186 protein-coding genes, 5 tRNA genes and 2 pseudogenes (2 of these 193 running past the window's edge) are annotated in these 230,686 nt (G+C 71.5%); 89 read left to right on the top strand and 104 right to left on the bottom strand.

Annotated features, from left to right (window positions below; translation table 11 throughout):
- Positions 1-1,268, top strand: a pseudogene (locus ACFYWX_RS09420) (DUF418 domain-containing protein) (it extends 27 nt beyond the left edge of the window).
- A 595-nt stretch (positions 1,269-1,863) separates the two neighbouring features.
- On the opposite strand, the gene ACFYWX_RS09415 reads toward ACFYWX_RS09420, so the two are convergent.
- The 3 genes from ACFYWX_RS09415 to ACFYWX_RS09405 all read right to left on the bottom strand — a co-directional run bounded on the left by ACFYWX_RS09415 (position 1,864) and on the right by ACFYWX_RS09405 (position 2,277).
- Positions 1,864-1,937: transfer RNA gene (locus ACFYWX_RS09415), tRNA-Ile, on the bottom strand.
- A gap of 189 nt (positions 1,938-2,126) precedes the next feature.
- A tRNA-Asn gene (locus ACFYWX_RS09410) sits at positions 2,127-2,199 on the bottom strand.
- A gap of 5 nt (positions 2,200-2,204) precedes the next feature.
- Positions 2,205-2,277: transfer RNA gene (locus tag ACFYWX_RS09405), tRNA-Asn, on the bottom strand.
- 158 nt (positions 2,278-2,435) lie between these two features.
- Here ACFYWX_RS09405 and ACFYWX_RS09400 point away from each other — a divergent pair.
- Both ACFYWX_RS09400 and ACFYWX_RS09395 read left to right on the top strand, forming a co-directional pair.
- Positions 2,436-2,741 carry a YtxH domain-containing protein gene (locus ACFYWX_RS09400; RefSeq protein WP_389423372.1) on the top strand — a complete coding sequence of 102 codons (306 nt, stop codon included), beginning with the start codon at positions 2,436-2,438 and terminating at the stop codon, positions 2,739-2,741.
- A 66-nt stretch (positions 2,742-2,807) separates the two neighbouring features.
- Positions 2,808-4,262: an FGGY family carbohydrate kinase gene (locus tag ACFYWX_RS09395; RefSeq protein WP_389423371.1), complete on the top strand. Its 1,455-nt coding sequence runs from the start codon at positions 2,808-2,810 to the stop codon at positions 4,260-4,262.
- 114 nt (positions 4,263-4,376) lie between these two features.
- Here the strand turns inward: ACFYWX_RS09395 and ACFYWX_RS09390 are convergent, their stop codons facing one another.
- Complete coding sequence (locus ACFYWX_RS09390; RefSeq protein WP_389423370.1) at positions 4,377-5,291, bottom strand: SDR family NAD(P)-dependent oxidoreductase; 915 nt, start codon at positions 5,289-5,291, stop codon at positions 4,377-4,379.
- A 148-nt stretch (positions 5,292-5,439) separates the two neighbouring features.
- On the opposite strand from ACFYWX_RS09390, the gene ACFYWX_RS09385 reads away from it, so the two are divergent.
- From ACFYWX_RS09385 to ACFYWX_RS09370, 4 genes are all read left to right on the top strand, one after another.
- Complete coding sequence (locus ACFYWX_RS09385; protein ID WP_389423369.1) at positions 5,440-6,297, top strand: helix-turn-helix transcriptional regulator; 858 nt, start codon at positions 5,440-5,442, stop codon at positions 6,295-6,297.
- Between the two features lie 280 nt (positions 6,298-6,577).
- Positions 6,578-7,204, top strand: coding sequence for a sugar O-acetyltransferase (locus ACFYWX_RS09380; RefSeq protein ID WP_389423368.1), 627 nt, complete (start codon positions 6,578-6,580; stop codon positions 7,202-7,204).
- 145 nt (positions 7,205-7,349) lie between these two features.
- Complete coding sequence (locus ACFYWX_RS09375) at positions 7,350-9,083, top strand: ABC transporter ATP-binding protein (protein WP_389423367.1); 1,734 nt, start codon at positions 7,350-7,352, stop codon at positions 9,081-9,083.
- Complete coding sequence (locus ACFYWX_RS09370) at positions 9,083-11,011, top strand: ABC transporter ATP-binding protein (RefSeq protein WP_389423366.1); 1,929 nt, start codon at positions 9,083-9,085, stop codon at positions 11,009-11,011. The genes ACFYWX_RS09375 and ACFYWX_RS09370 overlap by 1 nt, the downstream gene beginning before the upstream one ends.
- A gap of 114 nt (positions 11,012-11,125) precedes the next feature.
- Here the strand turns inward: ACFYWX_RS09370 and ACFYWX_RS09365 are convergent.
- Positions 11,126-12,473: pseudogene (locus ACFYWX_RS09365) on the bottom strand (RNA polymerase sigma factor).
- A 111-nt stretch (positions 12,474-12,584) separates the two neighbouring features.
- Between ACFYWX_RS09365 and ACFYWX_RS09360 the strand changes: the two are divergent.
- Together ACFYWX_RS09360 and ACFYWX_RS09355 are read left to right on the top strand one after the other, a co-directional pair.
- Positions 12,585-13,208 (top strand): hypothetical protein, encoded by a 624-nt coding sequence (locus ACFYWX_RS09360; protein WP_389423365.1) that lies wholly within the window; start codon positions 12,585-12,587, stop codon positions 13,206-13,208.
- Positions 13,205-14,221, top strand: a complete 1,017-nt coding sequence (locus ACFYWX_RS09355) for a nucleotidyl transferase AbiEii/AbiGii toxin family protein (protein WP_389423364.1) — start codon at positions 13,205-13,207, stop codon at positions 14,219-14,221. The genes ACFYWX_RS09360 and ACFYWX_RS09355 overlap by 4 nt, the downstream gene beginning before the upstream one ends.
- On the opposite strand, the gene dnaG is transcribed toward ACFYWX_RS09355, so the two are convergent.
- From dnaG to ACFYWX_RS09335, 4 genes are all read right to left on the bottom strand, one after another.
- Positions 14,192-16,093, bottom strand: a complete 1,902-nt coding sequence (gene dnaG / locus ACFYWX_RS09350; RefSeq protein ID WP_389423363.1) for a DNA primase — start codon at positions 16,091-16,093, stop codon at positions 14,192-14,194. The genes ACFYWX_RS09355 and dnaG overlap by 30 nt on opposite strands.
- A gap of 125 nt (positions 16,094-16,218) precedes the next feature.
- Positions 16,219-17,484, bottom strand: coding sequence for an NAD(P)/FAD-dependent oxidoreductase (locus ACFYWX_RS09345; protein WP_389423362.1), 1,266 nt, complete (start codon positions 17,482-17,484; stop codon positions 16,219-16,221).
- A gap of 135 nt (positions 17,485-17,619) precedes the next feature.
- Entirely contained in the window at positions 17,620-18,894 is a 1,275-nt protein-coding gene (locus ACFYWX_RS09340) for a deoxyguanosinetriphosphate triphosphohydrolase (protein ID WP_389423361.1), read from the bottom strand.
- Between the two features lie 155 nt (positions 18,895-19,049).
- Positions 19,050-19,889, bottom strand: a complete 840-nt coding sequence (locus tag ACFYWX_RS09335; protein WP_389423360.1) for a sirohydrochlorin chelatase — start codon at positions 19,887-19,889, stop codon at positions 19,050-19,052.
- Positions 19,890-20,100: 211 nt separating this feature from the next.
- Between ACFYWX_RS09335 and ACFYWX_RS09330 the strand changes: the two genes are divergently transcribed.
- Positions 20,101-20,787 carry a vancomycin high temperature exclusion protein gene (locus ACFYWX_RS09330; protein ID WP_389423359.1) on the top strand — a complete coding sequence of 229 codons (687 nt, stop codon included), beginning with the start codon at positions 20,101-20,103 and terminating at the stop codon, positions 20,785-20,787.
- 111 nt (positions 20,788-20,898) lie between these two features.
- Positions 20,899-23,043 (top strand): molybdopterin oxidoreductase family protein, encoded by a 2,145-nt coding sequence (locus ACFYWX_RS09325; protein WP_389423358.1) that lies wholly within the window; start codon positions 20,899-20,901, stop codon positions 23,041-23,043.
- A gap of 21 nt (positions 23,044-23,064) precedes the next feature.
- Here the strand turns inward: ACFYWX_RS09325 and ACFYWX_RS09320 are convergent, their stop codons facing one another.
- A complete protein-coding gene (locus ACFYWX_RS09320; protein WP_389423420.1) occupies positions 23,065-23,475 on the bottom strand; it encodes a gamma-glutamylcyclotransferase family protein in 411 nt (136 codons plus the stop codon).
- A 150-nt stretch (positions 23,476-23,625) separates the two neighbouring features.
- On the opposite strand from ACFYWX_RS09320, the gene ACFYWX_RS09315 reads away from it, so the two are divergent.
- The gene (locus ACFYWX_RS09315; protein ID WP_389423357.1) at positions 23,626-25,278 is read left to right on the top strand and encodes a M4 family metallopeptidase; all 1,653 of its coding nucleotides are present in this window, start codon (positions 23,626-23,628) and stop codon (positions 25,276-25,278) included.
- A gap of 145 nt (positions 25,279-25,423) precedes the next feature.
- Positions 25,424-26,158, top strand: a complete 735-nt coding sequence (locus ACFYWX_RS09310) for a TetR/AcrR family transcriptional regulator C-terminal domain-containing protein (RefSeq protein WP_389423356.1) — start codon at positions 25,424-25,426, stop codon at positions 26,156-26,158.
- 83 nt (positions 26,159-26,241) lie between these two features.
- Here ACFYWX_RS09310 and ACFYWX_RS09305 read toward each other — a convergent pair whose 3' ends face one another.
- Positions 26,242-26,496, bottom strand: coding sequence for a hypothetical protein (locus ACFYWX_RS09305; RefSeq protein ID WP_389423355.1), 255 nt, complete (start codon positions 26,494-26,496; stop codon positions 26,242-26,244).
- A 204-nt stretch (positions 26,497-26,700) separates the two neighbouring features.
- Positions 26,701-27,291 (bottom strand): NADPH-dependent FMN reductase, encoded by a 591-nt coding sequence (locus ACFYWX_RS09300; RefSeq protein WP_389423354.1) that lies wholly within the window; start codon positions 27,289-27,291, stop codon positions 26,701-26,703.
- A gap of 254 nt (positions 27,292-27,545) precedes the next feature.
- On the opposite strand from ACFYWX_RS09300, the gene ACFYWX_RS09295 reads away from it, so the two are divergent.
- Positions 27,546-28,070, top strand: coding sequence for a hypothetical protein (locus ACFYWX_RS09295; RefSeq protein WP_389423353.1), 525 nt, complete (start codon positions 27,546-27,548; stop codon positions 28,068-28,070).
- Between the two features lie 115 nt (positions 28,071-28,185).
- Positions 28,186-28,803: a class F sortase gene (locus ACFYWX_RS09290; protein ID WP_389423352.1), complete on the top strand. Its 618-nt coding sequence runs from the start codon at positions 28,186-28,188 to the stop codon at positions 28,801-28,803.
- Here the strand turns inward: ACFYWX_RS09290 and ACFYWX_RS09285 are convergent.
- Positions 28,741-29,130: a winged helix-turn-helix transcriptional regulator gene (locus ACFYWX_RS09285; RefSeq protein ID WP_389423351.1), complete on the bottom strand. Its 390-nt coding sequence runs from the start codon at positions 29,128-29,130 to the stop codon at positions 28,741-28,743. The two genes, ACFYWX_RS09290 and ACFYWX_RS09285, sit on opposite strands and share 63 nt — an antisense overlap.
- 99 nt (positions 29,131-29,229) lie before the next feature.
- Here ACFYWX_RS09285 and ACFYWX_RS09280 point away from each other — a divergent pair, with 99 nt between their 5' ends.
- The 4 genes from ACFYWX_RS09280 (at position 29,230) to nirD (ending at position 34,513) form a co-directional block, all read left to right on the top strand.
- Positions 29,230-30,123, top strand: a complete 894-nt coding sequence (locus tag ACFYWX_RS09280) for an NAD(P)-dependent oxidoreductase (protein WP_389423350.1) — start codon at positions 29,230-29,232, stop codon at positions 30,121-30,123.
- A gap of 234 nt (positions 30,124-30,357) precedes the next feature.
- Positions 30,358-31,572, top strand: a complete 1,215-nt coding sequence (locus tag ACFYWX_RS09275; RefSeq protein ID WP_389423349.1) for an NAD(P)/FAD-dependent oxidoreductase — start codon at positions 30,358-30,360, stop codon at positions 31,570-31,572.
- A complete protein-coding gene (gene nirB / locus ACFYWX_RS09270) occupies positions 31,572-34,166 on the top strand; it encodes a nitrite reductase large subunit NirB (RefSeq protein WP_389423348.1) in 2,595 nt (864 codons plus the stop codon). The genes ACFYWX_RS09275 and nirB overlap by 1 nt, the downstream gene beginning before the upstream one ends.
- On the top strand, positions 34,163-34,513 hold the full coding sequence (gene nirD / locus ACFYWX_RS09265; protein ID WP_389423347.1) for a nitrite reductase small subunit NirD: 351 nt from the start codon (positions 34,163-34,165) through the stop codon (positions 34,511-34,513). The genes nirB and nirD overlap by 4 nt, the downstream gene beginning before the upstream one ends.
- Before the next feature lie 121 nt (positions 34,514-34,634).
- Here the strand turns inward: nirD and ACFYWX_RS09260 are convergent, their stop codons facing one another.
- Positions 34,635-36,134: an ATP-binding protein gene (locus ACFYWX_RS09260; RefSeq protein ID WP_389423346.1), complete on the bottom strand. Its 1,500-nt coding sequence runs from the start codon at positions 36,132-36,134 to the stop codon at positions 34,635-34,637.
- The gene (locus ACFYWX_RS09255) at positions 36,131-37,129 is read right to left on the bottom strand and encodes a winged helix-turn-helix domain-containing protein (RefSeq protein ID WP_389423345.1); all 999 of its coding nucleotides are present in this window, start codon (positions 37,127-37,129) and stop codon (positions 36,131-36,133) included. The genes ACFYWX_RS09260 and ACFYWX_RS09255 overlap by 4 nt, the downstream gene beginning before the upstream one ends.
- A 246-nt stretch (positions 37,130-37,375) precedes the next feature.
- On the opposite strand from ACFYWX_RS09255, the gene ACFYWX_RS09250 reads away from it, so the two are divergent.
- Both ACFYWX_RS09250 and ACFYWX_RS09245 read left to right on the top strand, forming a co-directional pair.
- Positions 37,376-37,981, top strand: coding sequence for a carbonic anhydrase (locus ACFYWX_RS09250; protein ID WP_389423344.1), 606 nt, complete (start codon positions 37,376-37,378; stop codon positions 37,979-37,981).
- A gap of 461 nt (positions 37,982-38,442) precedes the next feature.
- On the top strand, positions 38,443-40,107 hold the full coding sequence (locus ACFYWX_RS09245; protein ID WP_389423419.1) for a SulP family inorganic anion transporter: 1,665 nt from the start codon (positions 38,443-38,445) through the stop codon (positions 40,105-40,107).
- A gap of 103 nt (positions 40,108-40,210) precedes the next feature.
- Here the strand turns inward: ACFYWX_RS09245 and ACFYWX_RS09240 are convergent, their stop codons facing one another.
- Complete coding sequence (locus ACFYWX_RS09240; RefSeq protein ID WP_389423343.1) at positions 40,211-41,137, bottom strand: oxidoreductase; 927 nt, start codon at positions 41,135-41,137, stop codon at positions 40,211-40,213.
- A 164-nt stretch (positions 41,138-41,301) separates the two neighbouring features.
- Between ACFYWX_RS09240 and ACFYWX_RS09235 the strand changes: the two genes are divergently transcribed.
- The 3 genes from ACFYWX_RS09235 (at position 41,302) to ACFYWX_RS09225 (ending at position 44,155) form a co-directional block, all read left to right on the top strand.
- Positions 41,302-42,459, top strand: a complete 1,158-nt coding sequence (locus ACFYWX_RS09235) for an alkaline phosphatase PhoX (RefSeq protein WP_389423342.1) — start codon at positions 41,302-41,304, stop codon at positions 42,457-42,459.
- Positions 42,460-42,633: 174 nt separating this feature from the next.
- The gene (locus ACFYWX_RS09230; protein WP_389423341.1) at positions 42,634-43,566 is read left to right on the top strand and encodes an SMP-30/gluconolactonase/LRE family protein; all 933 of its coding nucleotides are present in this window, start codon (positions 42,634-42,636) and stop codon (positions 43,564-43,566) included.
- Between the two features lie 100 nt (positions 43,567-43,666).
- Entirely contained in the window at positions 43,667-44,155 is a 489-nt protein-coding gene (locus ACFYWX_RS09225; protein ID WP_389423340.1) for an excalibur calcium-binding domain-containing protein, read from the top strand.
- Between the two features lie 41 nt (positions 44,156-44,196).
- On the opposite strand, the gene ACFYWX_RS09220 is transcribed toward ACFYWX_RS09225, so the two are convergent.
- Positions 44,197-45,609, bottom strand: coding sequence for a hypothetical protein (locus ACFYWX_RS09220; protein WP_389423339.1), 1,413 nt, complete (start codon positions 45,607-45,609; stop codon positions 44,197-44,199).
- A 10-nt stretch (positions 45,610-45,619) separates the two neighbouring features.
- Positions 45,620-46,093 carry a GtrA family protein gene (locus ACFYWX_RS09215; protein ID WP_389423338.1) on the bottom strand — a complete coding sequence of 158 codons (474 nt, stop codon included), beginning with the start codon at positions 46,091-46,093 and terminating at the stop codon, positions 45,620-45,622.
- A 92-nt stretch (positions 46,094-46,185) separates the two neighbouring features.
- Between ACFYWX_RS09215 and ACFYWX_RS09210 the strand changes: the two genes are divergently transcribed.
- From ACFYWX_RS09210 to ACFYWX_RS09200, 3 genes are all read left to right on the top strand, one after another.
- Complete coding sequence (locus ACFYWX_RS09210) at positions 46,186-47,193, top strand: glycosyltransferase family 2 protein (RefSeq protein WP_389423337.1); 1,008 nt, start codon at positions 46,186-46,188, stop codon at positions 47,191-47,193.
- Positions 47,194-47,273: 80 nt separating this feature from the next.
- Positions 47,274-47,846, top strand: a complete 573-nt coding sequence (locus tag ACFYWX_RS09205) for a hypothetical protein (RefSeq protein ID WP_389423336.1) — start codon at positions 47,274-47,276, stop codon at positions 47,844-47,846.
- Positions 47,847-47,977: 131 nt separating this feature from the next.
- Positions 47,978-48,238, top strand: coding sequence for a hypothetical protein (locus ACFYWX_RS09200; protein ID WP_389423335.1), 261 nt, complete (start codon positions 47,978-47,980; stop codon positions 48,236-48,238).
- An 18-nt stretch (positions 48,239-48,256) separates the two neighbouring features.
- Here the strand turns inward: ACFYWX_RS09200 and ACFYWX_RS09195 are convergent, their stop codons facing one another.
- From ACFYWX_RS09195 to ACFYWX_RS09185, 3 genes are all read right to left on the bottom strand, one after another.
- Positions 48,257-48,382 (bottom strand): hypothetical protein, encoded by a 126-nt coding sequence (locus ACFYWX_RS09195; protein ID WP_389423334.1) that lies wholly within the window; start codon positions 48,380-48,382, stop codon positions 48,257-48,259.
- Between the two features lie 213 nt (positions 48,383-48,595).
- A complete protein-coding gene (gene ppdK, locus ACFYWX_RS09190) occupies positions 48,596-51,343 on the bottom strand; it encodes a pyruvate, phosphate dikinase (RefSeq protein ID WP_389423333.1) in 2,748 nt (915 codons plus the stop codon).
- A gap of 416 nt (positions 51,344-51,759) precedes the next feature.
- The gene (locus ACFYWX_RS09185) at positions 51,760-52,989 is read right to left on the bottom strand and encodes an ROK family protein (protein WP_389423332.1); all 1,230 of its coding nucleotides are present in this window, start codon (positions 52,987-52,989) and stop codon (positions 51,760-51,762) included.
- 132 nt (positions 52,990-53,121) lie between these two features.
- Here ACFYWX_RS09185 and ACFYWX_RS09180 point away from each other — a divergent pair, with 132 nt between their 5' ends.
- The 3 genes from ACFYWX_RS09180 to ACFYWX_RS09170 all read left to right on the top strand — a co-directional run bounded on the left by ACFYWX_RS09180 (position 53,122) and on the right by ACFYWX_RS09170 (position 58,889).
- A complete protein-coding gene (locus tag ACFYWX_RS09180; protein WP_389423331.1) occupies positions 53,122-54,699 on the top strand; it encodes a hypothetical protein in 1,578 nt (525 codons plus the stop codon).
- On the top strand, positions 54,696-56,633 hold the full coding sequence (locus ACFYWX_RS09175) for a glycogen debranching N-terminal domain-containing protein (protein ID WP_389423330.1): 1,938 nt from the start codon (positions 54,696-54,698) through the stop codon (positions 56,631-56,633). The genes ACFYWX_RS09180 and ACFYWX_RS09175 overlap by 4 nt, the downstream gene beginning before the upstream one ends.
- 693 nt (positions 56,634-57,326) lie before the next feature.
- Positions 57,327-58,889, top strand: coding sequence for a CDP-alcohol phosphatidyltransferase (locus tag ACFYWX_RS09170; protein WP_389423418.1), 1,563 nt, complete (start codon positions 57,327-57,329; stop codon positions 58,887-58,889).
- A gap of 20 nt (positions 58,890-58,909) precedes the next feature.
- Here the strand turns inward: ACFYWX_RS09170 and dusB are convergent, their stop codons facing one another.
- Positions 58,910-60,052, bottom strand: a complete 1,143-nt coding sequence (gene dusB / locus ACFYWX_RS09165) for a tRNA dihydrouridine synthase DusB (protein ID WP_389423329.1) — start codon at positions 60,050-60,052, stop codon at positions 58,910-58,912.
- Between the two features lie 107 nt (positions 60,053-60,159).
- Between dusB and ACFYWX_RS09160 the strand changes: the two genes are divergently transcribed.
- The 3 genes from ACFYWX_RS09160 (at position 60,160) to ACFYWX_RS09150 (ending at position 65,861) form a co-directional block, all read left to right on the top strand.
- Positions 60,160-61,605, top strand: a complete 1,446-nt coding sequence (locus tag ACFYWX_RS09160; RefSeq protein ID WP_389423328.1) for an MFS transporter — start codon at positions 60,160-60,162, stop codon at positions 61,603-61,605.
- Positions 61,606-62,455: 850 nt separating this feature from the next.
- The gene (locus ACFYWX_RS09155; protein WP_389423327.1) at positions 62,456-63,007 is read left to right on the top strand and encodes an EF-Tu/IF-2/RF-3 family GTPase; all 552 of its coding nucleotides are present in this window, start codon (positions 62,456-62,458) and stop codon (positions 63,005-63,007) included.
- Between the two features lie 334 nt (positions 63,008-63,341).
- Positions 63,342-65,861: a hypothetical protein gene (locus tag ACFYWX_RS09150; RefSeq protein ID WP_389423326.1), complete on the top strand. Its 2,520-nt coding sequence runs from the start codon at positions 63,342-63,344 to the stop codon at positions 65,859-65,861.
- 8 nt (positions 65,862-65,869) lie between these two features.
- Here ACFYWX_RS09150 and ACFYWX_RS09145 read toward each other — a convergent pair whose 3' ends face one another.
- Positions 65,870-66,751 carry a helix-turn-helix transcriptional regulator gene (locus ACFYWX_RS09145; RefSeq protein WP_389423325.1) on the bottom strand — a complete coding sequence of 294 codons (882 nt, stop codon included), beginning with the start codon at positions 66,749-66,751 and terminating at the stop codon, positions 65,870-65,872.
- A gap of 132 nt (positions 66,752-66,883) precedes the next feature.
- Here ACFYWX_RS09145 and ACFYWX_RS09140 point away from each other — a divergent pair, with 132 nt between their 5' ends.
- The 3 genes from ACFYWX_RS09140 to ACFYWX_RS09130 all read left to right on the top strand — a co-directional run bounded on the left by ACFYWX_RS09140 (position 66,884) and on the right by ACFYWX_RS09130 (position 69,832).
- Entirely contained in the window at positions 66,884-68,323 is a 1,440-nt protein-coding gene (locus tag ACFYWX_RS09140; RefSeq protein ID WP_389423417.1) for an MFS transporter, read from the top strand.
- An 83-nt stretch (positions 68,324-68,406) separates the two neighbouring features.
- Positions 68,407-68,625 (top strand): hypothetical protein, encoded by a 219-nt coding sequence (locus tag ACFYWX_RS09135; protein WP_389423324.1) that lies wholly within the window; start codon positions 68,407-68,409, stop codon positions 68,623-68,625.
- Between the two features lie 67 nt (positions 68,626-68,692).
- On the top strand, positions 68,693-69,832 hold the full coding sequence (locus tag ACFYWX_RS09130; protein ID WP_389423323.1) for a serine hydrolase domain-containing protein: 1,140 nt from the start codon (positions 68,693-68,695) through the stop codon (positions 69,830-69,832).
- A gap of 8 nt (positions 69,833-69,840) precedes the next feature.
- On the opposite strand, the gene ACFYWX_RS09125 is transcribed toward ACFYWX_RS09130, so the two are convergent.
- Both ACFYWX_RS09125 and ACFYWX_RS09120 read right to left on the bottom strand, forming a co-directional pair.
- Positions 69,841-70,446, bottom strand: coding sequence for a TetR/AcrR family transcriptional regulator (locus tag ACFYWX_RS09125; RefSeq protein ID WP_389423322.1), 606 nt, complete (start codon positions 70,444-70,446; stop codon positions 69,841-69,843).
- Positions 70,447-70,472: 26 nt separating this feature from the next.
- Positions 70,473-71,477 (bottom strand): aldo/keto reductase, encoded by a 1,005-nt coding sequence (locus ACFYWX_RS09120; RefSeq protein ID WP_389423321.1) that lies wholly within the window; start codon positions 71,475-71,477, stop codon positions 70,473-70,475.
- Between the two features lie 139 nt (positions 71,478-71,616).
- On the opposite strand from ACFYWX_RS09120, the gene ACFYWX_RS09115 reads away from it, so the two are divergent.
- On the top strand, positions 71,617-72,723 hold the full coding sequence (locus tag ACFYWX_RS09115) for an endonuclease/exonuclease/phosphatase family protein (RefSeq protein WP_389423320.1): 1,107 nt from the start codon (positions 71,617-71,619) through the stop codon (positions 72,721-72,723).
- A gap of 115 nt (positions 72,724-72,838) precedes the next feature.
- Here the strand turns inward: ACFYWX_RS09115 and ACFYWX_RS09110 are convergent, their stop codons facing one another.
- A complete protein-coding gene (locus ACFYWX_RS09110; RefSeq protein WP_389423319.1) occupies positions 72,839-74,221 on the bottom strand; it encodes a glycine--tRNA ligase in 1,383 nt (460 codons plus the stop codon).
- Positions 74,222-74,381: 160 nt separating this feature from the next.
- Here ACFYWX_RS09110 and ACFYWX_RS09105 point away from each other — a divergent pair, with 160 nt between their 5' ends.
- From ACFYWX_RS09105 to ACFYWX_RS09090, 4 genes are all read left to right on the top strand, one after another.
- Positions 74,382-75,338 carry a metal ABC transporter substrate-binding protein gene (locus ACFYWX_RS09105; protein WP_389423318.1) on the top strand — a complete coding sequence of 319 codons (957 nt, stop codon included), beginning with the start codon at positions 74,382-74,384 and terminating at the stop codon, positions 75,336-75,338.
- 17 nt (positions 75,339-75,355) lie between these two features.
- Positions 75,356-76,132: a metal ABC transporter ATP-binding protein gene (locus tag ACFYWX_RS09100; RefSeq protein ID WP_389423317.1), complete on the top strand. Its 777-nt coding sequence runs from the start codon at positions 75,356-75,358 to the stop codon at positions 76,130-76,132.
- Positions 76,132-77,034: a metal ABC transporter permease gene (locus ACFYWX_RS09095; protein WP_389423316.1), complete on the top strand. Its 903-nt coding sequence runs from the start codon at positions 76,132-76,134 to the stop codon at positions 77,032-77,034. The genes ACFYWX_RS09100 and ACFYWX_RS09095 overlap by 1 nt, the downstream gene beginning before the upstream one ends.
- Before the next feature lie 61 nt (positions 77,035-77,095).
- On the top strand, positions 77,096-77,509 hold the full coding sequence (locus ACFYWX_RS09090) for a Fur family transcriptional regulator (protein ID WP_389423315.1): 414 nt from the start codon (positions 77,096-77,098) through the stop codon (positions 77,507-77,509).
- On the opposite strand, the gene ACFYWX_RS09085 is transcribed toward ACFYWX_RS09090, so the two are convergent.
- The 4 genes from ACFYWX_RS09085 to ACFYWX_RS09070 form a co-directional block, all read right to left on the bottom strand.
- On the bottom strand, positions 77,506-78,345 hold the full coding sequence (locus ACFYWX_RS09085; protein ID WP_389423314.1) for an isoprenyl transferase: 840 nt from the start codon (positions 78,343-78,345) through the stop codon (positions 77,506-77,508). The two genes, ACFYWX_RS09090 and ACFYWX_RS09085, sit on opposite strands and share 4 nt — an antisense overlap.
- Before the next feature lie 46 nt (positions 78,346-78,391).
- A complete protein-coding gene (gene recO, locus ACFYWX_RS09080) occupies positions 78,392-79,141 on the bottom strand; it encodes a DNA repair protein RecO (RefSeq protein ID WP_389423313.1) in 750 nt (249 codons plus the stop codon).
- 26 nt (positions 79,142-79,167) lie between these two features.
- Positions 79,168-79,794: a DUF1266 domain-containing protein gene (locus tag ACFYWX_RS09075; RefSeq protein WP_389423312.1), complete on the bottom strand. Its 627-nt coding sequence runs from the start codon at positions 79,792-79,794 to the stop codon at positions 79,168-79,170.
- Positions 79,795-79,859: 65 nt separating this feature from the next.
- Complete coding sequence (locus ACFYWX_RS09070) at positions 79,860-82,466, bottom strand: DUF6185 family protein (RefSeq protein WP_389423311.1); 2,607 nt, start codon at positions 82,464-82,466, stop codon at positions 79,860-79,862.
- A gap of 299 nt (positions 82,467-82,765) precedes the next feature.
- Between ACFYWX_RS09070 and ACFYWX_RS09065 the strand changes: the two genes are divergently transcribed.
- Positions 82,766-84,226 carry an alpha/beta hydrolase gene (locus ACFYWX_RS09065; protein WP_389423416.1) on the top strand — a complete coding sequence of 487 codons (1,461 nt, stop codon included), beginning with the start codon at positions 82,766-82,768 and terminating at the stop codon, positions 84,224-84,226.
- On the opposite strand, the gene ACFYWX_RS09060 is transcribed toward ACFYWX_RS09065, so the two are convergent.
- Both ACFYWX_RS09060 and ACFYWX_RS09055 read right to left on the bottom strand, forming a co-directional pair.
- Positions 84,214-85,422 (bottom strand): abortive phage infection protein, encoded by a 1,209-nt coding sequence (locus ACFYWX_RS09060; protein WP_389423310.1) that lies wholly within the window; start codon positions 85,420-85,422, stop codon positions 84,214-84,216. The genes ACFYWX_RS09065 and ACFYWX_RS09060 overlap by 13 nt on opposite strands.
- 80 nt (positions 85,423-85,502) lie before the next feature.
- Positions 85,503-85,979 (bottom strand): protein-tyrosine phosphatase family protein, encoded by a 477-nt coding sequence (locus ACFYWX_RS09055; protein WP_389423309.1) that lies wholly within the window; start codon positions 85,977-85,979, stop codon positions 85,503-85,505.
- A gap of 81 nt (positions 85,980-86,060) precedes the next feature.
- On the opposite strand from ACFYWX_RS09055, the gene ACFYWX_RS09050 reads away from it, so the two are divergent.
- The 7 genes from ACFYWX_RS09050 (at position 86,061) to ACFYWX_RS09020 (ending at position 94,478) form a co-directional block, all read left to right on the top strand.
- Positions 86,061-86,609 carry a SigE family RNA polymerase sigma factor gene (locus ACFYWX_RS09050; RefSeq protein ID WP_389423308.1) on the top strand — a complete coding sequence of 183 codons (549 nt, stop codon included), beginning with the start codon at positions 86,061-86,063 and terminating at the stop codon, positions 86,607-86,609.
- Positions 86,606-87,592, top strand: coding sequence for a hypothetical protein (locus ACFYWX_RS09045; protein WP_389423307.1), 987 nt, complete (start codon positions 86,606-86,608; stop codon positions 87,590-87,592). Before ACFYWX_RS09050 ends, ACFYWX_RS09045 begins: the two co-directional genes overlap by 4 nt.
- Before the next feature lie 239 nt (positions 87,593-87,831).
- Positions 87,832-89,463 carry an ABC transporter substrate-binding protein gene (locus tag ACFYWX_RS09040; RefSeq protein ID WP_389423306.1) on the top strand — a complete coding sequence of 544 codons (1,632 nt, stop codon included), beginning with the start codon at positions 87,832-87,834 and terminating at the stop codon, positions 89,461-89,463.
- A 10-nt stretch (positions 89,464-89,473) separates the two neighbouring features.
- Entirely contained in the window at positions 89,474-90,436 is a 963-nt protein-coding gene (locus ACFYWX_RS09035) for an ABC transporter permease (protein ID WP_389423305.1), read from the top strand.
- A complete protein-coding gene (locus tag ACFYWX_RS09030; RefSeq protein ID WP_389423304.1) occupies positions 90,433-92,421 on the top strand; it encodes a dipeptide/oligopeptide/nickel ABC transporter permease/ATP-binding protein in 1,989 nt (662 codons plus the stop codon). The genes ACFYWX_RS09035 and ACFYWX_RS09030 overlap by 4 nt, the downstream gene beginning before the upstream one ends.
- Positions 92,418-93,425, top strand: a complete 1,008-nt coding sequence (locus tag ACFYWX_RS09025; RefSeq protein WP_389423303.1) for an oligopeptide/dipeptide ABC transporter ATP-binding protein — start codon at positions 92,418-92,420, stop codon at positions 93,423-93,425. Before ACFYWX_RS09030 ends, ACFYWX_RS09025 begins: the two co-directional genes overlap by 4 nt.
- A 117-nt stretch (positions 93,426-93,542) precedes the next feature.
- Positions 93,543-94,478, top strand: coding sequence for a dihydrodipicolinate synthase family protein (locus ACFYWX_RS09020; protein WP_389423302.1), 936 nt, complete (start codon positions 93,543-93,545; stop codon positions 94,476-94,478).
- A gap of 130 nt (positions 94,479-94,608) precedes the next feature.
- On the opposite strand, the gene ACFYWX_RS09015 is transcribed toward ACFYWX_RS09020, so the two are convergent.
- The 5 genes from ACFYWX_RS09015 to leuA form a co-directional block, all read right to left on the bottom strand.
- Positions 94,609-95,271, bottom strand: a complete 663-nt coding sequence (locus ACFYWX_RS09015; RefSeq protein WP_389423301.1) for a response regulator — start codon at positions 95,269-95,271, stop codon at positions 94,609-94,611.
- Complete coding sequence (locus tag ACFYWX_RS09010) at positions 95,268-96,518, bottom strand: sensor histidine kinase (protein WP_389423300.1); 1,251 nt, start codon at positions 96,516-96,518, stop codon at positions 95,268-95,270. The genes ACFYWX_RS09015 and ACFYWX_RS09010 overlap by 4 nt, the downstream gene beginning before the upstream one ends.
- 72 nt (positions 96,519-96,590) lie before the next feature.
- Positions 96,591-98,672, bottom strand: a complete 2,082-nt coding sequence (locus ACFYWX_RS09005) for an MMPL family transporter (protein WP_389423299.1) — start codon at positions 98,670-98,672, stop codon at positions 96,591-96,593.
- Between the two features lie 153 nt (positions 98,673-98,825).
- The gene (locus ACFYWX_RS09000) at positions 98,826-99,521 is read right to left on the bottom strand and encodes a TerB family tellurite resistance protein (RefSeq protein WP_389423298.1); all 696 of its coding nucleotides are present in this window, start codon (positions 99,519-99,521) and stop codon (positions 98,826-98,828) included.
- A gap of 199 nt (positions 99,522-99,720) precedes the next feature.
- Entirely contained in the window at positions 99,721-101,442 is a 1,722-nt protein-coding gene (gene leuA / locus ACFYWX_RS08995; protein WP_389423297.1) for a 2-isopropylmalate synthase, read from the bottom strand.
- Between the two features lie 319 nt (positions 101,443-101,761).
- Between leuA and ACFYWX_RS08990 the strand changes: the two genes are divergently transcribed.
- The 3 genes from ACFYWX_RS08990 to ACFYWX_RS08980 are packed head-to-tail and all read left to right on the top strand — an operon-like array spanning position 101,762 to position 104,483.
- Positions 101,762-102,832 carry a M4 family metallopeptidase gene (locus ACFYWX_RS08990; protein WP_389423296.1) on the top strand — a complete coding sequence of 357 codons (1,071 nt, stop codon included), beginning with the start codon at positions 101,762-101,764 and terminating at the stop codon, positions 102,830-102,832.
- A 21-nt stretch (positions 102,833-102,853) separates the two neighbouring features.
- Positions 102,854-103,120 (top strand): protealysin inhibitor emfourin, encoded by a 267-nt coding sequence (locus ACFYWX_RS08985; protein WP_389423295.1) that lies wholly within the window; start codon positions 102,854-102,856, stop codon positions 103,118-103,120.
- A 46-nt stretch (positions 103,121-103,166) separates the two neighbouring features.
- Positions 103,167-104,483, top strand: coding sequence for a GH1 family beta-glucosidase (locus tag ACFYWX_RS08980; RefSeq protein WP_389423294.1), 1,317 nt, complete (start codon positions 103,167-103,169; stop codon positions 104,481-104,483).
- A gap of 16 nt (positions 104,484-104,499) precedes the next feature.
- Here the strand turns inward: ACFYWX_RS08980 and ACFYWX_RS08975 are convergent, their stop codons facing one another.
- Complete coding sequence (locus ACFYWX_RS08975; RefSeq protein WP_389423415.1) at positions 104,500-105,354, bottom strand: NAD-dependent epimerase/dehydratase family protein; 855 nt, start codon at positions 105,352-105,354, stop codon at positions 104,500-104,502.
- Between the two features lie 146 nt (positions 105,355-105,500).
- Here ACFYWX_RS08975 and ACFYWX_RS08970 point away from each other — a divergent pair, with 146 nt between their 5' ends.
- Positions 105,501-106,358, top strand: a complete 858-nt coding sequence (locus tag ACFYWX_RS08970) for a helix-turn-helix transcriptional regulator (protein WP_389423293.1) — start codon at positions 105,501-105,503, stop codon at positions 106,356-106,358.
- 25 nt (positions 106,359-106,383) lie between these two features.
- Here ACFYWX_RS08970 and era read toward each other — a convergent pair whose 3' ends face one another.
- Complete coding sequence (era, locus tag ACFYWX_RS08965; RefSeq protein ID WP_389423292.1) at positions 106,384-107,343, bottom strand: GTPase Era; 960 nt, start codon at positions 107,341-107,343, stop codon at positions 106,384-106,386.
- 165 nt (positions 107,344-107,508) lie between these two features.
- Here era and ACFYWX_RS08960 point away from each other — a divergent pair, with 165 nt between their 5' ends.
- Together ACFYWX_RS08960 and ACFYWX_RS08955 are read left to right on the top strand one after the other, a co-directional pair.
- Complete coding sequence (locus tag ACFYWX_RS08960; protein ID WP_389423291.1) at positions 107,509-108,843, top strand: ammonium transporter; 1,335 nt, start codon at positions 107,509-107,511, stop codon at positions 108,841-108,843.
- Positions 108,840-109,178 carry a P-II family nitrogen regulator gene (locus ACFYWX_RS08955; RefSeq protein WP_389423290.1) on the top strand — a complete coding sequence of 113 codons (339 nt, stop codon included), beginning with the start codon at positions 108,840-108,842 and terminating at the stop codon, positions 109,176-109,178. The genes ACFYWX_RS08960 and ACFYWX_RS08955 overlap by 4 nt, the downstream gene beginning before the upstream one ends.
- On the opposite strand, the gene ACFYWX_RS08950 is transcribed toward ACFYWX_RS08955, so the two are convergent.
- The 12 genes from ACFYWX_RS08950 to ACFYWX_RS08895 all read right to left on the bottom strand — a co-directional run bounded on the left by ACFYWX_RS08950 (position 109,072) and on the right by ACFYWX_RS08895 (position 121,051).
- Positions 109,072-110,088 (bottom strand): WxL protein peptidoglycan domain-containing protein, encoded by a 1,017-nt coding sequence (locus ACFYWX_RS08950; RefSeq protein ID WP_389423289.1) that lies wholly within the window; start codon positions 110,086-110,088, stop codon positions 109,072-109,074. The genes ACFYWX_RS08955 and ACFYWX_RS08950 overlap by 107 nt on opposite strands.
- Positions 110,089-110,174: 86 nt before the next feature.
- Positions 110,175-111,503, bottom strand: a complete 1,329-nt coding sequence (locus ACFYWX_RS08945; RefSeq protein ID WP_389423288.1) for a beta-xylosidase — start codon at positions 111,501-111,503, stop codon at positions 110,175-110,177.
- 161 nt (positions 111,504-111,664) lie between these two features.
- Positions 111,665-112,141, bottom strand: a complete 477-nt coding sequence (locus ACFYWX_RS08940) for a hypothetical protein (RefSeq protein WP_389423287.1) — start codon at positions 112,139-112,141, stop codon at positions 111,665-111,667.
- A gap of 207 nt (positions 112,142-112,348) precedes the next feature.
- Complete coding sequence (locus tag ACFYWX_RS08935; RefSeq protein ID WP_389423286.1) at positions 112,349-112,702, bottom strand: cytidine deaminase; 354 nt, start codon at positions 112,700-112,702, stop codon at positions 112,349-112,351.
- Positions 112,703-112,748: 46 nt separating this feature from the next.
- A complete protein-coding gene (locus tag ACFYWX_RS08930) occupies positions 112,749-113,108 on the bottom strand; it encodes an MmcQ/YjbR family DNA-binding protein (RefSeq protein WP_389423285.1) in 360 nt (119 codons plus the stop codon).
- On the bottom strand, positions 113,105-114,415 hold the full coding sequence (locus ACFYWX_RS08925) for a hemolysin family protein (protein WP_389423284.1): 1,311 nt from the start codon (positions 114,413-114,415) through the stop codon (positions 113,105-113,107). The genes ACFYWX_RS08930 and ACFYWX_RS08925 overlap by 4 nt, the downstream gene beginning before the upstream one ends.
- Entirely contained in the window at positions 114,412-114,909 is a 498-nt protein-coding gene (gene ybeY / locus ACFYWX_RS08920) for an rRNA maturation RNase YbeY (protein ID WP_389423283.1), read from the bottom strand. Before ybeY ends, ACFYWX_RS08925 begins: the two co-directional genes overlap by 4 nt.
- Positions 114,910-114,937: 28 nt before the next feature.
- The gene (locus ACFYWX_RS08915; RefSeq protein ID WP_389423282.1) at positions 114,938-116,011 is read right to left on the bottom strand and encodes a PhoH family protein; all 1,074 of its coding nucleotides are present in this window, start codon (positions 116,009-116,011) and stop codon (positions 114,938-114,940) included.
- Between the two features lie 150 nt (positions 116,012-116,161).
- Positions 116,162-117,277 carry a carbohydrate kinase family protein gene (locus ACFYWX_RS08910; protein WP_389423281.1) on the bottom strand — a complete coding sequence of 372 codons (1,116 nt, stop codon included), beginning with the start codon at positions 117,275-117,277 and terminating at the stop codon, positions 116,162-116,164.
- 101 nt (positions 117,278-117,378) lie between these two features.
- Positions 117,379-118,713 carry an MFS transporter gene (locus ACFYWX_RS08905; protein WP_389423414.1) on the bottom strand — a complete coding sequence of 445 codons (1,335 nt, stop codon included), beginning with the start codon at positions 118,711-118,713 and terminating at the stop codon, positions 117,379-117,381.
- A 107-nt stretch (positions 118,714-118,820) separates the two neighbouring features.
- Entirely contained in the window at positions 118,821-120,116 is a 1,296-nt protein-coding gene (locus ACFYWX_RS08900; protein WP_389423280.1) for a glucarate dehydratase family protein, read from the bottom strand.
- Positions 120,113-121,051 (bottom strand): 5-dehydro-4-deoxyglucarate dehydratase, encoded by a 939-nt coding sequence (locus ACFYWX_RS08895; RefSeq protein ID WP_389423279.1) that lies wholly within the window; start codon positions 121,049-121,051, stop codon positions 120,113-120,115. Before ACFYWX_RS08895 ends, ACFYWX_RS08900 begins: the two co-directional genes overlap by 4 nt.
- A 452-nt stretch (positions 121,052-121,503) precedes the next feature.
- Between ACFYWX_RS08895 and ACFYWX_RS08890 the strand changes: the two genes are divergently transcribed.
- From ACFYWX_RS08890 to ACFYWX_RS08880, 3 genes are all read left to right on the top strand, one after another.
- Positions 121,504-122,817: an RNA-guided endonuclease InsQ/TnpB family protein gene (locus ACFYWX_RS08890; protein ID WP_389423278.1), complete on the top strand. Its 1,314-nt coding sequence runs from the start codon at positions 121,504-121,506 to the stop codon at positions 122,815-122,817.
- The gene (locus ACFYWX_RS08885; RefSeq protein ID WP_389423277.1) at positions 122,778-123,569 is read left to right on the top strand and encodes an IclR family transcriptional regulator; all 792 of its coding nucleotides are present in this window, start codon (positions 122,778-122,780) and stop codon (positions 123,567-123,569) included. Before ACFYWX_RS08890 ends, ACFYWX_RS08885 begins: the two co-directional genes overlap by 40 nt.
- A 201-nt stretch (positions 123,570-123,770) precedes the next feature.
- Positions 123,771-125,111 (top strand): MFS transporter, encoded by a 1,341-nt coding sequence (locus ACFYWX_RS08880; protein WP_389423276.1) that lies wholly within the window; start codon positions 123,771-123,773, stop codon positions 125,109-125,111.
- A 41-nt stretch (positions 125,112-125,152) separates the two neighbouring features.
- Here ACFYWX_RS08880 and ACFYWX_RS08875 read toward each other — a convergent pair whose 3' ends face one another.
- From ACFYWX_RS08875 to hrcA, 10 genes are all read right to left on the bottom strand, one after another.
- Positions 125,153-126,142: an adenosine deaminase gene (locus tag ACFYWX_RS08875; RefSeq protein WP_389423275.1), complete on the bottom strand. Its 990-nt coding sequence runs from the start codon at positions 126,140-126,142 to the stop codon at positions 125,153-125,155.
- A 20-nt stretch (positions 126,143-126,162) separates the two neighbouring features.
- On the bottom strand, positions 126,163-127,095 hold the full coding sequence (locus ACFYWX_RS08870; RefSeq protein WP_389423274.1) for a ribonuclease Z: 933 nt from the start codon (positions 127,093-127,095) through the stop codon (positions 126,163-126,165).
- Between the two features lie 6 nt (positions 127,096-127,101).
- On the bottom strand, positions 127,102-127,455 hold the full coding sequence (locus ACFYWX_RS08865) for a histidine triad nucleotide-binding protein (protein ID WP_389423273.1): 354 nt from the start codon (positions 127,453-127,455) through the stop codon (positions 127,102-127,104).
- A gap of 66 nt (positions 127,456-127,521) precedes the next feature.
- Positions 127,522-130,737, bottom strand: coding sequence for a S41 family peptidase (locus ACFYWX_RS08860; RefSeq protein WP_389423272.1), 3,216 nt, complete (start codon positions 130,735-130,737; stop codon positions 127,522-127,524).
- A gap of 70 nt (positions 130,738-130,807) precedes the next feature.
- The gene (locus tag ACFYWX_RS08855) at positions 130,808-131,359 is read right to left on the bottom strand and encodes a hypothetical protein (protein ID WP_389423271.1); all 552 of its coding nucleotides are present in this window, start codon (positions 131,357-131,359) and stop codon (positions 130,808-130,810) included.
- 74 nt (positions 131,360-131,433) lie between these two features.
- Positions 131,434-131,826: a VOC family protein gene (locus tag ACFYWX_RS08850; RefSeq protein WP_389423270.1), complete on the bottom strand. Its 393-nt coding sequence runs from the start codon at positions 131,824-131,826 to the stop codon at positions 131,434-131,436.
- Between the two features lie 17 nt (positions 131,827-131,843).
- The gene (locus tag ACFYWX_RS08845; RefSeq protein ID WP_389423269.1) at positions 131,844-132,584 is read right to left on the bottom strand and encodes a 16S rRNA (uracil(1498)-N(3))-methyltransferase; all 741 of its coding nucleotides are present in this window, start codon (positions 132,582-132,584) and stop codon (positions 131,844-131,846) included.
- Positions 132,581-133,666 (bottom strand): nitronate monooxygenase, encoded by a 1,086-nt coding sequence (locus ACFYWX_RS08840; protein ID WP_389423268.1) that lies wholly within the window; start codon positions 133,664-133,666, stop codon positions 132,581-132,583. The genes ACFYWX_RS08845 and ACFYWX_RS08840 overlap by 4 nt, the downstream gene beginning before the upstream one ends.
- A gap of 159 nt (positions 133,667-133,825) precedes the next feature.
- Positions 133,826-134,962, bottom strand: coding sequence for a molecular chaperone DnaJ (gene dnaJ, locus ACFYWX_RS08835; protein WP_389423267.1), 1,137 nt, complete (start codon positions 134,960-134,962; stop codon positions 133,826-133,828).
- Complete coding sequence (hrcA, locus tag ACFYWX_RS08830) at positions 134,963-135,979, bottom strand: heat-inducible transcriptional repressor HrcA (RefSeq protein WP_389423266.1); 1,017 nt, start codon at positions 135,977-135,979, stop codon at positions 134,963-134,965. It lies immediately after the preceding gene.
- Positions 135,980-136,139: 160 nt separating this feature from the next.
- Between hrcA and ACFYWX_RS08825 the strand changes: the two genes are divergently transcribed.
- Together ACFYWX_RS08825 and ACFYWX_RS08820 are read left to right on the top strand one after the other, a co-directional pair.
- The gene (locus ACFYWX_RS08825; RefSeq protein WP_389423265.1) at positions 136,140-136,865 is read left to right on the top strand and encodes an MBL fold metallo-hydrolase; all 726 of its coding nucleotides are present in this window, start codon (positions 136,140-136,142) and stop codon (positions 136,863-136,865) included.
- Positions 136,866-136,896: 31 nt separating this feature from the next.
- The gene (locus ACFYWX_RS08820) at positions 136,897-137,709 is read left to right on the top strand and encodes a DUF3097 domain-containing protein (RefSeq protein WP_389423264.1); all 813 of its coding nucleotides are present in this window, start codon (positions 136,897-136,899) and stop codon (positions 137,707-137,709) included.
- Here the strand turns inward: ACFYWX_RS08820 and ACFYWX_RS08815 are convergent.
- The 5 genes from ACFYWX_RS08815 to lepA all read right to left on the bottom strand — a co-directional run bounded on the left by ACFYWX_RS08815 (position 137,687) and on the right by lepA (position 146,082).
- Entirely contained in the window at positions 137,687-138,277 is a 591-nt protein-coding gene (locus ACFYWX_RS08815; protein WP_389423263.1) for a Uma2 family endonuclease, read from the bottom strand. The genes ACFYWX_RS08820 and ACFYWX_RS08815 overlap by 23 nt on opposite strands.
- A gap of 104 nt (positions 138,278-138,381) precedes the next feature.
- Positions 138,382-139,614, bottom strand: coding sequence for a radical SAM family heme chaperone HemW (gene hemW / locus ACFYWX_RS08810; RefSeq protein ID WP_389423262.1), 1,233 nt, complete (start codon positions 139,612-139,614; stop codon positions 138,382-138,384).
- 36 nt (positions 139,615-139,650) lie between these two features.
- The gene (locus ACFYWX_RS08805) at positions 139,651-141,723 is read right to left on the bottom strand and encodes a SpoIIE family protein phosphatase (protein ID WP_389423261.1); all 2,073 of its coding nucleotides are present in this window, start codon (positions 141,721-141,723) and stop codon (positions 139,651-139,653) included.
- A gap of 349 nt (positions 141,724-142,072) precedes the next feature.
- Positions 142,073-143,947 carry an AMP-dependent synthetase/ligase gene (locus tag ACFYWX_RS08800; RefSeq protein ID WP_389423260.1) on the bottom strand — a complete coding sequence of 625 codons (1,875 nt, stop codon included), beginning with the start codon at positions 143,945-143,947 and terminating at the stop codon, positions 142,073-142,075.
- A gap of 266 nt (positions 143,948-144,213) precedes the next feature.
- Positions 144,214-146,082: a translation elongation factor 4 gene (lepA, locus tag ACFYWX_RS08795; RefSeq protein ID WP_389423259.1), complete on the bottom strand. Its 1,869-nt coding sequence runs from the start codon at positions 146,080-146,082 to the stop codon at positions 144,214-144,216.
- 229 nt (positions 146,083-146,311) lie between these two features.
- Between lepA and rpsT the strand changes: the two genes are divergently transcribed.
- Positions 146,312-146,578 (top strand): 30S ribosomal protein S20, encoded by a 267-nt coding sequence (gene rpsT / locus ACFYWX_RS08790; RefSeq protein ID WP_030051093.1) that lies wholly within the window; start codon positions 146,312-146,314, stop codon positions 146,576-146,578.
- 235 nt (positions 146,579-146,813) lie between these two features.
- Here the strand turns inward: rpsT and ACFYWX_RS08785 are convergent, their stop codons facing one another.
- The 9 genes from ACFYWX_RS08785 to leuS all read right to left on the bottom strand — a co-directional run bounded on the left by ACFYWX_RS08785 (position 146,814) and on the right by leuS (position 158,269).
- Positions 146,814-147,212, bottom strand: coding sequence for a nuclear transport factor 2 family protein (locus tag ACFYWX_RS08785; protein ID WP_389423258.1), 399 nt, complete (start codon positions 147,210-147,212; stop codon positions 146,814-146,816).
- Positions 147,213-147,279: 67 nt separating this feature from the next.
- On the bottom strand, positions 147,280-148,269 hold the full coding sequence (gene holA, locus ACFYWX_RS08780) for a DNA polymerase III subunit delta (RefSeq protein ID WP_389423257.1): 990 nt from the start codon (positions 148,267-148,269) through the stop codon (positions 147,280-147,282).
- Between the two features lie 103 nt (positions 148,270-148,372).
- Positions 148,373-148,618 (bottom strand): hypothetical protein, encoded by a 246-nt coding sequence (locus ACFYWX_RS08775; protein ID WP_389423256.1) that lies wholly within the window; start codon positions 148,616-148,618, stop codon positions 148,373-148,375.
- Between the two features lie 34 nt (positions 148,619-148,652).
- On the bottom strand, positions 148,653-149,483 hold the full coding sequence (locus ACFYWX_RS08770) for an arylamine N-acetyltransferase (RefSeq protein ID WP_389423255.1): 831 nt from the start codon (positions 149,481-149,483) through the stop codon (positions 148,653-148,655).
- A 4-nt stretch (positions 149,484-149,487) separates the two neighbouring features.
- Complete coding sequence (locus ACFYWX_RS08765) at positions 149,488-152,391, bottom strand: ComEC/Rec2 family competence protein (RefSeq protein WP_389423254.1); 2,904 nt, start codon at positions 152,389-152,391, stop codon at positions 149,488-149,490.
- The gene (locus ACFYWX_RS08760; protein WP_389423253.1) at positions 152,388-153,491 is read right to left on the bottom strand and encodes a helix-hairpin-helix domain-containing protein; all 1,104 of its coding nucleotides are present in this window, start codon (positions 153,489-153,491) and stop codon (positions 152,388-152,390) included. The genes ACFYWX_RS08765 and ACFYWX_RS08760 overlap by 4 nt, the downstream gene beginning before the upstream one ends.
- Before the next feature lie 113 nt (positions 153,492-153,604).
- Positions 153,605-154,450 (bottom strand): DegV family protein, encoded by an 846-nt coding sequence (locus ACFYWX_RS08755; RefSeq protein ID WP_389423252.1) that lies wholly within the window; start codon positions 154,448-154,450, stop codon positions 153,605-153,607.
- Between the two features lie 72 nt (positions 154,451-154,522).
- Positions 154,523-155,257 (bottom strand): hypothetical protein, encoded by a 735-nt coding sequence (locus ACFYWX_RS08750; RefSeq protein ID WP_389423251.1) that lies wholly within the window; start codon positions 155,255-155,257, stop codon positions 154,523-154,525.
- A 141-nt stretch (positions 155,258-155,398) separates the two neighbouring features.
- Positions 155,399-158,269, bottom strand: coding sequence for a leucine--tRNA ligase (gene leuS, locus ACFYWX_RS08745; RefSeq protein ID WP_389423250.1), 2,871 nt, complete (start codon positions 158,267-158,269; stop codon positions 155,399-155,401).
- 411 nt (positions 158,270-158,680) lie between these two features.
- Here leuS and ACFYWX_RS08740 point away from each other — a divergent pair, with 411 nt between their 5' ends.
- Together ACFYWX_RS08740 and ACFYWX_RS08735 are read left to right on the top strand one after the other, a co-directional pair.
- Entirely contained in the window at positions 158,681-159,988 is a 1,308-nt protein-coding gene (locus ACFYWX_RS08740; RefSeq protein ID WP_389423249.1) for a cytochrome b/b6 domain-containing protein, read from the top strand.
- Positions 159,985-161,595 carry an NADH-ubiquinone oxidoreductase-F iron-sulfur binding region domain-containing protein gene (locus ACFYWX_RS08735; protein ID WP_389423248.1) on the top strand — a complete coding sequence of 537 codons (1,611 nt, stop codon included), beginning with the start codon at positions 159,985-159,987 and terminating at the stop codon, positions 161,593-161,595. Before ACFYWX_RS08740 ends, ACFYWX_RS08735 begins: the two co-directional genes overlap by 4 nt.
- A 138-nt stretch (positions 161,596-161,733) precedes the next feature.
- On the opposite strand, the gene ACFYWX_RS08730 is transcribed toward ACFYWX_RS08735, so the two are convergent.
- The 3 genes from ACFYWX_RS08730 to ACFYWX_RS08720 form a co-directional block, all read right to left on the bottom strand.
- Positions 161,734-161,806, bottom strand: a tRNA-Ala gene (locus ACFYWX_RS08730).
- Between the two features lie 105 nt (positions 161,807-161,911).
- Complete coding sequence (locus tag ACFYWX_RS08725) at positions 161,912-162,145, bottom strand: hypothetical protein (protein WP_003976229.1); 234 nt, start codon at positions 162,143-162,145, stop codon at positions 161,912-161,914.
- Between the two features lie 3 nt (positions 162,146-162,148).
- Positions 162,149-162,322 carry a hypothetical protein gene (locus ACFYWX_RS08720; RefSeq protein WP_389423247.1) on the bottom strand — a complete coding sequence of 58 codons (174 nt, stop codon included), beginning with the start codon at positions 162,320-162,322 and terminating at the stop codon, positions 162,149-162,151.
- A 299-nt stretch (positions 162,323-162,621) separates the two neighbouring features.
- On the opposite strand from ACFYWX_RS08720, the gene ACFYWX_RS08715 reads away from it, so the two are divergent.
- The 3 genes from ACFYWX_RS08715 to ACFYWX_RS08705 are packed head-to-tail and all read left to right on the top strand — an operon-like array spanning position 162,622 to position 165,458.
- The gene (locus ACFYWX_RS08715; RefSeq protein ID WP_389423246.1) at positions 162,622-163,707 is read left to right on the top strand and encodes an acyltransferase domain-containing protein; all 1,086 of its coding nucleotides are present in this window, start codon (positions 162,622-162,624) and stop codon (positions 163,705-163,707) included.
- Entirely contained in the window at positions 163,677-164,468 is a 792-nt protein-coding gene (locus tag ACFYWX_RS08710) for an SDR family NAD(P)-dependent oxidoreductase (protein ID WP_389423245.1), read from the top strand. The genes ACFYWX_RS08715 and ACFYWX_RS08710 overlap by 31 nt, the downstream gene beginning before the upstream one ends.
- A 42-nt stretch (positions 164,469-164,510) precedes the next feature.
- Positions 164,511-165,458: an aromatase/cyclase gene (locus ACFYWX_RS08705; RefSeq protein WP_389423244.1), complete on the top strand. Its 948-nt coding sequence runs from the start codon at positions 164,511-164,513 to the stop codon at positions 165,456-165,458.
- Positions 165,459-165,485: 27 nt separating this feature from the next.
- On the opposite strand, the gene ACFYWX_RS08700 is transcribed toward ACFYWX_RS08705, so the two are convergent.
- The 7 genes from ACFYWX_RS08700 to ACFYWX_RS08670 all read right to left on the bottom strand — a co-directional run bounded on the left by ACFYWX_RS08700 (position 165,486) and on the right by ACFYWX_RS08670 (position 172,832).
- A complete protein-coding gene (locus tag ACFYWX_RS08700) occupies positions 165,486-165,767 on the bottom strand; it encodes a hypothetical protein (RefSeq protein WP_389423243.1) in 282 nt (93 codons plus the stop codon).
- Positions 165,764-167,371: an acyl-CoA carboxylase subunit beta gene (locus ACFYWX_RS08695; protein ID WP_389423242.1), complete on the bottom strand. Its 1,608-nt coding sequence runs from the start codon at positions 167,369-167,371 to the stop codon at positions 165,764-165,766. The genes ACFYWX_RS08700 and ACFYWX_RS08695 overlap by 4 nt, the downstream gene beginning before the upstream one ends.
- On the bottom strand, positions 167,368-168,360 hold the full coding sequence (locus ACFYWX_RS08690; protein ID WP_389423241.1) for a nucleotide disphospho-sugar-binding domain-containing protein: 993 nt from the start codon (positions 168,358-168,360) through the stop codon (positions 167,368-167,370). The genes ACFYWX_RS08695 and ACFYWX_RS08690 overlap by 4 nt, the downstream gene beginning before the upstream one ends.
- A gap of 190 nt (positions 168,361-168,550) precedes the next feature.
- Complete coding sequence (locus ACFYWX_RS08685) at positions 168,551-169,324, bottom strand: BTAD domain-containing putative transcriptional regulator (protein ID WP_389423240.1); 774 nt, start codon at positions 169,322-169,324, stop codon at positions 168,551-168,553.
- Between the two features lie 172 nt (positions 169,325-169,496).
- Positions 169,497-170,102 carry a DNA-binding response regulator gene (locus ACFYWX_RS08680; protein WP_389423239.1) on the bottom strand — a complete coding sequence of 202 codons (606 nt, stop codon included), beginning with the start codon at positions 170,100-170,102 and terminating at the stop codon, positions 169,497-169,499.
- Between the two features lie 142 nt (positions 170,103-170,244).
- The gene (locus ACFYWX_RS08675; protein ID WP_389423238.1) at positions 170,245-172,470 is read right to left on the bottom strand and encodes a TOMM precursor leader peptide-binding protein; all 2,226 of its coding nucleotides are present in this window, start codon (positions 172,468-172,470) and stop codon (positions 170,245-170,247) included.
- Positions 172,471-172,505: 35 nt separating this feature from the next.
- The gene (locus ACFYWX_RS08670; protein WP_389423237.1) at positions 172,506-172,832 is read right to left on the bottom strand and encodes a hypothetical protein; all 327 of its coding nucleotides are present in this window, start codon (positions 172,830-172,832) and stop codon (positions 172,506-172,508) included.
- A 475-nt stretch (positions 172,833-173,307) separates the two neighbouring features.
- Between ACFYWX_RS08670 and ACFYWX_RS08665 the strand changes: the two genes are divergently transcribed.
- Positions 173,308-174,570: a sensor histidine kinase gene (locus ACFYWX_RS08665; protein WP_389423236.1), complete on the top strand. Its 1,263-nt coding sequence runs from the start codon at positions 173,308-173,310 to the stop codon at positions 174,568-174,570.
- Positions 174,571-174,615: 45 nt separating this feature from the next.
- Here the strand turns inward: ACFYWX_RS08665 and ACFYWX_RS08660 are convergent, their stop codons facing one another.
- Positions 174,616-174,885: a DUF6059 family protein gene (locus ACFYWX_RS08660; RefSeq protein WP_389423235.1), complete on the bottom strand. Its 270-nt coding sequence runs from the start codon at positions 174,883-174,885 to the stop codon at positions 174,616-174,618.
- A gap of 474 nt (positions 174,886-175,359) precedes the next feature.
- On the opposite strand from ACFYWX_RS08660, the gene ACFYWX_RS08655 reads away from it, so the two are divergent.
- The 14 genes from ACFYWX_RS08655 (at position 175,360) to ACFYWX_RS08590 (ending at position 204,289) form a co-directional block, all read left to right on the top strand.
- Positions 175,360-176,073, top strand: coding sequence for an alpha/beta fold hydrolase (locus ACFYWX_RS08655; RefSeq protein WP_389423234.1), 714 nt, complete (start codon positions 175,360-175,362; stop codon positions 176,071-176,073).
- A 112-nt stretch (positions 176,074-176,185) separates the two neighbouring features.
- Positions 176,186-177,955, top strand: coding sequence for an acyl-CoA dehydrogenase (locus tag ACFYWX_RS08650; RefSeq protein ID WP_389423233.1), 1,770 nt, complete (start codon positions 176,186-176,188; stop codon positions 177,953-177,955).
- Complete coding sequence (locus ACFYWX_RS08645) at positions 177,952-178,815, top strand: 4'-phosphopantetheinyl transferase family protein (protein WP_389423232.1); 864 nt, start codon at positions 177,952-177,954, stop codon at positions 178,813-178,815. Before ACFYWX_RS08650 ends, ACFYWX_RS08645 begins: the two co-directional genes overlap by 4 nt.
- 388 nt (positions 178,816-179,203) lie before the next feature.
- On the top strand, positions 179,204-179,464 hold the full coding sequence (locus tag ACFYWX_RS08640; RefSeq protein ID WP_389423231.1) for an acyl carrier protein: 261 nt from the start codon (positions 179,204-179,206) through the stop codon (positions 179,462-179,464).
- On the top strand, positions 179,461-180,516 hold the full coding sequence (locus ACFYWX_RS08635; protein ID WP_389423230.1) for a 3-oxoacyl-ACP synthase III family protein: 1,056 nt from the start codon (positions 179,461-179,463) through the stop codon (positions 180,514-180,516). The genes ACFYWX_RS08640 and ACFYWX_RS08635 overlap by 4 nt, the downstream gene beginning before the upstream one ends.
- A complete protein-coding gene (locus ACFYWX_RS08630) occupies positions 180,513-182,408 on the top strand; it encodes an HAD-IIIC family phosphatase (protein ID WP_389423229.1) in 1,896 nt (631 codons plus the stop codon). Before ACFYWX_RS08635 ends, ACFYWX_RS08630 begins: the two co-directional genes overlap by 4 nt.
- Positions 182,398-182,673 carry an acyl carrier protein gene (locus ACFYWX_RS08625; RefSeq protein ID WP_389423228.1) on the top strand — a complete coding sequence of 92 codons (276 nt, stop codon included), beginning with the start codon at positions 182,398-182,400 and terminating at the stop codon, positions 182,671-182,673. The genes ACFYWX_RS08630 and ACFYWX_RS08625 overlap by 11 nt, the downstream gene beginning before the upstream one ends.
- Positions 182,670-183,431 (top strand): 2-oxo acid dehydrogenase subunit E2, encoded by a 762-nt coding sequence (locus ACFYWX_RS08620; protein WP_389423227.1) that lies wholly within the window; start codon positions 182,670-182,672, stop codon positions 183,429-183,431. Before ACFYWX_RS08625 ends, ACFYWX_RS08620 begins: the two co-directional genes overlap by 4 nt.
- Positions 183,428-184,753 carry an FAD-dependent monooxygenase gene (locus ACFYWX_RS08615; protein WP_389423226.1) on the top strand — a complete coding sequence of 442 codons (1,326 nt, stop codon included), beginning with the start codon at positions 183,428-183,430 and terminating at the stop codon, positions 184,751-184,753. Before ACFYWX_RS08620 ends, ACFYWX_RS08615 begins: the two co-directional genes overlap by 4 nt.
- Positions 184,746-190,961 (top strand): SDR family NAD(P)-dependent oxidoreductase, encoded by a 6,216-nt coding sequence (locus ACFYWX_RS08610; RefSeq protein WP_389423225.1) that lies wholly within the window; start codon positions 184,746-184,748, stop codon positions 190,959-190,961. Before ACFYWX_RS08615 ends, ACFYWX_RS08610 begins: the two co-directional genes overlap by 8 nt.
- Positions 190,962-191,060: 99 nt before the next feature.
- Entirely contained in the window at positions 191,061-200,021 is an 8,961-nt protein-coding gene (locus ACFYWX_RS08605) for an SDR family NAD(P)-dependent oxidoreductase (RefSeq protein WP_389423224.1), read from the top strand.
- 34 nt (positions 200,022-200,055) lie between these two features.
- A complete protein-coding gene (locus ACFYWX_RS08600; protein ID WP_389423223.1) occupies positions 200,056-202,458 on the top strand; it encodes a beta-ketoacyl synthase N-terminal-like domain-containing protein in 2,403 nt (800 codons plus the stop codon).
- Positions 202,455-203,237 carry a thioesterase II family protein gene (locus ACFYWX_RS08595; protein WP_389423222.1) on the top strand — a complete coding sequence of 261 codons (783 nt, stop codon included), beginning with the start codon at positions 202,455-202,457 and terminating at the stop codon, positions 203,235-203,237. Before ACFYWX_RS08600 ends, ACFYWX_RS08595 begins: the two co-directional genes overlap by 4 nt.
- A 14-nt stretch (positions 203,238-203,251) precedes the next feature.
- Complete coding sequence (locus ACFYWX_RS08590) at positions 203,252-204,289, top strand: ketoacyl-ACP synthase III family protein (RefSeq protein ID WP_389423221.1); 1,038 nt, start codon at positions 203,252-203,254, stop codon at positions 204,287-204,289.
- A 15-nt stretch (positions 204,290-204,304) separates the two neighbouring features.
- Here the strand turns inward: ACFYWX_RS08590 and ACFYWX_RS08585 are convergent, their stop codons facing one another.
- Both ACFYWX_RS08585 and ACFYWX_RS08580 read right to left on the bottom strand, forming a co-directional pair.
- Positions 204,305-204,646, bottom strand: coding sequence for a YrdB family protein (locus ACFYWX_RS08585; RefSeq protein WP_389423220.1), 342 nt, complete (start codon positions 204,644-204,646; stop codon positions 204,305-204,307).
- Positions 204,647-204,716: 70 nt separating this feature from the next.
- Positions 204,717-205,520, bottom strand: a complete 804-nt coding sequence (locus tag ACFYWX_RS08580) for a BTAD domain-containing putative transcriptional regulator (protein ID WP_389423219.1) — start codon at positions 205,518-205,520, stop codon at positions 204,717-204,719.
- Positions 205,521-205,787: 267 nt separating this feature from the next.
- On the opposite strand from ACFYWX_RS08580, the gene ACFYWX_RS08575 reads away from it, so the two are divergent.
- From ACFYWX_RS08575 to ACFYWX_RS08545, 7 genes are all read left to right on the top strand, one after another.
- Positions 205,788-207,719 (top strand): HAD-IIIC family phosphatase, encoded by a 1,932-nt coding sequence (locus ACFYWX_RS08575; RefSeq protein ID WP_389423218.1) that lies wholly within the window; start codon positions 205,788-205,790, stop codon positions 207,717-207,719.
- Positions 207,716-207,943 carry a phosphopantetheine-binding protein gene (locus tag ACFYWX_RS08570; protein ID WP_389423217.1) on the top strand — a complete coding sequence of 76 codons (228 nt, stop codon included), beginning with the start codon at positions 207,716-207,718 and terminating at the stop codon, positions 207,941-207,943. The genes ACFYWX_RS08575 and ACFYWX_RS08570 overlap by 4 nt, the downstream gene beginning before the upstream one ends.
- 21 nt (positions 207,944-207,964) lie before the next feature.
- Positions 207,965-209,443, top strand: a complete 1,479-nt coding sequence (locus ACFYWX_RS08565) for an MFS transporter (protein ID WP_389423216.1) — start codon at positions 207,965-207,967, stop codon at positions 209,441-209,443.
- A gap of 167 nt (positions 209,444-209,610) precedes the next feature.
- A complete protein-coding gene (locus ACFYWX_RS08560) occupies positions 209,611-210,429 on the top strand; it encodes a hypothetical protein (RefSeq protein WP_389423215.1) in 819 nt (272 codons plus the stop codon).
- Positions 210,348-211,511 (top strand): pyruvate dehydrogenase (acetyl-transferring) E1 component subunit alpha, encoded by a 1,164-nt coding sequence (gene pdhA / locus ACFYWX_RS08555; RefSeq protein WP_389423413.1) that lies wholly within the window; start codon positions 210,348-210,350, stop codon positions 211,509-211,511. The genes ACFYWX_RS08560 and pdhA overlap by 82 nt, the downstream gene beginning before the upstream one ends.
- A gap of 1 nt (position 211,512) precedes the next feature.
- Positions 211,513-212,502 (top strand): alpha-ketoacid dehydrogenase subunit beta, encoded by a 990-nt coding sequence (locus tag ACFYWX_RS08550; RefSeq protein WP_389423214.1) that lies wholly within the window; start codon positions 211,513-211,515, stop codon positions 212,500-212,502.
- Positions 212,503-212,533: 31 nt separating this feature from the next.
- The gene (locus ACFYWX_RS08545) at positions 212,534-213,802 is read left to right on the top strand and encodes a dihydrolipoamide acetyltransferase family protein (RefSeq protein ID WP_389423412.1); all 1,269 of its coding nucleotides are present in this window, start codon (positions 212,534-212,536) and stop codon (positions 213,800-213,802) included.
- Positions 213,803-213,876: 74 nt separating this feature from the next.
- Here the strand turns inward: ACFYWX_RS08545 and ACFYWX_RS08540 are convergent.
- The 7 genes from ACFYWX_RS08540 to ACFYWX_RS08510 all read right to left on the bottom strand — a co-directional run bounded on the left by ACFYWX_RS08540 (position 213,877) and on the right by ACFYWX_RS08510 (position 218,140).
- Positions 213,877-213,949 (bottom strand) — tRNA-Ala (locus tag ACFYWX_RS08540).
- Between the two features lie 116 nt (positions 213,950-214,065).
- Complete coding sequence (locus ACFYWX_RS08535) at positions 214,066-214,728, bottom strand: histidine phosphatase family protein (protein ID WP_389423213.1); 663 nt, start codon at positions 214,726-214,728, stop codon at positions 214,066-214,068.
- On the bottom strand, positions 214,725-215,168 hold the full coding sequence (gene rsfS, locus ACFYWX_RS08530) for a ribosome silencing factor (protein WP_389423212.1): 444 nt from the start codon (positions 215,166-215,168) through the stop codon (positions 214,725-214,727). The genes ACFYWX_RS08535 and rsfS overlap by 4 nt, the downstream gene beginning before the upstream one ends.
- 69 nt (positions 215,169-215,237) lie before the next feature.
- Positions 215,238-216,914 (bottom strand): LCP family protein, encoded by a 1,677-nt coding sequence (locus ACFYWX_RS08525; RefSeq protein ID WP_389423211.1) that lies wholly within the window; start codon positions 216,912-216,914, stop codon positions 215,238-215,240.
- A 16-nt stretch (positions 216,915-216,930) separates the two neighbouring features.
- Positions 216,931-217,605 carry a nicotinate-nucleotide adenylyltransferase gene (nadD, locus tag ACFYWX_RS08520; protein WP_389423210.1) on the bottom strand — a complete coding sequence of 225 codons (675 nt, stop codon included), beginning with the start codon at positions 217,603-217,605 and terminating at the stop codon, positions 216,931-216,933.
- 79 nt (positions 217,606-217,684) lie between these two features.
- Positions 217,685-217,849 (bottom strand): hypothetical protein, encoded by a 165-nt coding sequence (locus tag ACFYWX_RS08515; protein ID WP_389423209.1) that lies wholly within the window; start codon positions 217,847-217,849, stop codon positions 217,685-217,687.
- Between the two features lie 129 nt (positions 217,850-217,978).
- Positions 217,979-218,140: a hypothetical protein gene (locus ACFYWX_RS08510; RefSeq protein ID WP_389423208.1), complete on the bottom strand. Its 162-nt coding sequence runs from the start codon at positions 218,138-218,140 to the stop codon at positions 217,979-217,981.
- Between the two features lie 129 nt (positions 218,141-218,269).
- Between ACFYWX_RS08510 and ACFYWX_RS08505 the strand changes: the two genes are divergently transcribed.
- Complete coding sequence (locus tag ACFYWX_RS08505) at positions 218,270-219,361, top strand: M48 family metallopeptidase (RefSeq protein WP_389423207.1); 1,092 nt, start codon at positions 218,270-218,272, stop codon at positions 219,359-219,361.
- A gap of 6 nt (positions 219,362-219,367) precedes the next feature.
- Here ACFYWX_RS08505 and ACFYWX_RS08500 read toward each other — a convergent pair whose 3' ends face one another.
- The 9 genes from ACFYWX_RS08500 to ACFYWX_RS08460 form a co-directional block, all read right to left on the bottom strand.
- Entirely contained in the window at positions 219,368-220,438 is a 1,071-nt protein-coding gene (locus ACFYWX_RS08500) for a hypothetical protein (RefSeq protein WP_389423206.1), read from the bottom strand.
- 89 nt (positions 220,439-220,527) lie between these two features.
- Entirely contained in the window at positions 220,528-221,094 is a 567-nt protein-coding gene (locus tag ACFYWX_RS08495; RefSeq protein WP_389423205.1) for a hypothetical protein, read from the bottom strand.
- A 77-nt stretch (positions 221,095-221,171) separates the two neighbouring features.
- A complete protein-coding gene (locus ACFYWX_RS08490; protein WP_389423204.1) occupies positions 221,172-222,458 on the bottom strand; it encodes a glutamate-5-semialdehyde dehydrogenase in 1,287 nt (428 codons plus the stop codon).
- A 61-nt stretch (positions 222,459-222,519) separates the two neighbouring features.
- Entirely contained in the window at positions 222,520-222,996 is a 477-nt protein-coding gene (locus ACFYWX_RS08485) for a hypothetical protein (protein ID WP_389423203.1), read from the bottom strand.
- Positions 222,997-223,130: 134 nt separating this feature from the next.
- Complete coding sequence (proB, locus tag ACFYWX_RS08480; RefSeq protein ID WP_389423411.1) at positions 223,131-224,237, bottom strand: glutamate 5-kinase; 1,107 nt, start codon at positions 224,235-224,237, stop codon at positions 223,131-223,133.
- Between the two features lie 155 nt (positions 224,238-224,392).
- Positions 224,393-225,625 carry a glycosyltransferase family 2 protein gene (locus tag ACFYWX_RS08475; RefSeq protein ID WP_389423202.1) on the bottom strand — a complete coding sequence of 411 codons (1,233 nt, stop codon included), beginning with the start codon at positions 225,623-225,625 and terminating at the stop codon, positions 224,393-224,395.
- Positions 225,626-225,803: 178 nt separating this feature from the next.
- Positions 225,804-227,876, bottom strand: a complete 2,073-nt coding sequence (locus tag ACFYWX_RS08470; protein WP_389423410.1) for a hypothetical protein — start codon at positions 227,874-227,876, stop codon at positions 225,804-225,806.
- Positions 227,877-228,064: 188 nt separating this feature from the next.
- On the bottom strand, positions 228,065-229,564 hold the full coding sequence (locus ACFYWX_RS08465) for a D-ribitol-5-phosphate cytidylyltransferase (protein ID WP_389423201.1): 1,500 nt from the start codon (positions 229,562-229,564) through the stop codon (positions 228,065-228,067).
- 312 nt (positions 229,565-229,876) lie between these two features.
- Positions 229,877-230,686, bottom strand: the 3' portion of a protein-coding gene (locus ACFYWX_RS08460; RefSeq protein WP_389423200.1) for an alkaline phosphatase D family protein. Its footprint extends 750 nt past the window's final position; the window shows 810 of its 1,560 coding nt (coding positions 751-1,560); the start codon falls outside the window, past its right edge; its stop codon occupies positions 229,877-229,879.

Here is a 230,686-nt window from a genome sequence, read left to right as displayed (position 1 = left end):
GCGCCTACCCAGCCCTTACCCGCACCCGAGTCCGCCACAGCGACGAAACGCCCTTCGTCGACCGCACGGTTGGCCGGAGTGGACCTCGCCCGTGCCGTGGCCGTGTTCGGAATGTTCGCCGTGCACGTCGGCCCCTTCAATCCCTTCCCCACCTCCGGCGACGGCGCGGGCACCTGGTTCGTCTGGCTGGCGAGCGGCCGGGCCTCGGCGCTGTTCGCCACCCTCGCCGGATTCTCGCTGGTGCTGATCGCCGGCCGCCTGGAGCCGAAGACCGGACTGGCCGGCCGGCAGGCGAAGGCCAGGATCGTGATCCGGGCCGTGATCCTGCTCGTGGTGGGCACCGCGCTGGCGATGACCAACTTCGGCGGCGGCGTCGTCATCAACTTCTACGCGGTGTACTTCCTGCTGGCCCTGCCCCTGCTGCGGCTGCGGGCCAGGACCCTCGCGACCATCGCGGTCGCGCTCGCGCTCATCGCGCCGCAGGTGGCGTACTGCCTGCGGGCGCTGCTCAGCGAATCGATCGTGAACACCATCGACTCCTACGACCCGATCGCGCGCCTCTCCGGCGTGGGCGTGCTCGACTTCCTGCTCACCGGCTTCTACCCGGCGATCACCTGGATGACGTTCGTGGTCACCGGCATGGCGCTGGGCCGGCTTGATCTGTCCTCGGGCGCCGTGCGGCGGCGGCTGGCCGTGGTCGGGCCCGCGCTGATCGCGTTCGGATACGGCGTCTCGTGGTTGGCGCTCCGGCTGACCGGCGGCGCCAAGGAGATGGCGGCCGGGATGCCCGGCATGAAGGAGTTCGACGTCCTCAAGGACCGCGGTGCCATGCAGGATCCCGGCATGGCAGAGGGATCCTTCGACCTGCCGGTCGGCAGTGGGCTGTGGGGCCCCGACGGCTGGGGGCTGCTGGCGGCCGAGCCGCACAGCGGTTCCACGTTCGAGTCGTCGGCTGCCTGGGTGTCGCGATCACCGTGATCCTGTGCCTGACGGTGGCCGTGGACCGGCTGCCGGTGCTGCGCCGGCTGGCAGCGCCAGTCATCGCCGTCGGAACCATGTCCCTGACCCTCTACGTGAGCCACATCCTGGTGATCCTCGCCCTGCCCGGCGAAGCGGTGACCCCACCGCAGTCCGCCTCCTTCGAGCTGCTGCTCTGCTTCGTCGTCGGAGCCACCCTGTTCGCGGCGACCTGGTCCCGCTTCTTCCACCGCGGACCGCTGGAGTACCTCCTCAACACCACCACCAAACTGGCGAACCGCGTCCGCTGAGCCTCGGGCGGGCATACCTCTGTTGAGGGGTGTGCGGCCGCCGCCGAGCCCTGCCGGTTCTGGTGCCAGGTCCCGTCGGTAAAACCAAGCCCACCCGCGCCTGCACACCGGATCACGTCACGCCTGAGCAGTGGCCATCGATGCCTCTCGATGGACAGGATGAGCAGGAGCACCGGTGCGGCAGTGGGGCGCGACCCGCCCAGTCCGGCCCGTCCCGCCATGTCTGCCGGTCCTTTCCGGGCCGTTTCCGGTACGGGCCGTTTTCGCGTCCCAGCTCGGACCGCACCCCGTTCGGGCGGCCTCCGTACCCAGCCGCCGGCCCGGCAGACCCGCCTACTCGAAGGCCCCCGGGCAGCACTTCTCAAATCCTCGTGTCCAGCCAGCGTCCAGAATCCGGCGCCCAGGCCTCGTACACGCCACCCGCGGAGACCTGCCTCATCACCGGAACACGACATCTACGCAGGTGAGAGCGATGCGGACTAACACCGACCGCAACGGAGCCGAACTCGCGAGCAGCGGATTCAGTCCGTTCAGGCAAAGTTGACGATCCGACAGGACAAAATGAACGTTTCCGCAGGTCAGAAGCCTGCGCAAGTGGGGCGGGTGGGACTCGAACCCACGGCCGACGGATTATGAGTCCGCTGCTCTAACCGGCTGAGCTACCGCCCCATAGCGGCGTGTCGCGTACATGTGTGCGCGCCGTCTGCCGCAGCATAGCCGCTCATACGATCTCCTGCTTCGGATGGTCGGCTTCGTGCGGCCTTCATGACCTTGAGGACTGCGTCGCACGTCATCGCGGTTCCCAGGACTTGAAGTCGGACATGAAAAAGGACCCCGGTGGGGTCCTCGTTCAGCATGCTCCCCCGACTGGACTCGAACCAGTAACCTGCCGGTTAACAGCCGGCTGCTCTGCCAATTGAGCTACGGAGGACCGAGCTCCCCCGACTGGACTCGAACCAGTAACCTGCCGGTTAACAGCCGGCTGCTCTGCCAATTGAGCTACGGAGGAATGCCTCGTTTGCATCGAACGTACCTCCCTGGGTATCTGCCAGGGGGCGGGCGCTCGCTGCGACACATACATTAGCGCAAGCAGGGGGGTGCTTCGCCAATCGGTTCCCCCGTGCCGATGCCGCACCAGATACCTACGCAAGGGAGAGGGTGGCCGTCATGCGCTACCGGCTCACGTTCGTCGCCGGAATCGTCCTGGGTTATGTGCTGGGCACACGGGCCGGTCGCGAGCGCTACGAACAGCTGAAGAAGTCGGCGCGTCGCGTCGCTGAGAACCCCGCGGTCCGCAACACCGCCGAGTCGGCGGCGCAGCAGGGCCGCGAGTTCGCGGGCAAGGCGTACCACGCGGTGAGTGACAAGGTCGGTGACAAAGTGCCCGAGTCGGTGGCGGGCCGGGTGCGGTCGCTGCGGGAACGCAGCGCGCACGACGGCGGTGCCGACGACTGGGGTACGAGCAACACGTAGCCCCGTGACACGCAACGGGCGACGAGCCGACACGTTCACCCTCTGCGGTGCGGCAGAATTTTCGCCATGGGGATAGTCGCCGGGTTGGACAGTTCGCCCGATTTCACTCGTATCGTCGTCTGCGACGCGGACACGGGGGCCGTGCTCAGGCAGGGCTATGCGCCACATCCGGTGGAGGGCGCCGAGGGTGGCGGCCGTCCCTCCGATGTCGATCCGCAGGCCTGGCTGCTCTCCCTCGGGGAGGCGGCCGGCGGCGGGCTGCTCGAGGGCGTGCAGGCCATCGGCGTGTCCGCGCAGCAGAACGCGGTCGTGCCGCTGGACTCGCAGGGCAACACCGTGCGGCCCGCGCTGGTCGGCGGTGACCGGCGGGCGCAGGTCGCGGCGGCGGACCTGGTCGACGCGCTCGGCGGGCGCGAGGCCTGGGCGCAGGCCGTGGGGTGCGTGCCGCAGGCCGCGCAGCCGGTGACGAAGCTGCGGTGGCTGGCGAAGAACGAGCCGGACGCCGCCGTGCGCTCGGCGATCCTCATGCAGGCCCACGACTGGCTGGTGTGGCAGCTGCTCGGGCGGCCGGTGCGCAGGACCACCGACCGGGGTGGCGCCTCCGGGACCGGGTACTGGTCGGCGGCCACCGGCGGCTACCGGCCCGATCTGGTCGAGCTGGCCCTCGGTCACCAGGCCATGCTGCCCGAGGTGATCGGGCCGTCCGACGCGGCCGGTACGACGCCGGAGGGGCTGCTGATCTCCGCCGGGACCGGCGAGACCCAGGCCGCCGCGTTCGGGCTCGGCATCGGGCTGGGCGACGCGGTGGTGTCGCTGGGTGCTTCCGGGTCGGTGATGGCCGTCCACCCGGAGGCCCTCGTCGACAACACCGGCATGATCACCGCCCTGGCCGACGCCACCGGCATGCACCTGCCGGTCGTCACCACCCTGAACGCCGTACGGACCCTGCGCGGCGCCGCCGAACTGCTCGGCGCGTCCGATCTGGAGGGCCTGTCCGACCTGGCGATGAAGTCGACGCCGGGGTCGCACGGGCTGGTGCTGCTGCCCTATCTGGAGGGTGAGCGGACGCCCAACCTGCCGCACACCGCCGGGACCCTGGCGGGCCTCAGGCGCGAGTCGATGCGGCCCGAGCACCTGGCGAGAGCCGCGTTCGAGGGCATGCTGTGCGGGCTCGCGGACGCGCTCGACGTGCTGCGCGGCCGGGGCGTGGAGGTGCGGCGGATCTTCCTGCTCGGGGCGGCCGCCGAGCTGCCCGCGGTGCAGGCCGCGGCGCCCATGCTGTTCGGCGCGCAGGTCGTGGTGCCGCAGCCCGCGGACTACGCGGCGATCGGCGCCGCCCGGCAGGCCGCCTGGGCGCTCGGTGTCTCCCAGGGCACCCTCGACCCGCGCAACCCGCCGGCCTGGCAGGGCGCGGCAGCGCAGGTCCTGGAACCCGGCGAGGAACTGGCGGTGGGGCAGGCCGTGCGCCAGCAGTTCGTGTCGGTGCGGGAGCAGACGCACCCGGGGGCGTTCCGGCCGTAGGAAGTGGCCGCAGATGGTCCTAGGTGCCCCCAGGTGTACTCGGCAACCTTGATCGTCAGGAGTCACGTTCACTGCTGCCGGTCGGGCCGTTCGGTCACTGCTCGATCCAGCTGCTCACGCTGCGGTGAACCGTTCGGCGGCCTTCCAGAGTTCGCCTTCGCGCCGTGGGTCGTAGGACTCCTCCGACGAGCGGTCCGCACGGCCGCGGTCGACGTAGGAGCCGGTCGGTGCCCGGGTCGTGCCGAGGACGACGTCAGCGAGGTAGCAGCCCGCGGCGTTGCGGCTGGTGGCGAACGGCGTGAGGGTCATCATCGGCAGGATGCGCCGCATCGCGAATCGGGAGACGGGGCCGGCGTTGCGGGCGAGACCGGTGCCGGGGACGAATCCCGGGTTGTAGGCGACGGCGTCGATCCCGGGTGGCAGCCGGCGCGCGTACTCGTGAACCAGGTAGATCGCGGCCAGCTTGCTCGTCGAGTACGCGGTACGCCCGCCGGCCGCGGTGTCCGGCTTGGCGAAGGCGCCCGTGCGGGCGAGGACATCCGGGGACTTCCAGGCCGGGCCCGGCACCATGCCCATGTTGTGCTTGAAGTCGCCGAAGTGGGTGTCGCTGGCGGTGATCACGATCCGGGCGGGTGCGGCGAAGCGGTCCTGGAGCAGGCGCACGAACAGGTGGTTGGCGAGCACGTTGACCGTGAAGGTGGACTCGAACCCCTCGGGTCCCTCGGTGAGCGCGTTCGTGTACTGGATGCCCGCGTTGCCCACGAAGCGGCGCAGCGGTGGCAGGTCACCGCGGTCGAGCCGGTCGCGGATCCCGATGGCGGCCGAGCGGACGCTCTCCAGCGAGCCGAGGTCCGCCGAGACGTGCGAGACGGCGTGCCCGCCCGTAGCGAGTTCCGCAGTGAGCTGTGCGCCGGAGGATCCGCGGGTGACGACGAGAAGGTGCACGTCCGGCGACCGGCGCAGGATCTGCTCCGCGGCGACGCGGCCGATCCCGCGGCTCGCGCCCGTCATCACGAGGGTGTGCTTCATGGGAGGCTCCTTCACTGGTCCGCCGATGGCGCCCGGCTTGTGCGCAACCCCACGTTCGCCGCTTGCGCCACCGCCAACCAGTGCCGTCCCCGTCACTAGGACCGGCAGTACCCAGGCTCATCTCTCGCCGCGCGGCGAGAATGCACCCATGGCTTCCTCCCGCTCCCCTTTCGCCGCGCTCCTGCGCGCCTGGCGCGACCGCCTCTCCCCGACCGACGCCGGCTTCACCGTGACGGACGGCCGTCGTGCCCCGGGACTGCGCCGCGAGGAGCTGGCTCAACTGGCCGGGCTGTCCGTCGACTACGTCCTGCGCCTGGAACAGTCACGCGCGAAGAACCCCTCCGCCCAGGTCGTCGGCGCCCTCGCCAGGGCCCTTCAGCTCTCCCGCGCCGAGCGCGACCAGTTGTACCGAAGCGCCGGGCTCCTGCCGCCACAGGACGGGACGGTCGGCACCCATGTGCCGCCGGGCATCCAACGGCTCGCCGCGCGCCTCGGCGACGTTCCGATCGGCGTGTTCGCGGCCGACTGGACCCTGGTGTGGTGGAACACCATGTGGAGCGCCCTGCACGGCGACCCCGCCGTCGTCCCGGCCGCCGAACGGAACCTCGCCCGTGCGCTCTTCGGCAACGGTGCCGCACACGCCTCGATGCTCCCCGTCCAATCCGAGCGTGGACCGGACGCCCTCGTGGCGTCGATCGTCGCCGATCTCAAGGACGCCGTGTCCCGCTATCCAGAGGACGCCCAGCTCGATCGTCTCGTGCAGGAACTGCGAGAGGTCTCCGACGCCTTCGCTCATCTCTGGGCCACGCGGACGGCCGCCGCCCAGCACACGACGGACGGCAAGACGATCCGGCATCCGGAGATCGGCGACATCCTGCTCGACTGCGACGTCCTCATCGTCCCCGGCGCCGACCTGCGCATGGTCACGTACACGGCAGCGGCCGGAAGCAGCGAAGCGGGGAAACTCGACCTTCTTCGCGTCACAGGTGGCCACACCGCCACATAGCTCCCCTGACCGGGCGCTGCTGGCTCGGTTTCGCCAAGCCGATAGCCCTGGGCGTCTGGGCGTCTGGGCGTCTGGGCGTCTGGGCGTCTGGGCGTCTGGGCATCTGGGCATCTGGGCATCTGGGCATCTGGGCATCTGGGCATTTGGGCGTCTGGGGACCACCATCTTCGGTCCGAAAATACTCATGGTGTCTGCACGGTGCACATAGGCTCAGGGAGCGCGGTCGACCGGGGGCGCGTGGGGCCTGTGCCCGAGGAGTTCGACGGAGGGAGCATCCCGCGTGACGGATACTCACGAGGAAGAAGTGCTGGCCCGGATCGCCAAGGGGCTCGTCTACACCGAGTCGGAAGCGGCCTTTCAGGCCCCTCGGCGCCGCACAGAGCAGATCTTCGAGTACAACCACACACCACCGGGCGAAACCGAGAAGCGTCGATCGCTGCTTGTCGCGATCTTCGGCTCGGTCGGTGCACGCACGGTGCTGCTGCCGCCGTTCCACGCCGGGTTCGGCAGCAACGTCCACATCGGCGACGACTTCTTCGGGAACGTGAACCTGACGTTCGTCGACGACGTGGACATCCGCATAGGCAACGATGTCATGATCGCTCCCAGCGTGACACTGACCACAACGGGGCACCCGGTGCATCCCTCCCGGCGCGCCGACTTCGGGCGGTTCTCCGAACCGATCGTGATCGAGGACAAGGTGTGGATCGGCAGCAACGTGGTGGTCCTGCCCGGCGTCCGTATCGGATACGGGTCGGTCATCGGCGCCGGCAGCGTCGTCAGCCGCAGCATTCCCCCGATGACCGTCGCGCTCGGAACACCTTGCCGGGTGGTCCGCTCCATCACGGACGAGGACCTCACCACGCGTGATGCCGGACATCAGGGGCGGCTCGATCCCACGGCGTAGGACGTGGGCCCTACGCCCGACGGCTGAAGCGTGCCCTTCCTTGGACCGCTGTTGGCTTAATCAGTTGAGGTAACGCGGGTGGAGTGTCCGACGATAGGGGCCAGGGGCAACCAACCGCCCCACCGTCGACTCCGAGAGACGCAGCGTGCTGATACGACTTCTGAGGACCTACCTCAGGCCCTACCGAAAACCCATCGCCCTGCTGGTGCTGCTGCAGTTCCTGCAGACCTGCGCCACGCTCTACCTGCCCACGCTGAACGCGGACATCATCGACAGCGGCGTCGTCAACGGTGACACCGGCTACATCCTCGGCTACGGGGCCCTGATGATCGGCATCTCGCTGGTACAGGTGGTGTGCAACATCGGCGCCGTGTACTACGGCGCGCGGACCGCGTCGGCGCTGGGCCGGGACATGCGGGCGGCCGTCTTCGACCGGGTGCAGTCGTTCTCCGCGCGCGAAGTCGGCCAGTTCGGCGCGCCCTCGCTGATCACCCGGACGACGAACGACGTCCAGCAGGTGCAGACGCTGGCGCTGATGACGTTCACCCTGATGGTGTCGGCGCCGATCATGTGTGTGGGCGGGATCGTGCTGGCGCTCGGCCTGGACGTGCCGCTTTCCGCCATCCTGGTCGCGGTCGTACCGGTGCTCGGCATCAGCGTGACGCTGATCATCCGGCGGCTGCGTCCGCTGTTCCGGTCCATGCAGGTGCGGCTGGACACGGTGAACCGGGTGCTGCGCGAGCAGATCACCGGCAACCGCGTCATCCGCGCCTTCGTCCGCGACGAGTACGAGGAGCAGCGCTTCCGCAAGGCCAACGCGGACCTGACCGACGTGGCCATGGGCAGCGGCAAACTGCTCGCGCTGATGTTCCCGATCGTCATGACCGTGGTGAACCTGTCGTCCATCGCGGTGGTCTGGTTCGGCGCGCACCGCATCGACAACGGCGGGATGCAGATCGGTGACCTGACGGCGTTCCTCGCCTACCTCATGCAGATCGTCATGTCCGTGATGATGGCCACCTTCATGTTCATGATGGTGCCGCGCGCGGAGGTGTGCGCCGAGCGCATCCACGAGGTCCTCGACACCTCCTCCAGCGTGGTGCCGCCGACCAGTCCCGTGACGGAGCTGCGCCGCCACGGTCACCTGGAGATCCAGGGCGCGGGCTTCCGCTACCCGGGCGCCGAGGAGCCGGTGCTGAAGGCCATCGAGCTGGTGGCGCGGCCCGGCGAGACGACCGCCGTGATCGGCTCCACCGGCAGCGGCAAGTCCACCCTGCTGGGGCTGGTCCCGCGGCTGTTCGACGCGACCGACGGCGAGGTGCTCGTCGACGGCGTGAACGTCTCCGAGGTCGACCCGAAGCTGCTGGCCAGGACGGTCGGACTGGTGCCGCAGCGGCCGTACCTGTTCGCGGGCACCGTGGCGACCAACCTGCGCTACGGCAATCCGGACGCGACGGACGAGGAACTGTGGCACGCGCTGGAGGTGGCGCAGGGCAGGGACTTCGTCGAGCGGCTGGAAGGCGGGCTGAACGCGCCGATCGCCCAGGGCGGGACCAACGTCTCCGGCGGTCAGCGCCAGCGCCTCGCCATCGCCCGCACCCTCGTACAGCGCCCGGAGATCTACCTCTTCGACGACTCCTTCTCCGCGCTCGACTACGCCACCGACGCGGCCCTCAGGGCGGCGCTGGGCCGGGAGACCGCCGAGGCCACCGTCGTGATCGTCGCCCAGCGCGTGGCGACCATCCGGGACGCCGACCGGATCGTCGTCCTCGACGAGGGCCGGGTCGTCGGCACGGGCACGCACCGGGAGCTGATGGCCGACAACGAGACCTACCGGGAGATCGTGCTCTCCCAGCTGACGGAAGCGGAGGCTGCCTGATGGCCGGGCCGATGGGGCGGATGATGGCCGGGGGCGGCCCGGACACCCGCTCGCTGGACTTCAAGGTGTCGGGCAGGCGGCTCGTCGCCCAGTTCAAGCCAGAACGGCTCACCATCTACGCGCTGCTGCTGTGCGTGGTGGTCAGCGTGGGCCTGAGCGTCATAGGACCGAAGATCCTCGGCAACGCCACCGACCTCGTCTTCTCCGGCATCATCGGGCGGGAGATGCCGGCCGGGGCGACCAAGGAGCAGGTCCTCGACTCCATGCGGGAGCGCGGAGACGGCGGTGTCGCCGACATGCTCCAGAGCACGGACTTCACCCCGGGCAAGGGCATCGACTTCAGTGCCGTCGGCAACGTCCTGCTGTTCGCGCTCGGCGTGTTCGCGGTGGCCGGACTGCTGATGGCGGTGGCGACCCGGCTGGTGAACCGGGCCGTCAACCGCACGATGTACCGGATGCGCGAGGACGTGCAGACGAAGATGTCGCGGCTTCCGCTGTCGTACTTCGACAAGCGGCAGCGCGGCGAGGTGCTCTCCCGCGCGACCAACGACATCGACAACATCGGGCAGACCCTCCAGCAGTCGATGGGCCAGCTCATCAACTCGCTGCTCACCATCATCGGTGTGCTGGCGATGATGTTCTGGGTGTCATGGATCCTCGCCCTGGTCGCGCTCGTCACCGTGCCGCTGTCGGCGGTCGTCGCCACGCGCGTGGGCAAGCGGTCGCAGCCGCACTTCGTGCAGCAGTGGCGCTCCACGGGCAAGCTCAACGCCCACATCGAGGAGATGTACAGCGGGCACACGCTGGTGAAGGTGTTCGGGCGCCAGGACGAGTCGGCGAAGCAGTTCGCCGAGCAGAACGACGCGCTGTACGAGGCCGGGTTCAAGGCGCAGTTCAACAGCGGGGTCATGCAGCCGCTGATGATGTTCGTGTCGAACCTCAACTACGTGCTGGTGGCGGTCGTCGGCGGTCTGCGGGTGGCGTCCGGTTCGCTGTCGATCGGTGACGTACAGGCGTTCATCCAGTACTCGCGGCAGTTCTCGATGCCGCTGACGCAGGTCGCGTCGATGGCGAACCTCGTGCAGTCGGGCGTGGCGTCGGCCGAGCGGATCTTCGAACTCCTGGACGCGGAGGAGCAGAAGGCGGACCCGGTGCCGGGTACCCGTCCGGAGGAGCTGCACGGGCGGGTCGCACTGGAGCACGTGTCGTTCCGCTACGACCCCGAGAAGCCGCTCATCGAGGATCTCTCGCTGACGGTGGAGCCCGGGCACACGGTGGCCATCGTGGGACCGACCGGTGCCGGCAAGACGACCCTCGTGAACCTGCTCATGCGGTTCTACGACGTCACCGGCGGGCGCATCACCCTCGACGGCGTCGACATCGCGCGGATGTCCCGGGACGAACTGCGCGCCGGGATCGGCATGGTGCTCCAGGACACCTGGCTGTTCGGCGGCACGATCGCCGAGAACATCGCGTACGGGGCGTCGCGGGACGTCACCCGGGGCGAGATCGAGGAGGCCGCGCGGGCGGCCCACGCCGACCGGTTCGTGCGTACGCTGCCCGACGGGTACGACACCGTGATCGACGACGAGGGCACCGGGGTCAGCGCGGGTGAGAAGCAGCTGATCACCATCGCGCGGGCGTTCCTGTCGGATCCGGTGATCCTGGTGCTGGACGAGGCGACCAGTTCCGTGGACACACGGACGGAGGTGCTGATTCAGAAGGCGATGGCGAAGTTGGCGCACGGGCGGACGTCGTTCGTCATCGCGCACCGGCTGTCGACGATCCGGGATGCGGACACGATTCTCGTGATGGAGAACGGGGCGATCGTGGAGCAGGGCACGCATACGGAGCTGTTGGCGGCGGACGGGGCGTACGCGCGGCTGTACAAGGCGCAGTTCGCGCAGGCCGTGGCTGAGGTCGACTGAGTCGGTTGCCCGAGGTTGGGGCTGGGGGCGGGTGGGTGTGCTTGCCCGCGCCGGCGGGGTGCCGCCTGCGCCCACCCGTGCCGCCCCCAGCGGCACGACTGCCCGCAGGCTGGGTCAGTCGAGGTAGCCCCTCAGCTGGTCTGCGAAGGCGTGGTCCCTGAGTTTGTTCAGGGTCTTGGACTCGATCTGCCTGATGCGTTCGCGCGTGACGCCGAAGATGCGGCCGATCTCCTCCAGGGTGCGGGGGCGGCCGTCGGCGAGGCCGTAGCGGAGTTGGACGACCTTGCGCTCGCGCTCGCCCAGGGTGGAGAGGACCGCCTCCAAGTGCTCTCGGAGCAGCAGGAACGCGGCCGACTCCACCGGGCTCGCCGCGTCGCCGTCCTCGATGAGGTCGCCGAGGGCGACGTCGTCCTCCTCGCCCACCGGGGCGTGCAGGGAGACCGGTTCCTGGGCGAGGCGCAGGACCTCGCTGACGCGCTCGGGCGGGAGGTCGAGGTGGGCGGCGACCTCTTCCGGCGTGGGTTCGTAGCCGCGTTCCTGCAGCATGCGGCGCTGGACGCGGATGACGCGGTTGATCAGCTCGACGACGTGGACCGGGACGCGGATGGTGCGGGCCTGGTCGGCCAGGGCACGGGACATGGCCTGGCGGATCCACCAGGTGGCGTACGTGGAGAACTTGTAGCCGCGGGCGTAGTCGAACTTCTCGACGGCCCGGATGAGGCCGAGGTTGCCCTCCTGGACGAGGTCGAGCATGGTCAGGCCACGGCCGACGTACCGCTTGGCCACCGACACGACGAGGCGCAGGTTCGCCTCGATCAGGCGGCGCTTGGCGACGCGACCCATGACGACCAGCCGGTCGAGGTCCAGGGCGAGGCGGGTGTCCAGGTCGGGCGTGCGCAGCAGCTTCTCCTCGGCGAACAGGCCGGCCTCGACACGGCGGGAGAGTTCGACCTCCTCGGCCGCGGTGAGCAGCGGGATGCGGCCGATCTCCCGCAGGTACTGGCGGAACAGGTCGGAGGACGGACCGCCGGTCTCGGGACGGGCGGGCCGCGCCTCCACGGGCTCGGGGGCCTCCAGCGCCTCGACGGACACCTCCACGGGCTCCAGCGCCTCGACGGGCGGTTCGGCGGGCTCGGCCGGGACCTGCGCCTCCGGGACGGCCTCCGCGGCCGTCTCCGGGCCGGGCTCCGGCTCGGCTTCCGTCTTCGTCTCCGTTTCCGTTTCCGTTTCCGTTTCCGGGTGGTGCACGAGACGGCTCTGCGGGGGCACCGCGAGGAGGACGTCGGTCTCGGCGTCCGGATCCGTGCCGTCCGTACTGATGTCGGTCTGTGTGAGGGTCTGGGTCTGCACGGGGGCGACCTCCAGGATGATCGCTGCGAGGGGGTAGCGGCAGCGGCACTTCGGGGGCGGAGTCGGCGGGCGGGGACTCAGGCACCGGAACCCAGTGTGGAGTACGACACATCGCCGCCACGAGGGGCGTGCGGTGACTTTTTGCGTCCGCACCGTGACCACATGGTGATTCGAGCGGGAAACCCAGGTGCCCGTCCTGCCCCTGATCTGGCACGATCCCCCGGTGTCCGGATCCTTGTACGAAACCCACGTGACCGTCCGCTGCGCCGGCCCCGACGCGTCGGAGCGGCTGGGCCGTTGGGCGGACGGGGCCGGTCTCAAGCTGACGCACATCGTGCTGGCCCGGGGCCGGATGCGGGAACAGCCGATGCTCACGCTGCCCGGTTCGCCGTCCTACGCCGAGGAGTTCGCGCAGGCCACAGCGGTGGCGGCGCGGCTGCGGGCGGACGGCTTCGAGCCGGTGCGGGTGAAGATCGAGTCGGCGCCGTGGGCTCCGGAGGTCCCGCGCCGGCCGTGCGCGGACGAACGGTACTTCGAACACCACGTGAAGCTGCTGCTCGCCACCGGCACGGATCTGGCCACCCTGGCGGCGCGGGTCGTACCGCACGGCGCCCATCTGTCGTGGAACGCGCGGCGGGTACGCGAAGGCGGACGGCACGAGCGGTTCGTCACGCAGCGCTGCCGCGGGGTGGACGCCGAGGGCGCGATACAGGCTCTGGAGCGGTTGCTGGCGGAGCTGGACGGGTTCGACGTGGTGGGCGTGGAGCGGGAGTTCGTGCTCTACGACAGCGACGTGTCGGTGGACGACGGATGGCTCGACGAGGAGACGGTGGGGGTAGGCGAATGAGCGGCCCGTGGGAGAAATTCAGCTGGGGGAACAGGCAGATTCCCCGGCAGCCGTTGGACGACGAGACGCGCAGAGCGGAGGACCTGCCGAAGACGCTGCAGTGGGTGCCGGGGAACGACCTGGTGCAGCGCCCCGTCTTCGACCCCGCCCTGAAGCACCATCGGAACGCCTACCGGGCGACCGACCCCGCCTTCGCCGACCCGACCCGCGGTGACGCCTGGCGGGCGGCCCGGCGCCGGGCCCTGGACCTGGTGCTGGCCGCGATCGCGGAGTCGGAGTGGGTGGAGTCGCTGGTGCTGCGGGGCAGTGTGCTGATGTCGGCGTGGTTCGGTGAGGCCGCCCGCGAGCCCGGTGACCTGGACTTCGTCGTCGTACCGCGTGCCTGGAACATCGACGACGCGCGGACGGGTCGCATGCTGGCGGGGATCGCCGCGGCGGCGCAGGCGCTGGGCGACACGCGCGGGGAGGGGATCCGGATCTCGGCGGAGGGCGCGGTGGTCGAGGACATCTGGACCTACGACCGGGTGCCGGGGCGGCGCATGGTCCTGCCGTGGGACGCGCCGGGGCTGCCCGGCGGCCATGTCCAGCTCGACTTCGTCTTCAACGAGCCGCTTCCGGCGGAGCCGGAGCCGGTGGAGGTGGCGGGCGGCGCGATACTGCGGGGGGCGACGCCCGAGCTGTCCCTGGTGTGGAAGCTGATGTGGCTCCTCACCGACGTGCACGGGCAGGGCAAGGACCTGTACGACGCCGTGCTCCTGGCTGAGCGGCACCCGCTCCCCTACGAACTTCTGCACGAGGTGTTCCGGATCTCCGGCGAGTGGCCGTACCCGTACCGCCAGGAGGTCCTTCTGGAGGACGTGGTGGAGGCGGTCCGTGAGGTCGAGTGGGACCACTTCGTCACCGAGTACCCGCAGTTCGCGGACGACGAGCGGGAGTTCGCGCAGCGGCTGGTGCGGGCGGTGACGCCGACGTTCGAGGGGACCTCAGAGGGCGGCGGCGCCGTGCTCCCGTAGAGCCTGGTCGTACTGCTGCAACACCCACAGCTCGTTCTGTACGGCGGCCAGCTGGGCGGGGTCGCCGCCGGCGCCGAGGCGGGTCAGCTGGGACTGGACGTCACGGATGCGCCGCTCGACGGCGCGGCGGCGGACGGTGACCAGTTGGGCACCGGCGTACACCTCGTCCACCGTCTTGCGCATGATCGCCTCGACCGCCAGCTCCGTCACCATCGCGCGGACGGCGTCGTCGGGGGCTGCCTCACGGACGCGGACGAGGTAGTCCTGCGGGTCCTGTGTGCCGTACTCCGCGCCGCCCGCGTCCAGGATCGCCTGGCGTACGGCGGCGTAGGGGGCCGCGGTGAACTCGTCGACGCCGTACGCGTCGACGGCCGGGGAGACCAGCTCGGGGCGCTGGAGGGCGAGTTTGAGAAGCTCGCGCTCCGTGGCGTAGACGGGGTTGCGGAGGGTGAGGGCGGGGCCGGACGTGGCGGGGCGGGGGGCGGCGTCGTACTGCTGGGGGCCCGTGCGGGTCGGCGCCGGGCCCTTGCCGCCCCGATCCCGTGCCCAACGGGCCAGCTGCGACACCCGCTTGACGACGAACTGGGTGTCGAGGATGCCGAGCATGCCCGCGAGCTGCACGGCGACCTCGTGCTGGGCGCCGCTGTTCTTGATGCGGGCGACGATCGGGGCGGCCTCGTCGAGGGCGGCGGCCCGGCCGGCCGGGGTGTCGAGGTCGTAGCGGACGACCATCTGGCGCAGCGCGAACTCGAAGAGGGGCGTGCGCGGTTCGACGAGGTCCGCCACCGCCTCGTCGCCCTTCACCAGGCGCAGGTCGCAGGGGTCCATGCCGTCGGGGGCGATGGCGATGTAGGTCTCGGCGGCGAACTTCTGGTCGTCCTCGAAGGCGCGCAGGGCCGCCTTCTGGCCGGCCGCGTCGCCGTCGAAGGTGAAGATGACGCGGGCCGAGCCGTTGTCCATGAGGAGACGGCGGAGGATCTTGATGTGTTCGCTGCCGAAGGCGGTGCCGCAGGTCGCGATCGCCGTGGTCACACCGGCGAGATGGCAGGCCATGACGTCCGTGTAGCCCTCGACGACGACCGCGCGGCTGGACTTGGCGATCTCCTTCTTCGCGAGGTCGATGCCGTACAACACCTGCGACTTCTTGTAGATCGCCGTGTCGGGGGTGTTGAGGTACTTGGGCCCGTTGTCCGCCTCGTACAGCTTCCGTGCGCCAAAGCCGACGACATCGCCGGCGATGTCGCGGATGGGCCACATCAGGCGGCCCCGGAACCGGTCGATGGGCCCCCGGCGCCCCTCCTGCGAGAGGCCGGACAGCAACAGCTCCTTGTCGGAGAAGCCCTTGCCGCGCAGGTAGCGGGTGAGGTGGTCCCAGCCCTGGGGGCTGTAGCCGACGCCGAAGTGGACGGCGGCCGCCTGGTCGAAGCCGCGCTCGGCGAGGAAGACCCGGCCCGTGTCGGCCTCGGGGCTGCCCGCGAGCTGTTCCGCGTACCAGTCCGCGGCGATCTTGTGGGCCTCGACCAGGCGGATGCGTTCGCCGCGCTGGTGGGAGGGGTTGTAGCCGCCCTCCTCGTACCGCAGGGTGATGCCGGCCTGGGCGGCGAGGCGCTCGACGACCTCCGAGAAGGAGAGGTGGTCGACCTTCATCACGAACGTGATGGTGTCGCCGCCCTCCTGGCAGCCGAAGCAGTGGAAGAGCCCCTTGCTCGGGCTGACCTGGAACGACGGCGACTTCTCGTCGTGGAACGGGCACAGCCCCTTGAGGTTGCCGCCGCCCGCGTTGCGTAGCTGGAGGTACTCGGACACGACGGCGTCGATCGGAACCGCGTCCCGAACCGCCTTCACATCCTCATCATTGATCCGTCCAGCCACGCGTGAATTCTACGGGGGCGCACCGACATCTCCGGCGAGCTGCAGCGCCCGTTCAGGGGCGCGGGGAACCGCGCGACGAGCCACACACCACCCGCACCCGCGAGACGGCAGAACCCGGCAGACGCCTAGGCGACCAAGCTCTCCAGCCGCACATGAGGATCCGCCAACGCCTCCGTGTCCACCGCCACCCCCGCCCGGATCAACCCCTGAATCGACTCTGTGACGTCCCACACGTTGACGTTCATCCCGGCCAGCACCCGCCCCTCACTCACCCAGAACGCGATGAACTCCCGCTTCCCCGCGTCCCCCCGAATCACCACCTGGTCGTACGTCCCCGGCGGCGCCCACCCGCTGTACTCCATCCCCAGGTCGTACTGGTCGGAGAAGAAGTAGGGCACCCGGTCGTACGTCACGTCCTTGCCCAGCATCGCCCGGGCCGCCGCCGGTCCGCCGTTCAGCGCGTTGGCCCAGTGCTCGACGCGAAGGCGCGTGTCGAACAGCCCGTGCGGGAAGGAGGCGACGTCCCCGGCCGCGAAGATGTCGGGGTCGGACGTGCGCAACCGCGTGTCCACCGCGACACCGCCGCCGTCCGTCCGGTCGGCGATCTCCAGCCCCGCCGCCTCGGCCAGACCGACACGGGGGGCCGCTCCGATCGCCGCGAGGACGTCGTGCGCCGGGTGTTCCTCCCCGTCGTCCGTGCGGGCCGCGAGGACCATGCCGTCCTGGCCGACGATCTCCGTGAGCCGGGCGCCGAAGTGGAAGCGGACGCCGTGCTCGCGGTGCAGCTCGGCGAAGAGGTTGCCGAGTTCCGGGCCGAGGACCTTGTACAGCGGGGTCGGGTTGTGCTCGACGACGGTCACCTCCGCGCCGTACTCGCGGGCGGCCGCCGCGACCTCCAGGCCGATCCAGCCGCCACCCGCGATCACGAGGTGGCCGTTGTCACGGCCGAGGGAGGTCAGGACGCCCTTGAGTCGCTCGGCGTGCGCGAGGCGGCGCAGGTGGTGGACGCCCGCGAGGTCCGTGCCCGGGACGTCCAGGCGGCGCGGCTCGGCGCCGGTGGCGAGGAGCAGCTTGTCGTAGTGGACGAGGGTGCCGTCGTCGCCGAAGCGGACCGTCTTGGCGCCGCGGTCGATGGCGTCGACGGTCTGGCCGAGGTGCAGTTCGATGTCGTTGCGCGCGTACCAGGCGGGCTCGTGCACGAAGACGCTGTCGCGGGCCTCCTTGCCGAGCAGATATCCCTTGGACAGGGGCGGTCGCTCGTAGGGGTGGTCCCGTTCGTCGCAGATCAGTATCACGCGGCCGGTGAAGCCCTCCGTCCGGAGCGTTTCGGCCGCCTTGGCTCCGGCCAGGCCTCCTCCGACGATGACGAATGTCTGATCCGCGTCGACCACTTGATGCCTCCTCGTAAGCGTGCCGCCACATGCGAGCGTCCCGCACGCAGCGTGATGGGGGAAGAGGGAGTGGCCCGATCAGGCCACGGAGGGTCACCTTCGCACCCGTTTCTTGTCACATGCGCCCCATGAGACTCATGCATTCCCCGTCAGGCGGGCGTGAAGCGAGCGGGCGGAGGTGTCGGTGAGCGAGGCGATCTGGTCGACGATCACGCGCTTGCGTGCGCGGTCGTCGGGCGCCGCCTCGAACAGGGCACGGAACTGGGGGTCCAGACCGTCGGGGGCGCGGGCGGTGAGTACCTCGGCGAGTTCGGTGACGACGATCCGCTGGTCGGCGCGGAGCCGGGTCTGTTCGGCGCGCTGCATGACGTACCGGTCGGCGACCGCCTTGAGGACCGCGCACTCCAGACGGGTCTCGTGGGGGACGACGAGCTCGGCGCCGTACCGGGTGAGGCGGCCGCCGCCGTACGCCGCTCGGGTGGCGGCCTCGGCGGCGAGGCAGAAGCGGCCGATGAGCTGGCTGGTGGCGTCCTTGAGGCGGGCCTGGGCGACGGCGGAGCCGTCGTAGCCGTGCGGCCACCACTCCTCATCCTGGAGGCGGTCGAGGGCGGCGGCGAGTTCGGCGGGGTCCGTGTCGGCCGGGACATAGCGGCCGACGGCGACCGCGAAGACCTCCTGGCGTTCCGGCCCGGCGTGCAGGCAGTCGGGGTCGATGTGGCCGGCGTGCAGGCCGTCCTCCACGTCGTGCACCGAGTAGGCCACGTCGTCGGACCAGTCCATGACCTGGGCCTCGAAGCAGGTGCGGGTGCCTGGGGCATCCTTGCGGACCCAGTCGAAGACGGGTCTGTCGTCCTCGTAGACGCCGAATTTCGGTGAGGCCGGATCGGTGGGGTGGGCGCCTCGGGGCCAGGGGTACTTGGTGGCGGCGTCCAGGGCGGCCCGGGTGAGGTTGAGGCCCACGGAGCCCTCGTCGGTGAAGCGTTTGGGCTCGATGCGGGTCAGGAGTCTCAGGGACTGGGCGTTGCCCTCGAAGCCGCCGCAGTCGGCCGCGAACTCGTTCAGCGCCTGTTCGCCGTTGTGGCCGAAGGGTGGGTGGCCCAGGTCGTGGGAGAGGCAGGCGGCTTCCACGAGGTCGGGGTCGCAGCCCAGGGCCGCACCCAGCTCTCGGCCCACCTGGGCGCATTCGAGGGAGTGGGTGAGGCGGGTGCGGGGAGTGGCGTCCCAGGCCTGGCTCCGCTCCCCCGGCGTGACGACCTGGGTCTTTCCCGCGAGTCTTCTCAGCGCCGAGGAGTGCAGGATGCGGGCGCGGTCTCGTTGGAAGGCGGTGCGGCCGGGGCGCTTGTCGGGTTCGGGGGCCCAACGGTCGACTGACGTCGGGTCGTAGACGGGGTTGAGCTCGGTGCCTTCCATGTCTAGACAGTACGGGCGGGCAGTGACAATTGGGTGCCTACGCGTCTGCCGGGGCAGTCATTTCGGGCGGGTGCGGGTGCGTCGTGGCTTGTCGCGCCCGCGCGGCGGAGCCGCATATCGACACAGCCCCGCGCCCCTGAAAATTCCCTCCGCTTTCAGGCTGACGCCAGTTCCGGAGTCGTGCGGGCCGGCGTTGCCAGTGCCTGGTCGTAGCGGTGCAGGAGCAGGTGGGCCATCGCCGGGTGCGTGCCCAGGGGGGCCGAGGCGATCCAGGGAGCCTGCTCTGCGCACTCCGTCGCGAAGCGGCCCGGGGCCGTGAAGTACGAAGCGATCGCCACCCGGTCCCGGCCCCTCGCCGCCAGGGCGCGGATCGCTGTTGGGACCGTGGGCGTGGCTGTCGAGGCATACGCGGGAACCACCGGCACCCCCAGCCGTTCGGCCAGGAGGTGGGCCGTACGGGCGGTGTCCACCGACGAGTCCGGGTCGCGGGAGCCCGCTGCCGCGAGGACGACCGCGCTCGAGCGGCGTTCGGCGGCGGTCATGTGGGGGTGCCAGCCGGCCTCGACGAGGCGGGCGTGCAGGGTGTCCACGAGGAGGGGGTGCGGGCCCAGGGGGGACGCCAGGCGGGTGCGGACGCGGGCCGCCGCCGCCATCTCGGGGATGTCGCGCTTCACGTGGTAGCCGCGGCTCAGCAACAAGGGGACGAGGACGGCGTCCGGCGTGCCGTGGGCGTCGAGCTCGGCGAGGGTGTCCGTCAGCAAGGGCGCGTTGAGCTCGATGTGGCCGAGGTGCACGGACAGGCCGGGGCGCAGCTCGCGGACCCGGGCGAGGAGCGTGCGGACGGTGCTCAGGGCGCGCGGGTCGCGGCTGCCGTGCGCCACCACGACGAGGGCGGGCGGGGCGGGTCGGCGCCTGCCGTCGAGGGAGACGAGGTGGGGCCGGCCGGCGAGCCGCCTGCTGATCCGGTTCATGAGGTGCGCCGTACTGTCCGTCATGCACCGATGGTGGGGGCAGGACGTTGCCTTCCCGTTGCATGAGGATGACGGGTGTTTTCCGGGGGTTCACCGCGGCGTGGTGGGGGTGTGTGAGCTCCCGTGACCTGCGTATTCACCCGCTTGAGTGAAGCTGGTCACACGGAGTGCGGCGAACCGGAGGGCCCCGCGGCACGTCCCTGAGGGCGTGAGCAGACCGGGGAGGGGCAGTCCGATGGGTCACCTGAGACTGGGCAGACCGCGCCTGCCGCGCACCCGTGCCGGGCAGCGGAGGCTGGTGCAGGCCGTGATGGCGGTGTGCGTGCTCGCGCTGCTGCCGGCGACGTGGATGTACGTCGTGACGGGCGACCGGCTGCGCACCACGGCCGACGTGCCGCACACCGAGGTCGCCGTCGTCTTCGGTGCGGGTCTGTGGGACGGCGAGCCGTCGCCGTACCTCGCGCACCGGCTGGACGCGGCGGCCACGCTGTACCGGGAGGGCCGGATCGAGGTCGTCCTCGTCACCGGCGACAACAGCCGCGAGGACTATGACGAGCCCGACGCGATGCGTGCCTATCTGACGCGGCACGGCGTCCCCGACGCGCGGATCGTCAGCGACTACGCCGGGTTCGACACCTGGGACTCGTGCGTGCGGGCGAGGAAGATATTCGGCGTGGACAGGGCGGTGCTGATCAGCCAGGGCTTCCACATCCGGCGGGCGGTGGCGCTGTGCCGGGCGGCGGGCGTCGAGTCGTACGGCGTCGGTGTCGACGCCAAGCACGACGTGACCTGGTACTACGGGGGCACCCGGGAGATCTTCGCGGCCGGCAAGGCGGCGCTGGATGCGGTGTTCGAGCCCGACCCCCACTTCCTCGGCCCGAAGGAGCCGGGGGTGACGCGGGCCCTCGCGGCCGGCCGGTGACGCGGGACCCGGGCGCCTCACGTCGGCCGGGGCGCGGTGGGGAGGTCGCTGTGCCGCCCGTGTAACGGGCCACGTCGCGGCGCGTAACACGGGCGAAGCACGCTGGGCGGTATGAAGACCGCCTCGACGCCCACCCACTGCCCGTACTGCGCCCTGCAGTGCGGGATGAACCTGTCGTCCTCGCCACAGGGGGGCGTCGAGGTGCAGGAGCGCGCGGACTTCCCGGTGAACCGGGGCGCGCTGTGCGGCAAGGGGCGTACGGCGCCGGCGGTGCTCTCGTCGAGCGTCCGCCTGACCTCCCCGTTGGTGCGCTCCGCCGGCACGCTCGTGCCCGCCACCTGGGACGAGGCACTCGACCGGATCGTCGAGGGTTTGGGCGCGGCGCGGGACGCGCACGGGCCCGACGCGTGCGGGGTGTTCGGCGGGGGCGGGCTGACGAACGAGAAGGCGTACACGCTCGGGAAGTTCGCCCGGATCGTGCTCGGCACCTCGCAGATCGACTACAACGGCCGCTTCTGCATGTCGTCGGCGGCGGCCGCCGGGACGAAGGCGTTCGGCCTGGACCGGGGGCTGCCCTTCCCGCTGGAGGACATCCCGAGGACGGGGTGCGTGATCCTCGTCGGGTCGAACCTGGCGGAGACCATGCCGCCCTCTCTCAGGTTCTTCAACGAACTGCGGGAGAACGGCGGCACGCTGATCGTCATCGATCCGCGCCGCACGAAGACCGCCGAGCAGGCCGACCTGCACCTGGCGCCCCGGCCCGGCACCGACCTGGCGCTGGCGCTCGGGCTGCTGCACCTCGTCGTCGCCGAGGGGCGGGTCGACGAGGAGTACGTCCAGGAGCGCACGGTCGGCTGGGAGGACGCCCGGGCGGCGGCGATGGCGCACTGGCCGGAGTACGTGGAGCGGATCACGGGGGTGTCCGTTCCTCAACTCCGGGAGACCGTACGGCTGTTCTGCGAGCCGGAGGCGGCCATGGTGCTGACCGCGCGCGGCCCCGAGCAGCAGTCCAAGGGCACCGACACGGTGAGCGCGTGGATCAACCTGTGCCTGGCGACCGGACGGGTGGGCCGCCCGCTGTCCGGGTACGGCTGCCTCACCGGGCAGGGCAACGGGCAGGGCGGGCGCGAACACGGCCAGAAGGCCGACCAGTTGCCCGGCTACCGCAAGCTGACGGACCCGGCGGCGCGGGCGCACGTGGCCGAGGTGTGGGGCGTGGACCCCGACTGCCTGCCGGGACCGGGACGCAGCGCGTACGAGCTGCTCGACGCGCTGGGTACGGACATCCGGGCGCTGCTGCTGATGGGGTCCAACCCGGTGGTGTCGGCGCCGCGCGCCGCCCATGTCGAGGAGCGGATCAAGTCGCTGGACTTCCTCGCGGTGTGCGATGTCGTGCTGTCGGAGACGGCGGCCCTCGCGGACGTCGTCCTGCCCGTCACCCAGTGGGCGGAGGAGAGCGGCACGACGACCAACCTGGAGGGCCGGGTGCTGCTGCGGCGCCGGGCGATCAGCCCGCCGGAGGGGGTCCGCAGCGACCTGGAGGTCATGCACGAGCTGGCCGCCCGCCTCGGCGTGGAGAAGGGCTTCCCGACCGACCCCGAGGAGGTCTTCGAGGAGCTGCGCCGGGCCAGCGCGGGCGGGCTCGCGGACTACTCCGGGATCACCTACCGCAGGCTGGCGGAGGAGAACGGGGTGTTCTGGCCGTGCCCGGCGACCTCGGGAGACCCGCAGGACGCGGCGCCCGCCGTACTCCCCGACGCCCCGGCACCCGACGACGACACCCCGGGCGTCCACCCCGGGACGCCCCGCCTCTTCCACGACCGGTTCGCCACGGAGGACGGCCGGGCCCGGTTCGTCCCCGTCACCCACCGTGCCGCCGCCGAGGAACCGGACGACGAGTACCCGGTGCTGCTGACCACGGGACGCGTCGTCGCCCAGTACCAGTCCGGTGCCCAGACCCGTCGCGTCGACGAGCTGAACGCCGCCGCGCCCGGCCCGTTCGTGGAGCTGCACCCACGGCTGGCGGCGCGGCTCGGAGCGGCCGAGGGCGACCCGGTGGCCGTGGTCTCCCGGCGTGGCCGCGCGGTGGCACCGGCCAGGATCACCACGGGCATCCGCCCGGACACCGTCTTCATGCCCTTCCACTGGGCGGGCGAGGGCCGCGCCAACACGCTGACCAACCCGGCCCTGGACCCGACCTCGCGGATGCCGGAGTTCAAGGTGTGCGCGGTGCGGGTGGAGGCCGTGAAGTCGTAGCCGTTCAGGGGCGGTTGCGGCTCACCTGAGCAGCCAGTCCCCGCCCTCGATCGGTTTCCCCCGCCCCCGCAGCCACCCGGCGACCGCGGGGGCGGCGACATAGACCCAGGCGCGGGCGGCGGTGCCGTCGGCGACGCGTACGACCTCCCGCTCGACGCGCTCGTACAGGTTGCGCGGTGAGCCGGGCACGTACTCCTCCAGCCGGTCGAGCTCGGCGAGCAGTTCCCCGTACGACTCCGGCAGCGCCGTGACGAGATCGCCGCTCACCACTCCCCCGGGCTCCTCCACGGCGTAGGGGTAGCCGGGGCCGTCGTACAGCACCGCGTCCTTCAGGCGTGCCGGTTCCTCGCGTCGGGTGCGGCCGTGCAGGAAGAGGTCGTGGTTGGCCTCGCCGGGGCGGAGGGTGCCGTAGACGAAGAACGGGAGCGTCACAGAAACGATTCTCACCCCACACACACCTCCTCGAACGCGCTATGGACATGACACGTCCGGGGCGCCTTAGATCTTGGTCAAGATCAGCGCCACGCGCAGCCCCCACGCGCCGCCCCCCACGCGCCCCTTGGCGCCTTCTCGAGGAGACCGATGAGCCGAATACGGCCGCACGTCCGAGGGTCCCGTCGTCTCGCCACCGCCGGTGTGGCCGCCACCACCGCCACCCTACTGACCGCCGCGCTCTCCCCCACAGCCGACGCCGCCGACCGGCCGACCCGGGCCGGCGCGATCGAGAACGCCGCCTCCGTCCTGGTGAACTACGCGACGAGCCTGGGTCTGACCTCCGCCCAGGGGACGTCCGTCCGCGACGTCGTCGTGGACGCAAACGGCACCCAGCATGTGCGTTACGACCGCACCTACCGCCAACTGCCGGTCCTGGGCGGCGACTTCATGGTCCACCTGGCCAAGGACGGCACGTACCGCAGTACGAACCGGGCCACCCGCGCCGACATCTCCCTCGCGAGCATCGTCCCCGCGCTCTCCGCCCCGAAGGCCGCCGACATCGCGTCGAACGCACTGCGGGCCGCGAACCTCGGCGAGACCCTGAAAAAGCTGACCGCCAAGCCGGAGCTGGTCGTCGACGCCCTGCACGGCTCGCCGCGGCTCGCCTGGCGCACCAATGTCGCCGCCCAGGACTCGCTCGGCAACCCGGTCGGGCGGACGGTGCTGACGGACGCCCGCACCGGCACGCAGATCGACGCCTGGGACAACATCGAGACCGCGTCCGGCGACGGGAAGTCGCTGTACGGCGGCACGGTGCCGCTGGAGACGGCGCTGTCGGGATCGACGTACCAGCTCAAGGACCCGACGCGCGGCGGCACGTACACCGGGGACGCGCAGAACAAGACGGACCTGTGCTTCCTGGGGAACGTCTGCGTCAGCCGGGCGCCCTCGACGGTGTTCCCGGACACGGACAACCACTGGGGCACGGGCGCGGCCTCCGACCGCTCGACCGTGGCCGTGGACGCGCAGTACGGCACCGACACGACGTGGGACTACTACAAGAAGGTCCACGGACGGAACGGCATCGCCGGTGACGGCAAGGGCTCGTTCAACCGGGTGCACTACGGCAACAAGTACAACAACGCCTTCTGGGACGACACCTGCTTCTGCATGACGTACGGCGACGGTGACGGCACGCAGCTCGGGCCGCTGGTGTCACTGGACGTGGCGGGCCACGAGATGTCGCACGGCGTCACCTCGAAGACCGCGGCGCTGGCGTACTCGGGCGAGTCGGGCGGCCTGAACGAGGCGACGTCCGACATCTTCGGCACGCTCGTCGAGTTCTACGCGAACAACGCGTCGGACAAGGGCGACTACCTGATCGGCGAGAAGATCGTCCGCTCCGGCTTCGGCCGGGACGCCCTGCGCTTCATGGACAAGCCCTCCAAGGACGGCAAGTCGGCGGATTCCTGGAGCAGTTCGGTCAAGGACCTCGACGTCCACTACTCCTCCGGCGTCGCCAACCACTTCGCGTACCTCCTCGCGGAGGGCAGCGGCACGAAGACCATCAACGGCGTGACCTACAACTCGCCGACCTCCAACGGCTCCACGGTCACGGGGATCGGCCGGGACAAGCTCGGCAAGATCTGGTACCGGGCGCTGACGGTCTACATGACGTCCTCGACGAACTACGCGGGCGCCCGTACGGCGACCCTCAACGCGGCGAAGGACCTGTACGGCAGCGGCAGCACCGAGTACAAGGCGGTCGCGGCGGCCTGGAGCGCGGTGAACGTGGGCTGAGCCCACACGGCGACACACCGAGGGCCGGTGCCCCCTCCCGGGGCACCGGCCCTCTCGACGTTCGCGCGGAGGAGCGATGTACGCGCCCTGAGAACAGTGTACGCTGAGTGCGAACGGTGTACGCGACCAGAGAGGGGCGAACGTCATGGCCGCCGCGAAGACGAAACAGAACCCCATCCCGTCCGTGTGGGCCCGCAGCCGGCGCGAGGCCGACCAGCCCGCCCTCAGCCGCGACGCGATCGTCCGGGAGGCGGTCGCGATGCTGGACGCCGAGGGCATCGAGGCGCTGAGCATGCGCAAGCTGGGTGCCCGTCTGAACGCGGGTGCGACCTCGCTCTACCGGCACGTGGCGACCAAGGACGAGCTGATGGAGCTCGCCGTGGACGAGGTCGCCGCCGAGATCCACGTACCGCCCGCCGACAGCCCCGACTGGCGCGCCGCCGTCGCCGAGGCCGCGCACTCCTTCCGCGCGACGGCGCTGCGGCACCCGTGGCTGTCCTCGGTGCTCGGACAGGCGGGCCTGGCCTATCTCGGCCCCAACCTGATGTCGTTCTCCGAGCGGCTGGCCGCCCTGTTCACGGCGGCGGGCTTCCCGGAGCCGAGCCGGGCGATCGACGCCATGCTGTCGTACGTCATCGGCATGAGCACCACGGAGGCCGCCTGGCTCACCACGGTCGCCCGGTCCGGCGAGAGCGAGGCGGACTTCATCGCGCGGCTGCTGCCCGCCGCCCAGGAGGCGGCCGCCGCCCACGACCACCTCGCCGGCACCTACGCCGAGGCCGGCGCCGCGGCCACCGACCCGGTCGCCCTGCGTGACGAGAAGTTCGCGGGCGCCCTGGACATCGTCCTGGACGGGCTGGCCACGCGGCTGCCGCACTGAGGCGGGGGCTGGAGGAACCAACGGCCGAGGGCCGAGGGTCACCGCACGGGTGACCCTCGGCCCTCAGCCGTTCGGTACCGGCGTCAGCTGTCGTAGTACAGGTCGTAGTCCCAACCGGAGAACTGGCAGACGTAGATCGTCCAGCGGCCGTTCGCCTTCCCCCACTCGCCGACCTGCCGGCACTCCGCCTCCGTCCAGTAGTCGTCGTAGAACTTCATCTCGGCGGGCCGGACCGGCGCGGCCGAGGCCGGCGGGGCGGCGGCACCGAGGAGTCCCGCGGCGGCGGCCAGGGCGGCGACGGCACCGGCGGACTTCACGACGAGCGCGCGTACGGACATCTGGATGTCTCCTCTGTTCGACTCTGCACCGACTCGCAGCGCGACCAACTGACTGCGCTGCGTAGTCATTTGAGCACACGGAGTGTCCGTCGAGTCAGGTGGCGCGGAGGGGAGCGAGAGGCCCGGCGGGGGTCGGCGGAGGCGCGGGGCGCACGGTGCGGCCGTGCTCACCACGGCGATTTCCGGACGCGTACGGCGACGGTCTCAGGACGCGTACGGCCGCTTGTCCTTCGCCTCCCGCAAGGCCGATCCCCACCAGACGAGTTGGTCCAGCATCGTCTTCGCGGCCGCGTCCGGGCCCGAGGGGTCCCGCAGGCGGCCCTCGTCGTCGAAGGACGCGCCCGCGTTGTGGAAGGAGACGGTGTCGCGGACCGTGACGGCGTGCAGTTCGGCGAAGACCTGCCGGAGGTGTTCGACCGCGCGCAGACCGCCCGCGAGGCCGCCGTAGGAGACGAGGGCGACGGGCTTGGCCTGCCACTCGGTGAAGTGCCAGTCGATGAGGTTCTTCAGGCCGGCCGGGTAGGAGTGGTTGTACTCGGGGGTCAGCACGACGAACGCGTCGGCCTCCGCGAGCTTCGGGGCGACCGACGCCCGGGCGGCGGCCGCCTCGGGGGACGGGGCGAAGGTGGTGGGCAGGTCGATCTCGGCGACATCCACGACCTGGACGGCGATGTCGCCCCGGTCTCGGACGCGGCCGAGGAGCCAGTCGGCGACCACGGGGCCGAAGCGGCCGTGGCGATTGCTGCCGACGACGACGGTGACGTTCAGGGGCGCGGGAGTGATCTCTGTGTTCATGCGGCACAGCCTGGTACCTCAACCTTGATTGAGGTCAAGCCGTGACCTGCGCAACCCCGGTCACCCATTCACACCCCCGCCGGACCCCGTTCCACCGCACGCCCGACGCACGGCGATGACCTGCTGAAACGGAGGAACGGGCAGTCGCCCTGACACCCGTTCACCACATTTCTGCCGCCCCCTCAGGAAGCGGGTGCGCCCCGGTGCCCCTTACCTCGGAAGGACAGGGCAACCGAGAGCTCGAGGGAGCACCCATGCGACGTACCGTCCGGCTGCTGACCGGTACCGCGCTCGCCGTCGCCACGGCCGGCGCGGTCGCCGCGCCCGCGTACGGCGGTGACACCGGCGGCCGCCTGGAGGTGTTCCCCTCCACGGTCGTGCCGGGCAGCGACGTCACGGTGGACACCACCGCCTGCGGCGACGGCGGTACGGCGACCGGCGACGCCAGCGCGGTGGGCGCGGGACACTTCACGCTCGCGCCGACCACCCACGAGGACGAGGCGATCGGGCGGTTCCGGGTGCCGCCGAGCGCGCAGCAGGGGACGTACGAGATCGACGTGACCTGTACCGAGGGCGGGCGGTGGGTCACCGGCGACCTGGTGGTGACGCTGTCCTCCGAGCGCGCCCAGGTGTATCCGCGAGGAAGTGTGAAGACGGGGGTCGGCGGCGCCCTGGGCCACGACCCCGGACAGACCGCGGCCGGTGTGGCGGCTCTCGCCGTCGCCGCCGCGGGCGGTACCTGGCTCCTGCATCGCCGGGCGAGAGGCGACGGGATCTGACGGACACCCTCCGCTGTCCGTCCGCCGGTACCGCAAGTCCCCTCCCCCTCCGGGTCCGACGCCCCTCGCGGCCCGGAGGGGCACGGGGTTCCGCCACGCAGGAGGGTGCTTCCAGATGCGCAGGGTCGGCAACACCGCGATAGCGGCCGTCACCGCGGTCGCCCTCTGCTCGGGTGCCTGGCTGCTGAGCAACGGCTCCGAGACGCACGCCCCGCCGCAGCCCACGGCGGCCGAGGCCCGCTCCGGGCACCTCGACCCGCGTTCCGCCCCGGCGCTGGCGCCCTCTCCTCCCGACCGCATCCGCATCCGCTCGATCCGCGTGGACGCTCCCCTCATGGGCCTGCGCCTGACCCGGACCGGCAGCCTGGACGTCCCGCCGGCGGAGAAGAAGAACCTGGCCGGCTGGTACGAGGCCGGCACCACCCCCGGTGAGAGCGGCACGGCGATCGTCGCCGGACACGTCGACAACGCCGAGGGGCCCGCCGTCTTCTACGGCCTCGGTGCCCTGAAGAAGGGTGCCGTCATCGAGGTGGACCGGCGCGACGGCGGGGTCGCGGTGTTCGCCGTGGACGCGGTCGAGGTGTACGACGCGCGGGACTTCCCCGACGAGAAGGTGTACGGGGCGGCGCGGCGGCCGGAGCTGCGGGTGATCACGTGCGGTGGGGGTTACTCACGGAGTACCGGTTATCAGGGGAACGTGGTCGTCTTCGCGCACCTCACCGGGAGTCGGTGAGTCGTTCAGTATGTTCTCCTTGCCCCACGCGCCGAGCGGCGCCAGCGCCTCGTTGAGGGCGGCGCCCCGGGGCGTCAGCGAGTACTCCACACGCGGCGGCACCTCGTCGTACGCCTCGCGGTGGACGATGCCGTCCGCCTCCAGCTCCCGCAACTGCGCCGCGAGCACCTTCTCCGTGACTCCCGGCAGGCCCCGGCGCAGCTCGCCGAAGCGGCACGGGCGCTCGTGCAGCGCCCAGAGGACGAGCACCTTCCACTTGCCGCCGATCACGTCCATCGCCGCGTCGATCCCGCAGACGTACGCCCCCGGCCGCCGTCCGACCGCCATGCCCGCCCCTCCTCCTGCCTGGACCCTTTCCCGGCGGTAACCACCCACTCCCAAGTACGTACTTGAGCGGGCCGCTCCCCTGCGACGAGCCTAGTCGCCATGACCGACAACGCACCCGTCCAGCCCACTCCCCTCACCCTCCTCGGCACCGGCGCCATGGGCACCGCCCTGGGCCGCGCCTGGCTCGCCGCCGGCCATCCGCTCACCGTCTGGAACCGCACCCCCGCCCGCACCGGCGCGCTGGCCGCCGAGGGCGCCACGGTCGCCGCGACCGCCGCCGACGCGGTGGCCGCGAACCGGCTGGTCGTCGCCTGTCTGCTCGACGACGCCTCGGTCGGCGAGGCCCTGGAGGACGCCGGCCTGACCGGCCGGGACCTGGTGAACCTCACCACCGGGACACCGGCCGAGGGCCGCTCCCGTGCCGCGTGGGCCAAGGCGCGCGGCGCGCGTTTCCTGGACGGCGGGATCATGGCCGTACCGCCGATGATCGGGGCGCCTCAGAGCGGGGCGTACGTCCTCTACAGCGGCTCGGCCGCGCTCTTCGAGGAGCACCGGGAGACTCTCACCGTCCCGGCCGGGACCACGTATGTCGGTGCGGACCCGGGGTTCGCCGCGCTGCACGACGTGGCGCTGCTGAGCGGGATGTACGGCATGTTCGCGGGCGTCACACACGCCTTCGCGCTGATCCGCCGGGAGGACATCCCGCCGAAGGACTTCGCGCCGCTGCTCGTGTCGTGGCTGCACGCCATGGCCCCCATGGCGCACACCGCCGCCGAACAGTTGGAGAGCGGCGACTTCACCAGGAACGTCACCTCCAACCTGGCCATGCAGGTCGCGGGCAGCACGACCCTGCTCCGCACGGCCGAGGAACAGGGCATCAGCCCGGAGCTCCTGACCCCGTTCCTGGCCCTGATGCGGCGCCGCCTGTCCGAGGGCCACGGCGACGAGGACACGGCGGGGCTGGTCGACCTGCTCGCGCCCGGGGAGAACTGAGGGACCGAGCGAGCGGCTCCCACGCTCCCCACTGCGTGATCGCGACCCTGGGGACGGGATACATGGTTAGTCCATCGACCTGAGCGTCTTCTGAGGTTCCCGGGATCTCACAGCCCGCCCCCACCGTGCCCCGGGAACCCTCACACTCCCGCCACGGCCCCGCTGAGGGCAGCGTTCCTCGCGGGAAACAACCGTGATGCCACCGGGTAACGTCGGCACCGCACGCTCAAGGACATGACCTCGAATACGCGTGTGGTGGTGATCGGCGCCGGCCTCGCGGGCGTACGTCTCGCCCGGCGGCTCGGTGAGCTCGGCACGCCCGCGCTGCTCGTCGGCGAGGAGGAGCACCGCCCGTACAACCGGGTCCTGCTCGCCGAGGTGCTGGCCGGACGCTACAGCCCGGACGTGATCGCCCTCCCGGCGCCCGCCGGACTGACCCGCGCCCGGGTCGCCGGCATCGACCGCGAGGCACGCACCGTGGCCTGCGCCGACGGCTCGGTGATCGCATACGACACGCTGGTCCTGGCCACCGGGTCCAACCCCGTGCTGCCGCCGCTGCGCGGCCTGTTCACACCCGACCACCTCCTGCCCGAGGGCGTCCACGCGTTCCGCACGATGGACGACTGCCTGGGCCTGTCGAAGGCGGTGCGTCCGGGAGTGCGGGCGGTCGTCATCGGCGGCGGACTGCTCGGCGTCTCCGCCGCCCGCGCGCTGGCCAAGCGCGGCGCGCAGGTCGTCCTCGCCCAGCAGGCCGAGCGGCTGATGGAGCGCCAGCTCGACCCGACGGCCTCCAAGCTCGTCCGGCGGCACCTCAAGGACCTGGGCGTCGAGGTGCACACCGAGTGCCGCGTGCGGGACGTGCGCTGCGTCGGCGGCGCGGTCCGCTCGGTGGAGATGGCCGACGGGTACGCGCTCGACGCCGACCTCGTCGTCCTGGCCTGCGGGGTCCACCCGCGCGTCGGTATCGCGAAGGACGCGGGGCTCGCCATCCACAAGGGCGTCCTCGTCGACGACGAACTGCGCACCTCCGACCCGCACATCCGGGCCATCGGCGACTGCGCCCAGCACGAGGGCACCCTCTACGGACTTGCCGCGCCCGCGCTCGAACAGGCCGACGTCCTGGCCGAGCTGCTGGCCGGCGACACCACCGCCCGTTACACCGGCACCCGTTCCCTGACCCGGCTCACCCTCGCCGGTCAGGACTTCCTCGACCTTGCCGCGTTCGGCGAGACCGAGCCCCGCCCCGGCGACGACGTCGTGCAGCTCGCCGACGCCACCCGGGGCACCTACCGCAAGGTCGTCGTCCGCGACGACCGCCTGGTCGGCGGGGTCCTCGTCGGCGAACTCGGCACCGTCGGCGCGCTCGCCCGCGCCTGGGAGGGAGCAGAGCCGCTCCCGTCCGACGGCGGCCCCCTGCTCCACCTGCTCACCAACGACGGAGGCTCCTGATGTCCACGACCCCCACGATCGTGCTCGTCGGCCATGGCATGGTCGGCCAGCGCTTCCTCGAAGCGCTCGCCGAGCGCGGCCTGACCGCCACGCACCGCGTGGTCGTGCTGTGCGAGGAGCCGCGTCCGGCCTACGACCGCGTCCAGCTCACCTCGTACTTCTCGGGCACCACGCCCGAGGAGCTGTCCATGACGGACATGGCGTTCATCGCGGAGCACGGCATCGAGCTGTACGTCGGTGACCCGGCGGAGACGGTCGACCGTGAGGCGCGCAGGGTCACCGCCCGCTCCGGTCTCGTCGTCGACTACGACGTGCTGGTCCTGGCCACCGGCTCCTACCCGTTCGTCCCGCCGGTCCCGAACAAGGACGCCGAGGGCTGCTTCGTCTACCGCACGATCGAGGACCTGCTCGCGATCGAGGAGTACGCCAGGACCCGCACGACCGGTGCGGTGGTCGGCGGCGGTCTGCTCGGCCTGGAGGCCGCGGGCGCGCTGAAGGGCCTCGGACTCACCAGCCACATCGTGGAGTTCGCGCCGCGCCTGATGCCGGTGCAGGTCGACGAGGGCGGCGGCGCCGCGCTCCTGCGCACGATCGAGGACATGGGCCTGAGCGTGCACACCGGTGTGGGCACGCAGGAGATCGTCGTCGGCGAGGACGGCGCGGTCACCGGCATGAAGCTGTCCGACGGCTCCGAACTCGCCACCGACCTGGTGGTGTTCTCCGCCGGTGTCCGCCCCCGCGACCAGCTGGCCCGCGACTGCGGTCTGACGGTCGGCGAGCGTGGCGGCATCACGGTCGACGAGCAGTGCCGCACGGTCACCGACCCGCACGTCTTCGCGATCGGCGAGTGCGCGCTGGCCTCCGACGGCCGCGTGTACGGCCTGGTGGCGCCGGGTTACGAGCAGGCCGAGACGGTCGCGGCGACCATCGCCAAGGATGAGGCCGCGTTCACCGGCGCCGACCTGTCCACCAAGCTGAAGCTGCTCGGCGTGGACGTGGCGTCCTTCGGCGACGCGCACGGCACCGCCGAGGACTGCCTCGACGTCGTCTACTCCGACTCGCGCTCGGGCCTGTACAAGAAGCTGGTCATCGGCCGCGACGGCACGCTGCTCGGCGGCATCCTGGTCGGCGACGCGGAGGCGTACGGCACGCTGAAGGCCTTCACCGGCTCGGTCCCGCCGGTCTCGCCCGAGTCGCTGGTCCTGCCCGCCGGAGCGGGTGAGGGTGTCCAGCTGGGCCCGTCCGCGCTGCCGGACGAGGCGGTCATCTGCTCCTGCCACAACGTCACCAAGGGCGCGATCCGCGGCGCGGTCACCGACCACCAGTGCACCACCGTCCCCGAGGTCAAGAAGTGCACCAAGGCCGGCACGGGCTGCGGCTCCTGCGTCAAGGTGCTCGGCCAGCTGGTCACCGCCGAGCTGGAGGCCAGCGGCGTCGAGGTCGACAAGGGCCTGTGCGGCTGCTTCTCGCAGACCCGCGAGGAGCTGTACGAGATCGTCCTCGCCCTGCGCATCAACACCTACCAGGACCTGCTGGACCGCTACGGCCGCGACGACGCCCGGGGCGGCGACGGCTGCGACATCTGCAAGCCGGCGGTCGGCTCGATCATCGCCTCCCTCGCCCCGACCATCGGCGCGAGCGGCTACGTCCTCGACGGCGAGCAGGCGGCGCTGCAGGAGACCAACGACCACTTCCTCGCCAACCTCCAGAAGAACGGCTCGTACTCGGTCGTCCCCCGTATCGCCGGCGGTGAGATCACCCCCGAGGGTCTGATCGTCATCGGCGAGATCGCCCGCGACTTCGGCCTCTACACGAAGATCACCGGCGGCCAGCGGATCGACATGTTCGGCGCGAGGGTGGAGCAACTCCCCCTCATCTGGACCCGGCTGGTGGACGCCGGCTTCGAGTCCGGCCACGCCTACGGCAAGTCGCTGCGCACGGTGAAGTCCTGCGTGGGCCAGACCTGGTGCCGCTACGGCGTCCAGGACTCCGTCCGCATGGCGATCGACCTGGAGCTGCGCTACCGGGGCCTGAGGTCCCCGCACAAGCTCAAGTCCGCCGTCTCCGGCTGCGCCCGCGAGTGCGCCGAGGCCCAGTCGAAGGACTTCGGCGTGATCGCCACCTCCAACGGCTGGAACCTGTACGTCGGCGGCAACGGCGGCGCCACCCCGCGCCACGCGGACCTCCTCGCGCAGGACCTGTCCGACGCCGAGCTGATCCGCCTGATCGACCGGTTCCTGATGTTCTACATCCGCACCGCCGACCGCCTGGAGCGGACGTCCACCTGGCTGGAGCGGATCCCCGGCGGCCTGGACCACGTACGGGACGTGGTCGTGGAGGACTCGCTGGGCATCTGCGAGGAGCTGGAGTCTCTGATGACGGCCCACGTGGCGCACTACCGCGACGAGTGGGCCGAAACCATCAACGACCCGGAGAAGCTCGCCCGGTTCGTCTCCTTCGTCAACGCGCCCGACACGCCCGACCCGGTCGTCGGATTCGTCCCCGAGCGCGACCAGATCAAGCCCGACCTGCCGCTGCTCAGCATCGGCATGCGACCCACCGAAGACGTCCTGGAAGGGAGCGCCCAGCGATGACCCTGGCACCCGAGACCACCGACCTCAAGATCCAACTGCGCCTCGACGACGACTGGTTCACGGTCTGCGAGCTCAGCCAGCTGATCCCCGGCCGGGGTGTGGCCGCGCTGCTGCCCGACGGCCGCCAGGTCGCCCTGTTCCGCGACCGGGCCGGCGAGCTGTACGGCATCGACAACCGCGACCCGTTCATCGGCGCGGCCGTCCTCTCCCGCGGCCTCACCGGCACCCACGAGGGCCGCCCCTTCGTCGCCTCGCCCCTGCTCAAGCAGCGCTTCGACCTGCAGAGCGGGCAGTGCCTGGACGACGAGACGGTCACGGTGACCGCGTACGAGGTGCGCGCCCACTGAGGCGTCCGCAGAAGTTCCACAGCAGAAGTTCCACAGCCGGAGACCGGCGCCCGAAGCTCCTGAGCCGCGGAGCTTCGGGCGCCGGTCTCCGGCTTCCTGCTGGCTGCTGCGCTTCGTGCCCTCAGCGGAGGGTGACCTCCAGCGGTCTCGGGGGCCGGTAGGACGGTGGTGAGGGGGCGCCGTCCCCCCGGTCCGGGGCGGGGGACAGGAGGATCACCGCGTCGAGGCCGCCGCGCGGCGCCCGTCGCAGGACCGCCTCGCCGCCGCCGGCGTGCGCGAGCCGCTGCACCAGCGCGAGGCCCAGGCCCGTACCGCCCTTGGGGGCGTCGGGGGCCCGCCAGAAGCGGTCGAAGGCGCGGCGGCGCTGTTCCTCGGTCATGCCGGGGCCCTCGTCCATGACGTGCAGCTCGACCCGGGCGGGGCCCGCCGGGCGGTGAGGGTGGAAGTGGTGCGGGAAGCGGCGTTCGTGCGGAGCGGGGCGGCGCAGGTCGATGGAGACGGTGGAGCCGAGGGGTGCCACGCGCAGGGCGTTGGAGAGCAGGTTGTCCAGGATCTGCTCCACCGCTCCGGGCACCGCCAGCACCTCCCCCGCGTAGTCGCCCACCAGCACGAGCCGTACGCCGTGCTGCTCGTACAGCGGGTCCCACGCCCGGTACCGCTCCCCGCACACGCCGTCCAGGTCCACCGGCTCCCGCACGGCGGCGCTCTCGTCGAGCCGGGCCATCGCCAGCAGCCCCTCGACCATCCGGGCCAGCCGGTCGGTCTCGGTCATCGCCGCGGTGAGACTGCCCCGGGCGTGCAGGGCGATGTCGGACTCCAGGTTCTCCAGGCGCAGCCGCAACGCCGCGAGCGGGGTCTTGAGCTGGTGCGAGGCCTCACCGGCGAAGGCCCGCTGGGAGGCGAGGAGGTGTTGCAGGCGGGCCGCGGTGTGGTTGAAGGCGGCCGCGAGAGAGCGGACCTCGGGCGGGCCCTTGGTGATGCCCACCGGGGTCGCCGTGCCGCCGTCGGCCAACTCGCGGGTGGCGAGCTCCAGTTCGCGGATGGGACGGCCGGTCCAGCGGGCGATCGCGAAGCCCACGACGGCGACGGCGGCGAGGACCGCGAGTCCGCCGAGGATCAGCAGCAGCCAGACGTGCTGGACGCGTTCGACCACCATGTGGGTCGGCACGGTGATCCGGACGGCGCCCTGCTTCAGGGCTCCGTGCTTCACCGGGGACGCCACCGCGATGTACTCGACACCGCCGATCGTCGAGGTGCGCACGTCGACCGAGGAGGTGCCCCGCAGCGCGGCCGCGATGCCGGGCCGGGAGGCCAGGCCGTTCGACTCGGCGGCGTCCAGCCGGTGCGAGGTGGCCAGCAGCTTGCCGGAGCGGTCCACGATCAGCACCTTGCCGCCGATGCGCTCGGCACAGTGGACCGCCCGGTCGGGCAGGTCCTGCGCCTCGCTGCCGGCGGAGATGGACAGCGAGGCGTACGCCGACACCGACTCCGCCTCGTCCTTCGCCGCGTTGACCACCCGCTCCAGCTCGCCCCGCGAGTAGACGAAGCCCAGCGGGATCTCCAGGCAGAGCAGGACCAGGGCGGTGAGGGCGAGGTAGCTGAGCAGCAGCCGACGGGTCATCGATAGGCCGCCGGTCGACCGGACGCGGGCCGCGCCGCCGGCGGCCCCGTCTGCACCGCCAGCCGGAACCCGACCCCGCGCAGCGTCTGGATCCACGCCGAGTTGCCCAACTTCCGCCGCAGCGTCGCCACATGGACGTCCAGCGTCTTGGTCGGGCCCTCGTAGTGCGGATCCCACACCCGGTCGAGGATCTGCTGCCGCGAGTAGACCGCCCCGGGGTCCTCGGTGAGCAGCGCGAGCAGCTCGAACTCCTTGGGCGTCAACGCGACGGGCGACTCCCCGACCCACACCTGACGGGTACGGCGGTCGACCACCAGGGGACCGGGGGCGTTGCCGGCACCGGGGAACGGGGTCGGGTTCGGGGCCGGGGTCGGTCCGGGGGTGCGGACGGGCTCGGAGAAGCGGCCGGTGTCGAAGGGGCCGGTCTCGAAGCCCCGCGGGGGCGTGAAGTGCCGGTTCGCGTCGACGGGTTCGTACGCGGGACCACCGGACGGCTCGCCGGCCGCCGCCCCGCCGAACCGCTCACCGCTCGAACTCCGCGCGCCCGGCACCTCGTTCCACGTCCCGTGCGTCTCACTCCCGCCCGCACCCGCCCCGTGGCCCTCCGTCCCCCCGAACTCGCCCCCGCTTCCCGGCGCTCGTTGCGTCCGGCGGGTCACCGCCCGTACCCGAGCGACCAGTTCACGCATGCTGAATGGTTTCGCCAGATAGTCGTCGGCACCGAGCTCGAGGCCCAGGACGCGGTCCGCCTCCTCGCCGCGCGCGCTGAGGATGATGATGGGGACGTCGGAGGTCTGCCGGATGCCGCGGCAGACGTCGATGCCGTCCACGTCCGGCAACCCGAGGTCGAGCAGGACGACATCGCCGTACGGCCCCCTCAACCCCTCCGTGCCGGTGCGGACGTGGTCCACCGCCAGTCCGAAGTGCCCGAGGCCTTCGATGAGGGGTTCCGCGATCGTCTCGTCGTCCTCGATGAGCAGCACTCGTACGCCCATGCGTTCCCGTCTCTCCGTGACCAATTCCGCCGTGGAGTTGACACGCTACAAGAGCCGTCAATGGCACGTCGCCTGGATCCGGTCGACTGTGAGCAGCCGCTCAAAACCCTTCCGGACAAAGTTTGTTGCATTCCTGTCCGCGTTTTAGTGTTCCCCTAACCTTCGCCTTGATCACGCTCCTCTACGGTGAGGACAACCTGGTCGCTCCCCCACTGTGACCAGGTCAAACACCTGCCGGGAGGAACCGTGAAGGCATTGCTGGACCGCGCCCGCTCTTTCAAGCGACGGGTCGACTTCGAAAGCGGCGAATACCGGAAACTGGCCGAGGGACAATACCCCGAGGCATTGTTCATTACCTGCTCGGACTCACGGGTCATACCCGCCCTGATCACGGGCGCGCGGCCCGGAGAGATATTCGAGCTGCGGAACGCGGGCAATATCGTTCCGCCGCATGGCCGGCCGGGCGCCTCCGGCGAGGCGGCCACCATCGAGTACGCACTGGAGGTGCTCGGCGTTCAGGACATCGTGGTGTGTGGTCATTCCCACTGCGGTGCGATGGGCGCCCTCAAGTCCGGCGACGACCTCTCGGCCCTGCCCGGCGTCGACGCCTGGCTGGAGCTGGCCCGCCCGCGGCTGACGCCGGTCCTGGACGGAGACGTGCGGGACCCGTCGCTGCCGGACGTGGCCCAGCTGAACGTCATCAATCAGCTGGCCGTGCTGCGGAGTTACCCGGCGGCCCGGCAGCGCATCGAGGAGGACCGGCTGCGGCTGCACGGCTGGTACTACGAGGTGGACACCGGTCAGGTCCACGAGCTCGACGCGGACGGCCGCTTCCGGGTGCACGCGGCATGAGCGGCTCGCACCGGAGGCATGCGCGCGGCCGCTCGGGTCCCGGCGAGGCGGGCGGCGGGGGGTGGGTGAACGACACCGGCTCCCAGCGGGCTGTGCCGTCGCATCCTCCGGACGACTGGGCGACACCGGGGTACCCCGACGCGTGGAACACACCTCCGGGTGAGGACGCGTGGGCGACGTCGCCGGGCGGGGACACACGAACATCCGCGTTCCAGGATGCCTGGTCGACGTCCCAGGGCCAGTCGGGCAGGGACGCGTGGTCGACACCTCAGGGACCGTCGGGCCAGGACCCGCGGTCCACCCCCGCTGACCAGAACCCGTGGGAGGGAACCGCGTTCCAGGACGACTGGGCGGCACCCCCTGCCCACGAGGCGCGCCGGTCCCGTACGGACGCCGTACGGCCCGGCGCGCCCGCCGCCGAGAAGCCGTCACGGATGCCCAAGCTCCCGAGGGCACCCAAGATGCCCGGTGCGTCCAAGACCCCCGGCGCGCCCAAGGGCGATCTGGCCACCGAGATCACCGCGTCCCTCGTCGTCTTCCTCGTCGCCCTCCCCCTGTGCATCGGCGTGGCCGTCGCCTCCGGCGTCCCGCCGGAGCTCGGCATCATCTCCGGTGTGATCGGCGGCCTGGTGGTCGGCGCGGCCAGGGGCAGCACCCTCCAGGTCAGCGGCCCGGCCGCCGGCCTCGCGGCGCTCGTCTCGGAGACCGTGCTGGAGCACGGGGTGGCGATGCTCGGCGTGATCGTCCTGTTCTCCGGCATCCTGCAGATCGTCCTCGGCCTGGTCCGCTTCGGCCGGTTCTTCCAGGCGATCTCGCTGGCCGTCGTCCAGGGCATGCTCGCGGGCATCGGACTGCCGCTGATGTTCAGTCAGGCGTACCCGGTGGCCGACGCCAAGGCCCCCGGTACCCCGATCGAGAACATGCTGGGCATCCCCGGCCTGCTCGCCGACACTTTCTCGAACCCGCAGACGGTGATCGCGGCCGGCCTCGGCATCGTCACGGTCGTGCTCAGCTTCCTGTGGAAGAAGGTGCCGGGCCCGATCAAGAAGATGCCCGCGGCCCTGGTCGCCGTGGGCATCGGCATCGCGGTCGCCGCGCTGCCCGGCGTCGACGTGAAGACCCTTCAGGTGGGCAACCTGCTGGCCTCCGTCGACGTACCCGGCGCGGAGCAGTTCGCCGGTCTCGCCGACGCCGGCATCATCACCGCGATCCTCACCTTCACGGTGATCGCCTCGGCGGAGTCCCTGTTCACCGCGGCCGCGGTGGACCGTATGCACGACGGCCCGCGCACCCGCTACAACCCCGAACTCATCGCCCAGGGCGCCGGCAACACGATCGCGGGCCTCCTCGGCGCGCTGCCCATCACGGCGGTGGTGGCCCGCAGCTCGGCGAACGTCCAGGCGGGCGCCAAGACCCGGATGTCCCGCACCCTGCACGGCCTGTGGCTGCTGGCCTTCGCGCTGCTGCTGCCGCAGGTCCTGGCCCTGATCCCGATCTCGGTCCTCGCGGGCGTCCTCGTGCACAGCGGCTGGAAGCTCTTCGCGCCCGAGCAGTTCCCGAAGATGTGGCGCCAGGACCGGGGCGAGTTCGCGGTCATGACGATCACCACGCTGGTCATCGTGGCGACGGCCCTGCTGGAGGGCGTCCTCGTCGGCCTCGCCGCGGGCATCGTCCTCGCCGCCGTGCGCATGTCGCAGACGGTCATCAGGCAGCACGTCGAGGAGGACACGGCGAAGGTGGTGATGGCGGGCAACGCGACGTTCCTGCGTCTCCCGCAGGTCATCGAGGCCCTGGAGGCCGCCGCCGAGTCCGCCAGGCCGCGCATCCGTCTCGACCTCACGGGTGTCACCCACCTGGACCACGCCTGCCGCAGCCAGGTCGAGGAGTTCGTGACCCAGCAGCGCGGCAAGGGCCTGCGCGTGGAACTCCTGATGCCGGGCCCGGCGAAGGCGGCATCCTCCGACGGACCGGAGCAGGAGACCGCACCCCGTACCGTGCCCCGGCCCCAGCGCCCGGCCACCGCATCGACGGACACCGGCCCGCTGCCCGGCCCCACCGCCGAGTGGTTCTACCTGGACACCCGCCCGATGCCGGACGAGTACGCGGACCAGTACGTGTCACGCTGACGGAGCCCGCGTGCGTAACCTGCGGTTCTCCCGCAGGTCACGCACGCGGGGACCTCTGTACCACCCTCGTGCCGGATGATTCGACCGGTCCGAACGAGCGGACTCACGCCTTGAGGGCGTCGTAGGACACCCCGGTCAGCCTCTCGGAGGCGCCCCAGAGCCCGCGTGCCGCCCTGTCGTCGCGCGTCCAGCGCGCCCGCGGGGACGGTGCGGGTGCCCCGCGCCACATGGCGATGGACGGGCCGGTGAACGAGTCGGGGCGCACGCCGGGCGCGGTCGCCGCGTACAGGATGGGCAGTGCGCCCGCCTCCGCCGGCTGGGCGATGACCCGGTTGCCGAGCTCCACCAACCGCTCGGCGGCCCGGCGCCCTTCGGCGCGCACCCCGGCGGTCTGCAGGTTGGTGGCGGCGTACCCGGGGTGGGCGGCGGCCGCGACCAGGTCGGCGCCGGCCGCGTCCAGCCTGTGCGCCAGCTCGCGCGTGAAGAGCAGGTTGGCGGTCTTGGACCGGCCATAGGCGATCCAACGCCGGTAGCGGAGCTCGCTGTTGAGGTCGCGCGGGTCGAGGTTGCCGAGCAGGTGCATCATGCTGGAGACGGTCACGACCCGGGCACCGGGCGCGGCGAGCAGCGTCGGCAGCAGCAGCCCCGTCAGGGCGAAGTGGCCCAGGTGGTTGACTCCGAACTGCGTCTCGAAGCCGTCCGCGGTCGTCCCGTACGGCAGCGCCATCACCCCGGCGTTGTTGACGAGGAGGTCGATCCGCTCGTACGGCAGCGAGGCCGCGAACTCCCGTACGGAGGCGAGGTCGCCGAGGTCCAGTCGCCCCAACTCCACCTCGGCGCCGGGCACTTCCCCGGCCAACTGCTCGACCGCCGCCTTGCCCCGCGCCTCGCTGCGGCAGCCGAGCACCACCCGGGCCCCCTTGCGGGCCAACTCCCGTGCGGTGACGTAGCCGAGGCCGCTGTTGGCTCCGGTGACGACGGCGGTACGCCCGCTCTGGTCGGGGATGTCGTGCGCGTTCCAGCCGGCCATGGCTGTGCTCCCTCCAGTTCGTGATCCTCAACCCTAGGGTGCCTTGCCACCTGCCCGTCACGGCGTGGCCACGGAGCGTCCATCCCGCGCCCCTAGCGTCCCTCAGCGCGCGACCCCGTCGCCGACCGGTGGCGGGGCGATCACGACACCCCCTTGGAGTGAGCGTGGAACGTCGTACCCTCCTGCGTGCGGCCGTCCTCGGCGGCTCGTCCGCCGTGCTCGGCGGAACCCTGTGGCGCGGCGCCGCGTACGCCGCCCCCGCCCAGCCGGGCCCCGGCCCGTACGGGGCGCTCGGCGCGGCGGACGCGAACGGCATCAGGCTGCCCGCCGGGTTCACCAGCCGGGTGATCGCCCGCTCCGGGCAGGCGGTGCCCGGCACGTCGTACACCTGGCACAACGCTCCCGACGGCGGCGCCTGTTACGCCGACGGCACGGGCTGGATCTACGTGTCGAACTCGGAGATCAACCCGTCGGGCGGCGCGAGCGCGGTGCGGTTCTCGTCGGCCGGGGCGGTCACGGGGGCGTACCGCGTGCTGTCCGGGACGCGGCAGAACTGCGCGGGCGGGAAGACGCCGTGGAACACCTGGCTGTCCTGCGAGGAGGTCGACCGCGGGTACGTCTACGAGACCGACCCGTGGGGAGTGAAGGCGGCGGTGCGCCGGGACGCCATGGGCCGCTTCAAGCACGAGGCCGCGGCGGCCGACCCCGTCCGCAAGGTGGTCTATCTGACGGAGGACGTGACGGACGGCTGCTTCTACCGCTTCAAGCCCACCACCTGGGGCGACCTGTCGGCCGGCACGCTGGAGGTCATGGTGGCCGGCACCGGCACCAGCGGCCCGGTCAGCTGGGCGCGGGTCCCCGACCCGAGCGGCGCGACCGCCACCCGTAGCCAGGTCTCCGGCGCGAAGCACTTCAACGGCGGCGAGGGCTGCCACTACGCGAACGACACCTGCTGGTTCACCACGAAGGGCGACAACAGGGTCTGGCAGTACGACGCGGTCGCCCAGACCATCGAACTCGCCTACGACGACTCCCTGGTGACCGGCGGCACGGCCCCGCTCACCGGCGTCGACAACGTCACGGGCTCGGCCTCCGGCGACCTGTTCGTGGCGGAGGACGGCGGCAACCTGGAGATCTGCCTGATCACCCCGGACGACGTGGTCGCGCCCTTCCTGCGCGTCGGCGGCCAGTCGTCCTCGGAGATCACCGGGCCCGCCTTCTCCCCGGACGGCACGCGGCTGTACTTCTCCAGTCAGCGGGGCACCAGCGGGAGCTCGTCCGGCGGGATCACGTACGAGGTGACGGGGCCGTTCCGCTCGTAGGCAGGCGCCTGCGATATTGAAAGGAACCTGACAGGTCGGGATCGGAACAGGGGTGGACCGCGGCTCGTTACGACCGAACGAACTGCAAACTGGAAGTAAAGCCATGCGTCCGGTGTGGCCGCAGTTCACGGAGTTGTCGAGTCCGCCGTCCACCCCCACCCGGAGGCCCGAACAATGACGCAGACCCCTTCCCGTCGCACGTTCCTCGGCGGCGCCGCCCTCGCCGCGCTCGCGGCGGCGACCGCGACCGCCCCCGCGACCGCGGTTTCCGCCCCCTCCTGGCCGACGGAGTTCCCCCTCCCCGACGGCTGGCTCCCCGAGGGCATCGCCATCGGCAGCAAGCCGTACGCCTACCTGGGCTCCCGCGCCACCGGCGCCGTCTACCGCACCGACCTGCGCACCGGCGAGGGCAAGGTGCTCTACCCGGGCGGCACCGGCCAGGTCTCCGTCGGCCTGAAACTCGACCACGACGGCCTGCTGTACATCGCGGGCAACACCGGCGTGGCGAGGATCGTCGACTCCCGCACGGGTGAGGCGGTGAAGACGTACCGGCTCACCGACCCCACCGGCCACTTCATCAACGACGTCACCCTGCTCGGCGATCGCGCCTGGTTCACCGACTCACGCGACGCGACACTCCACGGCGTGCCACGCGGCCGTGACGGCGAGGTCCGCGCCCTGCCGCTCACCGGAGACTGGACGCAGACACCCGACGTCAACAACGCCAACGGCATCGTCGGCACACCGGACGGCCGCGGCCTCATCGTCGTCAAGAGCTCCCCCGGCGAGCTCTACAACGTGAACCCCAGGACCGGCCACGCCACGAAGATCACCCTGGTCGGCGCGGCCGACGTGGTGAACGGCGACGGCCTGTACCGCATCGGCCACACGCTGTACGTCGTCCAGAACCGCCTGAACCTCGTCAGCGTCTGGTCCCTCGACCACCCCGCCACCACCGCCACCCTCACCCGCACCATCACCGACCCCCGCTTCGACGTCCCCACCACCGCCGCCCGCTTCGGCAACCGTCTCTACCTGGTCAACGCCCGCTTCACGAGCCCCCAGACCCCGGAGACGACGTTCAACGCGGTGGCGGTCCCCCTCTAGCCCTCCGTACACAACAGTCACGGAACGATCACTTCATCTTCACAGTCGCGAGCACGGCATTTACGGTCATCCCCTCACGCACCAGCCCTGGGGGGACGACATGACCAACCCGTACACCGCACCGCCCATGCCGCAGCCCTCTTCCGGGCCCGCTCCCAAGTGGGCCCGGAAGCGCTACGTCCTGCCCGCGCTCGCCCTCGCCCTCTTCGTCGGCGCCGGCATAGGCAGCGGCGACGACGGCACCACGACGCAGGCCAAGCCCCTGGCCGCCAAGCCCCAGCCGACGGTGACGGTCACGACCACCGCCACCGCGACGGAAACAGCCACCCCCGAACCGGCCACCACGGTGACCGCCACGGAAACCATCAAGGTCAAGGTCACGAAGACCGTCACCGCCGAGCCGGCCACAGACACGGACTCGGACTCGGCCTTCGACACGAGCTCCGGATCCGGTGGCAGTGACTCCGCCAGCGTCTACTACCGCAACTGCAGCGCGGCCCGCGCCGCCGGCGACACCCCCCTGTACACCGGCGACCCGGGCTACGACCGCCACCTCGACCGCGACGGAGACGGCGTGGCCTGCGAGTGAGCCCCGGGCAGGCGAGGCGCGGCGCACCGGCACGGTCCGCCTCAGCCGCCGAGCCCCGCTCCCGCGGGAGCACCGGATCCGGCCGAGCCGGCTTCCTCGGCGTCGGCGTCTGTCGGCGCCGAGGCGGCCGTGCCCCGGTTCAGCCAGACCAGGAGGATTCCGAGAGTGCAGGCGATCGCCGGCCAGTAGACGTAGCGGTAGTTCGTCGCCGGCATGATCGGCAAATAGCCGAGAATGTAGGCCGCCGAGCTGATGCCCAGCGCCCGGATCGGCATCGAGAAGGCCCCCCTGCCCGGGCGGACGGACAGCACGAGCGCGAGGGCGAGCCAGAACCACCCCCGGAAGAGCGGCCGTAGATCCGAGACCGCGCCGTTGACGTACGTGTCGAGCAGGTCCTCCAGCCGGATGTGGGACACCGTCAGGCCGAGGTCGTTGCTGCTGACCCCAGGGTGGTACGGATAGCCGGTCGCGAAGAGAAGCTTGGTGAAGAGCAGCGCCCGGTACTGGAGATAGCCGGGCACGTGACCGCTCATCTCGCGCATCCACAAGGACGTGAGCCGGCCCGAGTCCCCGATCAGCCCGTTCGCCGGACGGTCGTAGCAGGTCCAGTAGGCGTCCGAGAGTGAACCGATGCGGTCGCATTTCTGCGCCGCGGCCACGAGGCGGTCCCGGAGATCCGGTGACACGTCCGCCGCCCGCAGTTCCTTCACGGTCAGGACGTGCACCAGGTCGTCGATCATGATCTGCGCGACTTGCTTCGTCCGTACGGGTCGCTCGATCCAGGAGATGGCGGCGGTGGGGACGGCGAGTCCGACCACGAGTGCCACTGTGGCGATGACCCACGTCCGGAGCCCGGGCCGGGGCCACCAGGCACGAACGAGCATGACGAAAACCGGAATCGCGGCGAAGAACGCGTTCTTGCGCACCAACATCGCATAGGCGAGGAAGAGCACGCCCAGCCCGAAGAGGCCCCACCGCAGCGCGGGCCGGGCGCGACCGCCTCTCGGACTCAGCCCGACGAACGCGACCGCGGTGGCGGCGAGCAGCGCGACCGCCATGTGGACGTCCTTCCACACCACCCCGACGAACGTGAGCACCTGGGGAGTCAGCCCGAGACCGAGGACGGCGAGCGAACCGAAACGGCTCCCGGTCGACTCCCAGACGCACCAGGCCGTCACCCAGAGCGCCGCCCAGAAGATGACGGACTGAAGGACCGCCATGGACGCGGGCGAGCCGGTCACCGCGATGAGCGCGCGCCACACCAGGCTCAGGACGGGTGGATGCCAGTCGGTCAGCGGCTTCTTCCCCGTCGCCTGCCGGAGTTGGTCGAAGCTGTCGGGACTCATGTACCCGGGGGCGAAGACGACGGTCGTGGCCAGGCAGCACGCTGCGGCGATGACGGCCGACCCCCAGACCCAGCGCCATTGACCCCAGATCCGTCGCATATGTCCCATATGCCGGATGCTAACAGTGTGTGACGAAGACGTAGCGCCGGTAGGCGAAGAAGCGGAACAGCGTGGCCAGGACCCAGCCGGAGATGCGCGCGACATTGTCACCGAGGGCGGATTCGAGCCCGATCAAATGCCGTGACAGAAAGACCGTGCCGGCCGTGATGGCGACGCCGACGATGTTCACGGAGAGGAACAGGGCCAGCTCCTGGGTCACGTTCCCGCACCACCGGTGACGGTAGGTCCAGTAACGATTCCCGACCCAGCTCAAAACCGTCGCGACGCCGGTCGCCATCACGGACGCCAGGACGGGCGCCATCCGCATCGGCCCGCCCACCTCACCCCCGGGGAGACCGAAGACGAGCAGGTTGTAGCCGCCGTTGTCCACGACGAAGGCCAGCGCCCCGACGACCCCGAACTTGGCGGCCTCGCGCCAGACGGCCCCGATGGCGTCACGCATACGCAGCGTCAGAAGCGCGAGGACCGACACAAAGCGAGCGTAACGACGCGGCGCGCCCTCACGGGGTCAGACTCGCCAATACCGCATAATTTCCTCTCATATGACATCAAATTGATCGAGGAGTGCTCGTGAGACCGACGATCGCGTGTGTCGTGCCGTGTCACAACGAGGAGGCGGCCGTCGGCAAGGTGGTCTGCGATCTGAGGGCGGCGCTACCCGAGGCCGGCATCTACGTGTACGACAACGCCTCGACCGACCGCACGGTGGAGGTCGCCCGCGAGGCGGGCGCGATCGTTCGACAGGAGCCCCGCAAGGGAAAGGGCAACGTCATCCGGCGCGCCTTCGCCGATATCGACGCCGACGCGCTGCTTCTTATCGACGGTGACGACACGTACGACGCGTCACGCGCGCGCGAGATGGTGGACCTGCTCTTCGAGGGGCCCTACGACCAGGTCGTCGGCGCGCGCCGCGAGACGGTCAGCGGTGCCTACCGGGCGGGGCACGCCGTCGGCAACAAGCTGCTCACCGGGGCGGTGCGGTCCCTGTTCGGCAACGACGTGACGGACATGCTGAGCGGCTACCGGGTCCTCTCCCGACGCTTCGTCAAATCCTTCCCGGCGCTCTCTCGCGAGTTCGAGACCGAGACCGAGATGACCGTCCACGCACTCCACCTCCGACTCCCCATGGCGGAGGTGGTGGTGCACTACCGGGTCCGACCTGCCGGAAGCAAGAGCAAACTGCGCACCTACAGAGACGGCCGGCGCATCCTCTGGGTCATCTTCAACCTGGCCCGCCGCGAGCGGCCCTCGCTCGTCCACACCGTGACTGCGGGTCTGCTCGCCCTCGTCTCGCTCGTCCTCGGCATCCCCGTCATCACCGACTTCATCCGGACGGGCACCGTCCCGCGCTTCCCCACGGCTGTCCTCGCCGCCGCGATCATGACCATCGCGGCGCTCGTCCTGCTCGTGGGCTACATCCTCGAGTCGATCACGCACATGCGCCAGGAACAGTCCCGCCTCGTCCACCTCGCCTACCCGGCACCGCTCCGCTCCCCGCACCACACCGGCCAGAGGACCGGCGTCGGCCCGGTCCCGATCCGGAAAGCCTCCAGCAACTCACGACCCCACTGAGGTCGGGCGTGCCGCAACTCACGTACAAGGCCACGAACTGGGCCTTGGGCGGAGGTGCCCGCGGGTGGATGATGCGAGCCGTGCATGAACTTGGCGCGGTCGGCCCGTACGAGCGGCGTTATCGTCCCACGACGGCCACGGCGAAGGCCCTGGCGGTCCTGGGGCTCGCCATCGCATCCACGTTGGTGTTGCCGTTCTTTCCCTGGCTGGTCAAGGCGCTGCTCGTGGGGTATTTCGCGGCGGTCATCCTGAAGATCCTTTACAGTGTCGCCAACGGCGGAGTGGCCTTCCGCGCGGACAGTGCGGGCGTCACGCTCGGCGTGATTCTGACGCGCTTCCGCAGGACGACGGTGTTCATCCCGTGGACGGACATCGACGAGATCAGACTGTGGGAGCTCCCCCTCGACCGCCGACGGCTTCCGTATCTCACGGTGGTACGGCGTCCGGGTGCGCCCGACCTGCCTGCCGGGCCGTTGTTCGACCGGCTCAGGACGCCATCGGGCATGGACCCGCGCACGAACAGGGTGATGACGACGTGGACGCTCGACGTCGGCCGCCTCCGCACGGTGATGGCCCAACTGGCGCCGGACGTACGGCTGGTGGAAGGACGTACGCCCCGCCGACAGCGTCCATCCCCTCGACGGCGGCGATGACTACCTCTCGAAAACGGTGGCCGTCGGGGTGCTGCCGACGCTGCTCGGACTCTGGGCGTGGACGTATCCGGCGCGACGGCGTGAACCGAGGCGCGCGGCCTTCCTCACCGTCCGTATGCAACTGTTCGACCATGACCAGCGACTACGACCGCATCCGCACCGGTATCGAGTTCATGACCGCCTACGTGTCCGGAGACGACCTGCTGTCAGCGTACGTGGCGGAGCGGCGACGCGAGGATCCCATGGCGACCGAGGCCCTGATGGATGGCACGGCGGCCCTGTGCGCCCAACTACTGCGGGCGACGTCCCGGATGACGGGAAAGACCGAGCACGAGATTCTGCAGGAGTTGGCCCGGGGCACCCACCGACATGAGCAGCAGTCCGGCGACTGACCGTGTCACGTGGGGGTGTCAGCCGGCCTTGGAGAGCAGGTGCGGTGCACAGGTCGCGCTCGCTTCCATCCGCTGCTTCTTCGACAGGTTGACCATCGCCCTGCCGCCCACGGTCTTCCGCGCGGTGGAGTCGCTGTGCGGCAAGTACAGCCAGTACGAGGACTTCCCTCCCGAGGGTCCTGTCGTCGCCGTCCGGGTGGAGCGGTGGAGCGGCTGGGCCTTCACTCAGCAGCGCCGGACACGGGGAAGGGGCGGCACCCCCGCACAGGGTGCCGCCCCTCCTCTTGCGTGCCGGAGCCGCGGCGTATCGGTGAGGGTCGGTCGGGGACACGACCGCGGCTCCGGGGAACGGGGAGGTCAGCGGTGGTCGCTGCCCTCCGACTGGGTGGCCGCGCGGCCCGCTTCGAGGCGGGCGACCGGAATCCGGAACGGGGAGCAGGAGACGTAGTCGAGGCCGACCTCGTGGAAGAAGTGGACCGACTCCGGGTCGCCGCCGTGCTCGCCGCAGACGCCGAGCTTCAGGTCGGGGCGGGTCGCGCGGCCGGCCTCGGCCGCCAGCTTGACCAGCGAGCCGACGCCGTCCCTGTCGATCGTCTCGAACGGGGAGACGCCGAAGATGCCCTTCTCCAGGTACGCCGTGAAGAAGGAAGCCTCCACGTCGTCGCGGGAGAAGCCCCACACCGTCTGCGTCAGGTCGTTCGTGCCGAAGCTGAAGAACTCCGCCGCCTCCGCGATCTGACCCGCCGTCAGCGCGGCGCGCGGGAGTTCGATCATCGTGCCGATCGCCAGCTTCAGCTGCGTACCCGTCGCCGCCTCGACCTCCGCGACGACCTGGTCCGCCTCCTCGCGGACGATCTCCAGCTCCTGGACCGTGCCGACGAGCGGGATCATGATCTCGGCGCGCGGGTCGCCCTTGGCGTTCTTGCGCTCGGCCGCGGCCTCCGCGATGGCGCGGACCTGCATCGTGAACAGACCCGGGATGACCAGGCCGAGGCGCACGCCCCGCAGGCCCAGCATCGGGTTCTGCTCGTGCAGGCGGTGCACCGCCTGGAGGAGGCGGAGTTCGTTCTCGTGGGGTTCCTGTCGGGACTCCGCGAGGGCGACGCGTACCGACAGCTCCGTGATGTCGGGCAGGAACTCGTGCAGCGGCGGGTCCAGGAGACGGACCGTCACCGGCAGGCCGTCCATCGCGGAGAACAGTTCCACGAAGTCCTGCTTCTGCAGCGGGAGCAGCTCCTTCAGGGACTCCTCGCGCTCGGCCTCCGTGTCGGCCAGGATGAGGCGCTCGACCAGCTCACGGCGGTCGCCGAGGAACATGTGCTCCGTACGGCACAGACCGATGCCCTGGGCGCCGAAGCGACGGGCGCGCAGTGCGTCCTCGGCGTTGTCCGCGTTGGCGCGCACCCACAGCCGGCGCTTGCGGTCGGCGAACGCCATGATCCGGTGCACGGCCTCGACCAGTTCGTCGGCGTCGTGGGCGCCCGCGTGCATCCGGCCCTCGAAGTACTCCACGACGGGGGACGGGACCACCGGCACCTCACCGAGGTACACCTTGCCGCTGGAGCCGTCGATGGAGATGAGGTCGCCCTCCTCCACCACATGCCCGCCCGGCACCGTCATCCGACGCCGCTTGGTGTCGACCTCGAGCTCCTCCGCGCCGCAGACACAGGTCTTGCCCATGCCGCGCGCGACCACCGCCGCGTGGGACGTCTTGCCGCCGCGCGAGGTGAGGATGCCCTCCGCGGCGATCATGCCGTCGAGGTCGTCGGGGTTGGTCTCCCGGCGGACCAGGATGACCTTCTCTCCGGAACGCGACCACTTCACGGCCGTGTACGAGTCGAAGACCGCCTTGCCGACCGCCGCGCCCGGCGAGGCCGCGATGCCCCGGCCGACCTTCTCGACCTTCGCGTCCTCGTCGAAGCGGGGGAACATCAGCTGGGCGAGCTGGGCGCCGTTGACGCGCTGGAGCGCCTCCGCCTCGTCGATCAGGCCCTGGTCCACCAGCTGCGTGGCGATACGGAAGGCCGCGCCCGCCGTGCGCTTGCCGACGCGGGTCTGGAGCATCCACAGCTGACCGCGCTCGATGGTGAACTCGATGTCGCAGAGATCCTTGTAGTGGTTCTCCAGGGTCTCCATGATCTGCATCAGCTGGTCGTACGACTTCTTGTCGATCCGCTCCAGCTCGGCGAGCGGGACCGTGTTGCGGATGCCCGCGACCACGTCCTCGCCCTGCGCGTTCTGGAGGTAGTCGCCGTAGACGCCCTGGTGGCCGCTGGCCGGGTCGCGGGTGAACGCCACGCCCGTGCCCGAGTCGGGGCCCAGGTTGCCGAAGACCATCGAGCAGATGTTGACGGCCGTGCCCAGGTCCCCGGGGATCCGCTCCTGGCGGCGGTACAGCTTCGCGCGGTCGCCGTTCCAGGAGTCGAAGACCGCCTTGATGGCGAGGTCCATCTGCTCGCGCGGGTCCTGCGGGAAGTCCCGGCCCGCCTCGGTCTTGACGATCTTCTTGAACTTGGTGACCAGCTTCTTGAGGTCGGCCGCCTCCAGCTCGGTGTCGACCGTGACCTTCTTGGCCTCCTTGGCCTTCTCCAGCGCGTCCTCGAAGAGCTCGCCGTCGACGCCGAGGACGGTCTTGCCGAACATCTGGATGAGGCGGCGGTAGGAGTCCCAGGCGAACCGCTCGTCGCCGGCCTGGTCGGCCAGGCCCTTCACCGACTTGTCGGAGAGGCCGATGTTCAGGACGGTGTCCATCATGCCGGGCATGGAGAACTTCGCGCCGGACCGGACGGAGACGAGGAGCGGGTTGTCGGCCTGGCCGAGCTTCTTGCCCATCTTCGCCTCGAGGGCCACGAGGTGTGCACTCACCTCGTCACGCAGTGCCGCCGGCTCCTCGCCGCTGTCGAGGTAGACCTTGCACGCCTCGGTGGTGATCGTGAACCCCGGCGGGACGGGAAGACCCAGATTGGTCATTTCCGCGAGGTTTGCACCCTTACCGCCGAGGAGGTCCTTGAGGCTCTTGTTGCCTTCGGTGAAGTTGTAAACGAACTTCACGCCCTCAACGCTCTCTCCGCGCTCAGCTACCTGGGGATCTTTGTTTTCCGACACGGGTCTCGACTCCTCGAGGACGCGGTGGCTGCCCTGACGGCCAGGAACATACCCAGATCGAAGGCTCCTGGGTACGTCCACTTGTGCGTCATGTGCCTGTAACCAGTTGCCCGCCACCGGATCGAAAGTCAAAGCTTGGCAAGCAGTGACCGGCGTTTGTTTTCACTTCTTGAACACAGCAACTCTCACGAACCGCCTGCATTGCTCATATGAGCGACTTCCGGCACGTCTGAGTTCGATCGATGAACGATCAAGGGGTGGCACTGAGTGCCACCCCTTGGAGAAGTGCAGCCGACCAAGATCCGCTCATCTGAGCGCAACCCTTATCAGGGGTGGTGAGAATCACGCTGCCACAGGCGCCGGGATTTCACCATGCGGACGTGCCTCGGACACGCCCCAGGACCGCAACACGCCGGTCACACACCCATCGCCAGCAGCCGTTCCTCCACCCGCTCGGGCGCGTACAGGTGCTCCACGACCAGCGCCCCGGCGCCCACCAGCCCGGCCCGTTCCCCCAGCCGCGAGGTCACGACCTCCAGATGCGCCGTGGACCGTGGCAGCGCCCGCTGGTACAGCAGCTCCCGCACACCCGTGAGGAAGGCCGTCCCCGCCAGGTCCCCCGCGATCATCAGCACCCCGGGGTTGAGCAGCGTCACGACCGTCGCCAGTACGTCCCCGACGCTGCGCCCCGCCTCACGGGCCAGCGCGGCCGCCTCCGGATGCCCGGCCGCGAGCAGGTCCCGCACATCCGAGCCCGACGCCGCCCGCACCCCGCCCTCCGCCAGCCGCCGCGCCACGGCGCCTCCGCTGGCCACGGCGGCCAGACAGCCGTAGGAGCCGCACCGGCACAGCGCCTCCGCGCCCACCCGGATGTGCCCGATGTCCCCGGCTCCCCCGTCGACGCCCCGGAAGATCGAGCCGTCGACGACGACGCCCGCGCCGATGCCGGTGGAGACCTTGACCAGGACGAACGCCGAGCAGTCCGGGTGTCCGGTGCGCTGTTCGCCGTACGCCATGAGGTTCGCGTCGTTGTCGACCAGGACCGGTACCGCGCCGGCACCCGTCCCCTCGGTGAAGGCCCTGGCCAGGCGGCCTCGTATGTCGTAGCCGTCCCAGCCGGGCATGATCGGCGGCTGGACGACCCGCCCGGTCTCGCTGTCGACCGGGCCCGGCACCGCGAGCCCTATGCCGCACACCTCCTCCGCACGGTGCCCGGCCTTCTCCAGCAGCTCGGCGAACCAGCCGCCCAGCTCGCCCAGCACCACGTCCGGGCCGTCCTCGACGGCCAGGATGCCGCTGTGCTCGGCGAGGATCTCGCCGGTCAGGGACAGCACCGCCGCGCGCGCGTGCCGGGTGTCGAGGTCGGCGGCGAGGACGACCGCGTGGGCGTCGTCGAACTCCAGGGTGATCGACGGACGGCCGCCCAGCGGCGAGTCGACGGGGCCGCCCGCGCCCTCGCGCAGCCAGCCCGCGCGGAAGAGGCGGTCCAGGCGCTGACCGACCGTCGCGCGGGAAAGTCCGGTCACCTGTTGGAGTGCGCCGCGTGTGGTGGCCCGGCCGCTGCGGACGAGTTCGAGCAGGTCGCCGGCGCTCGCCTGGCTCCCGCCCTTGGCGGCCCTTCCGGTCCTGCCCGGCCGTCCGGTCATGCGCACCCCCTTGTGTTCCTCAAGCTTGCATTACATATTGAGTTTTGCGTGTTAAATAGACGTAACCCAACGGTAGCCACTACCGAACCCACGACCGAACCCGTCGGCCGAACGTCTTTCGGGGAGCCCCGAGTGGATCGCACCGCCCAACTCACCGTCCGCCCCACGGAGCGCGCTGTCGCATACGATCCGGTGTCGCCGTCGGGTTCGCTGCACCTCGGCGCCGCGCGCGTGCTGGAGGGCAACTGGACGGGAACCTCGACGGTGCCCTCCCGGAACCTGTATCCGCACCAGTGGTCCTGGGACTCGGCGTTCATCGCGATCGGCCTCAGGCACGTCTCGCCGTTACGGGCCCAGACGGAACTGGAGACGCTGCTCGACGCCCAGTGGGGTGACGGACGCGTCCCGCACATCGTCTTCAACCCCTCCGTACCGCTGGACGCGTACTTCCCGAGCCCCGACTTCTGGCGCTCCTCGACCGCGGGGCGCGCTGCGGGCGCCCCGCGCACCGTACAGACCTCGGGCATCGTGCAGCCACCGGTGCACGCGCTCGCGGCCTGGCAGGTGCACCGCGCCGATCCGGGGCTGTCGCGGGCGCGCGGCTTCCTCGCCCGGGTGTACCCCCGGCTGGCCGCCTGGCACCGGTACCTGCTGCACCGGCGGGACCTGGGCGGGGGCGGCCTCGCGTCCGTCGTGCACCCCTGGGAGCAGGGCATGGACAACAGCCCCTGCTGGGACGCCCCGCTGTCCCGCGTCACGCCGGCTCCGGCCCGCTCCTTCCGCCGCGCCGACCTCGATCACGGAGCGGCGGAGGACCGGCCGACGGATCTGGACTACGGGCGGTACGTGCGGCTGGCGACGGAGTACCGGGACGGGGGTTACGCCGACGGGGCGGCCCGCAGGGCCTCGGTTGAGGGCGGTGGTGGGAGACGGGCGGGCGAGTTCGCCGTCGAGGACCCTGCCTTCAACGCCCTGCTCATCGCCTCCGAGCACGCGCTGGCCCGCATCGCGCACGAGCTGGGGGCGACGGGCACGGCCCGCCACGCCCGCGCCGAGCGGCTGACGGCGGCGCTGGTCGAGCGGCTGTGGGATCCGGCGGAGGGGATGTTCTTCTGCCGGGACGTGCGGGGCGGGGAGCTGATCCCCGAGAGGGGAGTCTCCGGGCTGGTCCCCCTGCTGCTGCCGGGGCTGCCCCGCGAGGTCGTCGCCGGCCTCGTACGCACGCTGTCCGGTCCGCACTTCGGGCTGGGCACCACCACGCGCCTCGTCCCGTCCTACGACCTCCTCGGCGAGGCCTTCGACCCGCACCGGTACTGGCGCGGGCCGGCCTGGTTCAACACCAGCTGGCTGCTGGAGCGGGGCCTGCGCCTGCACGGCGAGCTCACCCGCGCCGACGCGCTCCGCGAGGCCGTCCTGGACATCGCGGGCACGTCCGGGTTCGCGGAGTACGTCGACCCGTACACCGGAGAGACCTGCGGGGCGACGGACTTCAGCTGGACGGCCGCGCTCACGCTCGATCTGCTGCACAGCAAGGATCTGCTGCATGGCGACGATCCGCTGCACAGCGAGGACCTGCTCCACGGCGACGATCCGCTGCACAGCGAGGACCTGCTCCACGGCGACGATCCGCTGCACAGCGAAACACCAGTCACCGAAAGCTCAGTCACATCAAGCTCAGTCACGGGAAGCCAGGGAGGGGACCGGGGATGACGGAGCGGCATCATCTGCTCGTGTACGGCGGTACGTTCGCCGCCGTGGGCGACCGCGGGGACATCAGCGGCGTACGGGGCGGCACCTCCCCGGACGGGTTATTCGTACGGGACGCCCGCCACCTCAGCCGCTGGCAGCTGACGGTCGACGGCGCGGTGCCCGAGGCACTCACACCGGTCGCGGACGGGGACAGCGCGCGCTGCGTCCTCGTCCCGCGCGGCGGCCGCGACGAACCGCCGGCCTACACCCTCTTCCGTGAACAGGCCGTCGGCGACAGCTCGTTCGTCGAGTCCCTGCGCGTGGCCAGCAACCGTCCGGTGCCGACGACGGTCCGCCTCGCGGTCACCGCCGACGCCGACTTCACCGACCAGTTCGAACTCCGCTCCGACCACCGCACCTACGCCAAGACCGGCGCCGTCCGCCGCCGCCAGATCCTCGACCACGGCGTGGAGTTCACCTACCGGCGAGGTGAGTGGCGATCTTGTACGACGGTGACGGCCGAGCCCTCACCGGACACCGTCGAAGAGACCGGCACCGGCGCCCGGCGCATGGTGTGGACCCTGGAGCTGGAACCGCACGGCACGGCGGAGCTGACGCTACGGGTCATCGCCCGCCCGCACGGCGAGAAGCGGGCCCTGCGCGTCCCCCGCTCCCCGGCCGCGCTGAACGACCAGCTCATCGCAGCCGAGGGCGCGTTCGTGGAGGGCGTCCCCTTCCCGACGGGCTGGCCCGAACTGGCCGCCGCCTGCGCGCGGGGCCTCGCCGACCTCGCCTCCCTCCAGGTGTCGGCCACCGGCCCGGACGGCGAGGAGCTGCGCGTCCCGGCCGCCGGCGCCCCCTGGTTCCTCACCCTCCTGGGCCGCGACGCCCTCCTCACCTCCCTCTTCGCACTCCCCTACCGCCCGCGACTGGCCGCCGCCACGCTCCCCGCCCTCGCCGCGACCCAGGCGACCGCGGCCGACGTGGAGCCGGTCTCCCAGCCCGGCAAGATCGTGCACGAGGTGCGCCACGGCGAGCTCGCGCACTTCGGCCAGGTCCCGTTCCGGCGCTACTACGGCTCGGTGGACGCCACCCCGCTCTTCCTCGTCCTGCTCGGCGCGTACGTCGAACAGACCGGCGACACGGAGCCGGCCCGCCGCCTCGAGTCCCAAGCCCGCGCCGCGATCGCCTGGATGCTCGACCACGGCGGCCTCACCTCCCGCGGCTACCTCGTCTACCGCGCCGACCAGGGCGGCCTCGCCAACCAGAACTGGAAGGACTCCCCCGGCGCCATCTGCTCCGCCGACGGCACGCGGACGAGCGGCCCGGTGATGGCCGCGGGCGCCCAGGGCTACGCGTACGACGCCCTGCGCCGCACGGCGTGGCTCGCGCGCACGGTCTGGCAGGACGAGACCTACGGGGCGCTCCTGGAGCAGGCGGCCGGTGACCTGCGCGACCGTTTCCAGCGGGACTTCTGGATGCCGGAGCACAACTTCCCCGCGCTCGCGCTGGACGGCGAGGGCCACCGGGTCGACGCGCTGGCCTCCGACGCGGGACACCTGCTGTGGTCCGGGCTGCTGGACAAGGAGTACGGCGAGCTGGTCGGCCGGCGCCTCCTGGAGCCGGACTTCTTCTCCGGCTGGGGCGTGCGCACGCTGGCCGCGGGCCAACCGGCGTACCACCCGCTCTCGTACCACCGCGGCTCGGTCTGGCCCCACGACAACGCGCTGATCGCCCTCGGCCTCGCCCGCTACGGCCTCCACGACGAGGCCCGTACGGTCGCCCACGCCCTGGTCGACGCGGCGAACGCGACCGGCCACCGCCTCCCCGAGGTCCTCGCGGGCTACGGCCGCGACACCCACTCGGAGCCGGTGCCCTACCCGCACGCGTGCGTACGGGAGTCGAGGTCGGCGGCGGCGCCACTGGCGTTGCTGACGGCGGTGGGCGGGGTGTAGGCGGCGCGCCTTGCTCACCGCGGTGGGCGGGGTGCGGCTGGCGCGCCTTTTGGTTCGTTGACGAGGCGTTTGCCGGGTGTTTGCCGTGACCTGTGAACGGGCGTGGGAGGCGGACCGTAGGGGATGATGGCGGGCCCAGTTCCCCTATGGGGCCCGCCGTACCATCACGGGTCTCGCACGGAAGGACCTCCGTTGCCTCAGCACACGAGCACGCGCCAGTCACCGGGCTCGGCCGGGACGGCCGAGCCCGAGGCCACGCCACCGGAAGCGTCCGGCTCCGCGGAGGAAGCCGAAGAGAACGTGGGCGAGGGAGCCGAGGCCCGGGAGCACGGGGTTGAGGAGAGCACGTCCCGGGAGGAGACGGGGGCCGCCGAGGAGACGGGTTCCGCCGAGGAGGCAGGGTCCGCCGAGGAGGCAGGGTCCGCCGAGGAGGCGGAGGGAGACGACGCGGCCCCTACAGTCGCTGACGCCCCCGCTTCCACCGACGACGCGGCCCCCGCAGCCGACGGGTCCCCGACCCCCACCACCGCCGACGACACACCCCCCACGCCCACCACCGCCCACCGCACTCGCCGCATCCCCACCCCCCGCCGCATCTGGCGCAGTTGGCGCACCCGGCACCCCCAAGCCGCACGCATCCTCACCCACGCGATCACCGCCGTCGCCGTCCTCCTCGTCCTCGCCGCCCTGGTGATGCCGAACCGCGCGGAGAACTTCCGGCTCGCGGAGTTCACCCGGCTCCCGGTGGAGGGGCTGCTGGGCGCCGCCGTGCTGGTGGCGCTGCCGCGGCGGGCGCGGGTGGTCACGGCGGTGCTCGGCGGGATCGTGCTGGGTGCGCTGACCGTGCTGAACCTGGCGGACGTCGGCTTCAACGAGTACCTGGGCCGCGGCTTCAACGTGATCCTCGACTGGCAGTTGCTGGACGACGCCCAGTCGTACCTCGCGGACACGATGGGCGGCACGGTCGCCCTGCTGGCCGCCGTCGGCGTCGTGGCGCTGGTCCTCGTACTGCTCGCCCTGATGGCGCTGGCCGTCGTCCGGATCAGCACCGTCCTTGGCCGTAACACCGCCCGTTCCACCCGCGGTCTGCTCGTCCTCAGCGCGGCCTGGATGACGTGCGCGAGCCTCGGCATCCAGGTCTCCGGCGTGCCGCTGGCCTCCGAGCACACCGTCACGACCGCCAAGGACCGCGTGGACCGGGTGCGCGAGACCATCCGTGACGAGCGGGCGTTCGCGAAGGAGGCCAGGGCGGACGCGTTCGGCGGCACCCCGGCCGACCAGCTCGTGCCGGACCTGCGCGGCAAGGACATCATCTTCACGTTCATCGAGAGCTACGGCCGCAGCGCCATCGAGGACCCGATCATGGCGCCCGGCGTCGACAGCACCCTCGCCTCCAGCACCGAGGCCCTCGCCAAGGCCGGCTTCCACGCCAAGAGCGGCTGGCTGACGTCGGCGACGTACGGCGGCAGCAGCTGGCTGGGCCACTCCACCACCCTGTCGGGCCTGTGGATCGACAACCAGAACCGCTACCGCACGGTCACCGCGGGCGACCACCTCACCCTCACCAAGGCGTTCCAGAAGACCGGCGCCTGGGACACCGTCGGCGTCATGCCCGGTGTGCAGAAGGGCTGGCCGGAGTCGAAGTGGTACGGCCTCGACAAGGTCTACAACGCCTTCCAGATGGGCTACAAGGGCCCGAAGTTCAGCTGGTCGACCATGCCGGACCAGTACGCGCTGGAGGCGTTCCAGCGTCTGGAACACGGCAAGAAGCGCGACAAGCCGCTGATGTCGGAGATCATCCTGACCTCCAGCCACCAGCCGTGGGGGCCGATCCCGAAGATGGTCGGATGGGACGAGCTCGGCAACGGCTCGGTCTTCGAGGGCATCGAGAAGGCGGGCAACAAGGCGGCGGACGTCATCGCCGACAGCGAGAAGTCGAAGGAGGAGTACGGCAAGTCCATCCAGTACTCGGTGACCAGCCTCACCCAGTTCATGGAGCGCTACGGCACCGACGACACCGTCCTCGTCTTCCTCGGCGACCACCAGCCGATCGCCCGGGTCAGCGGCGACCACGCCAGCCGTGACGTGCCCATCTCGATCGTCGCCAAGGACCCGAAGGTCCTCGACAAGATCGCCGACTGGAACTGGACGGACGGCCTGCGCCCCGCGACGGACGCGCCGGTGTGGAAGATGAACCTCTTCCGCGACCGCTTCCTGACGGCGTACGGATCGACCCCGCACCCCACGAAGGACTGAGCGCCCTCGCCGGGGGCGGTTCAGCCCCCGGAGGTGTCCAGCTCAGCGTCCTCGCCGATGCCCGCGCAGTCGTACGGGTCCTTCAGCCAGCCGTCCGGCAGCACCACCCGGTTGTTGCCGGACGTACGGCCCCGGGGCCCGTCCGCGCCGACGGGCCAGGCCTGGTCGAGGTCCAGCTCGTCGAGTCCGGCCCGGAGTTCCTCCAGCGAGGACGTGATGGCGAGCCGCTTGCGCATCTCGGAGCCGACGGCGAAGCCCTTGAGGTACCAGGCCACGTGCTTGCGGAAGTCGATGACCCCGCGAGACTCGTCCCCGATCCACTCCCCGAGCAGCGTGGCGTGCCGGACCATGACGTCGGCGACCTCGCGGAGCGTGGGCCGAGCGATGTCACCGTCACGTCCCTCGAAGGCAGCCACCAGGTCGGAGAACAACCACGGCCGCCCCAGGCACCCGCGCCCCACGACCACTCCGTCGCACCCGGTCTCCCGCACCATCCGCAGCGCGTCCTGGGCCGACCAGATGTCGCCGTTGCCGAGCACGGGGATCTCCGGCACGTGCTCCTTCAGGCGGGCGATGGCGTCCCAGTCGGCGGTGCCGCCGTAGTGCTGGGCGGCGGTGCGGCCGTGCAGCGCGATGGAGGTGACGCCCTCCTCGACGGCGATACGGCCGGCGTCGAGGTAGGTGATGTGGTCGTCGTCGATGCCCTTGCGCATCTTCATCGTGACGGGCAGGTCCCCGGCGCCGCTCACGGCCTCGCGCAGGATGGCCCGCAGCAGGTTCCGCTTGTACGGGAGCGCCGACCCGCCGCCCTTCCGGGTCACCTTGGGCACCGGGCAGCCGAAGTTCAGGTCGATGTGGTCGGCGAGGTCCTCCTCCGCGATCATGCGGACGGCCTTGCCGACGGTGGCCGGGTCGACGCCGTACAGCTGGATCGACCGCGGCCGTTCCGTCTCGTCGAAGTGAATGAGCTGCATGGTCTTCTCGTTGCGCTCCACCAGCGCCCGGGTGGTGATCATCTCGCTCACGAACAGCCCCTTGCCGCCGCTGAACTCCCTGCACAGGGTGCGGAAGGGCGCGTTGGTGATCCCGGCCATGGGGGCCAGGACGACGGGCGGCCGAACGGTGTGCGGACCGATCTGCAGGGGCGTGGTGGGCGTGGGCATTCCCCCATTGTGGCGCACGCGGGGGTGGACCCGGTCCGGTGATCGGCAATGATCATGTAGCGGTCATTAGTTAACCGCACTATCGATATGGGCGTACGATGGAACGCATGCCCGAGCTCAGCCCTCGCCGACGCCTGCTCGTCCTCCTCATCTGCTGCATGAGCCTGCTGATCGTGAGCCTGGACAACACGGTCCTGAACGTCGCCCTGCCGTCCATGCAGCGCGACCTGGGCGCGTCCACGTCGGGCCTGCAGTGGACGATCGACGCCTACACCCTCGTCCTGGCGTCCCTGCTGATGCTCGCCGGCTCCACGGCCGACCGCATCGGACGCAAGCGGGTCTTCATGGCGGGGTTGGTCGTGTTCTCGGTGGGCTCCCTGTTGTGCTCCCTGGCACCGAACCTGGACCTGCTGATCGCGGCCCGGATGGTGCAGGCGGTCGGCGGCTCGATGCTGAACCCGGTCGCCATGTCGATCATCACCAACACCTTCACGGACCCGCGCGAGCGTGCGAGGGCGATCGGTGTGTGGGGCGCGGTCGTCGGCATCTCGATGGCGGCGGGCCCGCTGGTGGGCGGTCTCCTGGTGGAGTCGGTCGGCTGGCGCTCGATCTTCTGGATCAACCTGCCGGTGGGCCTGGCCGCACTGGTCCTGACTCTTCGCTACGTACCGGAGTCCCGAGCCCCGAAGGCCCGCCGCCCGGACCCGCTGGGCCAGCTCCTGGTGATCGCCCTCTTCGGCTCGCTGACGTACGCGATCATCGAGGCGCCGAACGCGGGGGTCGCGTCGATCACCCCGTATGCGGCGATCGCGCTGGCGGCTTTGGTGGCTCTCCTGGTGTACGAACCCCGCCGCGCGGAACCCCTCATCGACCTGCGCTTCTTCCGTTCGGCGCCGTTCAGCGGGGCGACGGTGATAGCGATCAGCGCGTTCGCGGCGCTGGGCGGCTTCCTGTTCCTCTCCACCCTCTACCTCCAGAACGTCCGCGGCCTGGACGCCCTGCACGCCGGCCTGTGGATGCTCCCGATGGCGGCCCCGACCTTCCTGTGCGCACCCCTCTCCGGCCGCCTGGTCGGCACCAGGGGCCCGCGCTTGCCGCTGCTGATCGCGGGCGCCGCGATGACGACGAGCGGCATCCTCTTCGCCGCCTTCGACGCCGAGACCTCCAACACCACCCTCTTCCTCGGCTACGTCCTCTTCGGCATCGGCTTCGGCTTCGTCAACGCCCCCATCACCAACACCGCCGTCTCCGGCATGCCCCGCGCCCAGGCAGGCGTGGCGGCGGCCGTGGCCTCCACCAGCCGCCAACTCGGCCAGACGCTGGGTGTGGCGGTGGTCGGCGCGGTGCTGGTGGCGGGCGTGGGCTCGTCGTCGTACCGCGACACGTTCGTCTCGGCGGCGACGCCGGGTTGGTGGATCCTCACCGGTTGCGGAGTCGCGGTGCTGGCGCTGGGCGCGGTGACGACGGGCCCGTGGGCCAGGCGGACGGCCGAGCGGACAGCGGACCGGCTGGAGTCGGCGGAGGTGCGGGAGGCGGCGGGGGTCAGCGCGTAGGCAGCCACTCCAGCCTGATGGGCTGGGCTCCTTGGCTGGGCTCCTTGGCTGGGCTCCTTCGCCCTGGTGACCCACACGTCACCGTCTCTCCGGTCACCTGGTCCGCCTTCGCCCACGGCGTCGCCAAGTGACCGTTGGGGCCGCCCGCTTCCTTGCCAGTGTCGTGCTTCCACGCCCCGAGTAAAGGGCGCTTCGCGTCGGCTGCGCCGATCGGCCTTCGGCCGCCCCTTGACTCGGCTCGCTCCAGCACGGGTGAGAAGCGAGCGGGCGGCCCGGAAAGGTGGGTGGCCGAGGTGTGCTTGCGGGTGGGGGTGGGTTGCGTTGCGGGCCGGGGGTGGCGGGCGCGCCCGCGCCTCGCCAGCACGCCGGGTGGGCGTAGCGGCGATCGGCCGGTGGGGGTGGGGGTGGGGGCGTCGCATCGGGCGGGTGGGGGCACACCGGCTTGGCCTGGCGGCCGGCGGTGGCGGTCGGCGGGGAGCTTGCGCGGGCAGGCGGGGGGGCATCCGGGACCGAAGGCGGGCGGGGGGCCGTCCATTAGCTGCGGGCGCTCCGGTAAGCGGCGTGGGAGGGGTAATTGGCGGATCTGTGCCACCTCGGGAGCAGGAAGCCCAGATGGGGCCGATCGGAGACTGGCACACATCGACCAATCACCCCTCCCCCGCCCCCCTTTGGCCTGCAGGGACACGGCTGCCTGCACCTGCTTACGAAGACCGTGACCCGACTCCTGCACATGTGACGACCCTCAACCACTGACCTCATCCTCAACCTCGTTGATAGCCTCAGACGCTTTTCCATATCTGGTCCGTGGGTTGTGGGGGGATTGGTGCATGCCTTGAAGGAGCCGTTCCTCATGCCTGTCGAGGATGTCTTCCGTCTGAACCAGGGCAGGATCGTCATGGCGGCAGGCCAAATCGAGCGCGGACGGGTTCGCAGGGGCGATGAAGTGGAGTTCGTCGGTTTTGGCGCCCACGCAATCGCTTGTGTGGCCGGCATCGACGCAAGCAGGCAGCGTCTCGACGAGGCGAGTGCGGGCATGAACGTGGGACTGCTGGTGTCGGGTGCGGCGGCGGGAACAGTGGAGCGGGGGCAGGTGCTAGCGGCACCGGGTTCGATCAGCGCGTACGTCGCCTTCGCTGCAGAAATCGCCCTGCTGTCGGAGGAACAGGGCGGTGCGGACGTGCACACCGGTGCGGTCCTTGACTTCTACATCCGCAGCGGCGGAGTGAGGGGCGTCGTAACGCTGCTGTCCCATGGAGTGGACACGCTTCAGCCGCTGCACATGGCCGCGGTGAGCGTGATGCTCGAACGGCCCGTCGCTCTCGAGATTGGCCAGTCCTTTCCTTTCCGTCACCTCGGCCGCGCCGCCGGCTCAGGAACCGTGACCCGACTCCTGCACACGTGACGGCCCTGGCGCCGTTCTGCTCTGGTCCGGGTTTCGTTGCCCGTTCAAGTGCGGGCCGTCGCGATCGAGTTGCATGCTCGACGGTACGTGGAAGACTGGGTGTCAGAGCTGGGAGGCTGATATGAGCTCCCGTCGCGGGCGGCCTTCAAGAGCCGAACCATCACTGTTGCCCATGCGTCGACCCGGGCCCTGGTATGCAGGGACCGCGTGTCTCACGTTCGCACTGGCCGCGTACCTCTGGTCCCTCGGACGCTCTGTCACGGATCACAACCACCAGGACTGGCCGAAATGGGCACAGGCGGTCTGGGATACCGCGGCAGGGATCCTCGCCGGGGTGGAACAGGCAGTGACGGTCAAGGATTCCGGGGCTTCGACGGGTAGTCGGCTGCTGTGCCTGGTGTTGTTGCTCGGCTGCTTCTGGGCACTGCGGCGCGCACTGTTGGCCCGCCTCGCCTACGCCCCCGGCCCGGTCGATGTGGAACGCCTCAATGATGCAACCCCGGCAGGAACGTCCAAGCCCCCGGTCGACGACCTGACCGCTCGCCTGCGTAAGCATCTGTCCGAAACGGACCTGTACCCACCTGCCACTCTCCCTGCCGAACCACCCGCTGAAAACTTCATCGATCTGCTCGGGGACGTGAACCTGGAGTCCGGAAAATTCGGAACCAGCCTGCTGCACATGTTCAGCCGACTGCGCCCCAAGGTCGCGTACCAGGTCACCGGTGTACTGCAACGTGCCGCAGGGGGACAGAAGGCCTGCTGTGGTGTGACGGTGACAGTCACCGCTTACACGACCCGCGGCAGCTGCGCTCATACGGTGTGGGAAACGACGTGGGACAAGGCTGTCCACGAGACGGGAAACTGGGTGATGGCCGCGATCCTTCCCGTCACGCGCGCCGCGAAGAGCCCTCCGTGGCAGGCATGGCGCAAGCGGACGCTGCCGCCCGAACTCTTCGCTGCCTACCAGCGGGGCAGGGATTTGAGCCGTCAGCGGAAGTTCGACGAGGCACTTTGTCAGTTCTACAAGGCGGTGTTCTGGGACCCGACGAACCTGTACCTGCGGACCCAGATCGCCGGCGTACAGGAGAAGATGGGACTGCATCTGGACGCTCTGGAGACCTATCACGGCGCTCTCACCATGGGCACGCTGACCGCGAAGGAAGACTTCAGAACGCTGTGGGCTGCGCCGTGGGCTCTGCGCCGGTTCACCTACGTGTGGCACTGGCGTCATCGCCCCGGAATACTGCTGGCGCGTTACCGGTACGCCGTGGTCCTGGGCACTGCGGAGAGGCTGGCCCACCAGTGGTGTCACGCCTTTGATGCCGACATCCGCCCGAGCCGGGCAAGCGCCCGTGAGGAAATCCGGGAGGCGCTCACCCCTGCCCTGGCGGAGCGGTACTGGCCTGCTGTGGCCGATTTCCTTCCACAGAGTCGGGCAGGAAATCCCAGGCAATGGATCGAGGAAACACTCAGCCCCAAGATAGACAATGAACGACTCAGGGATAAAGAGCGCGAGGAGAATTATCCTTGGGTGCGCTTGATATTTCAGCTGGCCTCGCTCCAGGAATTTGGGCGCCTGACTCAGGACCGCACCGCTGCCATCTTCTGCCCAAAAATGCGGGCGGACAGAATATTCACCGCGGCCGCCCTGCGGATCACTCGTGATGTCTGGGCCCCTTTGAGGTTGGCCTGGGCAGCGGCTCACCCTGTCGTCTCAAGCTCCCGCCGGACCTCGATTCCGGCGCCTGCCGGCGGAGCTGTGCTGATCATGCCGAAATTCGAGAGGGCTCGCGATGGGTTCAGGCCGTACCTCGCTCGCGTGATTCGGCCGGTGAACACCATGGGATGGGCGCCGTCGGACCTGCAGAGACATGTCAGGCGGGCCCGCACACCGCTTTTCCGTGAGCGCCGCCGCGACTGGATGGCGCACTACAACGCAGCATGCGTGTATGCCATCGCATTGAATGTGCTCATTGCATCGACCGACGAACGTGACCAACTGGCCCGTCTGGCATACAGGGAACTGAGAGACGCCGTGACCAACGCCGAAAGCGGGTTCGTCACACTGACGCGTTCCTGGGTAGTTGCCGAAGACGCCGACCTTGCGCCACTCCGCAAGGACGACCAGCACGACCGCCTGGCTCGGTTCGAACGTGAGGCGTACCCGCACGACAACCCCGACCGCCACCGGTTCGACGACCCACCACCGATCCACATCGAGATGGCGTTCGGAAACATGCAACTGTTGAGCGAAATCGCTGGCGCGATGGAGCAGACATGGCATCGACGCAATTCCCTCACCTTTGCCGATGTCCACGATGCGATCAGATGGTTCGAGAGCGAATTGTCAATTTGGTGCGACTTCCTCTCTGTAAGTAAAAGCCAAGCCCGAAACTGGCCCGATCGTGAAAAGCTGTTCCGGGATATCCAACAGAACGTTGATCCGGAGCTCCTCATGGAGCTTCCGTGCCGGGTGCCCGAGATCAACCACATTCTCGAAGAGCACGATGGCTGGCGCGACTCGCAGGGAGCCAAGGATAACCTCGAAAAACTGGACAAGGAGCTCACTGCTCTGAGCGAACTGGTGAAGTCGAAGCCCACCGCGGATCCGCCGTCGCCCATCGATCGGAGTGCCAACTGGCTCACTGACGCAAAACTGGCGGATTCAGCTGGCCACATGCTGATGCACGGCGCCGCCCTCCGTCAGGTGTGCGAGGGTTACGCAGCGGTCTGGCAGACCCTCCGCGACGCGCTTCCCCTCAGCGACGTGGGGTCGGACCACAGCGACGCCAAGTTCAGGGGAGCCCTGCGAAGGCTGCCCGAACCGACTTCTGACACGTGGACCGCGGCGTGACGTTCGCTCTACACCACCTCCCGCTCCACCGCCAGCGCGTGCAGCCTCTCCAACCTCTCCCGCGACTCCCCGTCCACCGGCACATACGTCACCACCCGTGCCCCGAAGTCCGGGTTGAGCCAGAGGTCGGTGTGGTCGAGGGTGAGGAGGCCGACGTAGGGGTTCAGGAACTGTTTCGTCTTGCCGCGGGGGGCTACGACCTCGTAGCGGTCCCAGTTTTCGCGGAACTCCGGGGATTCTGTGGTGAGGCGGTTGATCAGCATTTTCCAGGCGGGCTCGCCCAGGTGGCCGCCCATGGAGGCGCGGAGTTTGGCGGCCATGAGGCGCCGGGACTCGTCGAGGTGGACGATCGCCGTGCGCCAGTCGGGGTTGGTGTGGATGAGGACGAGGCAGTTGCGGTCCTCGGGGGGTACGGCGTCGAGGTCGCCCAACAGGCGGGCGTAGGTGCGGTTGTAGGCGAGGATGTCGTAGCGGCTGTTCTGGATGCAGGCCGGGATGGGCTCCAGTTGGCGCAGCATCTCGCGGAGGGCCGGGGTGACGCTGGGGCACTCGGCGGCGGGCGTGGGGTCGGTGGAGGCGGCGAGTTGGAAGAGGTGGGCGCGTTCGCCGGCGTCGAGGCGGAGGGTGCGGGCGAGGGCGTCCAGGACCTGGACCGAGACCTGGATGTCCCGGGACTGTTCGAGCCACGTGTACCAGGTGACGCCGACCGCGGAGAGCTGCGCGACTTCCTCGCGGCGCAGACCGGGAGTACGCCTGCGGCGGCCGCGCGGCAGGCCCACCTGCTCGGGGGTGATGCGCTCGCGGCGGCTGCGCAGGAAGGTGGCCAGCTCGTGCCGCCGTATGGCCGTTTCCGAGCGGCGTGGGATCGTCTCCTCGGCCATCTTCGTCATGTCCTCCAGACTGCCGCCGGCCGGACCCTGTTGCCAGGTACTCCTTCTACCAGGATAAGGAGACTCTGGTACCAGGCTTCGAGTGGGCGGAGGGTCGTCCTCGTGACCGACATCCAGACCGACTCCCCTGTCATGTCATCGACCTCGACTCCGACTTCACCCTCGGCCCCGGCGGGCTCCGCGGCCGCCTCTCCCGCCCTCAGCGGCCTCGGCCTGTTCACCGTACTGCTCGCCGCCGCCCTCCCCCTCATCGACTTCTTCATCGTCAACGTCGCCCTGCCCACGATCGGCGCGGACCTCGCCGCGAGCGAGGCGGTTCTCGAACTCGTCGTCGCCGGGTACGGCCTCGCGTACGCCGTGCTGCTCGTCCTCGGCGGTCGGCTCGGTGACCTGTTCGGTCGGCGCCGGTTGTTCCTGGGCGGTATGGCGGCCTTCGGTCTGACCTCGCTGGCGTGCGGGCTCGCGCCGGACGCGTGGACGCTGGTGGCGGCGCGGGTCGCGCAGGGCGCGTCGGCCGCGGCGATGCTGCCGCAGGTGCTGGCCACCATCCAGGCGACCACGTCGGGGGCGCGCCGCGCCAAGGCGATGGGGCTGTACGGCGCGACGGCCGGGTTGGCCATGGTGGCGGGCCAGATCCTGGGTGGCGTGCTGGTCGCCGCCGATGTCGCCGGTACAGGCTGGCGTTCGGTGTTCCTCGTCAACGTGCCTGTCGTCGTGGTCGGGCTGGTGCTCGCCGCCCGGTTCGTGCCGGAGACCCGGTCGTCGCATCCGGAGCCGGTGGACGGACCCGGCACGGTCCTGCTCGCGGTGTCGCTGCTGACGCTGCTCGCCCCGCTCACCGAGGGCCGGGCGGCGGGCTGGCCGCTGTGGACGTGGCTGTCGCTGGCGGCGTTCCCGTTCGCGGCGGCGGGCTTCTACGCGGTGGAGCGCAGGGCGGACCGGCGGGGCCGTACGCCCCTGGTGCCGCCGAGCCTCTTCGCGCTGATGTCGCTGCGGCGCGGTCTGGTGCTGCTCGTGCCGTTCGGGATCGGGTTCAGCGGGTTCATGTTCGTGATCGCGGTGGCGTTGCAGCGGGGCGCCGGGCTCGGTCCGGTCGCGGCGGGGCTGGCGCTCGCGCCGATGGCCGTGTCGTTCTTCTTCGTCTCGCTCGCCGGGCCGCGGCTGGTCGCCCGGTACGGCACACGGGTCGTGCCCGTGGGCGCCGTGCTCCAGGGTGTGGGTGTGGGGCTGATGGCGTGGGCCGCCTGGCGTTCCTGGCCTGACCTGGGCCTGGTCGAACTGCTTCCCGGGGCAGCGGTCGCCGGGGCGGGGCAGGCGCTCCAGCTGCCTGTCATTCTGCGAATCGTCCTGTCCGAGGTGCCGGCCGCCCGTGCCGGGGTCGGCGGCGGCGTGATGATCACCACGCAGCAGTCGGCGCTGGCGCTGGGCGTGGCCACCCTGGGCACCCTCTTCCTCTCCCTGATCCCCGGCCTGGGCATGCGCGACGCCCTGGTCACCACGCTCCTGGTGCAGTTGGCGGGGGTGGCCCTGACCGGGCTGCTGAGCCTGCGGCTGCCCCGTACGACGAGCTGAGCGAACTCCGGGGACGGCTACAGCTTGGCCAACTAATCAGGCGGAAACTCCCGTTGATGTTGGTCCTGCCCCACACTGCTCGCATGGCACAGATGACCACGAGCAAAGTGCGCCGCTGGGACCAGCACGGCCGCGAGCACGTCGTCCGGGTGCAGCGCACGGGCGTGCAGCGCACGATCAGATGCGACACGTGCGGCTGGCGCAAGGCGGCGCAGTTCCTGCCCTGGCTGAAGGCCGAGGAACACCTGGCGGAGGCCCACCAGGCGACGGTGGATCCCTCGGAGGGGTCGCAACAGCGATGAGTTCCGGGTGCGGGCGGAGTCGGATCCGGGGAGAGTGACGACTCGTACGCACCCGGAAGGCCGGCCCATGAACGCTCTGCACAAGACCCTGCGACGGTACGTCGACGACGGCACGGTGCCGGGAGCGGTGGGCCTGGTGGCCCGTGGCGACGAGGTGGAGGTGGTGGCCGTCGGCTCGGTCGACGCCGACGGCTCCGCCCCGATGGCCCGCGAGTCCCTCTTCCGGATCGCCTCGATCACGAAGCCGCTCACGGCGGCGGCGCTGCTGACGCTCGTGGACGACGGACGGCCGGCGCTGGACTCCCCGGTGGCCGAGTGGCTGCCGGAGCTCGCCGATCCGGTCGTGGTCCGTACGCCGTCCGGTCCTGTCGACGACGTGGTCCCCGCGGCCCGTCCGATCACGGTCGAGGACCTGCTGAGCTCCCGCCCGGGGTGGGGCTTCCCCTCGGACTTCGCCCTCCCGGCGGTCCAGGCCCTGTTCGGGGTGCAGAAGGACGGACGGGCCCCGCAGGCGTATCCCGACCCGGACACCTGGCTCGCGGACCTCGCCCGGGTGCCGCTGTTGCACCAGCCCGGCGAGGCGTGGCTGTACGGCACGGCGTCCGACCTGCAGGGCATCCTGATCGCACGGGCGTCGGGGCGTACGCTGCCGGACTTCATGGCGGAGCGGTTGTTCGAACCGCTGGGCATGAGGGACACCGCGTTCGAGGTGCCCGCGGAGAAGCGGGAGCGGTTCACCACCGCGTACCGTCCCGACGGGGCGGGCGCTCTGGAGGTGGCGGACACGCCGGACGGGCAGTGGAGCAGCGTTCCGGCGTTTCCGTCGGGGGGTGGGGGGCTGGTGTCGACGGTCGACGACTGGTTGGCGTTCGGGCGGATGCTGCTGAACGGGGGTGAGGCGCGGGGCCGTCGGCTTCTCTCTCCCACCTCCGTGAGCCGTATGACGAGCAATCACCTGTCCGCCCGCCAGAGGGAGTTGGGCGAACTCTTCCTGGAGGGGCAGGGCTGGGGATACGGCGGCCAGGTCGACGTCTCCCCCCTCGACCCGTGGAACGTCCCGGGCCGCTACGGGTGGGTCGGCGGCACCGGCACCACCGCCCACGTCATCCCGGCCACGGGCACGGTCACGGTCCTGCTGACCCAGGTGGCCATGGAGAATCCGACTCCGACTCCGTTGATGCGGGAGTTCTGGCGGTGCACCGCGTAGGCGTGACTTCAGGGCCTGCCCTGGGCTGCCCGCAAACCCCGCAGCACCAGGTCCACGACCGCCTCGAACTCCCCCTCGATGCCTGGCTGTTCCCACTCGCGGGCGTGGCACGGGTCGTGGAAGCGGTCGGTGGCGTGGAAGACGGCGCGGGCGGTGGCCGCGGGGGCGGGGGCGGTGAACACACCTGACTCGGCGCCCGCGCGGACGATCCGTTCCAGCTGTCCGGTGAGGTCCGCGATGTGTTCGGCGACGGCCCCGCCGTTCTCGTCGGTCAGCACCGTGTATGTGGCGAACAGTTCGGGGTCGAGGCCCGCCTTGCGGCGCTTGGCGGCGAAGAGGGCGGCGAGCCAGTCGCGCAGGCGGGCCTCTGGGGCACGGTTCTCGTCGGCGGCGATCCCGGCCAGCGTCTCGGACGTACGGTCCAGCCAGCGTTTCGTCACCGCTTCCCGCAGCGCGGCCTTCGTGCGGAAGTGCCGGTAGACGCTGCCGTGGCTGACGCCGAGCGCCCGGGCCACATCCACCACGGTGGCCTTGGCGGGGCCGTGGCGGCGCAGCACTTCCTCGGTCGCTTCGAGGATGCGCTCGGCGGTCAGGGTCTCGCTGGTCGGTGCCATGGGAGAGACCGTACCCGGCGGCGGGATCAGCGCTCGACGTGCGCCATCTGGGCGGCCGGGTAGCGGTCGCCCGCGGCGGCCCCGGTGGGCACGGCCTCCTCGATGGCGGCGAGGTCGGACGGCTCCAGCGTCACCTCCAGCGCGCCGAGCGACTCCGACAGCCGCTCCCGGGTGCGGGCACCGATGAGCGGCACGATGTCCTCGCCGCGGGAGAGCACCCAGGCGATCGCGATCTGCGCGACCGAGACCCCCTTCTGCTCAGCGATCTTCCGCAGCGCCTCGACCAGGTTCAGGTTGTGCTGGAGGTTGTCGCCCTGGAAGCGCGGGGAGAAGGCGCGGAAGTCGTTGGTGGCGAGCTGCCGGTCGGCGGTGAAGTGGCCGGAGATCAGGCCGCGGGAGAGGACGCCGTACGCCGTGATGGCGATGCCGAGTTCGCGGGTGGTCGGCAGGATCGACTCCTCGATGCCGCGCGAGATGAGGGAGTACTCGATCTGGAGGTCGGCGATCGGCGCGGTGGCGGCGGCCCGGCGGATCGTGTCGGCGCCGACCTCGCTGAGACCGACATGGCGGACGTACCCCTTCTCGATCAGTTCCGCGATCGCGCCGACGGTCTCCTCGATGGGGACGTCGGGGTCGAGGCGGGCGATGCGGTACACGTCGATGTGGTCCACGCCGAGGCGCTGGAGCGAGTACGCGGCGAAGTTCTTCACGGCGGCCGGGCGGCCGTCGTAGCCGGACCATTCGCCGTCCGGGCCGCGCAGCGCGCCGAACTTCACGCTGACCAGGGCCTGTTCGCGGCGGGCCGTGGGCGTGGTGCGCAGGGCTTCGCCGATCAGCAGTTCGTTGTGGCCCATGCCGTAGAAGTCGCCGGTGTCGAGCAGGGTCACGCCTGCCTCCAGGGCGGCGTGGACGGTGGCGATGGACTCGGCCCGGTCCGCGTCGCCGTACAGCGCGGACATGCCCATGCAGCCGAGGCCGAGGGCGGAGACCTGGGGGCCGGTGGTTCCGAGAGGACGGGTTCGCAGTGTCATGACCTCACCCTCACACAACGGCTGACAGATTTCAATATCTGTCAGCTGTCATTTGTCCGGTCGACTGAGCGCACACCCTGAGGACAATGGGAGATGTCGGCGTGCAGTCAACGCATGCAGTCAACAGAGGAGGCGAGGGATGGCCATTCGTATCGGCACCTTCAACGCGGAGAACCTCTTCAACCGCCCCAAGGTCTTCGCGCTCCAGGACGACACCGAGCGCGACAAGATCCTTGACGACTTCAACGAACTGGTCGCCCTCCTCGAGAAGGACACCTACCAGCCGGCGGACAAGGAGCGGATCGCCGAGCTGATCGAGGAGCACCAGGCCCACAACGGCGAGAAGGACAGCCCCCGGCCGTTCTTCATCAACGAGCTCAAGGGATCGGGCGCCAAGCTGTTCACGGTGACCGGGCCCGTGGACAACCCCACCATCAAGATCGTGGCCAAGGGGCGCGGAGACTGGCCGGGCTGGGCCGAGCTGGTGCGCGGCGATCTCAGCTGGCAGGCCGTGCAGAACACCGCGCGCGTGGTCGCCGAGGTGAACGCCGACATCCTGCTCACGGTGGAGGTCGAGGACCGCCTCACCCTGGAGCGCTTCAACGAGCACGTCCTCGGCGAGACCCTGGGGCACCAGCCGTACCCCTTCAACCTGCTGATCGACGGCAACGACCCCCGCGGCATCGACGTCGGGATCCTCAGCCGCCACCCCATCACGTCCGTGCGCTCACACCTCTTCGACCCCGGGCAGGGCGGGCGACGCCTCTTCAGCCGGGACTGCCCCGAGTTCGAGATCGCCGTCAACGGAACGCCCCTGTGGATCCTCGGCAACCACTTCAAGAGCAAGCGGGGCGGCGGCGAAAGCCTGCGCGCGGCCCAGGCCAAGCGCGTCCGCCGGCTCTACGAGGACGCCCTCCAGCGCTCCGACCACGTCATCGTCGCCGGCGACCTCAACGACTTCATGGACAGCCCCCCGGTCAAGACCCTCCTGGACGCGGGCCTCAAGGACGCGATGACCCACCGCACCTACACGGGAACCCCCGGCACCCACGGCCCGGGCACGGGCGACGACGACAAGCTCGACTACCTCATGTTCTCGCCGCCCCTCTGGGACCTGGTCGAGCACGTGGAGGTGGAGCGACGGGGCGTCTGGGCCCCGAGAACCTTCAAGCCCTTCCCGACGGTGACGTCAAAGGCAACCCAGGCCTCGGACCACGCGGCGCTCTACGCAGACGTGGACATATGAACGCCGAGTTCCCCGCGCCCCCTGAGGGGCGCGGGGAACTGCGCGACAAGCCACGAAGAACCCGCAGCCGGCGAGAAGACCCGAGCCAGGCAACCGCCGACCCGGCACAACTCACCTAGCAGCCGATGAGCCGCCCAGCAAGGTACCCCTCGATCTGGTCCAGCGACACGCGCTCCTGCTTCATCGAGTCACGCTCACGCACCGTCACCGCGTTGTCCTCGAGCGTGTCGAAGTCCACCGTCACGCAGTACGGCGTACCGATCTCGTCCTGGCGCCGGTAACGGCGACCGATCGCGCCCGCGTCGTCGAACTCGATGTTCCAGTTCTGACGCAGCGCCTGCGCGAGCCCCTTCGCCTTCGGCGACAGCTCGGGGTTCCTGGAAAGCGGCAGCACCGCGACCTTCACCGGCGCCAGGCGGTGGTCGAGGCGCAGCACCGTGCGCTTCTCCAGCTTGCCCTTGGCGTTCGGCGCCTCGTCCTCGACGTACGCGTCCAGCAGGAACGCCAGCATCGCGCGGCCGACACCGGCCGCCGGCTCGATGACGTACGGCGTCCAGCGCTCGCCGGCCTCCTGGTCGAAGTAGGAGAGGTCCTGGCCGGAGGCCTTGGCGTGGGCGCCGAGGTCGTAGTCGGTGCGGTTGGCGACACCCTCCAGCTCGCCCCACTCGTTGCCGCCGAACTGGAAGCGGTACTCGATGTCGGCGGTGCGCTTGGAGTAGTGGGAGAGCTTCTCCTTCGGGTGGTCGTACCACCGCATGTTCTCTTCACGCAGGCCGAGACCGGTGTACCAGTTCCAGCGCTGCTCCATCCAGTACTCCTGCCACTTCTCGTCCTCGCCCGGCTTGACGAAGAACTCCATCTCCATCTGCTCGAACTCGCGGGTGCGGAAGATGAAGTTGCCGGGCGTGATCTCGTTGCGGAAGGACTTGCCCATCTGGGCGATGCCGAACGGCGGCTTGCGGCGCGAAGTGGTCTGCACCTGGGCGAAGTTGGTGAAGATGCCCTGGGCGGTCTCGGGGCGCAGGTAGGCGACCGAGCCGGAGTCCTGGGTCGGGCCGAGGTGCGTCGACAGCAGGCCCGAGAACTGCTTGGGCTCGGTGAACTGGCCCTTGTTGCCGCAGTTGGGGCAGTTGACGTCCGCGAGGCCGTTCTCCGGCAGGCGCTTGTGCTTGGCCTCGTAGGCCTCCTCCAGGTGGTCCGCGCGGAACCGCTTGTGGCAGGAGGTGCACTCGGTCAGCGGGTCGGTGAAGGTGGCGACGTGGCCGGAGGCGACCCAGACCTCGGAGGCCAGGATCACGGACGAGTCGATACCGACCACGTCCTCGCGCGACGTCACCATGTAGCGCCACCACTGGCGCTTCAGGTTCTCCTTGAGCTCGACACCCAGCGGTCCGTAGTCCCAGGCGGCACGCTGGCCGCCGTAGATCTCACTACAAGGGAAAACGAAGCCACGGCGCTTGCTCAGGCTGACGATGGTGTCGATCTTGTCGGCGGCCACGGTGCTCTCTTCATTACGACGACGGGCGACGAAGCGAGATGCTTCCAGCGAATGCTTCAGCGTACCGGCGGGGACTGGCCCTCATCCAAATCGGTTGGCCCTACAGACCTCTCAGAAGCGTTGTTGACAACGGTTTCCATATTTGTTGAAAATGAGTGTCATGAACGTACGACGACTCATACCGGTGACCTCCGTCGCGGCAGCCACCGTGCTCGGCCTCGCCACCCTCTCGGCCTGCTCCGGCGAGAGCGCAGCCGCAGGCAACACGGACAAGTTCGACGTCGTCGCGTCGTTCTACCCGATGGCCTTCCTCGCCGAGCAGATCGGCGGTGACCACGTCCACGTCACCAGTCTCACCGAACCCGGCCAGGAACCGCACGACCTGGAGATCAGCGTCAGGCAGACCGCGGCCCTGGACGAGTCCGACGCGGTGCTGTACCTCAAGAACCTCCAGCCCGCGGTCGACGACGCCGTCACCCAGTCCCAGGTCAAGACGAAGATCGACGCGGCCTCCCTCACCTCGCTGGAGAAGCACGGCAACGAGGTCGGCGGTCACGCGGCCGAGCACGACGACCACAAGAACGACGAGCTGGCCGGCCTCGACCCGCACATCTGGCTCGACCCGGTGCGCTACTCCCAGGTCGCCGAGGGCGTCGGCAAGGCCTTCGAGAAGGCCGACCCCGACCACGCGGCCGACTACAGGAAGAACACCGCGACCCTGGTGAAGAAGCTCGGCGACCTGAACACCGAGTTCAAGGACGGACTGGCCGACACCAGGACCAAGGTCTTCATCACCACCCACGCCGCCTTCGGCTACCTCGCCGAGCGCTACGGCCTGACCGAGGAGGCCATCAACGGCCTCGACCCCGAGTCGGAGCCGAGTGCCGCGCGCGTGAAGGACCTTGAGAAGATGGCCGCGGCCGACGGCGTCACGACCGTGTTCTACGAGACGCTCGTCAGCGACAAGACCGCGAAGACCGTCGCCAAGGACGCCGACCTGAAGACCGACGTCCTCGACCCGATCGAGGGCATCACGAAGAAGTCCCGGGGCGAGGACTACTTCTCGGTCATGAAGTCCAACCTCAAGGCACTGCAGACGGCCCTGGGAACCAAGTGATCGTTACGGAGGGCGTCATGGACGCGAAGGCCGAGCCCGTCATTTCGCTGCGCGGTGTCCGCGCCGAGCTGGGCTCGCGCCCCGTCCTGCGCGGCATCGACCTCACCGTGCACCGCGGTGAGGTCGTCGCGCTGCTCGGCGCGAACGGATCCGGCAAGTCGACGGCCGTGCGCACCGTCATCGGCCAGGTGCCGATCGGCGCCGGCGAGATCGAGCTGTTCGGCACCCCGCACCGGCGCTTCCGCGACTGGGCGCGCGTGGGCTACGTACCGCAGCGCACCACGGCCGCGGGCGGCGTACCGGCGACGGTGACGGAGATCGTCGCCTCGGGGCGCCTGTCCCGGACCCGCTTCGGCCTGCTCCGCAAGGCCGACCACGCGGCCGTACGGCACGCCCTGGAGCTGGTCGGCATGGCGGACCGGGCCAAGGACTCGGTGAACGCCCTGTCCGGCGGCCAGCACCAGCGTGTACTGATCGCCCGCGCGCTCGCCGCCGAACCCGAGCTGCTGATCATGGACGAGCCGATGGCGGGCGTGGACCTGGCGAGCCAGGAGGTGCTCGCGCAGACCCTCGGGGAGCAGGTGACCTCCGGTAGGACGGTCCTGCTCGTCCTCCACGAGCTGGGCCCCCTGGAGCCTCTGATCGACCGGGCCGTCGTCCTGCGCGACGGCTGCGTGACGCACGACGGACCGCCCCCGCGCGCCGTCGGCCAGCACGCCCTGCCCGGCCACGACCACGTACACCCGCACGCACCGGCGGGCGCCGAACCGATCCGCACGGGACTGCTGAGCTGATGGACTTCCTCGACTACGCCTTCATGCAGCGGGCACTGCTCGCCGCCGTCCTCGTCGGCATCACCGCACCGGCCGTCGGCATCTACCTCGTCCAGCGCCGCCAGGCCCTCATGGGCGACGGCATCGGCCACGTCGCCATGACGGGCGTCGGCCTCGGCTTCCTGCTGTCCGCCTCCCCGGTGTGGATGGCCACGGCCGTCTCCGTCCTCGGCGCGGTCCTCATGGAGCTGATCCGCTGGTACGGCCACACCCGCGGCGACATCGCCCTCGCGATGCTCTTCTACGGCGGCATGGCCGGCGGCGTGATGTTCATCAACCTCGCGCCCACCGGCTCCAACGCCAACCTCACCTCGTACCTCTTCGGCTCCCTGTCGACGGTCTCCGAGGAGGACGTGACCGCCATCTGCCTGCTCGCGGCCTTCGTGGTCCTCGTCACCCTCGGCCTGCGCCGCCAGCTGTTCGCGGTCAGCCAGGACGAGGAGTTCGCGCGGGTGACCGGGCTGCCGGTGCGCGCCCTGAACCTGCTCACCGCGGTCACCGCGGCGGTGACGGTGACGGTCGCGATGCGCGTGGTCGGACTGCTGTTGGTTTCGGCCCTGATGGTGGTGCCGGTCGCGGCGGCGCAGCAGCTCACCCGCAGCTTCGCGGCGACCTTCGCGGTCGCCGTGGCCATCGGCGTGACCGTGACGATCGGCGGCACCGTCACGTCGTACTACCAGGACGTGCCGCCCGGCGCGACGATCGTGCTGCTGACCATCGCCGCGTTCATCGTCATGACGGCCCTCGCCGCGCCCCTGGCCAGGCGCAGGGCACGCGCACTGGCCGCCGCGCACCCCGACGGGGACCCCGCGGAGTGCACGATTCCGGCCACCCGGGAGGCCACCGACGGGGTCGGCGTCTGACCGCGCACAGTCCGGGCTGGCACAATGGCCCGGCAGGTGCAGACGTGTGAGGAGGCAACCGGTGACGACCGCAGGACCGCCCGTGAAGGGCCGCGCCACCCGGCAGCGGGCCGCCGTGGCGGCGGCCCTCGACGAGGTCGACGAGTTCCGCAGCGCGCAAGATCTGCACGACATGCTCAAGCACAAGGGCGATTCCGTCGGCCTGACCACGGTCTACCGCACGCTCCAGTCCCTCGCCGACGCCGGCGAGGTCGACGTCCTGCGCACCTCCGACGGCGAGTCCGTCTACCGCCGCTGCTCCACCGGCGAACACCACCACCACCTCGTCTGCCGCACTTGCGGCAAGGCGGTCGAGGTCGAAGGGCCGGCCGTCGAGAAGTGGGCCGAGGCGATCGCGGCGGAGCACGGCTACGTCAACGTGGCGCACACGGTGGAGATCTTCGGCACGTGCGCGGAGTGCGCGGCGGCCCCTTAGAGGTCCTCCGTCCGGCCCTCCATCGCCAGCAGTTCCTCGTTCGGGATCGCGCCGCCGTAGCGCCGGTCGCGGGAGGCGAACTCGATGCAGGCGCGCCACAGGTCGCGGCGGTCGAAGTCCGGCCACAGGACGTCCTGGAAGACCATCTCGGCGTAGGCGCTCTGCCAGAGGAGGTAGTTGGAGGTGCGCTGCTCGCCGCTGGGACGCAGGAAGAGGTCCACGTCCGGCATGTCGGGGTAGTAGAGGTACTTCGCGAAGGTCTTCTCGTTCACCTTCGACGGGTCGAGCCGGCCGGCCCGGATGTCCTCCGCCAGGGCCTGCGCGGCATCGGCGATCTCCGCGCGGCCGCCGTAGTTCATGCAGAAGTACAGCGTGAGCCGGTCGTTGTCCTTGGTCTGCTCCTGGGCGATCTGGAGCTCCTTGGCGACCGACTTCCACAGCTTGGGCATACGGCCCACCCAGCGCACCCGGATGCCGAGCGCGTCGAGCTGGTCGCGGGTCTTGCGGATGAAGTCGCGGTTGAAGTTCATCAGGAAGCGCACCTCGTCGGGCGAGCGCTTCCAGTTCTCGGTGGAGAAGGCGTACAGGGAGATGGCTCCGACGCCGATCTCGACCGCGCCCTGCAGCACGTCCAGCACGCGCTCGGCGCCGACCTTGTGGCCCTCGGTGCGGGGCAGCCCGCGCTCCTTGGCCCAGCGCCCGTTCCCGTCCATGACGATCGCCACATGGTTGGGGACCAGCTCACCGGGGAGCTTCGGCGCGCGGGCGCCGGACGGGTGCGGCTCCGGCGTCCTGTACTCGCGGCGCTGGCGCCCCAGAAACCCGCGTACGACCATGGTGCTTCTCGTCTCCTCGTGCTTGCTTGCCAGGACTCTTGGAACTCTAGGACTTTTCCACGTACCGAAGGGAGCGCAGTCCGCGCTCCAGATGCCAGTGCAGGTAGGCGGACACCAGCCCGCTGCCCTCCCGGACGTGCCGCGGCTCGCACGCGTCCGCGGTCTCCCAGTCTCCCGTAAGCAGCGCGCCGAGGAGTTCCAGGGTCTGCGGCGACGGTACGACACTGCCGGCCACCCGGCAGTCGACGCAGACGGAGCCGCCGGACGCCACGGAGAAGAACCGGTTGGGCCCGGGCATCCCGCACTTCGCGCAGTCGCTGAAACTGGGCGCGTACCCGTTGACGGCGAGGGAGCGCAGCAGGAAGGCGTCGAGGACGAGATGCGGCGCGTGCTCACCGCGGGCGAGGGTGCGCAGGGCGCCGACGAGCAGCAGATACTGCTGCACGGCAGGCTCGCCCTCGTGGTCGGTGAACCGCTCGGCGGTCTCCAGCATGGCCGTGCCGGCGGTGTAGCGCGCGTAGTCGGCGACGATCCCGCCCCCGTACGGCGCGATGGTCTCGCTCTGCGTGCACAGCGGCAGGCCACGCCCGATCAGCTCGCTCCCCCGGGCGAAGAACTGCACGTCGACGTGGGAGAAGGGTTCCAGCCGGGCCCCGAACTTCGACTTGGTCCGCCGCACCCCTCGGGCCACGGCCCGCACCCGCCCGTGACCACGGGTGAGCAGCGTGATGATCCGGTCCGCCTCACCCAGCTTCTGGGTGCGCAGCACGATGCCGTCGTCGCGGAACAGACTCATGGCCCCATTCTCCCGTACGCCCGGAGTCAGCGTGCCCGGTCGGGGTGACCGATGGTGTCCCAGGGGGCCAGATTCCAGGGGCTGGTCCGGTTCGCGGGATCGAGCAGGGCCCGCAGGTGGGTGTCGGCGGCGGACTGGGGGGCCGGGAGGCTGCTGTCGGAGGTGCCTCGCAGCCCGTCCCGCCACACCTGTCGTCCGAGCAGGTAGTGATCGGCGTACTCCCGCCAGGAGGCGTACGTCCCCACCACCGCCGGCACGATGTTCTTCAGCGCGGTCCAGGCCTCGGCCTCGGTGAGCATGCCGCAGCCGAAGCCGCGCCGGGAGATGTCGACGTACAGCGCGGCGTCCCAGGCGAGCGGCGCGACACCGAGCTGCCGCTGCGCCCGTGCCCGGTATCCGCTGCGCGCCAGCCCGTCGAGCCGACGCGCCAGATCGTCCCGTGAGGTGATCTCCCACTGCTCCGCCAGCCAGCGCCGCGCACTGTCGTCATCGATCCGCGTGAACGGGTACAGCGTCGTCCGCGAGGCGTTCCGGTCCCGGCTCACCGGCGCGCTCAGCGACACCATCCACAGCTGGTGCGTGGTGAGGGGGACGGGGTATCGGCGTTCGGTCCTCGGCCGCCTTCTCCAATTCCACATGCTCGACAAGCGCATGGGGCCGCACCTTACGTCACCCCACGCGGAGGGCCTTGCGAGGGCTCAGAGTGGTCTCCCGGGTCTCAGGGGGAGCCGCCCGTTCCCGGCCCGCCCTGCGTCCCGGTCGGGTCCTGCCGCTGGATGAGGACCATCGGATCGTTTCCCTTCAGCTGCTGCCAGACGCCGACCAACGCCACCACCTGGGCCACGAAGAACGCCAGCTGCACCGACGCCGTCCGCAATTGGTACACGGACAGGAGGAGGCCTGCCTTCGTGGGCCAGTAGTGGGCTTCCCGGCGGAAGGTGTCGATGTCCATGGCCACGCCGGTCGAGGTGAGGACGAGAACCGTCAACGCGACATGGAGACCCCACGTGCCGATGGACTGTCCGACGGCACGGCTGATGAGCCAGTGGGCGGCGACCGGAGTGGCGTACACGAGGGAGAGGCCGAGTCCCTTCGCCGGGCCGCGGCGGCCGGGCAGGACGCGCCACAGTGCGCCCAGGAGGAAGCCGGCGACCGCCCAGGAGATCTCCGACGTGATGATGTAGTCCACGAGATCGGGCACTCCGAACCGGTCCCTGGCCACGTTGCCCCACAGGGGTCCGCGGACCCGGTCCGCCCAGAACTTGATGCCCGTGGCGGGCAGTCCGAGCAGCGCCGCGAAACATGCGGCACGGCAGGCGTTGCGCCACCAGGTGTCACGCGGCCCCCAGGCCAGGGCAAGTTCCACGGCGTCCACCGAGTCCGGCAGAGGCTCGTCCCGGTGAGGAGAGGTGGTGTCGCCAGGGTTCCAGCGGTGCAACTCGTCGAGTTTCTCCTCCAGTTCGTCTCGTTCACTGTCCTGGTCGCCCTGCTCCACTCTGCGCAGTTGTGCGTGCAGGTCGCGGTGCTTGCGCGCCGACTCGATCAGCCACTGCCGGTCGGACTCACGGATGGCCGCGCGCAGACGCGTTCCCGACTCCAGTTTCCTCGACAGCACCGAACGGCGGTTTCCGAGGTCGAGGAGGAAGAACCCCGTGACCAGGATGAGCGGCACGCTCAGCAGCGGCATCCACAGGCCTACATACCAGCCGGGCGTGAGTGCGGACGCTTCCAGGAAGAACACCGTGATGATCAGGATCTCCGGGACGCGCGGAGCGAAGGCAGAGGCGCCGGGAGCGGCTGTCCGGGCGGCCAGCACGGCGAGGAGCGCGCCGAGAAGGGGGTACCAGCTGGAGATCGCGGGATCGAACCAGTCGGGCCACTCGGAGGGGAACCAGGCCAGTTTGTTGTAGAGGTAGGTGAGGTGCCACCGGCCGTAGTGGTCGTCATGGGCGCTCAGCCAGCTTTCCTGCTTCCAGGAGTTCTGCGCGGCCCAAACGCCGACGGCGACGGTGGCCACCGCCAGGACGGCGCACAGGACGAGCGCCCACCAGGGAAAGCGGTACCGTCCGGGCGTTCCGGAACTCTGGACGTGGACCGCCCAGCGCAGCCGCGACAGCGCTGACACAGTGCCCACCAGCCAGACGAAGGCCACGCAGGCGCAGGCGAGCGCCAGCCACAGGAACCCGCCCGTCTGCCGGAGGCGTTCGACGTCCTCGACGTCGTACTCGTTGAGCCAGAAGCCGGCGGGCAGCCCGAACAGCTGGGGCGCGCACGCCACGACGACGGGATACGCGGCGGCGACGAGAGCGGCCACCACCGCGTGGACCTGGGGTCTGCCGAAGAGGCACAGGGCAGCGCCGACGCACACGGCGAGCACGAAGTGGATGGCGACACGGTACGTCGGCCACCACGTGAGCACCCCGTAGTCGCCGGCGAGGTCGGGCATGCGGTCGTCCAGTTCGAAGGCCAGCGCGGCGGCGAACGTCAGCCAGGCCCACAGGAACAGGTTGCGGCGGGTGGCCTCCTCGGCCGGGGTCTCGGGCGACCCCACCGGCGAACGGAGCAGCATCCGGGCGAGGAGCAGGAGGGCCGGAAAGAGCGTGAGGTCCCAGGTCAGCCATGCCAGGGATTCGACGACGTACCGGGGTTTCTCCCGCCACTGCGTGACCAGCGCCTTGGCCGCCGGAGGCTGGAGCCGGACCTGCACCTCGGGGGGCTTGCCGCCCACCTTGGCCCGGTTCCAGGTCAGGTGGGTGGCCGAGCCCTCGGTCGGGGTCGGGAACACGGTCCGGGCCGCCCGTCCGCCCAGATCCACCGTGATCTCCTGCCACCATGCCTTGTCCAGGGCGGGCGGACGCATGAGGTTCAAGGTCCAGAACCGCTTGCCCACGGTGATGCGCCAGGCCCCGAAGTCCCGGTCACGTACGTCGTCCACGTACGTGACGGCTCGCTGTTCCAGCGTGATCCATTTCTCCTTGACCGTCACCTTGGGCGGCCATGGCCGGGCTTCCGTGTCCCGGAAGGGATAGGGGTCGTCCGGATAGCGCAACACGCACCGCATGGCCGTCCGGTATCGCTCGGTGTCCCCGTTCAGCAGCAGATCCGGCGCCGGCTTCCAGGACTTCGGAACCCGGACGACCATACGGGACTCGGCCTTCGTGTAGTCCTCGCCGTTGTGCTTGAGCCGCACCGAGACGGAGACTTGCGCGGCCTTCAACTGCCCAGCCAGGCAAGCATCGTCCGCGGCCACCGCTGGAGGACCGGAACCGATCAGCGCCCCGACGAACAGCCCCACGAACCCGAACAGCGACAGAACTCGCCGCATCCCCCGCATCCCCCGCATCCCCACCTCCCTGCTGGCGTATACCCAAATCAAGGGAAGGCGGATCAAGGATGTTGGTCCACAGGATGTTTCGAGGTGGCCGTTGGGGCCGCCCGCTTCTTCAGCTTGCCGGGGGTTCGCCCCCGAGGGAGGAGTGGGGGTGACCCCCAGTAAAAACAGGGTTGTTGCCTGGATGTGGTGGGGCCGGGTGATCCGCGAGGCTCGTGTGCATGAAGCAGACCGAGAAGCAGCTTGTCCGTGAGAAGCGCACGCAGAAGGGGCGGGGCGGCCGGAAGGGTGCCATGGTCGCCGCGTCCGCCGTTCTGCTCGGGCTTGTCGTGCCGGTGTCGGCCTCCGCCTCCGCCGTGGGTTCCGGCGCCCCCGGCCCCGATTGGGGCGCCTGTCCTGGCGGTTCCGTCGACCCCCGTCAGCAGTGCGCCACTCTCAAGGTGCCGATGGACTACGCCCAACCACGGGGACGGACGATCGACCTCGTGATCTCCCGTATCCCCAGTGAGAAGCCTTCCGCGCGCCGGGGTGCGCTGATGCTGATTCCCGGTGGGCCCGGTGGCTCCAGTCTCAACGACCCCTCGGGCAAGGGCCAGAAGCTGCCGCAGGACGTGCGGGATGCCTATGACCTGATCGGGTTCGCACCTCGCGGGCTCGCGCCCTCCACCTCCGTCAGCTGCGGCCTCGACCACGCCGACCTCGCCGTGTCCAAGCTGCGCCCCTGGCCCGCGCCCGACGGGTCCGTCACCGACAACCTGGTCACCGCCCGGCGGACGGCGGACGCCTGCGCACACAACGGAGGGGAGCTGATGCGGCACATCAGTACCGCCGACAATGCGCGGGACCTCGACCGGATCCGTGCCGCGCTCGGCGAGCGGCGGATCTCGGCGTGGGGTGTGTCGTACGGGACGTACGTCGGCGCGGTCTACGGCGAGTTGTTCCCGCACCGCACCGATCGCTTCGTACTGGACAGCAACGACGACCCCGACCCCACCCGGGTCGCCCGTGGCTGGCTCGCCGCGCACGAGCGGGGCGTGGAGGACACGTTCCCCCACTTCGCCGCGTGGGCGTCGGCGCCCGGCAACCCGGACCGGGTGGCCGAGACGGCGGCGGAGGTGCGGCCGCTGTTCCTGCGTCTGGCCGCGCGCCTCGACCGCGCCCCGATCCCCTGGCCCGGCGCCAACCCCGAGGAGCTGAACGGCAGCGTGCTGCGTCAGACCATGCTGGACAGCCTCTACAGCCCGACCCGCTACCCCACGCTGGCCAAGCTGATGGTGGCCGCCGAGCAGGGCACGGTGCCCCCCGCGCCCGCCGGCCCGCCCGAGCCGGTGCTGCAGAACGTCACCGCGGTCGGCGCCGCGACCCTCTGCAACGACGTGGCGTGGCCCAGGTCGGCCGCCGCGTACCAGAAGGACGTGGACGCCAGCCGGAAGGCGTACCCGCTGACGGCGGGCATGCCGAGAAACGCGATGGTCTGCGCCGCCTGGCCGTATCCGCCCCGCCAGGCACCGGTGCGGATCACCGGCCGGGGGCCGTCCAACGTGCTGCTCGTGCAGAACGAGCGGGACGTGGCCACGCCCCTGAGCGGTGCTCTGAGGCTGCGCGCGGCCCTCGGTGACCGTGCCGTCATGGTGACCGTGAACTCCACCGGCCACGACGCCTATCTCGCCCACGGCAACGCGTGCGGCGACGGCACGGTCTCCCGCTTCCTGGCGACGGGGGAGCGTCCCGAGGAGGACGTCTACTGCCCGTGAGCGCGGCAGCGGCTGCCGTACTGGTGGGCCAGCGCGTGGAAGGCCTCCTTCGGCTCCCAGTGCCAGCCGGAGTCCGGGTCGTCGGGGCGGTCCTTGATGGTCTTGGTGACGGCGTAGCTCGCCAGGTCGAGGTCATGGCGCGGGCTGTCGGGGCGGTGCGGGGCGTCCGGGGTGACGAACTCGAACGCCATCGCCGCGTACAGGCCCATCGACTCGCAGGCCTCCAGTACGTCGACCATGTACGCGGCCTGGGTGCGCTCGCTGCGGACCAGGCCGCCCCTGATCTCCGGCGGGTCCTTGGCGTAGTCGACGACCGCCCAGCCCATGCCGTCCGTCTCGGGGGCGCCGCGGTAGGCGCAGGTGCCGAACTCGGTGAGGGCCAGGGGCTTGCCCCAGCGGAGGTACCGGCTCAGGTCCCGTACGTAGTCCGTCTGTCGGCGGTGGTGTCCGTAGTAGTCGATGCCCACCACGTCGAAGAGGTTCCAGTCGACCTCGTCGTCGGCCGCGGCCGCGTAGCTCAGCCGGCCCCGGAAGACGGAGCGGCCGGCCTTCGCCGCGCGTGCGGTGAAGCGGGCCAGGCGGCGTTGCATCGTCACGGGGTCGTAGGTGCCGTCGAGGAGGTGCTGGATGCGGTCGAGGACCGTGTCGCCGGGCAGGATTCCCGGGACGAACAGCCAGAACTCGCAGCCGACGCTGAGGTCGACGCTCGCGCCCTGCCGCCGCAGCCGCTCCGCGAACCGGCCGGTCTCCGCGAGGTGTTCGAGGATGTCCCCCTCCGGGACGTCCCCGAGGGTCGGCTGGAGCCAGACGTGCAGCCCGCGTTCGGCGGCCTCGGCGGCTGTGGCGGTGAGGCGTTCGACGCCGTCGCCGGTGACGTCGAGGGTGTCGGCGTGCAGCCGGTCGCGGATCACCCGGACGTCCTCGCGCATCCGGGCGGCGCTGAACGCGGTACCCGGGGTCTCGCCCGCGCCGAGCGTGTAGACGACACCCCGGTGGGCGAGCCCCCGCCCACCGCCCCCGAGCCGGGCACCAGCCGCCTCCCGCCGAGCCGCCCTCCGTCCGCTCGCCACCGCCGGACCGCCCGGCAGCACCGCCCCCGCGACCCCGACGGCCGCGGCCCCCGCCAGAAACCGCGCCCTGCCGATTCCCGTGCCGGTCCCCGTCGTCTTCGTACCGTTCCCCGTCGTCTTCTCCATGCCCCCACTCTGCCGACGCCCACCCCACCCCGCTGTCGCCCGATGGTCTACGGCATCCCGACCAAGGGATGAGTTCGAAGTCAGGCGAACCGTCGTACGTACCGCCGCTGCCACGGGGTCTCCACCGCGTGCCGGTGGTAGTGGCGCCGTACGAAGGCGACCGCGTCCTCGGCGGGTACGCCGTCCAGCACGGCGAGGCAGGCCATCGCCGTGCCCGTACGTCCCCGGCCGCCGCCGCAACCGATCTCCACGCGTTCGGTGGCGGCCCGCTCCCAGGCCTCGGCGAGGACCGTACGGGTGGCCTCTCGGTCCGTGGGGAGGCGGAAGTCGGGCCAGTGGAGCCAGTGGTGTGGCCAGGGCACGTCGACGGGAGGGCGGCCCAGGAGGTAGACGCCGTACGACGGGACGGTCGCCGTCGGGTCCAGGGGGCGGTGCAGAGCGCGGCCACGGATCAGGCGCCCGGACGGCAGCCGGAGGAGACCCGCCTCCTCGGGGCTCCACTGTCCGGTGTGCCGCTCTTCGGTGTGGCTCTCTCCGGTGTTGCGCTCTCGCTCCATGGCCCCATTCCAAACCCCTGCCGGAACCCGGGCAACCGAATCCGCGCAACCGGTGGTCTGAAGGGCGAGGGAGGGTGCTTGATGCAGGCCGAACTAGAGGCCCAGTTCCAGGAATTCGTCAGGGCTCGGTGGTCCCGTCTGGTACGGACCGCGTACCTGCTCACGGGCGACGCGCACCATGCCGAGGATCTGACGCAGACGGCGTTGGCGAAGGCGTACCGGTCGTGGCGGCGGGTCGCGCGCAGCGACAGTCCGGAGGCGTACGTGCGCCGGATGCTGGTCACTTGCAACAGCGACCGGTTCCGCAAGCGGCGGGTCAAGGAGGCGCTGACCGCTGCGCCGCCGGAGACGGTGGGGCGCGAGGAGGACGTGCTGCGGGTCGACGAGCGCGGTGCGCTGCTCGCCGCACTGGCCCAACTGCCGCCCAGGCAGCGGGCGGTGGTGGTCATGCGTTACTGGGAGGACCTGTCCGAGGCGGAGGTCGCCGGTGTGCTCGGCTGCTCTCCCGGCACGGTCAAGAGCCAGGCGTCCAAGGGGCTGGCGAAGTTGCGTACGTATCCGGGTCTGGGCTGGGCGGTGGACGGCCCCGCGCACAGCCGCACCCCGTCGGAACAGGGAGGCAGCAGGTGAACGAGGAGCGGCACGGGGGCTTCGGCGAGCAGGGGGGCGGAGGGCAGCAGCACTTCGGCGAGCACGTGGACGGGGAACAGCGGGACTTCGAGGAGCGGGTGCGTGATCTCCTCGCCGAGGACGCGTACGCGATCCGCCCGTCACCGGTGCCGTATCCGGCGATCCGGCGGCGTGGCGTGGTCGAGCGGCGTCGGCGGGTGGCGGCGGCCGGGGCCGCGTTGGTGACGCTGGCCGCGGTCCCGGTGGGGGCGTACGCGCTGTCTTCCAGCGACCGGGGTGTGAGCACGGCGTCGGCGCCCACGCCGTCCGTCAGCGCCCCGCGGTCCACTGCGCCGACCCCGGCCGCGTCGCCGTCGGGGCCCGGGCGGCCGGCCACGTCCGGCCAGCTTCTCGACGGGGTCACGTTCCAGCAGGCCGCTCAGGGGCTGCAGATGTGCCTCGACTACGACCAGCAGTACGGCGGTAGCCGCGCGGGCCGCGCGGACCTGGGCAAGGCCACCGACTACCGGGTCATCCTGGCGATGCACAGCACCGGTGACTCGAACGCTCCCGGTGACGGCATCCATGTCGTCGCGGTCAAGGAACAGCCCAAGCAGATCCGGCTGATCTGCAACATCAGGAACGGCGAGGCCCAGGGCCTGAACACCAGCGTGGGCGGCACCTCGGTCGACGAGGGCAACGGCGCGGTGTACGCCGACATCAACAGCGGCAAGCTCTACCAGCAGTCCTTCATCGACAAGGGCAACTGGAAGCTACCGTTCCGCTGGGGGATCATCGGTACGGTGAAGCCGTCGGTCGCCAAGGTGACCGTCTCCTACGGCGACAGCGACGCCACGGCCGTCCTGGACCACGGCTGGTTCGTCGCCTCCGGCACGCTGAACCAGCAGGTCACGCAGGCCCCGCACATCAAGGGCTACGACGCCGGCGGCAAGCTGGTCTACGACTCCGACCGGGACAAGACGTACGAGCGGACGCTGCCGTAGCCCGACCCAAGGGCTTCACGGCTGACCCGCCGTCACCGCGCGCTGCATGCCTCCACAGGGGAGAGGCATGCAGCGCGCTTTTTTTCCGGGCAACTTCCGTCCTTCACAGCGCCATTGGTGCGACCTCTGGCGGCTACGCCATTCGTGTGTGATCCCTTGACCGGCCCCACAGCCCCTCTTATGGTCACGGCTGTCCCAGGACGTAGGACGTCGTATCTCCCCTCTCCGCTGGAGGAACCGTGCGCGACGTGACCCGCGACGTTCCGGCGCCGGACCGCCGGTCGTTCCTGAAGTACACCGGCGCGCTCGGCGCGGCCGCCACCCTGACCTCGTCGCTGTCGGCCTGCTCGGCGGGCCCGGAGTCGACCAATGACACGAGCGGTGGAGGCGGCGGCAAGGACGCCACGCTGACCGCGGTCATCGGCTACGGCAACGACGGCAGCTGGGATCCGACGCAGACCGCGTCCGCGTTCTGCATGGCCGCCAACAACCACATCTACGAGGGACTGCTCGACACCGACCCGATCTCCCGCGAGCCGTACGCGGCCCTCGCGACCCAGGTGCCGGGGGACCTCGGGGGCACGTCCTGGAAGTTCACGTTGCGCAAGGGGGCGACGTTCCACGACGGCAAACCGGTCACCGCGGACGACGTGGTCTTCGTCTTCGACCGGATCCTCGACCCGGACACCCAGACCCTCGCCAAGGGCTTCTTCGCGAGCTGGCTGAAGGAGGTCCGGAAGATCGACGCGCAGAACGTCGAGCTGGTGCTCAAGTTCCCCTTCCCGGAAGGGCTTTCGCGGCTCACCCTGGCCAAGATCATGCCGAAGCACGTGTTCTCGCGGCCGGGTGCCTGGGACGACGCGATCAAGGGCAAGGCGGTGGGCTCGGGACCGTACCGGCAGACCGCGCACCACCCGAAGTCCAACACCACCTTCGAGGCGTTCACCGACTACAACGGCCCGCGCCCGCCCGCGTTCAAGAAGATGAACTGGCTGACGATCGTCGACGCCGCCCCACGCGTGGCCCGGATCTCCGGCGCCGGCGCGGGCGCGCAGATCGCCGACAACATCCCGTACGCCAACATCGATCAGCTGAAGAAGGGCGGGCTGTCGGTCGCGGGCGGCGCCGGGATGAACAACCTGTTCCTGATGTTCAACACCAAGCACAAGCCGTTCGACGACGTCCGCGTCCGGCAGGCGCTGCACTACGCCATCGACACGGAGAAGATGGTGGAGGTCGCGCTGAAGGGGCACGGCAGGCCGTCGAGTTCCTTCCTCAACGAGGGCAATCCCAGCTACCGGCGCGCGAAGACCGTCTACGACTACGACCCCGACAAGGCGAAGGCACTGCTCGAGGCGGCCGGGGTCAAGGGGCTGAGGGTCGAGATCCTCTCGGTGAACGTGAGCTGGATCGTGGACTGTCTGCCGACGGTCAAGGCGTCCTGGGACGCGATCGGCGTGGAGACGACGCTCTCCCCGCAGGAGACCACGGCCGTGTTCACCAAGATGGACCAGAAGCAGGACTACCAGGTCGTCGCGGCCGCCTCGAACCCCAACCAGTTCGGTCTCGACGCCGACCTGATCATGCACTACAACTACGGCCCGCAGAACCTGTGGATGCAGTACGCGCGCTGGGCCGACACTGCCGTGGCCAAGCAGCTCTTCCGGGACATGGACCAGGCCACGCGGGAGCCGGACGCCGAGAAGAAGAAGGCGATGGTCCAGGACTACGTCGACGTCGTCGCCGAGCAGGCCGTGCTCTACCCGGTGGTCCACAACGAGCTGATGACGGCCTGGGCCCCGGCCCGGCTCGCGGGGATAAGGGCACAGCCGTATCCCGGTATCAACCTCCTCCAGGCCAAGTGGGCCTAGGAGCCGCTCGGTGATCACCGTCGCCAGGATCCTGCTGCGTCGCCTCGCCCTGCTCGTCCCGCTGATGCTCGGCATCGTGCTGTTCGTCTTCCTGGTGATGCGCTTCTCGGACGTCGACCCGGCGTCCGCGTTCTTCCAGGGCGCCAACCCGACCCCGCAGCAGCTGCACGACTTCCGTGAGCGCAACGGCCTGCTCGACCCGTTCCCCGTCCGCTACGTCGACTTCGTCGGCGATCTGCTCCACGGCGACCTGGGCGTCAGCGCGCTCACCCGGGCGCCGGTCGTCGACCAGGTCACCACCGCGCTGCCGCTCACCCTCCAGCTCACCTTCCTGGGCCTGGGCATCGCGGTGGTGCTGGCGCTGGTCGGCGGGGTGACCGCCGCGATCCACCGGGACCGGCTGCCCGACCAGATCATCCGGGTGGTGTCCCTGACCGGTGTGGCGGCCCCGGGCTTCTGGCTGGCGCTGCTGATGATCCAGTACCTGGCGGTGGACCTGGGCTGGTTCCCGGCCGGGGGCTACATCAACCCGGCCGACTCCTTCACGGGGTGGCTGAAGACCATGACGCTGCCCGCGTTCGCGCTGTCGCTTCCGGTGGCGGCGCAGCTGACGCGGATCGTGCGCACGGCGGTGGTGGAGGAGCTGGACAAGGACTACGTACGCACGGCGATCGGCAGCGGACTGCCGCCCCACGTGGTGGTCGGGCGGAACGTCCTCAGGAACGCCCTGATCAACCCGCTCACCGTGCTCGGTCTGCGGGTCGGCTATCTGCTCGGCGGCGCGGTCGTCATCGAGACGATCTTCTCGCTGCCGGGGATGGGCAAGCTGATGATCGACGCCGTGAAGAACGGTGATCCGGCCGTCGTCCAGGGGGTCGTGCTGACCACGGCCGTCGGCTTCGTCGTCGTCAACCTCGTCATCGACATCCTCTACCTGCTGGTCAACCCGCGACTGAGGGATGCGGCCCCATGAAGACGCCGTTCACGCGCAAGAGCCTCACCGAGGCCCTCTCCCGGCCCGGCATCCGGCTGCGCGGCCGGCACCAGCTGCCGTTGCTGTCGAAGGCCGCCGTCTGTTTCCTCGCCGTCGTGGTGCTGATGGCGCTGCTGGCTCCGCTGCTCGCACCGGACGACCCGCTCGACCAGCAGCCGCCCGTCGACGGCACCGGGCATCCGTCCGCCGAGCACTGGATGGGCCAGGACAGCCTCGGCCGGGACATCCTCAGCCGGTTGATGTACGGCGCCCGCTGGTCCCTCGCCATCGGGCTCGGCGCGACCGCACTCGCCCTGGTGGTGGGGGCGCTGCTCGGCGCGGTCGCGGCGACCTCGCGCAAGGCGGTCGACGAGACGCTGATGCGCTGCCTGGACGTGGTGATGGCGTTCCCGGGGATCGCGCTGGCCGCCGTGCTGGTCGCCGTGTTCGGCGGCGGGATCACGGTCCTGATCTTCGCGATCGCGTTCCTGTTCACCCCGCCGGTGGCGCGGGTCGTCCGGGCGAACGTCCTCGACCAGTACGGCGAGGACTACGTGACGGCGGAACGCGTGATCGGCGCGCGCACGCCGCACATCGTGCTGCGGCACGTGGCCGTCAACTGTGCCGCCCCGGTGCTGGTGTTCTGCACGGTGCAGGTCGCCGAGGCGATCGTCTTCGAGGCGTCCCTGTCCTTCATCGGCGCGGGCGTGCGGCCGCCGGACCCGTCGTGGGGCAGTGTCATCGCGGACGGCAAGAACATGGTGCTGACCGGGGGCTGGTGGGCGACGGTCTTCCCCGGGCTGCTGATGCTGGTCACCGTGCTGTCCCTGAACATCCTCTCCGAGGGCGTCTCCGACGCGTGGGCGGCGCCCTCGGCGCGCCAGGTGGACCCTCACGACGTGCACAAGGACGCGCTCGAAGCCCCCGAACCCGGCAGCGGCGAGGTCGTCGAGCTGCCCGGGCTGACCGAGGCGGCCCGGCGGCTGCGCGCCCGGGCCCGGCACCTGCCCCGCGACGGGCAGCCGGTGCTCGCGGTGGGGAACCTCGCCGTCGGCTTCGACGGCCGGCACGGCGGTGTGGACATCGTCGACGGGATCAGTTTCGAGGTGTACGCGGGTGAAGTCCTCGGTCTGGTCGGCGAGTCGGGCTGCGGCAAGTCGCTGACCGCGCTCACCGTCATGGGCCTGGAGCCGAGGGGCGCGCGGGTCAGGGGTCAGGTCCGCTTCAACCGGCGCGAGTTGTCGGCCGAGCCGATGCGTGTTCGGCGGCGGCTGCTCGGCCACGAGATGGCGATGGTCTACCAGGACGCGCTGACCTCCCTGAACCCGGCGATGACGATCCGCGCCCAGCTCAAGCAGGTCGTACGCCGCGGTGGCCGCCGTGGCCCGGCCGAGCTGCTGACGATGGTCGGCCTCGACCCCGAACGCACCCTGCGCAGCTACCCGCACGAGCTCTCCGGCGGCCAGCGCCAGCGTGTGCTGATCGCCATGGCGCTGTCCCGAGAGCCGAAGCTGATCGTCGCCGACGAGCCGACGACCGCGCTGGACGTGACCGTGCAGGCACAGGTCATGGAGCTGCTGCTGCGGCTGCGCGAGGAGCTGGGCTTCGCGCTGATCCTGGTCTCGCACGACCTGGCGCTGGTCGCGGACGTCACCGACCGGGTGGTGGTGATGTACGGCGGGCAGATCGTGGAGACGGGCGTGACCGCCGACCTGGTTCAGGCGCCGGCCCACCACTACACGCGCGGTCTGCTCGGCAGCGTGCTGTCGCTGGAGTCGGCGGCCGAGCGGATGACGCAGATCAGGGGCGTGGTCCCCTCCCCCGCCGACTTCCCGGCGGGCTGCCGCTTCGCCGACCGCTGCCCCCTGGCGAGCGAGGTCTGCCGCACGACCGCCCCCGGCCTGGCTGGCACACCCACGCACACGGCGGCCTGCCACCACCCCGCCGTCGACCTGGTGACGACGGAGAGCGAGGTCATCACATGAGCGTGAGCGCGCTGGTGGAACTGTCCGACGCCCATGTCGTCCACAAGGCCCGCAGCGGCGGCCTGTTCACGCGGGACCGGGTGTACGCCCTGACCGGCGCCGACCTGACCATCGCCGCGGGCGAGACGGTCGGTGTGGTCGGCGAGTCCGGCTGCGGCAAGTCGACGCTGGCGAAGGTACTGGTCGGGGTGGAGCGGCCGACGTCCGGCACGGTGTCCTTCAAGGGCCGCGACCTGTGGGCCATGGCGCCCGCACAACGCCGGGCGGCCGTCGGCGGCAGCACCGGCATGATCTTCCAGGACCCGTCGACTGCCCTGAACCACCGGCTGACGGTCCGGCAGATCCTGCGGGACCCGTTGGACGTCCACGACCGGGGGTCGAAACAGCGACGCGAGGAACGTGTACGGGAGTTGATGGGCCTGGTCGGCCTGCCCCGGGCGCTGGCCGACGGTCTGCCCGGGCAGCTCTCCGGTGGTCAGCGGCAGCGCGTCGCCATCGCCCGGGCCCTCGCGCTCGAGCCCGATCTGGTGGTCGCTGACGAGCCGACGAGCGCGCTGGACGTGTCGGTCCGCGCCCAGATCCTCAACCTCCTGCTGGACCTGAAGGACCGGCTGGGGCTGGCGCTGGTCTTCGTCTCGCACGACATCCAGACGGTGCGGCGGATGAGCGACCGCGTGATCACCATGTACCTGGGCCGGATCGTCGAGGAGGCTCCGGCCGCCGACGTCACCGACCGGGCCCGGCACCCGTACACCCGCGCGCTCTTCTCGGCCACGCCGAGTCTGTTGGGCCCGATCGATCCGATCGCACTGAAGGGGCCGGTCCCGTCGGCGACGCGGCCACCGAGCGGCTGCCCGTTCCGTACGCGCTGCTGGAGGGCGGACGCCCTGTGCGCGGAGGTGATGCCGGGCCTCGCGACTGCGTCGACGCCCGGCCACAGCTTCCGCTGCCACCATCCTTTGACATCCTCCGCCTCCGAAGAGGACGGATTCCAGCCCAAATGAGCTGAGGTTCACGGGCGCTCGATCACTCGTGTGATGTCACCCCTCCGGCGTGTCCCGCCGCGACACTGCGACCATACAGGAAAGTTGCCGCATAACACCGCACAACCGGGAGACCCGATGCCCTTCCCCGCCCCGCTGACCGGTGTATTGCCGCCCGTCTGCACGCCCCTGACACCGGATCGCGAGGTGGACGTCCCTTCCCTGCTCAGGCTGGTCGACCACCTGGTGGAGGGTGGGGTGCACGCGCTGTTCGTGCTGGGTTCGTCGTCCGAGGTGGCCTATCTGCGGGACGGGCAGCGGCGGCTGGTGGTCGAGTCGGTGGTCTCCCATGTGGGCGGGCAACTGCCCGTCCTCGCCGGGGCCATCGACGTGACGACCCCGCGCGTGCTGGACCACGTCGACTCCGTGACGGCGGCGGGCGCGGACGCCGTGGTCGTCACCGCCCCCTTCTACGCCCGCACCCATCCGGCGGAGATCGCCCGGCACTTCCGTCTGGTCGCGGCGGCCAGTCCGGTCCCGGTGGTGGCCTACGACATCCCGGTGGCCGTGCACACCAAGCTGCCCGCCGATCTTGTCCTGGAGCTGGCCGCCGGGGGCGTGCTCGCGGGGCTGAAGGACTCCAGCGGGGACCTGGCCGCGTTCCGCGAGGTTGTGACGGGCGCCCGCGCCCACCCGGGCATCACCGGTTTCAGCGTCCTGACCGGCTCCGAGCTGATCGTCGACGCGGCGCTCGCGCTGGGCGCGGACGGGGCGGTGCCGGGTCTCGCCAACGTCGACCCGCACGGCTACGTCCGCCTCGACCGCCTCGGCCGCGCGGGCGACGCGGTCGGTGCCCGCGCGGAACAGGAGCGGCTGTGTGCCCTGTTCGCGCTGGTGGGCGTCGGCGACCCGGCCCGTATGGGGAGCAGTTCGTCGGCCTTGGGTGCGTTCAAGGCGGCGCTGCACCTGCGGGGTGTGATCGACTGTCCGGTGACGGCGGAGCCGCAGGTGCGGCTCTCTGCCGAGGAGGTGGAAGGGGTGCGGAAGCATCTTGCGGCGGCGGGGTTGCTTTAGCGCCGGGCGCCTGCTCGTCTGCGGGGTTTGCTGTGAGTTGGCGGCTGCGGGTGCGTCGTGGTTGTTCGCGCAGTTCCCCGCGCCCCTTTGGGGCGCTGCACTGCACCGGCACCGGCGCCCAAAGGCACCGTCAGCTTCCGCCGGGTGTCACCAGGCCCGACTCGTATGCCACGACGACCAGTTGGGCCCGGTCGCGCGCGCCCAGTTTGCCCATGATGCGGCTGACGTGGGTCTTCGCGGTGAGCGGGCTGAGCCCCAACGTCTCGCCGATCTCCGTGTTGTTGAGCCCGCGCGCGACCAGGGCCAGCACCTCGCGCTCCCGTTCCGACAGGCACTCGGGGCCGCCCTCGGGGGGCGGGGCGGTGTGGCTGCGCAGGAAGCGCGAGATCAGGCGGGCCGTGGGGCCCGGGGACAGCAGGGCGTCGCCGGCCGCCACCGTGCGGATGGCGTCGAGGAGTTCGGCCGGGCGGGTGTCCTTCACCAGGAAGCCGGAGGCGCCCGCGCGCAGCGCCTCCACGATGTACTCGTCGGTGTCGTAGGTGGTGAGGACCAGGACGCGCACCCCGGCCAGGTCCGCGTCGGCCGCGATGAGCCGGGTCGCCTCGATGCCGTCCAGGTCGGGCATGCGCAGGTCCATCACCACGAGGTCGGCGCGCTCGCCGCGGGCCAGTGCCACCGCCTCACGGCCGGTGCCGGCCTGGCCGACGACCTCCATGTCCTTCGCGGACTCCACGAGCATCGCGAACGCCTCCCGCACCAGGGTCTGGTCGTCGGCGAGCAGGACGCGGATCATGCGGCCCCTTCCCGGTCACGTCTCATGGGCAGTACGGCACTCACCTCGTAGCCCTCCCCCGGCAGCGGCCCCGCGTCGACCGTGCCGCCCACACTGCGGGCCCGCTCCCGCATCCCGACGAGCCCGAAGCCGGGCGTGCCGCCGCCGACGCCCGCGCCGTCGTCGGTGACCGTCACCCGCAGGGCGCCCTGGCCTGCGTGGACCTCCACCCGCACGGCGAGGCCCTCGCGCCCGCCGTGCCGTACGGCGTTGGTGAGGGCCTCCTGCACGATCCGGTAGGCGGCCGCGCCCACCGCGGCGGGCACCTCTTCCGCGTCGACCGACAGGTCGACCTTCGCCCCGGCGGAGCGGGCGGTCTCCGCGAGGTCGGGCAGGCCGTGCAGGCCGGGCAGCGGGCCGCGCCCCTCCCCGGTGTCCTGGTCGCGCAGCACCTCCAGCGTCGTACGGAGTTCGCCGCGGGCCGTGCGGCAGGTGTCCGCGATGTCGTCGAGGGCCTTGGCGACGGCCGTGCGGTCGAGGCGGTCGGGGTCGGCGGCCAGGACGTGGGCGGCGACGGAGGTCTGCACGCCGATGAGGGTGATGCTGTGCGCGAGCAGGTCGTGCAGGTCGCGCGCGACGCGCAGCCGCTCCTCGGCGACGCGCCGGCGGGCCTCCTCCTCGCGGGTGCGTTCGGCGCGTTCGGCGCGTTCGAGGGCGGCGGCGATGTACTGCCGGTGGACGCGGATGTAGCCGCCCAGCAGCAGCACGGAGACGATCCAGCCGGAGATGCGCAGGATCTCGGCGAGCTGGTGCGGGTTTTCCAGGGCGTTGACGACGAGCGTGACGCCGACGACGGTGGCGCCGGTGAGCACGGTGCGGCGGGAGCTGCCGGTCGCGGCGACGGTGTAGAGGGCGACCATGGCGACCGGCACGGCGGCGCTGTGGGAGTAGTCGAGGCCGTGGTACGGGGCGACGCACAGCACCACGGCGAGCAGTGTGAGCAGGGGGCCGCGGCGCCGCCAGGCCAGGGGGACCTGTGCGGCCATCAGGAGGGTCCAGCCGAGGATGTCCAGGGGGCGGCCGTCCTCGACGAACGCGCCGAGCGCTACAGCCAGCAGGGCGGCCGCGGCGGCGAGCCACACGTCCGCCCGCAGCGGGGCGAGTCCCGCGGCGCGAGCGTCATCAGCGGCCCCCGCCTGCCTCGGACCGGCCGGCACGCCGTTGACGACGGCCAGCGCCCACTCGGCCAGGGCACGACGACGCTGCATGGCTCCCCCCTCTCCCACGGCACCATCTTCCCTCAGGAGGCGCCCCTTCCGCGGGGAAGGGGCGCCCGTGGCTCACCCGACGACCGGCTCGCGTTCCCGGGTCCGTTCCGGCTCCGGCGCCCGGGACAGCGGCCCCGGCCACCACACCTTGCGTCCCAGCGCCACGCTCGCGCTGGTCACGAGGTAGGTGCGGACGAGGAACGTGTCGAGCAGCACGCCGACCGCGATCACGAAGCCCAGCTCGACGAGTTGGACCAGGCCCATGTTGGTCAGCACCGCGAAGGTCGCGGCGAGGACGAGCCCGGCGGAGGCGATGACCCCGCCCGTGGTGCGCAGCGCGGTGAGTGCGGCGGTGACGGGATCGACGCCCCGCATGGACTCCTCGCGCATCCGGTGCATGAGGAAGATGCCGTAGTCGACGCCGAGGGCGACGAGGAACACGAAGGACAGCAGCCCCAGGCCGGGATCCGTGCCCTCGAAGCCGAACAGCGGCCCGAACACCAGCCCGCCGATGCCGAGCGACGCGCCCCACACCGCGACCACGGCGGCGACGAGGAGCAGCGGCGCGACGAGCGAGCGGAGGAGGGCGATGAGGATCAGCAGGACGGAGGCGAGGACGAGGGGGACGACGATCATCCGGTCCCGGGCGTTGGTGTCCTTCAGGTCGATCTGCTGGGCGCTGGCCCCGCCGACGTAGGAGCCGTCGAGGCTGTCGCGCAGCCGCTCGATGGTCGCGGTCTCGGCAGCCGACTGCGGGGGCGCGGACGCGGTCACGGAGATCTCGGTCCAGCCCTCTCCGGTACGGCCCTTGCGCGCGTCGGCGACGCCGTCCGTGTCCCGGATCGCCGCGAGGGTGGCGTCGGCGCGGCCGGCCGGGGTGAGCACGTCGATGGGCTGTGCGGAGCCCTTCGGGTAGGCCTCGGCGAGGGTCTCCAGGGCGGCGACCGACTCGGGCCGGTCGACGAAGGAGTCCTGCTGCTTGACCGTTCCGGGCAGGTTCAGCGCGCCCAGCGCGAGCGCGCCGAGCAGGACGGCGCCGGCCGCGAGGACGGTCTTCGGGCGCCGCCCGGCTGAGGTGCCCATCGCGGCGAACAGCGACCGGCGGGCCTTGGGCGTGCTGCCGTACGCGGGCACCAGCGGCCAGAACACACGGCGGCCGAGGAGGACCAGGAGCGCGGGCAGCAGGGTCAGCATCGCGACGAGCGCGCACAGCACGCCGACGGTGCCGAGCGGCCCCATCCCCCGGTTGGAGTTGAGGTCGGCGGCGAGCAGGCACAGCAGTCCGGCGGCGACGGTCCCGGAGGAGGCGAGGACGGCGGGCCCGCAGCCGCGCAGGGCGGCGACCATGGCGTCGTAGGGCCGTTCGATGCGCCGGAGTTCCTCGCGGTAGCGGGAGACGAGCAGCAGGGCGTAGTCGGTGCCGGCGCCGAAGACGAGGATCGTCATGATGCCCGAGCTCTGCCCGGACACCGTCGTCCCGAAGGCCTGGTTGAGGCCGTAGGCGACGCCCATCGACAGGTAGTCGGCGATGCCGGCCACGACGAGTGGCACCAGCCACAGCACCGGGCTGCGGTAGATCAGGATCAGCAGGAGGGCCACGACGCCGACGGTGGTGTAGAGCAGCGGTCCGCCGAGCCCGTTGTAGACCTTGCTCGCGTCGGTGGCGAACGCGCCCGTCCCGCCCACTTCGACGGTCAGTCCGCCCGCGCTGTGGGCGACCTCGCGTACGGCGTCGACGAAGGCGTCGCGCTTGTCCTCGTCGGTGCCGGGCTCGTTGGTGGCGACCGGGTACATGAGGGTGGTTCCGTCCTCGGACGGGATCCCCTGCGGCGGTGCGGCCAGCGCGTGCTCCCCCGCGACTCGCGTGACCTGTTCCCGCGCCGTGTCCCGGTCGGCGGCGGTCAGTCCGCCGTCGCGGTGGTAGACGAGCACCAGCTCGGTGGTCTCGCCGCCCGGCAGTTGTTCCTGGATCTTCGCGACCTGCGTGGAGTCGGCGCTCGCGGGCAGGTAGTCGGTGATCCGGTCATGCTGCACGTCGGCGAGTTTCGCCGCGAACGGCGACACGACCGCGAGCACGCCGACCCACAGCGCGAGCACGAGCCAGGGAACGGCACGCCGCTTCCCCGTCTTCCCCGTCGTTTTTCCGGCCCCCATGGGATGGGCCCTCCTTCCGGAGCGGATGTCTGGGTACGGCATCCAGACTTCCGCTGCGGCGGGCCCGAATCGTCGCGCGTCAGGGCGAGTTCGCGGGTACTGCGCGGGGTGGCCGGGCGGGGTGGTTACTCCCCGGGGAGTAACCGGGGAGGGTCAGGACGGCGTGCGGGCCGCCGCCAGCACGCGGGTCACCTCGTCGGCGCCGATGGTCAGGGCCGCGCCGACGGTGGCCAGGACGTCGCGTTCGGCCGGGGTGTACGGGCCGTCGGCGAGGGCGATCCTGGCGCCCTGCAGCAGGATCGATTCGCGGCCGACCTGGGCGAGGTGGGGGGCGAGCGGGTCCAGGGCCTCGTGGAGCTCTATGGCGAGGCCGGTGCAGGAGGGCTCCCCGAAGGCGCGTCCGGTGTCCGAGGCGAGGGCGTCCACGAGGGCGGCGAGCTGGTCCTCGGTGCAGTCGTCGAAGCCGGCGGCGCGCACCGCGGTGGCGGCGGCCTCCAGGGACGTACGGGCGCAGGTGCCGCCCGCTGCGAGCACCGCGAGGGCGACGGTGTGCACGGCGTCGCGGAGCATCGCGGAGAAGCGGATGGTGGTGGGGTGGTCGAGGACCTCGGTGCCGAAGTGGTGGTGACAGGCCGCGCACTCGACGGCGGGGCCGGTCTCGCCGCGTGGCAGCACGGGCACGCCGAGCACGGTGAAGCGGCGGCGGCCGGTGAGCCGCTGGTAGTTGCGGTCGCCCCCGCAGCCGGGGCAGAAGAACTCGCCGTCCCCGACGGGTGTCCACGAGGTGCGGGTGCCCAGAATGCGCGCACGCCTGTCGACATGGCCGTTTCGTCCCCGTCCTGGCAGCACGTCGCACCTCCATAACGCCGCGGCAACATCGCCACACGCTTGCGTGATGTTAGCCACAGGGATGAGGCGGAGTCAGCACCTTGGACGAGACCTTTCCGTGACCTGCACACGGGAGTGGCCGAGATGTGACGGGGGCCCCGACCGCCGGGTGTGACGGTCGGGGCCCCGAAATCCCCGGTCAGGGACGGTTTTCGGCGCGTCAGCGGGTGGCGCGGTTGACGGCGGAGACGACCGCCTGCAGCGACGCACGCGTCGTGTTCGCGTCGATGCCGATCCCCCACAGAACCTTGTCGTCGATCGCGCACTCGATGTAGGACGCGGCCTGCGCGGAGGCGCCCTCGCTCATCGTGTGCTCCTGGTAGTCCAGGAGGCGTACGTCGATGCCGACGGACTGCAGGGCGTCGAAGAAGGCCGAGATCGGACCGTTGCCTGTGCCGGACAGGACGGTGTCCACGCCGTCGACCGTGGCCTCCACGGTGAGGGTGTCCACGCCGTCCGTGTCGGTCGTCGACTGGCCGTTCCTGACCTGGATGCGGCCCCAGGGGTTCTCCGGGTTCGGCAGGTACTCGTCCTGGAAGGTCGACCAGATGTCGCCGGGCGTGATCTCGCCGCCCTCGGCGTCCGTCTTCGCCTGGATGAGCTTGGAGAACTCGATCTGCATCCGGCGCGGCAGGTCCAGCTTGTGGTCGTTCTTCAGGACGTACGCGATACCGCCCTTGCCGGACTGCGAGTTGACGCGGATGACGGCCTCGTAGGAGCGGCCGACGTCCTTGGGGTCGATCGGCAGGTACGGGACCGCCCACTCGATGTCGTCGACGGTGACGCCCTTGGCCTTGGCGTCGGCCTCCATGGCGTCGAAGCCCTTCTTGATGGCGTCCTGATGGGAGCCGGAGAAGGACGTGTAGACCAGGTCGCCCACGTACGGGTGGCGCGGGTGGACCTCCATCTGGTTGCAGTACTCCCACGTACGACGGATCTCGTCGATGTCGGAGAAGTCGATCTGCGGGTCGACGCCCTGGGAGAAGAGGTTCATGCCCAGGGTGACCAGGTCGACGTTGCCGGTGCGCTCGCCCTGCCCGAACAGGCAGCCCTCGACGCGGTCGGCGCCGGCCATCAGCGCCAGCTCGGCGGCGGCGACGGCCGTACCGCGGTCGTTGTGCGGGTGTACGGAGACGCAGACGTGCTCGCGGCGCGACAGGTTGCGGCTCATCCACTCGAAGCGGTCCGCGTGCGTGGACGGCGTCGAACGCTCCACGGTGGCGGGCAGGTTGAGGATGATCTCGCGGCCCGGGCCGGGCTGCCAGACGTCCATGACCGCCTCGCAGACCTCCAGCGCGAAGTCCAGCTCGGTGTCGGTGAAGATCTCCGGGCTGTACTGGTAGCCGAACTCGGTCTCGGGACCCAGCAGCTTCTCGGCGTACTCCATGACCAGCCGCGTGCCGTCGACGGCGATCTGCTTGATGTCGTCCTTGGAGCCGCGGAAGACGACCCGGCGGAAGACCGGGGCGGTGGCGTTGTAGAGGTGGACGGTCGCGCGGCGGGCGCCCTTCAGGGACTCCACGGTCCGCTCGATCAGGTCCTCGCGGGCCTGGGTCAGGACGGAGATCGTCACGTCCTCGGGGATCGCGCCCTCTTCCTCGATGATCGAGCGCACGAAGTCGAAGTCGGTCTGGCCGGAGGCGGGGAACCCGACCTCGATCTCCTTGTAGCCCATCGTGACCAGCTGGTCGAACATCCGGCGCTTGCGCTCGGGCGACATCGGGTCGATCAGGGCCTGGTTGCCGTCGCGCAGGTCGGTGGAGAGCCAGCGGGGGGCGACGGTGATCCGGTTGTTCGGCCAGGTGCGGTCCGAGATGTCGACCTGGTCGTAGCGGCCGTACTTCTGGATCGGCATGGAACTGGGCTGCTGGCGGTTTGCCATGGTGCGGGGGCTCCTCAGGATGTCCGGATGGACGGCCGACGACGCAACGCCAAGCTCCGCGGGGAGGGAGTCGACCTGGACTACAGGCCCTCGCCGCGGCAGCTAAGAAGAAGCAGCCCGAAACGCATGATGCTCCGCAGCGTAGCCGAGCCGCTCCTGTCACGCGGGGTCGTATCAGTATGCGGGACCGTGAGGACGAACGGGACAAAAAGTGCGCCATACCACTCACCCGCGTGCCTCCTGGCGCCGTATCCCTATATTTCACCAATCATGGTTGCGGGTAGTGACAGCGGTATAACCGAGTGCAAGGGTGCCGTCCATGACGACGAACGGGGGCTTCGAGCCCGTCTTCTGCACTGTTGTGCCGCCCTACGTCCTCGACAAGCTGGCGCAGCACGACGACCCCGCACTCTCCGGACCCGCCCAGCGCACCCTGGTGCGCGACAGCGAGCTGCGCGCCCGTCGGCGCGTCACCGCCGAGTTCCGCCTGGCGGCCGCCCCGACGGCGAAGGCACCGTCGGACCAGCCGCTGCGCACGATCTACGACGCCGAGCACCGGACCGAGCTGCCCGGCACCAAGGTCCGCGCCGAGGGCCAGGACCCCGGCCAGGACGCCACCGTCAACCGCGCCTACTCCGGGCTCGGCGCCACCTTCGACCTCTACCTCAAGGCCTACCAGCGCCACTCCATCGACGGCGACGGCCTGCCCCTGGACGCCACCGTCCACTACGACGAGGGCTACAACAACGCCTTCTGGAACGGCGAGCAGATGGTGTTCGGCGACGGGGACGGCGAGATCTTCGTCGACTTCACCAACTCCATCGACGTCATCGGCCACGAGCTCACCCACGGCGTCACCCAGTACACGGCGAACCTCACCTACTACGGCCAGCCGGGCGCCCTCAACGAGTCGATGTCCGACGTCTTCGGCTCGCTCATCAAGCAGTACTCCCTCGGCCAGACCGCCGCCGAGGCCGACTGGCTGATCGGTGCCGGCCTCCTCGCCCCGAGCGTGACCGGCACGGCCCTGCGCTCCATGAAGGCGCCGGGCACCGCGTACGACGACGACGTCCTCGGCAAGGACCCGCAGCCCGCGACCATGGACGACTATGTGCGCACCGGCCGCGACAACGGCGGCGTCCACATCAACTCCGGCATCCCCAACCACGCCTTCTACCTCGTCGCCACCGCGCTCGGCGGCCACGCCTGGGAGAAGGCGGGCCAGGTCTGGTACGACGTCCTGACCGGCGGCGAGCTCAGCGAGCGGGCGTTCTTCACCGACTTCGCCAAGCTGACCGTCAAGGCCGCGCGCGAGCGCTACGGCGACGGCGGCGACGAGTTCCAGGCCGTGGAGAAGGCCTGGGAGCAGGTCGGGGTGCGGATCCTGTGACGGCGTACTAGACAGGGACCCATGCGTATTCAGGTGACACGCACGGGTGGCTTCGCGGGCATCGAGCGCCGCGCCGAGGTCGACACCTCGGGGCGGCCCGATGCCCACGAGTGGCACGCCCTGGCCGAGCAGGCACTCGCCGCCGGCCGGGGCGCGCCCTCGACCGGCGTGCCGGACGGCTTCAACTACGAGATCACGGTGGACGGGCGGACGGTGTACGCGGCCGATCCCCGCCTCACGGAGGAGCAGCGCAGGCTGATCTCCAGGGTGCTCAAAGAAGGGGCCTAACTGCTTGTTCACGCTTGCCCGTTGACTTCAGTTACCCCTGGTACGGATGATCCGGCGCATGGCGACCAACCCGATACCCCAGTTCCCGGCCGGCTTCCTGTGGGGCGTCTCGACCTCGGCCCACCAGATCGAGGGCGCGACGGACGAACGCGAGGCGTCCGTGTGGGACGCCTTCTCCGCCGAGCCGGGGCGGGTGAAGGACGGCTCGACGGCGGCGGTGGCCTGCGACCACTACCACCGCTACCGCGAGGACGTGGCGCTCCTGTCCGGCCTCGGCGTGGACGCGTACCGCTTCTCGATCTCCTGGCCGCGGGTGAACGCGCCGAACGGCCTGGACTTCTACGACCGTCTGGTGGACGAGCTCTGCGCGGCGGGCGTGCGCCCCGTGCCGACCCTCTTCCACTGGGACCTGCCGGTCGCGCTGGACTGGCTGGAGCGGGACACGGCGTCGCGGTTCGCGGAGCACGTGTCCGTCGTGGCCGAGCGTCTCGGCGACCGTGTGAAGCGGTGGGTCACGATCAACGAGCCGGCCGAGCACACCCTGTTCGGGCACGCGCTGGGTGCGCACGCGCCGGGCAAGCAGCTGATGTTCGACGCGCTGCCGGCCGCCCACCACCAGCTTCTCGCCCACGGCCTGGCCGTACGGGCCCTGCGCGCGGCCGGCGCCACGGACATCGGCATCGCCAACTCGCACGGGCCGACGTGGCCGGCGTCGCGCGAACAGGCGGACCTGGAGGCGGCCGAGTTCTACGACCTGCTGCTGAACCGCCTGTTCGCCGACCCCGTCCTGCTGGGCGAGTACCCCGAGGGCATCGCCGAGTTGATGCCGGGGGACGTGGCGGCCGACCTGAAGGTGATCGGGGAGCCGCTGGACTGGTACGGCGTCAACTACTACGCGCCGACCCGGGTGGGCGCACCGCAGGGCGCCGACATCGAGTTCGGCGGTCTGACGATTCCGGCCGAACTCCCCTTCTCCGTGCGGGAGATCGAGGGCGTCCCGGTGACGGACTTCGGCTGGCCGGTGGTCCCCGAGGGCCTGACCGAGGTGCTCACCGGCTTCCGGGAACGCTACGGCGACCGGCTCCCCCCGGTCGTGATCACCGAGAACGGCTGCTCGTACGAGGGCCTCGACGACCAGGACCGCATCACCTACCTCGACGGCCACATCAGGGCGCTGCACCGGGCCGTGGAGGCGGGCGTCGACGTACGCGGGTACTTCGTCTGGTCCCTCCTGGACAACTTCGAGTGGGCGGAGGGCTACGCCCGCCGGTTCGGGCTGGTCCACGTGGACTTCGAGAGCCTCACGCGCACACCGAAGGCCTCGTACGCCTGGTACCGGGACGTGCTGCGGGCCCAGAGGTGACCTCGGCCGCCCCGGCTCACAGGGCCCCGGCCTCCCGGGCCGCGTAGACGCTGGGGTACAGCGGGCGGTAGCCGAGTTCGCGGCGGATGCGGTCGGTGGAGGTCATCTGGAAGAACGGGTCGGGGTCGGTGCGCTCGTAGAGTTCGGCGGGGATGTCGACGCCGTTGAGCTGGTGCAGCTCGACCGCGGTGACGGGGGCGTCGTCGGCGATGTTGTAGCTCCGGCCGGCGACTCCCGGCGCGTGGAGGATGCGCAGCAGTCCCTGGGCGACGTCCACGTGGTGGACCATGTGGAGTCGCTGGGTCGCCGCCCAGTTCCCGGCCCACATCAGGGACTGGGCGAGGTGCGGATCGCCCTCGCCGTAGACGAAGGCGAGCCGTCCGACGCGCACGTCCAGGCCCTCCAGCGCCAGCAGCCCCCGCTCGGCCTCCACCTTCGACTCGGCGTAGGCGCCCCACATCGCGCCGCCGGGCCGGGCCGGGTCGTCCTCGGTCAGCGGGCGGCCACGCCCCAGGCCGTACACCAGCCCCGTGCTGACCTGCACGAAGCGCCGTACACCGGAGGCCAGCGCGGCGCGGCCCAGCTCCAGTGCCGCGTCCCGGTTGACGGCCCACGCCTCCTCGTCCGGCACCCCGCGGAAGGCCGCCGCGACGTTCACGACCGCGTCCACCCCGGCCACCGCCTTGCCGAGCGCCTCCGTGTCGCGCAGATCCCCGAGCACGACCTCGGCGCCCAGCTCCGCGAACCGCTCCCCCCGCGCCTCGTCCCGCACCAGGACCCGCACGCCCTCCCCCGCCCGGGCCTGCGCCAGCAGCCTCGGTACGAAGCGCCGGCCGACCTGCCCCGTCGTACCCGTCACCAGTGTCAACATCATCTGCTCCTCTTGTCCGGCGCCCGGTCCGGCACCTGGTCTGGTGCCACCAGCCTCGGACGGAGTCGGGGCGACCGGGAGAGACCTCTCGATCAGGGGATCGGCAGTCCCTGGATAAGCCGGGCGGGTTGCCCCAGGCTGGAGAGGTGAACCGAGCCGAATTCGCCGACTTCCTGCGCCGCGGCCGCGCCCGCCTCAGCCCGTCGGACGTGGGCCTGACGCCGGGCGCCCGCCGCCGCACGCCCGGCCTGCGCCGCGAGGAGGTGGCGCAGCTGGCGGGCATGTCGGTGGACTACTACACGCGCCTGGAACAGTGCCGTGGCCCGCGCCCGTCACGGCAGATGCTGACGGCGCTGGCCCGCGCCCTGCGCCTCACCGACGACGAACGCGACCACCTGTTCCACCTGGCCGGTGAGGAGCCCCCGCGCCGTGAGACGGCGTCGGCGCATGTCCCGCCCGGCCTGATGCTGATCCTGGACCGGCTGCACGACACACCGGCGCAGGTGGTGACCGACTGCGGCGAGGTCCTGGCCCAGAACGCGATGGCCCGGGCGCTGACCCGCGATGTGATGTCCCGCCCCCGGCGCGAGCGCAACCTGGTCCGCCTCTACTTCCTGGACCCGGACGCGCGCACCCTGTTCCCGGAGGAGGACCGCGCCGACCACGCCCGCGCCCACGTGGCCAACCTGCGCGCGGTGGCCGCCGCCCGCCCCGACGACCCGGAACCGGCCGCGCTGGTCGCCGAACTCCGCGCGTCGAGCGAGGAGTTCGCGCGCCTGTGGGACGAGCACGAGGTGTCGCTGCGCAACCGGGCGACCAAGCGCTTCCGGCACCCCCTGGTGGGCCTACTGGAGTTGGACTGCGAGGTCATGCTCAGCCACGAGCACCACCAGCTCCTGATCATCCACACCGCCCGCCCGGGCACGGAGTCCTACGAGCGGCTGGAGTTGCTGCGGGTGGTGGGGCTCCAGGACATGTCCCCACAAGCTCTTGAAAGCCCGTAGCCCTGCTCTTGAAAGCCCTGAACCCTCAGAAGCCCAGCTTGCGCAGCTGCCTCGGGTCCCGCTGCCAGTCCTTCGCCACCTTCACGTGCAGGTCGAGGAAGACCGGCGTACCGAGGAGCGCTTCGATCTGCTTGCGGGACTTGATGCCGACGTCCTTCAGGCGCTTGCCCTTGGGGCCGATGATGATGCCCTTCTGGCTGGGGCGCTCGATGTAGACGAAGGCGTGGATGTCGAGGAGAGGCTTGTCCGCCGGACGGTCCTCGCGGGGGAGCATCTCCTCCACCACGACGGCGATGGAGTGCGGGAGCTCGTCGCGTACGCCTTCCAGCGCGGCCTCGCGGATCAGCTCGGCGATCATGACCTGCTCGGGCTCGTCCGTCAGGTCGCCCTCGGGGTACAGGGCCGGGCCCTCCGGCAGGAGGGGGACGAGCAGGTCGGCCAGCAGGTCGACCTGCTTGTCGGCGACCGCCGACACCGGCACGATCTCCGCCCACTCGAATCCCAGCTCCCGGCCGAGCTGGTCGATCGCGATGAGCTGCTCGGCGAGCGTCTTGCCGTCGACGAGGTCGGTCTTCGTGACGATCGCGATCTTCGGCGTCTTCTTGATGGACGCCAGTTCCTTCGCGATGAAGCGGTCACCGGGGCCGAGCTTCTCGTTCGCGGGCAGGCAGAAGCCGATCACGTCGACCTCGGCCCAGGTGGTCCGCACGACGTCGTTCAGCCGCTCACCCAGCAGCGTGCGCGGTTTGTGCAGCCCAGGGGTGTCGACCAGGATCAGCTGGGCGTCCTCGCGGTGCACGATCCCCCGCACCGTGTGCCGCGTCGTCTGCGGCTGGTTCGCGGTGATCGCCACCTTCTGGCCGACCAGAGCATTCGTGAGGGTGGACTTGCCCGCGTTGGGGCGGCCCACGAAGCAGGCGAAGCCGGCGCGGTGGGGGGCCTCGGACGGCTCGGATGACTTACTGCGAACGCTCATGGCGACCATTCTCCCTGATCCACAAGGCCCCACCGCACATCCGTCCGCCCACGGAGCGACCACCCCCAGGGCCCGTGAGCTCCCGGAAACCTCCACGCAACGAAACGTCACGGAAACACACCTGTACGCGACCGGAAACGCACGCCGGTGACCCTCTGACGAGCCCCCACACCGTTGGAGACGACCGTGACCCTCGCCGCGCCCCTGGCCGCAGAGCGCATCGACACCGGCGACACCGCCTGGCTGCTCGCCGCCACCGCCCTCGTCCTGCTGATGACCCCGGGCCTGGCCCTGTTCTACGGCGGCATGGTCCGCACGAAGAGCGTCCTCAACATGCTGATGATGAGCTTCGTGTCGATCGCCCTGGTCACGGTGGTGTGGCTGGCCGCCGGCTACTCCCTCGCGTTCGGCGACGACGTCGGCGGCGGGCTGATCGGCGGGCTCGAGCACGTCGGCATGTCCGGTCTCGGCCCCGACAGCGTGCAGGGCAGCGTCCCCACCGTCCTCTTCGCCACCTTCCAGCTCACCTTCGCGATCATCACGGCGGCGCTGATCAGCGGCGCGGTCGCCGACCGGGCGAAGTTCGGGGCGTGGCTGGTGTTCGTGCCGGTGTGGGCGCTGCTCGTATACGTTCCCGTCACCCACTGGGTGTGGGGCCCGGGTGGCTGGATTCTGAACCACCTCGGCGCCCTCGACTTCGCCGGCGGCCTTCCCGTCGAGATCACCTCCGGTGCCTCGGGTCTGGCTCTGTGCCTGGTGCTCGGTCCGCGGCTCGGGTTCAAGAAGGACGCCATGCGTCCACACAATCTGCCGATGGTCGTGCTGGGCGCCGGTCTGCTCTGGTTCGGCTGGTTCGGCTTCAACGCCGGCTCCGCCCTCGGCGCCAACGGCCTCGCCGCCGCCGCGTTCCTCAACACCCTCGCCGCCGGCTGCACCGGCCTGCTCGGCTGGCTCTTCGTCGAGCAGAAGCGCGACGGCCACCCGACGACGCTGGGCGCCGCATCCGGCGCGGTCGCGGGCCTGGTCGCCATCACGCCCTCCTGCGGTTCTGTGTCCCTGCTCGGCGCGCTGGTCGTCGGCCTCGCCGCCGGTGTCGTCTGCTCGTACGCCGTGGGCTGGAAGTTCAGGCTGAACTACGACGACTCGCTCGACGTCGTCGGCGTCCACCTCGTCGGCGGGATCATCGGCACCCTGCTGATCGGCGTCTTCGCGGTCGACACCATGACCGGTGGGACCGAGGGGCTGCTGTACGGCGGCGGGCTCGCGCAGCTGGGGAAGCAGCTGGTGGCCGTCGTCGCCGTGGGGGCGTACGCCTTCACCGTGACGTACGGCATCGGCAAGCTGATCGACAAGACGATGGGCTTCCGGGCGGGCGAGGAGCAGGAGTACAAGGGCCTGGACCTTACGGTGCACGCCGAGACGGCATACGATCACGGCGTCCTGGGCCACGGCGCCCCGGTCACCGCGTCCGTCCTCACCTCCGCGCAGAAGGCCAAAACGCAGGCATGAAGCTCATCACCGCGATCGTCAAGCCGTACCGCCTCGACGAGGTCAAGACCGCCCTCCAGGAGATCGGCGTGCACGGCCTGACCGTGACCGAGGCCAGTGGGTACGGCCGTCAGCGCGGGCACACCGAGGTGTACCGCGGCGCCGAGTACCAGGTCGACCTGGTCCCCAAGGTCCGTATCGAGGTCGTCGTCGAGGACGCCGACTCGGACGCCGTCATCGACGCGATCGTCAAGGCCGCGCAGACGGGGAAGATCGGGGACGGAAAGGTGTGGGCAGTGCCCGTCGAGACGGTCGTGCGGGTGCGGACGGGCGAGCGCGGCCCCGACGCGCTCTGACGAGGAGCACCCCTCCCACCACTCCGGCGGCGAACGCCACCGCCACCACCAGCCACGGCAGCGCGAAGAAGGACGCCCCGGCCGACTCACGGGTGTCCTTCGCGCTCGCCGTGAGCGTCACGTCGCCCCAGTCGAGCTGCGGCGCGCCCCGCCACGGTTCGCTGAGCCGCACCCGCTGGCCGGGCAGCAGCTCGGAGGGGATCTTGGTCAGGTCGCGGGCCAGGAGCGTGCGGCCGAACAGGCCTTGTGCCCGCAGCTCCACCCTCGGGTTGAGGGTGACGTTCCCGGTGTTGCGCAGGGTGTACGAGATGGTCGCCGTGCTGTCGCCGAGACCGGGGACGAGGGGCTGGTCGTGGGCGACCCGGACGCCCTCCACGGAGATCGCGGGGAGGGCGGGGCCGCTCACCCGCAGGTAGACGCGGGCGCCGACGGCTCGGCGTACCCCGACGGCGAGGGACCCGTCACCGGTGTCGACGCGTTCGTCCAGAGCCACCAGCGCCCCGGGATGGTCCCCGGGCTCGGCGTCCTCGGGCACGCGGAGCGTGAACGGCACGGTGACCGACTTGTGGGCGGGGACGGTGATCCGGGACTTGCCGGGCTTCCCCCAGGCCCCCACGCCCCGCATCCGCTCCTTCTCCGTCCGCACGGCGAACCCGCCGTCGCGCCCGGTGTTGTACGCGTCGGCCGCGTAGAGGCGGAAACTCAGCGGTTTGGCGGTCTTGTTGGCGACGACGACCTTGTCCTCGATGGTCTGCCCGGGGTCGGCGGAGAGGTAGAAGTACGGCCGCTCGGAGACTCCGGAGGACAGGGGGTAGACGGACCAGCTGCCGTTGTCCGCGGCGTGCGCGGGGGCGGCCGGGGCGGCGAGAAGGAGGAACAGCAGGAGGAGGAGGGCGTACGGCTTGCGCATGGGTGCGGACCCCCACGGACCGGACGGAAGGGAACGGGGCGGACGGGCGGGTGCGGACCCGTGGGAACGGGACGCCCGTACGGCGATCAGGTGAGTGTGAGGGTGAGGACCGCGGAATACGACCCCGGAGGCGTGAACGCCGGTACGTCGAGCGACAGCCCGGCGTCGACCGTGAACTCACCGCCGGTGAGCGTGCCGTCGGGCGTGGACGCCAGGGTCGCCCCCGAGCCGCCCACCGTGCCCGGCGAACCGGCCCGGCAGGTGCTGGGGCTGCCCGCCTTGGTCGTACAGGCCGGCGTCCAGCTCAGCTTCCCGGCGTCGATCTTGGCGCCGGGGCCGGTGAAGTCGGTGACCTTGCCGGTCAGGGACCAGCCCGCGGGTCCGCCGCGGAAGTCCTTGACGGTCACCGTCCGCAGGTCACCCGTGGAGGCGCCGCCCTTGCCGAAGTCGACGCCCGACAGCTGGACGGCGTCCCCGGCCTGGGTCATGGACAGCGTGCCCGCCTTCACGGTCGTGGTCAGCTTCTGACTGCCGTCGGGAACGGGCGTGTCGTCGATGACGACGTACGCCACCGGCCCGGCGCCCTTCTCCGCGCTCCACGCGGAACCCTCGTACGCCACGACCCCGCTCGTCGTCTTGTCGCTGACGACGAGCGCGCCGCTGATGGCGCCCTGGGCGTTGGCGGTCACGGTCGCCGTGTCCGCGGTCTGGGTGCTCCCGGACCGCCCGGCGAGGGTGACGGTCGCGCCCCCGGTGAAGCCGCTGCCGGTGACGGTGACACTGTCACCGGGCTTCCCGGACGCCGAACCCAGGGTGATGGAGCGGGTGTTGGCGGGTGGGTCATCCGCCGCGGTGACGGTCTCGGAGACCGGCGCGGGCGGGTTGGTCACCGTGCAGGGGGTGTCCAGCTCCAGGATGTAGCTGGTGTGGATGTTGTAGTCGCCGGGCGAGAGGGTGATCGCGCCGGGCTGGGTGACCGTGAACGTGCCGGTCATCGAGAACGACGGGAAGGCGCCCTTGCCCGGCACCGGTTCGTTCTTCTTCGGCCCCGTGACGGTGACGTCGCCGGTCTGCGCCCCGCCGAGGGTGACCTTGCCGGTCGGGGTCATGATGTCGGCCGGCAGGGCGAGCTCGGTGGGGTTGCTGGCGGCGGGCTTGACCACCGTGTACGTCACGGTGACCGTGTCGCCCACCTTGGGGCTGGTGTTGTCCACCGCGATCCGGCCGGTGGTGGTGCCGTCGATCGGCGGGATGCCCGCGATGGGCGGCGGGATGCAGTGCGTGGCGAAGTCCACGTCGGCGGACTGGGCGGACACGGCACCGGCCGGCGCGGCCAGTGCGCCGCCCGCGGTGACCGCGAGCGCGGTCGCCCCGAGCAGCGACGCCAGGCGGCGTCTTCGGGTGGTCTGACCCATGGGTGCCCCCTCCTGAGGGATGGCGCAGCGGCTCTTCTGCGCCGACAAGGGGCATTGACGTGGAGGCGGTGTGAGAAGTCAATGGAGATGCGGCAGGAAAACTGACGGATCGTCACCTTCCCTGCCGCGCGTGCTTCGTGCTCGGTCGGATCAGTCTCGGATCAGTCGAACACGAACGGCCCGGGCGACTGCGGTGCCTTGGCCGTACAGGTGATGGTGATGCCCAGGACGACCATCTTGAGCGAGCCGCCGTAGGTCTCGAGCTTGTCCCCGGAGGCCACGGTTCCGGGGAGGGGGCCGACGGTGACGGGGTCGCCGACCTTCATCGCCGGGTTCACCTTCCCGCTGAAGACCCGGGTGCCGCCGGTGGACTTCACCAGGGTGAGGGTGGACGTGATCGAGTCCTTCGACAGCGCGATCGGCGCCTTGATCGCGGTGGAGTTGAGGGTGAGGGTGGCGGCGGTGCCGTTCTGGGTGGCGGTGAGCGTGGCCGCTCCGCCGCCGAAGATCCCGCAGTCGGCGTTGATCGTCGCCGTCTCGGGGGCGACGGCGATGGCCGCGGGAGCGAGCGCGAGCCCGCCGATCGCGAGCACCCCGACCGCCACTGCCGCACCTGTTCCGATTCGCTTGCCTCTCATCTGCTTGGGGCTCCCTTCGCGGGTGAGTGTCGACGGACGGCGGCTCCTGAGCAGGTGGGTGCGGACACGCTGCTCAACCGGCCGGAAATCTGACGGTCCGTCGGATCCATGGCTTCATTGATGCGCGGGGAACGGAGGGCTGCAAGGGTGAATTCCGGACTAGTCCATGCCCCTGCCAAAACCGCTCGAGAGGATCAGGCTGGGACGTCAGCCCGCGGAGACGGTCAGACGAACAACGCCGTCCGGCCCGGCCACCAGCACCGGCGTCTCTGCTCCACCCAGATCCCGTACGGCAGCCCGGTCCGCTTCGTTCGCCTCCGCCGCCTCGGTGACGACCGCCGCCGCCTCCAGCGACTTCGCCCCGGACGCCACCGCCATGGCCACCGCGGTCTGCAGCGCGCTCAGCTTCAGCGATTCCAGTGCGACGGTGCCGGCCACATACGTACGGCCCGTCTCGTCCCGCACGGCAGCCCCCTCCGGCACGCCGTTACGGGCCCGGGCCGAGCGGGCCAGGGTGACGATCTTGCGGTCCTCGGGGTCGAGCGCGTTGCTGTCGGTCATGTCCTGAGCATACGTAGCCGTGCCCAGGGGAAGTTCCCCACCCGGCTCAGGGCCGGTCCAGCCGCAGCCGCTCCGCGCGCGGCAGTCCGGCGACGACCAGGTCGTAGGAATCCTCGATCAGCTCCCGGACGAGCTGGGCGGGGAGTCCACCGTCGACCGTCACCGTGTTCCAGTGGCGCTTGCTCATGTGGTAGCCGGGGGCGATGAGGCCCGGGTGGTCGGCGCGCAGCCGGATCGCGTCCTCGGGGTCGCACTTGAGGTTGACCGTCAGGGGCCGCGCGTCCAGGTTCGACAGGGCGAACATCTTGCCCAGGACCTTGAAGACAGACGTCTCCGGGTTGAAGGGGAAGTCTTCGGCCGCCGCGTTGAAGGACAGGCAGAGGGCGCGCAGCTCCTGAGGGGTCATTCGGGTTTCGCCTCTTCCTGGGCCGGCCGCTCCACCTGGCCGTCCGGCTCCACCAGCACCGTCACGATCTTGTTGCGGCGGCCGGCCGCGGCCTCCGCGGTCAGCCGCACCCGGCGCCCGTCGGGCAGCTCCACGTGCGACGACGCCCCGGCGATGGGCACACGGCCCAGCGCCTTCGCGAGGAGTCCGCCGACGGTCTCCACGTCCTCGTCGTCGAACTCCTCCAGGCCGTACAGCTCGCCGAGGTCGGTGATGTCGAGGCGGGCGGTGACCCGGTAGCGGTCCCCGCCGAGCTCCTCGACGGGCGGGAGCTCACGGTCGTACTCGTCGGTGATCTCGCCGACGATCTCCTCGAGGATGTCCTCGATGGTGACGATGCCGGCCGTGCCGCCGTACTCGTCGATGACGACGGCGACGTGGTTGCGCTGCAGCTGCATCTCGCGCAGCAGGTCGCCGGCGTTCTTGGTGTCGGGCACGAACGCGGCGGGGCGCATCGCCGTCGACACCAGCTCGCTCTCCGCGTCGCGGCTGATGTGCGTCTTGCGGACCAGGTCCTTCAGGTACACGATCCCGACGATGTCGTCCTCGCTCTCCCCGGTGACCGGGATGCGCGAGAAGCCGGAGCGCAGGGCGAGGGTGAGGGCCTGACGGATCGTCTTGTAGCGCTCGATGACGACGAGGTCGGTGCGCGGGACCATGACCTCCCGTACGAGCGTGTCGCCCAGCTCGAAGACGGAATGCACCATGCGGCGCTCCTCGTCCTCGATGAGGGACTCCTTCTCGGCGAGGTCGACCAGCGCGCGCAGCTCCGCCTCGGAGGCGAAGGGGCCGCGGCGGAAGCCCTTGCCGGGGGTGAGCGCGTTGCCGATGAGGATCAGCAGCGGCGGGACGGGGCCCATGATCCTGGCGAGCGGCACCAGGACGTACGCGGCCGCGGTCGCCGTGTTCAGCGGGTGCTGGCGGCCGATGGTGCGCGGGGAGACCCCGACGGCGACGTACGACACCAGGACCATGACACCGATCGCGACGAGGAGGGCCTCGGCGGTGCCGTCGAACTCCTTCAGGCAGGCGTACGTGACCAGCGCGGCGGCGGCCATCTCGCAGGCCACGCGCACCAGCAGGGCCACGTTGAGATAGCGGGTGGGGTCCGCGGCGATCTGGATCAGCTTGGCGCTGCCGCGGCGCCCCGACTTCACGGCTTCTTCGGCGCGGAAGCTGGAGACGCGCGCGAGGCCCGCCTCCGCGCAGGCGGCGAGCCAGGCGACGACGACCAGGGCGATCGCGCCGGTGACAAGTGCGATGCTCATGACACGGTCGGGGCCGGGGACGGGCCGGTCAGGCCCTTCTCCGCGCGCCAGCCGTCCACGATGGCCGCCTGCAGGCCGAACATCTCGGCCTTCTCGTCCGGTTCCTCGTGGTCGTAGCCGAGCAGGTGCAGCACGCCGTGGACGGTGAGCAGCTGGAGCTCCTCGTCCATGGAGTGCTGCGTCTCCGCCTCGGCGCCCTGCTTGGTGGCGACCTCGGGACACAGCACGATGTCGCCGAGGAGGCCCTGCGGGGGCTCGTCGTCGTCCTTCGACGGCGGACGCAGTTCGTCCATCGGGAAGGACATGACGTCCGTGGGCCCCGGCAGGTCCATCCACTGGATGTGCAGCTGCTCCATGGCGCCGGTGTCCACAACGATCACCGAGAGCTCGGAGAGCGGGTGGATGCGCATCCGTGCGAGCGCGTAGCGGGCGATGTCGAGGATCGCCTGCTCGTCGACCTCGGTTCCGGACTCGTTGTTGACGTCGATCGACATGGTGCCGCTGTTCTCCCGCTTTTAAATGTCACAGCCCCTTGTGCCCGGACTGCCTGCCCCGGCCGCCCTTGCGGGAGCCGTTCTCGGTGCCGTGCTGGCTGTCGTACTTCTCGTACGCGTCGACGATACGGCCGACGAGCTTGTGCCGTACGACGTCGTGGGACGTCAGACGCGAGAAGTGGACGTCGTCCAGGCCCTCCAGGATCTCCTGCACCTGGCGCAGACCGGACTTGGTGCCGCTGGGGAGGTCGACCTGCGTCACGTCACCCGTGATCACGATCTTCGAGTCGAAGCCGAGACGGGTGAGGAACATCTTCATCTGCTCGGGGCTCGTGTTCTGGGCCTCGTCCAGGATGATGAAGGCGTCGTTGAGGGTCCGACCACGCATGTACGCCAGCGGCGCGACCTCGATCGTGCCCGCCGCCATGAGGCGCGGGATCGAATCGGGGTCGAGCATGTCGTGCAGCGCGTCGTACAGCGGGCGCAGGTAGGGGTCGATCTTCTCGTAGAGGGTGCCCGGGAGGAAGCCCAGGCGCTCCCCCGCCTCCACCGCCGGGCGGGTCAGGATGATGCGGTTGCACTGCTTGGACTGCAGGGCCTGCACCGCCTTGGCCATGGCGAGGTAGGTCTTGCCGGTACCGGCGGGGCCGATGCCGAAGACGATCGTGTGCTTGTCGATCGCGTCGACGTACCGCTTCTGGTTGAGGGTCTTGGGCCGGATCGTGCGGCCCCGCGAGGACAGGATGTTCTGCGTCAGTACGTCGGCCGGGGTCTCCTGGCCGTCGCTCTCCCCGTTCTCGCTCGCCCTGAGCATGGCGATCGAGCGTTCCACTGCGTCCTCCGTCATCGGCTGCCCGGTGCGGAGCACCAGCATCATCTCGTCGAAAAGGCGCTGGATGAGGGCCACTTCAGCGGGGGCGCCGACCGCGCTGATCTCATTGCCCCGGACGTGGATGTCGGCCGCCGGGAAGGCCTTCTCGATCACGCGCAGAAGCGAGTCGCCGGACCCCAGGACGGTCACCATGGGGTGCTGGGCGGGCACGGTGAACTGTGCTCTCGCCTGCCCCTGCGCGGGGGTGTGAGCTGTAGGTGTCTGAGTCATGGGCCGGCGCTTAAGGCCTGCGGTTCCTCCTCTTCACGGCCGCGTAGCTGAGAGCGGCCTCGCGGTATCCAGAGTACGACGGAGCACCGACAACGCCGTAGGGCTTTTAGGTGACGATCCCTGTCCTGGCCGCGGGCGTGCGTGCCGCACTCACGCCGACCTGCGGAACCCGATCGTCGGCACAGCCCTCCGCAACGGCCACGGCCGCGCCGCCTCCTCGTCCGGCACCAGCGACCCGAGGAACGCGTACCGCCGTAGCGCCACAGGATCCTGCCCCTCGACGGACTGCACCCTTCGCCACCACCCCATGACCTCCGCCCACCCCGGCGCCGACAGCGACCCGCCGAACTCCTGCACGGAGAGTGCGGCGGTCAGGCCGGCGAAGGCGAGCCGGTCAGCCAGCGGCCACCCGGCCAGCGTGCCGGTGACGAAGCCCGCCACGAAGACGTCCCCCGCCCCGGTGGGATCGAGCGCCTCCACGGCGATCGCCGGGACCTCTGCCGTCTCCCCCGTCCGCCGGTCCACCGCGTACGCGCCCTCCGCACCGAGGGTGACCACAGCGAGCGGCACGTGTTCGGTGAGGGCGTGTGCGGCGGCACGGGGGCAGGCCGCTCCCGTGTACCGCATGGCCTCCGCCGCGTTCGGCAGGAACGCCTCGCAGTGTTCGAGGTCGGCCAGCCCCGCCAGGTCCCACGCCCCGGTGTCGTCCCAGCCGACGTCGGCGAAGATGCGTGTGCCGTGGTGTGCGGCCTCGGCGATCCAGGGGGCGCGCTTGCCGGGGGTGAGGGAGGCGACGGCGGCGCGGGCGAGGGGCGCGGTCTCGGGGGCGGGTTCCTCGGGGGGCGGTTCGTGGCCGTGGGAGACCATCGTGCGCTCGCCCTCGTAGGCCATGGAGACGGTGACCGGGGAGTGCCAGCCGGGGACCGTGCGGGACGGGGAGAGGTCGATGCCCTCGCCCTGCGCGAGGGCGTCCCAGCAGTAGTCGCCGTAGTGGTCGTCGCCGAAGGCGGCCGCGAGGGACGTGCGCAGGCCGAGGCGGGCCAGGGCGGTGGCCATGTTGGCGACGCCGCCGGGGCTCGACCCCATCCCGCGTGCCCAGGACTCGGTCCCGCGCACCGGGGCGGAGTCGAGCCCGGTGAAGATGATGTCGAGGAAGACGGTGCCCGTGAGATAGACGTCCCAGGGCGGGTCACCCGGTGTGCGCAGGGCGGCCAGGGGGTCGACCTGGGGCCGGTTGCGGGGGTCCTCTCCGATGGACGGGGTCACGTGCGCTCCCTGACGGTGGTGCCGGTTCAGCCAGTGTGCACCAGACCACCGGCATCGGGGTGGCACTCCCGCCTCTGCCACCCCACCGCGTCAGGCCACCGTCAGGCCACCGCAGGTCCCGGACGGGTGGTCCGGGCCGCCCCGGGCGTCGCCTTGGGCTCCGGGGTCACCGGGGCCTTCGCCGGCTTCGTACGGACCCGGTCGTTGCGGCCGCCGCCCCGTACCAGCAGGACGCTGAGCGCGGCGAGGAAGCCGATGACGGTGAGGCCGACCAGGCCGCCCTTCGTGGAACCGGTGGCGTCCTCGATGATGCCGAAGGCGGTCGGGGCGACGAAACCGCCGAGGTTGCCGATGGAGTTGACGAGCGCGATGCCGGGGGCGGCGGCGCGGGCGTCGAAGTAGCTCTGCGGGATGGTCCAGAAGATCGGGGAGGCCGGTTTGAAGCCCATGGCGGCCAGGCACAGCGCGCCCAGGCCCGCCCACGGCGACACGAACACGGCGAGCAGGGTGCCGCAGCCGCCGAGGACCAGCAGTGTCATCAGGATCGGGCGCCGCTTGCCGATGCGGTCGGAGATCCGGCCGCTGACGTAGACGGCGACGATCGCGCACAGCCACGGCACCGAGGTGAGCAGCCCCACCTGGAAGGAGCTGAGCCCGCCGATGTCGTCCACGATCGACGGGAGCCAGAAGGTGACCGCGTACAGGGCGACGTTGATCGCGAAGTAGATCCACAGGAAGAGCAGCATCTGGGGGTCGGCGAGCAGCTTCCAGCGGGAGACGTGCGCGCTGGTGCCGCGTTCGGCGTCGCGTGCGTCCTGTTCGGCGTCGATGACCGCGACGAGGCCGGTCTTCTCGTCGTCCGTGAGCCAGGTCGCCGTCTCGATGCCGGAGTCGAGGAAGCGGTAGACGACGAAGCCGAGGACGACGGAGAGGACGCCCTCGATGAAGAACATCCACTGCCAGCCCGCGTGGCCCCAGACGCCGTGCATCTCCAGCAGGGCGCCCGAGATGGGGCCGACGATCACCGTCGCGGTGCCGGAGCCCATCAGGAAGATCGAGGTGGCGCGGCCTCGGTGGGAGTCCGGGAGCCAACGGCTGAAGTAGTAGATCACCGCCGGGAAGAAGCCGGCCTCCGCGACGCCGAGCAGGAAACGCAGGGCGTAGAACATGCCGACGCTGTCGACGAAGGCCATCGCGGTCGCCACGACGCCCCAGCTGATCATGATCCGGGTGAGCCAGACCTTGGCGCCGAAGCGCTCCATCAGCATGTTGGAGGGGACTTCGAAGAGGGCGTACGCGATGAAGAAGATCCCGGCGCCGAGTCCGAACGCGGCGGCCGAGAGGCCGACGTCGGCGCGGAGTTCGTCCTGGGCGAAGCCGAGGTTGACGCGGTCCATGTAGTTCGCGACGAACATCACGAAGAAGAGGGGGACCACGCGGCGGAAGATTTTACGGATGGCGGACTGGACGGCGGGCGGGTGTTCCGTGGGGACTGCCGGTGGTACTGACACGAGCGGCTCCGATCGTGCTCAGGGGAGGGGAGTTACCAGCGGGGAACGGCCGGCGTGACCCAGTCCGGGTCGGCGACCCGCATCGCCGCAGCGTCGTCGCGGTCCTTCAGCGTGCCGTCGTCGTCGAGCCACCGCTGGTGGAGGAACGCAAGGCGGGCGCGGTCGAGTTCGACGCCGAGGCCGGGTGCGTCGGAGACGGTGACCTTGCCGTCCTCGAACGTCAGCCGCTGGGTGAGGACGTCCTCCGACTGCCAGGGGTAGTGGGAGTCGCAGGCATGGTGGAGGTTGGGGACGGTGGACGCCACGTGGGTCATGGCGGCCAGCGAGATCCCGAGGTGGGTGTTGGAGTGCATGGAGATGCCGACGCCGAAGGTGCGGCAGATGGCGGCAAGTTGCTGGGTGTTGCGCAGGCCGCCCCAGTAGTGGTGGTCGGAGAGGACGACCTGGACGGCGTCCTTCTGGAACGCCTCCTTGATCTCGGCGAAGGTCGTCACGCACATGTTGGTGGCGAGGGGGACTTCGGTGTACGCGGCGACCTCGGCCATGGCGGGGGTGCCGAGGGCGGGGTCCTCCAGGTATTCGAGGACGTCCCCGAGTTCCTTCGCCACCGTCAGTGAGGTCTGCACGGACCAGGCGCCGTTGGGGTCGAGGCGCAGGGGGTGGCCGGGGAAGGCCTCGGCGAGGGCGCGGATCGCGGCGATCTCCTCCTCGGGCGGGAAGACGCCGCCCTTGAGCTTGAAGGAGGTGAAGCCGTAGCGCTCGGTGAACTTGCGAGCCTGTTCGACGACTCCGGCCGGGTCGACGGCGGCACCCCAGTCGTCCTTCTCGGCGGCGACGCTCTCGGGGTGGTCGGCCCACTTGTAGAAGAGGTAGGCGCTGTACTCGACGGCGTCGCGCACCTTGCCGCCGAGCAGGGCGTGCACGGGCAGGCCGAGGGCCTTGCCGAGGGCGTCGAGGCAGGCGACCTCGAAGGCGGAGATGACGGACAGCCGCAGCTTGTCGGCGGTCTGGACGCCGCGCAGTCCGCCGACGTCGACCTGGCCGAAGACGCGGGAGCTGTCCACGGCCACCTCCTCGGCGACGACGAACAGCCCGTTGAGGTCGCTGACCTGGCGGCCGACGAGCTTGTCCGCGAACGGGCGGGCGAGCTCCAGGTACTTGGTGTCGCCGTAGGTCTCCCCCACGCCCGTCGTCCCGTCGGCGGTGACCACCTCGACGATGAGGCGGGGGGTGTACGGCTGGTGCACGCCCTGCGTGTTGAGCAGCGGCGGGTCGGCGACCAGGATCGGCGTCAGGCGGACCTCGGTGATGGTCAGGTCGCGGGTCACAGGGCGGCTCCTACGAGGTCGAGTCCGGTGGTGAGGACGGCCTTGAGGTCGGCCAGGTCGGCGGCCGACGGGTCGGTGAGCGGGGCGCGGACGGGGCCGACGGGGCGGCCGCGCAGCCGGGCGGCGGCCTTGACCAGGGACACGGCGTAGCCGGGCACCCGGTCGCGGAGTTCGACGAGCGGGACGTAGAAGTCGCGCAGCAGTCGGTCGGTGGTCTTGTCGTCGCCCGCGTGGAGGGCGGTGAAGAAGGCGTTCGCGATCTCGGGGGCGAAGGCGTGCACGGCGGAGGAGTAGGCGGGGACGCCGACGGTGGCGTAGGCGCGGGCCTGGATCTCGGCGGTGGCGGCGCCGTTGAAGAAGAGGAAGCCCTCGGGGGCGGCGAGGGTGAGGCGCTGGAGGCGGTCGAGGTCGCTGTGGCCGTCCTTGAGGCCGATGACGCCGGGGATCTCGGTGATGCGCCTGAACGCCCCCACGCCGAACGCGACCTGGCCGCGCTGGTAGGCGATGAGCGGGAGCCGGGTGCGGGCGGCGATCTGCTCCAGTTGGGCGACGAGGCCGTCCTGCGGGGCGGCGACGAGGTAGTGCGGCAGGACGAGGAGGGCGTCGGCTCCGGCGTCCTCGGCGATGCGCGCGAAGCGGGCGGCCTGCGCCCAGCCGTAGCCGATGCCGGCGACGACGGGTACCCGGCCGGCCGCCTCCTCGACGGTGATGGTGACGACCTGCCGGTACTCGTCCTCGTCGAGGGAGAAGAACTCGCCGGTGCCGCAGGCGGGGAAGACGGCCCCGGGGGCGGTGGCGATCTGGGCGGCGACATGGGTGCGGAAGCCGTCGGGGTCGAGTGAGCCGTCCTGGTGGAAGCTCGTCAGCGGGAACGACAGCACGCCGCCCGCCATGCCGTCCCGCAACCGCCGGGCCGTGTCCGGGTGGAGGGTCACCCTCAGTCATCTCCCTATGTAGACGTCATCCACGTATGAAGATGGAGGTTAGATAGGCGAACACCGGCCGTCAATGGGGCCGCCATCGGGGTCGCGCGCGCCCTTACCGGTGATCTTGCATGGAAGCCCCCGCGTTCACCGGGGATGAAGCGGATCTCCCGACTACTCTGCCCTGCAGACTAGAGCGGACGTTTTTGCTGCTCGATGTATTGGCGGACGGCTCCAGCGGTGCTCCGCCGCACAATGCGGAGAAGTACGAGAGCGACTACAGATGCCCCCGCATCAGGACGCGGTCGATCCGGCCGGTGAACTCCTGCCGCGTCCGGCGAGCGGAGACGCACTTGAGCCGACGACAGTGTCGGATCGAACACGCTTGCTCACATCGTGCGCAATTCCAATTGAATGTGACCTTTCGCCGCGAGCGGCCCCGAAGCATCAATACGGTGATCGCCATGCAGCTCCGCTACAACTACCGGGCCTACCCTGACACCTCCCAGCGCCGTGCGCTGGCGCGTGCGTTCGGGTGCGCCCGCGTGGTGTGGAACGACTGCCTGCGTGACCGGAAAAAAGCGCACGCGGCAGGACTGCCGTATGTGAAGTCGGCCGAGTTGTCCCGGCTTCGCATCACCCAGGCCAAGCGCACCGAGGAACGCGCCTGGCTCGCCGATGTGTCGGCGGTCGTCCTGCAGCAGTCTCTGCGGGATCTGGATGCCGCCTACAAGAACTTCTTCGACAGCCTCACGGGCAAGCGGCAGGGGCGGAAGGTGGGCCCGCCCCGCTACAAATCAAAGAAGGACACCCGGCAGTCGATCCGCCTCAACACCAACGCCTTCTCCCTCCCGGACGACGGCAGGGTGTACGTGGCCAAGGTCGGCAACCTCAAGGTCAAGTGGTCCCGTCGGCTGCCGGCCGCGCCCACGTCCCTGACCGTCACCAAGGACAGCTCCGGCCGGTACTTCCTCAGCTTCGTCGTGGACACCGAGCCGGACGTCCTCCCCGGCCTGGAGACCGACGCTGGTCTCGACCTCGGCCTGTCCGCGTTCGCGATCCTCTCCGACGGGACGAAGATCAGCGCCCCGCGTTTCCTGCGTCGGGCCGAGAACAAGCTCAAGCGCCTCCAGCGGGAGTTGTCCCGCAAGGCCAAGGGATCGAAGAACCGGGCCAAGGCCCGCGTCAAGGTCGCACGCCAGCACGCCAAGGTCGCCGACCGGCGCCGGGACTTCCACCACAAGGCATCCACGCAGATCATTCGCGACAACCAAGCGGTGTACGTGGAAGACCTCGCGGTGTCCAGCCTCGGTCGTACCCGGCTCGCCAAGTCCGTGCACGATGCGGGATGGTCCGCGTTCGTCGGCATGCTGGAGTACAAGGCGGTCAAGCACGGCCGCACTTTCGCCAAAGTGGGCCGGTCCTTCCCGTCCTCCCAGGTCTGCTCTGCCTGCGGATTCCGGGACGGCCCCAAGCCCCTGCACGTCCGCGAGTGGACATGCGGCGAGTGCGGCACTGTGCACGACCGTGACCACAACGCAGCACGCAACGTCCTCTTCGAAGGACGCCGAATCGTCGCCACCGGACGGGCGGAGACGCTAAACGCCTCGTGGAGCGCCGGTAAGAGCAGGACGAAAGTCCCGGCACAGCGCGTTGAAGCAGGAAGCCCCCGGAAGGGTCAGACGACCCAGGCCGGAATCCCTGGACTTCAGGTCAGGGAGCACGTCAAGATCGGCACATGTCGGAGACAGGGGGCACGGGAGGCGTCCGCGAGGTGAAGTCGGCGGCGCGCACCGTCGAGCTGCTGGAACTGCTCGCGGCGCGCGGCGACCGCCCGGCGCGGCTGCAGGAGCTGGCGGACGAGCTGGGCGTGCCGCGCAGCTCGATGTACGCGCTGCTGCAGACCCTGATCTCGCGCGGCTGGGTCCGCACGGACGTCACCGGATCCCTCTACGGCATCGGCATCCACGCCCTGCTGACCGGCACCAGCTACCTCGACTCCGACCCGCGCGTACGGCTGGTGCGGCCCTATCTGGACGAGGCGTCCCAGGCGCTGGGCGAGACCATCCATCTGGGGCGGCTCGACGGGCGCAACGTGGCGTACCTGGCGACGCGCGAGTCGCACGAGTACCTGCGGACCATCAGCCGGGTGGGGCGCCGGTTGCCGGCCCACGCGGGCGCGCTGGGCAAGGCGCTGCTCGCGGAGCGCCCGGACGAGGACCTGCCCGAGGGGCCGTACGAGGCGCTGACGCCGAACACCCACACCGGCCGTGCGCCCCTGGCGGCGGACCTCGCCGCGGTACGGGACCGCGGCTACTCCGTGGACCGCGAGGAGGGCGTCCAGGGCATCGTCGGCTTCGGGTTCGCGCTGCGCTACGACACTCCCGTGCAGGACGCCGTGAGTTGCTCGGTGCCGGTGGCCCGGCTGACGCCGGAGCACGAGGAGCGGATCGTCGCGGTGATGCGGGAGATCCGGGCGAAGATCGAGGCGACGGCACCCGGGGCGGGCGGGGCCGTGAACTGGCGCTAGCGGGCGCCTGGTTGACCCGACAGAGGCCACCGCTGCTACCCGGCCTCTCTCACCCCAAACGTAAAGTGATCCACATCACCCGGCCCGCGTTTCTTTCCCGAACCGTGTGCTTGATACAAATTGGCCGCGCGTTCCCGTCCGTCGACGGCCGTCGCCATCCCCCCTCTTCTTGAGCCCCTTTCGCATGCCCTGGGAACGCCCGTGTTCGCCCCCCGCACCACCCCCTGGCCCCTCGTCGCCCTTTTCACGGCCGGGTACCTCGCCCCGTATCTGCTCCCGACGGTCGTCGGGCGGCTGGACGCGGGACTGCCCCTGTCGGCCACCCAGGCCGGTGCCGTCGGCAGCGCACTGCTGCTGAGTTCGGCCGCCGCCGGGTTCGTACTGGCCTCCCGCGTCGAGCGGATCGGGGCCCGCGCCCTGGCCCGCGTCGGCCTGCTCCTCGCCGTCCTCGGCTACGGCGGGGCCGCCCTCACGGGCAGTGTCCCGGCCGTCGTCTTCGGCGCCATGGTCGGCGGCTTCGGGTCGGGTACGGCCACGACGGTCGCCGCCACCCGGATCGCCGCCCAGCGCGATCCGCACCGCGCCTCCGCGCTGGGGCTGCTCGCGGTGTCCGCGCTCGCCGGCACCGTCTACCTGACCGTGCCTCACCTCGGGGCCGGTCACGGGCAGCCCCTGGCCGCGATCGCGCTCACCGCGCTCGCCGTCTGGCCGCTCACGGGCCGCCTCCCCGGCCCTACGGCGGTCCCGCACACCCGTCGGCAGCGCGAACCCCTCCCCCACCTGCGCTCCGGGCTGCTCCTGGCCGCCGCCATGCCGTGCTGGTCCCTCGCCCAGAACGCCCTGTGGGGCGTGAGCGGCCGGATAGGGCTCACCCAGGCGCACCTCACCGAGGCGACCGTCGGCGTGGTGTTCGCCGCGGCGCTGGGCACGGGGCTGCTGGGCGTGCTCGGCGCGGGCGCGCTGGGGGCGCGGTTCGGGCGGGCGCTGCCCATCGGGGCCGGTACCGCGGTCATCGCCGGGTGCATCGCCGTCAGCGCCTCCGCGACCGGCCTGGCGAGCTTCGCGGCCGGCGAGATCGCCTGGAACACCTTCTACCCGGTCGTCCTGTCGTACCTGATCGGGCTCGCCGCCTCGCTCGACCCGCGCGGCCGCTGGGCGGTGCTCGTCGGGTCCGCGTCCTCCCTGGGCACGGCGGCGGGCCCGCTGACCGGGAGTGTGCTGTCCGCGCAGGCCGGATTCCCCGTCATGGGCGCGGTCCTCGCCGTCGGACTGCTGGTCGTCGCCGTCCCCATGACCGCCGTCGCCCTGCACACCGGCGGACGCCCGCTGCTGCCCGGCGCGGTCCGGCGGCGCGGCGGCACCCCGGCCGCCGTGGTCGCCGCGGCCACCGGCACGCCCACGGGCGCGGTGCCGCGGGTCGGCGCACCGGAGCAGCCGGTGGTGGAGATCCCGGTGGACGCCCCCGCCGTACCGGCCCGCGCCGCCTACGACACGGCCGGCCCCCGGCGGGCGGGCGCCGCACCGGGGGCCGGGGCGAAGTAGAACCTGTCTCAACCAGCGGGTGGCGTTCGGATCAGCCCGGATCAGAACGCGTACGCCTCCACCTCGGCGAGGTAGCGTGCCCGCCGCTCCTCGTCGTGCTCCAGGAAGGAGGCGAGGAAGGAGTTGCGGGCCAGTTCGCGCAGCCGGTCCTCGCCCAGGCCCAGTGCCTGGCGTACGGCGTGGAAGTTGTCGTCGACGTAGCCGCCGAAGTAGGCCGGGTCGTCGGAGTTGACCGTGCACAGCAGGCCGGCGTCCAGCATGGCGGGCAGCGGGTGCTCGGCGAGGACGTCGACCGCCCGCAGCCGGACGTTGGACAGAGGGCACAGGGTCAGCGGGATCCGCTCCCGCACGAGCCGTGCTACGAGGTCCGGGTCCTCCATGCAGCGCAGTCCGTGGTCGACGCGCTCGACGCCGAGGACGTCCAGGGCCTCGGTGATGTACTCCGGCGGGCCCTCCTCGCCGGCGTGCGCCACGCGTCGCAGGCCGAGGGCGGCGGCCGCCTCGTACACCTCGCGGAACTTGACCGGCGGGTGGCCGACCTCGGCCGAGTCGAGGCCGATGCCGGTGATCCGGTCCAGGTACGGCCGGGCCGCGTCCAGGGTCTGAAGGGCCGACGCGGCGGACTCGTCGCGCAGGAAGCACAGGATGAGCTGGGTGGAGACGCCGTGGTTGGCCTCGCTGCTGCCGAGCGCCCGCCACAGCCCCTCGACGACCGTACCCATCTCCACCCCGCGGGCGATGTGGGCCTGCGGGTCGAAGAAGATCTCCGCGTGCCGCACGCCCTGCGCGGCGGCGCGGGCGAGGTAGGCGTTCGCGAGGTCCTCGAAGTCCCGCTCGGTGCGCAGGACCGCCATGAGCTCGTAGTACAGGTTCAGGAAGGACTGGAGGTCCTCGAACTGGTACGCCTTGCGCAGCTCTTCGGTGTCCGCGTACGGCAGCTCGACACCGTTGCGCGCGGCGAGCTCGAACGCCAGCTCGGGCTCCAGGGTGCCTTCGATGTGCAGGTGCAGTTCAGCTTTTGGGAGGGGCATCAAAGCATGGTACGGGTGTTTTATCTTCGCTTCGGAACCGGCACCCGCAGCAGATCGTGCGCCACGGTCAGCTCCCCCTCGAAGCCCGCGGCCCGCGCCTGCCGTTCGAACTCTCCCCCAGACTCCGTCCGGGAGGTGCCCCCAGGCTCCGAGTAGCGCTGGCTGAAGTGGGTCAGCACGAGATGCCGCACCCCGGCGTCCCGCGCCACCCGCGCCGCCTGACCGGCGGTCAGATGGCCGTGCTCGACGGCGAGTTCCTCGTCCTCGTCGAGGAAGGTGGACTCGATGACGAGCATGTCGCAGCCCTCGGCGAGCGCGTCCACGCCGTCGCACAGCCGGGTGTCCATGACGAACGCGAACCGCTGCCCGCGCCGCACCTCGCTGACCTCTTCGAGCGTCACCCCGCCCACGGCGCCCTCCCGCTGGATGCGGCCGATGTCCGGCCCCTTGATCCCGCGCGCGGCGAGCCGCTCGGGCAGCATGCGGCGGCCGTCGGGCTCGACGAGGCGGTAGCCGTAGGACTCCACGGGGTGGGAGAGCTTGCGGGCCTCCAGGGTGTAGCTCTTCGTCACGGCCATCACCCCGTCCGCCGCGACCGGGGCCTCGGCGAGCTCCACGGTCTCGCGGTAGGCGGTGGCGTACCGCAGCCGGTCGAAGAAGCGTTGGCCCGAGCGCGGGTAGTGGGCGGTGACCTGGTGCGGGACCTTGTCGAGGTTGATGCGCTGGATGACCCCGGCGAGGCCCAGCGAGTGGTCGCCGTGGAAGTGCGTGACGCAGATCCGGTTCAGGTCGTGCGCGGCGACCCCGGCACGCAGCATCTGGCGCTGTGTGCCCTCGCCCGGGTCGAACAGGATGCCGTCGCCGTCCCAGCGCAGCAGGTAGCCGTTGTGGTTGCGGTGCCGGGTCGGCACCTGGCTCGCGGTGCCGAGGACCACCAGTTCACGTACGGACACGACGCCTTACCCGGGGGGCCATTGCAGGCCACGGCCACCCAGGACATGGGCGTGCGCGTGGAAGACGGTCTGCCCGGCGCCGCTACCGGTGTTGAAGACGACCCGGTAGCTGTCCAGCTTCTCCTCGTCGGCGATCACCTGTGTCTCCCGCAGCACGTCCGCCGCGAGCTCCGGCGCGGCGGCGGCGAGCGCGGCGGCGTCCGGGTAGTGCGCCTTCGGGATCACCAGGACATGCGTCGGCGCCTGCGGATTGATGTCCCGGAACGCGACGGTCGTGTCCGACTCCCGCACGATCGTCGCCGGGATGGACCCCGCCACGACCTTGCAGAACAGACAGTCGTCCTGCGGCTCCCCTGCCATGTGGCCTCCTCCAGCCTTTGATCGCGTACGCGGGCATGTTATCCGGGGGCGCAGCCCCCGGGGCGGTCACGGCAGCGTCGGGGGCACCTTGGCCGGGGTCTCCTCGAGTGCGGCCAACGCCAACCGAACCGCCTCGTCCAGCTGGACGTCCCTGCCCGCACCCCAGTCCTGCGGCGTCTGCACCACCTCCACGTCCGGGTCCACCCCGTGGTTCTCCACCCCCCACTCATATCCCTCGAGCCAGAACGCGTACTTCGGCTGGGTCACCAACGTCCCGTCCACCAGCCGGTACCGACTGTCGATCCCGACCACCCCGCCCCACGTCCGCGTCCCCACCACCGGACCCAGCCGCAACGCCTTGATCGCCGCGTTCACGATGTCCCCGTCCGACCCGGAGAACTCGTTCGCGACGGCCACGACAGGCCCACGCGGCGCATCCCGCGGATAGCTCTCCGCCCGCATACCGCGCGGCAGGTCCCACCCCACGATGCGCCGGGCCAGCTTCTCGATCACCAGCTGGGACGTGTGTCCGCCCCGGTTCTCGCGGAGGTCGACGACCAGCCCCTCCCGCGCCACCTCCACCCGCAGGTCCCGGTGGATCTGGGCCCAGCCGGGCGCCTGCATGTCCGGGACGTGGAGATACCCGAGCCGCCCGCCGGACACCTCGTGCACGTGCGCCCGCCGGCCCACGACCCACGCGTGGTACCGCAGCGCCTCCTCGTCGGCGATCGGCACGACCACGGCGTGCCGCAGCTCGCCCCCGCCGGACGGCGACACCGTCAGCTCGATCGTCCGCCCCGCCGTACCGACGAGCAGCGGCCCGGGCCCGGTCACCGGGTCCACCGGCACCCCGCCCACCGCCACGACCGCGTCCCCGGCCCGCACCGCGACGCCGGGTGCGGTGAGCGGGGAGCGGGCGAGGGGGTCGGAGGTCTCGGAGGGCAGGATGCGGTCGATGCGCCAGCTGCCGTCCTCGTGCCGGGAGAGGTCGGCGCCGAGCAGGCCCTGGCGGGCCCCGCGGCCGTATCCGCCGCGCGGCACGACGTACGCGTGCGACGTGCCGAGTTCTCCCTGCACCTCCCAGAGGAGGTCCACCAGGTCGTCGTGGGTGGCGACGCGCTCCACCACGGGCCGGTAGCGGTCGAGGACGGCGCCCCAGTCGACACCGTTCATGTCGGGGTGCCAGAAGTTGTCCCGCATGATGCGGCCGGTCTCGTCGAACATCTGCCGCCACTCGGCCGCCGGGTCGATCATCTGGCGGACCCGGCCGAGGTCGACGGTGATGTTCGAGTCGCTGTCGTCGTCGCCGGAGGCCCGCCGGTCGCTGGGTACGACCTTCAGCTTGCCGTCGGTCCACAGCAGCAGGCGTTTGCCGTCGCCGCTGACCTCGAAGTGGTCGGCGTCGGCGGCGAGGTGCTCCAGGCGCTGCTGGGCGAGGTCGTACCGCTCCAGCTCGGTGTCGGGGTCCGGGTCGTCCGGGGTGGCCCGGGAGGCGCCGAGGACGCCCTGCACCGGGTGGCGCAGCCACAGCACCCCGTCCTTCGCGGCCCGCAGGTTGGTGTAGCGGGCGGCCTCGACGGGGAACGGCACGATCCGGTCGGCGAGGCCGTCGAGGTCGACACGGGTGGCCGGGGTGCCCTCGCTGTCGGGCGTCTCGTCCTTGTCGGGCGCCTCGAAGGGCCGGCCGTGCCGCTGCGGCCCGAAGGGGGACGGTGTGGTCGCGGCCAGGGTGATCAGGTGGGGGCGGGTGCCGACGACGAACGCGAGGTCGAAGACGTGCTCGTCGTAGACGGGGTCGAAGGAGCGGTTCGACAGGAAGGCGAGGTGCTTGCCGTCGGGCGTGAAGGCGGGGTCGTAGTCCTGGAAGCGCAGCGGGGTCGCCTCGGTGACCGACAGGTCGGTCGTGTTGGCGAGCTTGAGCTGGCTCAGGGGGCGGGGCCCTGGGTGCGACCAGGCGAGCCAGGCCGAGTCGGGTGAGAAGACCAGACCGGAGACGTCCCCGTCGGCGCTGCTGTCGACCTCGCGGACCTCGCCGGTCTCCCGTTCGACGAGGAGGAGGCGTCCGTCGTGGGCGGCGACGGCGGCACGGCTGCCGTCGGGGGCCATGGCGAGCTCCAGGACCCGGCCGAGGCGTCCGGCGGCGAGGCGGCGCGGGGTCGCGCCGGGGGCGAGGCCGGTGGCGGGCGCGAACTCCAGGGCGTCCTCGCCCTCGGCGTCCGTCACCCACACCGCCCACTCCTCGCCGTCCGCGCGGAAGGTGCGCGGCAGCCGGGCCCGTACGCCGGGCTGGGCGGCGAGCGTACGGGTGGGGCCCGAGCGGTGGGTGACCCAGTGGACGGAGCCGCGCACGGAGACCGCGCTGCCGCGCGCGGTGTGGTCGGGGGCGGCGGAGCCGACCCAGCGGGCGGCGTTCACCTGGAAGGGCCGCCGGTCGGTGCGCTGGCCGCCGAGCCGGATGTCGAGGCGGCGCGGCTCGGCGCCGTCGAGGTCGTCGAGGAGCCACAGTTCACCGGCGCTCGCGTACACGACGCGGGTGCCGTCGCTCGCCGCGTGCCGGGCGTAGAAGCCCCCGAGCGGTGTGTGCCGGCGCAGGTCGGAGCCGTCGGCGAGGGAGGAGTACAGCGCGCCGGTGCCCTCGTGGTCGGAGAGGAAGGCGATGCGGTCCCCCACCCAGGTGGGGTACTCGAGGTTGCCGTCCAACTCCTCGTGCAGCCGCGTGAATTCACCGGTGTCGTCCCGGTCGATCCACAGCTTGCCCGCCGTACCGCCCCGGTAGCGCTTCCACCAGGCGGCCTCGCGGCCCATGGGCGCGGACAGCAGCACGGTGTGCGGGCCGTGGGCGACGTCGCCGACGGGTCCGTACGGCAGCCTGGTGGCGGGTCCGCCGTCGAGCGGGAGGGCGCGGGCCCAGGTGCGGCGCGTGCTGGCCTCGCCGTGGGCCGTGACCGCGAGGACCTGCCCGTCCGCGGTCCAGCCGCGTACCTGGGTCTTCGCGTTGCCCCAGTACGTCAGCCGTGTCGTGGGCCCGCCGTCGACCGGCGCGATGTGCACCTCGGGGGCGCCGTCGCGGGTGGAGGTCCAGGCGACGGTGGTGCCGTCGGGCGAGACGCGCGGATGGGTGACCGGCATGTTGTCGGCACTGACCCGCCAGGCGCGCCCGCCGTCGAGGGGGGCGAGCCAGACGTCGTCCTCGGCGGTGAAGGCCACCGACTCGCCGTGCGGGTGCGGGAAGCGGAGATAAGCCGATGAGGCGGCGGATGCCGTGGTCGCGGACTGAGTCACCCGATCACCCTATGCAGGGCGGATGCGCGTGGACAGGGGTTTGGATCAGTTGCACTCCGGCTTGTCGCGGTCACTTGCCCTCGACAGGACGGCAGTTCGGATACTGGTCGCACCAGATGGTGGTGGTGACGGTCACGGTGACGGTGGCCCCCGGCTGCTGCTGCCCGCCGCCGGGGCCCGGGTTGACGGGCGAGGGCGTTCCCTTGCAGTCGCCGAGGCCGCTCACGTGGAACCTGACCTTGCCACCGACCTTGGCGGTGAGATCCCCGCGCACACAGGCGCCGTTGACGGCCCGGGTGACCTTGCCGGTGACGGTGATGTCCTTGCCGTCTCCGGTCTCCCCCTGGCAGTCCACGGAGGCGACGGTGTCCTCGCTCGCGGAGGGCGAGGACCTGCCCGCCTTGTCGCCGTAGTCGGCCGTGCAGCTCAGCCAGCGCACGTCGATCTTCTGCCGTTCGAGCTCCTTCGTCGCGGTCGTGTCGGTGGTGTACGCCACCGTCGCCGCGCTCAGTCCGCCCGGATCGCACGCCACGGCTCCACCCGCGGCCACCAGCGCCAGTCCCGCCACGGCGGCCACCCGCGTCCCGCGCGGCCGGCCCCAAATCCGCCTCAAGGCCCCCATGGACGGACAGCGTGCCACTGTCCCGGCCGACGCGGAAGGGCGCATACGGCCACTGTGGCACCGGCGCGCGGAGGTCAGCCGAGCAGCAGCAGCCACTCCTGGAGTTCCACCAAGTTGCCCTCGGGGTCCTTGAGATGGGCGACGCGCATGCGGTCCGTCATGGGGGCGGGGCCGTGCACGAGGGTGGCGCCACGGGCGGTGATCTGCTCGCAGTAGGTGTCCAGGTCGTCGACGCGCAGCACGACCAGGGAGCGGTGTCCGGTCGCCGTGCCGCCGAGCTCGCCGAGGACCTCGGCCATCATGGTCCGGTCCTGCAGCGCGACGCCCGCCGACCCGATGGCAGGGCTGAACTTCTCGTACGGCCCCTGCGCCGAGCCCGACTGCGGCTTGAGGCCGAGGACGTCGGCGTAGAAGCGGTAGCAGGCGGCGAAGTCGGTGACCAGCAGCCTCACTTGAGCCAGTTCCATCGTGGTGCCCTCCTGGGTCAGGACCAGCGGCCGGTGCGGCCGAGGAGCAGGGCCGCGGCGGCGGTGCCCGCGGTGGAGGTGCGCAGCACCGTGCGGCCGAGCCGGTAGGGCCGCGCGCCTGCCTCCTCGAAGAGCGCCAGCTCCTCCGGGGAGACACCCCCTTCGGGCCCGACGACGAGCACGATCTCGCCCTCGGCGGGCAGTTCGGCCGTCGCGAGCGGCGCGTCGCCGCTCTCGTGGAGCACGGCGGCGAAGTCGGCCTTCGCGACCAGGGCCGCGACCTGCTTCGTCGTCGCCGCGTCGGCGACCTCGGGGAAGCGGACCCGGCGGGACTGCTTGCCGGCCTCCCGGGCCGTCGCCCGCCACTTCGCGAGCGCCTTCAGCCCGCGCTCGCCCTTCCACTGCGTGATGCAGCGGGCGGCGGCCCAGGGGACGATCGCGTCGACGCCGGTCTCGGTCATGGTCTCGACGGCCAGCTCACCGCGGTCGCCCTTGGGCAGGGCCTGCACGACGGTGATCCGGGGAGACTCGGCGGGCTCCTCGAATACGTCCTTCAGGCTCACGACCAGCCGGTCCTTGCCCTCGGCGGCGACGACCTCGCCCTGCGCCCAGCGCCCCGCGCCGTCGGTGAGGACGACGGCCTCGCCGGCCCGCAGCCGCTTCACGGAGACGGCGTGCCGCCCCTCGGGGCCGTCCAGGACGAACTGCCCGGCGCGGTCGGCATCGAAGGCGTCGACGACGAAGACCGGTGCCGTCATCGATCCGAACCCTCGCTCGGACACGCCGACCACGCCGTCCTGGCCGCGTCCAGCTCGGCGGCCAGCACGTCGACCAGCTGCCCGGCGGGCAGGGAGCGGGCCATCCGGTGGCCCTGCCCGGCCCACAGCGCCATGCCCTGCGCGTCCCCGGCCTTGGCGGCGGCCTTGCGCAGCGGGGAGGTGAGGTGGTGGACCTCCGGGTAGGCGGCGGGCGCGTACGGGCCGTGCTCGCGCAGGAAACGGTTCACCAGGCCGCGGGCCGGGCGCCCCGAGAAGGCGCGGGTCAGTTCCGTTCGCACGAAGAGCGGGTTGGTCAGCGCCTCCTTGTGCACGGCCTGAGCGCCGGACTCCGGCGTCGCGAGGAACGCCGTGCCGAGCTGCGCCGCGCACGCGCCCGCGGCCAGCACGGCGGCGATCTGCCCACCGCGCATGATGCCGCCGGCGGCGACGAGGGGGAGACTCACCGCCTCCCGGACCTGGGCGAGCAGCGACAGCAGTCCGAGACCGGAGCCGTCGTTCTCCGGGACGTCCCGGTGGGTGCCCTGGTGGCCGCCGGCTTCCACGCCCTGCACGATCACCGCGTCGGCGCCCGCCCGCTCCACCGCCACGGCCTCGTCGGGGGTGGTGGCGGCGACGAGGGTGAAGGTGCCGGCCCGACGCAGCGACTGAAGCACCTCGGGGCTCGGCACGCCGAAGTGGAACGACACCACCGGCACCGGGTTGTCGAGGAGTACGGCGAGCTTGGCGTCGTATCCGTCGTCGCGGCCGCTGTCCGGGTCGCCGAGCTCCGTCTCGTACCAGGCGGCCTCGCCGGCCAGCTGGTGGGCGTAGACGTCGACGGCGCCCGTCTCGGCATACTCGGGCTGCGGCATGAAGAGGTTCACGCCGAAGGGCCGGGAGGTGAGGCTCCGCAGCTGCTTGATCTCCTGGTACAGCCCGTCGGCGGTCTTGTACCCGGCGGCGAGGAACCCGAGCCCGCCCGCCTCACAGACGGCGGCAGCGAGCTGCGGCACGGAGACACCGCCCGCCATGGGGGCCTGCACGATCGGCTGGGGGAAGAGATCGGTCAGCGCGGAGGACATGACGGCATGTTGTCACGTCCTCCGTACAAGACCGAATCGGGCCTTTCCCTTGGCACATGCCACGGTTTCTCGGCCGACCGAGTCGGGTGGTGGGTGGGCGAGGCGGGGGTCCAGGGGGCGGAGCCCCCTGGCGGGGTCGAAGGGGCGGAGCCCCTTCCGTCAGCGCCCGTTGAACGCGTCCTTCAGCCGCGAGAACAGCCCCTGCTGCCCCGGCTGGAACTGCCCCTGAGGCCGTTCCTCGCCGCGCAGCTTGGAGAGCTCACGCAGCAACCGCTCCTGCTCGGGATCGAGCTTCGTCGGGGTCGTGACCTCGACGTGGACGATGAGGTCGCCCCGGCCGCCGCCGCGCAGGTGGGTGACACCACGGCCGTGCAGCGGGATCGACTGGCCGGACTGGGTGCCGGGCCGGATGTCGACCTCCTCCAGGCCGTCCAACGTCTCCAGCGGCACCTTCGTGCCGAGGGACGCCGCCGTCATCGGGATCGTCACCGTGCAGTGCAGGTCGTCGCCGCGCCGCTGGAAGGTGGAGTGCGGCAGCTCGTGGATCTCGACGTACAGGTCACCGGCGGGACCGCCACCGGGCCCGACCTCGCCCTCGCCCGCGAGCTGGATGCGCGTGCCGTTGTCCACACCGGCCGGGATCTTCACCGTCAGGGTGCGACGCGAGCGCACGCGCCCGTCACCGGCGCACTCCGGGCACGGCGTCGGGACGACCGTGCCGAAGCCCTGGCACTGCGGGCAGGGGCGGGACGTCATGACCTGGCCCAGGAAGGACCGCGTCACCTGCGACACCTCACCGCGGCCGCGGCACATGTCACACGTCTGGGCCGTCGTGCCCGGCGCCGCGCCCTCACCGCTGCAGGTGGAGCAGACGATCGCGGTGTCGACCTGGATGTCCTTGGTCGTGCCGAACGCGGCCTCGTCGAGCTCGATCTCCAGCCGGATCATCGCGTCCTGGCCGCGCCGGGTGCGCGAGCGCGGACCGCGCTGGGACGCCGTACCGAAGAAGGCGTCCATGATGTCCGAGAAGTTCCCGAAGCCGCCGGCGCCGAAGCCGCCCGCGCCACCGCCGCCCGCCTGCGAGAGCGGGTCGCCGCCGAGGTCGTAGACCTGCTTCTTCTGCGGGTCCGACAACACCTCGTAGGCGGCGTTGATCTCCTTGAACCGCTCCTGGGTCTTCGGATCCGGATTGACGTCCGGGTGCAGCTCGCGAGCGAGCCGCCGGAAGGCCTTCTTGATCTCTTCCTGCGACGCGTCGCGGCGCACGCCGAGAACGGCGTAATAGTCCGTGGCCACTTACGACTCCGCCAGGATCTGTCCGACGTACCGTGCCACTGCGCGTACCGCTCCCATCGTTCCCGGGTAATCCATGCGGGTCGGTCCGACCACGCCGAGCTTGGCGACTGCCTCGCCGCCCGAACCGTAGCCGACCGACACCACAGAAGTGGAGTTGAGTCCCTCGTAGGCGTTCTCGTGACCGATGCGTACGGTCATGCCCGAATCTCCCGCCTCGCCCAGGAGTTTGAGGAGAACGACCTGCTCCTCAAGGGCCTCCAGGACGGGCCGGATGGTGAGGGGAAAGTCATGTCCGAAGCGGGTGAGATTGGCGGTACCGCCGATCATCAGCCGCTCCTCGTTCTCCTCGACGAGTGTCTCCAGCAGCGTGGAGAGCACGGTCGAGACCGTACCGCGGTCCTCGACGTCGAACCCCTCCGGCAGGTCCTCGACCAGCCGCGGCACGTCCGCGAAGCGGCGCCCCGCGACCCGGCTGTTCAGCCGCGCCCGCAGGTCCGCCAGGGACGCCTCGCCGAAGGGCGCCGGGCAGTCCACCATCCGCTGCTCGACCCGGCCGGTGTCCGTGATCAGCACGAGCATCACGCGCGCGGGGGCGAGTGAGAGCAGCTCCACGTGCCGCACGGTCGAGCGGGTCAGTGACGGGTACTGCACGACGGCCACCTGCCGCGTCAGCTGCGCGAGCAGCCGCACGGTGCGGGCCACGACGTCGTCGAGGTCGACGGCGCCCTCGAGGAAGTTCTGGATGGCGCGCCGCTCGGGCGCGCTCATCGGCTTCACGCCGGCCAGCTTGTCGACGAACAGCCGGTAGCCCTTGTCGGTGGGGATGCGCCCGGCACTGGTGTGCGGCTGGGCGATGAACCCCTCGTCCTCCAGGGCCGCCATGTCGTTGCGGACCGTCGCCGGGGAGACGCCGAGGTTGTGCCGTTCGGTGAGCGCCTTGGAGCCCACCGGCTCCTCGGTGCCCACGTAGTCCTGGACGATGGCGCGCAGTACCTGAAGCCTGCGTTCACTCAGCATCCGCGCGCACCTCCGAACTCGTCCCCTTGACATCCACCTGGCACTCTGCGCGTGCGAGTGCCAGCGTTCCCCGGCCCAGTGTACGGCCGGGGGGTACACCCGGGGCAAGGCTGGTCCCCGGTACCGCACGCCGGACCCTCCTCCCCGCTAGCGTCGCCGTATGACCGTGACTTGGGAAGAGCTGGGATGGGAGCGGGTGGCGGCCGGGGTGGGGCGGTGCCGACTGCCCGTGTGGGACTGCACGGCGGGGCTGGTCGTCGGGCCGGGCGCGGTCCTGGTGATCGACGCGGGGTCGAGTCTGGCAGAGGGGGCGCGGCTGCGGTACGCGGCCCAGGAGCTGGCCGGCCGACGTGTGACTCATCTCGCTCTCACCCATCCCCACTTCGACCACGTCTTCGGGGCCGCGGCGTTCGCGGGCGCGGAGGTCTTCGGCGCGGTGGGCATCGACACGGCGCTCGCGCACGGGCGTGACGAGCTGCGCCTGGACGCCGTGCGCAACGGGCTGGACCCGTCGGCGGCGGACGAGGCGGTGGAGACACTCGTCCGCCCCCACCACCACGTCTCCGGCGAGTGGACCCTCAACCTCGGCGACGGCCGCCAGGCGCTGCTGGCGAACGTGGGCCCCGGCCACACCGCCCACGACCTCGCGGTCCTCGTCCCCGGCGACCCGGAGGTCGTCTTCTGCGGCGACCTCGTCGAGGAGTCCGGCGATCCCCAGGCCGGGCCCGACGCCGTACCGACCCACTGGTCGGCCGCCCTCGACCGGCTTCTGGACCTCGGCGGCGAGGACGCGCTGTACGTGCCGGGTCACGGAGCGGTGGTGGACGCGGCGTTCGTCCGGTCCCAGCGGGACGCGTTGGCAGGGCGTTTCGGCGTGTCGCTGTGACGGCGGAGCGGGTTCTCCTATCGTCATCCGAATGCGCCAGTACTCGACGGATCTGACCCCGCCGTGGAAGAAGCCCCAGCCGGTGCCCGAGGTGCCGGCGGACCCGGGCCTGGTGGTCGAGGAGCCCGGCACCGGCTTCTGCGGCGCGGTGATCCGCTGCGAGGCGGGCACGGTCACCTTGGAGGACCGCTTCGGCAAGCACCGGGTGTTCCCGCTGGAGCCACGGGGGTTTCTGCTGGAGGGGCGGGTGGTGACACTCGTGAGACCTTCAGCCGGTCCGGTACGTCCCACCCGTACGGCGTCCGGTTCGGTCGCCGTCCCCGGCGCACGCGCGCGCGTGGCCCGCGCCGGGCGGATCTACGTCGAGGGCCGGCACGATGCCGAGCTGGTCGAGAAGGTCTGGGGTGACGACCTGCGCATCGAGGGCGTGGTGGTGGAGTACCTGGAGGGCGTGGACGACCTGCCGGCGATCGTGGCCGAATTCGACCCCGGGCCGGACGCGCGGCTGGGCGTGTTGGTGGACCACCTGGTGCCGGGTTCGAAGGAGTGGCGCATCGCCGAGTCGGTGACGAGTGAGCACGCGCTCGTGGTGGGCCATCCGTACATCGACATCTGGGAGGCGGTGAAGCCGTCGTCGCTGGGCATCGAGGCGTGGCCGCGCGTGCCGCGCGGGCAGGACTGGAAGACGGGGGTGTGCCGGGCGCTGGGGTGGCCGTCGGAGAACACCGGGGCGGTGTGGCAGGCGATCCTGGCGCGGGTGGGGTCCTACAGGGACCTGGAGCCGGAGTTGTTGGGGAGGGTGGAGGAGCTGATCGACTTCGTCACGGGTAGCGGTGGGGCCTGACTTTCGCGAAGGTGCCGAACTCGCTGGTGTCCAGTTCGACACCGAGAGGCTCCAGCGGCGTGACGTCGCCGAACTTTGTGATCCGCTGACGCCGGTAGTCTGCGTTCTCCCCACTGCCCACCGGCTCAGTGAGCAGTACGCACTGGCCCATGATGGGGTCGATGATCAGGTATGCGGGTACCTTCGCTGCGGCGTAGATCGAGCGCTTGACGCCGTAGTCGCGGTCCACGCTTGTCTTGGAGACGACCTCCAACAGCATGGTGATGACCTCGGGCGGCATCAGCCTTCCGTGATCCGGTCCAGCGCCTCGCTCAATCACCACCAGGTCCGGCTGCGGCTCACTGGTCTCCGCGAGGATCGCAATGTCCTGAGTCTGCAGCCTCCGCCAGTGCTGCCGGGGGATCTGGTCCTGGACAGCCTCAACGATGTCGTTGTGGACCACGTCCGGCCCCGCCATCATCACGATTTCCCCCCGCAGGAGCTCGACTTTGAATTCCTCGGGGAACTCAAAGTTCTCGAAGAACTCCACGATGGCGGTGGTCATCGGTCGGTCGCCCACAGCGGTCATCTCCGCAACCCTCCGGTTTCCGCCACCGTGCAATTACGGCGGCAGCCTACAAATCAGGTTAGGGACCCAACCCTCGTTCCGCAGGGATTCACTCGCCGGAGTGATCAGTCCACCAGATCACGCACCACCGCATCCGCCAGCAACCGCCCGCGCAGCGTCAGCACCGCGTGCCCCTCGTCGTACGGCCCCTCCTCGAGCAGCCCCTCCCCCAGGGCTCGGCGGGACGCACGGAGCCCCTCCTCCCGGAGGAGGTCCAGCGGCACCCCCTCCCGCAGCCGCAGCTCCAGCAGGATCCGCTCCACCCGCCGGTCCTCCTCCGACAACAGCTCCCGCCCCGCCCCCGGAGAACGGCCGGAGGCCAGCGCCGCCGCATACGCCCCCGGATGCTTCACGTTCCACCACCGCACCCCGCCCACGTGCGAGTGCGCCCCAGGTCCCGCGCCCCACCAGTCGGCCCCCCGCCAGTACAACTCGTTGTGCAGGCACCGCCCGGCGTCCGACGTGGCCCAGTTCGACACCTCGTACCAGTCGAAGCCCGCCGCCGACAGCATCTCCTCCGCGATCAGGTACCGGTCCGCGTGCACGTCGTCGTCGGTCATCGGCACCTCGCCCCGGCGGATGCGACGGGCGAGCTGCGTACCCTCCTCGACGATCAGCGCGTACGCCGAGACGTGGTCGGGCCCGGCCCCGAGCGCAGCCTCCAGCGAGGCCCGCCAGTCGTCGTCCGACTCCCCCGGTGTGCCGTAGATCAGGTCCAGGTTCACGTGCTCGAAGCCCGCCGCGCGGGCCTCCGCCACGCACGCCTCCGGCCGTCCCGGCGTGTGCGTGCGGTCCAGGACCTTCAGGACGTGCTGCCTCGCGCTCTGCATCCCGAAGGAGATCCGGTTGAAGCCGCCCTCCCTCAGTCGCGCGAGGTACGCCGGGTCCACCGACTCGGGGTTCGCCTCCGTCGTGACCTCCGCGTCCGGCGCCAGCCCGAACTCGTCGCGGATCGCCCCCAGCATCCTTACGAGGTCGTCCGCGGCCAGCAGGGTCGGCGTACCGCCGCCGACGAAGACCGTGCGAACCTCGCGGGGGTCGTCACCGAGGACCTTGCGGGCCAGCCGGATCTCGTCGACGAGGGTGTCGGCGTAGTTGTCGCGGGAGGCGAGGACGCCGCCGGTGCCGCGCAGCTCGGTGGCGGTGTAGGTGTTGAAGTCGCAGTAGCCGCAGCGGGTCGCGCAGTAGGGGACGTGCAGGTAGAACCCGAGGGGGCGCGCGGCGGCTCCGGTGAGCGCGTGCGTGGGGAGTGCGCCGTCGTCGGGGACGGGCTCGCCGTCGGGGAGTGCGGAAGGCATGCCTTCCATTGTCCAGCACCCGTCCCGTTGCTCCGCCTACTCCGCCTGCAGCACCAGCAGCGCCAGGTCGTCCTCCGGCGGCTGCGCCCCGAACTCGTGCACCAGACGCTGGATCCGCTCCGCGATCAGGTCCGCGTCCAGTCCCGCGCACCCGGCGAGCGCCGCGGCGAGGCCGTCGCCGTCGTCGAACTGGCGGGAGCCGCAGCGCCGCTCGGTCACCCCGTCGGTGACGCACAGCAGGCTGTCGCCGGGCCGCAGCTCGACGGTGTCGCAGGTGTACGTGACCTCCTCGATGACCCCGAGGAGGGTCTGCGGCTGCGCGACCGTACGGACGCTGCCGTCCGGGCCGAGGAGTAACGGCAGGGGGTGTCCTGCGGAGGCGAGGGTGCAGCGGACGCCGCCCTCGAAGGGGGCCAGCTCGCCGTAGAGGAGGGAGAGGAACCGGGTCTGCGGGCCGTCGCCGGGGACGGCGGGGCCGACGAGCGCGCGGGCCGCCGCGTCCGCGGCCTCGGTGGCGTCGTCGAGGAGGAGCTGGTTGAGGCGGTCGAGGACGTCGGCCACGCCGTAGCCCTCGCGGGCCAGCAGTCGCAGCCAGGGCCGGGCGAGGCCGATGACGACGGCGGCCTCGGGCCCCTTGCCCTGGACGTCGCCGACGGCGAAGCACCAGCGGCCGTCGCCGGCCGGGAACAGGTCGTAGAAGTCGCCGCTGGGTCCGCCCTTGTCGCAGGGCTCGTAGACGAGGGCACTGCGCACCCCGGGTATCTCGGCGACGGCGCCGGGCAGCAGGCCGCGCTGGAGTACGGCGCTGATGGTGGCCTGGCGGGCGTACTGGCGGGCCGCGCCGATGGCGAGCGCCACCCGGCGGCCGAGGTCCTCGACGAGGCCGGTGACCTCGTCGGGGAAGCGCGGGGTCGCGGCCCGCCCGATGACCAGGGTGCCGAGCGGACGGCCGCCGGCGACCAGGCGGTACGCGAGGGCCGCGCCGTCCTCCCCGGCCGCGCCCAGCGCCTCGCCGGGCCAGGGGAACGGCGCGGGCCCGGACCGCAACGCCTCGGGTGGGCTCGGTGGGTCCTTCTCCAGGGCCCGGCGCAGTTCCTCGATGCGGTTCTCGCTGCCGTGCCAGACCCGGGCGAGGCGCGGCCCGGCGCCCGCGGTGCCGTCCGCCGTCCAGCCGCCACGGCCGCTGAGCTCGTCCTCCAGCCACACCGCGCACCAGTCGGCGAGGCGCGGCACGACCAGCTGGGCGGTGAGCGAGGCGACGAGATCCTCGTCGAGCTGCCCGGCGAGGAGGTCGGAGGCCTCGGCGAGGAAGGAGAGGGCACCGCGATTGAGCCAGTCGCGCTCGGGGGCCCGCCGGGGTTCGAAGGCTTCCCGGGCTGCTGGAGCGGCGAGGACCTGGGGAGCTCCGGGGGCTTGGGGAGCTTCGAGGGCCTGGAACGCTTCGGAGGTCTGGAAAGCTTCGGGGGCCGGGAAAGCTTCGGGCGTGTGCAAGCCGGCGCCGCTCCAGGCGTACACCGGGGTGTGCGCGGCGCTGTACATCTCCATCGCGCCCGCGTGCGCATCCATCGCGCCGGTGTGCGCGCCGCTCAGCCCGCTCGCGTCCTCCCGGACGTCCTCGCCGTAGCCCTCCCCGTCGGCCGGTATGCGTGCCCACACCGTCTTGGCGCCCCTGCGGAAGGTGACGCCCCAGGTCTCGGAAAGCGCGGAGACCAGCCGCAGGCCGCGTCCGTACTCCGGTGTGTCGTACGGCGTCTCGGGGGCGCCGTCGCGGGGGGCGCGCGAGGGATGGTGGTCGGAGACCTCCACCACCACCGCGCCCGTCTCGTCCAGGCCGCACACCAGCTCGACGTCGGTCCCGGCGTGCACGACGGCGTTGGTGACGAGTTCGCTGACGACGAGCATCGCGTCCTCGGCCAGCCGCTCGGTCACGTATGCGGTGCCGGGCAGGCCGAGGTCGGTCCACTCCTCGAGCGCCGCGCGCAGCAGTGCGCGGGCGGATCCGGGCGCGAGGGAGCTTCCGGACAGGGCCGCGCGCGCCTGCGCACGCTGGTGCGCAGGCGCATCAGAGGCAAGGGAAACGGTCTCCCATTGCGTCGGAATGGCCCTCATGGACAGCTCCCCGAGCAGTTCGGACGAGTACGCCTCGGTCGATGCGGACAGAGTGACAGACTGGCCGCGCCCATAAGCGCCGAGTTACCGAAGTGGGCCGTCATGAGTGAGAACAGTGCTATGCGTGTGCTCGAAGACGGTCAGAAACAGGACCGGATTCGAGCATTCGACCTGCGTGCACTGGCCGTGAACAAACGTGTTCCTGGGCCTGTACCGCAAGACCCAGGAACGGGAAGACCTACGAGCAAAGGTCAGGAAGCTCCGGCGCCTGACAGCGCCCCGAAGGGGCGCGGGGAACTGCGCGACAAGCCACGACGAACCCGCAGCCGCGAACGGTCCCCGCCACCCCCTACGCCTCCCGAGACCCCGCGTACATCTCGTCGATGAGGTACTGGTACTCCCGCTCGACGACCGGCCGCTTCAACTTCAGACTCGGCGTGATCTCCCCGTGCTCCACGTCGAGATCCCGGGGCAGCAACCGGAACTTCTTGATCGTCTGCCACTTCTGAAGCCCCGCGTTGAGCTCCTTCACATATGCCTCGACCATCGAGACCGTCGCCGGCGCCGCCACGACCTCCGCGTACGCCTTCCCCTCCAGCCCGTTCTCCTTCGCCCAGTCGAGGATCGCGACCTCGTCCAGAGCGATCAGCGCCGTGCAGAAGTTCCGGTCCGCACCGTGCACGAGGATGTTGGACACGTACGGGCACACGCCCTTGAACTGCCCCTCGACCTCCGCGGGCGCGATGTACTTGCCGCCGGACGTCTTGATGAGGTCCTTCTTGCGGTCGGTGATCCGCAGGTACCCGTCGGGCGACAGCTCACCGATGTCCCCGGTGTGGAACCACCCGTCCGACTCCAGCACCTCGACGGTCTTCTCGGGCAGCTTGTGGTAGCCCTCCATGATGCCGGGGCCCCGCAGCAGGATCTCCCCGTCATCCGCGATGCGTACCTCCGTGCCGGGCAGCGGCTTGCCGACCGTGCCGGTGCGGTAGGCCTCGCCGGGGTTCACGAAGGAGGCCGCGGACGACTCCGTGAGGCCGTAGCCCTCGAGGATGTGGATGCCCGCGCCCGAGAAGAAGTAGCCGATCTCCGGCGCGAGGGCGGCCGAGCCGGAGACGCACGCGCGGAGTTTGCCGCCGAAGGCCTCGCGGAGCTTGGCGTAGACGAGCGCGTCGGCGGCCTTGTGCTTCGCCCCGAGCCCGAACGGCACGGAGGCCGTGCCGGTGCGGCGGAAGTTGTCCTGGCTGACCTTGGCGTACTCACGGGCGACCTCCGCCGCCCACTGGAAGATCTTGTACTTGGCGGCGCCGCCCGCGCGGGCCTTGGCGGCGACGCCGTTGTAGACCTTCTCGAAGATGCGCGGTACGGCCGCCATGTACGTCGGCTGGACGATCGGAAGGTTCTCGATGATCTTGTCCACGCGGCCGTCGACGGCGGTGACGCCGCCGACCTCGATCTGGCCGGAGGTGAGCACCTTGCCGAAGACGTGGGCGAGCGGCAGCCACAGGTACTGCACGTCCTCGCCGCTGATCAGCCCGGTCGCGGCGATCGCCTTCGCCATGTACGACCAGTTGTCGTGCGGCAGACGCACGCCCTTGGGGCGGCCGGTGGTGCCGGAGGTGTAGATGAGGGTGGCGAGCTGCTCGGAGGTGATCGCCCCGACCCGCTCCTTGATCAGCTCGGGGTCCTTCTCCAGGCGGGCGGCGCCGCGCTTCTCCAGCTCGTCGAGGGTGAGGATCCAGTCGGCGGTCTCGACACCGGCCGAGTCGATCACCACGACATGGGTGAGGTCGGGCAGCTCGGCGCGCTTCTCGACGGCCTTGGCGAGCTGGGCCGCGTCCTCGGCGATCAGCACCCGGCTCTCGGAGTCGGAGAGGATGAACGCCGACTCCTCGGCGTTGGTCTGCGGGTAGACGGTGGTCGTGGCGGCGCCGGCGCACATGATGCCGAGGTCCGCGAGGATCCACTCGAGGCGGGTGGCGGAGGCGAGGGCGATGCGCTGCTCCGGCTGTACGCCCAGCTCGATCAGGCCGGCCGCGATGGCGTAGACACGCTCGGCGGCCTGCGACCAGGTCAGCGACTTCCAGTCGTCGGGACCCTGGCCGGAGGCGGGAGGCACGGGATAGCGGTATGCCTCGGCGTCCGGCGTGGCTGTCACGCGGTCCAGGAAGAGGCCCGCCACGGACGGCGGACGGTTCTCGATCAGGGTCTGTGTGTCGCTCACGACATCCTCCGGGGCCCGCGGCGGTGCGGCTGGCTCAAATGCGGCTGGTTTCACTGACGCGCCAATGCACTCGCGCGCCCTTGTTTAACTCGCGAGTAACTATCGAGCAGGCATCAGCGTAAAGCTCGACCGCCCGGTGCGTAAGTCTCCTCGCCCTGTCACTTTCTACAGAGAGCAACCACATACGCGCACAGGGGCCCGCCGCGCTTTCGCACGACGGGCCCCTTTATGACCATTTTGCCGGTGGCGCAACGTGTAACCCTCGGTTACTTCTTGCCCTTGCCCGACCCCGCGCTGTCATCGCTGGAGAGCACGGCGATGAAGGCCTCCTGCGGAACTTCCACGGAACCCACCATCTTCATCCGCTTCTTGCCCTCCTTCTGCTTCTCCAGCAGCTTCCGCTTACGGGAGATGTCACCGCCGTAGCACTTGGCGAGGACGTCCTTGCGGATGGCGCGAATCGTCTCACGGGCGATCACCCGGGAGCCGATGGCGGCCTGGATGGGCACCTCGAAGGCCTGCCGCGGGATGAGTTCGCGCAGCTTGGCGACGAGCCGCACGCCGTACGCGTACGCGGCGTCCTTGTGGGTGATCGCCGAGAAGGCGTCCACCTTGTCGCCGTGCAGCAGGATGTCGACCTTGACGAGTGAGCTGGTCTGCTCGCCGGTGGGCTCGTAGTCGAGGGAGGCGTAGCCGCGGGTCTTGGACTTCAGCTGGTCGAAGAAGTCGAAGACGATCTCGGCGAGCGGGAGGGTGTAGCGGATCTCGACCCGGTCCTCGGAGAGGTAGTCCATGCCGAGCAGGGTGCCGCGCCGGGTCTGGCACAGCTCCATGATCGAGCCGATGAACTCGGTCGGCGCCAGGATGGTGGCGCGCACGACCGGCTCGTACACCTCGCCGATCTTCCCCTCGGGGAACTCGCTCGGGTTGGTGACGATGTGCTCGGTGCCGTCCTCCATGTCCACGCGGTAGACCACGTTGGGCGCGGTGGCGATCAGGTCGAGGCCGAACTCGCGCTCCAGCCGCTCGCGGATCACGTCGAGGTGCAGCAGGCCGAGGAAGCCGACGCGGAAGCCGAAGCCGAGGGCGGCGGAGGTCTCCGGCTCGTACACGAGCGCGGCGTCGTTCAGCTGGAGCTTGTCCAGGGCGTCGCGCAGCTCGGGATAGTCGGAGCCGTCCAGCGGATACAGCCCGGAGAAGACCATGGGCTTGGGGTCCTTGTACCCGCCGAGCGCCTCGGTGGCCCCCTTGTGCAGGGTCGTGATCGTGTCACCCACCTTGGACTGGCGGACGTCCTTCACACCGGTGATCAGATAGCCCACCTCGCCGACGCCGAGGCCGTCGGCGGGGAGCATCTCGGGCGAGTTGGTGCCGATCTCCAGCAGCTCGTGCGTGGCGCCCGTGGACATCATCCGGATCCGCTCACGCTTGTTGAGCTGGCCGTCGATGACACGGACGTACGTGACCACGCCGCGGTACGAGTCGTACACGGAGTCGAAGATCATGGCGCGCGCGGGGGCGTCCTTGACACCGACCGGCGGCGGGATCTCCCGGACCACCTTGTCGAGCAGCGCGTCGACGCCCACGCCCGTCTTGGCGGAGACCTTGAGGACGTCCTCGGGGTCACAGCCGATGAGGTTGGCGAGTTCCTCGGAGAACTTCTCCGGCTGGGCGGCCGGCAGGTCGATCTTGTTGAGCACAGGGATGATCTTGAGGTCGTTCTCCATCGCCAGGTAGAGGTTGGCGAGGGTCTGCGCCTCGATGCCCTGGGCGGCGTCGACGAGGAGCACGGTCCCCTCGCAGGCGGCGAGCGACCGTGAGACCTCGTAGGTGAAGTCGACGTGCCCCGGGGTGTCGATCATGTTGAGGATGTGCGTGTTGCCGGGATCCGTGGTCGGAGCCCACGGCAGACGCACCGCCTGGGACTTGATCGTGATGCCGCGCTCACGCTCGATGTCCATGCGGTCGAGATACTGAGCACGCATCTGCCGCTGCTCGACCACACCGGTCAGCTGGAGCATCCGGTCGGCGAGCGTGGACTTGCCGTGGTCGATGTGCGCGATGATGCAGAAATTGCGGATCAGAGCCGGGTCGGTACGGCTCGGCTCGGGCACATTCTTAGGGGTCGCGGGCACGCAGGGTCCTGATTCTTGAGGTATCCGCAGGGTCAGCGGCTCTGGTCGGATCGATACGTAGCCTCCATGGTCCCACGGGCGGGGACCTGCGACCGGTTTGGGCCACGGGATGGGCCACTGGTAGCCTGGGTGGCTGTGTCTCATGCCCTCTCAGCGCGAGACACGCCTCAAGAAAATCATCGGTACGGGACCCGTGCGGCCCCGTGCCTGAACCTGCAAAGGCTCATTCGTGGCGAACATCAAGTCCCAGATCAAGCGGATCAAGACCAACGAGAAGGCCCGGCTGCGCAACAAGGCCGTCAAGTCCTCCCTGAAGACCGCGGTCCGCAAGGCCCGTGAGGCCGCTGCCGCGGGTGACGTCGAGAAGGCCACCGAGTACCAGCGCGCTGCCGCGCGTCAGCTCGACAAGGCCGTCTCGAAGGGCGTCATCCACAAGAACCAGGCCGCCAACAAGAAGTCGGCGCTTGCGTCCAAGGTCGCGTCCCTCAAGGGCTGAACCCCCTTTCTGATCTGACCGCCGGAAGGACCCAGAGCGGGCCCTCTCTCATCCGCTCCCGACCGGCACCCTCGGATCCGCGCGCGGCCTGCGTTCGCCACGCGGGCGCGGATCCCGCAGCTTGAACCGGAGGCCCCGGCCCCCGCCCTTCCCCAGGGCGGGAGCCGGGGCCTCCGGCATGTGTCCGGTCTCGGGTTTCCCCTCGGCGCGCTCCAGCCGGTCAGCGCCGCCGGGGTCACGACCAGAACGCGTTGCCCTTGTCGATGTCCTCGACACATTCGTCGAGGTCGCTGATCTTGTCTCCGACGATCCGGAAGACGATGCCTCCGTTCTCGTCGATGTGCTTGCCGCCCCGGTCGGCGATGAAGCGGTGCACCGAGACGGCGTGCCCGCGCCCGTCGACGAACACGTTGAGCAGTGCGACCCGGAACGACCCGTCCGTCTCCGAGCCGAGTCGGCTGTAGTACCCGTCGAAGATCGAGTCGACCCCCTTGAAGTCTCCCGAGAGCGGGTGGGATCCGGGTACGTGGTGCGTACAGTCCCCGGTCATGAGCCCGCGCAGGGTGTCCATGTCCCCGCGCTGGAAGGCGTCGTAGCCCTTGCGGACGAGCGCCGCGTGCGGGTGTTCAGCCATGGCGATCGCCACCCTTCCGTGTTCGGCGATGTACGGCTGATACGCACGATTCTCCTCCCGCGGGGGGCTATCCGCGTCCTCGGGAACGCGCCGCCCGCGCGATCGTCACGACCGCCTTCTCCAGCGCGTACCCGGGGTCGTCCCCGCCGCCCTTCACTCCCGCGTCCGCCTCGGCCACCGCGCGCAGGGCGACGGCGACCCCGTCCGGTGTCCACCCCCGCATCTGCTGGCGCACCCGGTCGATCTTCCACGGCGGCATCCCCAGCTCCCGCGCCAGGTCCGCGGGTCTCCCGCCCCGCGCCGAGGACAGCTTGCCGATCGCCCGCACGCCCTGCGCCAGCGCGCTCGTGATCAGCACGGGCGCCACTCCCGTCGAGAGCGACCAGCGCAGCGCCTCCAGCGCCTCCGCCGCCCGCCCCTCGACGGCCCGGTCGGCGACCGTGAAGCTCGACGCCTCGGCCCGCCCCGTGTAGTACCGCCCGACGACGGCCTCGTCGATCGTCCCCTCGACGTCGGCGGTCAGCTGGGACGCCGCCGACGCCAGCTCCCGCAGGTCGCTGCCGATGGCGTCCACCAACACCTGACACGCCTCGGGCGTGGCCGACCGCCCAAGCGCCCGGAACTCGCCCCGCACGAAGGCCAGCCGGTCAGCGGGCTTCGTCATCTTCGGGCAGGCCACCTCGCGCGCGCCCACCTTGCGGGCGGCGTCGAGGAGTCCCTTGCCCTTGGCTCCGCCCGCGTGCAGCAGCACGAGGGTGATCTCCTCGGCGGGCGCGCCCAGATACGCCTTCACGTCCTTGACCGTGTCGGCCGACAGGTCCTGCGCATTGCGTACGACGACGACCTTGCGCTCGGCGAAGAGCGACGGACTCGTCAGCTCGGCGAGCGTCCCGGGCTGCAACTGGTCCGGGGTCAGGTCGCGTACGTCCGTGTCGGCGTCGGAGGCCCTGGCGGCGGCCACCACCTCCTGCACGGCACGGTCGAGCAGGAGGTCCTCCTGGCCCACGGCGAGCGTCACGGGGGCGAGAGGGTCGTCATTCGCAGTCTTCCTGGCCATCGCGACAAGCATCCCACGGGCCACTGACAACGGGGCCCGCGTGCCGGGCCCGGGGCTACCCGCGTGCCGGGCCCGGGGCTACCAGCGTGCCGGGCCCGCCGGGCTACGGCTCCTCGCGCCAGCCGTCCCACTCCCCGGCGAACGCGTCCAGCTCCCCGGGATCCAGCCGTTCCTCCTCGTCCCGCAGGACGACCAGCCACTGCGCGTCCTCGGCGTCGTCCTCACCGGCCAGAGCGTCCCGCACCAGCCGCGGCTCCTCCGTGGTCCCGAACCGCTCCCCGAACGCCTCCGCCACCTCCTGAGCCGCGTCGCGGTCGGGCAGCACCAGCACATGTCTCACATCACTCACCGGGCCATTGTCGGCCACCCCTCCCCTCCCCCTGTCATGCGGTCCGCACGGTCGGCACCGAGGTCAGCTCGATCCCGAACCGGTCCCGGTACGCCGTCAGCACATCCTCGTCCGTGGTCAGCTCCCGCTCCTCACGTCTGCCGTCGGCGGCCGTCTCCGTGAGTCTGCGTCCGCTCAGCGTGACCCTTCCGCCGCCCTCCGTGACCCGCGAACAGACGAGCGATCGCATGAAGTGCGAGGTCGGCGCGGTGCTGTGCCACCAGGCCCCGACGGCGAAGTCACCGAGCACCCGTGGCCGCACCTCCAGGCGGTACTCGGGCCTGCCGTCGCGGATGACGTCCAGATCGGCGGCACCTGCCGCCCCGGGCGCCCCACCCCGCGCCCCAGCGGCGTCCGGGCCCGCCTCGACGATCCGGAACACACCACCGGGATCCACCTGTTCGCCCCGCTCCTCGAACGCCAGCGGGTAGTGGCTGTGCGTCCCGAAGCCGATGTCCGCCAGCCAGGCGCCCGCGTCCACCGTCCGCACCCGCAGCGCCATGTGGTCGTACGGGATCCCGAGCCGCCCCTCCTCCCCGTACACCCGGGCCGCGAGGACCGTGACGTCGAAGCCCAGCGCGGTGAGCAGCGCCGCGAACACCCCGTTCAGTTCGTAGCAGAACCCTCCCCGGCCCGCGCCCAGCACCTTGTCCAGCAGTCGCTTCTCCTCCAGCACGATCTCCTCGCCGAGATGGATCGACAGGTTCTCGAAGGGCACGGTCTGCAGGTGGCGCAGGTGCAGTTCGCGCAGGACGTCGATGGTGGGCCATGCCGGGTGGGCGACCCCCAGGCGGCGGAGGTAGGCGTCAACCTGTGCGGAGTTCATTCCCTCAGTCTCGCGCCACCCGCAGCTCACCGCCCAGGACGGCGACCGCCACCGCGCCGTCCTCGTCCGTGCGCAGCACCGTCGCGCCCCCGGCCCGCAGCGCCGCGACCGTGCTGGGCGCGGGATGCCCGTACGGGTTGTCCGCGCCGCAGCTGATCAGGGCGAGCCGGGGAGCCACCATACGTATGAGGTCCGGGTCCTGGTAGGCCGAGCCGTGATGGGCCACCTTGAGCACGTCGACACCGCCCAGCAGCGGGGCCTCCGGTGACCGCAACAGGGCCCGCTGCGCCGGGGGTTCGAGGTCGCCGAGCAGCAGCAGGCGCAGCCCGGCCGAGCGGGCCAGCAGCGTGACGCTGGCGTCGTTGGGGCCCTCCGGCTCCGGCACCGGATGAGGCGGCGGCCACAGCACCTGCCAGGAGAGGGCGCCGATCCGACGCTCCTCCCCGGCGCCGGCCCGGGTGAGGGGAACGTGATGTGCCGCCGCCTCCATCCGTACGAACTCCACCTGGTCGGCGGGCTCTTCGAAGCCTGTCGTCTGGATCGCGCCCACCGCGCGCCCCCGCAGCACGCCCGGCAGACCGGCCACGTGGTCGGCGTGGAAGTGGGTCAGGACGACGAGGGGGACCCTGGTGATGCCGAGGTCACGCAGGCACCGGTCGACCAGCGTCGGATCGGGCCCGGCGTCCACCACCACCCCGGTGCCCTCGCCGGCCGCGAGCACCGTCGCGTCGCCCTGGCCCACGTCGCACATCGCGAACCGCCAGCCAGGCGGCGGCCAGCCCGTGACCACCCGGGTCAGCGGCGGCGGCTGCACCACCACGAGCAGGAGCAGCAGCCCGCACGCCCCACACAGCCAGGGATGTCGCAGGAGCCGCCTGCCGACGAGGACGACCGTCGCCGTGGCGAGGGCCAGCAGCAATGCGCCCGTCCAGCTGCCCGGCCAGTCCACTCCCGCGCCGGGCAGCGCCGCCCCGGTCCGCGCCACGTCCGCGATCCAGCCTGCGGGCCAACTCGCGCCCCACGCCAGCGCCTTGGCCACCGGCAGCGCCACCGGCGCCACCGCCAGCGCGGCGAACCCCAGCACCGTGGCAGGCGCGACCGCGAACTCCACCAGCAGGTTGCACGGCACCGCCACCAGGCTCACCCGGGCCGACAGCACCGCCACGACCGGCGCGCACAGTGCCTGGGCCGCTCCCGCCGCGGCCAGGGCCTCCGCCAGCCGGGGCGGAACCCCGCGGTCGCGCAACGCGCCGCTCCAGCGGGGCGCCAGCGTGAGCAGGGCGCCGGTGGCCAGGACGGAGAGCAGGAAGCCGTAGCTGCGGGCCAGCCACGGGTCGTACAGCACCAGCAGCAGGACGGCCGTCGCCAGTGCCGGGACCAGCGAGCGGCGGCGGCCGGTGGCGAGGGCGAGCAGGACGACCGCTCCGCAGGCCGCGGCCCGCAGCACACTCGGGTCGGGCCGGCACACGACGACGAACCCGAGCGTGAGCGCTCCGCCGAGCAGTGCGGTGGCCCGCAGGGGGATGCCGAGACGCGGGGCGAGGCCGCGGCGCTCGACGCGCTGGGCGAGGCCGGGCGGTCCGAGGAGCAGGGCGAGGATGATCGTGAGGTTGCTGCCGGACACGGCCAGGGTGTGCGCGAGGTCGGTCTCCTCGAAAGCCTCCTCCAGCTCGGGCGTGATGCGCGCGGTGTCCCCGACGACCAGCCCCGGCAGCAACGCCCTGGCGTCCGCCGGCAACCCGTCGGTCGCCTCCCGCAACCCCGCCCGCAACCGCCCCGCCAGCCGCTGCGCCCCCGACGGCTGCCCCACCACGTCCGGCCCCGCCCGCGTCCCCGCCGCCATCGGCGCCGCCGCTCCAGGCGCCGCCCACTTCCCCGCCGCTCCAGGCGCCGCCCACTTCCCCGCCACTCCAGGCGCCGCCCACTTCCCCGCCACTCCAGGCGCCGCCCACTTCCCCGCCACTCCAGGCGCCGCCCACTTCCCCGTCCCTCCAGGCGCCGCCCGCTTCCCCGTCACTCCAGGCGCCGCCCGCTCCCGCGCCGCCTCCGGCACCGCCCGCGACCGATCAGCCTCCGGCGCCGCCCGCTCCCGCACCCGCAGCACGGCCGCGACCCGGTCAGCGCCGACCAACGCCGGCGCGAGCCGTCCGCTGATCCGGAGCCTCGTGGAGGGCAGGAGGGTGAGCCAGGGGGAACGCTGTGCGGCCTTCTCAGCCCCAGCCCCACCACCGGGCCCATCGACGTCGACGATCACCAGCACCGGCGCGCGTGTGCTCACCTCCCCGACTCGCCGGACCTCCGCGCCGATCAGCACGGCGGGACGGGCCGCGTGGTTCCCGGTGACGCGGGGCCGACTGAGCCGAGGGTCTGCGGTGACCTCCACCTCCGCGGTCACCGTGGCGTACTGCCGGGCCAGCACCGGCACCGGTCCACGACGCAGATCCGCCCCGTGCAGCCCGGCCGAGGCGGCCGCCGCGGCCACACAGAGCAGCACGGCGGCAACCGTCGTACGCGACCACGCACCGCCACGCCCCGGCTCATGGGCGCCACCCACTCCCCCACGCCGCCGCACCGCCAGCAGTACGGCAGCCAGCCCCAGGCACACCCCACCGACTCCGGCGACCACTCCCGGCAACGCGTCCAACGCCAGGGCCGCCGTCATCCACGCGGCGAGCGCGGGCGGCACGAGGCGCAGATCCGTCGGTGCCTCCTGACGGGGGCGAGCGGCTCCGAGCCGGTTCCCCGAGGCGGCGTGCACGGAAGGGCGGGCGGGGGAAACATCGTCGGGGGCGGACGGCAGACCCTCCCCGGGCTGCACGCCCTCCCCGGGCTGCACGCCCTCCCCGGACAGCGCACCCTCGCCGGGCGGCACACCCTCACCGGTCGGCACCACACGGCCGGCCCTCATGGCCGTACGAGGTTCCGCAGGTCGGCGAAGCGGCGTTCGCCGATGCCGTTGACCTCGCGCAGCTCGTCGACCGAGCGGAAGCCGCCGTGCCGGGTGCGGTAGTCGATGATGTGCTGGGCCAGCACGGGCCCTACGCCCGGGAGGGTGTCGAGCTGGTCCACGGTGGCCGTGTTGAGGGACACCGGTGTCGCGGGCGCGGCTCCGCCCGGCGCACCGGCTGCCGGACCGGCGCCTGCGGGGCCCGGACCAGCGCCCGGAGCAGCTGCGGGCCCGCCGACGATCACCTGTTCCCCGTCCACGAGGAAGCGGGCGCGGTTGAGGCTGTCGGTGTTCGTGCCCGGCCTCACCCCGCCGGCCGCGCGCAACGCGTCGGCCACGCGTGAGCCGGCCGGGAGGTGGTGGATCCCCGGTTCACGGACCTTGCCGCTGACGTCCACGACGATCTCCGCGCCGGTCGTGCCGGTGGCCGTGGGCGCACCGGCCGAGGCACCGCCGGGCTCGGCCGCGGCCCTGCCGTGCTCCCGTGCGTCGTACGGAGCCGCCGCCCGCACCACCTGGGGTGCCTGTACGGGCTGGGGCCGCCCGGCCCAGAAGTGCTGGACGGCGAAAGCCGCGGCGACGGCGAGCAGTGCCGTGAGCGCCAGTACGCTGCGCCGCTCCAGCCCGCACCGCGCCTGCAACCACACCGGCATCCGCTCCCGCAGAGCGAGCCCGAACCGTGCCCTCGCCCAAGCACGCGGCGCCTCACCCGAGTTCTCGGGTTCACCCGGCCAAGGGGACCCCGCAGAGGCGGCCATCTCCGCACCGGCAGGCGCGGCCACCTCCGCACCGGCAGGCGCGACGCCCACACCCGCGACCGGCCCGGCGGCCCGCCCCTCCCCCGGCGGCCCACTCCCCGACTGCCCTCGCTCTCCCACCGGTTGCGCGAACAACACCTCCGCGCGTCGGCGCAGTTCCTCCGCCGACACATGCCGATGGCGGGCGGCGCGGCTTCCCGTGGGCGGGCGGCGGCGCCGGTCGCGGGTGCGGATGTCGGACGTGGCCCCACGGCCCGGTCCACTCGTCGCGGTCGCTGTGCGTGAGCGTGATCGAAGTGCCATGGGACGAGGATCGACGCACCCGGCCGACCCGCGATGATCTTGCTCAATTCCCGGGGACTACCCCCCGGTTGTGGACAACTCCGCCACCCGCACGAGTGACCGGCGACAGCCCCTCACCGCGGCGAGACCACAACCCCCAGCAGGCCGGGCCCCGTGTGCGCCCCGATCACCGCACCCACCTCGCTCACATGCAGGTCGGCCAGGCCGGGCACGCGTGCGCGTAGGCGGTCCGCGAGGGCCGACGCCCGGTCGGGGGCGGCAAGATGGTGGACGGCGATGTCGACGGACGCGTTGCCCGCGCGGTCGGCGACGAGTTCCTCGAGGCGGGCGATCGCCTTCGACGCCGTCCGTACCTTCTCCAGGAGGTCGATGCGCCCGTCGTCGAGTTGCAGCAGCGGCTTCACCGCGAGCGCGGAGCCCAACAGGGCCTGAGCGGCGCCGATCCGGCCGCCGCGGCGCAGATAGTCGAGGGTGTCGACGTAGAAGTAGGCGGATGTGCCGGCGGCCCGTTTCTCCGCCGCCGTGACGGCCTCGTCCACCGTGCCGCCCGTCTCCGCCACCTCGCACGCGGCGAGCGCGCAGAACCCGAGCGCCATCGCGACCATCCCGGTGTCCACCACCCGCACCGGCACCGGCGCCTCACGTGCGGCGACGACCGCCGCGTCATAGGTGCCGGAGAGCTCGGCGGACAGGTGGAGGGAGACGATGCCGGTGGCACCGGACTCGGCGACCTTGCGGTAGGTCTCCGCGAACAGCTGGGGGCTGGGGCGCGAGGTGGTGACGGGGCGTCGCTTCTGGAGCGCCTGGGCCAGGGAACGGGTCGAGATCTCGTTGCCCTCTTCGAGCGCACGGTCGCCGAGGACCACGGTCAGGGGTACCGCGGTGATGCCGTGGCGCTCCATCGTCCACTGCGGCAGGTAGGCCGTTGAATCGGTGACGATCGCGACATGGCGGGACATGAGCTGGAGGTTACCTGCCGTAGTGCCCCCGCGGCAGCCCGGCCCCTCTCACCTGGGGCGGGTGTGGCGGGATCATGTCGTGCTCTCGGGGCGGGGCTTCTTCTGCCAGGGGTAGGTGGGGCGCGCTCCCGGCGGGGTGATCGCGGGCCGGGTCGGCTCCGCTGCCTCCTGCGACCGCGCCTTGCCCGGCCAGGTCTGCTCTTCCTTCGCGGCGTCGGTCGCGGGCGCCTCGGGCCACGAGGGCGGCGGGGTCGCGGTCTCCGGCGTCGTCCAGTGGCGCAACGCGCCTGCCTCCACGTCGATCTGTGCGCTCAGGGCGTCGAGGTCGTCGCCGGCGAAGTGCTGGGCCCGGTCGCGGGCCGCCCAGCGCAGGGAGTCGGCGGAACCGGTGATGCGCTCCGTACGCTCGCGCAGCTCGGGCAGCCGGGCGGCGAGCGTGGCGCGGTCCGGCTCGGACTCCAGGCGCTTGAGCTCGCCGTCCAGTTCGAGTCCGTGCGTGCTGAGGCGCTGGAAGAGGCCGAGGGACTCCCTGAGGGACTCGTCGTGGGTCACGCCCGCGTACAGCGCGTCCTGGGTGGCACGCATCGAGGTGCGCAGCTTGAGGCGGAGCTGGGCGATCTCGCCCGCCGGGCCGGTCTGGGTGAAGGACTTGGCGCGCAGGGTGTGGTCCTCGACCGTGCGGCGGGCCTGGTGGATGGTGCGGTCCACGCCGCGCTTGGCGGCGCCGACGACCTTCACCGTGGCGTAGGTGCCGAGTGCCAGGAAAAGCACGAAGAGCAGGACGATGACGGGGATCACTGCTTCCACGGCGCTCCTCCTCCGAACGGTCGCGGCACGTCTCGCGCCGCTCTTCCACGGTAAACGCAAAGGGCAGGTCCGGAGTTCCACAAGAACCCCGAACCTGCCCGTAGGGGACTACCCCCACTCGAACACCGCGCGTCCCGGGACCTACGCCGGAACGATGTTCACCAGCTTCGGCGCGCGCACGATCACCTTGCGGATGCCCGCCCCGTCCAGTGCCGCGACGACCTTCTCGTCGGACAGCGCGACCTTCTCCAGCTCGTCCTCGGAGATGGCCGGCGAGACCTCCAGGCGCGCCTTGACCTTGCCCTTGATCTGCACGACGCAGGTCACGGTCTCGTCCACGACGTACGCCGGGTCGGCGACGGGGAAGTCCTGGTGGACGACCGAGTCGGTGTGGCCCAGCCGGCGCCACAGCTCCTCGGCGATGTGCGGGGCCAGCGGCGCGGCCATCAGCACCAGCGGCTCGGCGACGGAGCGCGGCACCGCCCCGCCCGCCTTGGTCAGGTGGTTGTTCAGCTCGGTGACCTTGGCGATGGCGGTGTTGAAGCGCAGGCCCTCCAGGTCCTGGCGGACGCCGTCGATCGCCTTGTGCAGCGCCCGCAGGGTGTCCTCGTCGGGCTCGGCGTCGACGACGGTCACCTCACCGGTGGCCTCGTCGACGACGTTGCGCCACAGCCGCTGCAGCAGCCGGAACTGGCCCACCACCGCGCGCGTGTCCCACGGCCGGGAGACGTCCAGCGGGCCCATCGCCATCTCGTACAGGCGCAGCGTGTCGGCACCGTACTCGGCACAGATGGACTCCGGAGTGACCGCGTTCTTCAGGGACTTGCCCATCTTGCCCAGCAGTCGGGAGACCTTCTCGCCCTGGTAGTAGTAGGCGCCGTCGCGCTCCTCCACCTCGGCGGCCGGTACGGCGAAGCCACGGCTGTCGCGGTAGACGAAGGCCTGGATCATGCCCTGGTTGAACAGCTTGTGGAACGGCTCCGCGGAGGAGACGTGCCCCAGGTCGAACAGGACCTTGGACCAGAAGCGCGCGTACAGCAGGTGCAGCACCGCGTGCTCGGCGCCACCGACGTACAGGTCGACGCCGCCGTGCGGCTGGCCCTCGCGCGGGCCCATCCAGTACTGCTCGATGGCCGGGTCGACCAGCTTCTCGCTGTTGTGCGGGTCCAGGTAGCGCAGCTCGTACCAGCAGGAGCCCGCCCAGTTGGGCATGGTGTTGGTCTCACGCCGGTACCGCTTGGGACCGTCGCCCAGGTCCAGGGTGACGTCGACCCAGTCCTCGTTGCGCGACAGCGGCGTCTCGGGCTGGGTGTCGGCGTCGTCCGGGTCGAAGGTGCGCGGCGAGTAGTCCTCGACCTCGGGCAGCTCCAGCGGCAGCATCGACTCGGGCAGGGCGTGGGCGATGCCGTCCTCGTCGTAGACGATGGGGAAGGGCTCGCCCCAGTAGCGCTGGCGGCTGAACAGCCAGTCGCGCAGCCGGAAGTTGACGGTGCCCTCGCCGATGCCCTTGCTCGTCAGCCACTCGGTGATGCGGGCCTTGGCCTCGACGACGCCCAGGCCGTCCAGGGAGACCTCGTCGTTGGAGGAGTTGATGATCTTCGCGTCGTACGACCCGAAGGCGTTGTCCCACGTCGAGGTGTCGGTGCCGCGGCCGTCGGTCGGCTCGACGATGCAGTGGATCGGCAGTTCGAAGGCGCGCGCGAACTCGAAGTCGCGCTGGTCACCCGCCGGCACAGCCATGATCGCGCCGGTGCCGTAGCCCATCAGGACGTAGTCGGCGATGAAGACGGGGACCTTGTCGCCGTTGACCGGGTTGGTGGCGTACGCGCCGATGAAGACGCCGGTCTTGTCCTTGGCCTCGGCCTGGCGCTCGACGTCGGACTTGGAGGCGGCCTGCGCGCGGTAGGCGGCGACGGCCTCGGTGGGCGTGGCGTGGCCACCGGTCCACACGTCGTGGGTGCCCTCCGGCCAGGCGGCCGGGGTGAACTTCTCGACCAGCGGGTGCTCGGGGGCCAGCACCATGTAGGTGGCACCGAACAGGGTGTCGGGGCGGGTGGTGAAGACGGTGATGCGCTCGCCGTCCACGGGGAAGTCGACGCGGGCACCCTCGGAGCGGCCGATCCAGTTGCGCTGCTGCAGCTTGATCGCCTCGGGCCAGTCCAGCGCCTCCAGGTCGTCCAGCAGCCGGTCGGCGTAGGCGGTGATGCGCATGTTCCACTGGCGCAGCTTGGCCTTGAAGACGGGGAAGTTTCCGCGCTCGGAGCGGCCGTCGGCGGTGACCTCCTCGTTGGCCAGGACCGTGCCCAGGCCGGGGCACCAGTTGACGGGCGCGTCGGAGGCGTAGGCCAGGCGGTAATCGCCCAGCACGTCGGCGCGCTCGGCGTCGGTCAGCTCGTTCCAGGAGCGGTCGCCGCGCACGCCGCGCTCACCGGACTCGAACTCGGCGATCAGCTCGGTGATCGGGCGGGCCTTCTTCGCCTCGTCGTCGTACCAGGAGTTGAAGATCTGCAGGAAGATCCACTGGGTCCACTTGTAGTAGTCCGGGTCGATCGTGGCGAACGAGCGGCGCTTGTCGTGGCCCAGGCCCAGCCGGCGCAGCTGGGACTTCATGTTGGTGATGGCCGCCTCGGTGGTGACCCGGGGGTGCTCGCCGGTCTGCACGGCGTGCTGCTCGGCGGGCAGGCCGAAGGCGTCGAAGCCCAGGGTGTGCAGGACGTTGTGGCCGGTCATGCGCTGGAACCGGGCGAATACATCGGTGGCGATGTAGCCCAGGGGGTGGCCGACGTGCAGGCCCGCACCGGAGGGGTACGGGAACATGTCCATGATGAACCTCTTGGGGCGGGACGCCACGGCGGGGTCGCCGGCCAGGTCACCCGTGGGGTTCGGCGCCGCGTAGGTGCCCTCGGCGTCCCAGAAGTCCTGCCAGCGTGCCTCGATCTCGGCGGCCACGGAGGCCGTGTAGCGGTGCGGCGCGGCCACCTCGGCGGTGGCAGCGGGGTTCGTCTCGCTCATGATCCTCAAAGCTCCATCGATCGTCTCTGCCAGCGGCTGTGTCTCTCGGGAAACGAAAAATCCCCTCGCACAGGAGGGGACGCCGCGCCGAGTCCGACCCGTCTCACCGGGGGTCGGGACTGATCAGCGCGGCCCGCTAAGCAGAAGGCGTACGGCACGCATTGCGCTAGGGTACCGCAGGCCCTGAGCACGCCGCGACGCTCTTACGTATGACTCTGTGACACCGTAAGCACCCGGCGAAAGCTGAACCAGGTTCAAAGATTACTTCGCGTAACAGCCACTAAGGGACATCACAACAGGCGCATTGTCCTTTGATAACAACGCAATAACTCAAACCTCGTACCCACCGGTATGGCGCCGCTTAGAGTTCGGCATCGGGACCGCTTTCCCGAACTGCTCGGAGTTGCCCCCATGAACGCTCGTCGTAGTAACAGCTCGCTCCCCGCAACAGGCCGGTCGGCCTACGGGGTGGCGTCCGCTGTCGTCCTGCTCCTCATACCCGTGGTCGTGCTGGTCGGAGGTGACGCCTTCCGCGACTTCCTGAACTTCGGCGCGGGCGTACTCTCCCTCGTCGCGCTCAGCTGTTCGGTGATCTGGGGCCTGGTCGCCCAGGACCGGGTCTTCCTCAACACGCGCCAGCGGATCATCGGTCAGGCGGTGCACCGGACGACGGCCGTCGCCTCGATCGCGTTCCTGCTGCTGCACGTCACCACGAAGATCGCACTTGACCACACGGTGCTGATCGCCGCGATCATCCCGTTCTCGCTCGGCGTCACCGGGATCGAAGGGCTGATCGGCCTCGGCTCCCTGGCCGGCCTGCTGATGATCTTCGTGGGCATCACCGGGGCGCTGCGCAGCCGCTTCGCCTCCCCGGCGCCCGTCGCCGCCCGTTGGCGCGCCATGCACATGCTGGCCTACCCGGCCTGGTGTGCGGCCCTGGTGCACGGACTCTACGCGGGTCGCGCGGTCAAGAGCCCGCTGTTCACGTACCTGTACATGGCGTCCCTGCTCGTGGTGATGGCCGCCCTGGCGCTGCGCGCGGCGCCGCGCCCGATCAAGCTCCAGGTCGCCGACATGCTCACCAACATCCTGGGCGCCGGGGAGCGCACGGGCCGCGAGGCGCTGGAGGAGAGCCGGGCCCGCATGAACGACACCGCGTCGTCGTCCACGCGCAGCAGCGCGTCGCTGCCGGGTTACGAGAACCCGCGCCCGTCCCGCGAGTCGCGCACCTCGTCGTTCGAGGCACCCGCTCCGCCGGCCGCCCCGGAACCGCCGAACGGCTTCGCGGCCGCCTACCGGGCCGTCAACACGCCCCGCGGTCAGCAGTCCTACCCGGCCGCCGACCAGACCGCGCGCATGGACATGCCGTTCGACATGCAGGCCACGGAGGCGATGCCGCGCATGGACAGCGGCGGCAGCACGTCCGGCAGCTGGCCGATCCCGTCCCCGCCGCCGGTCGGCGAGGCGCCCCCGTCGGCGTACGACCCGCTCCAGGACACCGGATTCAACATCCCGCCCTACGGCAACGCGGGCGCCGGCGGGTACGGCGGAAGTGATGTGTACGACACCGGTGAGTCGAACGCCCCCTTCGGTACGTACAACTCCACTGACACGTACAACAGCGGTCCCGCCACTGATTCACGACCCGGTGCTCCCTACGACTTCGACGCACCGGGTTCGGGCGAACCTTGGAACACGCCTTCCGGAGGCTTTAAGTGAACGAGGCTCTGCCCGACGTCCCAGAAGTCCGCGTGGTCGGACTTCCCCAGCTCACGTCGGGCTTCGACCTTGTCGAAAGACTCGATCTGCCCATGCACCTGAAGGTGCATGGGCCGCTCGAACCGATGGGCGGAGAGCAGCTCGCGAAGCTCTCGGAGAACATCAACCTGAAGGGCCGCGGCGGCGCGGGCTTCCCCTTCCACAAGAAGCTGCGCTCGGTCGCAGAGGCGGCGATCAAGCGCGGTGTGCGTCCGGTGGTCGTCGTCAACGGCAGTGAGGACGAGCCCGCCTGCCGCAAGGACACGGTGCTGATCAACCGTGCCCCTCACCTCATCCTGGACGGCGCGCTGCTCGTCGCCGAGGCCCTGGGTGCCCGCACGCTCGTGGTGGGGGTCACCCGGGAGTCCACCGAGCGCTCCATGGAGGCCGCGCTGGCCGAGCGCGGCCTGAGCAACAGCCGTAGGTCGGCGCTGCGCGCCTTCGTGCAGCGCAACCCGATCCGCATGGTCACCGGCGCCGCCGCCTCGCTGATCCGCTCCATCGACGGCGGCCCGGCGGTCCCGCCCGGCCGCAAGGTCAGCGCCTCGCAGAACGGCGTGGGCGGCGCACCGACCCTGCTGTCCAACGCCGAGACGTTCGCCCAGCTCGCGATCGCCGCCCGTATCGGCCCGGAGCGCTACGGCAACACCGGCCTGTACGACGAGCCGGGCACCGTCATGCTGACCGTCTCCGGCGCGGTCGCCCGCCCCATGGTGATCGAGGTCCCCACGGGCGTCCCGCTGCGCTACGTCCTTCAGCTCGCCGGCGCTCCGCCCGTGCCGCAGGGCGTGCTGACGGGTGGCTACCACGGCAAGTGGATCGACGCGGCGACCGTGAACGAGGCGGTCGTCTCGCGCAACTCCCTGGACGCCGTGGGCGGTGCGCTCGGCGCCGGCGCCATCCTGCCGATCAGTCAGGACACCTGCCCGCTGGGCGAGTCGCTGCGTGTGGCGCAGTGGCTGGCGGAGGAGAGCGCGGGCCAGTGCGGTCCCTGCTACCTCGGCCTGCCGGCCGCCGCGCGCGGTATGGAGGACATCCTCAACGGCGGCGGTCCGGCCGCCCTGGAGGCGCTCAAGCAGGTCGCCAAGAACGTCAAGCGGCGCGGCGCGTGCTCGCACCCGGACGGCTCCGCGATGTTCCTGGAGTCGACCGTGAAGGCGTTCACGGACGACCTCGCCGCGCATGTCCTCGGCAATGGCTGTGGCCGGCGCGTGGAGGGCGTCCTGCCGCTGTTCGAGGGCGGCAGGGCCCCGACGGGCATCCCGGGCGGCAGCGCGGAGGAGGAGAGCGGTGGCAGCCGCCAGAAGATCTTCGTCGACTGGACGCTGTGCCGGGGCCACGGCCTGTGCGCGGACATCCTGCCGGAGGTCTTCCAGCTGGGCGCCGACGGCTTCCCGACCGTCGCGCAGGCGAAGGTGCCGCAGTACGCCGAGGCGAAGGCGCTGCGCGCGGTGCGGCGCTGCCCGGCGCTCGCGCTGCGCATCGAGGAGGACACCCGCTCGCAGGCGCCCGCCCGCAACCTCCCGGTCGTGTCCCAGGGCCGCGGCCGTCGCGCACTGGGCCGCTGAGTACCCACCGCGCCCACAGCTCCAACACCGATGAGGGGCCGCCCGCTTCCGGGCGGCCCCTCACGGCGATCCCCCCGTCTGCCCCGGAGACACAAAAAAGATCCCGCCGGATCGAATCCGATCCGGCGGGATCTGCTGTGGAGCTAAGGAGAATTGAACTCCTGACCTCCTGCATGCCATGCAGGCGCTCTACCAACTGAGCTATAGCCCCTTGCTTGGTCCGCCCGGTTTCCCCGGCGGCGACGCCAACATTACCGGTCCATCGGGTGCAGCACCAAATCGTTTCCGTTCCGTCCGGATTGCCCGGAAATTCCGGTTATGCCGTGACGAACGAGTAGAACCGCTTGAGCGTGCAGTGCTCTTCGAGGAGACGGCCGTAGATCGGCTCCCCCTCCAGCTCACGGTACGTCTCGATCGGGTCGCCCTTTATGATCAGCGCCCGCGCGCACTCCTCGCACCAGTACTGGTAGTCGGGGTTGACCGGCTCCATGTCACGGACGATCGGCGTACCGCTGCCGCACCAGTCGCACTTCCGCCTGTGTGCACCCATCGCTCAGCTCCAGCTGTGGCCGCAGGCCGTACACACGTAGGAGATCCCGCCGTTGTCCCCGAGGACCTGGGCCACATGCGCGGAGCCGCAGAAAGGGCAGCCGAGGCGGGTCGTCCTGCTCCGTGTCATCGCCGCGTCGAAGAGGTGGTCGACCTCTCCGAGGATGCTCGCAGGCATCGCTACTCCCTCCCGTCGGGCCGCGCCCCCTTCCGGCCGTTTGATTCTGCCACGGCTGGACCAATACGGTCAGCGACGCCTCAGTACCAGTCCGGACACGGCCGCCGAGGTGACCGTGCCATACCCGCACGCCAAGAGCGCTTGCGCAGAGGTATACGCCTCCGGGGCCCCGGGTGACTCAAGTCCCCTGTGACGTTCTTCAGAGCTTCTCCACTCCAGCGCTATCCGGCACCGTGACTCTCCTTCCCACTACGGGCCGCGTCTCACCCGCGGCCGCCGAACCGACGTGGGAGGAACCCGTGACCGCCGTAGCGACCGGATCCGGTGTCACCGCGCGCCCGCCCGTCGTGGTGCTGCTGCCGGGGCAGGGCTCCCAGTACCCGGGCATGCTGCGCGGGCTGTACGGGCACGAGCCGGTGTTCACGCGGGTGCTGGACGAGGTGTTCGACGGACTCGGCGCGGAGGGCGCGCGGGTCAGGGACGACTGGCTGTCCGACGCGCCCTCGGTGCCCCTGGACGACGTACGCCGGGCGCAGCCGCTGGTCTTCGCCGTGGACGTGGCGCTGGGCACGCTGCTCACCTCGTGGGGCGTGCGGCCCGTCGCGTACCTCGGGCACAGCGCCGGGGAGTACGCGGCCGCCGTGCTCGCCGGGATCATGAGCCTGGGCGACGCGGTGGACGTGCTGGGCGAGCGGGTACGCTCCCTGGCCACGGCCCCGCGCGGGGGCATGGTCGCGGTGGCCGCGAGCGCGGCACAGCTGGCCCGCTGGCTCACCCCGCAGGTCGTCGTGGGCGCCGTGAACGCGCCGGACCAGATCATGCTGGCGGGGCCCGAGCCCGAGCTCGGCGAGGTCACCGGCCGGCTCACCGGGGCGGGGATCACCTGGATGCCCGCCCGGGCGACCGCCGGGTTCCACAGCCCGTCCGTGGCGGCCGCGTGCGCGGCGACCGTGCCCGCGTACCAGCGGATCTCCTACCGCGCGCCCGAGGTGCCGGTGGTGTCCGGGTACACCGGCCGGGCCCTGGGCGAGCCGCTGCTGAGCGACCCCCGGTTCTGGGCCATGCAGCCGTCCCGGCCCGTCCACTTCGGTGCCGCCCTGAGTCATCTCCTCGGCCCCCAGGGCCCGTCGGGCCCGGGCCCCTTCCTCCTGGTGGAGGCCGGGCCGGGGCAGGGGCTGTCCGCCGTCGCCCGCCGGCACCCGGCCGTCACCCGGGGCGGCAGCACGGTCGTACCGCTCTCCTCGGTGCGGGCGGGCGCCGAGCGGGACCGCGCGCAGCTGGCCGAGGCGGCCCGGCGCCTCCTTCCCTCCGCCGACACCGACACGCCCACCACCTCCCCTGGAGAGGAACCGTCATGGACACCAGCCGGCGCCGCGCGGCCGTGATCACCGGAAGTACCAGCGGAATCGGCCTGGCCTGCGCCGAACTGCTGGCCGAGCAAGGGCACGCGGTCTTCCTGTGCGCCCGTACCTGGGACGACGTGGACACCGTCGTCGAGAAGCTGCGCGCCGCCGGTCACGAGGCGGCCGGGGTGCGGGCCGACGTGACCTCCAAACAGGACGTCAAGGACCTGGTGCGGGCCGCCGTCGACGCGTTCGGGCCGCTGCACGTGCTGGTGAACAACGCGGGCCGCGTCGGGGGCGGGGTCACCGCCGAGCTGCCCGACGTGATCTGGGAGGACGTCATCGAGACCAATCTCAACGCCGTCTTCCGCGTCACCCGCGAGGTGCTGACCACCGGGGGCATGCTGGAGCGCGGCGAGGGGCGCGTCATCAGCATCGCGTCGACCGGCGGGCGGCAGGGCGTGACGCTGGCCGCGCCGTACGCGGCGTCGAAGCACGGCGTCGTCGGCTTCACCCGTGCCCTCGGCCTCGAACTCGCCCAGGCCCGCTCCGGGATCACCGTGAACGCGGTCTGCCCGGGGTACGTCGAGACGCCCATGGCGGGCCGGGTGCGGCGCAGTCACGCCGAGCAGTGGGGCACCACCGAGGAGGAGGTGCTGGAGCGGTTCGAGGCGCGGATCCCGCTCGGCCGCTACGCCACCGCGGAGGAAGTCGCGGGCATGGTCGGGTACCTGGCGTCCGACACGGCAGCGTCCGTGACCGCGCAGGCGATCAGCGTCTGCGGTGGGCTGAACACCTGCTGACATCCGTATCCCCACGTGTCCCCTCCCGGAAGGAACCCCCTCGTGCCAACGGTCCGTCACACGCGTCACGAAGTCCTCACCAGCGCCCCGCCGGAGCGCGTCTTCTCCCTGGTGGCCGATGTCACCGGCTGGCCGCAGGTGTTCGGCTCGACCGTGCACGCCGAGGTGACCGAGGAGCGGGACGGCGAACAGCTGCTGCGGGTGTGGGCGTTCGTCAACGGTGAGGCCGGCTCCTGGTCCTCGCGCCGGGTCCTGGACCGGGCCGCCGGCACGATCGGCTTCCGTCTGGTCAAGACCCCGCCGCCGCTGGCGAGCCTGGACGGCGAGTGGTGCGTGGAGCCCGACGACGGCGGGGCCCACGTGGTGTTGCTGCGCCACTACAGCGTGGCCGACGACGAACCGGGGGCGGCCGAGCGGGTGGCCCGGGCCGTGGACCACGACGGCGAGGCCGAGCTGGCCGCGTTACGCGGCTCGGCCGAGATCGCGGAGCAGTGGCCGGAGCTGACGTTCTCCTTCGGCGACAGCGAGGAGATCAGCGGCTCCGCCCGCGACGTGTACGGGTTCCTCGACCGCGCCGACGCCTGGCCCGAGCGGCTGCCGCACGTCGTCGCGGCCCGCTGCACCGGCGAACACGGCGGTGTCCAGGTGCTCGACCTGGAGACCAGGAGCCCGGACGGCTCGGTGCAGCACAGCCGCTCGGCGCGGGTGAGCTTCCCCGAGCGCGGTCTGCTGGTGTACAAGCGGCTCACGATGCCCTCGCTGCTGGCGGGCCACACCGGCCGGTGGACGGTGGAGCAGCGGGGCGACGGCGACACGGTCACCGCGACCTCCTGGCACACCGTGACCCTGGACCCGGCCGGCGTACGGCAGGTGCTCGGTGAGGGGGCGAGCCCGGCCGAGGCGCGCTCGCTGGTCCGGCACGCGCTCGGGACCAACAGCACGACGACCCTGCGGTACGCGAAGGAGTACGCCGAGGCCCGCCGCTCGTGACGACGGCGGGTCCCTCGGCCGCCCGCTTCAGCTCGCCCGCTGCCAGGACCCGGCAGGCGGGTCGACGGGCGTCCAGCGGGCCTTGCGAGCGCGCTGCCGTGCGAGCGTGGACGGGGGCGGCGGAGTGCGGCGGGGCAGCACCGCCAGGATGGCCGCGGTGACCGCCGCGATCTCGTCCGGGGTCGGGTCGCCGCTGAAGACCAGCAGCGGCTTCGGCGGCTGCTCCACGGCAAAGGCGTCGGTGTCGGCGACGGCCGGCGGGACGGGGAAGGGGGCGAGAGTGGCGGGGGTCTTCTTCGGTGAGGTCATTGTGGCTGGTTCCCATGCTTTCGGGCCGGGCCCCCTCGGTGCTTGGCGCGCAGCATGGCCAGCGCGTCGATGAGCACCTTGCGGGTGTCGGCGGGGTCGATGACGTCGTCCACGAGGCCGCGTTCTGCGGCGTAGTAGGGGTGCATGAGTTCGGCGCGGTACTCCTCGATGAGCCGCGTCCGCGTCGCCTCCGGGTCGTCGGCGGCGGCGATCTGCTTGCGGAAGACCACGCCTGCGGCGCCCTCGGCGCCCATGACGGCGATCTCGTTGCTCGGCCAGGCATAGGACAGGTCACAGCCGATGGAGCGGGAGTCCATGACGATGTACGCGCCGCCGTACGCCTTGCGCAGGATCACCTGGATACGGGGCACGGTGGCGTCGCAGTACGCGTACAGCAGCTTGGCGCCGTGCCGGATGATGCCGCCGTGCTCCTGGTCGACGCCCGGCAGGAACCCCGGCACGTCGACAAGGGTGACCAGCGGGATGTTGAAGGCGTCGCAGAACTGCACGAACCGCGCCGCCTTCTGGGAGGCCTCGATGTCCAGGACCCCGGCGTACACGGCCGGCTGGTTGGCGACGATGCCGACGCTGTGGCCGCCGAGACGGGCCAGGGCGCACACCACGTTCGGCGCCCACAGCTCGTGCACCTCGGTGAAGTCGCCGTCGTCGACGATCTCGGCGATGACCGGGCGGACGTCGTAGCTGCGCCGGGCCTCGGCGGGCACCAGGTCGAGCAGGGCCTCGCAGCGCCGGTCGACGGGGTCCTCGGCTGCCAGCTCGGGTGCCATCTCACGGTTGTTGGCGGGCAGCAGCGACAGCAGGTAGCGCACCTCGGCCAGGCAGGTCTCCTCGTCGTCGTGGACGAACGCGGCGACCCCGGTACGGGCCGCGTGCACCTCGGCGCCGCCCAGTTCCTCATGGGTGACCTGCTCCCCGGTGACCGCCCGCACCACGTCCGGGCCGGTCACGAACATCTGGGAGGTGGAGCGCACCATGAACACGAAGTCGGTGAGCGAGGGCGAGTAGGCGGCGCCGCCGGCGCACGGGCCTAGCATGACGCTGATCTGCGGGATCACCCCGGAGGAGCGCACGTTGCGCTGGAAGATGCCGCCGTATCCGGCGAGCGCGGAGATGCCCTCCTGGATGCGGGCGCCGGCGCCGTCGTTCAACGACACCAGGGGCGCGCCGGCCGCCTCCGCCAGGTCCATCAGCTTGTGGATCTTCTGGGCGTGCGCCTCGCCGAGCGCGCCGCCGAAGATGCGGAAGTCATGGGCGTACGCGAAGACCCGCCGGCCGTCGACCAGGCCCCAGCCGGTCACCACGCCGTCCGTGTACGGGCGTCGGTCCTCCAGGCCGAAGCCGGTCGCCCGGTGTCTGCGCAGCGTCTCTATCTCGGTGAAGGTGCCCGCGTCGAAGAGGAGTTGGAGGCGTTCGCGGACGGTGAGTCTGCCGCGCCGGTGCTGGGCGTCGGTGGCCGCGGCGCCGGGACCGGCTGTGGCGAGGTCCCGCCGGGCGGCGAGCTCTGTGGTCAACTCCCGCAGATGGGCGGTGGGTTCGGCGGCCGTTGCCTCGGTCGCCGGTCGGTCCACCTCGTACACGCTCATACGCCCCGCTCGCTTTCCTGTTCCTGTCGGTGGTCCTCTTGCCGGTCCGGGCTCTCGTGGTGTGCCGCGGTGAACTCCTCCAGTGCCTGGACGAGTTGGTGCGGTGGCGGCAGGGCGGCCAGGTGGGTCCTCAGGCGTTCGGCGGCCGCGAGGGCCCGGCCGTCGTAGAGCAGTTCGGCCAGTCGCCTGCGCAGCCGGAGGGCGTCGGCGAGGTCGCGGGCGTCGTCGGTGTCGGCCGCGACGAGGCGGCGGCCGGCGCCGATGCGGCGCAGGCGGTCGCCGGCCGGGCGGGTGTCGGCGATCACCAGCTGGGGGACGCCGTGGGCGGCGGCCGTCAGGGTGACGTCCGGGCCGCCGTCGTGGACGACGCCCGCGCAGGTGGCGAGGACCGGGCCGAGCAGTTGTGGTCCCGCGAACCGGACGCTGCGGTCGAAGGCGTCCTGGTAGGCGTGGCGCAGCGCCGGGGCGACCACGGCGACCAGCTCGGCGTCGAGGCCGAGCACCGCGCGGGCGACCCGCCGCACCCGGTCCACGGACCAGGGGCCGGTGCCGCTCTCGGGGCCGGGCCGCAGGCAGACCCGCAGCCGGCCGGGCGGCCGTTCCAGCCAGCGCGGCATCCGGACTGCCGGTACGTCCTCGTGACGGACCGCCAGTGCTCCGCTCTCCGCGTCGGTGCGCAATTCAGGGGGGCAGGGGTCGACGCACAGGGCCCCGGAGTCGGGCGCCCGGTGCCCCAGGGGCGTCCAGCGCACGACCGGTCCGCCGGTCCAGGGGCCGGGTTCGTCACCGTCCTCGGCACGCACCACCAGGTGCGGGTGCCAGCCCGGTTCCGGCGGCAGGACGGGCAGTCCCCCGTACAGGGGTGGACCGCCCGCCCGCACCGGAGCCGCGATCCGCACCTCGTGACCGGCGGCCGCACACGCCAGAGCGGTCGGCACCATCGTGGACAGGTGCGGCAGGGAGCGCCGCGCGGCAAACAACACCCGCATCTTTCCCCCTCGCAGCCCGGGGCCGCACACTCCCACCGCGCACGACCTCCGCACTCAGCAGACCGCCGCCCGGTGGAGGCGCATTAGGGGGACGCTGGAGAGGGGCCGGCAGTACCGCGGACCAGGCCTACACCTCTGGGCCCGCTGAACAAGAACCAGCGGGGCCGCTGGAGGGGATGCGCGGCCGGGGTCAGGCCGGGGCCGTCGCCGCGGCCCGGGTGCGGACCTCGCGTTCCAGGCGGCGCAGGTCCGGGGAGGGGAGGAGGCCGAACTCCTCGTCGAGGCGGGTGCGGACGGTCTCGTAGACGGCCAGGGCGCCCTGGGGGTGGCCGGAGCGGTCCAGGGCCGTCATGAACAGGGCGTGCAGTGCCTCGTCGTGGGGGTGGCGGGTGGTGAGCTCGGCGAGTTCGGGCAGCAGTCGCTCGTGGGCGCCGAGGCGCAGCTCGGTGGCGAGGCAGCGTTCCAGGACTCCGGCGCGGCTCTGCTCCAGGCGCATCGCCTCCAGGCCGAGTACGGCGCCGGGGCGCAGCCCGCCGAAGGCCGGGCCGCTCCACAGGGCGAGCGCGGTACGGAACAGGTGGGCCGCACCGATGTCGTCGCCCTGCTCCAGCGCCGTCTGGGCGTCGGCGCACAGGCGGTCGTAGACGTGGACGTCGACGTCTTCGGGGCCGGTGAGCAGGGCGTAGCCGCCGGGGCGGGTGACCAGCACCTCGCGGGCCGCGGCCGGGTCGCCGAGCGCGCGGCCGAGGGACGTGCGCAGTTGCAGGACGTACGTCTGCACCGTGATGTGCGCCTTCGGGGAGGCGGCGGCGCCCCAGACCTCCTCGATGACGGAGGCGACCGGGACGACCTGCCCGGCGTGGACGGCGAGCAGGGCGAGGATCTGGCGGGGTTTCGCGGCCGTCGGTGCGATCGGGACACCGTCGGTCGTGGCGGAGAACGGTCCCAGCGCGGTGATCTTCATGGGTGTCCCTCCCTGGACGGTCGCTGCCGGCGGCCCTCGACGTACCGACCGTCGCACGCGCCGCGCCCCGCGCGACAGTGAGCGGGAAACGGATCGCGGGTGAATCCCTCACGGGCGGACCGTGAGGGATTCACGTACCGGGTTCACGTGCGGGTTTCGCCCCCCGCGGCGGTCACAACCAGCCGGACGAGCGGGCGATGCGGATCGCGTCGACGCGGTTGCGGGCGCCCAGCTTGTAGACGACCGTCGTGAGGTAGTTGCGCACGGTGCCCACGGACAGGTGCAGGGTCCCGGCGATCTCGTCCACGTCGTCGCCGGACGCGGCGAGCCGCAGCACGTCGGCCTCGCGGGGCGTCAGCGGGGACTCGACGTGGTCCAGGGCCGCGAGCGTGAGCTGCGGGTCGAAGACCCGCTCGCCCGCGGCGACCGCGCGGATGGCCTCGGCCAGCCGGTCGGGTCCCGAGTCCTTCAGCATGAATCCGCGGACGTTGGCGTTCAGGGCCCGGCGCAGATGGTTCGGCCTCCCCAGGCTGGTGAGGATGAGCACTCGGGTGTCGAGGCCCCGGGTGTGCATCTCCTGTGCCGCCGAGAGGCCGTCCAGGACGGGCAGCTCGATGTCCAGGACGGCCACGTCCGGCCGTACGCTCTCGGTGCGTTGCACGATGTCCCCGCCGGACTCCAGTTCGGCGACGACCTCGATGTCGGGCTGCATGGAGATCAGCTCGACGAGCGCACGTCTCAGCATGCGCATGTCCTCCGCAATCAGAATCCTGATCACGACCCCGTCCACCCCCTCCGGCCGTCCGCGCCCCCGCACGGAGTTGGCCGGAAGCCACAGTACGTGCCGAATTTCGCCCCAGGAGCTGTTCGCGACAGGCCTCGGCCCGTGAATTTCCCGGGATTTGAACAACGGCCGTACGTCAGAGGAACATCGGCACCGGATTGAGGCTTTCGTACGGTGTCGGTCCGGGCGTGCGCCCGAGGGCCACCGGTACGTCGTAGAGGCGGCCGGGGGCGAAGCGGGCCCAGAAGTGGCGCATGCCGGGGACGATCGCCTTGACCACCGGCAGGCCGATGTCGGGCCGGGTCTGGTCGAGGACGAGGAGCTCCATGCCGCGTTCCTCGACGGCCGTGCGGATCGCCGCCACGTCGTCGAGGAGGTCGGCGCGGGGCGTGTAGGGGAAGTCGGCGCGGGTGCGCGGGGGTGTGGCCGGGTCGGGCAGCAGGTAGGGGTGGCCGGCCACGGTGGCGGTGCGCCACCAGTCGGTGAGCCGCTCGTCCGGGCAGCCGTAGCCGGTGCCGTCGGGTCCCGCCTCGACGACGGCCGGCATCATCTGGTTCATCTCGGCCAGCGCGCGGCACAGCGCCACGGACGGGTCGAAGTGGGCGCCGAAGCCGAACAGGACGTCCTCGGTGGGGCCCTCGGTGCGGCGGGTGAGCGCGGCGAAGACGGGGATGCCGAAGTCGGAGGTGACGTCGAGCACCCACACCTCGCGGCCCAGCGCGGCGTGCACGGCGCGGATCCGGCCGGTCCAGGGCTCGTCGAAGGAGTCGAGGTCGACGCCGGGCTGCCGGGTGCGGTTGTACCACCACAGGGCGACCGCGTCGCGCTCGACCAGTTCCAGGAAGCCCTGCACGACGGCGTCCTCGACGCTGCTGCCGCCCGCGTTGCCGTTGGAGTCGGCCCGTACGCAGCCCAGGCCGGGGGTGCGCGGGGCGTCGTAGTAGAGGAGGGCGGTGGGCAGCAGGCGGTGTTCGCCCCGGGTGAGGGACCATACGGGCGTCCAGTCGACGGGCGTGGTCTCGTCGAAGGGCGTGACGTTCTGGCGCGGGTCGTAGAGCTGGCAGTCGGCGGGGTGCACGGCGATGTCGGCGACCTCGCGCCAACTCGCCCGTACGGTGGGCTCGTCGCCCTGGTAGGTGCCGGAGTGACGTTCGAGGGACTCGCACAACGCGCTGACCCGGGCGTCGAGTTCGGTCATGCCCTTGCCGCCGCTCTCGCTGCGCAGGCGGGAGGCCGGTCCGGTCAGGCCGCGCGCGCCGCGGGCGTGGTTGTGGCCGGCGCGGAAGGAGTTGAACTCCGCCGGTCCCCGCGTGTCGCGTTCGACCGCCTTGACCACGCCGGTGATGGGGCTGATCAGGTGCTCGTAGGCGCGCAGGGTCCGCTCGGCGGTGACGGCGCGGTGGCCGTTGCCGGTGCGTTCGGCCTTCAACCGCGAGCGCGGGGTGAGCGGGCCGCTGACCTGGCGGGCCACCAGTGAGGGGTCGCCGCAGGCCGGGCACTGGGGGCGGGGCCGCAGTGCGTGCAGCCGGCTGGTGAAGCCGATGGTGTCGAAGGTCAGGACGCCGTCCTGGCCAGGGTAGCGCTGTCCGGCCAGCCACTTCATGCCCTCGGCGACGGCGAGTTGGTGGCCGAGCATCAGACTGGCCGGGGTCTCGGCAGGCGGGAGCGGCACCGGGCGGCCGAGGCGGGCGCGCAGGTGGGCCTCGGTGCCGCGGTGCCCGGCCATCCGGTGGGCCAGGCACTCCCAGCACGCCGACTCGCCGGGCCGGAAGACGGGACCGACCCAGGGGGTGGTCCCGTGCGGTTTGGCGAGGAGCCAGGGGCTGCCCGTGGCACGCCCGTGGTCGTCCATCTCCCGCAGGGCGGGGTCGAGGTAGTCGTCGCAGACGACCAGGGTCAGCGCGGCTGCCGCGTCGTCGTCGGTCACCGTCAGGCCCGAGGCCGCGCAGGCCTGGGCGGCGGCCCGCGCGTCGGCACCGCCGACGGCGCGGACCCGCACCACGAGCGAGGTCAGGGGGCCGGGGGCACCGGCCAGTTCCCAGTAGGCGGCCGCCGCGCCGGCGACCGGGGCCGGCGCACGGCCTGCTCGCGGCGGCCCGCCTACGGTGTCCTGTGGTTCGGGGCGGCTGCTGAGCAGGTCCGCCTCGCTGAGCCGGCCGATCGCCAGTGCCACGTCCAGCGCGGAGCACCGGGGTGCCGCGTCGGCGACCAGGGCCCTGAAATCCCTGGTGCCGTCCAGCAGCGGCGCGATCACCGCGACCGGGTTGTCCTCGAAGGCCACGATGCCCCGCTCGGACACGACGTACGTGCCCTCTCCCGGGACGACCTCGGCGCGCACATGTCTTCTGAACCCCACTCGCATTGCTTCTCCCCCTGTTGTCGTGTGGTTCAGCAGGTTCAGCGGGCCGCGGCGAGCACTTCGACGGCCGGGCCGGCCTCCGCGTCGGCGATGCACAGGGTGAGCAGGCAGACCCCGGCGGCGCCGAGGCCGGTGAAGTCCTCGCGTACGACGCCGTGTTCGGCGAGCCGCGGCAGGGCCGGGGCCCGGTCGTCGCCGAGCGCGAGACCGAACTCGCCGAGGACGGCCGTCGGGGCGGTGGCGTAGCGCTCGGCGGTCGTCGGGTCGAGGTAGGCGTGGGCGATCAGTTCGGCGAACTTCAGCTCGTCCTCGGGGGTGTTGAGCACTGCGGTGATCTGCCGGCCGGTGGACGCGGACTGGTTCATGGTCACTCCCTGGGTGTCGTCCGGTGCGGGGCGGTGCGCCGGATGTCGTGGGTGGTGCGAGCAGCGAACAGGCGATCCTGGAATCCGCGATGTCGAAAACCTCGCGAACCCGGTGAACGTGGTGAGCCTGGCGAACTGTGCGAAACAGCGTGCTCGGCCGTGGGCCGTGGACCGTGCGGGTGCCGTTGACCGCGGGGCGGACTGTCCTCCGCGATCGGTGCTGCCGTGGTGCGCCGCTGTGCTGGACCAGAGTTAACGCAATCCGGCCAGATCCAGGCCAGTTATCGGTTCATGTCTGCCGATGTGAAATTTTCACTGCTCGGCATATACACGATCCAACCCGGCTCTTAACAAGGATCTTTGAGGGTGAAGCGGGCATCTTCCACAAGCACTCTTACTGCGCCCTCCACAGGATGCTCACCTCCGTTATGATTCGGACGCCGGTTCGGGGGAATCCAGGAGACCTGGGGGTCTGGTGACGCGTAAGGCTGAAACCGAACGCAAAGTTCCGCCCAAGCGAACGAATTCGGCCGCGCCCGACCTGGCCGCCGTCAGCTCCGCGGCCCCCAGTCCGAGGATCGCTTCCGTCCTGGTCGTCGTGGTCTTCTCGGGCTATCTGCTCATGCAGCTGGTGAACGTCCTCGACTCCGCCCCCGGGGGCGTCGAGTTGCTGATGTGCGCGGGGATTCCGCCCGTCCTCGCGGCGCTCCAGTACGTCCACTCCTCGCCGTACCGCGCGGCCCTGCGCAGCCGGGTGCTGCCGTGGAGCCTGGTGCTTCAGGCGGTGCTGACCTTCACTCCGCTCGTGGCCTTCGGATGGCACTGGGGCGGTATGGCGGGGTTTCTCGCCGGGTCGCTGCTGCTGCTGTTGCCGTCGGTCGCGGGCTGGTCGATGTTCGGTACGACCGTGGCCGCGGTGGTGGTGATCTCCGCGATCCAGTCGCTGGGCGTGGTGAACATCGCCTACATGGGCGTGTCGACCGCGCTGACCGGCCTCATCATCTTCGCGGTGGTCCGCCTCGCCGGGCTGGCCACGGCGATCCACGAGTCCCGGGACGAGCTGGCGCGGATGGCGGTGGCCAGGGAGCGGCTGCGGTTCGCGCGCGATCTGCACGACCTGCTCGGGTACAGCCTCTCCTCCATCACCCTGAAGAACGAGCTGATCGCGCGGCTGATCGACAGCAATCCGCAGCGGGCCCGGGAGGAGGTCGCCGAGGTGCTGACCATCTCGCGGCAGGCGCTGGCCGACGTGCGGGAAGTGGCGCGCGGCTACCGGGACATGTCGCTGCTGGTGGAGGCGGAGTCGGCGCGGTCCGTGCTGAAGGCGGCCGGTATCGACGCCCGGATCGACGTGTCCGTCACCGGGCTGTCGTCCACGGCCAACACGATCCTGGCGACGGTGCTGCGGGAGGGCGTGACCAACGTGCTGCGGCACAGTCAGCCCAACGGCTGCTCCATCACCACCGCCCTCGACGTCGAGGAGTCCTTCGTCGAGCTGGAGATCGTCAACGACGGGGTGGGCGCGGGGAGCGCGGTGCCGACGAGCACGGTGTCCAGCGGCACGGGCCTCGGCAACCTCGCGGCCCGGGTGGCGACGGTGGGGGGCGGACTGCGGGTCGGGCCCGAGGAGAACGACGAACCGGACGTGTTCCGCCTGGTCGTCCGCGTACCGGTCCACGCGGCGCCGGCCACGGAGGCGTCGGGTGCGCGGGCGACGGTGTCGCGGTTGAGCGTGTGAGCCGGGGCCCGCGACGCAGGTCGGACTCGGCGCTGCCGTCGTGCGTCAGCGCAGGTTCAGCTCCCGGCTCAGGCGGCGCTCCAGGGGCGTGAGCGGGATGTCGTCGCGCAGCCGCTCGGGGTGGCCGGGCGGTGGCCCGGTCACCCGGCGCGGACGCCGACGCCCGCCGCTGCCGTCCCCGAAGCCGCCGTGCTCACCACCGAGGATCAGCTTCATCTGATCGTCGGGCAACGCCACCCAGCACGCCCCGTACGCGACCAACGCCCGATACACACCCAGCACCCCACGCACCAGCGGCCCCCACGTCCGGCCCATTTCTCCGCCTCCGTCCGTCCTGTCGACTCGACACCTGCCGGCCCGGGATCAGGGGTGGGGCCCCGTGACCGGGCGCGCGCCTTCGGGGCTGGTGCCCCATGCGGCCGGCCGCCCGTCTTCCCACAGCGGAGCGCAGCCGGCCGACCCCGCTGACCCGCGGCACCGGCCGACGCTCCGCCACGGCCCGTCCGGGCAGCCTCCCCCGGCCCCCTCACGTACGGCTCGAAGCCCGCTCGTGCGGGACACCGGACCTCTCGGTGCCGCGGCGGGCCCCTGGGGAGCGGGGGCGGGGCGGATGGCCCCCCGAGAGCGAGGGTGGAGGGCTCATCGCAGCCCCGCTCGGCAACTCCAGCACTCCTCAAGCCCCCCGGCGCAGACTCGTGCCGTTTCCCGCGAGTCGGTGTGTGCCCTCGGGGCCCGGTGGGAGGAGTGAGGGATGAGTAGCCCGGTTTCCGGCGTCGTGGCGAGTGCGCGATGACCAGGGTGGAGCCGGTGTGGTGGAGCGGGGGGCTGGACGGGCGCCGGGCGCGGCCGTTGGTCGTCGTGGTCGCCGGGGCGCTCGGTGAGGTGCGGCAGCATGTGCCGCTGCTCGGCCGGCTCGTGCGGCGGGGGTACGCCGTGGTCGCCGTGCGGGCGCCCGGGGAGCTGCACCGGGCGGGGCGGTCGGACTTCCTCGTCTCGCGGATCGTCGACCGGTACGCACACCTCGCCCTGACCGAGCGCACCTGCCTCATCGGCTTCGACTTCGGGGGCCGGCTCGCGCTCGGCGCCGCCGCACAGGACGAGCGGATCCGGGTCGTGCAGCTCGTCGGCGCCCCCGTGGCCCGCCTGTTCGACGAACCGGAGCTGCTGCTGTCGCTGCCCGGCGGGAACCTCGACGCCCTCGTACGGATCACCGGAGCCGCCCGCCGCGAGCTGCTGCCCGAGGCGCTCGGCGGGCTGGCGCTGCGCCCGGAGACGCTGTACCCGCTGAGCGGGCTGGTCCGCGTCGCCTACGCCACCGACGACCCGCTCACCCCGCCACAGGACCTGGCACTGCTCAGACTCACCCTGGAGCGCAGCGAGTTCCGTGCCTTCCCGGGCGGGGCCGGGACCTCACCGTCGGGGCGTGCGCTGCGCCGCTGGCTGGTGGACGGGGTCGCGGGGCGGCGGCCCTCGCCGTGCCGGGCCTTCCTCACCGCCCCGTAAAAAACCTGCCGAAAAAGGCTCCCTCGACTACCGGTCGAGGCCCTCTCCAGCCCGGAGGGGGACCGTGCCGGGGACTGTCCTTCGCGACCCCTCTTCACGCCCTGGGGTGACCATGTACGAACACGACGACATCATCGCCGCCGTCACCGGCCGCGACACACAGTGGCAGCCCGACCGGCTGACCCGGGTGCGCTCACGGATCGCCGAGATCGAGGACGGCCTGGGTGACCCATGGAACCCGGACAACCCCATGGGGTTCGACGCGGTCCTCGACTCGGACCGGACGGGACAGACCTCCGCGGTCGGTATCCGGCGGTTCCAGAGCCTCGGCATGCCCGCCGAACTGGTGCCCGAGTCACTCGGCGGTCGCATGGCCGGCGCCGACCTGCTCGGCCTGGTGATGCGGCCCTTCTTCCGGCGCGACCCGGCGCTGGCCTTCAGCCACGGCTTCACCCCGTTCCTCGGGGCCCAGATGGTCTGGCTCAACGGCGACACCCGCCAGTGCGGCCGGATGGCCGGCGTCATCCTGCGCGGCGGCACGGTCGGTGTGGCCTGCCAGCGCTTCGAGCACGAGAGCGAGTTCCACGCCCAGGAGTACACCGCCGCCTGGAGCGACGACGGCATGCTGCGGCTCAACGGCCGCAAGAACGCCATCAACAACGCCCACACGGCCGAGCTCGTCATCGGCTTCGTCAAGACCGGCGACGGCGAGACCGACTACTCGATCCTGATGTTCGACCCGGCGACGGTGCCGCCCGCGAGCGTGCGCGCGCTCGGCCGCCACCGTACGACCGGGGTACGCGGGGTGCAGGCGGCGGGCCTGGAGTTCGTCAACTGCCCGCTGCCCGGCGAGTCCCTCGTCGGCACGTGGGGCGACGGTGTCGCGCTGAGCCTGCGCGCCTACCCCGCCGTACACGCTGTCTTCCCGTCGATGACCGTCGGCCTCGCCGACACCGCGCTGCGGGCCGCCGTACGGGCCGCGCAGGAGCGGGAGTTCGGAGGGCCGGCCGGGGACGCCTCGGCGCGCTCGGCCATCGCGGGCACCTTCGCCGACCTGCTGATCGCGGACTGTCTGTCGCTGACGGCGAGCCGGTCCGTGCACCTGCTGCCGGACCAGTGCGACGTGCTGACGGCCGTCACGAAGTACATCGTGCCGAAGATCGTCGGCGAGGCGCTGTACGACCTGTCGGCGGTGATGGGGGACGCGTTCCACGCGGAGAAGGGCCACAACGCCGTCTTCCGCAAGCACATGCGGGACCTGTCCACCATCACCTTCGGGCACGTCAGCAGCGCCATCTGCCAGTCGGTGATCGCCCCGTACCTCCCGGCGCTGGCGGCCGGCGCGCCCGCGGCGGCCGGGACGCCCGCCGACCTGTTCCGCCTCGAGGTGCCGCTGCCCGCGATGGACGGCGAGCGGCTCGCCCGGTTCGGTGGCGGTGACGGCCTGCTCGACTACCTCGACCAGGCCGCCGAGCGGCTGCCGGACGCGCTCACCGGGCAGGACCACGCGGGTCTGCTGCGCGAGCTGGTCGCGGGGCTGTGCGCCGAGGCCGCCGAGATCCGCCGGGAGGCGGGCCGGCTCAGCGGCTCCGACAGCGGGTTCCTGCTGGACACCCACAGCTTCCCGCTGAGCGAGCGGTACGCGCTGGTGCTGGCCGCGTCGGCCTGCGTCGGTGTGTGGCTGAACGCGGGCGCGGGCCCCGACGCCTTCCTCGCCGATCCGGCGTGGCTGGCACTCGCCCTGCACCGGCTGCTGCGCCGGGTGGGCCGGTCCGTGCCGGCGCTGCCCCGCGCGGTGGAGGGGCAGCTGTGCGACGAGGTGCTGGAGCGGGTGCGGGAGCCGCGCAGCCTGGACCTGATGGGCACCGGGTGCGCGGGATGAGCACACCGACGCACGGCGGCCCCCGGCCGCCCCTGCCCCCGCCGAGCCGGGTCGACGGGCCCACCGGGCCCTGGGCCCGGCTCCTGCACGACCTGGACACCGCGGGCGTAGGCCTGGTGCACGCCTCGTTCGCCGACTGGCGCCCGCTGCTGCCGCCGGAGGAGGAACGCCGGTTCCTGCTCGGCCGGGACTGGGCCCGCTACAGCAAGCTCACCGGCGAGCAGATGCGCGACCGGTTCCTGGCGACCCGGCTGCTGATCCGGCACACCGCGGCGGTGGCCCTCGGCACGGAGCCGAACTCGCTGGAGCTGAGCTACGGCCTCAACGGCCGCGTGCACCTGCGCGGTTACGACCAGATCGACGTGAGCCTCAGCCACACCGGCGACCTGCTGCTGTGCGGGATCACCTCCCTCGGTGTCATCGGCGTCGACACCGAGCCGCTGACCCGGCGGCTGAGCGGGCGGGACGTGGAGACCCTGATGTGCACGGGCCCGGAGCGGCTGCGGCTGGTGGCGACGCCGGACGGGGAGCGCAACGGGCTGCTGCTGACGCTGTGGACGCTGAAGGAGGCGTACAGCAAGGCGCTGGGGCAGGGGCTGCGGTTCCCGTTCACGGAGTTCGGGTTCCGGAGGGAGGCGGGGCCCGGGTCGCCAGACGACGCCGAAACGATCCTCCTGGAGCGTTCCGACGGCACCCCCGTCGCCGACGACACCTGGCGCTTCGCCACGTTCCCGCTGCCCACGGGGCACCTCGTCGCGCTCGCCCTCCAGGACAACCGCCGCTCGGGACAGCCCGACACCCGTGCCGGGACGGCGCTGAACCGGCAGATCCTCGCCGCCATCGGTTCCCTGGGCAACTGACCTCGGCTCCTTCCACCCCGGCTCGAGGTCATGTCAAGCCCGCACCGCCACTCTGAAGGTGCCGGTGAGACCGCTCCGGGACCTGGGGCGGGGCTCGCCGGAGGCGCCCGGGCCGGGACAGAGGGCCACAAGCCGGCTGTCCCGGCCCCTAGGGGGCCTTTCCTCATCGCACCGCCTGTCACTCGAACCGCCCAGGGCCGCAGGCCCTGTCGTCACCATCCCGCCGTCCGCCGCGAGGGCGCCCCGGCAGCGCGATCGAAGTCCCCCGGATCGCGTTCTCCGAACACCCCGTCCGGCGGCCCGCCCCGAGGCGGACGGCGGGGCGGTGACGACACGACCTGACCGCGCCGATACGGACGAACCGCCGTTGGTGAAGGGGTAACTGACGATGGCACAACTCACCCTCCGGGATCTCGGCGAGATCATGCTCGAGTTCCACGACTCCGAGTCTCCGGGCCTCCTCGACACGCGCAATCTCGACGTCGTCTTCGAGGACCTGGACTGCGACTCGCTGATGCTCCTGCAGACCACCGGCCGGATCCAGCGCGAGTACGGCGTGGAGCTGGACCGCGAGCGGATCGCCGCCGCGGACACGCCGCGCGCCCTGCTCGACCTGGTCAACAGCGCCCTCGCGGAGGTGGCGGCATGAGGCTCAGCGGATTCAGCGAGGTACTCCCGGGCGAGCCGGTCACCAACCGGGACATGGCCGAGCGCTTCGGACTGCACGAGAAGTGGCTGGACATGATGACGGGCAACCGCACCCGGTACTTCTGCCGGACGGACTCCCCGCCCTCGGTGCCGAAGAGCACCTCCGACCTCGCCGTCGCCGCGGCCACCGCCGCGCTCGCGGACGCCGGGGCCGACGTGGCCTCCCTGGACTTCCTGGTCCTGACCACGGCCTCCCCCGACCACCTGATGCCGGCCACCGTCAACCTGGTCGCCGACCGCATCGGACTCAACGACGTGCCCACCTTCCAGCTGATGTCGGGCTGCGCGGGCGCGCTGACCGGCCTGTACACGGCCCGCGCGCTGCTGGCGTCCGGGCTGCGCCGGGGCCTGGTCATCGGCGCCGACACCTGCCTGAAGCTGTTCCCCTCCAGCGGCGAGATCGCGAACATGTCGCCGGCCGAGCTGATCAACTTCGCCCTGTTCGGGGACGGCGCCGGCGCCACCGTCGTGGAGGCCGACCCGGACGGCCCCGGGCTGCTGGTCGAGCACCTCTTCCTGCGCACCACGGGCATGGGCCGCAAGCCCGCACAGATCGCCCGCTGGTTCGGCACCGAGGGCTCCTCGGTGACCGAGGGCCCCGACGGGCCGGTGCGCGAGCCGTGGGGCGAGGAGGACTACAAGGCCATCGAGCACCATGTACCGGAGCACGCCGAGACCATCTTCAAGGAGCTGTCGGCGGAGACCGGCTGGCGCCTGGACGAGGTCGAGCACGTGCTGCTGCCGCAGCTCAACGGCGTGATGACCGACGGCATCCGCAAGCGTCTCGGCGTCCGTCCCGAGCAGGCCGTCAACTGTGTCGCGGACACTGGCAACAACGGCAACGCGGTGCCCTTCGTACAGCTCAACCGGGCCATGAAGCGCATCCGTTCGGGCCTGGGCGTCGGCGGCCGGATGCTGGTGGCCAACGTCGAGTCCTCCAAGTGGATCCTGTCGGGCCTGGCACTGCGCCACCAGGGCGGAGCGAGTCGATGACCACCGCGCCTGTCCGCCCCGCCGCCGGAGATCTGGCGGAGCTGCGGGCCCTGAAGCGCTCCGGCACGCTCGGCGAGGCCGCCGACCGGGTGCGTACGGTGCTCGGCGCGCTCGGCGACCCCGTGGACCGCGAGGCGGCCGGCGCGTTGCTCGGCGCCCGTGCCGCCCGGGCCGCACTCGCCGCGTCCGGCGCCTTCACCCCCGTACCCCTGGCGCTGCTGGCGTCGGCGACCGCCGATCCCGTACCGCCCCTGCTGACCGCGGCGCTGCTGGCCGAGGGCGTGCAGCCCGACACGGCGACGGCCGGGTTCAACCAGTGGCGGTTCGAGATCCTCACCGGTGCGCCCACCCTGCGGGAGCACCGGCCGGCCGTCACGGCCTGTCTGCTCGACGACAGTGCCGTCTTCGAGAAGGTCACCGACCCGCTGGACGCCGACGAGGTGGTGGCGCGGTGCGCCGCGTTCCCCGCCGAACTCGCCGCCTGGCTCGACGCGTACGACCGCCATGTGGGCACCCTCGCGGTGCTCAACACGGTGCCGCTGGGCGCCGCCCGGCGCGACCGGTGGGTCGACTACGCCACGAAGGCACGGGTGGAGGCGGCCTGGCAGCGGATGAACGCGGCAGTGCTGGACCTCGCCGAGCGGCCGAACACCGTGGTGCTGTCGGCGGAGGCCGTGGCCGAGCGGGGCGGCGTACGGGGAGCGGCCACCGACCGGATGCGGCACATCGCCGCGCACGCGTACGGCCAGGGGTTCCTGGACGCCTACGCCCGCGAGGTCGCCCGGGTGGTCCTGGCCCGGCTGGGGCGCACGAAGAAGTGCCTGGTCCTGGACCTCGACCACACCCTGTGGGGCGGGGTCGTCGGCGACGACGGCGTGGGCGCCCTGAAGATCGGCGGCGCGTTCCCCGGCTCGGCCCACCGCGAGCTGCAGAGTCTGGCCAAGGATCTGTCCCGGCAGGGCGTGCTGCTCACCGTCTGCTCCAAGAACGACGACGCGGTGGCCCGTGAGGCCGTCGACACGCACCCCGAGATGCTGCTGCGCACGGGGGACTTCGCCGCGTTCCGCGCCAACTGGGACCCCAAGCCGGGCAACGCGGCGAGTATCGCGGCGGAGCTGAACATCGGCACCGACGCGATGGTGTTCGTCGACGACAACCCGGCCGAGCGGGGTCTGATGGTCCGGCAGCGGCCCGAGGTGACCGTCGTCGACCTGCCGGCCGACCCGGCCGGGTACGCCGCCGCCCTCGCCTCGGCGGGCTGGTTCAACCAGCTGCGGCTGACGGACGAGGACCGTACGCGCGGCGAGATGTACCGGGCGCGGGCGGAGCGGGAGCGGCTGCGGGAGACCGTGACCGACGTCGAGGACTATCTGCGCGAGCTCGGCACCGAGATCACGGTCGAGGAGCACGGGCCGCTCAACGGCGCGCGGATCGCGCAGCTCTTCGGCAAGACCAACCAGTTCAACCTCACCGGTGTCCGCTACGGCGCGGACGAGCTGGCCCGGCGCGTGGCCGAGGGCACGGCCGCCTTCTTCGGGGTCCGCGTCACCGACGCGTTCGGCGACAACGGGCTGGCCGGTGCGCTGGCGCTGGTCCGGGAGCCGGACGGGGCCTGGCTGATCGAGAACTTCGTGCTGTCGTGCCGGGTGTTCTCGCGCTCCGTGGAGGACGCGATCGTCGGGCTCGTCCTGCGGGCCGCGCGGGAGGCGGGCGTCCCCGCCGTGCGCGGCCGCCACGTGCCGACGGCGAAGAACGGCCGCTTCGCGGACTTCTACCCCTCCCTCGGCTTCGCCGGCCAGGACGGCGACTTCCGGCACGACCTCACTCAACTCGCCGAGCTGCCCGGATGGGTGCGCATCGGCACCGGCGAAGGGACCTTCCATGCCCCCTGAGGGAACAGCATCCGCCCTGGACGCGGCCGAGCAGACCGTCGTCGAGGCCCTGGCGCAGCTGCTGGACGCCGACGAGGACGCCCTCGGCGCGGACACCCCGCTGTCCGCGATCGAGGGCTGGGACTCGGTCAACGCCCTGCGCGTGCTCGTGTTCCTGGAGCGCGAGCTGGGCTCCCCCGTCGACTACGAGCGGTTCGCCGCCGCCGGGTCGGTGGGCGACCTCAGTGCCCTCGTCGCCGACACCGCGGGCGGGGGGCCGTCGTGAGCGCGCCCGTGACCACTCCCCTGCCCGCGGCGCGGCGGGGGACGTACATCTTCCTGGAGGAGGCGCGGCGCACCGCGCACGTGTATCTGATGGCGGAGGTCGACGCGAGCGCGCTGCGCGCCGCGCGGGCCGCCGCCGAGCGGCCGGCCGCCTACGTGACCTACGTGGTGAAGGCGGCCGCCGACGTCCTGGAGAAGTACCCCGAGGCCCGCGCGGTGTTCCGGGGCGGCCGCGCGCCCCGGCTGAGCGTCCAGCCGTCCGTGCACGCGAAGGTCCTGTTCGACAAGACCGTCGACGGGCAGCGCTGTGTGGCCTCCGGCACCGTGCCGGACGTCCAGGACAAGGACGTGGACGGCGTGCAGAGCGTCATCGACGTCTACAAGAAGGCGCGGATGGAGGACCCGGAGGGGCCGTTCGCCAAGGTGCGCACGCTGCAGCGGCTGCCGCTGCCGGTGTTCCGGCTGCTGTACCGCGTGATGACGCGTGATCCGGCGCGGCGGGCGCTGCTCCAGGGCACCTTCGCGGTCACGTCGATCGGTCACGAGCCGGTCGGCGCGATCCTGCCGTTGATCTCCGGAACGCTCGGTTTCGGCGTCGGCAACATCGCCGACGCCCCCCGGGTGCGGGCGGGCGAAGTCGTCGTCGCGCCCGTTTTCACCCTCTCGCTCGTCTTCGACCACCGCGTCATCGACGGCGCGATGGCAGCCGAAATCCTCGCCGGCGTCAAGAACCGGCTGGAGAACTGGGAGCCGGCATGACCGACCACACCAACCCCACCCCGGCCGACAGCGCGCCGGCCGAGACCGAGGTCCTGATCGTCGGGGGCGGCCCGGCCGGCTCCCTGCTGGCCACGCTGCTGGCCCGGCGCGGCATCCGCAGCGTGCTGGTGGAGAAGCAGACCAACCTGGAGCGCAGCTTCCGCGGCGAGACCATCGCCGCGCCCTCCGTGACGTCGCTGAACCGCCTCGGCTTCGGCCCGGCGCTGCGCGCGCACGGCTTCCTGGAGACCACGTCGGTCACCACGATCGCCGAGCAGCGCGAGGTGCTGCACGTCGACTACCGCAAGTTCGCGGGCCAGCCGCTGCCCATCGACATCCCGCAGCCGTCCCTGATCCGTATCTTCAACCGCGCCGCCGCGGACCTCCAGGGGCACGTGTACCTGTCCGGGTGGGCCTTCTCCTCGCTCATCGAGGAGGACGGGGTCGTGCGCGGTGCCGTGCTGAGCCGCGGTCGCGGGGAGCGCGTCTCGGTGCGGGCACGGATCGTCATCGGTGCCGACGGGCGCTTCTCCAAGGTGCGCAAGGCGTCAGGGCTGGCCGCCGACATCCAGCCGATGGCCCGCGACTTCCTGTCGTTCAAGCTGCCGCGGCCGCCGGAGTGGGGCAGCGCGGCACAGCTCGTCATCGAGCGGGACAAGCACCTGGTGATCCTGCCGACGTTCCCGGACACCCTGCGCGTCGGGCACAACCTGCCCAAGCGGGGCCTGGGCGAGCTGCGCGCGGCCGGCTTCGACGCGTTCAAGCGGGGCATCATGGCGATCTCCCCGCAGCTCGCGCCGCTCGTCGACGAGCACCTGCGCTCCTGGGACGACACCGGCTTCCTGGAGATCTTCACCGCGGAGATGCAGGAGTGGGCGCGTGACGGCCTGCTGCTCATCGGGGACGCCTCGCACACCGCGACGCCGATCCTCGGGCAGGGCGTCAACCTCGCCATGCAGGACTCGATCACGCTGGTGCCCGTGCTCGCGGCGGCGCTCGGCCGGGGCGGCCCCGAACGGGTCCTCACCAAGGCCGAGTTCGCCGACTTCGTCGCCACGCGGCGCGAGCACAAGCTGCACGTCACCGGCTTCCAGCGGATGCAGGAGGCCAACCTGGCGGTCGCCGACCCGCGCGGCGTGAAGCTGCGCCGGCTGAAGTACCGGCTGCTCAACGCCTTCCCCGGCAAGTACCGGGTGTTCAACAAGGTCATCAACGCCCAGCACGCCATCGACGACGTCGACCTGGCCCTCGCCCGCACCGGCGGGCCGCGTGCCGTGGACGCCGCCGACCCGAGCCCGTACGAGGTGAGCGCGCATGACTGAGCAGGATCTGACCGCCGAGGAGGGGCGGCCGCCGATCGCCGTGGTCGGCATGGCGGGCCGCTTCCCGGGCGCGCCGAGCGTCGACGCGTACTGGCGGCTGCTGACCGCGGGCGAGGAGGCCGTACGGCCCGTCCCGCCGGAGCGCTGGGACACCTCCGCGCAGCTCGACCCGGTCAAGAAGATCCCGGGTGTGGCCGCCCTCCTGGACGACGTCGACCAGTTCGACCCGGGCTTCTTCGGCATCTCGCCCCGCGAGGCCGAGGACCTCGACCCGCAGCAGCGGCTGATGCTGGAGATCGGCTGGCTCACCCTGGAGCACGCGGGTATCCGGGCCGCTTCCGTGCGCGGCAGCCGCACCGGCGTGTACGTCGGCGCGCTGTGGCACGACTACCAGTCCACCCGCAAGGAGCGCGGGGTCCCGACCACCCAGCACACGGCGGTCGGCAACGCGCTGGACATCATCGCGGCCCGCATCTCCTACTTCCTCGGGCTGCGCGGTCCCAGCCTGGTCGTGGAGACGGGCTGCTCCTCCGGCCTGGTCGCCCTCGACCTGGCGGCGGGCGCGCTGCGCTCCGGGGACATCGAGGGCGCGTTCGTCGGCGGGGTGAACCTGATCCTCGCCCCCGACAACTCCATCGGGCTGACCCACTTCGGCGGCCTTTCGCCCGACGGGCACTGCCGGGCGTTCTCCGCGCAGGCCAACGGGTTCGTGCGCGGCGAGGGCGCGGTCGGCGTCTGGCTCAAACGCCTCGACAAGGCGATCGCCGACGGCGACCGCATCCACGGCGTCATCGTCGACAGCGCCGTCAACAACGACGGCGGCGGGCACAGCCTGGTCTCCCCCAACATCGAGGCGCAGTCCGAACTCCTGCGCCAGGTCTACGACCGGGCCGGCGTCCCCCTCGACAAGCTCGCCTACGTCGAGGCGCACGGCACCGGCACCCTGCGCGGCGACCCCATCGAGACCGAGGCCCTGGGCAGCGCCCTGGGCCGGGCCCGCCCCGCCGGATCGGGGCCGCTGCTGATCGGCTCCGCGAAGACCAACATCGGTCACCTGGAGGCGGCGGCCGGGCTCGCCGGGCTGGTCAAGACCGTGCTGGCGCTGCGCGAGCGGCACATCCCGCGCAGCCTGCACGCCGAGGAGCCCAACCCGAAGATCCCGTTCGCCGAGCACAACCTGAAGGTCGCCACCGAGCCGGTCGAACTGCCCGCCGACGGCACCGTCTACGCGGGCGTCAACTCCTTCGGCTGGGGCGGCACCAACGCCCACGTCGTCCTGCGCACCCCGCCGCCGCACGAGCCGCCCGCGGTGACCCCGCCCGGCGCCCTGCTGCTGCCGCTGACCGCGCACAACGACGCCGCGCTGCGTCACCGCGCCGAGGACGTGCTCGCCGCGCTGCCCGGGGACGCCGACGGCGTCGTACGCCTGGCCGGGACCCTCGGCAACGAGCGCGACCACTTCCCGGCGCGGGCCGCCGTCACCGCCGGCGATGTGGCCGAACTGCGCGAGCGGCTCGGCCAGTTCACCGCGGACCCGGCCGCCGAGATCCCCGGCGTCGTCACCGGCCGGGCCAAGGAGCGCGGCCGGGTCGCGTTCGTACTGCCCGGACAGGGCTCGCAGTGGGCCGGCATGGGGCGGCGGCTGTACGCCGAGTCACCGCTGTTCGCGCAGGTCGTCCGGCGCTGCGCGCAGGCCCTGCGGCCGCACTTCGCGTGGGACCTGGAGGGCATCCTCTCCGGCACGGCGGGCGACGAGTGGCTGGAGCACGTCGAGATCATCCAGCCCACCCTGTGGGCGATGTCCATCGGCATCGCCGAGCTGTGGCGGGCCGCGGGCGTCGAACCGGACGTCGTGGTCGGGCACAGCCAGGGCGAGGTGACCGCGGCGACCATCGCCGGGCACCTGTCGTACGAGGACGGGGCGCGGATCATCGCGCTGCGCAGCGCGCTGGCCAAGCGCACCGCAGGGCGCGGCCGGATGCTCGCCGTGGACCTCGGTGTCGAGGAGGCGCACAAGGCGCTGGACGGCTTCGAGGACAGCGTCTCCCTGGCCGTCAACAACGGCCCGTCGTCCTGCGTGCTGTCCGGCGACACCGACGCGGTGCTGATGCTGCGCGAACTGCTGGAGGCGGACGGCACGTTCTGCCGTCTGGTCAACGTCGACTACGCCTCCCACAGCCACCACATGGACGAGCTGACGGACGAGCTCGTCGAGGTGCTGGCGCCGATCGCGCCGCGTCGCGGCACCGTTGCGCTGATGTCCACGGTCGTCGGCCGGGAGGTCGGCGGCGAGGAGCTCGACCCCGCCTACTGGGCCGCCAACCTGCGCCGCCCGGTGATGTTCGCCGACGCCATGACCAAACTCCTGGACGCCGGTGTCACCCACGTCGTCGAGATCAGCCCGCACCCGGTGCTGAGCCCGGCCGTGGAGCAGCTGGCCGCGGCCCGGGAGACCCCCGTGGCCGTGCTGACCAGCCTGCGCCGTGAGGAGGGCGCGCTCACCGACTTCACACGCGCCCTGGCCCGCGCCTATACCGAGGGCCTGACCCCGTTCGCCGCGCTGCCCGCCCGGCCGGGCGCGAGCGTGCCGCCGTACCCCTGGCAGCGCTCCCGCTTCTGGCTGCCCGAGGGGCAGCGCCGCAGCGGCGGGCCGAGCGGCCTCGGCTTCGCGTTCACGCCCGCCGCGACCGAGCAGGACGTCCACGAGGGCCGCACCGAGCTGTCCCTGCACGACCTGCCGTGGCTGCGCGACCACCAGGTGTACGACGCCGTCGTGCTGCCCGGCGCGGCGATGCTCGCGCTGGCGGTCGCCGCCGCCCGCGCCCGCACCGGCCAGAACCCGGCCGCGCTGCACGCCGTACGGTTCCGCAGCGACCTCACCCTCACCGACGAGCCGGCCCGGCTCGGCGCGGTGTGGCGCGAGGACGGCACCGACTCGGCGGGCTTCACGCTGTCGTCGCTGCCGGCGGGGGCGGACGGGTGGACGCGGCACGCGACCGCCCGGGTGGGCTCGGGGGCGGTGGAGATCCCCGCCCTGTCCGGACTGCCGGAGGGTGCGCGGGAGGTCGACGCCGAGTCGTTCTACGCCGACTGCGCCGCCCGCGGCCTCAACTACGGGCCCGCCTTCCGGGGCGTGACGGAACTGCGCGTCGGTGAGGACCGGGCCGTCGGCACCGTACGGCTGCCCGACTCCTGCCTGGCCGGGGTGCGCCCCGGCGAGCTGCACCCCGCGCTGTGGGACGCGGCGCTCCAGGTCACCCTCGCCCTGGTGCCGGGCGGCACCACGGTCGTGCCGACCGCAGTGGCCCGCGTCGACTACGCCGTCGGCCGGGACGCGTCCGTGACGGCCGTGACCGCGCATGCCCACCGCACCGCCGACGGCACCTTCGACCTGGTCTGCCACGACGACGAGGGCCACCCCGTGCTGCGCATGGCGGGCCTCGCCTTCCAGGCCATCGACACCGCCGACGAGGCCGGAGTGGACCCGGCGCGCCTGCACCGCTTCGAGTTCCGGGCCGCCGAGGAGGTCACCGAGGCCTCCGGTGCCACGGGGCACTGGGCCGTGTACGACGCCGCCGGCACCGGTGGTGCCCTGGCCGCCGCGCTCACCGCCGAGGGCGCCTCGGTCACGCTGGTGACCGCCGCCGACCGGCTGCGCGAGGTGGAGAATCCGGACGCGCTGGTGTTCCTGGCTCCCGGCGCCGGGCGCGGGCTCGACGCCCAGCGGGCCGGGCTGCTCACCCTCGCCGAGGCGGTCCGGGCGGCCACCGCGCTGCCGGTGCCGCCACGGACGGTGGTCGTCACCGACGGCGCCCAGACCGTGGCCGCCGACGAGACGCCCGACCCGGGGGCCGCGCTGTACTGGGGCTTCGGCCGCGTGCTGCGCCGCGAGCACCCGGAACTCGCCGCGTCCCTCGTCGACGTGCGCGCCGAGGGCGAGGACTGGGCCGGTCCGCTGGCCCGGCTGCTGCTCCGAGCCGACTCCGAGGACCAGACCGTGCTGCGCGGCGCCGAGCGCCACGTGGGCCGGGTGGTGCGGGGCGAGGAGGAGGAAGCCGTCACCGCGTCGGTGCCCTGGGCCGGTCCCGCGCAGCCGTTCCGGTTGCGGCCCGACGGGTCGGGGCTGTGGGAGGGGCTGGCGTTCCGTCCGCTGGGACGCCGGGCGCCGGCCGCCGGACAGGTCGAGGTGGCGGTCGAGGCCGCCGCGATCAACTTCATCGACGTCATGAAGGCCATGGGCACCTACCCCGACCAGTCGGCCGGTGCCGGGCTGCTCGGCGGCGAGTGCGCGGGCACCGTGACCGCCGTGGGTCCCGGGGTGAGTGGGGTCGCGGTCGGTGACCGGGTCGTGGCCTGCGGGTTCGGGGCGCTCGCCTCGCACCTGACGGCACGGGCCGAGCACGTCAAGCCGCTGCCGGAGGGCCTGACGGCCGCTCAGGGCGCCGCCCTGCCGCTGGTCACCGCGACCGCCTGGTACGCCCTGGCGGACACGGCGCGCGTGGAGGCGGGCGAGACGGTGCTGATCCACTCCGCCGCCGGCGGTCTGGGTCTGGCGGCGATCGGCGTGGCCCGCGCCCTGGGCGCCCACGTCATCGCCACCGCGGGCACCGAGGAGAAGCGGGCCCGGCTGCGGGAGATGGGCATCGAGCACGTCCTGAACTCCCGTGACCTGTCCTGGGCCGACGAGGTCGAGCGGATCACCGGCGGGCGGGGCGTGGACGTCGTCCTCAACTCGCTGGCCGGCGCGGCGATCGAGCGGGGCCTGGCGGTCCTGGCCGAGGACGGCCGGTTCGTCGAGGTCGGCAAGCGGGACATCTACGCCTCCCGCACGGTGAGCCTGCGCACCTTCGCCAAGGGCACCAGCTTCGCCGCCGTCGACGTGGCCGGTCTCATCACCCGGCGCCCGGCCCGCTTCGCGCGGATCCTGGACGCGGTGTGGCAGCGAGTCGGCGACGGCACCCTGCCGCCGCTGCCGGTCACCGAGCACCCCTTCGCCGAGGCGGCCGAGGTGCTGCGCTCCATGGCACGCGGCGAGCACACCGGCAAGCTGGTGCTCACCGGGCCCGCCCAGGTCACCTCCGTCACCCCGGAACCGCTGCCCGAGGGCCGTCTGCGTCCCGACGCGAGCTACCTTCTCACCGGCGGTCTCGGCGCCCTGGGCCTGTCCCTGGCGGAGTTCCTCGCGGAGCGTGGCGCCCGCAGCCTGGTCCTGCTGGGCCGCTCGGCGCCGAGCACCGAGGCCGAGCGCCGCATCGAGGAGCTACGGCACCGGGGCTGCGACGTCACCACGCTCCCCGTCGACGTCGCCGACCGTACGGCGCTGGCGGCGGCCCTGGACACCGTACGCACCCAACTGCCGCCGCTGCGGGGCGTGTTCCATGCAGCGGGCGTTCTGGACGACGCCACCGTCGGCAACCTGACGGAGGCTCAGCTGGCGAAGGTCCTGGCGCCCAAGGTGGACGGGGCGCGGAACCTGGACGAGTTGACGGCCGAGGACCCGCTCGACGTGTTCGTGCTGTTCTCGTCGGTCGCCGGGCTGGTCGGCAACCCCGGTCAGGCCGGGTACGCGGCGGGCAACGTGTTCATGGACGCGCTGGCCGAGGCCAGGCGCAGGCGCGGGCGGCCCGGACTCGCCGTCCAGTGGGGTCCGTTCGCCGACATCGGTCTCGCCGCCGACGAGGCGATCCGCGGTGAGCGCCTCGCCGACCACGGCATGTCCGGCTTCACCGCGGCTCAGGCCTGGGAGGCCCTCGCCCACCTGCTGGACGGCCCCGGCCGGGTGGTGTCGTACGTCCCGTTGGACGCCCGGCACTGGTTCGACGCCTACCCCGAGACGGCGGCCCAGCCCAGCTGGGGTGTCATCGCCGAGCTCGCCAAGGACGGCGGGAGCGGCTCGGGCGGCGGCGAGGAGTTCCTGGGCCGGCTGCGGGACGCGGGCGACACCGAGCGCCCCGATCTCGTCGAGGGCAAGATCCGGGAGCTGGCCGGGCGGGTGCTGCGGCTCGAGGCCGATTCGATCGACCGTGAAGCCCCCTTCAAGTCCCTTGGGCTTGACTCGTTGATGAGCCTGGAATTGCGCAACCGGCTGGAGGCGGCGTTCGGAATGAAGCTGTCGCCCACGCTCCTGTGGACGTACGGCAGTACCGCGGCCCTCGCCGGAATGCTCACCGGGCGCCTCACCGGCCCCGATGATCCGTTGCGGAACTGACACACGCAGCACCGGGCCGGGCGTCGCCGAAACAGGGCGGCGCCCGGTTCCGCTCCCGGCCCAGACGAAACAACCACTGCCGATCGCGAGGGACTTCTTGTGACCAGCACACCGACCCATGAGACTCCGGCCGGCCGGCAGTCCGGCGCCGGGCGCAGCACCGCCACACCGCTCAGCCGGGCGATGGACACGATCAAGAAGCTGCGCGCAGAGCTGGAGGAGGCGAAGGCCGGCTCGGCGGGCGGCCACGGCGGCCCGCTGGCCGTCGTCGGCGTCGGCCTGCGGCTGCCCGGCGGGATCGCCGACCTGGACGGCTACTGGACCGCCCTGTCCGAGGGTCGCGACCTGGTCCGCCCGATGCCCGCGCACCGCAAGGAACCCTTCGCCGCCGACTGGGAGAACCTCCCGCACCGCGGCGGCCACCTCGACGACGTGCTCGGCTTCGACGCCGCCTTCTTCGGTATCAGCCCCCGCGAGGCCCGCAGCCTCGACCCGCAGCACCGCCTCCTCCTGGAGGTCGCCTGGGAGGCCCTGGAGGACGCCGCGCTGCCGCCCCGCGCACTCGCGGAGGCCGGGCGGCGCACCGGGCTCTACGTGGGCGTCACCGGCCAGGACTACCGCGACTGGCAGCCCGCGGGTCAGGAGGACGCCTACTGGCTCACCGGCAACGGCCACTGCTTCGCGGCCGGCCGGCTCGCCTACACCATGGGCCTGATGGGCCCGGCGGTCGCCGTCGACACCGCCTGCTCCTCCTCCCTCACCGCCGTCCACCTCGCCGGGCAGGCACTGCGCCGCGAGGAGTGCGACGTGGCCCTCGCGGGCGGGGTGAACCTGATCCTGTCGCCGCGTTCCACCCGGCTGATCCAGCAGACCAACTCCCTCGCCCCCGACGGGCTGTGCAAGACCTTCGACGCCCGCGCCAACGGCTTCACGCGCGGCGAGGGCTGCGGTGTCGTCGTCCTCAAGCGGCTCGCCGACGCGCGGCGCGACGGCGACCGCGTCCACGCCGTCATCCGGGGCAGCGCCGTCAACCAGGACGGCCGTTCCTCCGGCTTCACCGCGCCCAACGTGCGCGCCCAGATCTCCCTCATCCGCGCCGCCCTCGACGACGCCGGCCTCACCCCCGAAGCCATCGGCGCCATCGAGGCCCACGGCACCGGCACGGCCCTCGGCGACCCCATCGAGGTCGAGGCCATCGTCACCGCCCTGGACCGCTCGACGGGCGGCGCCCCTCTGCGCATCGGCTCGGTGAAGACCAGCCTGGGCCACCTGGAGGCCGCCTCCGGCATCGCGGGCCTCATCCGCGGTGTCCTCTCCGTCAAGCGGCGCGCGATCCCGCCGGTCGTCCACCTGCGCACCCTCAACCCGCGCATCGACCTCGACGGCACGGGCATCGAGATCCCCCGCGAGACGGTCGCCTGGGAGGCCGGCGAGAGCGGTCCGGGCAGCTGCCTGGGCGTCAGCTCGTTCGGCATGAGCGGCACGAACGCGCATGTGGTTCTCGGCCCGGTCACGGCGGCGGAGCTCGCCGCTTCTCCGGCCTTCCCCGCCGTCTCCGGCTTCGAGTTGTCCGCCCGCAGTGAAGACGCCCTGCGGGCCTGGGCGGCCCGCCTGGCCGACGGCCTGGAGGGGCTGCCCGCCGAGGAGTACGGCGCCTTCGCGTACACGGTGACCCACGGCCGCGCCCGTCATGACGTGCGGGCGGTCGTCAGCGCCGGGAACCCGGAGAGCGCGGCGCGGGCACTTCGGGAGCTCGCGGAGGGCGGTACGCCGGAGGCGGTAAGCCTGACCCAGGGCACCCCGGACGCCCCGGTGGCCGCGGAGACGGGTGAACTGCCGCGTGCGGTGGCGGACCTGCCGGCGTATCCGTGGGAGCGGGAGCGGTACGCGCCGGAGCACGTCAGCGAGAGTGCGCCCTCGGTCCCTGCGTCGGACGTCGGTACCTCGATTCCCGAAGCCCCGCTCCCCACCCTCCAGGTCACCTGGACCCCGCACACCCCGGCATCCTCCCCCGAACCGGTCCGCCCGCTGCTCATCGCGGGCGACGACCCCACCCTCGTATCACTCCTCGCGGACGCCGCACGCGCCACCGGTACCCGCCCCGTCGAGGTGCTGGACGCCCTCCCCGCCACCGACGCCGAGTGGGTCCGTGCGCGGGAGGCACAGGCCGGTGATCTGGTCCTCGCGCTCGCCGCGGCCCCGCTGCCCGGTGCGCTGGACGAGGCCGCGCCGACCGCGCACGCCGCCGCCCTCGCCACCGCCGCGACGCGGGCCGTGCGGGCGCTGCCGGAGGGGCCCGGCCGGGTCCACCTCGTGACGGCGGGCGTCCGGCAGGTCACCGGTGCCGATGCGATCGTCGCGGGCGACCACGGTGTACTGCACGGGCTCGCGCCGGTGCTGGCGCTGGAGTTCCCGCGGGTCTGGGGCGGGGTCGTGGACCTCCCGGCCGAGCCGGGCCCCGAGGACGCGGCGGCCGCGCTGGCCGCGCTCGCGGCCGGGGACGCCGAGGACCTGCTCGCCGTACGGGACGGACAGGCGTACGCGGCACGGCTCGAAGCCACCGAGGAGCCGTCCCGGCCGCTGCCGGTGCGCTCCGACGGAACGTATCTGCTGACCGGTGGCCTGGGTGCCATCGGCCGGGTGCTGGCCCGCGACCTGGTCGCCCGGGGCGCCGGACACCTGGTCCTCGTCGGCCGCCGCCCGCAGGACGAACTTCCTGCTGAAGCTGCCGAGTTGCTCGACGAAGCCCAGGTGACCTACGTCAGCGCCGATGTCGGCGACGGGCCCGCGCTGGCCGCCACGCTCGGCGTGCTGGACGGGCTGCCCCCGGTGCGCGGTGTCGTGCACACCGCCGGCGCCATCGAGCGGCTGCCGCTCGCCGAGGCCGACGCCGACGCCTTCGCGACCGCGCTGCACGGCAAGTTCACCGGCGCCCGCTGGCTGCAGCTGCTCGCCGCCGACTGGCCGCTGGACTTCTTCGTCCACCTCTCCTCCGTCTCCGCCGTCTGGGGCACCAGCGGCTACGGCGCCTATGCGGCCGCCAACGGGGCGCTGGACGCCGTGGCGGAGCTGGCCGCGGCGGCCGGACGGCCCGCGAGCAGCGTCGCGTTCGGCCCCTGGGACCTGGACGGCATGGCCGACACCGAGGCCCGCGCCCAGCTCGCCCGCATGGGCGTGCACCCGGTCACCGCGGCGCGAGGCAGCGCGGCCCTCACCCCGGCGGGCCCGCGGGGGGCCCATCTGGTCGCCTGCGAGCTGGACGCCGAGCGGTTCACGACGGTCATGAACGCGGTACGCCCGCGGGCGTTGTTCGAACTGCTGACCGCACCGGCTCCGACGGACGAGGAAACGGATGCCGTCGCCCCCCGCGACGAACTCCTCGCCGCCCCCGAACACCGCCGCCCCGCCCTCGTCGCCGCGCACGTGCGAGGCGTACTCGCCGAGATCCTCGGCCACGACGACCCCGCCGCGCTGCCCGAGCGCACCGGCTTCCTGGACCTGGGCCTCGACTCGATCATGGCGGTCGACGCGGCCGCCCGGCTGTCGGAAGTGCTGGGCCTCGACGTCGGTATCGGCGACATCTTCGGCCACCCCTCCCTGGAGCGGCTGACCACCGAACTCACCGGCCGTCTGTCGGGTCGTACGGCCCCGAAGCCCAAGCCCACTCCTGCCCGTCGCCCGGCCGCCCGCCCCGCACCCACCGCCGCCGCCGCCGAGCAGCCCGCCTCCCCCGAGAACACACCCGAAGCCGACCCCATCGCCGTCGTCGGCATGGCCGGCCGCTTCCCCGGTGCCGACTCCGTCGAGGAGTTCTGGTCGCTGCTGGAGGAGGGCCGTGACGGAGTGGGCCCGGTGCCCGCCGACCGGTGGGACGCCGAGGCGCTGAACTCCCCCGTGCAGGGCGGCTTCCTGAGCGACATCCGCCGCTTCGACGCCGGGTTCTTCGACATCCCCGCCCGTGAGGCGGAGAGCCTCGACCCGCAGCAGCGGCTCCTCCTCGAGGCCGCCTGGCACGCCCTGGAGGACGCGTCCTGCGCCCCCTCGGCGCTGGCGGGCAGCCGTACCGGGGTCTTCGTCGGCATCTCCAACTCGGACTACGCCCGGGTCATGGAGAGCGGCGGCCTCGACTCCCTGGACGCCTACTTCCCGACCGGCACCGCCCTGAACGCGGCCGCCGGACGCATCGCCTACTACCTGGGCCTGCACGGTCCCGCCCTCGCCGTGGACACCGCCTGCTCGTCCTCGCTGGTCGCCCTGCACCTGGCCGTGCGCTCGCTGCGCTCGGGCGAGAGCGACCGCGCGCTGGTCGGCGGCGTCAACGTGATCACCGCGCCGTCCTGCTCGGTCGCCGTCTCCCGCGCCCACATGCTGTCGCCGGACGGGCGCTGCAAGACCTTCGACGCCTCCGCCAACGGGTTCGTGCGCGCCGAGGGCTGCGGGGTGCTGGTGCTGCGCCGGCTGAGCGACGCCGTGCGCGACGGGGACCGGGTCCTGGCGGTCGTGCACGGCAGCGCGGTCAACCAGGACGGCGCCTCCTCCGGGTTCACCGCCCCGAACGGAACGGCCCAGCGCCGGGTGATCGGTGACGCGCTCGCCGACGCCGGGGTCACCGGCGCCGACATCGACTATCTGGAGGCGCACGGCACGGGCACCTCGCTGGGCGACCCGATCGAGCTGGAGGCCGCCTGGGACGTGTTCGGCCCCGGCCGGCGTCCCGGCGAGCCGCTGCTGGTCGGCTCGGTCAAGAGCAACATCGGGCACTGCGAGTCGGCGTCCGGCATGGCCTCGGTCTTCAAGACGGTGCTCGCCCTGCGCAACGGCCGTATCCCGGCCGGGCTGCACTTCGAGACACCCAACCCGCACGTGCCGTGGCGGGACATGAACCTCCGGGTCGTCGACGGCCGTGCCCCCTGGGCACCCGGCGACCGGCCGCGCCTGGCCGGGGTCTCCGGCTTCGGGTTCTCCGGCACCAACGCGCACATCGTGCTCGGCGAGGCCCCGGTGACCGAGGCCGCGCCCGCCCCGGACGGCCAGGGACCCCTGCTGCTGCCGCTGTCCGCGTCCGACCCGGCGGGCCTTCAGCGGCTGACCGCCGCCTGGGAGCGGACACTGGAGAGCGCCGGCGAGGAGCTGCTGCCCGACCTCGCCGCGACCGCCGCCACCGGCCGCGCCCACCTGCCCGTGCGCCGGGCCGTGCTGGGCGGCGACCGCGAGCAGCTGCTGGCGGCCCTGCGCTCCGCGGGCACCCCGGCCGACGCGGCCACGCGCACCCCCCGGGTGGCGTTCCTGTTCTCCGGACAGGGCGCCCAGTACTTCGGGATGGGGCGCGAACTGTACGAGACGGAGCCGGTGTTCGGCGCGGTCATCGACGACTGCGACCGCATCCTCGCCCCCTACCTCGGCGACTCGCTGCTCAACCTCGTCTTCTACGGCGAGGACCCCGACGCCGTGAACCAGACCCGGATCACCCAGCCCGCCCTGGTCGCGCTGGAGCTGGCGCTGGCCGCGCTGTGGGAGTCCTGGGGCGTGCGCGCCACCGCCGTGATGGGGCACAGCGTCGGTGAGGTCGCCGCCGCGGTCCACGCCGGTGTGCTCAGCCGCGAGGACGGCCTCGCCCTGATCGCCCACCGCGCCCGCCTGATGCAGTCCACCGAGCCCGGCGGCATGCTGTCGATCCCGGGCGAGGCGGACACCGTGGCGGCCTGGGCCGAGGAGGCCGGCGTCGACGTGGCCGCCGTCAACGGGCCGCAGTCGGTCGTCGTCGCCGGACCGAAGGACCGCCTCGACGCGCTCGCCGAGCGGCTGAAGGAGCAGGGCGTCCGCACCCGGGCGCTGACCGTCTCGCACGCCTTCCACTCCCGGCTGATGGACCCGGTCCTCGACGAGTTCGAGGCCGCCATCACCCCGCTCGCCTTCCAGCCGCCGCGCATCCCCGTGATCGCCAACGTCACCGGCGCCGAGGCCGACGAGGACACCTACGGCCCGGGCTACTTCGTCCGGCACATCCGCCAGGCCGTGCGCTTCCACGAGGGCGCCCAGGCGCTCTCCGGGCTCGGCGTCGACGTCCTGCTGGAGGTCGGGCCCGACCGGACCCTGGTCAACCTCGTCCGGGCCGCCGGGCTCACCCCGGCCGGCGGGGGCGTGCCCTCGCTGCGCCGCGGCGGCACCGACCGCGCCCAGCTGCTCGGCGCGGCGAAGCACCTCTACGAGCAGGGCCAGGACCTGGACTTCACCCCGATCACCGGCCGACCCGCGAAAAGGGCCGACGCGCCCCGCTACCCCTTCGCGGACACCGCGTACTGGACGCGGGCGACCGGCACGCCGACGACGGCGGTCACGGCACCGCGCGGCCGCCACTGGGGCGCCGAGCTGAAGTCCCCGGCCCTGACCGGACGCGCCTTCGCCTTCCCGCGCACCGCCGACTTCCCGGCGTACCTCACCGACCACCGCCTCTACGGCACCGTCGTCACCCCGGCCGCCTCGCACCTGGCCACCGTCGTGTCGGCCCTCGGCGGCGACGGCTCGCCCGTCCTCATCCGCGACCTGATCTGCCCGCGCGCCCTCGTCATCAAGGACGGCGAGGAGTACGAGGTCCAGATCACCGTCGACCGGCCGGGCACCGACGGCGACGCGGAGCTGTCCGTGCAGAGCCTCCTCGACGCCGAACGCGGCGTCTGGCAGAAGCACATCGGCGGCCGCTACTCCGCCCCGGCCGTCGAGGACACGCACCGCCCGCGCCCCGCCGACCGCGCCGCCTTCATGGCCGCCGCCGACCGGCACCTGACCCGCGTCGAGTTCTACGACTACTTCCGCGCCCTCGGCTACACCCTCGGCCCGTCCTTCCAGTGGATCGACGAGGTGTGGATCCGCGGTGAGGAGGCGCTGGTCCGCTACCGGATGCCCCAGCTGCCCGACGACCCGGCCGACTACGAGCTGTACCCCGGCCTGATCGACTCCTGCTTCCAGTCCATCGCCGTGTTCCTCGTCGACGACGGCGCGATCGAGGCGCCGTCCCTGGCGATCCCGTTCGCGGCCCACGAACTGTCCTTCCACGGACGGCCGTTGACCGAGGGCGAGCTGTGGGGCCAGGTGCGGGTGCTGCGCGCCGAGCCGCTGGCCAACGAGCGGCTGCGGGTGGAGACCGCCGACCTGCACCTGTACGCGGTCGACCCGGCCACCGGCGCCGAGCACAGCGTGTTCCGCGCCGACGAGTTCCGCATCCGGCACGCCTCGCGCGCCGTCCTGGAGGCCAGCCTGCGCGGCGACGGCCTGGTCCACACCCTGGACTGGGTCCCGCTGCCCGACGACGCGGCCGCCCCGCTGACCGCCCCGCTGACCGTCGCGTTGCTGGGCGAGGCGAACGGTCTCGCGGCGGCGCTGACGGCGGCGGGCCACACGGTGGGCGCGCACACCGACGGGCTGCCGGACGGCACGGGTGCCGAACTGGTCGTGGACGCACGCTGGTTGACGCAAGGGACAGCGGACGCCCGTACCACCCTGGACGCGGCCCGCACCCTCGCCGCCACCCTCCGCGCCCTCCCGCAGGATCTGCCGTACGTCCTGCTCGCCGACGGCGACGCCGACCGGGCGCCGCTCCGCGAGGCCCTGTTCGGGCTGCTGACCTCCGTCGAGGCCGAGCAGGCCGACCGGCGGCTGACCCGGCTGCGGCTGGACGCCGGCTGGACGCCCGAGGGGGTCGCCGCGCTGCTCGGCGCCCTGCCGACCGAGACGCGGCTGGCGTACACCGACACCGGTGTCCGCGTCGCCCGGCTGGTCGACGTGCCGGCCCAGCCCGCCTCCCGCGCGAGTGCCGGGGGCGCTCTGATCACCGGCGGGCTCGGCGCGCTCGGCCTGGCCGTGGCCGCCGCGCACGCCGCCCGGGGCGGTGACCGCGTGACCCTGATGGCGCGGTCCGCGCCGGGGGCCGTGGAGCAGCAGGTCATCGACTCCCTCACCGCGTCCGGGGTGCGTGTGTCGCTGGTGCGCGGTGACGTCACCGACCCGGCCGACGTCGCCCGGGCCGTGGCCGCCGCGACCGCCGACGGGCCGCTGGGCACCGTCTACCACCTGGCCGGCGTCAACGCCGACGGCGCCTTCCCGTCGCTCACCGACGAGTCGTACGAGAAGGTCTTCCACGCCAAGGCGCTGGGCGCCGACGTCCTCGCCGACGCGATCGCGGAGCACGACCCGACGGGCGTGGTGCTGTTCTCGTCGGTGTCGGCGGTGCTCGGCTCCGCCGGACAGGCCAACTACGCGGCCGCCAACGGCTACCTGGACGGTCTGGCTCAGGCGCTGCGCGCCCGGGGCCTGACCGCGACCAGCGTCAACTGGGGGCCGTGGGTGCCGGAGGCCAAGGGCGGCATGGCCGCCGCCGCAGCCGTCGAACGGGCCGCGCAGCGGATCGGCATCCGCTCCCTCACCGACGCCGACGCGGCGATGCCGCTGGCGGTCGCCGCCGACGGCGAGCGGGAGCGGCTGGTCGTGGTCGCCCTGGACCCGACGCGCTACGCCGAGCAGACCGCGGGACACCCGCGGGCCGCACTGGTCGCCGCACTGGCGGAGCCGGTGCGGGAGGCTCAGGGGCCGCGCGCCGAGGGCGAACCCGCGGGCTGGCTGCGCGACCGGCTGCGGGCGGCCGACGCGGGCGACACCGAGCACGTGCTGCGGGACGCCGTACGGGGTCTCGTCGCCCGGATGCTCGGCTCGCACGACGGGCTGCCCGAGGACGGCTCCGGTGACGCGGAGGGCTTCTCGCAGCTCGGCCTCGACTCGATCATGGCGATCGATCTGCGGGCCGCCCTCGCCCACGCCATGGGCCGGGACCTGCCGGCCACCGTCGCCATCGACCACCCGAGCGTCCTCGCGATGAGCGGCTTCCTGGCCGCCACCGCGGCCCCGGCGTCCGATCCCGCCCCGGCCCTCGCGCCCGTGGCGGTGGCCGCGGCCGCCGAACCGTCCCTCGATGCCCACCAAACCCCCCACTCCCTCGACTCCCTCGAAGACCTCTCCCTCGACGAACTGCTCCGGGCCGTCGACGACGACCTCGCCCAGGACCAGTGAGCAGGCGATGACCACCGAGCGCAGGAGCAGTGAGATGCCCGAAAAAGTGAACCCAGAAGATCTGCGGCGGGTGATCGAGGACCAGCTCAAGCTGTCCCGCCGGCTCAAGGAGCGCCTCGCCGCGGCCGAGGCCCGCGCGCACGCCCCCGTCGCCGTGGTCGGCATGGCCATGCGGCTGCCCGGCGGCGTCGACAGCCCGCGCGCCTACCGCGACTTCCTCTACGCCGACGACCCCGACTTCCGTGCCCTGTCCCCCCTCCCCGAGGACCGTCCGTCGCTGCGGGCCGTCTACCACCCCGAGCGCGGCACCGCCGGCCACAGTTACGTCGACCGGGCCGGGTTCCTGGACGACATCGCCTCGTTCGACGCCTCCTTCTTCGGCATCTCGCAGCGCGAGGCCGAGATCATGGACCCCCAGCAGCGCCTGCTGCTCGAGGTGTCCTGGGAGGCGCTGGAGCGGGCCGGCATCGCGGCGCGCCGCCAGGACCGGCTGCCGGTCGGCGTGTTCATCGGCGTGATGGCGTCCGAGTACGGGCAGCGGTTCGTCAGCGACGGCGACTACAGCCGCATCGACCCCTACCACAGCACCGGCAGCGGTCACTGCTTCCTGGCCGGCCGGGTGTCGTACGCGCTCGGCCTGTCGGGTCCGGCGCTGGGCGTCGACACCGCCTGCTCGTCCTCCCTGGTGGCGATCCACCAGGCGGTACGGGCACTGCGCGGCGGCGAGTGCCGGTACGCGCTGGCCGGTGGCGCCAACCTGATCCTCGGCTCGGACCTGATGGTGGCCCTGTGCCAGGGCGAGGCCCTCTCGCCCGGCGGCCGTTCCCGCACCTTCCTGGCGGACGCCGACGGATACGGGCGCGGCGAGGGCGTCGGCGTGGTCGCGCTGATGCGGCTGGACGACGCGGTCGCCCAGGGCCACCCCGTGCACGCCGTGATCCGCGGCACCGCCGTCAACCACGACGGTGCCTCCTCCGGCTTCACCGTGCCCAGCGGACCCGCACAGCAGGAGGTCATACGGGCCGCTCTCACCGACGCCCGCACCGAGCCGTCCGCCGTCGGCTACGTGGAGGCGCACGGCACCGGCACCGCGCTCGGCGACCCCATCGAGGTGGGCGCGCTGGACGCGGTGGTCGGCACCGGGTCGGGGCAGCGGGCCGAGCCGGTCGCGCTCGGCAGCGTGAAGGCCCGGATCGGGCACCTGGAGGCGGCGGCGGGCATCGCCGGGCTGATGAAGCTGGTCGTCGTCCTCGGCGAGGAGTCCGTGCCGGCGGCTGTGCAGCGAGGCGACGGGCGGCTCAACTCCCTCATCCCGTGGGACCAGATCGCCATCGACGTACCCCGCAGAGCGGCGTCGTGGCCCGCGCCGACCGGAACGCGGGTGGCCGGGATCAGCGCCTTCGGCCTGTCGGGCACCAACGCGCACGTCGTGCTGGCCTCTCCGGCCGCGGAGGCCGGAGAGCGGGCGGTGCCCGAGGCGGGCCACCCGGAGCTGCTGACGCTGTCCGCGAAGGACCCGCAGGCGCTCGCCGAGCTGACCGAGCGGGTGCGTACCGCGCTGGCCGGCCTGGACAGGGCCGGGGTCGCCGCGCTCGCCCACACCCTGCGGGCCGGGCGGGTCCACTTCGGGCACCGGCTCGCCGTGGTCGGCACCGACGCCCGGGAGCTGGCGGCGGCCCTGGGCACCGAGCGGCGCGGCACGAGCGCCCCGGCCGTCGACCGGGTCACGCTGGGCGTGTCCGGCTCCGACGAGGTGCTGGAGCGTGCCCTCGCCGTCCTCGCCCGCCGCTTCCCGCGGCTGGCCGCCGCCGCGCAGGGCTCCGCCGCTCCGGCGGGCCGCCTCGGCGGGGTGCTGGCCGCCCTGGGCGTGAGGGCGTCGGCGGCCCCGGCCGGGGAAGCGGGCACCGGGCCGGCCGCGTACCTGAAGGCGGCCGGGGAGACCCTGCCGCTGGTCACCGACGACCCGGAGGCCACCCCGAGACTGCTGGCCGCGGCACTCGCCGCCCTCTACCACGGCGGCGCCGACCTGCGCCTGACTCAACTGGCCGCGCCCGGCGCCCAGTTCACCGAAGCCCCGACCTACCCCTTCCAGCGCAAGCGGTTCTGGGCCGACGAGCCCGAGCCGGGCCGGGCCACCGCCGAGATCCCGCTGCCGGCCGCGCAGGCGCAGCAGGCGCCCCGCGACCCGGCGGAGATCAGCGGCTACCTCGCCACCGAACTCGCCGCCGTCCTCAAGGCCGACGGTCTGCTGCCGCCCGCGACACCGTTCTGCGAGGTCGGCGGCGACTCCTTCACCGCGATGCTGCTCACCAAGAGCGTCGAGCAGCGCTACGGGGTGGAACTGCCCACGCTCGACTGCCCGGTGGAGATGCCGGTCGGTGACCTCCTCGCGTACCTGGGCGACCAGGTGTCCGCCGCCATGGGATGGGAGAAATGAACAGCCTCACCCGGACCTTCCACCGTCCGCGCCCCGTCGACTCGCCCGCGCTGCGCCTGATCGGCTTCCACCACGCGGGCGGCTCGGCGGCGGTGTACCACCCGTTCGCCCGGAACCTGCCCCACGACTGGGACCTGCTGCTGCTCGACCTGCCCGGACGCGGCCGCCGCGCCGGGCAGGCACCCCTCGACGACATGACCGACATCGTCGCCACCGCCGTGGCGGACGTCCTGCCCTGGGCCGGCGACACCCCGCTGGCCCTGTTCGGGCACAGCATGGGCGCGATCGTGGCGCTGGAGACGGCCCGCTCCCTGGAGGGCCTGGGCTGTGCCCCGGTGTGGACGGGAGTGTCGGGGCGCGTCGCCCCGCACTTCCGGCGCCCCGACGTCACCCCGCTCAGCGAACGCGACGACTGCGCGCTGCTGAAGGTCCTCTTCGAGCTGGGCGGGATGCCGGAACGCGTCGCGGAGGCGCCCGACTTCCTCGACCGGTTCCTGCGCACCGTGCGCGCCGACCTGACCGCCGTCGACAACTACCGCCCGGACCCGGGCCGTTCCCCGCTGAACTCGCCGCTGACCGTGTTCGGCGGCACCCAGGACGCCTGGGCGCCGCCGTCGGCGATGCACCTGTGGCGGCGGGAGACCACCGCCCGCTTCGCCCAGAAGTTCTTCCCCGGCGGCCACTTCTACTTCATGAACGACCTCTTCCCCGCCCTCACCGACCAGCTGGTCCGGCAGATCGACAGCTGCCGCCACGACACCGCGCCCCAGGTGGCGTAGAACAGGAGCACACGATGCGTTGGGACAACGTCTACGTCGCCGGTCTCGGGGCCTACCTGCCCGAGCAGGTGGAGACGGCCGAGGAGGCCGTGGCCGCCGGCCGCTACGACGCCGAGGAGGCCAAGGCCAACGGCATCCGCGCGGTGCGGGTGGCCGGCGCCGACGAGCCGGGCCCGGTGATGGCCGCGGCCGCCGGCAAGCAGGCCGTCGAGCGGGCCGGACTGCCCGCCGACCGCTACGGCATGGTGCTGCACGCCTGTGTCGGCCACCAGGGGCAGGACTTCTGGACGCCCGTCAACTACGTGCAGAACGAGGCGGTCGGCGGCAGCGGACTGACCATCGAGGTCCGCCAGGGCTCCAACGGCGGCCTCGCCGGCGTCGAGCTCGCCGCCTCCCACCTCGCCGCCCGCCAGGACCCGCAGGCCGCCCTGGTCACCACCGGCGACGCCTTCCGGCTGCCGTACTTCGACCGCTGGGGCACCGACAGCCAGCAGGTCTACGGCGACGGCGCGGGCGCGATCGTCCTGTCCAACCGGGGCGGCTTCGCCCGGCTGCGCTCCACCGCGAGCTACTCCGACTCCTCCCTGGAGCCCATCTACCGCGGCACGGACGGCTGGACCGACGGCCCGTTCCTCGACGGCAAGCCGGTCGACCTGCGCACCCGCAAGACCGACTACCTCCTGAAGGAAGAGGGCGCCTACGACCGGGTCATCCAGCAGATGACGAAGCACGCCTCCGGAGTGCTCCAGGAGGCGCTCGACGACGCCGACGCGAAGCTGTCGGACGCCCGGTTCTTCGTCCACGCGAACATCGCCGAGACGATCGCGGAGTTCTCCTTCTACTCCCTGCTCGGCGTCGACCGCGCCACCACCGTCTACGACTGGGGCCAGGACCTCGGCCACATGGGCGCCGGCGACCAGCTCATCGGCGTCAACCACGTCGTCGAGGCCCGCGAGCCGAGGCCCGGGGACCTGCTGGTCACCATGGGCGTCGGCGTGGGCTTCATGTGGACGGTCGCGGTCCTGGAGTTCCTCGACACACCGAAGTGGTGACTCCCTGGGGCGGCGTCACTGGTTCCACAGGAACCGCAGCGCCGCGTTGACCAGGAAGACGCCGACGAACGTCGCCGCCCAGCCCTGCCTCCCGGAGGCGGCCAGGGCGGCGGCGCCGGCGCCGAACCACAGCGCCTCCAGGACCACCCGGCCGCCCCCGTGCACCGCGTAGGGCGCACGGGGCGCGCCGAACAGCGCCCACACCGCGATCATCGCCACCGGCGCGCCGACGCCGAGGAGCACCTTCACCGGCCACTTGTCACTGGCGGTGAACCCCCACAGGGCGACCGCCGCGTACACGGCGAGTTCCAGCAGGAACATCACCAGCAGGTTGAGGGCCTTGAGGGACGAGAGCATGACGGACTCCTTGCGCGTCGGCATGGGGGGTGTGCGGTGGGGGGTGTGCGTGGGGGGCGCTGAAGGTGTTTCAGACGGTGAGGTCGCTGCGGTTGGTGAACCGGTCCAGCTGCGGGTCGGAGACGAGGATCGCCCGCTGGAGCTCCTGCAGCCGCGGTGACGGCGTCACACCGAGCTCCTCGACGAGGCACTCGCGCAGCGAGGTGAAGGCCTCCAGGGCCCGCCACTGCTGTCCGGAACGGTAGAGCGCGACCATGTACTGGGCGCACAGGCTCTCGTGCATCGGATGCCGGGCGGTCAGCACCGCCAGCTCACTGAGCAGCGCGTGGTGCCGGCCCAGCGCCAGGTCGGCGTCGACCCGGGACTCGACGGCCATCAGCCGGCTCTCCTCGAGGCGGGTGACCTCCACGCTCAGCCGCATGCCGGTGTACACGTCGACCAGGGCCCGGCCGCGCCACACCGCGAGCGCCGATCTCAGCAGCCGCGACGCCGTCTCCCGGTCCCCGAGGTCCAGCGCGCGCCGGCCGGCCGCCGTCATCCGCTCGAAGGCGTGGACGTCGACCTCCTCGGGCGTGATGTCCAGCAGATAGCCGCCGTACCGCGTGGTGAGCACGTCCTTGGCGGTGCGCGGCCCGTCCGCGGGCAGCGCGGCCGCCAGTCGCTTGCGCAGCTGCAGGATGTACGTCTGCAGCGTCGTCTGGGCGCTGCGTGGTGGTTCCGTGCCCCACAGCTCCTCCATCAGGGTGGAAACGGGAACCACCTGACCGGCCTGAAGGGCCAGCAGGGCCAGGACCTGACGCGGCTTTCCCGCGGTCGGCAGCAGCGCGACCCCGTTCTCCGTCGCCTCGAAGGACCCCAGGATCTTGACGTCCATGTCGGACTCCTCCCCCACTCACTGGGTGTCGCATTGATGTCCTCCATGGTTCGCCCCAGCAGGGCTCCGGCGGCAGTGCACGGATCATCAACCGCCCATGAATCGCCACCTGCTCGAAGCATGAAAAACACATGCGCCCCGGCGAGGACTCACGCCGGCCGGCGGGTGCAGGGACGTGCGAGTGGCGCTCAAGTCGAGTCGATCAGCCTGGCCGTGGGCGGCGCGACTGCGTAGCCGGTGGCCCAGCCGATCGCGGAGGAGAGAGCATTGACCACGGTATCCAGCCCGGCCACGCCGGAAACTCAGCAGGCGCCTCAGACGCCGCTTCAGGCGCTGCGCGCGATGCGCAAGGACGGCCAACTCGCCGAACGATACCCGGACATCGCGCCGCTCCTGGCGGAACTGGCCTCCACCGGGGCCGATACCGACCTCAGGCGCGCCGGAGCCGTCCTCGCCCAGCTCGAACGCGAGCAGGTCCTCGACGCCTGGCCGCAGACCGAGACCGCGGTGGTCACCGTCACCGGTCACTCCACGCTGGGCGGCCTGAGCGCCCCGCTGGCCGCCGAGTTCGGCCGGCACGGCGTGCTGGTGGAGACCCGGCTGAGCGACTTCGACGCCTACCAGCGCGACCTGCGCGACACCGACAGCACCCTGTACTCCGCCGACGTCGACCTCGCCCTGTGCGTCCTCGACCCGCAGCTGCTCCTCGACGAACTGGGCTCGCCCTGGCAGGTCGAGGACCTCGCGAAGGCCACGCGGCGCAAGCTCGCCGAACTGGAGCGGCTGGCCGGGACGTTCACCGCGCACTCCACGGCCGTCCTCGTCCTGAACACGGTGCCGCTGCCCCGCACGGTCACCCACCAGCTCGTCGACCACGAGTCGCGCGCCCACGCCGGTGTGGCCTGGCGCGACTTCAACAGCGGCCTGCTGCGCCTGGCGCTCGCCAACCCGCGCGTCCACGTCATCGACCTGGACCCGCTCGTCGCCGCCGGGACCCCTCTCAACGACTCCCGCATGGCCGCGTACGCGAAGGCCGCCCTCGGCGACGACCTGCTCGCCCGCTACGCCCGCGAGGTCGCCCACCTGGGCCGGATGCTGCGCGGCCGCACCAAGAAGGTCCTCGTCGTCGACGCGGACAACACCCTGTGGGACGGCATCCTGGGCGACGACGGCCCGGACGGCATCGCCGCCGCGACCACCTTCCGCGGCGAGGCGTTCGGCACCTTCCAGCGTCTGGTCCGCCAGATCGGCTCCCAGGGCGTCCTGCTCGCCGTCAGCAGCAAGAACGACCACGACAACCTGATCCAGGTGGTGCGCGAGCACCCCGACATGGTGCTGCGGGAGGCCGACTTCGCCCGCATCAACGCCAACTGGCAGCCCAAGGACGCCAACCTCCAGGACATCGCGAGCAAGCTCAACCTCGGCGTCGACAGCTTCGTCTTCGTCGACGACTCGCCCTTCGAGTGCGGCCTCGTCGCCGGCAGCCTGCCCCAGGTCGCCGTGGTCCGCCTGGACGACGAACCGGCCCTGCACGTCGAGAAGCTGCTCGCCGACGGCTGGTTCGACACCGCCCGCCTCACCGCCGAGGACCGCGCCCGCGCCTCCCTCTACCGCACCGAGTCCGAGCGCGCCGACCTGCTGGAGAGCGCCGGCTCCCAGGAGGAGTACCTCGCCCGCCTCGGCGTCCGGGTCACGCTCACCGAGGCCGCGCCCGGCGACATCGACCGGGTCGCCCAACTGTCGCTGCGCACCAACCAGTTCAACCTGACGACGGTCCGCCTCCAGGCCGCCGACGTCACCGCGCGGACCGCCGACGACGACCATCTCGTCCTGGTGATCCGCACGGCCGACCGCTTCGGCGACAACGGCGTCGTCGGCGCGGTGTTCGCGCAGCGCGACGGCGACACGCTGCGGGTCGACAACATGCTCCTGTCCTGCCGGGTCTTCGCCCGGGGCATCGAGCAGACCGCCGTCGCCGCCCTCCTCGCCCACGCCCGGGCGACCGGTGCCGCGGAGGTCACCGCGAGCTACCGGCCCACCAAGAAGAACAAGAACGTGCGGGAGTTCTGGCCCTCCCTGGGCTTCACCACCACGCACACCGCGGACGACGAACTCCGCTTCCGGCACGACCTGGAGGACCTTCCGGCCGTGCCGTCCCACATCCAGCTCGACTCCGCCCTGGAAGGGTCACCCCAATGACCAAAGAGGAATTCATCCACCTCGTACGCGACGAACTCGACCTCCCGCTCGGTATCGACGACCTCGACGCCGACTTCGACCACGTCGTCAGCTGGGACTCGATGCACATGATCCGTCTCGTCGCCGCCGTGGAGCGCGAGACCGGCAGCCGCGTCCCGGTGGGCAAGCTGCTCGCCGACCGCAGCCTGTCCGCCATCTACTCCCGCATCGCCGAAGCCGCCTGAGGAAGGAAGGAGACACCCCTCATGAGCATCGACGCCCACGACACGGCCCGCACCGGTCCCGCACCGGCGCCGGCGCCCGCGCCCGCCCTCCGCCAGCCGGCCGCCCCGGCAGCCCCGGCAGCCGCCAAGCGCGGCCTGGTCCTCTTCCTGGTCGCCACCGCCCAGCTGATCTGCGTCCTCGACGCGACGATCGCCAACGTGATGCTCCCGCAGCTGCGGGCCGACATCGGGCTGAGCGCCACGAACCTCCAGTGGGTCATGAACATCTACGTGGTGCTGTTCGGCGGCCTGATGCTGCTCGGCGGCCGCCTCACCGACGTGTTCGCCCGCCGCAACGTCCTCGCCGTGGGCCTCGTGCTGTTCACGGCCGGTTCGCTGCTGTGCACCGTCGCGGACGGCAGCGGCCTGCTACTGAGCGGCCGCGCCCTGCAGGGTATCGGCGCCGCCGCGCTGTCCCCGGCCGCCCTGTCCATCCTGGTCACCACCTACCCCGAGCCCGACCAGCGCGCCAAGGCGCTCGGCATCTGGGGCACCGTCATGGGCGTCGGCGCCAGCCTCGGCACCCTCCTCGGCGGCGCCATCACCGACGTCGACTGGCGGCTGGCGTTCCTGATCAACGTCCCGATCGGCGCCGTGCTGCTGTTCGCCTGCCTGGTGTACATCCCGCGCAGCGCCCCGACCGGCCCGCGTCCGGCCGCCGACGTGGCGGGCGGCGTGACCGGCACCCTGGGCCTGCTCTCCCTCGTCTTCGGCATCGTCCAGGCCGGCACGAAGGGCTGGGGCGACACCCTCGCCCTCACCGCCCTCGCCGCGGCGGTGGTCCTGCTCGCCGTGTTCGTACGGGTGGAGAGCACCGCGAAGGCCCCGCTGCTGCCGCTGTCGCTGCTGCGCCGCAGGTCCGTCGCCACCGGCACGATCGCCCAGCTGATCTCGGCGGGCCTGATGCTGCCGTCCTTCTTCATGCTGCCGCAGTACATGCAACTGGTGCTGCACTACAGCCCGCTGGAGGTCGGCCTCGCCTACATCCCGACCAGCCTCGCCATGCTCGGCGTCTCCGGAGCCGTCCCGGTCCTGATCGCCAAGTACGGCCCCCGTGTCCCGTACGTCATCGGCACGGTCCTGCTGGCCGGCGTCCTGGCCCTCATGTCCAACGCCCCGTCCGACGCGGGCTACTGGACACTGCTGCTGCCGGTCACCGCCCTGCTGGGCGTGGGCCTGGTCCTGTGCCTGATGACCACTCCGGTCGTGGGCACGCGTGACGCCACGGAAGAGGACGCGGGCACGACCTCCGCGGTCCTCAACGCCTCCGGCGAAATCGGCGGCGCCCTCGGCCTGGCGGTCACCGCCACGGTCGTGGCCTCCCGCCTCTCCGACGGCACCCCCCTCACCGACGCCCTCCAGAGCGGCTTCCTGGTCCTCTTCATCTGGGTCGCCATCAACCTGGCAATCGGCCTGTTCGGCTTCACGGGCCGCCCCGAGCAAACCCCCGAGAAGTCCTGAACCACCGCCCCAGCGGCACGTCCAACCCGCCCAGCTGCGGGCAATCGTGCCGCTGGGGCGGCACGGGTGGGCGCAGCGGCACCCCGCAAGCGCGGGCGAGTAAACCCACCCCACCCCGCACCAGCCAACCCGCACAGCTCACCCCACCGCCCCCGGAAGGCAGGCACATGATCGAGCAGCGAAGCCGGTCAGCGCCGGCCCCCACACAGCCACACGCCCCCACCACGCCCGTCGCCCTCCTCCTGGGCGCCTCCACCCCCACCACCACCCCCGCCCTCCTCGAAGCCTGGTCCTCCGGAATCACCACCCACGTCCTCGACCGCGCAGCCCTCCTCACCGCCCGCACCCCCGACACGGCAACCCTCGCCGACACCTCCTCCGGCCTGGACGTCACCCGCCCCGACGTCTGCGTCGCCTGGGCCCGCCGCCAAGCCGCCCGCGGCCACCGCTTCGACATCGTCCTGGGCCTACGCCCCGACGTGCAGGAATCCGCCGCGGCGACCGCCACCGCCCTGGGCCTCCCCGGCAACCGCCCCGAAGTCATCCGCACGGTCCTGAACCCCGGCGCCTGCCGCACGGCCCTCGCAGCAGCCGGTTTCCGCGTCACACCCCCGACAAGCGAAAACCCGCACCTCGCCGCCGTCGGCATCCTCATCACCGGCCGCCCCCACGTCGTCCTGATCGCCACCCTCCCTCCCGACGGCCCCCCGCGCCCCACCGACCTGCCCCACCAGACCCGAACGGCAGTCACCACCCTCACAGCCGCCGCCATCACCCGACTCGGCCTGGAATTCGGCCTCTTCCGCGTGGACCTGACCCTCACCGACCGCGGCCCCACCCTCACCTCCGTCCACACCACCCTCGGCGACGACGGCGTAGCCACCCTGCTCACCACCACCGTCCCCTGGCTGGAACCCTTCGCCACCGTCTACGACGACGCCCTGAACCGCTCGGTCCCCCTGCCCTTCCTCGGAGAAACCGTATGACAACCGACCTGGTCCAGCTGCTGACGCCCGACGGCGAGCGCGTCCAGAACGCCGAGTACGACACGTACGTCGACGGCGTCACCCCGGAAGAGCTCCGCGCCCTGTACCGCGACATGGTCAGAGCCCGCCGCGTCGACGCCGAGGCGACCACCCTCCAGCGCCAGGGCGAACTGGGCCTGTGGCCCTCGCTGCTCGGCCAGGAGGCCGCCCAGATCGGCTCCAGCCGGGCCCTGCGCGACGACGACCACGTGTTCCCCAGCTACCGCGAACACGGCGTCGCCCTGTGCCGCTCCGTCGACCCCCTGCACCTGCTCGCGATGTTCCGCGGCGCGAACAACGGCGGCTGGGACCCCGCCGACCACGCCTTCCACCTCTACACCCTGGTCATCGGCTCCCAGACCCTCCACGCGACCGGCTACGCCATGGGCGTCGCCCAGGACGGCGGCGACTCCGCCGTGATCGTGTACTTCGGCGACGGCGCCACCAGCCAGGGCGACGTGGGCGAGGCCTTCAACTTCGCGGCCGTCTACAACACGCCGCTGGTCTTCTTCTGCCAGAACAACCAGTGGGCCATCTCCGAGCCCAACGAACGCCAGACCCGCATCCCCCTCTACCAACGCGCCCAGGGCTTCGGCTTCCCCGGCATCCGTGTCGACGGCAACGACGTCCTCGCGTGCCTCGCCGTCACCCGCTGGGCCCTGGAGCGGGCCCGCACCGGTCAGGGCCCGACCCTGATCGAGGCGTACACGTACCGCATGGGCGCCCACACCACCTCCGACGACCCCACCCGCTACCGCCACGACGAGGAAGTCCGCGAGTGGGCCGCCAAGGACCCCATCAGCCGGCTCAAGGCCCACCTCACCCGGGCGGGCTGGGCGGACGAGGACTTCCTGGCCGACGTGGACCGCGAGTCCGACACCCTGGCCGCCCGGCTCCGCGACCAGGTCCGCTCGATGCGCGCCCCCGCGCCCACCGCCATGTTCGAGCACGTCTACGCCGACGGACACCCGCTCGTCGACGAGGAGCGCAGCCAGTTCGCCGCCTACCAGGCTTCGTTCGCGGACGCAGAAGGGGTCAAGTGACATGTCCGAGAAGCTGCCCCGGAAGATCCCTCTGGCCAAGGCGATCAACGAGTCGCTGCGCCGCGCCCTGGAGACCGACCCCAAGGTCCTCATCATGGGCGAGGACGTCGGCAAACTCGGCGGCGTCTTCCGCGTCACCGACGGCCTGCAGAAGGACTTCGGCGAGAGCCGCGTCATCGACACCCCGCTCGCGGAATCCGGCATCGTCGGTACCGCCATCGGCCTCGCCCTGCGCGGCTACCGCCCCGTGGTGGAGATCCAGTTCGACGGCTTCGTCTTCCCCGCCTACGACCAGATCGTCACCCAGCTCGCCAAGATGCACGCCCGCTCCCTGGGCAAGGTCAAACTCCCCGTCGTCGTCCGTATCCCCTACGGCGGCGGCATCGGCGCGGTCGAGCACCACTCCGAGTCCCCCGAGGCCCTCTTCGCCCACGTCGCCGGCCTGAAGATCGTCTCCCCGTCCAACGCCTCCGACGCCTACTGGATGATGCAGCAGGCCATCCAGAGCGACGACCCGGTGATCTACTTCGAACCCAAGCGCCGCTACTGGGACAAGGCGGCGATAGAGACCGAGGCGCCCCGGACCACCCTCCACCAGGCGCGCGTGGTCCGTGCCGGCACCGACCTCACCCTCGCCGCCTACGGGCCCATGGTGAAGCTCTGCCAGGAGGCGGCCGACGCGGCCGCCGAGGAGGGCAAGTCCTTGGAGGTCCTCGACCTGCGCTCGGTATCCCCCCTCGACTTCGACACCATCCAGACGTCGGTCGAGAAGACCCGCCGCCTGGTCGTCGTCCACGAAGCACCGGTCTTCTTCGGCTCCGGCGCCGAGATCGCCGCCCGCATCACCGAACGCTGCTTCTACCACCTGGAAGCCCCCGTCCTGCGCGTCGGCGGCTACCACACCCCCTATCCGCCCGCACGCCTCGAAGAGACCTACCTGCCGGACCTGGACAGGGTGCTCGACGCCGTCGACCGCGCCCTGGCGCACTGAGGAGGCCACCCCCGTGATCCGCGAGTTCAAGATGCCCGACGTGGGCGAGGGACTCACCGAGGCTGAGATCCTCAAGTGGTACGTCCAGCCCGGCGACACGGTCACCGACGGCCAGGTGGTCTGCGAGGTCGAGACCGCCAAGGCGGCCGTCGAACTCCCCATCCCCTACGACGGCGTGGTCCGCGCACTCCACTTCACCGAGGGCACCATGGTGGACGTGGGCGCCCCCATCATCGCGGTGGAGGCGGCTCCCCAGGCCCAGGCAGAGGCCCAAGCCCCGGCCCAGGGCCCCGCCCCAGAACCAGAATCAGAATCAGAGCCAGAACCCGCGAACCGCGTCCCCGTCCTCGTCGGCTACGGCGTCGCCGAGTCCCCGACCCGCCGCCGCCCCCGCACCACGGCACCGGCCGAGCGCAACGGCCGCACGCTCACGGCACGCCCCCTGGCCAAGCCCCCCGTCCGCAAGCTCGCCAAGGACCTGGGCGTGGACCTGACGTCCATCACCCCGTCCGGCCCGGACGGCATCATCACGCGCGAAGACATCCACGCGGCGGCAACCCCTCCGGCACCGGCCCCCGAGCCGACGGTCACCGAAACGGCCCGCGAGACCCGCATCCCGGTCAGGGGCGTGCGCAGGGCGACCGCCGCGGCGATGGTCGGCTCCGCCTTCACCGCGCCCCACGTCACCGAGTTCATCACCGTGGACGTGACCCGCACGACGAAGCTCGTCGAGGAGCTCAAGCAGGACAAGGAGATGCAGGGCCTGCGTGTCAACCCGCTCCTGCTGATCACCAAGGCCCTGCTGGTCGCGATCAGACGCAACCCGGACATCAACGCCTCCTGGGACGAGGCGACCCAGGAGATCGTCCAGAAGCACTACGTCAACCTCGGCATCGCCGCCGCCACGCCCCGCGGCCTGCTCGTCCCGAACATCAAGGACGCCCACGCAAAGACACTCCCCCAGCTCGCGCAGGCGCTCGGCGAGCTGGTGACCGCCGCCCGGCTGGGCACGACCGCTCCCGCGGAACTGCGCGGCGGCACGATCACCGTCACGAACATCGGCGTCTTCGGCGTCGACACGGGCACCCCGCTCCTCAACCCGGGAGAGGCGGCGATCCTCGCGGTCGGCGCGATCAAGCTGCGGCCCTGGGTCCACGAGGGCAAGGTCAAGCCCCGCCGGGTCACGACGCTGGCGCTGAGCTTCGACCACCGCCTGGTCGACGGGGAGCTGGGCTCCAAGGTCCTCGCCGACGTGGCGGCGATCCTGGAGAACCCCAAGCGGCTCATCACCTGGGCGTGAGCACGGGGAGAGCAGGGAACACGAGAACGGCCCGTACGGGATGCCGTACGGGCCGTTCTTCGATGGAGCCTCTGTGGAGCTAAGGAGAATTGAACTCCTGACCTCCTGCATGCCATGCAGGCGCTCTACCAACTGAGCTATAGCCCCTTGTCCCACGCGGCGAGCCGCATGGTGTTTCGCCCCGCTCGGCGGGGCGAACAAGAAGAACTTTAGCCTGCGACCTGCCGGAAAGTGAAATCCGGGCCCGCGTCGCCCCGGCCCGCTCAGTCGTCGTCGCCGAGCACCGGCTCCGGCAGCGTGCCGGCGTTGTGCTCGAGGAGGCGCCAGCCGCGGGCGCCCTCTCCGAGGACGGACCAGCAGCAGTTGGAGAGGCCGCCGAGGCTCTCCCAGTGGTGGGCCTCCAGGCCGAGGAGGCGGCCGATGGTGGTGCGGATCGTGCCGCCGTGGCTGACCACGACGAGGGTGCCGTCCTCGGGGAGCTTGTCGGCGTGCCGCAGCACGACGGGGGCGGCGCGGTCGGCGACCTCCGTCTCCAGTTCGCCGCCGCCGCGGCGCACGGGCTCGCCGCGCTTCCACGCCGTGTACTCGTCGCCGTGCCGGGCGAGGATCTCCTCGTGGGTCAGGCCCTGCCAGGCGCCCGCGTAGGTCTCGCGCAGGCCCTCGTCGTGGGCGATGTCGAGGCCGGTGAGGGCGGCGAGCTCGGCGGCCGTGTGGGCGGCCCGCTGAAGGTCGGAGGCGACGATCGCGTCGGGCTCCAGGGAGGCGAGCAGCCGGGCGGCGCGGCGGGCCTGGGCGGCGCCGGTCTCGGTCAGCGGGACGTCCGTGGTGCCCTGGAAGCGGCGCTCCAGGTTCCACGAGGTCTGTCCGTGCCGCCAGAGGATGACCCGGCGCCCCCGTCCGGGCGGGCGGCCGGCGGGTGCAGTCATCGAAGGTCCCCGAGCTCGGCCGCGTCCGCGGCCGCCTGGAGCTTGGCGTGCTCCGCGGCCTTGCCGCGGGTCGCCTTGGCGTCCTCGGGCAGCTGCAGCTCGGGGCAGTCCTTCCACAGCCGCTCCAGGGCGTAGAAGACGCGCTCCTCGCTGTGCTGGACGTGGACGACGATGTCGACGTAGTCGAGGAGGACCCAGCGGGCCTCGCGGTCGCCCTCGCGGCGCACCGGCTTGGCGCCGAGCTCCTTCGAGAGCCGCTCCTCGATCTCGTCGACGATGGACTTGACCTGGCGGTCGTTGGGCGCGGAGGCCAGCAGGAAGGCATCCGTGATCGACAGGACGTCACTGACGTCGTAGGCGATGATGTCGTGCGCGAGCTTGTCGGCGGCCGCCTGAGCGGCGGACTGGATGAGCTCGATGGAGCGGTCGGTGGCGGTCACTACGTGGCTTTCCGTCGGCGGTCACTTGACACCAAGGGTCTCACGGACCGCCGACGGCACCTCATCCGATTACGACGACGAGGCCTGGTAGTCCTGTCCGAGGACCACCGCGACGTCCGCGTTTCCGGGGACGCTGCCCTTGGTGACGGAGCCGCTGGACAGGCCCAGGGTCTTGGCGACCTCGGTGGCGTTCGCCTTGTCGGCGGCGTCGGCGTAGGTGACCTTGGAGGTGGCCTGCGCACTGGACGCCGTACCGGCCTCCAGGAAGGTGAAGCCGCCGTTCAGGAGCACCACGCGCGCGTCCTCGGTGTCGGACTTGCTGCCGCTGGCGTTCTGGACGGAGACGCTGACGGCCGCGTCCTGGTCGGGGCTCTTCGCGGTGCCGCCGAGGACGCCCTTGACCACGCTCGCGCTGGCCTGGGCACTGAGGGTGCCGTCGGTCTGCACCGGCATGAGGTCGGACTTGTAGTCGCCGCCCTTGGCCAGGTCGGCGAGCCCCGCGAGGAAGGTGCCGAGGTCGTTGTCGGTGAGGGACGGGTCGAGGATCTGGGCCAGGGTCTGCACCGTGGTCGTCGCCCCCTTCGGGTCCGAGGAGATCTTGCGCAGCACGCCCTGCATGACCTGCCCGAACCGCTCCAGCTGGGCGTTCTGGGCCTCGCCGGAGGCGCGGTAGGTGGCGTAGGCGACGGCCATCTTGCCGCTGAGGGTCTGGTCCTTGCCCTTGAGGACGAGCGGGGCCGTGCCCTTCTTCTCGGCCGGGTCGGGCACGTCGGTGTTCGTGTCGACCTCGATGTTGCCGATGAGGTCGACGAGGTTCTGCAGGTAGGGCGTGTCCAGGCGCCAGGTGCCCTGGATGTCGGTGCCGAGGACGGTGTCGATGGCGTCCCGGGTGCCGGAGGAGCCGTCGTCCTCGACGGACTTGGCGAGGGTGGTCGTGGTGCCGTCCTCGTCGGTGAGGACGAGGGAGTTGGGCAGCAGCACGGTGGTGCCCTGCTTGGTGGTGGTGTTGTCGACGAGCAGCGCCGTGGAGGTGCCGCCCTTCCCGGTGTTGTGCAGGTGGACGACGATCACGTCCCGCTTCTGGGCGCCCGTGGCCGTCGTGGTGCCGGTCCTGGAGTCCGACGACGACATGCCGGGCAGCTTCCCGGCGTACCAGAGGTAGCCGACCCCGCCGACCGCGACCAGCGCCAGGACCACGACGAGGGCGACGAGACGGCTGCGGGCGCGGCGCTTGGCCTCCTCGCGGCGCTCGGTGCGGTTCTCGGTGAAGTTCAGCCAGTCGATGACGTCTTCGGAGTTCTGGTCGGGCTCCTCGACGAACGCGAACTGCTCGGTGTGGTAGTCCCGCTGCTCCCCGTCGGGCTCCTGCGGCGGGCCGGCCTGCTGTGGGATGTGGGCGGTCTGTTCGGCGACCCGTGGCTGCTGCCCGCTCGCGGCGGTCTGCCCGTAGGGGTCGTACGGGGCGGCGGTGCCGTAGGAGCCGGTGTCGTAGGAGCCGGTGTCGTAGGAGCCGTAGGGCTGGGCCTGCTGCTGGCCGGTGTGGTACGGGTCGTAGCTGTAGCCCTGCTGTCCGTAGCCGTCGTACGACGGCTGTGGCGCCTGCTGCTGCGGCGGCCGCTGCTGCTGCGGCACCTGTGGCTGTGCCGGGACCTGCCGGTAGACCGGCTGCCCGTACTCGTCGTAGCCGACGAGCTCGTACGGGTCGCCCGGACCGCTGCCGTATCCCGCGTCGTATCGGTCGTTCACCGGTGCCCCTCTCGGCTCACTCGCCGCGGTACAGCTCGCGCTTGTCGATGTAGCGCACGACCCCGTCCGGCACCAGATACCAGACGGGGTCGCCCTTGGCGACTCTCGCACGGCAGTCGGTCGAGGAGATGGCGAGGGCGGGAACCTCGACGAGCGAGACGCCGCCCTCCGGGAGTCCGGGGTCGGCCAGGTTGTGGCCGGGCCGGGTCACCCCGATGAAGTGCGCGAGGGAGAACAGTTCCGCCGAGTCCCGCCAGGTGATGATCTGGCCGAGGGCGTCGGCGCCGGTGATGAAGAACAGGTCCGATTCGGGGTTGAGCGCCCGCAGGTCGCGCAGCGTGTCCACGGTGTAGGTGGGTCCGCCGCGGTCGATGTCGATGCGGCTCACCGAGAACTGGGGGTTCTCGGCGGTCGCGATGACCGTCATCAGGTAGCGGTCCTCCGCCGGGGAGACCTTGCGGTGGGTCTTCTGCCACGGCTGCCCGGTCGGCACGAACACCACCTCGTCGAGGTGGAACTGCGCGGCGACCTCACTGGCCGCCACGAGGTGCCCGTGGTGGATCGGGTCGAACGTTCCGCCCATGACGCCGAGGCGGCGCTTGCCGGGGTTCGACGGGCCCGTGCGGGGGTTCACTGCGGTGTCAGCGGCGGTGTCCTTCGCCGGACCGGTAGGCATGTCCTGCTCTCCCATGCGTGCAGACCCTACCGGCCCGGCCCGAGGGCCCCGGAAGCCGGACGCCCGGGGTGCCCCGGTATGGGCCGACTGCGACTCAGCGGTCGCGGTTGAAGCGGGTGGTGATCCACAGCAGGAGCATCAGGACGATGAACGCGCCACCGCCGGTGAGCAACGGGTTCAGGCTCTCGTGGTTGCCACCGTGCTCCTCGCCCTCGGCGGCGAGGGTGACCAACTGGGCAGCGGCGCTGTGAAGGCTCATCTTCGGCAGGACCTATCCGGTGAGGGCGGGATAAAGACGTCGGCCCATGGTAAGCGGGCGGCTCGGCGGCGCTCACGCCGACTCCGCCGTCGGGGATCACGGGCGGGCCGGCGGAACCTTCCCGCGCGCTCAGTCGTCCTTCCGCTTGTAGCCCCGCAGCAGGAACCAGGCGGTCAGCGCACAGCCGAGGATCATCACGATCAGGACGACCCGGAGCAGGCTGCCCGCCCCTTGCTGCTGTGCGGCGCTCGCGGCCTCGGTGAGCCAGGCGGACGCGGGGTTGTGCTCCATGGACGGGTCTCCTTCGCTGTACTGCCCGTCCACGGTATCTCCGCCTAGGCTGGGCTCCGCCTCGGGGACGCAAAGGGCCACACAAGGGTCCGCAAAAGGGCCACAGACGCGTAGGTAGTGGGGGATGACATGTCCGACGACGGCCACCAGCAGGGCGAACACGCGAACGTGCCGAGCAGGCAGCGCAGGCGCTTCCCAGGGATCTCCTCGCGGGCGTACGAGCACCCTGCCGACCGTTCCGCCCTGGTGGCGCTGCGCAAGCTGAGCGGCTTCGACACGGTGTTCAAGGCCCTCAGCGGCCTGCTGCCCGAGCGCAGCCTGCGCCTGCTGTTCCTGTCGGACTCGGTCCGCGTCTCCGACCAGCAGTTCTCCCACCTCAACGTCATGCTGCGGGACGCCTGTTACATCCTGGACCTGGAGAAGGTCCCGCCGATGTACGTCAACCAGGACCCGCAGCCGAACGCGATGTGCATCGGTCTGGACGAGCCGATCATCGTCGTCACCACGGGCCTGGTGGAGCTGCTCGACGAGGAGGAGATGCGGGCGGTCGTCGGCCACGAGGTGGGCCACGCCCTGTCCGGCCACTCCGTCTACCGCACGATCCTGCTGTTCCTGACCAGCCTGGCCCTGCGGGTCGCGTGGATCCCGCTGGGCAACCTCGCGATCATGGCAATCGTGACCGCGCTGCGCGAGTGGTTCCGCAAGTCGGAGCTGTCCGCCGACCGCGCCGGTCTCCTCGTCGGCCAGGACGTGCAGGCCTCCATGCGCGGCCTGATGAAGATCGCGGGCGGCAACCACCTGCACGAGATGAACGTGGACGCGTTCCTCCAGCAGGCCGAGGAGTACGAGGAGGGCGGCGACCTGCGCGACTCCGTCCTGAAGATCCTCAACGTCCTCCCCCGCTCCCACCCCTTCACCACGGTCCGTGCCGCCGAGCTGAAGAAGTGGGCCGCGTCCCGCGACTACCAGCGCATCATGGACGGCCACTACCCGCGCCGCGCCGAGGACAAGGACACCTCGGTCACGGACTCCTTCCGCGAGTCGGCGTCCCACTACGCCGACCACGTCAAGAGCTCCAAGGACCCGCTGATGAAGCTGGTCACCGACTTCGCGGGCGGTGCCGGCGACCTGGGCGGCCGGGTCCGCCGGGGCTTCAACGGCTTCACGGGTCCGGCCCCCAAGGACCAGCCCCAGGATCAGCCGCCGCGCGACGAGGACTGAGGTCTCTCACACCTTCGGCTGCGCACTCGCCGCCAGCGACCCGCACAGCGCCGTGGTCCCACCTGTGGCGTACGGGTCCGTCCCGGCCGGGCCGCCCGTCTTCGCGGTCTGGCCGGCCAGCAGCGGGTGGAGGTGGTTCGCCGCGTCCTCCGCGCAGGACAGGGGCCCCGCCTGGACGTAGGAGACGATGAGCTGCGTCTGGCGCAGCCGCAGGTCGTCGCGGTCGAAGCGGAAGTGCAGCTCGCGCCGGACGGTGAAGAGGGACGCCTTCGCCTTGTCGTCGGAGCCCGTCGGCCGCAGCGCGTACACGAACGTGTGGTCCGCGGTGACCTCAAGGGTGGCCGAGTCGGTCTCGGCGGCCTGCAGCGTGCCCTGCACGCGGATCTTCCGGTCGGCCAGTTCGGCCTGGGAGGGGTCGAACCGGACCAGCCACCCGGTCGGCGCGTGCCTGCCGTCCACGGTCGGCCGCTCGAAGCTCTCGTCGAACTGGTCGAGCTGGTTCGGGTCGAGCAGCACCCGCACGGGCCGGACCTGCTCACCGGTGAGCACCTCGGGGTACAGCGAGGACCGGACGATGTAGTCCTTCGCGGTGACCAGGGCGGTGACGACCTGGCTGTCCGAGAAGTGCGCGGTCCGGCGGGACGCCGGCAACGGAATGCCCTCCGCGCCGATCCGGAACTGCGCGGCGGGGCTGCGCGCGTACAGGTACTCCGTGTCGATCGCTCCGGGCACCTTGCCCTGCGGGGCGAGCGGGATGACCGTCATCCGCAGCGGCTCGGCGGGCTGCTGCGCGGTGGGGCTCTGGTAGGGGTGCCGGATGCCCATGTAGACGGCCGTACCGAAGGCGACGGCGACCAGCATGACCAGGATCAGCGCCTGCCGGGACAGGCCCCGGCGCAGTGGCGGCCGACGGCGTACCGCGGGCGCGTGGTCGGCCATCCGCTCCTGCGCGGAGTACTCCTGAAGGCGGGCAGCACGCACGAACGACTCGTCGAAGACGACGGATCGATACTCGTCCTCTCCACCTCCGGGAGCGCCCTCGGGTGTCCCCTCCGGTGGGTCTCCAGGCCCGCCCATACCTTCAGGGTAGGTCTGAGCGACCTCGGGTAAACGCCTCGCCGGGCGCCAAGTTCTGACAGGTGCTCACCAAGAACGGTCGGGGTCGCTCAGGGCGTGCGCGGGGTGGCCGAGACGGCTGGCTGAGAGTAGTCGGCGGAGGCGGAGGGTGCCGCCTTGCCGCCCCGTTCCAGGCCGGTCGAGGCGGGCGGCGGAACCTGGTCCCGGCTGCCCGAGGAGGCGCCCCGGTACACGGCGGCGAAGGCCAGCGCGACCATGCCGACCCCCATCACCACGGCGAGGACCCAGGCGACGGGGCGATGCCAGCGGACCTGCTTGCCGTACACGCCGGGGGCGCCGTAGCGGCCTTCGAGGAGGTCGGAGTCGTCCAGGTCGTCGTCGAGGTCGGGGTCGTGGCCGAAACTGCCGTACCCGTCGTCGTAGCGTTCGCCGCGGCCGCGGGCGGCCCGGCGTGCCTCCGCCTCGGAGGCCTCGGCTCTCGCCTCAGCGGCGGCCAGGAGGCGTTCGACGGCGGTCGGCTCGTGCACCACGGCCGCCTGTACGAAGGCCTCGTCGAAGACCACGGAGGCGAACTCTTCGTCCGACACCCCGCGGTCGTGGTCGTCGTCGGGCTCCCAGCCGTCAGGGAACGGCGTGCCCCCCACGTCCTCCGGCACAGAGCCAGAGTAGACCTGGGGGTTCAATTTGGGCAGACGGTACGGAAATTCATCCGCCTGCTGAGACGTCTTTCCGCTCAGCGGCGGATGTGCCCGTCGCCGGTGACGATGTACTTGGTGCTGGTCAGCTCCGGCAGGCCCATCGGGCCGCGGGCGTGCAGCTTCTGGGTGGAGATGCCGATCTCCGCGCCGAAGCCGAACTGGCCGCCGTCCGTGAACCGGGTGGACGCGTTGACGGCCACCGTCGTGGAGTCGACCAGTTGGGTGAAGCGGCGGGCCGCCTGCTGCGAGGTCGTCACGATGGCCTCGGTGTGCCCGGAGGTCCACAGCCGGATGTGCTCCACGGCCCGCTCGAGCGAGTCGACGACGGCGGCGGCGATGTCGTACGACAGGTACTCGGTCTCCCAGTCCTCGGTGGTCGCCTCGACGACGGTCGCCTTGGAGTCCTTGGCGTACGCGAGCACCCGCTCGTCGGCGTGCACGGTCACCCCGGCCTCGGCGAGGGCGTCCAGGGCGCGGGGCAGGAACTCGGCGGCGATGTCCTGGTGGACCAGCAGGGTCTCGGCGGCGTTGCAGACGCCGACCCGCTGGGCCTTGGAGTTGATCAGGATCTCGATCGCCGTGTCGAGGTCGGCGTGGGCGTCGACGTAGACGTGGCAGTTGCCGGTGCCGGTCTCGATGACGGGGACGATCGACTCCGTGACGACCGCGTTGATCAGCGAGGCGCCGCCGCGCGGGATGAGCACGTCTACCAGGCCCCGGGCGCGCATCAGCTCGCGCACGGACTCGCGGCTCTCCCCCGGCACCAGCTGGACGGCGTCGGCGGGCAGCCCGGCCCCGCCCACGGCGTCTCGCAGCACCCGCACGAGCGCGGTGTTCGACTCGTACGCCGAGGAGGAGCCCCGCAGCAGCACCGCGTTGCCGGACTTCAGGCACAGGGCGGCGGCGTCGACCGTCACGTTGGGGCGGCCCTCGTAGATGATCCCGACGACGCCCAGCGGCACGCGGACCTGGCGCAGGTCGATGCCGTTGGGGAGGGTGGAGCCGCGCACGACCTCGCCGACCGGGTCGGGCAGCGCGACGATGTCCCGCACGTCGGAGGCGATCGCGCGCACCCGCTCGGGGGTGAGCGTGAGCCGGTCGATCATGCCCTCGCTGATGCCGGCCTCGCGCGCCTTGGCGACGTCCTTGGCGTTCGCGTCGACGATCTCACTCGCACGGACCTCCAGCGCGTCGGCGATCGCCAGCAGCGCGTCGTCCTTCGCGGCCCGGGGCAGCGGCGCGAGGTCGGCGGCGGCGGCCTTGGCGCGGTAGGCGGCCTGGGTGACCGGAGACATGGCGTCGTACGGAGAGAGCGTGGTCATGAGGGAAGCGTAGTGCGCCGACCGGCGGTGCAGAGCGTTCATCCCATACCGCGAGACGGGATCAAAAGGGATGAACCCCCACCGGGCTCGCCGGTGGCGGGCCGTACCCCTCGGCGACGCGCTGGTGGTAGGTCTGGCGGTCGATGACCTCCAGACCGACGATCTCCCAGGGCGGCAGCCCCGCGGTCTGGCGGTGCTCGCCCCACAGCCGCAGCGCCACGGCGGCCGCGTCGTGCAGGTCGCGGGCCTCCTCCCAGTAGCGGATCTCCGCGTGGTCCTGCGCGTAGCGGCTGGTCAGCAGGAAGGGGTGGTCGTGGGCCAGCTGTTCGAGGGCGCGCCGCACCTCCGGCAGCGGGGCCCGCCGTCCGGAGACGCTGAGGGTGACGTGCCACAGGCGGGGCAGGTCGGCGGGCTCCTCGCCCTCGTACCGGTCACCGGCCGCGACGCTGGTCAGCGCGCGTTCCTCGCCCGCCGCACGCGCGGAGCCGCCGCCCGTACCACCGCGGGACGCCGCCGCCCCAGGGCGTACTCGTCTCACGACGGCCTCCTTTACGCATGGTCGAGCAGTGCTCGTGCGGACCGGGTCCCCGAGACACAGTTGAGCAGGCCGGAGGGGATCGTGGGGCGGTTTCACGGAACGTCCCCCACCGGGAGCGGCCGTTCGATCTCTGTTTACGGGTGCAGCACCACCAGGTCGTCCCGGTGGACGACCTCCCGCTCGTATGCGGCGCCCAGTTCGCGTGCCAGTTCCCGGGTGGAGCGGCCGATCAGCTGGGGGATCTCCTTGGCGTCGAAGTTGACGAGCCCCCGCGCCACGGCGTGGCCCCGGCCGTCCCGCAGTTCGACGGGGTCACCGGCGCTGAACTCGCCCTCGACGCCGGCGATCCCGGCCGGCAGCAGGGACTTGCGTCGCTCGACGACCGCCCGCACGGCCCCGTCGTCCAGGGTCAGGGACCCCTGCGGGGTGGAGGCGTGCTGGAGCCACAGCAGCCGGTCGGCGGAGCGTTTGCCGGCGGGGTGGAAGTAGGTGCCGGTGTCGCCTCCGGAGAGCGCGTCGGCGGCGTGGACGGCGCTGGTGAGCACCACGGGGATGCCGGCGGCGGCCGCGATACGGGCGGCCTCGACCTTGGTGACCATGCCGCCGGTGCCGACGCCCGCCTTGCCCGCACTGCCGATCTCCACGTGCGCGAGGTCCTCGGGCCCCCGGACCTCCGCTATCCGCGAGGTACCGGGCTTGCTGGGGTCGCCGTCGTAGACGCCGTCCACGTCGGAGAGCAGCACCAGCAGGTCGGCGTGGACGAGGTGGGCGACGAGGGCGGCGAGACGGTCGTTGTCGCCGAAGCGGATCTCGTCCGTGGCGACGGTGTCGTTCTCGTTGACGATCGGGAAGGCGCCCATCGCCAGCAGCTTGTCGAGGGTGCGGGAGGCGTTGCGGTGGTGGGCGCGACGGCTCATGTCGTCGCTGGTCAGCAGCACCTGGCCGACCCGCACGCCGTAGCGGGCGAAGGAGGCGGTGTAGCGGGCGACGAGCAGGCCCTGGCCGACGCTGGCGGCGGCCTGCTGGCGGGCGAGGTCCCGGGGGCGGCGGCGCAGGCCGAGCGGCGCGAGTCCGGCCGCGATGGCGCCGGAGGAGACCAGGACGATCTCCTTCTCTCCCCCGCTGCGGCTCTTGGCGAGGACGTCGACGAGCGCGTCGACACGGTCGGCGTCGAGGCCGCCGGACGCGGTGGTCAGCGACGAGGAACCCACCTTGACGACGATCCTGCGGGCCTCGCCCACGGCCTGCCTTGCCCCTGCCACCTTGGTGTCTGTCCCCTCGCGCAGTTACGGCTACCCGCCTGGCAATCTACGCGAAGGGGACCCCTCGGCGCGCACCGGTCCAGCGTCCGGACAGCCCGACAGCCGGACAGCCCGACAGCCCGACAGCGGAAGCGCTACGCGGCGGTCGCGCCGCCGGTCCTGTTCCCGCGTGACGGGAGCGCCCTGCGTATCGTGCGCCGCACCTTGCGCTTGACCCGGCGCAGGAACGTCTCTGCCGGTCCCTTGCGCCAGCCCGGGTAGCCCTTGGCCTCGCGCGCCTCGGCGAGGTAGACGCGGTCGGGGACACCGGCCTGGCGGTCGCGGAAGTGCGGGTAGGCGAGGTAGAGCCGGGTGTTCTGCTTCTTCAGGACGGGGGCGGGCTCGGTCTTGGCCTTGACGAACTCGATGACGTCCCTGAGGAGGTCGGGGCGCTGCATGGCCACCAGATGCAGGCGCAGCCGCTCCTGGACCTTCAGCCGCTGCGCGACACCCTCGTTCCAATGGGCGTCCATCAGCGGCTTGGCCAGCTCCATCTTGGTGCGCCGGACCTCCTCGCTGTCGCGCAGGAAGACGGGCCCGAACTGTGGCAGCAGCGTCACCGTGAAGGGGCGGACCATCAGCACGTCCCGCTTGGGGCCTGCCGGGACCATCCGCTCGATGAGGCCCATCAGGGCGCGCGCGGAGTCGAAGCGCAGGGTGTAGCTGCCGCTCTTCGTCACGTGCTTGCCGTCGTCGCGGCCCACCAGGTAGTAGCAGGTGTGGTCGGCGACGACGGAGACGCCATCGGCCCGCAGATAGGCCTCCAGCGTGAACAACGCGTCCTCGCCGGTCCACAGGGACTCGTCGAACCGCATGCTGTGACGTTCCAGCAACGCGCGGCGGAAGAGCTTCTGGGCACTGAGGGTGAACTTGATGTTGGAGGAGTAGACGTCGGTGCGCTCCAGCGTCTTGCCCCACATCGACTTGGGCGCGGAGCGGTTGACGCCCTCGACCTTGCCGAGGACGACGTCGGTGCCGGCCTTGTCGGCCATGGCGACCATGCGCTCCAGGGCCTCGGGGCCGAGCCGGTCGTCGGCGTCGAGGAAGAAGACGTAGCGTCCCGCGGCCTTGCCGAGGCCGACGTTGCGGGGACCGCTGGGGCCGCCGGAGTTCTCCTGGCGGATCACCGTCACGGGCATCGGGGCGCGTGCGGCGAACTCCTCCAGATACTCCCCCGTACCGTCCTTGGAGCCGTCGTCGACGGCGACGACCTCGATGCGCGCCGGGTCCAGGGTCTGCGCTTCGACGGACGCAAGGCACTCGACCAGATACGGCATCGCCTCGTACGCCCCGATGACCACGGTGACGTCAGGCTGCGTAACGGTCACGTTTCCCCCTCATTACGGGGCGTTCACCCCGTATCAACAGATTGGATACCAGGTAGACGGGTAACCAGGACAAGCGGTTGCCTCCCTTATTCAGTGATCCGCATCACAGATCTGAAACAGGCTCAGCCCCGAGGACCGTTCCTCGGGGCTGAGCTCTACTGCACGGGAAAACACCAGGTCAGCCCGCCGTCGCGCCCTCCGGGTCGCCACCCGCCGTCACGCGCGGTCCGGGAACCGCGTTCGCCAGTTCCGCCTGCTCGGCGGCGATCCGTGACGTCTGGCCGACGTTGCGGGCCTCGGCCTTGAGCGCGAGGTTCGTCACCGCGGTGTTGAACTGCTGGATGGAGGTCGGCTCGTCCGGCCCCAGCAGGTACTGCTTCAGCTCCGCCCGGTCCTCGGCCAGCGGGTCCGCCGCCGTGTCGCGTACGGCGTCCAGGAGTTCGCCCAGCTCGGTGGCACCGTTGGACAGGATCACGGCCGCACGCACCGCCGTGTTCTGCAGCTTGAACTCCTCCACCCCGAGCTCGGCGGAGTCCGTCACCGCGTACGGCTTGCCACTGGCGATGAAGTCGGAGACCACGCTGGAGATGTCGGAGACCATCGCGTCGGAGACGTTGAAGCAGTCGTACAGGCGCGGCTCGGCGCCCGTGACCACCCGGTGCTCCCACGCCGGGATGGAACGCCAGTGGGCGTCGTTCCACTCGGTGCGCAGCCGGGCGATCTCCTCGTGCTTCCTGATGTCGACGAGTCCGTCGCGGCTGGCCTCGGCCTCGTCACCCTTGTCGCCGCCGCCCCCGGACAGCTCGGCGAGACGGGCCTCGACCCGGGTCAGCTCGGCCCTGGCCTCGGCCTGGGCTGCCGCGTCGGTCTTGAAGGCGGGGTCGGCGGCGCGCTCGGCCGCGGCCTTCACGATCAGGGCCTTGATGCGCCGGTGCGCGGCGGCGGCCTTCGGGCTGCGGGTGCCGGTGAAGGGGTGCGGCTTGTACAGGACGCGGACCGGCTGGTCGGCCTTCAGCAGCCGCTTCACGATGTTCTCGCCGGCGAGCAGGATGGAGGTGTTGCCGGGATTGTCGTCCCAGCCCTCCCAGGTCGGGGCGTACAGCACCGTCGGGATCCGCCCCTCGGGCACGCCCTCCCAGGTCCTGATCGGCGCCAGCTGCGGGCGGCCGACCTCCACGATGTCCTCGTCGCGGACACCGACGTCGGCGATGGCGTAACGGTCGCGGCCGGCGCGGCCGGCGGTCCACACCTCGTCGTACACCTTGCTGTACGGGTTGACGCTGGCGAGCTTGTCGCTGTCGCCGTGGCCGATGAAGACGTGCTTCATCGTGGGCACGCGCAGCATGTGGATGTTCTTGCCGACGTTCGCCGCGTACAGCGCGACCCGCACCGTGGACAGGTTCATGTTCATCAGGTGCACCCCTCCGGGCACGCAGATGACCGGAACCGTGGTGGTCGCCAGGTTCTGCAGGATGACGCGCTCACGCAGGATGATCAGCGGACGCGACTCCAGCTGCTCCATGGTCTCCAGCCACATGTTGACCTGGTAGACGGAGTCCTTGGAACCGGAGAAGTACAGCACCGTCTGCGGCTTGTACACGCCCAGCCAGTCGTCGACGGCGGCCAGCACCTCGTCGTCCCGCGGCGGCGTCTTCTTGCCGCGGGCGTACGGCATCAGCGCGAGGACGTACAGGCAGCCCAGGGCGAGGGTGAGGCCGATGCCGACGAATCCGGCCGCCGGCGAGTCGGTGGCCGCGGAGACCAGGACGCCGATGACGGCCGCGAGGTCGAGGTGGAGGATCTTCTCCGCGGAGCGGCTCAGCAGCCGCTTGGGCGGCGCGTCCGGGATGCGGATGCGCGTCTTCAGGTCGACGTTGCGGGTGGCGACCGGCATCTTGCGGCGGTTGCGGATGAACGTGGTCAGCGCGCCGTGCGGGGCCTGGAGACCGTAGAAGGCGATGAAGCAGGCGATCGCCGAGTAGAAGACCAGGTCGTCTCTGAGGTCCAGGCGGGCCAGCAGAAGCACCAGCAGCAGCTGTCGGATCAGGAAGCGGATCGACAGACCGGCCCGCACCTTGCTGAGACGACTGACGAGGTAGCTGCCCTTGCGGTGCAGATAGTGGTCCGCCAGGTACGTCACGGCGGTCGCGGCCGCGAAGGCGGGGACACTCGGGACGAGCGCGGCCAGCATGAGAGCCGGGAAGCCCAGCATCATGAGGACCGCCGCGGCCAGCTCGGCCGCGCTTCCCACCCGGGCGACGCGAATAGCGGTGGATATCACGGAGAACCTGCTCTTGGAGGGGGCCGGTTTGCAAAGCTGAGAAGGTCCGGAAAATACCTTGTGAACGCTCTGGGAATTTTACGGACTCAGGCCCCTGTGAATGCCAGGTGAACCGGCAGCCACAGAGGCCTGAATAACAGGAAGCTATTTAAGGATGATTATGCCACGCCGTCCTGGCGGTCCAGAACACTGGCCAGGGCCTGCTCGAAGCCGGAGGCCTTGCCCGCGGCAGCCGTCGGGTCCTGCTGGCGGACATCGATGACATGCCCGGTCAGCTCGGACAGCAGCACGTCGAGCGAGGTACGGGCCACGGCTTCGGAGGAGAGCAGGCTGCCCGCGGGCTCCTGACCGAAGGCCTTGGTGCGCATCGGGGTCGCGGTGCGCTCCGGGTTGACGCAGTTGACGCGGATGCCGTCGCCGGCCCACTCGTCGGACAGCGCCTGGGTGAGGTTCACCATGGCGGCCTTCGTCGAGGAGTAGAGGCTGTACTCGGCGCGACCGCGGGTGTAGCTGCTGGAGGTGTACAGCAGCAGCTGGCCCTTGGTCTCCGACAGGTACTTGTACGAGGAGCGCGCGATCTGCACCGGCGCCAGGTAGTTCACCTTCAGCGCCTCCTCGATGGTGGCGTTGTCGGTCTCGGCCAGCTTCCCTATGCGCAGCACGCCGGCGGTGTTGACGACGTAGTCGATGCGCCCGGTCTCGGCGTACGCCTTGGACAGCGCGTCGTCGACCTCCTCCGGGTTCTCCACGTGCGTGCCGGTGGTGGAGCGGCCCAGCGCGTACACGCTGGCGCCGTAGGACTCGGCGAGTTCGGAGATGTCCTTGCCGATGCCGTACGAACCGCCGAAGACGACGACCGTCTTGCCGGTGAGGAGTTCGCGGTAGACCTCCTCGCCGTTCTGCTCGGGCGTGGCGGTGGAGGCGAGCTGGAACAGCTTGTCGGCGATGAAGACGTCGACGGGCTGGGTGACCTTCATGTTGTACTCGTCACCCGCGACGACGTGGATCGGCACGTCCGGCAGGTACCTGAGCACGACGGAGCAGTCGTCCGTGGCCTGGAAGTTGGGGTCGCCGGCGGCGACCTCGTAGGCGCGGCGGATCGTGGACAGCTTGAAGGCCTGCGGGGTCTGGCCGCGGCGCAGCCGGGAGCGGTCCGGGATCTCGGTGATGAACTCGCCGTCCTCACCGTGGGTGCGGGTGACGATGATGGTGTCCGCGGACGGGATGGCCACGTCGACGGCCTGGTAGCGCTCGAGCGCGGCGACGCAGTCGTCGATGACGCGCTGCGACAGCAGCGGGCGCACGGCGTCGTGGAAGAGGACGTTGCGGTCCTCGCCCTCGGCCAGGCCCTCGCCGAGGGCGCTGATGGCGCGCTCGGTGGTCTCGTTGCGGGTGGAGCCGCCCTCGATGATCTTCTTGACCTTCGTGAACCCGGCCTTGGCGACGATCTTCTCGATGTCGGGCACGTAGCCCGGCGCCATCAGCACGATGATGTCATCGATGGAGTCGGCATTCTCGAAGGTGGTCAGAGTGTGCTCGATGACTGCCTTGCCGGCGATCTTCAGCAACTGCTTGGGGATCGACAGACCCACCCGCTGGCCGGTGCCACCGGCCAGGATCACTGCGGTGGTACGGGGCTTGGCTATGTGCTGGGACACAGACGACCTACCTTGGGGCGACAGGGAACGAGGAAATGGTCCCACTTGCGGCAACCGCAGTGCAAGGTGAGCGCCGTGCACCGCATATGTGCGCGCAACCTTTCATTCACCTTGCACTGCTGGTGATGGGCGAGAGCCTGCCCGAACGCCCCCCGGAATTGCTGTGAGTAACTCCACAGACGTACGACATTGCGGAAAGTGACGCGGGGTGAACCCAGCGGTACCACGCCGGGAAACGCCGAAAGGTGCCCGGAACGACTCCCGGGCACCTCTCACGCCGAATTCATGAACGTCGCGTGCGCCTTACACGGGTCACACGACCCGCACACCCGGCTTCCCCGCGTCGACCCGCAGCCGGGCCAGCGTGCTGGGCGTCGCCGTGGACTTCAGCACCGTGTTCACGACCCGGACCTGCGCGTCGATGCGGTCGCGGCGGATGTCGAAGAGGTGGTAGCCGCGGTGGGCGTCGACGAGCTTCCAGTGCGGGTTGTCCGCCCGCCGCGGGTCCCACTCCTTGCGGAAGGCGGCCTGGTCCTGGTCGCCGTTGCTGGAGATGGAGGTGCCGACGAACTCGGCGCCGACGACGGCGGACTTCGGGTCGGCGAAGTCGGCCTTCAGGTCGCTGATCATCGTCAGATGCCGGTCACCGGTCAGCACCACCGGATTGCGCACACTCCTGAACTCCTTCAGGAACTGGTTGCGTTCGACCTGGTAGCCGTCCCAGGCGTCGTAGAACCACTGCTTGCCCGCGCCGACCAGCAGGTCCGTCTCGGCCATCATGATCTGCGAGGCGACGAGGTTCCAGCGGGCGGGCGAGTCGTGCAGCCCGTCGAGGAGCCACTGCTTCTGCGCGGCGCCGAGCATGGTGAGGGCCGGGTTTTTGGCGCCCTGCTGGGTGGTGGCCTGGTCGCTGCGGTACTGCCGGGTGTCGAGCACGTTGAGCCGGGCCAGCCGCCCGAACTCCAGGCGACGGTACATCCGGATGTGCGGCCCGTTCGGGATCGCCCTGGCGCGCACCGGCATGTGCTCGTAGTACGCCTGGTAGGCCGCGGTCAGCCGGGCCACGAACGCGTCGTGCGTCTGCTTGTCGGGGTCCTGCGGGATCTGGCCGGCGAAGTCGTT

The sequence above is a fragment of the Streptomyces sp. NPDC002888 genome, assembly GCF_042888465.1.
Classification (GTDB): Bacteria; Actinomycetota; Actinomycetes; order Streptomycetales; family Streptomycetaceae; genus Streptomyces.
This window is presented reverse-complemented; position numbering and strand designations above follow the sequence as displayed.

Coding starts and splice junctions, on each gene's coding strand:
- ACFYWX_RS09400 (WP_389423372.1), top strand. CDS start 2,436: ATGCGCTACCGGCTCACGTTCGTCGCCGGAATCGTCCTGGGTTATGTG.
- ACFYWX_RS09395 (WP_389423371.1), top strand. CDS start 2,808: ATGGGGATAGTCGCCGGGTTGGACAGTTCGCCCGATTTCACTCGTATC.
- ACFYWX_RS09390 (WP_389423370.1), bottom strand. CDS start 5,291: ATGAAGCACACCCTCGTGATGACGGGCGCGAGCCGCGGGATCGGCCGC.
- ACFYWX_RS09385 (WP_389423369.1), top strand. CDS start 5,440: ATGGCTTCCTCCCGCTCCCCTTTCGCCGCGCTCCTGCGCGCCTGGCGC.
- ACFYWX_RS09370 (WP_389423366.1), top strand. CDS start 9,083: ATGGCCGGGCCGATGGGGCGGATGATGGCCGGGGGCGGCCCGGACACC.
- ACFYWX_RS09355 (WP_389423364.1), top strand. CDS start 13,205: ATGAGCGGCCCGTGGGAGAAATTCAGCTGGGGGAACAGGCAGATTCCC.
- ACFYWX_RS09340 (WP_389423361.1), bottom strand. CDS start 18,894: ATGGAAGGCACCGAGCTCAACCCCGTCTACGACCCGACGTCAGTCGAC.
- ACFYWX_RS09335 (WP_389423360.1), bottom strand. CDS start 19,889: ATGACGGACAGTACGGCGCACCTCATGAACCGGATCAGCAGGCGGCTC.
- ACFYWX_RS09330 (WP_389423359.1), top strand. CDS start 20,101: ATGGGTCACCTGAGACTGGGCAGACCGCGCCTGCCGCGCACCCGTGCC.
- ACFYWX_RS09325 (WP_389423358.1), top strand. CDS start 20,899: ATGAAGACCGCCTCGACGCCCACCCACTGCCCGTACTGCGCCCTGCAG.
- ACFYWX_RS09315 (WP_389423357.1), top strand. CDS start 23,626: ATGAGCCGAATACGGCCGCACGTCCGAGGGTCCCGTCGTCTCGCCACC.
- ACFYWX_RS09310 (WP_389423356.1), top strand. CDS start 25,424: ATGGCCGCCGCGAAGACGAAACAGAACCCCATCCCGTCCGTGTGGGCC.
- ACFYWX_RS09305 (WP_389423355.1), bottom strand. CDS start 26,496: ATGTCCGTACGCGCGCTCGTCGTGAAGTCCGCCGGTGCCGTCGCCGCC.
- ACFYWX_RS09300 (WP_389423354.1), bottom strand. CDS start 27,291: ATGAACACAGAGATCACTCCCGCGCCCCTGAACGTCACCGTCGTCGTC.
- ACFYWX_RS09295 (WP_389423353.1), top strand. CDS start 27,546: ATGCGACGTACCGTCCGGCTGCTGACCGGTACCGCGCTCGCCGTCGCC.
- ACFYWX_RS09290 (WP_389423352.1), top strand. CDS start 28,186: ATGCGCAGGGTCGGCAACACCGCGATAGCGGCCGTCACCGCGGTCGCC.
- ACFYWX_RS09285 (WP_389423351.1), bottom strand. CDS start 29,130: ATGGCGGTCGGACGGCGGCCGGGGGCGTACGTCTGCGGGATCGACGCG.
- ACFYWX_RS09280 (WP_389423350.1), top strand. CDS start 29,230: ATGACCGACAACGCACCCGTCCAGCCCACTCCCCTCACCCTCCTCGGC.
- ACFYWX_RS09275 (WP_389423349.1), top strand. CDS start 30,358: ATGACCTCGAATACGCGTGTGGTGGTGATCGGCGCCGGCCTCGCGGGC.
- nirB (WP_389423348.1), top strand. CDS start 31,572: ATGTCCACGACCCCCACGATCGTGCTCGTCGGCCATGGCATGGTCGGC.
- nirD (WP_389423347.1), top strand. CDS start 34,163: ATGACCCTGGCACCCGAGACCACCGACCTCAAGATCCAACTGCGCCTC.
- ACFYWX_RS09260 (WP_389423346.1), bottom strand. CDS start 36,134: ATGACCCGTCGGCTGCTGCTCAGCTACCTCGCCCTCACCGCCCTGGTC.
- ACFYWX_RS09255 (WP_389423345.1), bottom strand. CDS start 37,129: ATGGGCGTACGAGTGCTGCTCATCGAGGACGACGAGACGATCGCGGAA.
- ACFYWX_RS09245 (WP_389423419.1), top strand. CDS start 38,443: ATGCCCGGTGCGTCCAAGACCCCCGGCGCGCCCAAGGGCGATCTGGCC.
- ACFYWX_RS09240 (WP_389423343.1), bottom strand. CDS start 41,137: ATGGCCGGCTGGAACGCGCACGACATCCCCGACCAGAGCGGGCGTACC.
- ACFYWX_RS09230 (WP_389423341.1), top strand. CDS start 42,634: ATGACGCAGACCCCTTCCCGTCGCACGTTCCTCGGCGGCGCCGCCCTC.
- ACFYWX_RS09225 (WP_389423340.1), top strand. CDS start 43,667: ATGACCAACCCGTACACCGCACCGCCCATGCCGCAGCCCTCTTCCGGG.
- ACFYWX_RS09220 (WP_389423339.1), bottom strand. CDS start 45,609: ATGGGACATATGCGACGGATCTGGGGTCAATGGCGCTGGGTCTGGGGG.
- ACFYWX_RS09200 (WP_389423335.1), top strand. CDS start 47,978: ATGACCAGCGACTACGACCGCATCCGCACCGGTATCGAGTTCATGACC.
- ACFYWX_RS09185 (WP_389423332.1), bottom strand. CDS start 52,989: ATGACCGGACGGCCGGGCAGGACCGGAAGGGCCGCCAAGGGCGGGAGC.
- ACFYWX_RS09175 (WP_389423330.1), top strand. CDS start 54,696: ATGACGGAGCGGCATCATCTGCTCGTGTACGGCGGTACGTTCGCCGCC.
- ACFYWX_RS09170 (WP_389423418.1), top strand. CDS start 57,327: ATGCCGAACCGCGCGGAGAACTTCCGGCTCGCGGAGTTCACCCGGCTC.
- dusB (WP_389423329.1), bottom strand. CDS start 60,052: ATGCCCACGCCCACCACGCCCCTGCAGATCGGTCCGCACACCGTTCGG.
- ACFYWX_RS09160 (WP_389423328.1), top strand. CDS start 60,160: ATGCCCGAGCTCAGCCCTCGCCGACGCCTGCTCGTCCTCCTCATCTGC.
- ACFYWX_RS09155 (WP_389423327.1), top strand. CDS start 62,456: ATGCCTGTCGAGGATGTCTTCCGTCTGAACCAGGGCAGGATCGTCATG.
- ACFYWX_RS09145 (WP_389423325.1), bottom strand. CDS start 66,751: ATGACGAAGATGGCCGAGGAGACGATCCCACGCCGCTCGGAAACGGCC.
- ACFYWX_RS09140 (WP_389423417.1), top strand. CDS start 66,884: ATGTCATCGACCTCGACTCCGACTTCACCCTCGGCCCCGGCGGGCTCC.
- ACFYWX_RS09135 (WP_389423324.1), top strand. CDS start 68,407: ATGGCACAGATGACCACGAGCAAAGTGCGCCGCTGGGACCAGCACGGC.
- ACFYWX_RS09130 (WP_389423323.1), top strand. CDS start 68,693: ATGAACGCTCTGCACAAGACCCTGCGACGGTACGTCGACGACGGCACG.
- ACFYWX_RS09125 (WP_389423322.1), bottom strand. CDS start 70,446: ATGGCACCGACCAGCGAGACCCTGACCGCCGAGCGCATCCTCGAAGCG.
- ACFYWX_RS09120 (WP_389423321.1), bottom strand. CDS start 71,477: ATGACACTGCGAACCCGTCCTCTCGGAACCACCGGCCCCCAGGTCTCC.
- ACFYWX_RS09115 (WP_389423320.1), top strand. CDS start 71,617: ATGGCCATTCGTATCGGCACCTTCAACGCGGAGAACCTCTTCAACCGC.
- ACFYWX_RS09105 (WP_389423318.1), top strand. CDS start 74,382: ATGAACGTACGACGACTCATACCGGTGACCTCCGTCGCGGCAGCCACC.
- ACFYWX_RS09100 (WP_389423317.1), top strand. CDS start 75,356: ATGGACGCGAAGGCCGAGCCCGTCATTTCGCTGCGCGGTGTCCGCGCC.
- ACFYWX_RS09095 (WP_389423316.1), top strand. CDS start 76,132: ATGGACTTCCTCGACTACGCCTTCATGCAGCGGGCACTGCTCGCCGCC.
- ACFYWX_RS09085 (WP_389423314.1), bottom strand. CDS start 78,345: ATGGTCGTACGCGGGTTTCTGGGGCGCCAGCGCCGCGAGTACAGGACG.
- recO (WP_389423313.1), bottom strand. CDS start 79,141: ATGAGTCTGTTCCGCGACGACGGCATCGTGCTGCGCACCCAGAAGCTG.
- ACFYWX_RS09075 (WP_389423312.1), bottom strand. CDS start 79,794: ATGCGCTTGTCGAGCATGTGGAATTGGAGAAGGCGGCCGAGGACCGAA.
- ACFYWX_RS09070 (WP_389423311.1), bottom strand. CDS start 82,466: ATGCGGCGAGTTCTGTCGCTGTTCGGGTTCGTGGGGCTGTTCGTCGGG.
- ACFYWX_RS09065 (WP_389423416.1), top strand. CDS start 82,766: ATGGTCGCCGCGTCCGCCGTTCTGCTCGGGCTTGTCGTGCCGGTGTCG.
- ACFYWX_RS09060 (WP_389423310.1), bottom strand. CDS start 85,422: ATGGAGAAGACGACGGGGAACGGTACGAAGACGACGGGGACCGGCACG.
- ACFYWX_RS09055 (WP_389423309.1), bottom strand. CDS start 85,979: ATGGAGCGAGAGCGCAACACCGGAGAGAGCCACACCGAAGAGCGGCAC.
- ACFYWX_RS09050 (WP_389423308.1), top strand. CDS start 86,061: ATGCAGGCCGAACTAGAGGCCCAGTTCCAGGAATTCGTCAGGGCTCGG.
- ACFYWX_RS09030 (WP_389423304.1), top strand. CDS start 90,433: ATGAAGACGCCGTTCACGCGCAAGAGCCTCACCGAGGCCCTCTCCCGG.
- ACFYWX_RS09025 (WP_389423303.1), top strand. CDS start 92,418: ATGAGCGTGAGCGCGCTGGTGGAACTGTCCGACGCCCATGTCGTCCAC.
- ACFYWX_RS09020 (WP_389423302.1), top strand. CDS start 93,543: ATGCCCTTCCCCGCCCCGCTGACCGGTGTATTGCCGCCCGTCTGCACG.
- ACFYWX_RS09015 (WP_389423301.1), bottom strand. CDS start 95,271: ATGATCCGCGTCCTGCTCGCCGACGACCAGACCCTGGTGCGGGAGGCG.
- ACFYWX_RS09010 (WP_389423300.1), bottom strand. CDS start 96,518: ATGCAGCGTCGTCGTGCCCTGGCCGAGTGGGCGCTGGCCGTCGTCAAC.
- ACFYWX_RS09005 (WP_389423299.1), bottom strand. CDS start 98,672: ATGGGGGCCGGAAAAACGACGGGGAAGACGGGGAAGCGGCGTGCCGTT.
- leuA (WP_389423297.1), bottom strand. CDS start 101,442: ATGGCAAACCGCCAGCAGCCCAGTTCCATGCCGATCCAGAAGTACGGC.
- ACFYWX_RS08990 (WP_389423296.1), top strand. CDS start 101,762: ATGACGACGAACGGGGGCTTCGAGCCCGTCTTCTGCACTGTTGTGCCG.
- ACFYWX_RS08985 (WP_389423295.1), top strand. CDS start 102,854: ATGCGTATTCAGGTGACACGCACGGGTGGCTTCGCGGGCATCGAGCGC.
- ACFYWX_RS08980 (WP_389423294.1), top strand. CDS start 103,167: ATGATCCGGCGCATGGCGACCAACCCGATACCCCAGTTCCCGGCCGGC.
- ACFYWX_RS08975 (WP_389423415.1), bottom strand. CDS start 105,354: ATGTTGACACTGGTGACGGGTACGACGGGGCAGGTCGGCCGGCGCTTC.
- era (WP_389423292.1), bottom strand. CDS start 107,343: ATGGTCGCCATGAGCGTTCGCAGTAAGTCATCCGAGCCGTCCGAGGCC.
- ACFYWX_RS08955 (WP_389423290.1), top strand. CDS start 108,840: ATGAAGCTCATCACCGCGATCGTCAAGCCGTACCGCCTCGACGAGGTC.
- ACFYWX_RS08950 (WP_389423289.1), bottom strand. CDS start 110,088: ATGCGCAAGCCGTACGCCCTCCTCCTCCTGCTGTTCCTCCTTCTCGCC.
- ACFYWX_RS08945 (WP_389423288.1), bottom strand. CDS start 111,503: ATGGGTCAGACCACCCGAAGACGCCGCCTGGCGTCGCTGCTCGGGGCG.
- ACFYWX_RS08940 (WP_389423287.1), bottom strand. CDS start 112,141: ATGAGAGGCAAGCGAATCGGAACAGGTGCGGCAGTGGCGGTCGGGGTG.
- ACFYWX_RS08935 (WP_389423286.1), bottom strand. CDS start 112,702: ATGACCGACAGCAACGCGCTCGACCCCGAGGACCGCAAGATCGTCACC.
- ACFYWX_RS08930 (WP_389423285.1), bottom strand. CDS start 113,108: ATGACCCCTCAGGAGCTGCGCGCCCTCTGCCTGTCCTTCAACGCGGCG.
- ACFYWX_RS08925 (WP_389423284.1), bottom strand. CDS start 114,415: ATGAGCATCGCACTTGTCACCGGCGCGATCGCCCTGGTCGTCGTCGCC.
- ybeY (WP_389423283.1), bottom strand. CDS start 114,909: ATGTCGATCGACGTCAACAACGAGTCCGGAACCGAGGTCGACGAGCAG.
- ACFYWX_RS08915 (WP_389423282.1), bottom strand. CDS start 116,011: ATGACTCAGACACCTACAGCTCACACCCCCGCGCAGGGGCAGGCGAGA.
- ACFYWX_RS08890 (WP_389423278.1), top strand. CDS start 121,504: ATGCAGCTCCGCTACAACTACCGGGCCTACCCTGACACCTCCCAGCGC.
- ACFYWX_RS08885 (WP_389423277.1), top strand. CDS start 122,778: ATGTCGGAGACAGGGGGCACGGGAGGCGTCCGCGAGGTGAAGTCGGCG.
- ACFYWX_RS08875 (WP_389423275.1), bottom strand. CDS start 126,142: ATGCCCCTCCCAAAAGCTGAACTGCACCTGCACATCGAAGGCACCCTG.
- ACFYWX_RS08865 (WP_389423273.1), bottom strand. CDS start 127,455: ATGGCAGGGGAGCCGCAGGACGACTGTCTGTTCTGCAAGGTCGTGGCG.
- ACFYWX_RS08855 (WP_389423271.1), bottom strand. CDS start 131,359: ATGGGGGCCTTGAGGCGGATTTGGGGCCGGCCGCGCGGGACGCGGGTG.
- ACFYWX_RS08850 (WP_389423270.1), bottom strand. CDS start 131,826: ATGGAACTGGCTCAAGTGAGGCTGCTGGTCACCGACTTCGCCGCCTGC.
- ACFYWX_RS08845 (WP_389423269.1), bottom strand. CDS start 132,584: ATGACGGCACCGGTCTTCGTCGTCGACGCCTTCGATGCCGACCGCGCC.
- ACFYWX_RS08840 (WP_389423268.1), bottom strand. CDS start 133,666: ATGTCCTCCGCGCTGACCGATCTCTTCCCCCAGCCGATCGTGCAGGCC.
- hrcA (WP_389423266.1), bottom strand. CDS start 135,979: ATGCTGAGTGAACGCAGGCTTCAGGTACTGCGCGCCATCGTCCAGGAC.
- ACFYWX_RS08825 (WP_389423265.1), top strand. CDS start 136,140: ATGACCGTGACTTGGGAAGAGCTGGGATGGGAGCGGGTGGCGGCCGGG.
- ACFYWX_RS08820 (WP_389423264.1), top strand. CDS start 136,897: ATGCGCCAGTACTCGACGGATCTGACCCCGCCGTGGAAGAAGCCCCAG.
- ACFYWX_RS08815 (WP_389423263.1), bottom strand. CDS start 138,277: ATGACCGCTGTGGGCGACCGACCGATGACCACCGCCATCGTGGAGTTC.
- hemW (WP_389423262.1), bottom strand. CDS start 139,614: ATGCCTTCCGCACTCCCCGACGGCGAGCCCGTCCCCGACGACGGCGCA.
- ACFYWX_RS08805 (WP_389423261.1), bottom strand. CDS start 141,723: ATGAGGGCCATTCCGACGCAATGGGAGACCGTTTCCCTTGCCTCTGAT.
- ACFYWX_RS08785 (WP_389423258.1), bottom strand. CDS start 147,212: ATGGCTGAACACCCGCACGCGGCGCTCGTCCGCAAGGGCTACGACGCC.
- holA (WP_389423257.1), bottom strand. CDS start 148,269: ATGGCCAGGAAGACTGCGAATGACGACCCTCTCGCCCCCGTGACGCTC.
- ACFYWX_RS08770 (WP_389423255.1), bottom strand. CDS start 149,483: ATGAACTCCGCACAGGTTGACGCCTACCTCCGCCGCCTGGGGGTCGCC.
- ACFYWX_RS08765 (WP_389423254.1), bottom strand. CDS start 152,391: ATGAGGGCCGGCCGTGTGGTGCCGACCGGTGAGGGTGTGCCGCCCGGC.
- ACFYWX_RS08760 (WP_389423253.1), bottom strand. CDS start 153,491: ATGGCACTTCGATCACGCTCACGCACAGCGACCGCGACGAGTGGACCG.
- ACFYWX_RS08755 (WP_389423252.1), bottom strand. CDS start 154,450: ATGTCCCGCCATGTCGCGATCGTCACCGATTCAACGGCCTACCTGCCG.
- leuS (WP_389423250.1), bottom strand. CDS start 158,269: ATGAGCGAGACGAACCCCGCTGCCACCGCCGAGGTGGCCGCGCCGCAC.
- ACFYWX_RS08740 (WP_389423249.1), top strand. CDS start 158,681: ATGAACGCTCGTCGTAGTAACAGCTCGCTCCCCGCAACAGGCCGGTCG.
- ACFYWX_RS08725 (WP_003976229.1), bottom strand. CDS start 162,145: ATGGGTGCACACAGGCGGAAGTGCGACTGGTGCGGCAGCGGTACGCCG.
- ACFYWX_RS08720 (WP_389423247.1), bottom strand. CDS start 162,322: ATGCCTGCGAGCATCCTCGGAGAGGTCGACCACCTCTTCGACGCGGCG.
- ACFYWX_RS08710 (WP_389423245.1), top strand. CDS start 163,677: ATGGACACCAGCCGGCGCCGCGCGGCCGTGATCACCGGAAGTACCAGC.
- ACFYWX_RS08700 (WP_389423243.1), bottom strand. CDS start 165,767: ATGACCTCACCGAAGAAGACCCCCGCCACTCTCGCCCCCTTCCCCGTC.
- ACFYWX_RS08695 (WP_389423242.1), bottom strand. CDS start 167,371: ATGAGCGTGTACGAGGTGGACCGACCGGCGACCGAGGCAACGGCCGCC.
- ACFYWX_RS08690 (WP_389423241.1), bottom strand. CDS start 168,360: ATGCGGGTGTTGTTTGCCGCGCGGCGCTCCCTGCCGCACCTGTCCACG.
- ACFYWX_RS08685 (WP_389423240.1), bottom strand. CDS start 169,324: ATGAAGATCACCGCGCTGGGACCGTTCTCCGCCACGACCGACGGTGTC.
- ACFYWX_RS08675 (WP_389423238.1), bottom strand. CDS start 172,470: ATGCGAGTGGGGTTCAGAAGACATGTGCGCGCCGAGGTCGTCCCGGGA.
- ACFYWX_RS08670 (WP_389423237.1), bottom strand. CDS start 172,832: ATGAACCAGTCCGCGTCCACCGGCCGGCAGATCACCGCAGTGCTCAAC.
- ACFYWX_RS08660 (WP_389423235.1), bottom strand. CDS start 174,885: ATGGGCCGGACGTGGGGGCCGCTGGTGCGTGGGGTGCTGGGTGTGTAT.
- ACFYWX_RS08655 (WP_389423234.1), top strand. CDS start 175,360: ATGACCAGGGTGGAGCCGGTGTGGTGGAGCGGGGGGCTGGACGGGCGC.
- ACFYWX_RS08650 (WP_389423233.1), top strand. CDS start 176,186: ATGTACGAACACGACGACATCATCGCCGCCGTCACCGGCCGCGACACA.
- ACFYWX_RS08645 (WP_389423232.1), top strand. CDS start 177,952: ATGAGCACACCGACGCACGGCGGCCCCCGGCCGCCCCTGCCCCCGCCG.
- ACFYWX_RS08640 (WP_389423231.1), top strand. CDS start 179,204: ATGGCACAACTCACCCTCCGGGATCTCGGCGAGATCATGCTCGAGTTC.
- ACFYWX_RS08635 (WP_389423230.1), top strand. CDS start 179,461: ATGAGGCTCAGCGGATTCAGCGAGGTACTCCCGGGCGAGCCGGTCACC.
- ACFYWX_RS08630 (WP_389423229.1), top strand. CDS start 180,513: ATGACCACCGCGCCTGTCCGCCCCGCCGCCGGAGATCTGGCGGAGCTG.
- ACFYWX_RS08625 (WP_389423228.1), top strand. CDS start 182,398: ATGCCCCCTGAGGGAACAGCATCCGCCCTGGACGCGGCCGAGCAGACC.
- ACFYWX_RS08615 (WP_389423226.1), top strand. CDS start 183,428: ATGACCGACCACACCAACCCCACCCCGGCCGACAGCGCGCCGGCCGAG.
- ACFYWX_RS08610 (WP_389423225.1), top strand. CDS start 184,746: ATGACTGAGCAGGATCTGACCGCCGAGGAGGGGCGGCCGCCGATCGCC.
- ACFYWX_RS08600 (WP_389423223.1), top strand. CDS start 200,056: ATGCCCGAAAAAGTGAACCCAGAAGATCTGCGGCGGGTGATCGAGGAC.
- ACFYWX_RS08595 (WP_389423222.1), top strand. CDS start 202,455: ATGAACAGCCTCACCCGGACCTTCCACCGTCCGCGCCCCGTCGACTCG.
- ACFYWX_RS08590 (WP_389423221.1), top strand. CDS start 203,252: ATGCGTTGGGACAACGTCTACGTCGCCGGTCTCGGGGCCTACCTGCCC.
- ACFYWX_RS08585 (WP_389423220.1), bottom strand. CDS start 204,646: ATGCTCTCGTCCCTCAAGGCCCTCAACCTGCTGGTGATGTTCCTGCTG.
- ACFYWX_RS08580 (WP_389423219.1), bottom strand. CDS start 205,520: ATGGACGTCAAGATCCTGGGGTCCTTCGAGGCGACGGAGAACGGGGTC.
- ACFYWX_RS08570 (WP_389423217.1), top strand. CDS start 207,716: ATGACCAAAGAGGAATTCATCCACCTCGTACGCGACGAACTCGACCTC.
- ACFYWX_RS08565 (WP_389423216.1), top strand. CDS start 207,965: ATGAGCATCGACGCCCACGACACGGCCCGCACCGGTCCCGCACCGGCG.
- ACFYWX_RS08560 (WP_389423215.1), top strand. CDS start 209,611: ATGATCGAGCAGCGAAGCCGGTCAGCGCCGGCCCCCACACAGCCACAC.
- ACFYWX_RS08550 (WP_389423214.1), top strand. CDS start 211,513: ATGTCCGAGAAGCTGCCCCGGAAGATCCCTCTGGCCAAGGCGATCAAC.
- ACFYWX_RS08545 (WP_389423412.1), top strand. CDS start 212,534: ATGCCCGACGTGGGCGAGGGACTCACCGAGGCTGAGATCCTCAAGTGG.
- ACFYWX_RS08535 (WP_389423213.1), bottom strand. CDS start 214,728: ATGACTGCACCCGCCGGCCGCCCGCCCGGACGGGGGCGCCGGGTCATC.
- nadD (WP_389423210.1), bottom strand. CDS start 217,605: ATGGGAGAGCAGGACATGCCTACCGGTCCGGCGAAGGACACCGCCGCT.
- ACFYWX_RS08515 (WP_389423209.1), bottom strand. CDS start 217,849: ATGAGCCTTCACAGCGCCGCTGCCCAGTTGGTCACCCTCGCCGCCGAG.
- ACFYWX_RS08510 (WP_389423208.1), bottom strand. CDS start 218,140: ATGGAGCACAACCCCGCGTCCGCCTGGCTCACCGAGGCCGCGAGCGCC.
- ACFYWX_RS08505 (WP_389423207.1), top strand. CDS start 218,270: ATGTCCGACGACGGCCACCAGCAGGGCGAACACGCGAACGTGCCGAGC.
- ACFYWX_RS08500 (WP_389423206.1), bottom strand. CDS start 220,438: ATGGGCGGGCCTGGAGACCCACCGGAGGGGACACCCGAGGGCGCTCCC.
- ACFYWX_RS08490 (WP_389423204.1), bottom strand. CDS start 222,458: ATGACCACGCTCTCTCCGTACGACGCCATGTCTCCGGTCACCCAGGCC.